This is a genomic window from Legionella birminghamensis, from assembly GCF_900452515.1.
GTDB classification, from domain to species: domain Bacteria; phylum Pseudomonadota; class Gammaproteobacteria; order Legionellales; family Legionellaceae; genus Legionella_C; species Legionella_C birminghamensis.
The window spans coordinates 1384112-1614797 of sequence record NZ_UGNW01000001.1 but is presented as its reverse complement, the minus strand read 5'-3'; the positions used below and the strand labels follow the sequence as shown (position 1 = coordinate 1614797).

The following is a 230686-nucleotide window of genomic DNA, read 5'->3' as shown; positions in this document are numbered from 1 at the left end:
TCTGCAACTTCAGGATCCAGATTGTTACACAACATTCTTAAAGCAGCTTCCGTCAACCAGTTTCTAGCCTCCAGTTCCTTTCCTGTTCTGGCTTTTACCAAACGGCCCTTTCCTAATTCCACACTCATTGTACTGCTCCCTAGTCCATCTAACGGGTGATAGCATACACCAGAGAATTGAATGCTGGAATATCTCAGAACTTATCCCATTCAGGTAAGTTCCCCAGAAAATGGTTTACAGGGTTGATCCACAGATTTGCATGCGCAAAGCTTAAATGGCCGAAGCCTCCGGGTAAAACAGCATGGTGCATATTACCCGTTTCAGGTATATGGATGAATTCCAGAGGATTAATTAAATCATCTTTGAAATTAATTGCTAAAACCTGTGCTTTAATTTTACTCAACCCAGGTGCCGGATCATAATCATAAGAGCTGTTGAATATATAATACCAGTCACTGGGATCAGAGCTGGAAATAGAATTGACTAATTGTTTGTACTCTTCCAACGCAGCGGCTCGTGTATTTGCAGCGCCGCGCAACATTTCAGCTGTGCCAAGCATGATACTGTTTAAAGGGCCTACGGTATCTCTCCATACATGAGGGACTGCCTGCAGCTTATAGTTTCCATAGCCATAAAGGATCATTGCGAATCGCAGCAAGCATCATCTCACGCCAGATAAAATTCCTGCCGCATACTTGAAGCGGCGTACTGACGATTGGAATTAATACATCGGTCGAGTCGGGATAGGTCTCTCCCCATAGCCAAGTTAACATTCCCCCCATGGACGTGCCAAGAACCAGTTTAAGATGGTTAACACCTAGGGAATCCAATACGGCTTTACTCGCAGCAATTTGATCTTTATAGCCATAAACTGGAAACTGCCCATATAAGCCATCGGATGGTTTACTGGATTGACCAGCGCCTATCCCATCTGGAATGATAATATAATACTTTTGGGCATCAAAAGGAGCGCCCTTATTAAATAGAAATGGGGCGAGAGATGACTGCAAAAATGAACTTGAATCGTTTATAGTCGCATGGAACAACATAATTGCATTCGTAATTTCGTGACGCTCATTATATTTTGGCTTTCCAAGAGTCAAATAGTGCAGTTTTAGATTCCTAAGCGTTTTCCCGCTGGTTAATCTGAAATGCTCTATTTTTAGGAAATGGCTTTTTTGCAACTCATTTGCCTGGGCTTGCATTTGTTCTGCTTCAAGGGGAAAGTAAAATAAAACCAGTGTTATGAACAGACAATATCGAACCACAATTTGCTCCTGATAAGCGAATGTTGAATTTTGTTAAACGACTATATGGATGAAAACTCATAAACTGCATGATACACTTTCCCTAATGTACGCTAAGATGACTATCGTGAACACTATTAATTACAATCATCCCCCTTCGTTAAAAGTTTTTTTTGCCACTGAGATGTGGGAGCGATATGGTTTTTATGTCGTGCAGTCGCTTCTTGCTTTATATCTGGCTCTCCACTATCGGTGGCCTGATGAGCAGGTATACTCGCTGGTCGGGTCATTTACCGCCGTTACTTATTTGTCGCCTCTCGTAGGGGGTTGGATAGCCGATCATTTACTGGGTCAAAAAAGAACAATTATGACAGGCGCTGTCTGCTTATTTTTTAGCTATCTATTACTCTCTTTTTTTTCCTCACCAACCCTATTGACGGCGGCATTATCTGGTATTGCAGTAGGTACAGGCCTTCTTAAGCCCAATATTTCCTCATTGCTTGGCAATGAATATCCCCCAAATTCGACCAGGAGAGAAAGCGGTTTTACGATTTTCTATATGGGAATTACTAGCGGCATTATTCTCGGAACAACATTGCCAAGCCAGCTAAATGAACATTTTGGTTGGGGTGTTTCCTTTTTTAGCGCTGCGCTTGGAATGATTATTTCCCTCTTCGTATTTGGGTTTGGCATCAAACTTTATAAAATAGAAGATTATCATCCCTTTGAATTTCAAATCAGTAAATTTATAAAGGCAGCGGGGATTATGCTGGGATTGTGGAGTGCTGCATTTCTGATTCTGAATTTTTCAAGTATTGCCAATGCAGCATTCGGCACAGTAGTAATTATTTCTCTCGCCTATCTGGTAACCACTATTCAACGTGAAACGGGTATCCAGGCAAGACAAACAATGGTCATAGGCCTGCTTTGCATTATTTCCGTGATGTTTTGGGCATTCTATTTTCAGATGTTTCTTTCCTTAACCCTGCTTATTTCGCGTGTTGTGGAACCACAGCTCTTTGGAATCAATTTTCCACCACCCTATTATGTAAGTATCCAAAGCTTTGGGATGCTTCTTTTTGGCTATTTTTTATCACGCAGATCGCCGCGCCTGGATTCGCTTCAGAGCGGTTTAAGTACGGGTAATAAATTTGTTATGGCAATGATTTTCATGACGCTTGCTTATGGATTAATCACCTTCGTCTGTGTAAGCGATAGTCACAGTCATTTGCTATCCCCGTGGCTATTCATCCCTGCTTATTTGCTGATTTCCATTGCCGAATTACTACTTTCACCCGTTGGTCTGTCGGCGATTACAGTATTGGCCAGCAGGCGCAAAGTAAGCACGATGATGGGTATTTTCTTCGTATCACTGGGGATCGGCGGCTTCCTTTCCGGTAAATTAGCTAATTTAACTTCGGTTGAGGGCGGCTCAGCTCTGCCTGTTTCACTTTTAAAAACCTATTATGCGCAGTCATTTACAGAACTATTGATAATCCTGCTGGTAGCGACTTTAATTTGCATTGCCCTGAATTTACTGATCCGGAAATTACTGCTCGCCAAGCCGCTTTAATGACTCGTGGTAAAATGAATAGCAGGAGCGCGAAGCTTCTGCTAAAATTAGCACCCTCTAAAATTGAAGATGAAAATTCCATGTCTGATTACCCTGCTCAGCTTAACAAGCTTCTTACCTATCTTGATGACATTCATGCGAATGATATAAAAGTCCTGGATGTCAGGCAGCAAACAACTATTACCGATTACATGATTATTACAAGTGGGCGCTCATCACGCCATGTCAAATCAATTGCTGATTTTGTTATGGAAAAAATGAAGGCGGATGGGTTTCCGGCGCTTTCCGAGAACGGCACAGAATTTGGCGATTGGGCGCTGGTGGACTTTGGTGATTATGTACTTCATGTCATGCAGCCTGATAGCCGCGCATTTTATAATCTGGAAGCCCTGTGGGAAAAATAACGCAGCCAAATGTTTAAAATAACGATTATTGCCTGTGGCAATAAAATGCCATCATGGGTTAACGAAGGTGTGAAGGAATACGCCAAACGCCTGAAAGAAGCCACCAGTTTAAACCTGGTAGAAATACCATTAGGCAAACGAAGCAGGCCCAGTGATCTTGCAAGAATGATGGAAAAAGAGGCCGAATCAATTCTGTCGGCTATTCCTTCCTCCTCACATGTCATTGCACTGGCTATCGACGGCAAACAATATAGCAGCGAAACACTGGCCGCAAAAATTGAGAATCTGCAGATGGTTAACAGCCATGTCTGCTTTATTATTGGCGGACCGGAGGGGCTCAGTGCTCAGGTTCTTGAGCGAGCTAATGAGCATTGGTCGCTTTCACTTTTAACGCTTCCACATCCTCTGGTCAGAATCATTTTGCTTGAGAGTCTCTATCGCGCATGGTCAATTATTAATAATCACCCTTATCACAAGTGAGTAATTGAGGTAAGATACCTGCCTTCCAGTGCTTGAGCCAATGTTAAAAGATGCGATTTAATCAATCAGTAAAAAATGACCGTATCGAATCACGAATGCATCTTTTTCGCCTGAATCTTTTAATTGCACTAGTCATCTGTTTTAGCATCATTCTTATTTCCCGTCTGGCTTATTTACAATTATCCCAATTCAAACGTTATGAAACGCTTTCCCTGAAAAATCAGATGAGTATTATTCCGATTGCACCTCCCAGGGGCATCATTCTTGATAAAAATGGAGTCGTTCTTGCAGAAAATGTGCCTGTTTATGTATTGGAAATTATTCCAGAGCGCGTCAAAAATATGCAAACAACTTTAAAGCAGCTGCAAGCGCTGCTTCCCTCCATTTCAGACGATGATGTGGAAAGTTTTAAAAAGGCGAGAGCGCAGAATCGCTCTTTTGTGCCCATTCCTATTAAATTGAAGTTGACTCAGGACGAAGTGGCTTTATTTGCAACGCATCAGCATCAGTTTGACGGGGTGAGTATCAAGGCCAGATTGATGCGCTATTATCCTTTGGGAGAAGTAACCGCTCATCTCTTAGGTTATGTGGGCCGCATCAATGTCCAGGAATTACAGCATGTTGATCCAACTAATTATCGGGCAACCAATTTTATCGGTAAATCCGGTATTGAAAAATATTATGAATCGCTTCTTCATGGCCAGGTAGGCTATCAGCAGGTTGAAACCGATGTAAGCGGGCGTACCCTTAGAGTAGTCAGCAAACAAAATCCTATTTCAGGTGAAAAATTGTACCTTACCATTGACACCCGTCTCCAGCAGGTTGCTTATGAGGCATTAAAAGACAAGCGCGGGGCAGTCGTGGCGATTGATCCACATAACGGCGATATTCTGGCAATGGTCAGTTCACCCAGCTATGATCCCAATTTATTTGTAAATGGCATTCGCTCTGAGGATTATAAAAGACTGTCCGATGCCAAAGACAGGCCTTTATATAATCGGGCAGTCAGAGGCTTGTATCCACCGGCCTCCACCATTAAACCCTTTATTGCCCTCGCAGGATTGGAAAAAGGGGTCGTGGATACCAATTATAGTGTTTACGACCCAGGCTGGTTTAAACTACCCGGTGTGAGCCATTCCTATCGGGACTGGAAAAAAACAGGGCATGGCATTATTAACATTAAACGAGCCATTACAGTTTCCTGTGATACCTATTTTTATCAGCTGGGTCATCGCATGGGTATTGCCTCAATTGAAGATATGCTGATTCAGTTTGGCTACGGCCAACTCACCCATGTTGATTTACATGAGGAAGCTCCCGGCCTTGTTCCCAATAATCGGTGGAAACGGCGAAGCAAAGGGCTGCCCTGGTATCCCGGAGATACCTTAATTACAGCGATTGGCCAGGGATTTATGCTTGCATCCCCTCTTCAAATGGCTAATGCCACTGCAGCAATGAGCCAAAAGGGCATTCGCTTCCGCCCTCATTTAATGGCAAAATCCATTCAAAGTGATAATGAGGAGGTTCATCCTTACACACCGCTCGAGGAATATCCCATTAAATTAAAAGATGATAATTACTGGAATATTATTGCAGAAGCGATGCACTCGGTTATTACGAATAATGAAGGCACGGGTTATCGGTTTGGGCGTAATGCCCCCTATTCTGTTGCAGCGAAGACAGGCACCGCGCAAGTGTTCAGTTTGCCGCAAAATGAAAAAAAACGATTGGGAGAAATACCAGAATATTTGCGTGATCACTCGCTGTTTATTGCCTTTGCCCCGGTAGAAAACCCGGAAATTGCTATTGCCGTCATGGTGGAAAATGATACAGCCGCATCAGGGGTCGCCAGAAAAGTTCTTGATGCCTATTTTCAACTTAAAAACGGGAAAGAACCCTCATGAATACGAACACGATGCGTCCAGTTTACCGTTTTACTTCCAAATCCCTGCATGTTGACTGGCCATTACTGGTGTTGATTCTATCTATTGTTATGTTTGGCATGATTATTCTTTACAGCGCATCGAATCAGAATATGAGTATGATTATGCGCCAGGGCATGCGTTTGTTTTTTGCTTTTGCCATAATGCTTGTTTTTGCAGCAATCCCGCCTCATAAATATAAAATATGGACGCCCTGGATTTACTGCACCGGATTAGCACTCCTACTTGCTGTTATGGTGATGGGTAAAATTGGCAAAGGCGCGCAGCGCTGGCTTGATCTGGGTGTATTTCGCTTCCAACCGTCTGAAATCATGAAACTGGCAATCCCAATGATGACGGCCTGGTATCTTGATCGAAAACCCGTGCCCATCGACATTAAAACCCTGATAATTGCTTCAATAATGATCTTTTTCCCCGCTCTGTTAATTGCCAAACAACCCGATCTTGGAACCGCGATTATGGTTGTCTCTGCCGGCTTGAGCGCAATCTTTCTGGCAGGGATACGGCTTCGCATTATAGTGCTTGCCGGAGTCCTGATTGGCTGTGCAGCACCCTTGCTCTGGCATGTGATGCATGATTATCAAAAGCAGCGAATATTCACCCTGTTAAATCCCGAGCAAGATCCTCTGGGCTCTGGCTATCATATTATTCAATCCAAAATTGCGATAGGCTCGGGAGGATTGTTCGGGAAAGGCTGGCTTGAAGGGAGCCAATCGCATTTAAATTTCCTGCCGGAACATGCGACTGACTTTATTTTCGCTGTTTGCGGTGAAGAGTTCGGTTTTGTTGGCAGCCTGGTGCTTATTGTTTTATTTATCCTGGTTTCATTTCGCGGCCTGCAAATTGCCATACAAGCCCAGACAAGCTATACACGCCTCCTGGCGGCAAGCCTTGCGATGACATTTTTCCTCTCCGCCTTCGTAAATATTGGCATGGTGATGGGGATTCTTCCTGTCGTTGGGATCCCCCTGCCCTTAGTCAGTTATGGCGGCACCGCAATGGTTACCTTTTTAGCCGGCTTTGGAATTTTAATGTCGATTAGCACACATCGTATCTTGTTTAATAATATACGGTGAAATCAGATCTGAATCCCCGTGGTCAAGCGCATGAGAGTTAAAAGCTATCGAATCCCCGCGGCTTCGACCGCGGGGCCAACACGAATTCATTTTAATGCTAAGAACACTTGTTTATGACGACCTGTTAAACCCTATTTTTTTGCAACATTAAAACTTATCTGAGGATCATGCTTACTTTAACAGGCATGGGCCCCGCGGTCGCTGCCGCGGGGATTCGGGGGGGGTATACCGCGGGGATTCGGGGGATACCGCGGGGATTCGGAGGTATAGTCGGGTTTCGATATTTAGCGTTTAACTTATATCTGCAGCCTCAACCGGTGCATAGGAACGCCTATGGATAGGACAGGGGCCCATTTTTTCCAGCGCATTACGATGCATCTCTGTTGCATAGCCTTTATGAACTGCAAAACCATAGCCGGGGTATAGGCTATCTAACTCAACCATTTCCCGATCGCGGGCAACCTTCGCTAAAATAGAGGCTGCCCCAATTTCATAAATCAACAGATCGCCCTTGACGACTGTTTCACACGGTATGGAAATTAAGGGGCGGTGCCTGCCATCGATTAATACTTTATCCGGCAGAACCTTCAATGCTTCAACAGCCCTCTTCATTGCCAGTAAAGTCGCATGATGAATATTAATACGGTCAATTTCACTAACCTCTGCACGGCCATAAGCGAAACAAATGGCATGTTCCTGAATTTTCTTTGCCAAATCCTCGCGCTTTGCAGGAGTCAGCTTTTTCGAGTCAGTGATCCCCTCAATGGGATGCCTGAGGATAACAGCAGCCGTCACAACCGGACCTGCCAATGGACCGCGCCCTACCTCATCTACACCGGCGATATACATAATCATCATATTCTTATTATTGACCAGGAGGCAGATAATACCCTTTTAAAATTGATTTATCATCCAGGAAATGCGATCATAGCTGTAAATTTATTACCAGTTTTGATGTTGTATGCGAGTTTTAAAATGTGCTGTTATTGGTGTTGGTTATTTAGGCCGCTTCCACGCCCAAAAATATAAGCTGCTGCCTAATGTCGAATTGCTTGCTGTCTGTGATGCCAATCCATCTGTTTGCGAATCGGTTGCCAATGAACTGGACGTTCAGGCCTGCCACAATTATCAGGAGTTATTTGGAAAGGTCGATGCTGTCAGTATTGCTGCCACAACCAATCAGCATTTTGATATCGCCAAAGATTTTATACAGCAAGGTATTCACGTCTTGATTGAAAAGCCAATCACCGAAACGGTTGAACAGGCTGATGAATTGATCAGTCTGGCCGCCCATCATCGGGTCAAATTGCAGGTAGGCCATCTCGAGCGCTTCAATTCTGCCCGCCTGGCCCTGGACGAATACCTTGAGCATCCTTTGTTTATTGAATCCCAGCGTCTTGCGCCTTTCAATCCACGTGGAACCGATGTCAATGTTATCCTTGATTTGATGATTCACGATATAGACATCATTCAGTCTATTGTCAGCAGCCCGATTATTCATATTGACGCCCAGGGCGCACCGGTACTGTCCCGATCAATTGATATCGCCAATGCCCGCATCACTTTTGCCAATCAATGTGTTGCCAATGTCACCGCCAGCCGTATTAGCTTCAAAACGGAGCGCAAAACCAGAATTTTTCAACGCGACTCCTATTTATCCATTGACTATCACAATAAACAATTTGCCTTGTTCAAAAAAGGCGATGGCGAAATGTTTCCCGGCATCCCGGATATAACCCGGCATGAATCCGTTTTTGAAAAAAGCGATGCCCTGCTCGAAGAAATCAGAGCATTCATTTCCTGTATCCTCAGCGACAGCAAACCGCTGGTTAGCGGCCAGGAAGGGCGAGATGCCTTATCGACAGCAGCGACGATTACCAGTCTGATTCAAAGTAATCTGGTTAGTCGCCATGCCTACATTTAAAAAAATTGCAATCATCGCCGGAGAGGAATCCGGCGATGCGCATGCCGCAGAACTGGTTCGTCATCTATTAAAACATGACGGCTCATTACAATTCAGTGGTATCGGTGGTCGACACATGCAGGAAGCCGGCGTCCATCTGGTCAGCGATCTGGCCCGTTATGCAGTAACCGGACTAACTGAAGTTATAAAACACTTACGCGTCATCAGAAAAGCATTCAAGACCATTCAGGCACACCTTGAAGATACCAAGCCAGATCTATTAATACTGGTTGACTATCCCGGCTTCAACTTAAGGCTAGCCAAATTCGCAAAAAATAAGCTTAACATTCGAATTATTTATTATATCAGTCCCCAGATCTGGGCCTGGAAACCACAGCGTATCAATACTATTAAATCCTGCGTGGATAAAATGGCTGTCATCCTGCCTTTCGAGAAAGCAGTCTACCAGCAGGCAAAGGTTCCTGTCTCTTTTGTCGGTCATCCACTGGTTAAGAAAATTCCCCAATTTGATGATCTTGCCTCAGTACGAAAAACGCTGGGTTTACCTCTGGATCGTAAACTGGTTGCCCTGTTACCCGGAAGCAGGCAAAACGAAATCCATCATCATATGCCGGTTTTTGTAAAAACCATCCTGCAATTAAATGCAACAAGAAATGATTTACATTTTGTTATCCCGATAGCCAAAACATTAAAACCAGAATTGCTCAGGCATTATGTCAAAACGGAGATCCCCAATATCAGCTTTTTACAGGGCAACTCGCTCGAGGCCGCTGCTTCCAGTGATTGTACAATAGTCGCCTCAGGTACTGCTTCCCTTGAAACCGCACTGCTCGAGAAGCCTATGTGCATTGTTTATAAAGGCAATCTGTTATCTTACATTGTTGCTATGAAAGTCATCCGAGTTAAATACTTTGGCCTTTGTAATCTGCTATCCAATAAAATGGTCGCCCCAGAACTATTGCAATATGATTTCAATGCGTTTGAGCTTGGAAAAATGATTGAAAATTTACTTGGCGACCAGGCATTTGTCAGGCGAATGCTTAAGCAATTGAATGAGATGAAAACCTCTCTTTCTGGCGAAGCAGCCGATGAATCCATTGAGTCTCTGGTATGCAAAGAGCTGGATTTGTGAACATCCCCAGTTTGCAATTTGCTCCTTTTATGTCTAGTCTTTACTTGTTACAATAGTTAAATAGTTATTCATATCAGGGAGAGAACCATGAATAAAGATATTTTTGAAGGAAAATGGGAAGAAGTAAAAGGCAAGATGAAACAAGCCTGGGGTAAACTAACTGACGATGACCTGGATGTTATTGAGGGTAATCAGCAGGAATTATTTGGAAAACTGCAAAAACACTATGGCTATACCAAAGAACAGGCTGAAGATGCAATTAAAAAATTCAGAAAAGACTACGAAGACAATTACTAGACAGCAGATGCCTGACATCTGTCAGGCATCTTTCAATTCTTATTTTTTTCTTGAAGGTTTACCCGGTTTCCCCGATTTAACAGATTCCCCTACAGTCGTTTTAGGATGTTTTTTGGCATAAGCCTCAGAAACATATTGACCAGTTTGTGCATCTCTGTATCTTTTGTTCATTTGCTAACTCCCTTTAAGTAGCTATTTATAATATAGAATAGGTTTAAAATTTATCCAGTTCGAGGTTAAATTTGCTATAAAATTAGAGTTACACACAGTTCTCTATACTAAGGAGAGACGGTTTTAACGAATAAACGGACTTTTTATGCGAAAATGGATTATTTTTTTATTATTCTTCATTATTCTTGCTCTGGTTTTCTCTACTTTACTGAACTAAAGCAGCTCATTAAACTGGTGCAGGAAATGCATCCAATCTGGTTTTTAGTGGCACTGTGTTTGCAGTTTGGCACTTATCTGCTATTGGCGGGGGTGTGGTGGTGGGGACTATGGTGGTTGGTGAGCGTATAGGTATCTACACAAATGTTCACGTCCGAATTCCCACGGCTGCGACCATCCGAATCCCCGCGGCTGCGACCGCGGGGCCCACACGAAGCCAATTTAATGTTAAGCACACTTGTTCATGACTACCTGTTAAATCTTATTTTTTGGCAACATTGAAACTTGTCTGAGGAGCATGCTACTTCAACAGGCATGGGCCCCGCGGTCGGTGCCGCGGGGATTCGGGGATACCGCGGGGATACCGCGGGGATTCGGGGGATACCGCGGGGATTCGGGGGATACCGCGGGGATTCGGGGGATATCGCGGGGATTCGAAGTGGAAAAACATTTATGTAGATACCTATGGAGTCCCCAATGAAGGTAATAGCACAAAAAGTATATTTCCTTTACTATCTATAACGTTTGGCTGAAAATCACTAAAAAAGGAATTAATAATGAAAAATGCTTTTGAACCGCCAAAAACGGTTAAGGAATTAGTTGAACGCTTACATAAACCATCTTCTGCAATGGAACGCCGAATTCTGTCGCATCTTGCATCCGTTATGTTGGACAGATTTGCTTCATCCTCCTCTACATCTATGGATGCTTCCCGCGTTCTGACTGATCCCCACAAAATTACCATTTTCTAGCCAACTCCTGTTCAATAAGATTTGGTAAGTTTTCATGGTCAATAACGAGCTCATGTATCTTGTCAAATTCAACCATCAATTGTCCTAAATAGAAGTAAGAGAATACCTTTTTATCCCTGACGGTATTAGCCTGAAAAACCCTTTGATAATTTTGGCTATGGGCAATCACGCCTATTATCCAAAACATCAGCTGAACAATAGCAGCCAATAACATTTTGACACCCCAGCGATAAATGCTTTTAGTGCTTGCATAGCGAGCTGACAAACCAAATTGATGGCTTTTAACGTCACGAAATGATTGTTCTATTTGCATTCTTTTAGAATAATAGTTCACTACTTTGGTGGCGTTAAAAGTCTCTTTAGGTAAATTCGTTGCCAATATCCATGGCTCTCGTGCCAAACGTCGGTAATGATTAGAGCCGGCTTTATCATTCCTTGGAACTCGACTCAGATTTCTTTTTTCCCCAGGACTACGTTGTGTGGTGATAACGCGACATGCACGATTATGGTCTTTCATGATAAAGGCTTGATTGTAACTTTTCGTTTTCTCCGATATTTGGGGGACGAAGTCTTTTACTGTAGTCCATTCTTCATCAGCGCCAAGTTTTAGCATTTTTCCTTGTCTAATCCGAGTTAACCAGAACCAGCCCAATGACTCTATTGCTTTAAGCCAGTCTTCACCAAATCCTGCGTCCATAATAAAAATGACGGTTTTGTTCTTTGGAATACAGGGCATTAATCCCTGTAAAAAAGAGTGCGCTCGTCCAGATAATCCCCCGGAGCGAAACACTTCTCGATACAGGGGAATGCTTCTGCCTTTAAGCGCAATTTCTGCACTTAACATTTGAATATCATGATCATCTTTTAAATAACAAAGATCGATTAACACAGGAACATCTTCTTGAAAAGCAAGGTATTGAAATAGAAAGCTGGAAAGACCTGTATAAATTGCGCCGATTTCTTCATAAAGGTGCTTGTTCCCCTCAAGGCGATCCACTTTTTTAATTTTATGCTTTAATGAAATGTCGCCAGATAATCCTTTTCCTATCGCTGTTAGAGATAGGTTTTGCTTCTTCTGAAGAGAGCAAGCCACATCCATAACCGCCTGTAAACGTTTACCATGGATAAAAGGGCACTCTTCCATCAAATGAGTATGTAAAATATCAATAGCTTCCATCATTCATCCCAACCTGTTTTATTAGAAGGAATTAGATCATTACTCGAGTTTAACTGCAATTATTTTTATCAAATTTGTGGGGATATATCAGCCCGCGTTCGCGACCTGATCGTATTAATGGATATTACAGATAACTTTTTCAGAAAACGGCTTGTTGAGATTTTATTAGGCGCTATTTCCAAACAACTACTTATCCATAATGAATTATGGGAAGGTATCAATGCAATTAAGAAAAAGTATAGCCATCATCCGGAAATAGGCAGTCTATTTTCAGCTCAATTTGAAAATATTTTCTCAAAAATGTTTCATTTCATAAGCCTTTCCTTCTCCCCTACCTCTATCATTAAGAATCTCAGGCAATGCCATTTATATCTTCAATTAAGCATTGAAGCGAATGCGCAAATTAATTTCCGGACGCCAATTGAAGAAACCAGTTTCTATCCTGCTTTGAAAGAATTCCTTGGACATAACGATCTGGATTTGCGGTACCAGGCTGCTATGATCTTACAAGCCTTATTTTTTTTACAGTGTAACCGATCAGCAGCTGATCATTTGTCCAGCAGCCATGCAAAGATGACCGCCCAGTTCAGCTTCGGAAACCAGAAAGTGATTAGAAAACGGGAAACTCTACTAGCACTTGGAAAAACCATAAAAGAAAAAATAGCGTCCAGCATCGCTTCAGCAGGCTTCACGACGGAGTTTATAGCCAAACACTTACCGCAAATCAATTTAGGGATAAATGAAGAAAATAGATTACATTATCACAAGGCTTATTCAGGCGAGTTTATTTATGAGTCTTGCCATTACATGGATTTACTTTTGCCTCAAATTGAGGATTTTTTTACAGAAGACTTTTTATCCAATTCAGCCAATGAATATGACCATTCACAGTCGCTCCTCGAACAATTATATCTGCTTGAATTTGCAGTCAAGAAAATTGAAGAAGAGGATAATTTGCGTTACTCCCTCCTGGTCGCTCATATTTGCCGGTCGCCGGCCTTTGATCCTGAAGTAAGATGCAGGGCTATCTATGCTTTGTTCCAATATAAGTTAGGATCACAAATATCACTCGTGGAGAAATATTTTGCAAACGAAGCGAAAAAGAGCACCAAGGAGTCACTCATTTCAATTATTTATTTTGCGTTAAAGACAGATACGCTTGATGCCGAGAGCGTGAAGTTACTTCAAGACAGCGCAAATGCCAGGAATTATCCTAATACAGTGATTGCCGTCACCAACCTGTTAAATAAATGCATAACCGCTGATTTTAATCATGGGATGGCCAATATTACATTAAATATCCGTAAAAATCTGAATAAGAAACATAAGGATAAATTGCAGCACCCTTCGTTTCAGGTAAATTATTATCCGCGCCAAAAAGAACCAGAATCAGCAAATGATTTATTTGGATCTCATTTACTGCGCGAAGCGGTTTTAAATAAAGACATGCAGAACTTTATTGCAGATGCCCTGAAAGATGCGGGAGAGGAACTGCAAACCAAGACAGAAGAATCTGCCTCAACCGCTGGTTCCTGGTTTATTAATAATCATCCTGTTACAGAGAATTCGCCTGAAGAAAGCGCTCATCTCTCCCAAGTATTGTAGTTGGAATGTAATCTGGGTTTACAGCCCGGATTACATAAAAAATAGCAAATCAATTTGTATTTTTATATAATACACTGTCCAAATAGCAATCCAAATCATGGAGGTGTATCGAATGAATGTTACTCAAGTTGAAGAAATTGTCAGTATCGCTATAAGCAGGGCGAACAAAGGAAGAACACAACCACCAGAAAGTTTTTGGGGTTTACCTGAAAGCATTAGAACTTCAAAGCACGATGGCAGTGAAGACGAAGTCCTAGCCATATATACACTTACTTTTATTCTGGCCGCTCTTAAAAAACATTCAAAAGACGAGACGGTGAGAACTGACTTGTGTAAAAAACTGGATGATCATCTCGAGCTGACAATGCAATTAAACAAGGACATTTGTGTATTTACCATTATTAACCTGATGCAAGATGCAGGGATGTTAAAATATCTTCCGGATTCTGAAAAAAGAAATGCAGTGATTGAAAAAATTTTCGAGAAATCATTATCCGATTATTTAACACCATGGGTACTCAGTGATTTGCTAAAAAGTATCAAGGAAAGCGCCTCTCCCATCAAAGAGAAAATGATAAGAATTTATATTGAACACAGCAAAAGGCAATACAATAAGAATAGGCACGACAGGTTCGGCCTACTTGAATTAAGTAGCCGTTGGGAAGCGAATGTGGATGACTGGCTAACACCTGAGGATTTGCTTTGGCTGGAAGCTTGTTACGCGTATCCTAACTCACCTGTGTATCAGTTAAAGGGAAGTCTCAGAGTATTTGAGCAATCAGTGAGAAACACTTTGCAATCCCCTGTAGAAGCTTTTCAATTTATGATAACAACTTGCATCAGTGTTATTGCACTTGATAGTTTGCATGAAAATAAAAAATCCGTTTCGCCAAAACAAGACTTCACTCAAAACGAGCTTGCCCGTCTCTTCATTCTGGGTTTGTTCTCTATTTATCTATTATCTCTTACTGTTCGTGGAATCGGTTCACTGATTGAGGCTCATGGATTGTTTAAATCCCAACAGCCGGCAGCGCTTGTGTTTCCCGATTGGGCTGCACGTAAGCTGGAGGAATTCAGGAATACGGCATCAAATATTTCTCCTCATTAAACTGAGATAAGAGCAACGTACCCAACAGCTAAAACCGTCACAGGGAGGTGTGTTCCTATGCGTGAAAAAATTGAAAAAATAAAACAAGGCATAAAAGATCTTGAAGACCAGTTAAAAAAGTCCCAGTCAGTATTTTCCTTTCTTTCAGGACCAGTGGATGTAGGCGGAATCAAGAAACAATTGCTTGAAAATCGGCTCGATCTTGCAGAACTCTATTACAAGAACAAGCAGATTGATGAAGCAATTGAGGAACTTACAATAGTTTACCAGTCCTTGAACCCAGCCTCCCACACTGCAGGATTACGATACATTCATGTACTCACTCGCCTTTTGGCATGCTATGAATGGAAGGGGAACAAAGAGAAATATAAAACAACTCTCTCTGAATTATTAGTCAAATTATCATTGAGCACTCACATACAACATAAATTTAAAATGAGCTGCTATCTTGATGATTATAGAAAGGCATTTTCAGCTGAGGATACTCTAACAGTAATTGATGCTGTCCTTTGCAATATCAAAAATCCTTCAGGGGCTGTCTCGAGAGTTTATACCCATGCAATAAATCTTAAAGCTGAAATTTTCCTTCAACTGGAGCGATTTGAAGAATGTTATGAATGCTTAAACCTTTTGGCAGAATATCAGTATTCTCGAAACCGTCGAATTAATCTCTCCACTGAGAAATTGGACGCACATCTTAAGGCATATAGCTTAGCCTGTGTAAAAGGGTATTCGGTAAATGAGATCAGTGAGCGGATTATTAATGACTATTATCAAAAACTTTCTATTGATGAGGAGATATTGTTTGATTCAGAAGTGGCCGGAAACAAAAATGAATTAATTAAAATTGCCCTGCTGTTTCAACATTTAAAGATGACACCGCCCCCATGGTTTCCCGTCTACAAGGTAGAGAAACATCAGTCTCAGTTTCTACCTGGCGGAAGAACAGAATCAACCACGGCTCCAATTAATTTGCCACCATTATCCTTTGCAGTTCAAGAAGAAGTTCAACCAGTTCAGGAACCAGCCCCAATCCCTGAATATATAAAAATCAGGGAAAAAATAACATTGACCTGGGACAAGCATGGAGTCGCAGGATATACAAAAGAAACGCAAACCATTGTCGAGCAATTATTTATTCCCCGCTCACTTTCTCCAGCACAACTGGAAGAAACGGAGCTGCGATTACCCCGTGGCGGGATATTGTATGGCCCTCCAGGCACTGGTAAAACATTAATTGCCCGCACGATTGCCAGGGATTTTATTGGCGAAGAGAATGTAAAAGTCATCAATGGTCCGGAGCTAATCTCTAAATATGTAGGCCAATCAACTGAGAACCTGCGGGGTATTCTTGAAGAAGCCCATAAGAATCCCAATGCCACCTATGTGGTTATTATTGATGAGATAGAGGCACTGGTATGTTCTCGTGATAGTCCTGGCGAAGACCTCAATAGGCAAATAAAAGCCGATTTAACCACAACGCTACTGACTTATCTGGATGGTGTTAAAGCAATAGACAATTTAATGGTTATTGGTTTAACCAATTATTTTGATCGATTGGATGACGCATTAATCCGTCCGGGACGCCTTGATGTACATATCAATATTGGCCTGCCAAAATACGAAGATCGCCTGGCCATTTTAGGCTTGTATTTAGGCAGGCTTCAGAAGAAAAATAAAGTAGCTCCGTCCCTTGATATAGAAGCGCTTGCAATAAAATCCGAAGGGTTAAGCGGTGCAGGCATTAAAGCGTTTGTTGACAGCACCATGAAGCGATTCGGCATTACCCAACTCGTTAGTTTTGATAAGGGAGTGTTGAAAATTGAAGAGACCAGCCATATTGCACCGCTGACTGATGAACAATTTTTAATTTGCCTTGAAGAAGCACTTAAAAAAAATAGACGAAAAAAAACCGAACAGGAGTTATTGCAATCACGTATTTTCTGCTGCTGGAATGACAGAATGCAGAAAAACCTGTCCCAACTTCTCGAGATAGAAAGCACTTTTCCTTATTCAAGCCCCCTGCTTGTTCATGTCACAGGTAAATCAGGAACAGGAACCACGAGCTGCTCTTTAAACTTATTCCCTAAGTATTCTGATAGAACCGTTTATATAAAAGCAGCGGCACTGGTTAATTTATCACCCAAGGATCAAGAAAAATACATCGATGATTGCTTTTACAAAGCCTTGGACAAGCAAGGGGTTTTGATTGTAGACAATCTTGAAGACATGAGTGCCTGCAACTTTAATCCCATCACTTATATGCGCGATAAACTAAAAATGCCGCTTGACGAAGGTGAAACACTTAAACTGGTATTGGTCAGCAAAAATGAAGAGACTGTACAGCGCCTGTTTAATGGACAAATTACTTGTGATGCAACAATAAGAGTGCCGGCAGTCACCCTAAAACAGGAGATTGCAGTTTTGATTCAGGCACTAAGATTAGAGATTGATATTCGAGAAACGCCTGTGAAGCTCAATGTTAGATTAACAATCACAGCGCTTAAAAATCAGCTGATAACGTATTGTAAAAAAAATCCATCAGCAAAACGAACGCTGGAGGGGTTTTTGAATTATGTAAATACACCACAAGCGGAGCTGAAGTATGCATCCAGCGAGCACAGGTTATTTAACAAAAACCAGAATAATAGCCCTACCATCCCCCCTCGTAGGGACGATGTAGCTTTATCTCCCTGACCGATGAGCCGCGATGGTAGTGGAGGGCATTCATTTCCTCTCCAGTATGGGAATTTTTAAATCGATGGTAATCAATGGCAAAAAAACGATGGCGATGACCATCTGCCTGTAGGCGGTAGAAATTCAGACCACAACCGCCAACGTTTTTATACCATAAAAACGCAATTTGAATATTTCCTTTCTTCAGGGCTGCATAACTCGCGATTGCCGTAACAGTAGCGACAGCTCCTGCTGCCAAGCCTCTGCTGGAGTGACCGGTTTCCATGTCGTCAGGCATTTTTTACTTATTTTTCATGCAAATTTTAGATTATACTTAATAAATACTTTGAATACTATTTAAAGCGAAGAGGCCAGCTGCATGGATTCAATGACCGTAAAAGTAAAAGAAAAACTCATGGAGCATTTATTCGTCAATACCGCCAGGGCCATTTGGTTTACACTGTTTCTGGCTTTATTAATTGTTATTTATCTAGGCTATCATGGCGTCCCCCTCAATGACACAGGTTTATGGCTGGGGGTTCTATGCGGTATTCTAATTCTTCGCTTGTTTATAGCCATTGTTGCGCCCAAAAATCCTGCCCAAAGAGAATTCTATTTCTACAGTCTGGTCATTACCGGCTTTATTTTAGGTGCCATGCTCGGGTATTTTTACTGGTCACTCTATTATGATATATCGATTTCCCAGCAGATGATTTTACTTCTGTTCTTTGCTGGACTAGCGACTGGAAGCACCATTTCCATGGCTGCTTCAGCACTTGCTTATGCAAGCTTTGTTATTCCAACTTTTCTCCCTATTATTTATCGATTTTTAACCGATCCTCAGGATGATGCACGCTTAATCGGCATTGTCCTTATTGTTTTCCTCGGGTATCTCAGTACCATTTTCAACGTTAATAAGAAAATGTTGCGCAAAAATATTGAGCTCCTGGCCCACGAGAGCGAGCTCAATAGCAAACTGGAACAATTTAATCAACGGCTTAGTATTGTGTCCATTACGGATGAGTTAACGCAGCTGGCCAACCGCCGGTATTTTCAGGAGCGTCTGATTGCTGACTGGATCCGTGCAAAACGTGCTTCGCTTCCCCTGACCTTAATGGTGATTGATATTGATTATTTCAAAGACTGCAATGATACTTACGGCCACCTTTATGGTGATGAATGCCTGAAGGAGATAGCAAAAGCCCTCAAGGCGGAGGTAAAGCGTCAGTCGGATTTGGCAGCCCGTTATGGCGGAGATGAGATGGTAATTATTTTGTATAACACATCGCTTGATGACAGCGAAAAGTTTGCCATCCGTATCAAAGAGGCAATCAATAATCTATGCATTAAAAATGAATATTCACCGATTTCCAATCAGCTGACAGTCTCGATCGGTGTCGCCAATATGATTCCAGCAATTGATGATGACTACGAATTACTCTTCACCAAAGCGGACAAAGCGCTTTATGAAGCAAAACAAAATGGTAGAAACTGCATAGCTGTTTCAAAATAAGTATGCAGATAACAATAATGATACAGGTTAGCGTAGAATGAAAAATAAAACAGCTTTAATAACCGGCGCCTCAAGCGGCATAGGTGAGGCCTGTGCCCGTTTACTCGCCCAACAAGGGGCAAAACTAATCCTGGCTTCACGCAGAAAAGATCGATTGGCAGCACTTGCAGAATCCCTGGAAAATGATTTTTCCTGCCGGTCATTAATCCTTGGCCTGGATGTAAGCAAGAAATCAGATGTTGAAGCGCAACTTTTGCATTTACCTGACGAGTGGAAAACAATTGATATTCTAATCAATAATGCCGGGTTAGCTTTAGGAAGCGATCCCATGCAAACAGGCGACATTGATAAATGGGAACAAATGATTGATACCAATATTAAAGGTCTGCTGTATGTTAGCCGCTGCATCATTCCACAAATGATTGAGAGAGGATCAGGCCATATCGTGAATATCGGTTCAATCGCTGGCCAGGAATGTTATCCTAACGGCAATGTATACTGTGCCAGTAAACATGCCGTCCGTGCCATTACTAAATCAATGCGGATGGATCTTTTAGGAACATCTGTACGAGTATCGGAGCTAGCACCGGGCGCAGTTGAAACAGAGTTTAGTGTGGTCCGCTGGAACGATGAACAAAAAGCCAAGGACTTTTATCAGGATTTTGACCCTCTGATAGCCCAGGATGTTGCGGAAGCAGTATTATTTTGCCTGACCCGTCCGCCTCATGTGGATATTGCCGAACTGACAATCATGCCGACCGCCCAGGCTTCAGCAAATCATATAAGTCGTAAAGGCAAGCAGAAATAACTTGCCCCGGGGATCTATTAGATCTACGCGGCTGCAGCCGCATCGAATTCCCACGGATGCGGCCGCATCGAATTCCCAGGGATGCGACCGCATCGAATTCCCGCGGCTGCGGCCGCATCGAATTCCCGCGGCTGCGACCGCTCGAATTCCCGCGGCTGCGACCGCATCGAATTCCCGCGGCTGCGACCGCATCGAATTCCCGCGGCTGCGACCGCTCGAATTCCCGCGGCTGCGACCGCATCGAATTCCCGCGGCTGCGACCGCTCGAATTCCCGCGGCTGCGACCGCGGGATCCATTTAAGGATCAACCGAATTTTAGCGATAAGATGGGCCCCGCGGTCGCTGCCGCGGGGATTCGAGATGATAGATGCCGCTGCCATCGAAATGCCCGGAGCCTAGACAAGCGGTTCCTATAAATTAATTATTATAAATGTACGGAGCTTTATGACTCATAATCTGCCTCTCATCACAACACTTGCAACTGCCTTGGGCCTAGCCCTGATCATGGGCTTTCTTGCAATCAAGCTTCGACTACCCACACTGGTTGGTTATTTGCTGGCTGGAATAATTATTGGCCCTTTTACTCCTGGAATCGTTGCAAATACCCATATCGCGGCTGAGTTTGCTGAAATAGGCATTATGTTGCTGATGTTTGGAGTTGGCCTCCACTTTTCAATTGACGAATTACTTGAAACCCGCAAAATTGCTTTACCCGGCGCCCTGCTGCAAATCCTGGTTGCAAGTTGCCTTGGCGCACTGGTCTCCTATTTCTGGGGTTGGGAACCAAGTCATTCCATTGTCTTTGGTCTTGCCTTATCGGTCGCCAGCACAGTGGTTCTTATCAAGGCGATGGAAGAACAGGGACTATTAGGTACAATTAACGGTCAAATAGCAGTAGGCTGGTTAATTGTTGAAGACATTGCCATGGTCATCGCGCTGGTTTTTCTTCCCTTCATCGCGCTTTGGTTTGGTACTTCCGAGACTCAAACCTCAGGCCAAAATTTGTGGATCAGTCTGGGGACTACCCTGTTAAAAATTTCATCCTTTGTGGCAATCATGCTGCTTATTGGCCGATGGGGTCTTCCCCGTCTGCTCTGGCAAATTACCAAAACGGGATCGCGGGAGCTATTTACCCTGTGCATCATTGCCGCAGCAGTCAGTATTGCGTTCCTGGCAGCCAAATTATTCGATATATCCTTTGCGCTGGGTGCTTTTTTTGCAGGCATGATACTTAGGGAATCCCGCTTCAGTCGACGTGCAGCCGAGGAGTCATTGCCATTCAGAGATGCGTTTGCTGTTTTATTCTTCGTTTCAGTGGGAATGTTATTCAATCCTTCTATTTTTGTTGAGGAGCCATTACGTGTTCTCACTGTTGTACTGATTATTGTGTTTGGAAAATCGATTGCGGCTGCACTTCTCGTTCTTTTCTTTCGTTATTCCCTCAACACCGCACTGATAGTATCGGCCAGTCTTGCACAGATTGGAGAGTTCTCCTTTATCCTTGCCGGCCATGGGGTACAACTCAAGCTGCTGCCTGTAGAAGGCCAGGCATTAATCCTGGCTGGGGCATTAGTGTCAATAGCTATTAACCCGCTATTGTTCAAGTCAATCCCTTTTCTACAAAGCTGGCTTGGCTGCTTTCCTTTTCTCACTCGCATGTTTCAAGAAGCAGATCCATTAAGCGAACTACCTGACACTACAGAAGAAAAATACCTGTCTGGCCATCTTATACTGATAGGTTATGGACGGGTGGGAAAACGGATAGCCACTATTTTAACCACTAATCAAATTCCCTATGTGGTAGTCGAGCAAAATCGTGAATTAATTGAATATATCAGGGCTCAGCAAACCCCCGCTGTTTATGGAAGCGCATCTGAGCCCGCGGCACTAATACAAGCGCATGTTGCTCGTGCGGGAATGTTGGTTGTTGCTACCTCAGACATTTTTAACATTCGACAAATGGCTGATATTGCCAGAAAACTAAATCCTAAAATAGAAATAGCAATTCGTGTTGAGAATGAAGAAGATAAAAATATGCTCGCACAAGAGATTAACGCAACCTATTTTTTAAGTGAGGAAGAGCTCTCCCGTGGTATGGGTCAACACATATTAAATCGTTTTCAAAAGGCACCGGCTTAAAAAAACAAGGCGCAGCAGTATTTAGAATCCTGCGGCGCCTCCTTTGCTACTTTTTAATTTGCTCAACCTCTTTTTGTAATTGAGCAATCTGCTGTTGCAGGCTGGTTTGTATCTGCTGGATCTGATCCTGGGTCTGCGTATTCATTTTCTGAATCTCATTTTCCAGTTTATTCTGGACATCTTTGATCTGTGCCTGTATTTGATTATTCAGAGTAGTGATCTGCGTATTGTTTTGATCTTGCATTTGTTTCAACTGGCCCTGAATTTGTGTGTTTAATGATTGGACATCAGCAGGAGTGTCTGCCCAGGCATTTGCAGAAACCAATGCAGTTAAAATAATAGCCGCTTTTAAAGTAGTCATGATTATCCCTAAAAAAATTAATCAAGACTACTTTAACGAATTACCTTCTGTTTGTGAACTGGATCAGCGTCCCCGGCTGAATTATCGTTTGAAGCAGTACCGGTTCCTCTTAGATCAAAACTATAATCAGCACTGTCCTGTTCATCAGGCAGGTTATTCACCTCACCAGGATTGTCTTTACGGGATTTATAGATCTGCTTTAAAAGCTTGGCATAAGATGCTTCTGTTTTTTCAATTGTTGCTCGCGGATCTGCGATTGTAACATCCTTAACAGCTCGTACAGGATATAGGAACTCGCCAATCTGTCTCATAAAATTATGTGCTGCGGCAAAGAAATTGTGCGTGCTATGTCCAGGTTTTGCACCAAACACTGCAGCGATGCGGGCAATGCCCATAGCAAATGTATACACAAATGATTTAATAAGAGAACTAAATCCGCTGTAGAACAGAAATGTCATTGAACTCGCAAAAGTAATTAACCGCGTCAGGTCCCTTTTAGTCTTTTCAAACAGATCTCCACCAGCACGTTTAACTGGTTCCCAGGGATGCGGTTTTTCCACGGTCCAGGCTGCCAGGCTTAAAACGATTGACCAGGCGAAACGGCAAATAGCCGGGATATAACTCAATGGCAATGAGAATAACTGAAAAGCGATTGAAGGTTTAGCCCCTTCAGGATATAAAATTTTCTTGAGGGAGCGGCTGTCTTCTCTGGAAAAATGCTTATCAATTTGCCTTGATAATTCAAAAAGCTGCCTGGAATCCAGCTTCGGAATCTCCTCCGCGTTAGACGATAGGAAATAAGCCAGCATAAAACGATCAATAGTCGGCTTATGCTCAGCATAAAAACTTTCCTTGAATTGCTTGATATCTTCCGGCCTGAGTACAGGCACATTCGCTTTGATGTGTTCCTCCGCCTCCGTCACTAAAGCCTCATAACTCATTACCCCAACTTTCCCCCCAAAGAAGAAAGTCCCAAAACTTTTATTGGTTCCCAAGTCTTCTGCAATAACATTGCTAAGCCAAGGGATTTTATGCCCTGCAATACCATTTATTAATAGATGGCCAATACCATAAGCCGCTGCACAATAAGCAGCAATTGTTAAGGGATCTTCGCCAAACTGATAAGCAGCATTTGCCGCTACCCCGCTTGGGCCGTGCATAATAGCATCCCATCCCATTGCTAAAATCTGGGCCTGTGTGCACCCGCCGCCTACAGTGGCTGCGATCTTGGAAGTCCCCAAAGCATAGGAGAAATGACTGAGCCAGTTCACATAACCAGCACCGAAAATAGCCGTACTAAAGGCTGGCATGAAAATGACAGCAGCACCTACTGCATAACCCAGGGTAAAAATGACTCCCGATATGGGATCTTTATTGAAACCATGAGTAAAAAAACTGCTAAAGCCATTGAGTCCTCTGGCAACTGCAGTGAGGATGTCATTTTGCTCACCTGCCGTTAAAGGATAACTGGCTTCTGCCAGAATACTATCCTTATTAAACTCAAATCTTTTCTTAATTCCGCAACGTTTCAGTAAATCCTCTAGACGCTCTCCTTCTATTTCCTTTATCGATTGACATTCCTTGCTCACCTCGGATAAGGTTTCATTAAGCTCAGGTAGTGTGGAGCTTGCCTGCCAGTCTTCAAGCATTGCAGCTGGTAAACGAAAAACAAGATTTGCACCGAAATCCCTGATCCCGCTAAAAATATCCCGAATGGCATAAGCAATTTTTTTAAAAAAATTATAGGGGGCAACCCAGATAGGCTGATTAGGTTTTGCATGCGCCCTCAATTCTGCTGCAACCAAATGAAACCCTTTATTCTTCCAGGTTTCCTCTTCCCAGGCTTTGGTTGGCAAAACAACGCTTTTAACAAAATTTAGCAGGAAATAAGCAATACTTTTCAATTGCGGAATAAAACCCCGATGTGTTTTCCATCGAGTTGCGGCGATTGTATCCAGCTCTTCTTCACCAAGGTGATTTTTAACTCTGGCAGGTTCTCCCTTTTTAAGTTCCAAGCTGTCCCAGCCTTCAATAAAGCTGATAGCCAATAGCACCTGCCGTTCACGTGCAGGACTTAACTCTTCTTTACCGAAATCGTAAGTTACGACCTTTTCCGGATTTATGGCAAAGACCCCATGGTGGCAAGGGTTGACCGGGTTTCGCAAGTCGGGCAGGTGATCGTCGAGTTCTTTTCGTGCATCTTCGATAAAATCATTCAGATTGCCTCGAGTCAGGGCAAAATAACGCTTCGTACTAAAGCTGATGTCCTGATTAATTCCTTGCAACTGATATAAGTTCTGATTAATTTGCTGTTTGATAAACTCAAGAATGGATTCATGTCCCCGTCCTCGATTAAAACGGCGAAGATTTCCGGGACTGTTCTTTATTTTCTGTGAAAAAGATCGGGCACGATTAATAGAAGCGCTTATATCCTCACGCAGATGCCTCAAGGTTGTGCTGTCATAACCTGGACAATCGATATCTGAAAAATAGGTGTCTAAATTCCTCTGAATCCCTTCTAGCTTTTGAATATACCGCTCAAAATATTTTTCAATTTTTTTGGCAGAATTATTACGGTTAACCAGGGACTCCAGATCCTGCATGGCTTCAAAGAGATCCTGATAATGTCCCACCAGTCGAAGTTTGAGATCTAGAGAGTTATTCGCGAGACCTTTGGCGGCTTGTTCATGGGCGATCACGCGGTATTGCCCTAATGAACCAATAATTTTACTGGTCAGAGAATCGGTTTTTATGATACCCCAACGTGTAGCCTCTTTGATCTTCTCCGCCGAGCTTTTCCACAGAATTGCATGCTCATGGCCATTTTGACGGATGAAACTAACCTCCGCGCTGCTTTCAGGCCGAGTAAAAACCTGCTTTTGAAAAACATCATTTCGTTTTGCAGCACCTACCCAGGGAATCGATGAGTCCTGTGGAAGAATTAGTTCAGTACTACTACTATCCAGATAAAATTCTTCAATTGTTTTTTCTTTAAATTTTCCGAGGATTTTTTTTGCATTCAAGGGGTTGGCCATACGCGCTCTATTGCTCTGTCATTTGTGAATATTCAGCTAAAATTATACGCTTCAAATATTAAGCGAATCTTAACTATCGGGCTGTTAATAATCAAACTCGGATTTCTCATTATAAATGATATCTGTTAGCATGCCGATTCAAATTACTTTAAACAAAGACAAAATGGAACTCAATCAGCATAAAATTTGGTTTCTCCAATTAGCTCGAATACTTGCCTGTTTGTTAGTGGTTTATACCCATTGGTATGGGCTACTTACAAATCCTCAAGCCATTGCCAATATGCTTTTCCCACATAATGAGCTTCATTTTTCAGCGGCATTACTTAATGAATATCTGGGCATATTCAGTGCAACCCTCGGTTTAAATCATTTTTCCAGTGTTCACTTTGGCTTAGGTCTTTTCTTTATTTTGAGCGGCTATGTCATTCCACTTTCACTTAAAAAAACCAATCCTCGCTCATATTTGATACGCAGGCTTTTCAGGATTTATCCTACCGTCATTGTATGCATAATATTAGCCTCGTTGGTCATGATATTAACAGGTTATTATCTGGGCGCTACCCCTCCCCATTTTCTACGCTTTAAAGTGATAATCAGCAATCTCTTACTATTCAGAGATTTGATGAATGTCCCATTCATCGAATACTCTACCTGGACACTGGAAATTGAGATGCATTTTTATCTAATTTTTTTCCTGCTTTTTTATTACCAGATCGAGAAAAAACCCGCCAGCTTCCTCATTTTAGCTTCGATTTTAGTCATTGCCTACCAGATTAGTTACGGATTGCCGCATGAGGCTGGCTGGATAAGACATTTAAATAAGATTTTATCCGTAAATTCAATTTATCTTGGATTTATGTTTATCGGTACAAGCATTTATTACACCCTTAGCAAGCAATGGTCTTATACAACCGGAATACTATCTGCAATTTTCTTACTTGCTTTAAACTACCTTTCACTTCACATAAATCAGGACAGCGACTGGACTGGAAGTGAAATATTTGTCAACCATTTGTACGTTCTCGTATTCTTTTTATTATTATCTGCCAGTAATCCTTACCTGCCTTATAGTAAAATCCTAAGCGGTTTAGCTAACATTTCCTATCCACTTTACCTGACACATGGATTCATAGGTTATAGTTATTTTCTGGTGTTCTACCATAAGACAGGGAACCTCTGGTTTTCTGCAGTCTCTTCATTAGGTCTGGTACTACTGACAGCTTATTTAATACACCGGTATGTTGAAAACAAGGGAATCGAATTTTCAAAAAAGCTTGTACGCAAGATGGCGCATGGAGATGGGCGGCTTTCTTCGGAAGCCGCTTTATTGAGTGGTTAATGGGCGCCAGGAAGGTTAGGAACTTTAACACCTTTATAATTTATAAATGTCATCATACCTGCCGCCTGATGATATAACATATGACAGTGCATCATCCAGTTTCCTGGATTATCGCCAAAAAATTCGCCTTCTTTCCCATGGAATCCCCAGGTTCCATCCGGCTGCTCGATACGATAGAGCGAAGTACTATGCCCATTAATGGTATAGGGCATTTTTTTTATAATCAAAATGACAGGCTTTTGCTTATCCGTATCCGCGCTAACAAGTGGTGAAAAAAGTAAACCGGGTAATAATAATATCAGGAAATAGTATTTAAGGAACACGGTAACTCCCCTGGTTTATGCCGACTCCATACAAAGGATAGACTTTCTGATTTCCGAAATGCAATTCCCATCCCAGATATAATCATAATGTCCCGCCTGAACGGGAATAGTCAATGCCGGGGGCCGGAATACCGCGATGCATTTTCCACCCGCCTTTCTGGCGCTGGGATATAAAATACCCCATTCGTTATTTATCTTGATAGTTCGACCAAATTCCTGGCTTTCTGCATACGACTCCAGCGAGGGATTATAGAATGCGGCAAAATTCTCGCTGCAAATATTAATCAACTCTTTGGTCACCTTAGCCTGATACTCCCGCATTTGAATAATGCAGGGTTTTTCCTTTGATGCGGCCAGGAACTGTTCACGGTGAAATTTGGTTTCAGCAATTGCGGTTTCAACAGAGTCAGCCGCGTAATAGACTCCATAGGATGAGCCATCACTGAAACGTGAAACACCAAAGTGGGTAAAGGCAGCCATCAACGGCGTTGCACCGGGACCATATACCCAGTCCCCTTTGGGAACCAGGGAAATTTTGCCATATTCCTCCGCCAGGCGATCATTTGTCAAGCCCTCAAGAAGGGCAATCTGTTCGAGTTCTTCCTCATTTTCAGCCCAATCAAACAGACTGACCGGCGGATAGCGGGAAGGAATCAAACGATGTGTTTTAGCTCTGTATTGAATATACTCATAATCCATTAATATCCCCGCCAGTAATCAAGAAATCGGCGTACATCTGCCAGACGTAACAAGCTGCCATCCAGCATAAACGCTCTGGGCGTTTGACCATTAAAGGGCGGTAAAGCATTAGGCCGCTCAATCCATGAGAAAGCTTGAACGCTATCGATAAATAAAATCCGTAAATCCTTATAAATTCCCAACAGTAAGGAGATACGCTCCTTTTCATCCTTTGATAAGCGCCCTTCTAATTTGTTAATCCCTTTATAATAGGTTGATGCTGCCATATCGCCCATTAATGTACACGCCTCATCGCTATCAAAATGAAAGCGCTCCATCAGATTTTTTAGCGATTTCCAGGCGACAGCGTCAGAAACGTAAACAGCAGGACTTGTAGCAATTTTCATAGAATTCCCCAACTGTTTTTTATAATTATAGAAAATATTCTAAATATAGACAAGAAATCATTGCAAATAATTCACTTGCATCTGCAGCAATATTTTGTAACTCTGTTTTATATTCAAAATAAATAGCGATTATATTTATGCGCTTGGTATTTATCATCTTAATATCTGCCCTGCTTAGCTCTTTCGTGCGGGCTGAAATACCTGTTTCCAAAGAGCAGGCTGATCCGCTAAATCTGAACTGGCTTGATAAAACAGTATCCCCCGCCGATAATTTTTTTGCCTATGCTAATGGTACCTGGCAAAAGCAAAATCCAATTCCCCCTGAATATGCAGTCTGGGGTAGTTTTTATATCCTCCAGGAAACCGTTCAGGATCGTATTCATCAAATGCTGACTGGATTTGCCAATGACCGCAATCTCCCGCCTGGAAGTATTGAGCAAAAAATTGGAGACTTTTATTTTAGTGGCATGGATGAAACCAGCATTAACAAATCAGGGATCGAACCGCTTCAGGGTTTATTTAATTTAATAGACTCAATTCAAAACAACGAAGACTTGCAGAATGTCATCAGCAAACTACAACTCAAAGGTGTTGGCGCCTTATTCAATTTTGGCAGTATGCAGGATTTTAAAAATAGCGAGGAGATGATTGCTGCCGCCATGCAGGGGGGATTAGGACTTCCCGATCGGGATTACTACACCAAAACCGATAAGAAATCACAGGATATTCGTATCGCTTACGTGAACCATATCGCCAAAATGCTTGAATTGGCAGGAAGCGATGCCGCGAAGTCAGTCCAGGAAGCCAATGACATTATGAAGCTTGAAACCACTCTGGCCCAGGCTTCAATGACTCAAATCGAGCAGCGAAATCCCCGCGCCATTTATCATATGATGTCTATCACCGAACTGTCTAAACTCACACCTCAATTTTCCTGGCCAGCGTTTTTTAAACAGCAAGGACTTGAACACATCGACCATATTAATATGGCTATGCCTGTTTTTTTCAGGAAAATGAATGAGCTATTAACCACAGTACCACTCGAAACCTGGAAAATCTATTTGCGCTGGCATGTACTGGACGCTTTTGCACCCTATCTTTCCAAGCCTTTTGTTGAACAGAATTTTCACATGAATTCGATTTTAACAGGGACTGAGAAGTTATTACCCCGCTGGAAAAGAGTGGTCAATACAGAAAGTCAGGCATTAGGCTTTGCGATCGGGAAAATCTACGTAGAAAAGTATTTTCCACCTGCATCAAAGGAGCAGGTACTGGAAATTCTTTACAATATTAAACAGGCCTTAAGGGAGGATTTAAAAACCTTGAAGTGGATGACGCCAGCCACACGAAAGGCTGCGCTTAAGAAGCTGGAATTGATGAAAGAACGTGTAGGCTATCCTGATAAATGGTGGGATTACTCAACACTGCAGATTGACAGAGGCCCTTATGTATTGAATGTGATTCGCGCCAGTGAATTCCTGGTAAAACGCGACCTCGATAAAATCGGTAAACCTATCGATCGCAGCGAATGGAGCATGACGCCGCAAACTATTAATGCCTATTATGATCCATCCATGAACAATATTAACTTGCCTGCCGGCATTCTTCAGCCTCCCTTTTTCGATCCAAAGGCTCCAGCGGCAGTTAATTATGGAGCCATAGGTTTCGTCATTGGCCATGAAATAACCCATGGCTTTGATGATCAGGGTGCTCAATTTGACGGCCACGGTAATCTCAAAAACTGGTGGAGTGCGGAGGATTTGAAAAAATTTAACGCAGCTACGCAGTGCATCATGGAGCAATTTTCGCAATATAAAGTCGATGACTTGTCAGTGCAAGGGAAACTGGTCATGGGGGAGGCAACTGCAGATTTAGGCGGTTTGACGCTCGCCTACAAGGCCTTTAAAAACTCAAAAGAATATAAAACAGCACAAACTATCGATGGTTTTACACCCGACCAGCAATTTTTTCTGGGCACCGCTCATGTCTGGGCTTCCAATATTCGTATGGCACAATTGCGAAATCTTATCCTAACTGATCCGCATCCCCCAATGATTTATCGCGTCAATGGTACTTTAGCAAACATGCCTCAGTTTCAGGCCGCTTTTGGGATTAGTGACAATAGCCCAATGGTTAATCCGAAGCGCTGTGTTATTTGGTGAGATGGGCCCCGCGGTCGGCGCCGCGGGGATTCGAACGAAGGACAGCGGGGATTCGAACGAAGGACAGCGGGGATTCGAACCAAGGACAGCGGGGATTCGAACCAAGGGCCGCGGGGATTACTGAACTTATTGAACCCATAGCAGACGAATCCCCGCGGCAATGACCGCGGGGCTCATCTCTCCATCCACCGGGAATTCAGACTAGCCCCTCCCAGCATAAGCAGGATCATCGCTGCGAATAAACATTTGGGTATAATAAATCCACCCTCCCTGAATACGCGCAATCCCAATTCCTGTTAAATTATAATTGCCAAGAATGTTGGCCCGATGTCCTGGGCTCTCGGTCCAGCGCTTCGCTACTTCTCTTGCTGATATTTTCATATAGGCAATATTTTCAGCACCACCTCGGCATAATTTAATTTTTTTATACAACACGTCGATTCGTTTATTAAATCCCTGGTGTCCGAATGACATTTTTTTCTGCGCCATTTCAATGCTGTGCTGCTGCGCCTGCAATGAAATGAGGGGTACCAGTTTCAAAGGCGGACGATGATGCTGGGCACGATAATTATTGATAAATTCCAGAATAGTCTGTTGAATGGCTGCATCATTCTGAACGGTTTGCGAAGAGGCAGAAACAGATAATGAAAAAAGGAGGCTTAACATCGTTAGTATTTTCTTCATATACACTCATCATAATGATTAAAAATTGCCACGAGCCACAATATTCATCCAAAATGAACCATATGTCTACATTATTTAATCAATGCCCGTGTAAAACTTGCGCGCAAATAGAACCCCCGAGGTAGTGTACGGATCTTTATGCCTTCCGCGTCATAACCATCGCATAAGGAGCGCGCATTCGCCCCTTTAGGTCTCACCTGAAGGTACTCCCCCATCGAGGCATCAATCTCTTCCAGACGCCCGGTTCCAATCATTAAAGAATGCTCCAGCCAGTCTTCCGCCAAAATTCGTTCCTGCTCTTCACTCGGCGACCATAGGAAAGCGCTCCCGATTCGCCTTTGTTCGAAAGGAATTGCAGAGTCGCCTTCAACTGGCAACCATAATACACGCTTTAATTTTTGATAACACTGGGAATGCTGCCAGGTTTCCCGATGGATAGTGGTGAGTGAAATACTGGTTACGAAAGTGGACTCTGCCGGGTTACCCTGGGCATTAAGTGGAATGGTCTTTAGTTCAATGCCAAGGTGCTCAAAGTCGGGCACAGCCTTGGTGCCCGCTGTGGTACCCAATGCAATCTCAATAGCCATACCCGTCCAGCCCTTGCGTTGGCTCTGCTTTTGCGGAATGCTAAATCCTGTTAATTGGGCAAGCTGATTAAAGCTTAAGCCTGCAATCTCACTACACCGACTCAGTAGTTCGGTCTCGCTGCTTAACGCGTTGTTGCCTGACAAAAGGATCATAATCAGTTTCTTTTTCTTTTAACTCAACACTAATTGGCGGAATGGGTGGTTTGATACCGGCTTCCTTGAATTTTGCCATCACCGCAAACAATACTTTGGAGCGAATTTCAAAGCGGGTATGGAACTCAACATTTATAAAATAGCGCACTTCAAACTCAATTAATGCTTCGTCGATTTGCTTTAGAAAAACCTGGGCAGGCGGTTCAGGCACAATTTCGGGGATTGTCGCAAGCACATCAAAAATAAGCTGTTGAATTAGACCTGGATCATCCGCTCGGCTCACTTTGATAGGCACAACGGTGCGGATAATACTATCCTGATGGGTCCAGTTAGTGAATGGCTTATTAAATGTTTCTGCATTAGGGATCAATACTTCCATATTATCCCAGGAAGATACACGCATGGAACGAATGCCAATATGAGCCACTTTGCCTTCATAGCCGCCAAGGGTAATCAAATCCCCCTCCCTGACTGGCCTCTCAATGAGCAACATCAATCCGCCAACGATGTTACTGGCAAAATCTCTCAATCCAAATCCCATTCCAACTGCCAGACCGCCAATTACCATGGACATTCCGCTAAAATCAAGCCCCAATACTCTCAGGGAAATAAAACCTCCTGCCAGAATTACTGCATACTGAGTGAAAACTGACAGACTATTTCGAATTCCAGCATCCCTGGCATCCCGGTAAAGCCAACGATAACAGAATTCGCGTGTCCATTTTGAAATCCATGCACAAATTGAAAATAACACCAGGAACTCAAGAATGCTGGTCGCAGTAATTCGAATACCTGAAAGATTAACAATAGGATATTCGCTCCATTGGGAAATCTTGCTGATAACCAGAGAGTCTGAATGCCAGTCAAACAGCTGGAATAAAACAAACAGTGATCCAATTAACAGGGTCAGCCGAAATATTCGGTCGATTGGTTTTAGAAACACCTCAGTCCATAACCAACCATTATTTAAACTGGAAATCATCCATTCTGACAGCAGCTCCAGCGCATCGAATAATAACCCCCTAAGCAGCACATAGCCGGTAATGATCATCAGAATCTGCACCTGATAAACGCTCATTGTCCAGGCGAGATTTATATAGCCAATGAGTCCGAGTAATGCGGTGGTTAATACAGTAAAGGGAATCAAAACCTCGAGCAAGACAATTGCATGCCTGAGATATCGTCTTTTGGATTTCAGTAAAGGTTGAAGTAAATGCGAAATGAAATCCTTGCTTTTCCAGATCACCAAGGATACAGCCAGTAAAAACAGCATAAACAGACGGTTAAATATATCCTGGATTAAAATAGGAAGCGGCAATTGATGGCTGAACACCATAAGCGCAGTTGTCCAGCCGCCTGCCATTAACAGCCATTTAAAACGATAGTACAAACGCACATCTTTTCCAGAAGAGTCGCTGATTCGCTCTAGAAGCGAACGCCTTGCAATCAAAATCAGTGTTCGAAAAGTTAACCAGACCAGCATCAGATTAAACAGCATCTGGTAATTCGAAAATGGAACATAATTGGCATAGAGCAATACAAAAATAATCGAAGAAGCGGTTAAATGGGGTAGGTTTTTTTCGAATAAACTCAATGCACCATCATAAAGATGGCCTGACAAACGGGATCGCTTTTTATCATTCGTTCGATTAAGTACTCTGCCTAATGCAAATGCGCCTAACAAAATCGTGGTTATTCCCAACCAAATCAAAGTAGCAGGGAAGGTATCGAGCCAGAGATAATTGTCCCTGGCCTTAAACGCAAGAGATTTTGCATAGTTATAAAATTGTGTGGGTATGTGCACCAACTGATTAAAAATTTCTGGCCAACTATCAATACGGTATTCTGAGAGGCTTTGCCTTACAGCCAGTTGTTTTTTAAGTTCCTGCTGATGATTTTCAAGATCTTCCTGTAAAGTTTCTTCCTGGATTGTAATGCCTGCGATTCTAGTATTAACTACTCGTAGCAAGGCATTGAATTGCTGTTTTAAATTGGCATCGCTAATATGAGGCAATTCATTTTTCAGCATGACCACCATTTTTTTAAGCGATTGCTCCATCTCTGATAACTGACTAATCATGTTTTTATAAATTTCAGTTACAGTTTGCAAGGTTCGGATATCCGGGCTTTTCAGCAGTAGGAAGTCTGCTTTTGCCAACTTGCCTTGCAGGTTTAATTCAGCAATTTTGTGCTGGGTAAGGTTAATAACCTGGTTATTTAAAAGCAGTCGCGCTTCAAGCCCGTAAGTAGCCTTGAAATTACTGCTGCTTTTAATTTCCTGCTGCAGTTTTAAACTATTTTGAAAAAGCTTTTGCAGTGAATCATTCAGTTTATCCTCCTGTGTATGCAGGCTTGCAAGCTCCTCATTCATCTGTTCTTTGGATTTCCAAAGCTCTAGCTGGTCTTTCTGGGTTTGCAAAATTTCCTGATAGCGATGGGCCAGCTTGAGATTTTCGTTGATTAAATCAATTGTTTTTTTATTAATCTCATTGAGAGTATTGATTTTTTCAATTTTTTCCTGGGAACTGGTTTGTGGTAGTTGTGTGGAAGGAAACTGCTGTAGTTGTTTGAGGCGTTGGCTAAAATCGGCTTGAAGCTTTTTCTGATTGCTTAAAAAATTTTCCAGGCTGATTATTTTAGCTTTGTTTAATGCAATGATGGCATTATTTTCCTGGGAGCGTTTCTGGTACTCATCCTGACTGGATGGAGCCGGCAATGTTTTAATCTCACTGATTGCCAGTGTTAAACTATTTTTTTCCTGAGTTAAATACTCAATAAGTTGACTGCTGCCATTGCCGCTGGCAAATGAAAACGCTGAACAGCAGAGCAGAAAACCAATTATCAATAACCTTAGACTTTTTTTCACTTTATTCTTATCGATTAAGTCAATTTTCCTACAATAAATTGACAAATTAATTCAAAATTGTACCACATTGTTCTTAATGCAGGCAAATGCCTAATAGCCCGTCTTTGCGAACAGAGTGAAGCAATCCAGAAACTGTGCCTAAACAGAGCCCCGATCTGGATTGCTTCGCCATAGGCTCGCAATGACGGTTATCAAACAAATTCTACTTGGTCTTTGCCATTGGCGCCAATCTAATTCCCAGTTCCTTCAACTGCATTTCGTTAACCGGTGCAGGGGCATCAGTAAGCAGGCAGGAAGCTGATTGTGTTTTTGGAAATGCGATCACATCGCGAATGGATGTTGAATCAGTTAATAGCATCGCCAATCGGTCTATTCCCAAGGCAATACCGCCATGAGGAGGACAGCCAAATTGCAGCGCATCGAGTAAAAATCCGAATTTTTCCTTTGCTTCCTGCTCATCGATTCCCAATAACCTGAATACAGCCTGTTGGAATTCATATTGATGAATCCGTATTGAACCACCGCCAATTTCATAGCCATTGATCACAATATCATAAGCTTTAGCCAGTACTTGCTCCGGATTATTTTTCATCATCTCAATATCTAACTGCTGAGGCGAGGTAAAAGGATGATGCATGGATTGAAGGCGATTTTCTTTCTCGTCCATTTCAAACATTGGCCAGTCAGTAACCCATAATAACTGCCAGCCTGGTTGAACTAATTGACGATCATGGCCCAGACGCACCCTTAATGCGCCCATTGATTCATTGACGACCTTGTTCGAGCCAGCACCAAAAAAGACAACATCGCCTGTTTCGGCCTGCGCCCTATCTAAAATCGCTTCAACGATAGGCTCATTCAAAAATTTAAGAATGGGCGACTGCAGTCCTTCATAGCCGCGGCTGCGGTCATTCACTTTGATATAAGCCAGGCCTTTTGCACCATAAATTCCTACAAAATCAGCATACCCATCGAGTTCTTTACGGGTTAACTCACAACCACCTGGCAATTTTAAGGCAACTACACGTGATTTTGCATTTTCTGCTGCATCAGCAAACACCTTAAACTCACAGCCTTTAACCAAATCGTCGATATCAATTAATTCCAGTGGTATGCGTAAATCAGGTTTATCACTTCCAAAACGACGCATTGCTTCTGTAAAAGTCATCCGCGGCAATTTTTCAGGTAATTCATATTGCAATAAATCTTTGAATACCTTTTTCAACATCCCCTCAATCAGGTTCTGGATGCAGTTCTCATCGATAAACGACATCTCAATATCAAGCTGGGTAAATTCTGGTTGACGATCAGCACGCAAATCCTCATCCCTAAAGCAACGGACTATCTGGTAATAGCGATCGAAACCCGACATCATCAGCAGCTGTTTAAATAATTGCGGTGACTGGGGTAAGGCATAGAATTGGCCAGGATGGACGCGTGAAGGAACCAGATAGTCCCTCGCCCCTTCCGGTGTAGCCTTGGTAAGCATGGGGGTTTCAATATCGATAAAATTCTGCTCGTTTAAATAATCCCGAATTGCGCGATTCATTTTATGTCGCAGAATGAGATTTTGCTGCATATCCGGTCGGCGTAAATCAATATAGCGATAACGATAGCGGAGATCTTCATTGACAATCTGGAACTCGTCAGGAAGAAATGGCGGCGTTTCGGACTGGTTTAAAATTTGCAGTTCAGTTCCGACAATTTCAATTTTCCCCGTCAGCATTTTTTCGTTAATCATTCCTGCTGGACGGCTGCGGACAGTCCCTTTCAACTGCACCACATATTCATGCCGCAATTTTTCGGCGAACTGGAATACGGCGGAAAGCTCGGGCTCGTAAACCACCTGAACCAGACCGGAACGATCGCGCACATCAAGAAAGATCACTCCCCCATGATCGCGTCGATTATGAATCCAGCCACAAATTGCAACGGTTTCACCAATCATTGTTTCATTTACTTCAGTGCAATAATGCGATCGCATAAGGAGCCACCTATTCTTAAACTATTGTTTGATAAAGTCAGCGGTCGAAGACTGCATGACGCCGAGAGAAATGATATATTTTAATGCTTCATCTACACTCATTTGAAGCTCAATTACTTCATTTTTAGGAACCAGAACCAAAAATCCCGAGGTAGGGTTTGGTGTTGTTGGAATAAACAATGACAGCATATCTTGTTGGCAATGTTTCGTTAATTCCGCCGTTGTTGAGCCAGTTAAAAAAGCAAGGCTCCACAAACCCTTACGCGGATATTCGACCAGCATTACCTTGCGGAAAGCCTGGCTGTTGCTTGCAAAAATAGCCTGAATTATTTGCTTGGCAGCAGTATGCACTGTTCTAACAAGAGGGATCCGGGCGAGAACCGCTTCGCCCCAACTAACCAGCCGCTGTCCAAAAAAATTAGTTGCGATAATGCCAGTAACCATTAAAACCATCAGTGACAGAATGACACCCAGGCCAGGAATCCTCATGCCGATCAAAGTTTCCGGCTGATAGGCTTGAGGCAAAAGAGCGATGGTGCTGTCAAGCAGATCGATTAGAAATCGAAGTATTACCAGCGTTACGAGGATAGGCAACCAAACAACCAATCCTGCAAGAATAAAGCTGCGCAGGGATTTGGATTTCAATCAGATTCACCCTTGCCCTTCGTGCCTTCCGTAGTGGTTTCGGTTTTCCCGGAAGAGCCTTCTGATGAGGCCTCTTTCTTTTGAGCCGGTTTATTCTTATTCTTGAAATCAGTCACATACCAACCGCTTCCTTTTAATTGGAAACCCGCTGCCGAGACCAGTCTTACGGCAGTATTTTCAAAACATTGCGGGCATTGTTTGGTTGGTGCATCGCTTATTTTTTGCATCAAATCAAAATGATGATGGCAACTTGTGCATTCATACTCATAAATTGGCATCATACGCTCCAATCGGTGTATACATTAAGTTGAATTATGCTCATAGTAATCTATAAGCGCCAGTAATCACATTAATTATAACGGACTAAAGTCAAGACAGACAATCAGATTGTGCCTGTATTTTCGTCAATTATAAGCCCTTTCTGATAATCAGTGCGTCCAAGATAGGGCATCCGCAGGCGTTTTTTTAAGGTAGCGATATTTTTTTCAATTTCAAGCATATCCGGATTCAATACATTTGCAATCCATCCTGCAGACTTACATCGACTGGAGAATAATACACTATCCGTAAGCAAGGCATGATTAAGACATCCTAACTTCATACCAACTACAAGGATGACGGGTATATTCATCAAATGAATAAAATCTATCCAGGATTGCCGGTCATTTAAAGGAACCAGTAAGCCCCCTGCCCCCTCAATTAACACGTACTCGAATTGCTGATAGTCCTTTTTTCTGCAAAAATCAGCAATTTTTTCTGCGCTTAAATCAGCGGCTGCAAGATGCGGTGAAACGGGTTCTGCAAACTTCCATCCGTTAATCTCCATTTCAGAGATTGCATTATGTTGCTTTAGCTGTTCTAAATCGCTATAAAAGGCTCTGCCATCTTCGATTGTCAAACCGGTAACCACCGGCTTTAAGGCCTGTGCCGATTTAGTTTTCCTCTTGAGATAATCGAGTAGTTGGCAGGTAACATAGGTTTTACCACAATCGGTATCTGTTCCAGTGATGAAATAATATTTCATTGAATAAAGCGCTCCAATAACCCGATGAACTCCTCCTGTTGAGACAGGAACGGCATGTGGGCTGATTTTTTAAAGAGATAATAATCAAACTGCGGATAGGCGTCTTGCATTGCTTTTAAAACACTGGAAGGTGTAATTGAGTCAAGCCTGCCAAATAAATAAGCCACTGGGAACTGAGCTTCTCTCAGGGCTTCACGCAGATCCCATGTTGCCAAAATCTGTAGCCCCGCTTTTAAAGCACTGGAAGACGGTAGACTTTTTGGTACAAACTGTGTTTTACGGCGGGCCTGTAATTCGACAAAATCTTGCAGCGTTCTTTGAGGATTTATTTCGATATTTGCAAAAAACTTTTCTAATATGCCCGGCTCAACACCCGGCCATGTTCCTTTTTTTATGAAACAGGGAGAAGCCGCTATATTCAGTAAATGACTGCAGCGATCCGTTTCAAGCGCCAGCCGTGTCGCATACAATCCACCCAACGACCAACCAATCAAGGCAAACTCCTGAGGCAGATAACGAAGCAGGCATTTTTTGAAATCTTCCCAGCCCACTAAGCCTGAATTGCCAAAACCTGGTAAATCAACCAGATACAAATGATATTTTTCCTGCAGCAGCAGAGCGGTAGAATGCCAGACTTGCTGGTCAAATCCCCAGCCATGGAAAAAAACCAGGGGGCGGTTTAGGGAGTTACCCATTGTATTAATATTAATTTTCATAAATCTCATGCAGGGATGCAAATAAATAATCAATATCTTTCTGACAATGATTAGCGTTTAAAACAACACGCAACCCCGTTTCTCTTCGGGACACGGTAGGCTCGCGCATACACAGGCATATTATTTTTCTCTCCAGTAATTGAGTAGTATAATTGGCGGCTTGCTCGGGGCAACCTAACTGTAACTGCTGAATAGCAGTCGATGAGTCGCGCCAGCGCAAAGGGGACTTTTGAATTTTACCTTTAAAGTAAGTAATCAGTTGCTTTATATGCGTTCTTTTTTCATCCGCCCGCTCTAAAGCCTCAAGTGAATAAAGAAGACCATAGGCCAGAGCCGGGCTGATGGCAGTGGAATAAATAGTCGAGCGGCCTGACTGGAATAAAGCTTCAATCCATTCGCCTTGACCAATTACGATCGCGCCCTGGGCTCCCATAGCCTTTCCAAAAGGAATAATGCGTAAGGGGATTTCCTTTTGGCTCAAGCCATAAAAAGTTGTTGCACCGCGCCCTCTTTCCCCGAGGACGCCGAATGAATGTGCTTCATCAATAATGCATACATAATTGTGAGGGTGGGTATCTTTAGCCATCTGCCTTAAATCCGGCTGCTGACCGCTCATACTGAATATTCCTTCTGAGAGTACTACCCCGCCATTGTCTTGTTGCGCCAACTTTTTAAGCAAATCATTTCTGTCGTTATGCAGGAACCGTGTATATCTGGCAGCTGCCAGACTAATGCCGTCATAAAAGGAAGCATGTACGCATTTATCGATTATTACGTGAGTGTCCAGCTTTGCCAGCATGGATACAATCGCCAAATTGGCAGCGTAGCCTGAGCTGAATAATAAAGCGCCATCTACATCCATAAACTGACTGAATGCATCTTCAAGCATCTTATGGGCAGTATGATAGCCACAGACAGCCTGAGAAGCACCACTGCCGACAGGGTACTTTTCAAATGCCTTTTGAAAAGCCTGTTGCACTTGTTTGTCATCAGCCAGGCACAAGTAGTCATTCGAACTGAAATTGCAAAATCCTTTTCTCTCTGCCAGGATCCGGCTGCGATACAATCCCCTGGATTTAATGGAATCCAGATATCGATCTATCGTTTGCTTCATGCCAGACTGGTTTCCAGTCCTAACTTGTCAAACAAGGTTTTATCTTTCGCCCGTTGCGGATTTTCCTCTGTTAATAATTTATCACCAGCGAATACGGAGTTTGCACCGGCAAAATAGCACAGGGCCTGAAGCTCGTCGCTCATTGCCGTTCTTCCTGCAGTCAATCGAATCATACTGGCAGGCATTAATAGCCTGGCAGTTGCGATAGTACGTACCAACTCAATGCCTTCTGCAGGATTCGCTTTTGCCAGGGGGGTCCCCTCTACGGGAATCAGGCGGTTAATCGGCACACTCTCGGGAGGCACCTCCATGTTGGCAAGCGTCATCAGAAATTCTATGCGATCCTCTCTGGTCTCTCCCAGCCCGAGTATGCCGCCGCAGCAGACATTGATTCCGGCATTCCGTACATGCTCGAGTGTTTGTAAACGCTCATCAAAAGTACGCGTAGTGGCTACTTTGTTATAGTACGAGGGGGAAGTATCAATATTGTGATTGTAATAATCCAGCCCGGCTTCCTTGAGGAATACAGCTTGTTCCTCGTTCAACATGCCCAGGGTCATACAGGTTTCCAAACCGAGCCCTTTCACTTCTTCGATCATGGTTTTAAGCTTGGGAAGGGATTTATCTGGCGGACAGCGCCAGGCAGCCCCCATACAAAAACGTTTGGCACCACCCTCTTTAGCCTCCCTGGCAGCCTGCAGAACCTGTTCCAGATCCATTAGCTTTTCTTTCTCAACATGGGTTTTATAATGGCCGCTTTGCGAACAATAGCCGCAATCTTCAGGACAGGCCCCGGTCTTAATACTAAGCAATGTGGCGACTTGCAATCTGTTTGGAGAATGATGTTCACGATGGGTCTGATGTGCTGCAAATATCAGATCATTAAACGGTTGAGAATAGACAGCAGCTACTTGCTCAAGACTCCAGCCACCTTCGGGTCTGATCATTATTTAATACCTCATACTTAATTATTCTTGCCTCCGTCTTTGCGAGCCATGGCGAAGCATTCCAGAACGGCGCATATAGAACAACCAGACTGGATGCTTCACTGCGTTCGCAATGACGGCGATCGGAACAATACATATTATTATTATCCGCAGCATGATAAAGTGTTTGCCTTGGTTGTCAACCTGCATCTTTAACATGGTTAACACAGATTGTATTGATAAAGACTTACGACATATCTGGCATCCCTGCATGCAAATGAAAGATTTTGAACTCTCCCCGCCGTTAATTGTCAATAAAGCGAAGGGAAGTTACCTCTATACGGATCAGGGCATATTGATTGATGCCATTTCCAGTTGGTGGTGTAAATCATTAGGCCATGGCCATCCTGCCATTCAGGATGCTATCAAAAAGCAAATGGAACGGTTCGAACAAGTTATAGCTGCTAATACAACTCACCCGGCACTCGCCGAACTGGGAGAACAATTAGCCCTTCTAAGCGGAAAACAGCATTCATTTTTTGCCAGCGACGGCAGCTCGGCGGTAGAAATCGCCCTTAAACTGGCATTGCATGCCTGCCAATTAAAAGGAGATACAAAAAAAAGAGATTTTATTGCCTTAAAAAATGCCTATCATGGTGAAACCCTAGGGACACTTGGCGTCAGTGATCTTGGAATATATAAACAACCTTATGAAGGTTTTGGACCACGCTGCCATTTTCTTCAAACCATCCCTTATGTCCGGGATACCTCAGACCCTCTCTGGCTTGACAGCAATACTTACTGGAATGAGACACAGGATACACTTGAAACATTAAAATCCACTGCCTGCGCGATTATTGTTGAACCCATTATCCAGGGTGCTGGCGGCATGCTTTGTTACAGCGCCGATTTTCTCTCAAAACTGGCGGCCTGGGCAAAGGAAAACGAGATTTTTCTCATTGTGGATGAAATCATGACCGGCATGTGCCGAAGCGGTGAATGGTTTGCATTTCAGCATGCCAATATTGAACCGGATATGATTTGCTTATCCAAGGGGTTAACCGCTGGCGCAATACCTTTAAGCTGTGTGCTTATTGATCACGCCATCTATCAGTTATTTTATCAAGACTATAATAAAGGGAACTCTTTTCTTCATTCACATACGCATAGTGCTAACGCACTTGGCGTTAGTGCGGCATTAGCCACGATTGATACGATGCGGCATGAAGATATGGCTGCACAAGCGAGGAAACTAGGTAATCTCATGTATGCCCTGCTCAGGGATATCGCCGCGGCAACGGGCAAACTGGCCAATGTCCGATCCATTGGTGCCATGGCTGCAGCCGATCTTGTACCAGGCTCAACTCATGAAAGGCCCGGATTTTACTTTTATCAGCAGGCCTTAACACAGGGAGCTTTAATGCGGCCTCTGGACAATGCCCTCTATTGGCTTCCACCTTTAAACAGTGATGAGGAAACCATTGTTAAATTAGCTGAAATCACATTAAACTCTATTCATGCCCTGTACCGATAAGTCCATTAATTAAGCAGAATGAACACCGATCATCTCCGATACTCCAGCTTTTTTACAAAATTCACTATTCTTTGGCTGGTGTTTGGTTTAATTGTTTTGATCGGTACGTTTTACTATCAATGGCAGCAATTACATATTCAACATCAGAATAAATTAACCGATGAAGCTGGTGAAATCACTAAAAATCTTGATAATTTTATCTATAGAAACCTGGATGAATTTGGCAATTTATCCAGTTCTTTTGGCTTCAATTTCTGCCAGGATTTAACACCAAAACTGATTGAAAAGTTATATAACAATCCATCGGTATCCGCTGTAATAATCAGCAACAACAATCGAATTGTGTGTTCAACCATTAAGCAAGCTATCAATTTACCCCAGCCCGTCCATTACAGTCTCTCATTAACTGGACCGTATACACTGGGAACCGGTATGTCCAATGCTTTTCTGATACAGCAGCAAATGGGCGCCTACTCCCTGGGTCTTCTTGTATTAGACAAGGTCATTAATAATTTCATTGAGCAGCAGAATCATTCTTTTTACAGAATTGCCCTTTATGATAATGATTCGCGACACATGCTTACAGAAGTAGGTATTCAGAATAAAATTCAGAATTCAATTGTTTTTAAAAAAAACCTGACAAATGCCAACAATATTCTTCTCGTTTTTACTGCAAAACCGGTAAAGATAAGTAATTTCTTTGTATTAAAAGCATTGATTATTAACCTAAGTTTGCTTTTGCTTTTACTTTTGCTTTATTTTTATTTCTCTCATCTGATTAATCATCGCCTTTCACTAAGCTATGCCCTAAATAATGCTATTCGTTCCCAGCATTTTCATCCGGTTTATCAACCTATATGGCATGCGCAACAGGGAAAGTTTTCCGGCGCAGAAGTACTGATTCGCTGGAAAACAGCAGCGCAGGAAATTATTATGCCGGATTTTTTTATTGAAGAGGCAGAGCGCTCAGGCTTAATTATTCCCATAACCTGGCAACTCATTGAACGGGCACTTTCTGAAACATCAGAGTTATTGAATGAATACCCTGATTTTCATCTTGCGTTTAACCTGTCAGCACGCCATTTTAATCACCCCTACTTCTTTTCCGAGTTTTATGGATTTTGCAAAACCAATAAAATACGTCCGCAACAACTTATACTCGAGTTAACTGAACGCGAGTTTCTTGATAAAGATAATCCGCAAATCATCAGACAAATGCAGGAATTGAAAAACTTAGGTTTTTCGATTGCCATTGATGATTTCGGTACGGGGCATGCCAGCATTAACTACCTTCAGCATTTTCCCTTTGACTATCTTAAAATCGATAAGTTATTTATCCAGGCAATCGGTACCGGCGCAATTACAGAAACGTTAAACCACGCTATTATAAACCTTGCCAATACGTTGGAATTAACCATAATTGCAGAAGGTGTTGAAACTAAAGAACAATATGATTTCCTAGTAAGTAAAGAAGTAAACTGGATGCAAGGCTGGTATTTTGCAAAGGCTATGACTCTGGATGAACTTCTGAGCTTAATTCGTTATAAGGCTAAACCATGATAAAACAAACATCAATTGCACTATTACTACTTTGCGCTGGCATCCCCGGATTTGCGGAGTCGGTGGTTAGCCAGGAAAAAAACTGGGAGTGCCGCGCTCAGGATCAGACTAAAAAGCAGTGGCTGGGAATAAGTAATTATGAATTGACTGCATTGAATAAAGCCTTTGATGCCTGTAAAAAAGAGAGCCAGTTTCCTCTAAGCTGTAAAATTTCACGGTCAAACTGCGACGGCTATGTCAACGGCAACTCGATTAGCCCTCTTTGGCAATGCACTGCCATGGATAGCGATGCACAGCCCTGGCTAAGCGTTTATTTCCGCCATCGCGATGATGCGGTTTTTTCGGCCAAAGATTATTGCCGCGGCCATAGCAATGTGCCTGAAACCTGCTATGTAAACATTGTAACCTGTAAAAATATTAATCAGCAGGACTAGTTCATGTTAAATATTGGATTGACGGGTAATATAGCCAGCGGCAAATCCACAGTGATTAATATTTTCAAATCACTTGGCGCCAATATTATCATTGCCGACAATATTGCGCGCGAATTAACCCAAATTAATGCCCCTGCCCATGAGGCAATCAAAACACACTTCGGATCTGAGGTTATTCTTGAATCAAATGAACTGAATCGGTCGGCATTACGCCAGATTATATTTGATCATCCCCAGGAGCGATTGTGGCTAGAGGCATTATTACATCCCCTCATTCGCAAAGCCATTGAAGAACGCATCAGCCATAATACTAACGCAGCTTATAACATCATTGAAATTCCCCTTTTGAAAAACAGGACAGACTACCCCTATCTGGATAGGGTTCTGGCAGTAATAGCGGATGAGGAAGTACAAATCGCCCGCGTTATTTCCCGGGATAACTGTGATGCAGTGCAAGCTCGAAAAATTATTGCATCCCAACCCAGTATTGATGACAGGAAAACCATTGCCGATGATTTGCTTGTAAATAATGGCGACCTGGAGGAATTAACAAATAATATCAAAAATTTGCATGACAAGTATTTACAATTGGCCATGCTAAAGCGATCATAGGAAAACGACTTATTTTTAATCCGATTTTAGCCATTTGAATCGGCTAAGGATAGCTTCCTACATGCAGCAAGAAACCATTACATTTCAACTGGCAACCCATTTTTTGCCCAAAATTGCTTTGCGTCTTGAATGCCTGCATCGGATTATCGATGAAGCCTGTACCGAGCATCACCCTGTTATACACCATTATGCTTTACAAAAAGTCATTGAAACCATTCACCTGATTCAGAAACCGGAATTGAAAAGCCGATTTCTCAAAGAATTAATGCGTATAGAACATAGTGTCAACAAGACCAATACGATTTCCTCGGAGCTCTATGCCCGGCTGTTTACCCAAATTCAAATCCTTTCACATACGGTAGGCCGGTTTGGAGAAGATATCCATCAGGATCCCTTTCTCCACTCAATTCGCACAGCACAGTCCAGCCAGCATCTTGACTGTGAGATTCATCCTCCGCAATTAATATTATGGATGGAATCGCATCCGGAAATACGGCAAGAGCAATTAAGCCAATGGCTAAACTCCCTACGCCTTTTACACGATACAGTGCGTATATATCTGAGTTTATTAAGAAACAGCGCTGATTATTTCCAGATCAGCCTAATCAATGGGTTTTACCAGCAACAACTCCCCCCCGCTCTTCCTGTCATTTGATTTTACTGCGCATGGAAAAATCACCGCGATTAATTCCCAAAATGCAATTAGGGCATCATGGTTTAAGCTTGAGCTTATGCGAAATGAATACCATGCGGGAAATAAGGGACAGCAATGCGAAGCTTGATATCGCGATCTGCCAGCTTTAAACTATCCTGTCATCTGTGCCAGACAACTTGCGAAACACCCCTCATTTAGACTATTCTTAAAGTATGTTATTTATTTCAAAAATATTGCATTGAGCAGTACACCCCACAATAAACATATTCACTTGCCAGCACTAACCATGGAAAGGCTTGCGAACCTGTGTGGTATTTACCACGAAAACCTTTCCCTCATTGAAAATACATTTTCTGTGTCCATTAAGACGAGACAGGATGGATTTTCATTATCTGGTCACTCACGAGAAGCGATCAATCAGGCCGGCAGCATCATTATCAATTTATATGAGATGGCAGATGAGCCGATTAGCCGCGATGATGTGCAATCCTTACTATTGATCAAGGAATCAAAAAAACATATGCATCACCCTATAAGACTAAGCAGGAAAACTATCCTGCCTCGAAATACCAAACAGGCGGAATATCTTTCCAGTATTGATACACATGATATAATTTTTGCGGTTGGCCCGGCCGGTACGGGAAAAACTTATCTGGCAGTTTCAAAAGCCATTGAAAGCTTCGAAAAAGGGGAAGTCCAACGCCTGGTTTTTGTAAGGCCAGCCGTTGAGGCAGGTGAAAAACTGGGATTTTTGCCAGGTGATTTGGTTGAGAAAGTATTACCCTATCTTCGCCCTGTCTATGATGCCCTCTATGAAATGATTGGTTTTAAAGAGGCACAGAAGCTTATTCAGAGTGACGTAATAGAAATTTTGCCTTTAGCCTTTATGCGCGGCAGGACACTTAATGAAGCATTCATTATTCTTGATGAAGCACAAAATACGACAATAATGCAAATGAAAATGTTTTTGACCCGAATGGGGTTTGGATCCAAAACGGTGATCACTGGCGATATGACCCAGGTAGACTTGCCCAAAAATGTGGATTCCGGTTTAATTCATGCAGTAAAATTATTTGAAAAACTCGACGATATTTCTATTCATACTTTTTCCAGCAGGGAAGTCGTCAGGCATCCCTTGGTATCCAAAATTGTGGATTGTTATGAGCGTCAGCAATCCGAGGATGATAGACAATGAATTATCACATTGATTTGCAGGTTGCCTGTGAAAACCCTTTACCCTTTCCAGAAGAAAAGCTCATTAACTGGGCACAATCGGCGCTGCTCGCCCATAAGGATTCTGCTGAATTAACATTGCGTTTTGTTGATTCCGATGAGATTAGGACACTGAACCAAAATTATCGTAAAAAAGACAAGCCAACCAATGTCCTGGCGTTTCCCAGCGTTATTCCTCCCCATATTGAACTTGATTTCCCTTTTCTGGGAGATGTGATTATTTGCCCGTCTGTATTGGCTGAAGAAAGCCGTGAACAGGAAAAATCACTGGAATCCCACTGGGCACACATCATTATTCATGGTGTACTCCATCTTCTTGGTTATGATCATATTGAAGCAGAAGATGAGAAACGGATGCAACAGGAGGAAATTCAATTGCTTGAGCAATTCGGTTTCAGTAATCCCTATAACGAAGAGGATAACCATCTTGAATAAAGAGGATGAAGGCGGCTCATGGTTTGTACGGCTGAAACAATTTCTTCAGGTCGAACCGCAAAATAAAGAAGAGTTGATTAGTCTTTTAAGAGATGCTCAAATCCGTTCCCTTATTGATTCAGAAACACTGGCCATGATTGAAGGGGTTATTCAATTCAGCCAAATGCGCGTCAGGGATATTATGCTGCCTAAAAAGCAGATCACTTTTATCTCGCTTAATGATGATTTTAAGAAAATCATCGAAACAGTCACCAGTTCTGGCCATTCGCGCTTCCCGGTTACGGGTGACAGTGAGGATGATATTATCGGCATTTTGCATGCTAAAGACTTATTAAGATTTCATGGTCAAACAGATGAAGAGCTCGATTTAAGCGATGTTATCCGACTGGCTACCTTCGTACCAGAAAGCAAAAGACTTGACGTATTATTGAGCGAATTTCGCAGCAATCGCAATCATATGGCATTAGTCGTTGATGAATATGGCGCTGTCAGCGGCTTTGTTACCATAGAAGATGTAATCGAACAAATCATTGGCGATATTGCTGATGAGTTTGATATTGACGAGGAAGCCTACATAAAAGCGCATGGCGATTCGCAGTATATTATTAAAGCGCATATGCCTATTGAAGAGTTCAATGAAGAACTGAATTGCAATTTCAGTGACGAAACTTATGATACCATAGGAGGTATCGTGATGGCTGGTTTTGGCTATTTGCCTAAACGCGGCGAAATAATTACCCTGGATCAATTTGAGTTTAAGGTTATTAATGCAGATGCCCGACGGATAAAGCTATTATCCTGTCTGGACAAGCGGCCACGCGATAAACATCTGGAGCAATCCTTCGCGCTGTGATTAGTATTCAGAAAAGAGACTTACAGGATTAATTAACATGAACAGTAATATCTTGATTGTTGATGACGACACTGAATTAACCGATCTATTGGAACAATATCTCGAACCGGAGGGTTTTAATGTTGTCTGTGTCCACGATGGTGAGACCGCAGTCAAAAAAGCGCTTAATCAATCCTTTGACGCTATCATTCTTGATGTCATGTTACCCAAACTCAATGGGTTTGAAGTGTTAAAAGCAATTCGGGAACATCTCGAAACGCCCGTATTAATGCTAACCGCCCGCGGGGACGATATTGATCGCATCGTAGGCCTCGAAATTGGCGCTGACGATTATTTACCGAAGCCCTGCAATCCACGCGAATTGGTTGCCCGCCTGAGAGCCATACTACGCCGTACCCAAAAAGCGCCCGTCCATCGCCCTGTTATAGAGCATCATGATATTGTTGTGGACTGCTCCAAGCGCATTGCCACGCACCATGGCAGCGTTATGGAATTAACCAATGCCGAATTTAATATATTGGAAATGCTGATTAAGTCACCTGGACAAGCCTTTTCCAAGGAAGAGCTGACCGAGTATGCGCTGGGGCGTAAATATACGGCTTACGACCGCAGTATTGATGTCCATATCAGTAACCTGCGTACCAAATTAGGAGATAACCAGGAAGGAGAACCACTCATTAAAACCGTTCGCGGTTTTGGGTACATGTTTAATGCGTAGTCTGTATTGGAAAATTTTTCTCTCTTTTTGGCTTGCTACCATTTTAATTATTATCACCACCGCCTGGGTAACCAGCGAAATCGCACAGAAATCATCAATACCGGTTCGTGAACAAGTGTTCATGGATAGTTATGCCAATGCCGCAGTGGCCACTTTTGAGTCGGGCAAACACAGCGCTTTGAAAACCTGGCTGGCGCAAATTGGAATTGCCAGGCATATGGAACTATTTTTAATCTGCAGCACTGGTGAAATCATTGGAAATCAAACACCACCAGGAGTGGTTAAAGATATTACCAATCATCTGGTCAAAGAAGAACTCGATGACGGAATGATTAAATACGGCAACCTAATCATTGTCAGCCATGAAATCCTCTCCACATCAGGCAGAGCCTATCGTCTGGTTGCCGTCAGTGAAAAACCACTGGCCCATTTTGTACAAATACCCTGGGCAGGTCTGACTATTCGACTAACAATCGCCATTTTCATTAGCGGCCTCATCTGCTATCTGCTTTCTATTTACCTGACCCAGCCGCTTCGCTCTCTGCGCATGGCAGCCAAGTCAATTGCCACAGGTAAATTAAATACGCGCGTCGGTAGTTTTAAGGGGCATAGCCGCGACGAAATTGCAGAACTTAGCGGCGAATTTGACCGAATGGCGGAAAAACTAGAAACAATTATCCTGTCTAAAGAGCGGTTGCTGCAGGATATTTCCCATGAGTTGCGCTCCCCATTAGCCAGATTGCAGATTGCCATCGAACTCGGCCGTAAGAAAGCCCAGGGAGCGGCTGACAGCGAGTTCTGCCGCATGGAAGTAGAGTGTCTGCGTTTGAATTCTTTAATCAGTGAAATACTGCAATTTGCCCGTCTTGATAAATCAGTCGATGATCTCCATCGTACGCCCTGCAATATCAAGGAATTATTGTCGCGTATAATTGAAGATGCAAATTACGAATTTGCCGATGAAAAACCGCTGGTTACTCTGGCGGACAGCCTAGACTGCGAGTTATTTATTGATGAGCGTCTGATTCACCGGGCGATAGAAAATATCATCAGGAATGCATTGCGCTATTCGCCGCCCGATGAATCAGTTAGCGTGCATCTTGGCCTTACAGAAGGCAATTTGCTAATTGATATCTGTGACCGCGGCCCAGGAGTACCGGAAGAGCAGCTTGAGAAAATTTTCAATCCTTTCTATCGGGTCGATACCTCCAGGGAAAAGAAAACCGGTGGTTACGGCCTTGGCCTGTCAATTGCCCAGAAGGCTGTCCGTTTACATCAGGGGCAAATTAAAGCCTATAACCGAATTGGTGGCGGCTTGCAGGTAAGAATTATTCTGCCTGTAGCAACAAAGCGTTGATGTTGGGCTTTACAGCCCAACCTACCCGGGTGTATTGAAATAATCAGCGTTACCCAGTATAGTCCATCCTCTTTTTTTAGATTTTAATCGGTTGGTTAAATGAACGAAATTAATGCAAATACCCCTTCCCTGGCTGCTGCAAAAATCCGTCAAATAGTGCCAGATTTCAAGCCTGTCATTGGAATAGTATTAGGCTCTGGCTTAGGAAGTTTTGCTGAACAGATTGAAGAAGCCGTTACCATTAGCTATGACGCTTTACCCGGGTTTCCCAGTACAACGGTGAAGGGTCACAGCGGTAATCTGGTTTTGGGAAGATTGGCCGGCGTCAACGTCGCCTGTTTGCAGGGACGCGCACACAGCTATGAAGGCTTAAACCATGAGATTGTGAAGAATTACGTCCGCACTTTAAAATTACTGGGCTGTGAATATTTTCTTGCAACTAACGCTTCCGGATCGCTTCGTGAAGAGGTCGGGCCTGGGGAATTGATGCTGATAACTGACCATATTAATCTTCAACCCGGAAATCCGCTCGTTGGTCCTAACGACGATGAGTTTGGTCCGCGTTTTTTCCCCCTGGATAATGCCTATGACGAAAGCATGCGGGAAAAATTTCTTGAAATTGCAGAAAGAAGCAATATAAGTCTGCATCAGGGTGTCTACATCGCCGTGATTGGCCCGAATTATGAAACCGCTGCTGAAATTCGCGCATTCCGTATTTTAGGTGCCGATGCTGTGGGAATGTCAACCGTTCCTGAAGTGCTGGTTGCTAATCATTGCGGTATGAAAGTAGCGGTTATCGCTACAATTACGAATCATGCCACTGGTCTTGCCAGCTGCAGTCATAGCCATGATGCAGTTGTCGCTATGGCGAATCAGGCTGCTGAACGACTAAATATTCTGATTAAAGAATTCATTGCCAGCCTGACATGAGCATAAACGCTGAATTTGAAGAGTTTCTCATGGAAAGACAGGTAGTTGAAACAGAGATTTCTGCCCAGACGATTATATCCTGTATTGACTTAACTCTATTGGACAAACAGGCGACAGCAGAACAGATTCAGCAACTCCAATTAAAAGGCGAGCAGTTTAATGTTGCGGCTCTATGCATATACCCGCAGCATTTAGCCTGGCTATCAGAAAAAAACTCCTGTAAATGGGCAACAGTTCTCAACTTCCCCAGCGGAGAAGAGCCGGCAGCGATGGTAATGTCCCAGTTGGAGGATCTTCTATCCGAGTATCCCATTGATGAAATCGATTATGTCTTTCCTTATTCACTCTATTTGAATGGATACCGGGAACCGGCATTAGAACGATGCAGACAAGCCTTGGCTTTGTGCAAATATCACCGAATCCTGTTTAAAGTGATTATAGAAACTGGCGCGTTCAGATCACCGGCGATATTGTATACGCTGGCAAAGGAATTAATTGATCTGGGCTGTGATTTTTTAAAAACTTCAACCGGTAAAATTGAGGCAGGTGCAACCCCCTTATCCGCCTATACACTGCTAAAAGCCATCAAAGAATCCGGTAAACCGGTCGGTTTTAAAGCCTCAGGCGGTATTCGTAAGCCTGAAGATGCCTTTCTTTATGCAGAAATGGCTTCGCAAATGCTAGGCTCTCAAACCCTGGGGTTTAACCTATCAGAACCCCTTCAACCTCAAGCAAAGCAAGCTCCATCTCAAAGGCTTTCTCCCAGCTTCTTTAGAATTGGTGCAAGCAGTTTATTAGATGAGCTGGTCAGGCTTTGAGATAATTTCAAAAACTTAGAACCATGCCCAGCCATAAAATCAATCCATACCAGGAGTTGATTATAAATGCTTTAAAGCAGGCATTTGGAGCACGATCTGCAATCAAGTATTGCTGGTATATCAAATTGCTTCCGGCAGCCAGCCAGCACAGCAATAATACGCGATTATAAAATCCCGCACTTATAATTAAATATAACCAGCAAGTATGGAAAAGCCCTTGCAGCAAAGCGATAATCAGACGGTCGTAATCCGCAAATAAAACCGCGGTTGATTTGACCCCAATCTTTAAATCATCCTCGCGATCAGCCATTGCATACTCAGTGTCATAAGCCAGAGTCCATAGAAAATTAATAAGCAGTAAACCAATTGCAGTTTTATCAAGCGGAACCTCTGAAGCAGCGTAAGCCATCGGAATTCCCATTGAAAATGCGATCCCTAAAACGACCTGGGGCGCCTGCATAAATCGCTTGCAAAAGGGGTAAATGATCGTGATTAAAAGTGCAAACAAGGCATAATAAGTACAGGCTAACGGCAGCTGAATTAAAATCATCAAAGCTGCAAACAGCAGCAGAAATAAATAAATCAAGGCCTTTTTGAGCGGAATTTCACCTGCGGTTAAGGGTCTGTGCCGGGTTCGGCGAACATGGCAATCAATATTTCGATCTGCAATGTCATTAATCACACAGCCAGCTGCCCGCATTAAAATGGTCCCGGCAAGAAACTGCAGAAACAAAATCAATGGAGGATGCCCCTGATTGGCAAACCATAACCCCCATGCGGAGGGGCTCCATAACAATAAAATACCAACAGGTTTATCGAAACGCCCTAGTCGATAATAAGCATTCCAATTCATTTTGCAATCCTCAATAAATCAGGCAATAAAATTTCTACCAGATAAAATGGAAAATTTTCATTAATTAGAAACCGGGAATAACGTACCCAGAGAAGAGGCGCATTCTGCCGTAATTCAGGAGTCATCCAATGGTACTCCTGACTGTTTTTATCAATAAAATAATGGCTTAAACAGTCTCGCTTAACGACTGGATTGTTAAATACCATCTGTCCAAGTGATTCAGTTTTAAGCCGCTCGAAAAAAACCATATTTTGATCGAAGGTTGACAGAGGGATTACAGAACGGGCAAACCAGCAATATTGATCTTGCGAGGCCATCAATACATCACGATGAATTACATTTTTCTCACAAATACCGAGAAAAAATCGGTCCCACCAATTGCAATTTGTTTTGATTTGCTGAATCAGTTTCAAGCGGGCTTCGCCCGTCTCATGCTGTAATTTTTCAGTTAATGCCGTCTTGTGGGTTAGCCAGGAAGTCCATTCAGGGGACGGCATCAGGCTTTGTTCCTGAACCATGGGAGATAATCTCATTCAAAATTTACGATAGTATACCATAAGAAAAAACAAGTTACTGGCAGGCAGTCCGACTGATGCTTAGTCTTCCACTGGCAGACACATTCAAGGCGCGCGCATTGTTTCCCTTGCAACCAATTGCCGTAACCGAAAGATTCATTTCGCCACTGGAAACAAAACCCATGCTATCGTAGCTGACAATATTGGAATTGGCATTAACCTGAGTGCCACTGGGTAACGCTTCATTCACTTTGACCAAATCATTATTGCTGTCAATCAGATTGTTGTTATTGGCATCTACAAACACAATCCAACCCTGAGCCCATTGCGTTGCTGAACCACAGGCCGTTAAAGACGCATTTCCCGCTGAGCACACCGACACGCGCACCCCTCTTTTAATGGCCTCCATTCGAGCAAAATTCAAACTGGCTGACAAGCGGTTTACCATGGCTACTACTTTATTATTTTGAATTAAAGAATAATATCCCGGGACTGCCACCGAGATAAAAATTGCAGCGATACAGAGTGTCACAATCAGTTCAGTCAGCGTAAATCCTTTTTCTTTCATAATGATTCATACTAATTACTATTTTATAATTATATCATAGGGGATGGGGCGCAGATTCAGCTCCCAAATCCCTGATTCTTCCCAGACGATTAATGATTACATCTATTCCCTGCGTTTCTGAGCTAAGCTCAAATCGTCCGCTAGCTACGGCTTGCATGGGAGTGGCTGCAAAGACAAGATACTGGCTGGATTGGAATCCATGCCATTTGATTGCAATGTTTCGGCAATTCCAATGCCATTGATGCTGTAACAGATTAGTTTCAAACTGATGCGAAGCATTATCAAAGAAGAGAACCATCCCTTTTGACCAATCGCCGCTGTCAGGCTCCGCACGTAATGCCAGTGGCTTCCCTGAAAGCAGGGCCTGGTTTCTGGCAAAATGAAGTGCTAGTATGAGTTGTTGTTTGCATGCCTTAAGGCGTATCTGTTGGTCATTGCTTTTTAGCAGAGGGGATACAATTGTCATTAATATTAAAATGATTGTTAAACAAATCATGCTTTCAACTAAGGTAAACCCTCTAAAGCGGATAACAGGGATACGACCTAACATAGTAATGTTTTCAATTGCAGCAGATCGCTGTACGCTTTCTTTTTATCCAGCGGTTTTCTTAGCAGATAGGCAGGGTGGTAGCTGACAATACAAGGTGTATTCTCATAATAATGCGTGTTCGAACGCATTTGCGCCATACTGGCATTATTCTTTAATAGGAATTGACCGGCGAAACGACCTACTGCCAATAAAGCCGCAGGTTTAACCAACGCGATTTGTCTGCTTAAATATTGGCTGCATTTGACAATTTCTTCGCCGCTGGGATCCCGGTTATCCGGGGGACGACATTTTAATACATTGGCAATATAAACATCTTCCTCTGCAAAACCAATGCTTTTTAACATTTGATCCAGTAAGCCCCCCGCCCTGCCAACAAAGGGTTTTCCCTGCTGATCCTCATGATAACCAGGCGCTTCACCAATAACCATTAGTTTCGCTTTGGGATTACCACGCGCAAAAACCGTCTGTGTTCGCGTTTTGCATAAACCGCATTTTTGACAGGAAGCAACCTCCTGGCAAAGACGGTCCAAATCATCAAAGTCCGGTTGCTGACCGGACCCCGCAGTTCGTTCCTGCCAAAGTTCAATGCCCATCTGTTGCAAATAGTAATGCTGTAATTCTTTATTCATGGATAAAACAAATGCGGTTATTCCTGTAAATTGTGCCAGATCAGCGACCGAATTGCGAGAATGAGTTGTAGGCTGGGGTGTAAAGCCCAGCCAAATTTACGTCAGCCTGTTCAAGCACTCATTGTGTAACCACAGCCCTGCTCATACCAGCTATCGACGGGAATGTCCTTTCTGACTGAATGAAGATACCATTTATCCATGCAAGCGTCTTTCTCTTTTGGCTCATCGTAAACAATATCCTGAAGGGGTTCTTCACCGATTTTTAATGATTCACAGAGCGCTGCCAATGCATCCCAAGCCTTTTGTTCACAAATTTTGAGTATGCGATTCACCTGATGCGGCAAAAGATTCCAGCAATCGAACAGCGCATGATGATTTAATTCTTTCTTATAGGACAGTACTTTTTCAAGTATTTTAAACTGTCTGCACAATTCCTCGATATTTTTTTGCGTCTGATTTTTTAGTAACTCCACAAATATATGAAACAGGATATGCGTTTTGCCTTTTATCTGGCTTAAACTCTGAAGACAGCGCAAAGGTGAATGAATGGTATTTGCATGACGTCCATCCTTATATAATTTCAAATCACTGCTCTTATTTATCCATTCATAAGGGATTTCTAAAAAAATCGGATAAATGGCTTGAAAAATGCGCATATTGGTTTTTACTGCTTTTTTTTCAATGACTTTGGGAAGCTGATTATCAAACAACCCCCCCTTATTTTTGTCCGACCTGGACGACTCTTCCTTTTTATTTTCGGAAGAATTGAAATACATGCGCCTCAATTGTTCGATTTTCTCTTCGCTGATGCCCCGTGACAATCCGAGTTTTGCTAAGGCTTCAAACCAATCGCGGTGTCCTCGGTAGCAACTATAATAAATCGCTTCATCTATACCTGAAAATTTGACATGTAAATACTCTGCATTGCGCGCGCCCTTCTCAGAAATCTGGTAATGACTATCGATATACCGTTTAGCTGCCTTATAGCCTTTCTCTAATAATTTTTCCTGATCTTCGGCACAAATATCAAATTGTGTGGCGCTGACATTCCCAATAGGAATTAATACCGTCTGTCCGCTGTAATGTAACAGCTTCAGACGATCTCTTTCCCATCCACTCACCGGATCACGAACCCCAGTCAATAAACCGTAAATCCAGTTCCAGAGAAAATTTTCGCGATATACTCTATGAACCAGCTTATTCAGGATACTGCGCTCCGGCCCATTATCAAATTGAAAGGCAACGAGCTTTAAGCAATTATCATAATCTGACTTCAGAAAAGTAGATTTATCATCGCTAAAGGCTTCAGTTGGCAGATTACTTAAAATACCGCCATCATTGTATGTGTTTCCATCCGGTAATAATGTAGGCTTGAATACAATTGGGAAACTGGAAGACATAGCACCTGCTTTGCTTACTTCTTTCTGCGGTGAATGACCATATGAAAAATAGACTGTTTTTCTTTTTTCCTTGTTGGTTGCTGTAACGATTAACTCATCCCCTAAACAGCATTTTGGGTATGCTTGTTTTAAGCGTTTTAACGATTCAAAGGTGATGACTCCAGGTTCATAAACCAGACTGCGTAATTCTTTTGCTGCTTCCTTGCCAGCAATCGTCTCATACTCGGATAGAATCTGATTCACTTTTTTGATGATCATAAAATCAAGGGCCGCTTTCAGGGCATCCGTGTCCGAGATGCCTGAACTATCAATGTTATAATGAACAATATTCTCCTCTTTAAAACTCTTGAAAAAGCCAAAAATTTCGACCCAGGAATAGCCCAGATAGCACAATATTGCCATGATTGCACCGGCAGAACTGCCTGCAAATTTGCTCGGTTGGATACCGCTCTCCTGGAAGGCCTTATAAGCTCCCACATGAGCGAAAATCTTGGCGCCACCGCCACAGAATACCATCGTATCAATTTCAGGACGCTTCTCCATGATTAATATCTCACCGGTATGCGCCTGCTGCAGAACCTCAGCATTTTCCTTTTTGAGGATAGAATGGAAATTGTTTTGAGCCTTGCTTTTCCATTCCTTTTTTTTCTTAAAAAATGAATTAGTCCATTCCCAAACTCGCTGATACCAGGCTGGTGGAGTAATAAAACGTTCAACTTTGCGGTGTTCATACATAGCCTTCATGCGCTTTTTAGGCTGTTTTACTTCAATTGAAAACGGATGGGGCTGATTTAATATTGAATCATAGTCCTGATTTTCAATGTCCAGCTCAAGCAAGCTTCCTACCATCTCATCAGTTAGCTGAACACGCTTGGTGTTTAGCAAAGGCTCTTCCTGGGCATCGCCTGCCTGATGATATTTGTTTGCTTGAGTCTCGATACAAAATTGATTCAAACCAACCAGAAGACCATGTTTTCCCTTGCAGATTTCAATCCCATTCAGCTGATAATCAAAAGTAAGTTCTACTGGTGCTAAAGGCCATTGATAGGATTTTTTTCGATAAAATACCCAGTTAACAATTCTTCCCCACCAACTTAGACCCACCTCAGCGGTATATCCACGATAATCAGTCGTTGCAGAACTGCTTAAAAAAGCGCGATGCGCGTTATTCGCCTGAGATTTCCAAAGCCAGTGATTAAATTTTTTACGTGCTGTTTCAGTTAGCCCATTAAAATCAATAACAAATTTTTCTTCATCAAACACATAATCGGCCAAAGAAAACTGCTTGTCCGGCGGTTGTCCATTGATTCGCAGCCATCCATAATAAACGGTAAGTACAAGTTTCCTTAGTAATTGGCTATTAGGATGAAAAACACTGTTCTGAGAAATTAACTCCTTTAATACCTGCTCTTTTGGCATAGAGTAATCCTTTACTTAAAATGGAGTTCGAAATCAATTCATGTTGCATCGAACAGATAAATCCGTAAACATTAACAGAGAGGCGTCAGGTTCTGCCAATCCTGACCAGTTGCTAAACTGCTTATCTAATTTTATAACTAGCATATTTTTTATAAGAAATGAATAGTATGACGGTGAATTTGATTAGGAATGTAGTCCCGAGAAGTGCAATACATCACGACTAAGTTTGTAATCTTTTGATGCACTGCACATATCAATGCTAAGTTAATGATTGTAAAATTGCCTTTACCACTCTAGCAGGTTCAGCGGCTTTAGTTACAGGACGTCCCACAACCAGGAAATCACTACCCAATTGGATTGCCTCAACTGGCGTTACCACCCTGCTTTGATCATCATGAGAATTTGACGCTAATCGGATACCTGGCGTCACTGTTAGAAAAGACTCACCGCAAATCTGCTTTATCTGCGGCACTTCAAAGGCAGAACACACTACCCCGTCCAAGCCTGCTGCACAAGCCATACTAGCCAAACGCTGAACATGGCGTTCGATTGACTCTGAAACACCCAGAGTTGAAAACGATTGCTCATTCATACTCGTAAGTACCGTCACTGCAATCAATAAAGGCTTGATTCGGCTACCTTCCAATGCGTCTCTTGCCGCCACCATCATTTGGCTGCCACCACTGGCATGTACATTAATCATCCACACACCCAATTGCGCGGCTGAACGGCAAGCTTGCGCAACAGTATTGGGAATATCATGAAATTTCAGATCAAGGAAGACCTTATAGCCCTTATCAACCAATAGACTGACGAAATCCGTACCCAGCAATGTGAACATTTCACTGCCTACTTTGAGGGCACATTGGGAAGGATCCAGCTGTTCAACCAGATCCAGGGCATCCTGTTTCTCAGCAAAATCCAGTGCAATAATTAATTTGGACATGCTTATACAGCCACTTCCGTACTCTGTTGCAGGGCAGCTTTTACAGCATCAGCCACTTCTTCCTGCTCTTTGGATGTCAGATAAGGATGCATAGGTAAGCTTACCACCCGTTCGCTGGTGCGTTCTGCAATCGGCATATCCCCTTTTTTGTAGTTTAAAAAGGCAAGTGCGGGTTGCTGATGCATGGCAATTGGATAATGCACGGCCGTTGGGATCCCCTGTTTTTGCATATTCGCTTGAAATTGATTGCGATCCTCAACTTCAATTGTGAATTGCGCATACACGCTGGTGTTTTCAGCAGACAATTGCGGTGTACGAACATAATCAGCAAGTAATGAGACATAACGCTGCGCTACCTGCTGTCTAAGGCGTATCTCATTGGGGAACAGTTTCATTTTTTCAATTAAAATGGCGGCTTGAATTGTATCCATCCTGCCATTAATGCCAATACGTCGATGGTTATAACGCGTGTTCTGTCCATGGTTGCGAATTTCAATCAATCGCTCAGCCAGGATATCATCATCGGTAAAGCAAGCCCCTGAGTCGCCATAGCCACCTAAAGGCTTAGAAGGAAAGAAGCTGGTGCAGCCGATTGTTGATAATGCACAGGAATATTGACCATGGTGAGTTGCGCCAAAACTTTGAGCAGCATCTTCAATCACCGCCAGTCCATGGCGCTTTGCAATGGCATTAATTGCAGTTAAATCGGCACATTGGCCGTACAGGCTAACTGGCATAATTGCTTTTGTACGCGGAGTAATTACCGCTTCAATTTTTTGTGGATCGATATTGTAAGTCAGGGGATCGATATCAACGAACACCGGTTTAGCCTGACACAATGTAATGACTTCAGCAGTAGCAAAAAAGCTGAATGGGCTGGTAATGACTTCGTCACCTGGCTCAATTTCAAGCGCCATTAAGGCCATCAGTAATGCATCCGTACCGCTTGCATTCACAATTGCATGCTTTACTCCGAGAAAATCAGCCAATTTTCTTTCTAATTGGGCAATCTCAGGCCCCATAATATACTGTCCATGATTTAACACCGCATGAATACCTCTTAAAATATCGGCTTCGATGAGCTGATATTGCTTTTTTAAATCAATAAATTGCATAATGCTCTCAGTAATTTTTATTCATATTAGGACCTGCTGCGGATACAGCTAATCACCTTCCAAACCATGAACAGGCTTCATTCTACCCCACTGTTTACAACTTGGGCAATGCCAGTGGAGATGCTTCCCCCCAAAACCACAATGACCACAACGATAGACGGGCTTATTATCAAGAAATTTGCTCGTGATATCATATAACATTTGTAATTTGTCGCGTACTTTACCATGGGCTGTTTCAAGATGCCAAAAAATTAATCGATTTATACCCCGGATTGATGGATAACTGCCCAGCTTTTCGGATACAAAATCAATGGCAGAATCCATCTCTTTAGTATTCCTTAAATATTCTGCAATAACGAAAATGGTTGAAGCACGGGGATGATTTTCAAGTGTATGTTGAAGGAATTCAACACATTCATCCATAGCACCCAATTCTTTATGGCATATCACCAAAGGCTCAATGATCTCAGTGATAAACTCGGGATCCTGTTGCGGCACCCGTTTTAAAGATCGAATTGCCTGCTTATAGCGTCCATACTTCATGTCCAAGGAAGCTTGCAATAGGCTGGCCCTAACTGACATCTTGTCAATCGCTAAGGCCTGCCTGGTCGCATTCTGCGCTTTTTCAATGGCGTTATCCTTCAGCGCCTGCGCAGCTATTTCGCAATAATAATGGGCGGCCTGCGCGTGAAAGCTTTGGCCAGTCGAAACTTCCAGTTTTTTGATGGTATCCAGTGCGCTTTCCCAGGCTTTTTCCTGCTGATAAATGGCAAGCAAGCCCTGTAAACTGCAAACCTCTTTGCTTCCGCCTAACTCCACCACTTCGAGAAAAATACGTTCGGCACGGTCAAACACACCCGCACTCATATAATCCTGGCCCAATGCCAGTAAGGCCTGTTTGCGATCAGCTAGACTTAACTGCGGTCTGGCAATCAGGTTCTGGTGAATTCTGATGGCCCTGTCAACTTCACCGCGACGGCGGAAAAGACTGCCCAAAGCAAGATGGGTTTCCACAGTTTCACTGTCTATTTCCAGCAGTTTAATAAAAATGTCTACTGCCTTATCCGGCTGTTCATTAAGAAGATAATTTAATCCAACGACATATTCCCGGGAGAGTTTGTTGTTTTGCTCGGATTTCTTACCTGAATAGTTACGGCTTGCAACCCACCAACCGGACCAGGCAGCAGCAGGCAATAACAAGGGCCATAAGTTAATCATTAACACGCTCCATTAATTCACAAAGTCCTGGATTTTAAAGACAAGTGCTGCATTCAAAATACGTTGTTTCAGAACGATGGCAATAGACTATCAAATTCAGCCCAATTAAAAAACCTTCTTAAAAGGCAAATTTAACGGTAGAACTTGCTACTTCCTTATTTATAATGTTCCCTTCTGGAGGATCGATAAGCCAGTTATAGAGCAAGCGGCCCAAGGCCCTAAATGGTGCTATGTTTCCTCATCCATAAGATTACCCTCCAATAGGCTTTGATATGATTTTTGGAGGGCATTAACTATACCGAAGCATACAATACTCAGCAGTACTTTAAATTGCCTAGTGTTGATCTTTAAGAGGAATATCCCGCAGGTTCTTGATTTCCTTCTCAGTGAGCCTGAGTTGACTGCGCATTTTTGATAGTTCAACTTTCAGACGCCAATATTTGCCCAATGCAAGGAAAAAACCAATAATAAGCCCTAAAGCAAGCATTATCGCCATTAATACAGCTATTGGCATGGTAAAAGTCTTCACATACAAATTGATCGGTACGGAACTCGCATTTAGAGCTGCAAATGTCACACCTACAATTATCAGAATTAAATAAACAAAAAACATAAGTAAACGCATTTTATTTACCTTCCTATGCAAACGATGCATCAATTTACGAAATATTATCATCCCTCGCAGGAGGACAATTCAATTCTTAGCATGGAACATATTAAACCCTGACCTAAGAATTGTAAAAATAAAAAAAAAGCGTAGATAAACTACGCTTTTTTACTGACACAAAGAATTAATCTTTGGTTGCCATTTTTTCTTTGAGTAAGTCACCGAGAGTTGTTGAAGCAACTTCTCCACTTCTGGAGTATTTCTTGATAGCTTCAGCTTGCTCTTGAGCATCTTTTGCTTTGACAGAAAGGGCAATGCTGCGATTTTTCTTATCAATATTGACAATTTTCGCTTCTATTTCATCGCCTTCCTTGCAGATATGGCTAGCATCATCTACACGGTCTTCAGATAATTCATTAGCGCGGATTGTGCCATAAATTTCTGGAGCCAATTCTACAGTTACATTTTTGGCATCGACAGCAGTAACACGTCCTTTAACAACACTGCCTTTGGTGAACTCATCAACAAAGGTTGAGAAGTTATCACTTTCAAGTTGTTTCAGACCCAGAGAAATACGCTCTCTTTCTGCATCAATGGCCAGGATAACTGCTTCCAGCTCTTGACCTTTCTTGAATTGCTTGACCGCTTCTTCACCAGGAATAGTCCAGGATATATCAGAAAGGTGAACCAATCCATCAATGTCGCCGTCCAGTCCAATGAAGATTCCAAAGTCAGTGATAGAACGGATTTTACCGCTAACTTTCTGGCCTTTGCTGTGGGATTGGGAGAACTGATGCCAGGGATTACCCACGCATTGTTTCATACCCAGAGAAATGCGGCGTCTTTCTTCATCAATTTCAAGAACCATAACATCCACTACGTCGCCCATGGAAACGACTTTGCTTGGGTGAACGTTTTTGTTAGTCCAATCCATTTCAGACATGTGAACAAGACCTTCAACGCCTTCTTCAATTTCAACAAAACAGCCATAATCGGTAATGTTAGTGACTTTACCTTGTAATTTTTTGCCGACAGGATAACGATCAACCAAATCAACCCAGGGATCATTGCCTAATTGTTTCATGCCTAAAGAGACACGATTACGTTCGCTGTCAAAGCTTAATACTTTAACCTTAACATCCTGGCCTACAGTTAATACTTCAGCTGGATGTTTGACACGTTTCCAGGAAATATCGGTAATATGCAGAAGCCCATCAATACCGCCGAGATCAATGAATGCACCGTAGTCAGTAAGATTTTTAACGATACCGTTAAGGATTTGGCCATCATGTAAGGACTCAAGTAATGCTTGTCGATCAGCACTGCTTTCTTCTTCGACAACAGCACGACGAGAAACAACAATATTATTGCGCTTCAGGTCCATTTTAATGACTTTAAATTCTAATTCTTTGCCTTCAAGGTAAGAAGGATCGCGGACAGGTCTGACGTCAACCAAAGAACCTGGTAAAAATGCGCGAATTGTTCCAATTTCAACTGTGAAGCCGCCTTTTACTTTGCCTGAAATCAAACCGGTAACAGTTTCATTGTTTTCATGACATTTTGACAGCTTGCGCCAGGCTTCCTGACGTTTGGCCTTTTCTCTTGATAACAGGGTTTCGCCGTAGCCGTCTTCCACTGAATCGAGGGCAACTTCAACAGTATCACCGATGTTGATTTCCAATTGACCATTTTTATCATGGAACTCTTCAACAGCAACAATACCTTCGGACTTCAAACCAGCATTCAATGTGACAAAATCATCATCTATATCAATGACTTTGGCAGTTATAATTGCGCCAGGGTAAAATTGGGCACCAGCGATGCTTTGTTCGAATAATTCTTTGAAACTTTCAGACATGTTAATAAACTCTTTAGTAAAAAAATGGAAGCGTAATTTCCAGATTACTCTTCCCCCCATACAAACACGTTTGCAAACAATCTACAAACATTGGACTAAGCATAAGCAGCTTTTCGCGAATATGCAAATTATTCCTGCTCTGCTTATTATCGAAAGAACGAATGCCCGTCTATCAATTTTAAAACATTATTAAAGACTTGTACAATCGTTAATCCAGTTGTATCGATTAACACTGCATCCGCTGCAGGTTTTAATGGTGCATGAACCCGTTTTGCATCGCGATCATCACGTTGAGCCAACTCTTCGATAACTTGGGCGAGGCTAACATCAATTCCAGCATCTTTCAACTGATTGTAGCGTCGTTTCGCTCTTTCTTCTGCTGAAGCAAACAAAAATATTTTAAGAATGGCCTCTGGAAAGATAACGGTGCCCATATCACGTCCATCAGTGACCAGGCCGGGGGCTGTTGCGAAAGCACGTTGCCTTTCAAGTAAAGCCGCCCGTATTTCTGGAATAACTGCAATCACTGAGGCATCCTGCCCACACTGTTCACTGCGAATGGCCTCAAAAACATTTTTCCCGTCAAGCACAACCTGTTGCTCTTCAGCATCCATTTCAAATTTTACATTCAGTTGATTGGCAAGATTAACCATCGCGTCTGTGTCAGAAAAAGCGATTCCCTTTAATCGCACTGCATAGGCAAGCACACGGTAGATGGCGCCGCTATCCAATACATGCCAGTTCAAATGTTTAGCGACCATATGACATATGGTTCCCTTGCCTGTTCCGCTAGGTCCATCAATGGTTATTACAGGCGCTTTTTTCTCACTCGTCATTATGTACCTCTTGGATATTTAACTGTAGGGCCTGCGCCGTTTTGACGAAATCAGGGAAGGAAGTCGCCACATTTTTGCAATCTCTGATAACAATGCTGTCTTTTGCAACTGCCCCTGCAATCGCAAATGCCATTGCTATGCGATGATCGCCATGACTATTTACCTCTCCTCCTTCAAGACGTCCACCTTTAATAAATATGCCGTCTTCGAATGCATGCGCGCAAATCCCCAGCCGGTTTAATCCTTCTACCATAGCCCCTATCCGGTCACTTTCCTTGCTGCGCAGCTCTTTAGCACCATGCAGGCGCGTCTGCCCTGCAGCACAGGCCGCTGCGATAAATATGACAGGGAACTCGTCTATCGCCATGGGGACTAATTCCATTGGGATATCAATACCCTCAAGCGGTGCATGTCGAATATACAAGTCGGCTACCAGTTCCTCACCAAACAGGCGCTTATTACTTTGTTCAATATGAGCGCCCATTTGATTGAGGATCTGAATGATCCCGGTGCGGGTTGGATTAATTCCTACATTGCGAACAAGGATCTCAGCACCGGGAATCAGGGTGGCAGCTACAATGAAAAATGCGGCAGACGAGATGTCACCCGGAACCATAATATCGGTAGCGATACATTCACTCTCTGAGTTTATCGTTATGTGATGGCCGCATTTCTGTATGGGATAAGAAAAAGTAGTCAGCATTCGCTCGGTGTGATCACGGGTAAATCCAGGTTCTGTAACAGTAGTCTCCCCTTTTGCATACATGCCAGCCAGGAGCAGGCAGGACTTAACCTGTGCGCTTGCTTCAGGCATCACATAATGAATTCCTTTTAGCTCATGATTACCGTTAATCATTAAGGGCGGCCTGCCGTGTTCAGTAACGATATCAGCACCCATTTGAGTCAAGGGCCGGCTTACTCTTTCCATTGGGCGTCGGAGAAGGCTCTCATCACCTGTCAATATGCTGTTGAACGGCTGTGCTGCCAGCAATCCGGCCAGGAGGCGTATACTGGTTCCAGAATTGCCGCAATCGATTAGCTGCTTAGGATCAGAAAGACCATATTTTCCTTTTCCGTGGATAATCACCTTATTTTCGAATGGCCCCTCAATTTCAATGCCCATCAGGCGAAATGCCTTTAAGGTTGCGAGGCAATCCTCACCTTGAAGAAAATTTTGAATAGTTGTAGTCCCTTTGGCAATGGAGCCAAGGATAATTGCGCGATGTGAAATAGATTTGTCACCGGGAACCGATATATCGCCATTAATGGCAGCAACCGGGGTACTAATAAAACTACTGCTAACGTTCATTTTTATGTTCCTTGGCAAATCTGGCCATAAAATCAATCAATTTCTCTACAGCGGCAACGGGCATGGAATTATACATACTTGCTCTTAAACCACCTACTGTGCGATGGCCTGCCAAGGCAAGCAAATCGTCATTTTTGGCGGCTGCAAGGAATTCGTTTTCCAGATGGGAAGCAGCAAGATTAAAACAAACATTCAATAAAGAGCGGTTTTCTTTTTTAATTTTACAATAATAAAAGTCGGAGGAGTCAATGAAGTCATATAATAATTGGGATTTCATGCAGTTTAATTGATGTAAAGCACCAACACCTCCCTGCCCTTTGATCCATTGAAACATTTTGAGCGCCAGATAACAGTTAAAGGTTGGCGGTGTAGCATACATAGAGCGGGTGGAGGTGAATGTTCGATAATCCAGCATAGTTGGGATTGTTAGACTATTGATTTGCTGAATCAAATCATCTCTCACGATGACCAGCGTTAAACCTGCATTGGCTATGTTCTTCTGTGCGCCAGCGAAGATCATTCCATAATCATTGATATTAATGGGTTCGCTTAGCAGACAGGAGGTCATGTCTGCTATTAAGTGAATATCATTGAATTTTGGAAGTTCGGCAAAGCGCAAGCCATTCACTGTTTCATTCGGTGTGTAATACAGATAGCTTGTGTCAGGTAAAATTTCCCAACCTGAGCGCCCAGGAATGGCAGTATAGTCTTTATCCGCTTGGCACACGCTATAAGCATTACTTAAACGACAGGCCTCTTCATAAGCCATTTCCGACCAGATCCCTGTTTGTAAATAGCCGGCCTTTCTGTCTCCTGACAGGAAATTAAGTGGAATCATGCCAAATTGGGTACGAGCCGCACCAGCGATAAATAACACATGGTAGTGATCTGGAATCGCAAGCAATTCTCTTAGAAGGGTTTCTGCCTCTTCCATGATTTGAGTAAACTCTTTGGTTCGATGCCCAATCTCCATCACCGACATGCCGGTATTGTTCCAGTCTAATAACTCAGCCTGGACCTCCGTCAGTATCGCTTCAGGGAGCATTGCGGGGCCTGCCCCAAAGTTGTACCCCCTACTCATCGGAATCATCCATTTCAAAATCCTCGGCATCGCTATCGCCTTCGGCCACACCCAGATCTTCTATGCGCTGCATACCAACGACATGCTCGCCGGAAGTGACATTAATCAGGCGGACTCCTTGCGTGTTCCTGCCTATGATCGATAGCTCATCAACCCTGAAACGCACCAGCGTTCCCTTGTCAGTGATCAGCATCGCCTCATCACCGTCACTCACTTGTAAAGCCCTGACCACCTTGCCATTACGCTCATTGACCTGGATGGAAATAACCCCCTGGCCGCCGCGTCCTGATATGCGGTATTCTTCGACGTCAGTCCGCTTTCCATAGCCATTTTCTGTAGCCGTCAGAATCGTTCCTTCCGGTTTTGCGACAACCAGTGAAATGACTGATTGGCCTTCCCCTAATCTTATTCCGCGCACGCCACGGGCTGTACGGCCCATTGGCCTGATCAACTTTTCATCAAATCGGATCACTTTTCCAGCATCAGTAAAGAGCATGATGTCTTTGCTGCCATCAGTGATATCTACACCGACCAGCCGATCATTTTCGTCGAGGTCCACTGCAATAATTCCGCTAGCCCGAGGCCTGCTAAATGCATCAAGGGACACTTTCTTAACCGTTCCGAAGCGGGTAGCCATGAATACGAAATAGCCTTCATTAAACTCTCTTACAGGCAACATGGCATTGATGGATTCATCCTCAGCCAGCGGTAAAATATTTACAATGGGTTTTCCGCGGGATATACGGCTGGCGAGCGGCAACTGATAAGCCTTCAACCAATACAATTTACCGTGATTTGAGAAACAAAGCAGCGTGTCATGTGTACTTGCAATGACCAGACGTTCAATAAAATCTTCATCCTTGACATTCGTCGCCGACTTACCTTTTCCACCACGTCTTTGCGCCTGATAGGCAGAAATCGGTTGATACTTCACATAGCCCTGATGAGATAAAGTAACAACAACATCTTCTTCCGTAATCAAATCTTCAATAGTTAAATCTTCCTGGGATGCAGTAATCTCAGTACGGCGGGCATCACCAAATTGGGATTTGATTTCAATTAGCTCATCCTTAATAACCTGCATTAAGCGTTCAGGAGAGGCAAGAATGTCCATTAAATCCTTGATTTGTTTGAGCAGCTCCTCAAACTCGTTAATAATTTTTTCCTGCTCCAGGGCGGTTAAACGATGCAATCTCAGTTCTAGAATTGCCTGTGCCTGGGCGGGTGACAATCGGTATCCACTGGCATCAAGGCCAAATCCTGGCGGCAGATCATCAGGGCGACAGGCATCACTGCCTGCTTTTTCAAGCATGGCCTTGACTAATCCTGGCTGCCACTCCCGGGCCAGCAACGCGTCTTTGGCATCCTGCGGCGTAGGTGATTTTTTGATGAGCTCAATCATTTCATCAATATTAGCCAGGGCAATACCCAAACCTTCTAATAAATGGGCACGGTTTCTGGCTTTCTTCAATTCGAAGATGGTACGTCTTGTAACTACTTCCCGACGGTGTTTGATAAAATATTCAAGGATCTGCTTTAAATTCAGTGTGCGCGGCTGACCATCAACCAGTGCCACCATATTGATACCAAATACATTTTGCATTTGGGTATGGGCATACAAATTATTCAAAACTACTTCAGCCACTTCACCACGCTTCAGTTCGATAACAACACGCATACCTTGCTTGTCAGACTCGTCGCGAAGCCCGGAAATTCCCTCAATTTTTTTGTCGCGCACGAGCTCGGCAATTTTTTCAACCAGACGCGCTTTATTCACCTGATAAGGCAACTCATTGATAATGATAGCCTGGCGGCCAGAATGACTGTCCGTCTCAATTTCAGTTCTTGCCCGAATTGAAATTCGGCCACGGCCGGTTCGATAAGCCTCCAGAATACCGGCTTTACCATTGATAATTGCAGCGGTTGGAAAGTCAGGGCCGGGTATGTAACCCATTATGTCTTCAAGCGTTAAATCGGGCTCTGCAACCAGTGCAATACAGGCATTCACGACTTCAGTCAGATTATGGGGCGGAATATTCGTTGCCATACCGACTGCGATACCTGATGAACCATTAATCAGTAAGTTGGGAATACGTGAGGGCAGAACAACAGGGGCAAACTCGGTCTCGTCATAGTTAGGACTGAAATCAACCGTTTCCTTTTCCAGATCTGCTAACAGTGCATGAGCCACTTTTGACATACGCACTTCGGTGTATCGCATGGCAGCTGCCATATCGCCATCGACTGATCCAAAGTTACCTTGTCCGTCAATCAGCATATAACGCATGGAGAACGGTTGCGCCATACGTACTATCGTATCATAAACAGCGGTATCCCCATGCGGATGGTATTTACCAATCACATCCCCCACAACACGAGCGGATTTTTTATAAGGTTTATTCCAGTCATTTCCCAATTCACTCATGGCAAACAGGACACGTCGGTGAACGGGTTTTAAACCATCGCGTACATCTGGCAAGGCACGGCCGACAATAACGCTCATGGCATAGTCGAGATAAGACTGTTTGAGCTCGTCTTCTATGTTGACCGGGATGATTTCTTTTGCTGAATTGATCATAGCTAACTGGCGTCCTTCTGCATCACTCAAAATAAACCACGAATTATACCACAGAGAGCCACCCAAATGAATAAAAATGCCTTTGCTGCCACAGATATGCGCTATCGATTTTTTTTTAGGTTATGCTTTTAGTAGTAGGGGCAATTCAATTTTGATTAAAACCCTGTGAAGAATAATCAAACTGTTTCATACTAAATCATAACACAAGGCGAAATGATAAATTGACTCAACCCTGGCATTTTTATATAGTTCTGCGCTTAATGCAGCGCTGGCTGTCAACAATTTATGAGGAGACGCGATGACAGAAAAAACCGCACAACTTTGTATTGACGGCCTGGAGCCTATTGAATTACCGATATTAAAGCCAACTATTGGCAATGATGTCATTGATATCAATAAATTAGGTGAAGCAGGATATTTTACTTACGATCCAGGTTTTGTCTCCACTGCTTCCTGCGAATCGAAAATTACTTATATTGATGGAGACAAAGGGATTTTGCTGTATCGTGGATACCCCATCGAGCAACTCGCAGAGAAGAAAGACTTTCTCGACACCTGCTATTTGTTAATGAATGGTCAATTGCCCAATCCAGGTGAAAAAACCAACTTTGTTAATTTGATTAATAATCACACGATGGTCCATCAGCAAATGTATAACTTTCTGAATGGATTTCGTCGTGATGCACACCCAATGGCGATTATGGTCGGCATCGTAGGTGCTTTGTCAGCCTTTTACCATGATTCAATGGATTTGAATAACCAGCAGGATCGGTATATTTCTGCTATTCGCCTGATTGCAAAAATGCCTACTATGGCAGCGATGAGCTATAAGTATTCCATTGGCCAGCCTTACATGTATCCTCAAAACAAAATGTCTTATTCAGAAAACTTTCTGCATATGATGTTTGGGGTGCCCTCTGAAGATATTACGCCTGATCCGGTTATCGTTGATGCAATGGATAAAATCTTTATTCTTCATGCGGATCATGAGCAAAATGCCTCAACCTCAACCGTACGTTTAGCCGGATCAACCGGAGCCAATCCATTCGCCTGTATTTCTGCCGGGATTGGTGCACTGTGGGGACCTGCCCATGGCGGCGCTAATGAAGCCTGTCTGAATATGCTCAAAGAAATTGGTGATGTAAAAAATATCAATCATTTCATCAAGCGCGCTAAAGACAAGGATGATCCCTTCCGCTTGATGGGCTTTGGCCATCGGGTTTACAAAAGCTATGATCCGCGCGCCAAAGTAATGAGAAAAACATGCTATGACGTGCTGAGCGCTGTGGGAGCCCATGATTTGCCCCTATTCAAATTAGCGATGGAGCTTGAGCGTATTGCACTCGAAGATGACTACTTCATTGAGAAAAAGCTTTATCCAAACGTTGATTTCTATTCAGGGATTACACTAAGTGCAATTGGTATCCCAACCAATATGTACACCGTTATCTTTGCCCTGGCAAGAACAGTTGGCTGGATGTCTCACTGGATGGAAATGGTTGCCAGCAAATCACGTATCGGCAGACCTCGGCAGTTGTATACTGGGGAAAAACAAAGGGATGTGCCTTAGGATCAAGCGAGTGCTCACGGAAGTTGCAACGTGTTGGACATAGTTAACAGCGAATCCCCGCGGCAACGACCGCGGGGCCCACATGATGCCTATTCAGGTATCAGTCTTTTGCCTTTTAACTCTCTATTTTTGGCAACATTGCACACTTTAAGAGCATGTTCGGCCACCAGGGATGGGCCCCGCGGTCGTTGCCGCGGGGATTCGAAGTGGGAAGAATTTGTATAGATAGCGATGGGTCGACACCGCAGGGATTCGGTATATATTCGGTATATATAAATATATAAAGGCAATAACCTACATACCCGGTCTTAGCATTTCAACCTCTGATTCAATTGCAGTTTTTTGAAAGCTAATATTGTAGGTAGAAGAACCAAAAGTATCAAAAACAAAGTCTACCTTGTTTTGCAACTCCTTTAAAAAATCAAGAGCCTTCTGATCTTCATGCAATTTTACTGGATCATACTGTGGTGTATCATCAAAAAATTGGATGCGTGCCGAATGACAAGGCAGCTTCATTTTGACCACTTCAATCCTCTGCTCTTTAAAGGCATGACCTTCACAGGCATGACGGCGTACTTCTTTATCGAAAGCAGTAATACCAATTAGCCGGGCCCTTTTTTCAGCTTCTTTAATTTTTCCCTCTTTCTTAAGCTGCTCTGCTTTTTTATTCAGCATCATCCGTAATTCAAGCAAAAACTGACCATTTCCGAATCCCTTGTCAATCACAATGTGGTCATTAGTAATCATCTGGGCAATCGGCAGTGCTATTGGGCCATGGCTTCTTGTCAAAAAAAGCATTTTCATTTTTCGATTTCATTTCGTTTCCTCTTCCAACCTCGCTAGTGATGCCATTTTATGATTATTATTTGAACAGCGGAATGTCGTAAAACGGACACCTTTTGCAAAATCAGTCGACACACAGCACCATTTGTATTTGTTTTATACAAATTGTATGTTATCATTCCCCTACTCGATAAAGGAGCTTAAATGAACGTCGATCATATTCTGAAAAATCCAAGTATTGCCCATCACGAAATATTGAAAACCATTTGTAATCCTTTGGAAAAATTAGGTGTTAATTTCTTTGGCTATACCGCCGTGAATGCAAGCGGAGAAGCTTTCTGCCTGGGATCCAGACCCGAGTATGCGTCCGAATACCTGCGCTTAAATCATGCACAAAACGATGTTCATTATCACAATACCCAAGAAAATAATAAATTTGAATACTCTTTCTGGGATTATTTGGAAAAGGATTGCCATACACAAGCATTGTATCAAATGGCGGCATTATTTAACCAAAGCCATACACTGACGATTACCGCACATGCTCCCGAAATGACTCATTGCTATCATTTCAGCGCGCCTCTGAATCAAAGTGGGATTAATCAGATTTATCTGGAAAAAATGGATTCGCTGCATGCTTTTATTGACTATTTTAGCCACTGTATGAAGGCTATTCCCGAGCTAGCCGCAGTATATAACTTACCTGCCAATATTGATATTGACCATAATGCTGCAGGCAGAAAGGTAATTCCTGTCAAGGCAAACCCACGGACTATTGAATTAGAAGAAGTTGCTCAGAACAGCTTCGAGTGGCTCAACGGACATAATTATTACTTAACTGCCAAAGAGCGTGAATTGCTGCAATGGATCCGCCTGGGAAAATCTGCCGAGTTGATTGCTGACATCAAAGGCATATCGCGTAAAACGGTCGAGCGGCATGTCGCTTCGATTAAAGATAAATTTGAATGTTATACCATGTATCAATTGGGAGAAAAAATAGCATCTAGCGGCTTGGCCGAATTCCTTTCGTTATATGATTCAAAAAATAAAGCTGTTGACCGCCTATTTGCAACGAATTGAATTCATTAGGAAATAAATGGACAGACGGATGACATCGGCCTGAGCTTGGTAGCTTTATTTTCTAAAAAGTGATAAATTGCTGCAATTGATTTCACTTAGATCATATTTTGCTCGCTCATGAAACGACTATTCTCTTCATTTTCCTTATTGCTGTTTTTTTTGTCTGCCGTTGTTCTTTATAAGTTCTGGCCCCTGAGTGCCCCTGATTCAGTCGTCCCCCCATCTGTTGTACAAGAGATCCCAATTGATAAGCCTGTTCTGCCTGGCCCGGTTCAGCTTAAACGGGCGCAATTTTCACAGTTGCCTGGCTGGAAAGACGCTAGCCTCAAAAAGTCATTTCTTACTTTTCAACTATCATGTAACACCTTTTTAAAGCAGGACCCTCAGGCTGATGCTGGAAGTAATCAGATCCCATTGAAAGTGAAAGATTGGTTGCCCGCATGCAAAGCAGCAAAGAAGCTTTCCAAAGTGGATGAAAAAAAAGCCCGATCTTTTTTTCGTAAGTGGTTTGTTCCCTTTGAATTCTTTCAGGATAAGCCCGTTGATGGGCTATTTACTGGTTATTATTTACCCTTATTACATGGTAGTTTGGCTAAAACCAGTGAGTTCAATGTCCCAATCTATGGCTTGCCCGATAATATCGTAACAGTAAATCCCGCCGATTTCGGCTACAAGGGTATTAATCGTCGTCTTGTGGGCCGGGTGGTTAATGGTAAATTATTACCATTCCATGTGCGAGAAGAAATTAATAAGGGCGTCCTCAAAGAAAATGCCCCCGTTTTGCTTTGGGTTGACAGTCATATTGATCGTCTCTATCTGGAAATTCAAGGGTCTGGAATTGTAAAATTGCCCAATGGTGAAACCATTTTTCTCGGTTATGCGGGGGAAAATGGCGCCTCTTATACTCCCATTGGGAGAGTATTGATAGAGAAAGGCATTATGACCAAGGAAAATGCCTCCATGCAAAGCATCCGTGCCTATCTTGAAGCCCATCCTGATGAAATTTTGCCGGTCACCAATAAAAATGAATCATTCGTATTCTTCAAGCAACTTAAAAACAGTGCCGCGATGGGCGCTCAGGGAGTACCACTTACACCAGGTTACTCCCTCGCTGTCGATCGAAAATGGATCCCTCTGGGAACGCCGCTTTGGCTGGATACTAGCCACCCAGCTGCCAATATGCCAGAACCTCAGACCTTTCAGCGACTAATGATTGCACAGGATACTGGTGGTGCAATTCGTGGCCAGGTGCGCGGAGATGTCTTCTGGGGAGAGGGTGAAGAGGCCACTTATACGGCAGGATTAATGAAAAACCCGGGGCATTACTGGTTATTTCTACCGCGCCATGCAGAGAAGAAATTGCCAAAGCAATTCGATTGATTTCCACGGTCACAGCCCATAGCTATCTACACATCCCTGAAAAGACAGTCTGCTCTTAGCTTCTACTTCCCTCGGCTTGTGTCCGAGGGATCCAGAAGACTAATAGAGAACACTGGGACCCTGCGGACAAGCCGCAGGGTCGCAGGGCGTAGGGGATATGTAGATAGCTATGGGCTGTGACCGCGGGAATTCGAATGGGCAGCGACGGCTGATTCGCTTTAGCGGCGTCTCGAGCGTTCGATTTGATTTATCGCAGGGTTGGATTTCTCAGCTTTGTAAGATGAACCTCTAGTTTTTGAATAAACCCCTTACCGCCCCACTAATCTCGCCTGCTACTGGCATGTTGTTTGTGCCTACTATCTCATCAAGGCTGACAATGCGGTATCCATTTTTCTGATACATATCAATAATATCTCCGAGAAAATGGCTATTAATCAGATTGGCATGGATTAATAGAATCTGCTTACTTGATCCGGGCTGCAGTTTATTAGAGCGAGCTTCCGCTTTTAATGTCTGTCCCCAAATGTAACTCAGGTATCGTTTTTTAAGCGCCGGTAAACTTTGCGGGCGCATACGGTAAGGAATAGCGAATAGCTGATTATTGAAAATGAAATCTTTACTATCCACCGTTACAGGTGCGATGGTGTAATTATTCTTGGCTAAAAACTGATACACTTTTTCACGCTTGTCCCCTTTACTTTCAGCAAGATAGGGATAGCGGAAATATTTAGGGCTGGTCATAACCGGCTGTAAAATCTGATCCGCTTTTCTTACGTCTTCAATGTACTTTTCAGCGGCCATGCCATTTAAGCTATGGTGAGAATAAGTATGATTTCCCAGCTGAAAACCCTGGCTGCGAAATGCCTCCAAAAGTTCCCATTGCCCTTTTTCAATACTGCCGGCAATAATAAAACCGGTTGCCGGCACTTTATGATCCACAAGTGCCTGCAAAATGGCCATGAAGCGATCATGCTCTCGTTGCAATTTTTTGGGATCATTATTGGCAGAACCCACGAAGGGCAAATCATCAATAGTAATTGCAATTTCTTTCTCGGCAGCCAAAAGATTGCAGCTGAACAAAAGGAGCGCAGCCGAAACAATAGACTTAATGTTCATGAGTATCCTTGATAAACCAGCCAGTGTGCTTCTTAATGCAAAACTTATGCCTTAAACTTCGGTCAATAAATCCAGTTCCCATAAGTTGTTTAAAAAAGAGTAGTCAGGGCCATTATCAATGAACTGCGATAATTCTTCAGTGGAGATAATCCGGTTACTTGCAACCAGCTTGACTAAATCTGAGGAAACATCCTTGATATCCCAGCATTCACCATTAATGAAAAATTCGAACTGAGGGGTTTCATAATATGCAAAACGGCTAAAGGGGTTACGCATCAATGCGCCTGCGCTGAGAAACTTTTTCCGCTTTCTCTGTTTCTCCGGCAGTATAAACCCTTCAGCCTGTTCATCCAGGCCAGTAATAAAGCATCCAAACCACCGGCTGAATTGCTCGTCATTTCCATCAATCATTTTTTTAAGCAGTTTTTTCGCGCGCTCTACTGCCTCTCCAGGAATTTCAGCACTATTCTTCAATTCCGACCAGTCAGGATCCTTATATAATTCTGAAAAGCTGGCTTCATCCCAAAAGTGTTGACTGAAACTATCCCATAACTCCTTTGCCGGATAACTTCGATAACCAAAAGAATAAGTCATACACTCTTCAGAGAGTGATATTCCATTATGTCCCACGTGAGGCGGCAGATATAATATATCCCCTTCCTCAAGAATAAACTCCTCTTCCACTTCAAATTGTTTCATTATCCGCAGCTCAAGATTTGGCAAATAATTAGCAGGATGGCAGTGTTGCGTAGTTAATAACCATCTTCGCCTTCCCTGCGCTTGAAGAAGAAATACATCGTAGTTATCATAGTGCGGTCCAACCCCTCCCCCGTTCGCTGCATAACTTATCATTACATCATCAACACGCCACTGGGGTAAAAAATTAAATTGATCAAGAAGTTCCATTACTTCAGGCACAAAGCGATCAACAGCCTGAACCAGTAAAGTCCAGTGCGACGGAGGCAGCTTTTTAAAATTACTGCGTGAAAAAGGGCCACGCTTTAAATGCCAGCCCGGCAGTTTACCTGGCGTTTGCCAAACCAGACGGCTCTCAATTTCTTCTTCCATTGCCAGGCCGGCCAGTTCATCCCCGCTGATTGGACTTTCAAATGAAGGAAAGGCCTGTCGAAAAACAAATGGCTTTTTTTGCCAATAATTAGCTAAGAAGTCTTCTTTCTCGATCGCATTAAAAATTTTCATACCAATAATAAACCTGCTTGTTACAAATTAAGACACTCCGGCAATCATTGGGACTATACTTAATTAGGCACCATTTGATTTAGGGAGTTATAAAATGAAGCATTATATTGCATGGACAAGTAAAATGCTGCCTGCATTGCTGGTTTTATTAATGACTTTCGGAACCATTCAATCTGTACAAGCACAAGTTAATACAACTAGTCCTCAGACTACTCTGGCAGGAAAACAGCTAGCTTACTATTATGGCGGGCACTGGTATCGATATCCCGGACATTATTACGGCCCGGGGTATATTTATTATGGTCCTCGTTATTATAACCGACACTATTACAAAAACTACTGGACAGGATGGCGTCCTTATGGCCATTGCAGGAAAACCTGTTTAATTAATCAATGGAATGGTCAGGTTATTCGGTGTGTCAGACGTTGCTAGTTAGGTCAAGCACATTTGGCTGCGCAAACGTTCTGCTCCGATTCCCCGCGGTCGGCGCCGCGGGGATTCGATAACTAATGCATTTGTATGTATGCCCATAGGTCTGTGCCCACAGGGATTCACTCATAGCACCCTCAAGTTCTGTCAGGCGAAATAATCAACAATCCCATTTTTCTGTTGAATCACAACAGGGGTCTGTTCTTCTTCGAAAAATGCGGCCTCTTCGTTCTGCTGTGCTTGGGTATGTGAATGCGAGCGCCTATCGCCGGTTTCAATATTCACTTCTGCCAATTGCAAGCCCCGATCCATTAACATTTCCCTCAACCTCGGGAGAGATTGCTCAATTAAATCCCGAACCTGTAAGTTGTGAGTCTTAATATCAATTGTTGCGGCTTCCTCAGCCAAATGAATTTTAACCTCTACCGGCCCCAGTTCCACAGGATTCAGTTTGAGCACTGCCTGATTAATCTTATGTTGACTTAGCCAGACCAGTCCTCCGTTAAATTCATCCTGCCAGGCTGCATCATGCACTTTGGTTGGCAGCTCAAAGTGGTTCATCTTTACATTTGATAGCTGGTTTTTAAAATCGAAAGGTTCAAAGTCAGTTTTCATCCTGAGAGTTGTATTTTCAATTAGGACAGGTTGTTGTTCGGGTTCAAAAACCCTCTCGGAAACATCCGCTATTTTGTTGCTCTCCTCATCTGGTTGCCTCGTCTGGATTGCAATGTGTTCACTATCTGAACCAGGTTCATCCTCCGAAAAATTTGCAGTCAGTAAAGCGGGATTCTCTCTTACAGTTAATTTCTGACCATTACTCTCAACAGAAACAGGATACAAGCCTTGGCCTTCTTTCAAAATAGATTGGCTTTCATTAGATGTAGCTATTTCAATCCCAGCATTGGATATCGCTATAGATTGCAGCTCTTGCCTGGTTGGGGGTTCATAGCTAGCGGCGGTTAGCCATGCTAAAGCCGGATTAAGGGTCAATTCATCCTGCTCTTCTTTTTCTGAAATCTCAACCCCTTGCGATTCATAATTAAAAGGCATGTAAGTCGGAATTGCAGCCTCACTGTTAGTGGCCATGTCCTGTTCGCTGGCAAGAATCACTTCATTTTCATTAGAGTCTTGAATAACTTCCGGATCCGCATCTGAGAGATATTGAGTTATCAGCTCCAGGAAGAAATTACTGATACCTGCAGATTGTTCATCAACAGCTTCGGCAGAAACAGTTTCTGGCACCAGGATAAAATTATCCGCCGGAACTTGATTAATCATAAAAACATCCTTGTTTTGGCATGCAAAGCATTTATTACTTATTAATAGCAAAGATATTTTATTTTTGAAAATATGTTTTTCCCCGTTTATTAAATTTCTTTTCGATGAAAAGCTTGGATTTTTAAGCTATGATTAGCCTTTTTGAACTCTGGAGTCGATTTATGATAGTTGGACAAGATAGTCTTTCAACTCGAAGTCAGTTAGAAGTCGATGGTAAAACATACCATTATTTCAGCCTTAAAGAAGCAGAAAACAAGCATTTCAAGGGCATCAGCCGTTTACCTTACTCTCTGAAAGTATTATTTGAAAATTTGCTCCGTTTTGAAGACGGCCATACTGTAACTGTCGACGATGTGAAAGCATTGGCTGATTGGCTTGACGCTAAAACATCCCAGCATGAAATTGCCTACAGACCAGCACGTGTACTGATGCAGGATTTTACAGGGGTTCCTGCAGTTGTTGACCTGGCCGCCATGCGCGCAGCACTTGAAAAAATGGGGGGCAGCGCCAGCAAAATCTCCCCTCTTTCGCCTGTTGATTTAGTAATTGACCACTCGGTGATGGTGGATAAATTTGCCTCTGCCGATGCGTTGAGCATTAATACTGAAATTGAAATTCAACGTAATAAAGAACGCTATGAGTTTTTACGCTGGGGACAAAAGGCATTTGCAAATTTCCAGGTAGTCCCGCCAGGAACTGGTATCTGTCATCAGGTGAATCTTGAATACTTGGGCAAAACCGTCTGGACAAGTGAATATAACGGTAATCTTTATGCTTATCCAGACACGCTGGTTGGAACTGACTCGCACACAACTATGATTAATGGTTTAGGCGTTCTGGGTTGGGGAGTTGGCGGTATTGAAGCGGAAGCGGCTATGTTAGGCCAGCCGGTTTCCATGCTTATTCCAGAAGTTATTGGCTTTAAACTAACTGGGCATTTGCGAGAAGGGATTACCGCAACTGATCTGGTTCTCACTGTAACCCAAATGCTTCGTAAAAAAGGCGTTGTCGGCAAATTTGTCGAGTTCTATGGTTCAGGCCTTGCTGCTTTACCACTGGCTGATCGTGCGACTATTTCCAATATGGCACCTGAATATGGCGCTACCTGCGGTTTTTTCCCTGTCGATAAAGAAACCCTGCGTTATCTGGAGCTGACAGGCAGAGAGGAACATCGCATCAAGCTGGTTGAAGCATATTGCAAAGCCCAGGGAATGTGGTATGACCAGAACTCGCCCGATCCTGTATTTACAGATACCCTAAGCCTCGATCTATCTACTGTAGAACCATCCCTTGCTGGACCCAAACGACCCCAGGATAAAGTCAATCTGGCCACTCTGCCGCGCGAATTTGACAGTTTCCTGACACAAGCAGGAAAAGCGGAAGAAAAACATAAAGAGTTTCCTGTCAAAACCAATGAATTTACATTACGCCATGGCGATGTCGTCATCGCTGCAATTACCAGTTGCACCAATACCTCAAATCCAAGCGTACTGATGGCTGCTGGATTGGTCGCTAAAAAAGCAGTTGAAAAAGGTTTGCTACGCAAGCCTTGGGTAAAATCATCTTTAGCCCCCGGATCTAAAGTCGTCACCGATTATTTAAAACATGCCGGATTACAACCTTACCTTGATCAATTAGGCTTTAATCTGGTTGGTTATGGCTGTACAACCTGTATTGGAAACTCTGGGCCGCTTCCTGATGAAATTGCCGAAAGCGTCAGCGAAAATGACCTGGTTGTCTGTTCTGTGCTTTCAGGAAACCGTAATTTTGAAGGCCGGGTTCATCCACAGGTTCGAGCCAATTGGCTTGCTTCACCCCCACTAGTAGTTGTCTATGCATTGACTGGTACCACTAATATTGATTTAAATACACAGCCAGTAGGGAAAGATGCCTCTGGAAAAGAAATCTATCTCAAGGATATCTGGCCGAGCAATGAGGAAGTCGCTGCTGAAGTAAGCAAGGTGACAGGCGCGATGTTTAGAAAAGAATACGCCGAGGTATTCCAGGGTGATGCACACTGGCAGGCAATCAAAACAGGCAGCGGTACTACTTACGAGTGGGATTCAAACTCCACCTATATTCAGCATCCGCCATTCTTTGATAACCTGCCAAAACAGCCCAAGCCGATTGAGTCTATAAATAATGCTTATGTATTGGCTTTGCTGGGCGATTCGATTACTACCGACCATATTTCCCCTGCCGGTTCGATTAAAGCAAACTCACCTGCAGGTTTATATTTGAAATCCAAAGGCGTTAGTGAAGCGGATTTTAACTCTTATGGCTCAAGAAGAGGCAATCATGAAGTCATGATGAGAGGCACCTTTGCCAATATTCGAATCCGTAATGAGATGACTCCCGAAGTAGAAGGCGGTGTTACCCGCTATATTCCGTCCGGCGAAGTCATGTCTATTTATGATGCCTCAATGAAATATCAGGCCAATGGTAATCCACTAGTGGTAATCGCAGGAAAAGAATACGGTACAGGCTCTTCGCGCGACTGGGCTGCCAAAGGAACCAATCTACTGGGCGTCAAAGCAGTGATTACCGAAAGCTTTGAACGCATTCATCGTTCCAATCTGATTGGAATGGGGATATTACCTTTGCAATTCGAGGAAGGAACCACTAGAAAAACACTGAATCTGACTGGCGACGAACGCATCAGCATTGCTGTAGATGACTCTTTAAAACCTGGAGTCCGCTTAAGAATGTCAATTGAAAGAAGCAATGGCGTAAAAGAAGAAATTCAATTGCTTTGCCGAATCGATACAGCAAACGAGCTGGAATATTACCGACATGGGGGTATTCTGCAATACGTTTTGAGAAATCTGGCACAGTAATCCTGTCGGGAGATTCCCCACATGCGGGAGTCTCCTTCATCACAGCAAGCCGCCTGGGTTCATGCATCGATATTCCATAATGCGCTATCCCCCTCAAGGCTAGATTTAATCCTGACTTCATTGATTTTGCGCAGATTAACTGCTAAATTTCGCTGTTACTTGCGAGAAGGGCTTTACATGCAATCACCCAAAAAAGTTTTATCCATTTTTTCTCTGGTTATGATTAATGTAATAGCTGTTGACAGTTTACGCACTTTACCTATCAGTGCCAAACTGGGCTTTTCCCTAGTCTCTTATTATTTAATTGCTGCCTTTGCTTTTTTTATTCCCATTGCACTCGTAGCAGCCGAACTGGCTACAGCCTATCCCAATACCGGCGGTCTATACGTTTGGGTTCGTGAAGCCTTCGGTAAAAGAGCGGGCTTTATTACTATCTGGCTGCAATGGATTTATAATGTGGTATGGTATCCAACCATTCTTGCCTTTATTGCAGCAACCTTTTCCTATTTATTTGCGCCGCAGCTTGCCAACAGTAAAGTCTATTTATTAAGTACGGTTATAGGACTGTTCTGGCTGTTTACCTTTTTAAATTGTTTCGGCATGCGTCTCTCAAGCATTGTCAGTATATTGGGGGCAATCTTTGGCACAATCATACCTATGCTAGGCATCATCTGCCTAGGCGCTTTGTGGCTTTTTCAGGGGCGGCCGCTGGCTGACGGGATCCATAACTCCTGGCTGCCTGATTTCAGCTCCCTGGGCAATCTATCGCTGTTTACTGTAGTTCTTTTCGGATTAATTGGCATGGAAATGTCGGCGGTTCATGCCGAAGAAGTCAAAAACCCGCAAAAAGATTATCCCAGGGCAACGCTCTATTCTACTATCCTGATTTTTGCCACTCTGGTATTGGGCTCCCTTGCCATTGTAATTGTTGTATCCAATGAAAGCCTGAGCGTTGTTTCGGGGCTGATTGATGCTTATGCTGTTTTCTTCAAAGCCTATCACATGCCCTGGATGACTTCGGTTATAGCCATCCTGGTTATATTGGGCGGGTTAAGCGGTGTTTCAGCCTGGATTATTGGCCCCACCAAAGGCTTGCTGGTTTCAGCAGAAGATGGTTCTTTACCCGCTTATTTCGCAAAAGTGAATCGACACAATGCGCCGGTAAGAGTTTTGGTTGCGCAAGGGATCATTTTTACATTGCTGAGCACTGTATTTATTCTTTTTGACTCTATTAATGCAGCTTACTGGGTGCTTAGTGATCTATGTGCTCAAATGGCTTTACTGGTTTATGTGTTTATGTTTGCTGCCGCTATCAAATTACGCTATAGCGACCCGCAAAGGCCTCGCGCGTATACTGTACCGGGCGGAAATATCATGATGTGGATAGTCGCGGGAACCGGCACCCTATGCTGCGTATTCGCTATGTTAATTGGTTTCATACCTCCCAGCCAGATTCCAATCGACAATGTATTTGCTTACGAGATGTTTTTGGTGGGAGGCCTAATCCTCTTTGTGTTACTACCCTGGCGGTTAGCCAGAAAGCATTAGGCCTTATTGGTTTCTATGCGCCGCCCAGCACCTATGTACTATCAGAAGTCTATGTCCCCGCCCCTACGTACCGTCAGAAGTCTATGTCCCCCACCCCTACGTACCGTCGTCAGGAGTCTATGTCCCCCACCCCTACGTACCGTCAGGAGTCTATGTCACCCACCCCTATGTACCGTCAGGAGTCTATGTCCCCCACCCCTATGTACCGTCAGGAGTCTATGTCCCCCACCCCTACGTACCGCGCTTTATGCGCGGTAACCATGAATGATGGTGCATTGCTTATTCTTTTCTTCATAACATAAAGCGCGGTACGTAGGGGACGGGGTAAGTTGGTAACAGACCTTAATAGTGCTAGGATACTTGTCCATTAACAACTGGCGTTCTCTTGCGCTCCTCCAACCATCTCCACATCGATTTACCCAATCGAATCCCTGGCTTTTCGATTAGTTTATTCATGGCAATGCAAAATAAAATCAACACAATCAGTGCTTTTAAGTTTGAACTAAAGAGTGGGACTGTTTTAATTTGATCAAACAACCAGCTATGAAATAAATAGACGGAATAAGTTAATTCAGAAATAAAAAAACCTAGCCTGTTCATATGCATTGAGTCCCGGAATAGCCAGGCCGTGAGAAAAACAAGAAAGCCTAGCGATACAAAATCCATATCTTTAAGACCTGGAGAATAGATTATGGTCAACTGCCAACATTGAATGAGTACAAAACTTGCAAAGAAAACCAGAAATGTCCCGCTAGCCGATTTCTTCTCATAAAGCAGGAAAGCACTGCCCAGTAATAAAAATGGTGCATACATATTCCAATACCCATAACCGCCATAGCTTCCATCAGGAATGCCCGTTACGATCCCGAGTAAATACGTCAGCAAAATAAGTATTCCGGGGAAAAAACGTTGATAGGTGGATAATAATCCAGCATAGCGCATACAAAACATAAGAACATAAAACGCAACTTCAATTCGAAGAGTCCACTCCACTCCGAGCAGCATATAGGGTACTTTAAATATATCACCCATGAGTAGCAACTGAGGGACTAATGTTTGTAAAGAAATAGGGGCTTTAGTTATTTGATAGTGAATAAGCGTTTGTATGAGTAACGCAGTAATGAATAAGGGATAGATTCTGAAAATACGCTTTAAGGCAAACTCTAAGGGCTGCTCAGATTGCAACACATAAGTAATGACATAACCAGAGACTAGAAAAAAAACAATTACACCGGTTCCCCCACCCAAACAGAAAGGCAAAATTAGTCGAATAATCGTTTTAAGCGATCCATGAACTGACCCATCGCTCAAATATTGTGCCAAGGAAGGGTAAAATTTATGACCAACAACTACAGAAGTAATTGAAAATATCCTTAACCAATCCAGGAATACAAGACGACGATTATTTACCATATCAGCGCGATCCTTCAAATTTTGCTCGTACTATAAATTTTTATGTTCAGAAATACAAGGCAACGGGATTGGAGAAGTCTTTATATTTTTTCTTCATGATCAAGAAATGAAAACTTGCAAGTTGGTTTTAAATCGTGTGTTATACTTAACATTATGTAACCTCATATAAGCATTATGAAATTATTGTTTGATTTTTTTCCTATCGTCCTTTTTTTCGTTGGCTATAAGCTGTTTGGCATCTACACCGCTACAGCAATAGCTATAGTCGCTTCTTTACTACAGGTTTTTTTGTACCGCCTCAAGCATCAGCGTTTTGAAAAAATGCATGTCATCAGTTTCGCGATTATTGCTGTTCTTGGCGGCGCAACCTTATTTTTTCATAACCCCTGGTTTATTAAATGGAAACCGACCGGAATATACTGGTTAACTGCTTTGGCGTTTCTATTATCACCTTATGTAAGCAGCAAGTCCCTTATTCAGCGAATGATGGAAAATAATGTTCAACTCCCGATTAAAATTTGGTATCGTCTAAATTATGCATGGTTCTTTTTTTTCGCGATAATGGGAGCCATAAACCTATATGTCGCCTATTTTTACAGTACCGATGTATGGGTTAACTTCAAATTATTTGGTGGTGCAGGCTTTACCCTGATTTTTGTATTTCTTCAAGCACTTTATTTAACCAGGCACATGTTAGATAAAGACGCAAGTGATCAACCCTCCGGTGACTCAAGAAAGAGTCTGCCTTGAATAAACAGGAGCTGTGATGCGATTGCTATTGGTAGAAGATGACGAACTGCTTGGAGATGCAGTTAAGGCCGGTTTAACACAGTTTGGTTATGTAGTTGATTGGCTCAGGGATGGCGAAGCAGCCCGGGCTGCATTAAAATCAGAATCGTTTGAATTGATTATCCTGGACCTTGGTTTACCCAAATTATCAGGGCTTGGTTTCCTGCAATCATTAAGGAACGATGGCAATGCAACGCCTGTGATTATATTAACTGCCAGAGATTCTGTTGAAGATAAAGTCAAGGGGCTTGATACCGGGGCTGACGATTATCTGATTAAACCTTTCGATTTGAATGAACTTAGCGCAAGGGTCAGAGCATTGGTCCGGCGCTCTCAAGGCAGGGCTGATGCGCTTCTGCAATACCGTAATATCACCCTTGATCCTGCCGCACACTCTGTTTATGTGGATGATGTGATGGTTAATGTTCCCCGACGCGAATTTGCACTCCTGCAAAAATTACTGGAAAACAGCGGCCAGGTTCTTTCCCGGGAGCAATTAATGCAAAGTATTTATGGCTGGGATGAAGATGTGGACAGCAATGCATTGGAAGTACATATTCACAATCTGCGCAAAAAACTCAACGCAAACTTTATCCGTACAATACGCGGCGTAGGGTACATGGCAGAAAAAACCGATAAAAGTGAGAGTAGTTAGCTATTGTGAAATCATCAATACGCAAGTTCCTTTTAATAAATTTGTTGTTAGCCATCACCATTACAACAACTCTCACTGCTATTGGTAATTATTATCTTGACCAGAAGGATATTCAGGAACATCTTGATACCCTGATGGCCGTTTCTGCACTCTCCTATCAGGCGCTCCTGGGTGATGATTTACACCAGCGTCCTCTTGCCAAAATTCAGGATGCACTGGAGGTAATTCCAGATAAAATTGAAAACTATTATCAGCGTCGGTTTTTTAAATGATCTACCGCCTAAAAATTACATGGATAAATTTAATTTCCAGGTTTGGACTAATGGCGGCAAGTTATTGCTTCACTCACCTACTGCGCCCAAAATACCTTTAACCTCTGAAATCGATGGGTTCAGCGATCGGTTTCTAGCGAATCAGAAATGGCGCGTTTTTACAACGTATAATGACAAAGCGGGCATTCGTACTGTGCTTGCCGAACGCTATGATACCCGTAATGAGTTGGGACACCGCATCGCCCAGGATGATTTATATATCATGCTGCTTACCTTTCCCCTCTCCGGTTTATTAATATGGATTATTATCGGCCGCGGGCTAGACAGCCTTGACCGCGTGGCCCAGGAAGTGGCGAACAGAGCCCCTACACATCTTGAGCCAGTTGACCTGCAGGAAGTCCCAGAGGAAATCAAGCCGGTTATTGATGAGTTAAATAAGTTATTTTATCGGCTGCAGGAAGGTTTCGAGCGGGAAAAACGTTTTGCAGCGGATGCTGCCCATGAACTGCGTACGCCGCTGGCTGCTTTGAAAGCCCAGGCACAGGTTGCCTTAAACACGGGCAATATTGATGAGAAGAATCAAGCACTGCACAAATTAATTGCCAGCGTTAACCGGAGTACGCATATTGTTCAACAGCTCTTGACGATGAGTAAATTAGTGCCAGGCTCTACAGGCATCAACGATGTTGATGAAGTCAACCTCATAAAAGTCGCTCGTGAAATTATGGCTATGCTCGCTCCAAGCGCACTGGAGAAGCAAATTGAGCTTGAGTTTGAGCATGACGACAATCTGCCTGTTTTAGACGGCAATTCTACCGCTATCGGCATATTAATACGTAATCTGGTCGACAATGCGATTCGTTACTGCAAGGAAAATGGAAAAGTTGTTGTTCGGGTATTCCAGAGAGAAAATCAGCTTATATTTGAAGTTTCAGACAATGGTCCTGGAATTCCCGAGGAATTACAGAGCCGAGTTTTTGAGCGCTTTTTCAGAGTACTTGGAAATAAGAGTCCAGGAAGCGGGCTTGGCCTTGCGATAGTCAGACAAATCTGCGATTTGCATGGAGCAAAAGTGGAACTGGAATCGCCCAAGGAAGGGACTGGCCTGATTGTAAGGGTTCTTTTTCCCCTGTTTTAGATGAATCGAATCGCGGGGTCGACAATCGAATCCCCACGGCGCCGACAATCGAAATCCCCGCGGCACCGACAATCGAATCCCCGCGGCACCGACAATCGAATCCCCGCGGCACCGACAATCGAATCCCCGCGGCACCGACCGCGGGGCCCATGCCTGTTGGAGTAGCATGGCCCTCAGACAAGTTTCAATGTTACCAAAAAATAAGATTTAACAGGTAGTAATAAATTAAGTGTGCTTAACATTCAATTGGCTTCGTATGGGCCCTGCGGTCGAAGCCGCGGGGATTCGATAGCTTTTAATTCTCATGCACTTGTGTAGATAGCTATGGGGCGGTGCCGCAGGGATTCGCGTAATCAATCACTACGGAGATTCGTTAACCCAGTACTGCTCTTCCCGCAAGCTCTTTCAAAGCCTGTCGAATTAGTTGCTCACAGCTTTTAGTGCCATCATCCAGACGGGAAACTACTTTGGTCGCTTCCTGCAGCCTGTAACCTAATGCCTCGAGGGCGCGGATAGCTTCGTCCTGTTCCCGGGGATTGGCTACTTGCTCACGTTTGGGAATGTCGAGCGATTCTGTCGACATTAACTGTTCGATACTATCTTTCATTTCAATGATTAAACGCTCGGCGGTCTTTTTACCGATGCCAGGCAATTTAGTGAGGAAAACTGCATTTTGTTGCACGATGGTTTGAATGAATTCGCCAGGCGAAATACTGGATAAAATAGTAATGGCCAGTTTAGGCCCTACGCCATTGACTTTGATTAATGCCCGGAATAAGGACCGCTCCAATTTGTCAGCAAATCCATACAGTAATAAAGCATCCTCCCGGACAATGGTATGAATATGCAATATGATGGAATTACTGCTGGATTCCAGTTGAAAAAACGTATTAAGAGATGTTTCCACATCATAACCCACTCCATTGACGTTTATTACAAAACGCCCCGGATGGGTTTTATCGATTATGGTTCCTTGTAACCATCCAATCATGTAGCTGCTCCCGCTGTCTTTGATTTAGCAATTAAAGCCCCAATGCCCCGTCGATTGTGACTATGGCAGATGGCAATAGCTAGCGCATCGGCCGCGTCGCTTTGCGGTGCCTTGTTCAGCATCAGCAAACTGACCACCATCCGCTTCACCTGCTCCTTTTCTGCGGCACCATAACCAACTATGGCCTGTTTCACCTCTCGGGGGGAATACTCGCTGATTTTGATACGATGCGATGCTGCGGCCACCATGGCAGCGCCGCGTGCATGCCCAAGCTTTAATGCAGAGCTAGGATTCTGGTGTAAAAAAACCTGCTCGATTGCGACTTCGGTGGGAGAGTAATCATCCATTAGATGGCAAATGCCATTAAATATTTCCAATAGCCGCTGGCTTAACTCCCCTTCCGATGTTCTGATACAGCCACTGTCGACATAGGCCAGCTTGCGTTTCTCTTCCCGGATTATTCCATATCCGGTAACCCTTGAACCAGGATCTATCCCTAGGATAATGGTCATTCAAACATGGAATCCGGCAATTGCGCATTGCTATAAACATCCTGCACATCATCCAGATCTTCCAGCATGTCGATTAACTTCAACAAAGTTTCCGCCGTTTCCTTATCTACAGGAACCATGGTTTGTGCACGCATGGTCAGGCTGGACTGCTCAACTTCAAACCCAGCTTGTTGCATAGCATTAAGGACTGAATGGTAATCCTCAGAAGCAGTGATAATTTCAACCTGGCCTTCATCAACCGACACATCTTCAGCTCCAGCTTCAATTGCAGCTTCCATGGCTGCTTCTTCAGATTGCCCGGCGCTTAATAAAATCTCCCCCTGATTATTGAAGAGATAGGCAACCGAGCCATCGGTTCCCAGGTTACCACCGTGCTTGGTAAATGCATGTCGTACTTCTGATACAGTTCGATTTTTATTATCGGAGAGACAATCGACCAGAATTGCAACACCGCCTGGGCCATAGCCTTCATAGCGCATCTGCATCATATTATCGCCGTCAAGACCGCCAGCTCCCCGCTTAATGGCATTATCGATCGTATCCCGCTTCATGTTGGCTTTCAGCGCTTTGATTACCGCATCTCTTAGCCGCGGGTTAGAAGACTCCTCTCCGCCGCCCATACGGGCTGAAACGGTAATCTCACGGATTAGTTTGGTAAAAATTTTACCCCGTTTGGCATCCTGCACACCTTTTCTGAATTTTATGTTTGCCCATTTACTATGACCAGCCACGACACACCTCAACACTGAATCGAAATGGGGTGAATTATAACATTCAAGTCAATGATGGCATAGAGGATCAGAGGACAGAATTATGCTCTCGACAGTCTGAAATGATCGGGATATTCTTAAGAATAAATAATCTGCAGGGAGAGTCACAGTGTATTTGTCTGGATTCGGAAACCACCATCAAACAGAGGCAATTTCAGGTGCACTGCCTGATAAGCAAAACTCCCCTCAGGAATGTGCTTACGGATTATATGCCGAACAACTAAGCGGCTCGGCATTTACCAAAGCAAGGGCTTCTAACCTGCATAGCTGGCTTTATAAAACAGCTCCTTCAGTCAAGCAACATGATTATGTCCCTTACAAAACGGATAAATTAATTGACTTGCTGGAATTTCAGGCACCTAATCCTTACCGATGGTCTCCTCTTTCTGCGCCACAATTTGAAGTTGATTTTGTGGATGGACTATTTCCACTGGCTGGCAGTTCGATGGTTAATGCCTGGATTTATCAATGTACTCAGTCAATGATTAAGCGTTATTTCACCAACCATGACGGGGAATTATTGTTTGTTCCTTACGAAGGCACATTACTATTACTGACCGAATTTGGACGGTTGGAAATTCAACCTGGACAAATAGCAGTCATTCCCAGAGGGGTCAAATTTCGTGTGGAACTAAAATCTGAATCAGCCAGCGGCTATTTGTGCGAGAATGCCGGCTCACCGCTCACCCTACCTCAACTGGGAGTAATCGGCGCCAACTCGCTGGCAAATCCCCGGCATTTTCTTTACCCTGTAGCCGCTTTTGAGTCTCCTGACTTTGAGGTAACAATCATTTGTAAATTTCAAAATCGTTTGTGGTCAGCCCTGTGTGATTATTCACCGCTGAATGTGGTTGCCTGGCACGGTAATCTGGCGCCTTACAGTTATGATTTATCCCTTTTTAATACGATTAATACCGTCAGTTTTGATCATCCTGATCCGTCTATATTTACTGTACTTACCTCTGAAAGTGACACTCCGGGTGTTGCCAATCTTGATTTCGTCATTTTTCCACCCCGCTGGATGGTTGCAGAGCACAGTTTTCGCCCCCCCTACTTCCATCGGAATATTATGAATGAATTAATGGGCCTGATTAGGGGGGAATATGATGCAAAAAAATCAGGATTTTTACCGGGAGGAGTGAGTATTCACAATTGTATGAGCTCACATGGACCCGATACGGAGAGCTATCTGCAAGCGATATCCGCCGATTTAAAACCTGTGCGTTATGAAAATACCCTGGCATTCATGTTTGAAACCAGAGATATCTGGCGTGTCAGCGGGCAGGCCATGCAGCATCCTGGCAGGCAAAGAGATTACAGCAAATGCTGGCAGGATTTTTCCGTACGAGTGATAAATCAATGATTAACCAGGGAATCTGCAAAAACAACCTGATTGCGGCCATTCCTCTTGGCCTCATATAAAGCCTGGTCAGCCGCGGAAACCAGGCTGCTCATATCTTTTACCGCAGGAAAAGAGGATAAACCCGCACTAACCGTTGCTGAGAAATTCTGCTTATTGCATTGAAACAGGAATTTCGAAAATTTGAGGCGAAAATTTTCTATCACCCGAAACGCATTTTCAGGGCTGGTGTTAGGCATAATGATGGCAAACTCCTCTCCGCCGTAGCGGCCGATGATATCGGTTTTACGAAAGGATAATAAAAGGAGGGAGGATATCTTCCTGATGACATTATCGCCAGTTGGATGGCCATAATTGTCATTAATCAGTTTGAAATGGTCAATGTCAGCCATAATAAAGGACAGTTGTTCATTCTGTCTGTTAGCACGAGCAATTTCAACATCCAGGCGCTGCAGGATATTGGTATGATTATACAAGCCGCTCAAGCTGTCCTTTGTCATAAACGAATTCAAAATCTCCGCCCGTTTGGCTCTTGAAAGCACGGTTTTAATTAAATGCTGGGGCACAATGGGCTTTACTAAAAAGTCATCACCGCCAAGATTTAATGCAGACAATTGTTTAAGCCGGTCATCTTCAGTTGACAGAAAGATAATCGGTAAACGCGTATACTGGGGCTCCTGACGAAGCACGACGGCAAGTTCTAGACCGGAACACTCGGGCATGTAAACATCCATCAATAACACATCCGGTTGAAAATCCTCTATTGTTTCAATAAGAAGCAGCGGGTTGGTAATGAATTGGGCAACTAATCCTGACTCTTTTAGAATCAGCGTATAGTATTCAGCCAGTGAAAGTGAATCGTCTATAACCAGAACCCTGTAAGGCTCACTGGGCATGCAGGCGCAGAACTGATCAAGTTTTCGCGTTAGATAAGTAGATTCCATCGGCTTTTGAAAGAAAGCGCTGCTGCCAAGGCGTATTGCCTTTAGCCTTGTTAAAATATCAGCACTATAAGCAGTGCAAAATAAGGGAATCGACACTTTTTCATTATTATAAAGTTTAAACAAGAAATCTTTTGTCCCCTCACTGATATTTTCAATATCAACAATGAGTGCAGCAGGTGATATATCAAAGAAATTCTGGCTGATATTTTCTTCACTTCCCATTGCATAGACCTGGTAACCTGCTTCAATTAAATTATCCTGCAATTCATTTGTAAAATTCCGATCATTATCTATCAGTATTATTTTTCCATTCTTAGTAAGGAAATCCTGAGAAACAGCTGATTTCGATTCAGGTTCTGCTGTTATAAATGCCATTTGCAATTGGTCAAGGAGAAAATCAATCTCCTCTTTATCTTCCTGCTGGAGGCTGTCTTGTGATACTTTCGATTTTAAAACTATTTCCAGTTTTCTGGCTGCTTTTGACAGATTATCATAGCCATAAGTACCTGCCGAACCGCATAAGCTATGAATGGTTCTGTGGAAATCCTGAAACAGGACCTTATCCCAATGAATCATTAGATTAGCCCATTCCCTGTTGATATGAGCAAGTTTTTCCGGCAGGCTTCTAGCATACTCTGTAAATAAAGCCTGTAACTTTTCCTTAATTTCGGCTTTCATATTTGATCCCAGATTGCCTGAATATCACTTGCTAAAGTCATTGGATCAAAGGGTTTAGCAATCACTTCGACAGCCCCCATGGACTTATATTGTTCCACCTCCTCTGTCTGGATTTTAGCGGTCATAAATATAGCGGGAATGTTGTCATATTTAGGGATCTTTCTTAACTCCATTAGAGTGGAAGGACCATCCATACCCGGCATCATTACATCCAACAAAATCAAATCCGGGATTATTCCCTTGGCTGCCTCAAGCACTTCAAAGCCATTATTACAAAAAATAACTTTAAAGTTTCCTAAGTCCTCAAGAGCTACCTGTGCGATTTCCCGGATATCTGCCTCATCTTCTGCATATAAAATACTGGATAATTCCTTACTGGACATAATGCCCCCCTTCCTGTTGTTGTCCATTAAACAGGTGTTTTATTTTAGAGAGTAAATCATCGTTAGTTGTTTTAGATTTTACCAGTGCATCAACGACATATTTGGAATACTCCTCATCCAATTCAGTGTTCGAATAGACAATCACCGGCAAATGCTTTTCGGCAAGCAAAGGCAGCAGTTGAGTCCCGCTTCCATCTGGCAAAAGTAAATCAAGAATAATCAAATCGAATGTTTGTTTAGCCAATAATTCCTCTGACTCTTTTAAAGTAGATACTGAAGTTAATTTAACTTCCGAATCCAGTACAGTTCGAATTACTTTTTGCATATCAATATCGTCCTCAATATGCAAAACCACCGGTATTTTGTCTTTAATTTTTGTTTTGATTTTACCTATGGACTGTAATAATTTATCAAAATTAATGGGTTTATCTAACCAGTCAACTACAGAAATCGCATCTCCATTAATCATCGAATGCCCGGTTTCGGCGATAACAGAAAGAACAATGACAGGGAGTTCCCTCGTTTTTTCGGAGTTTCTTAATTCTCTTATAAAACTGATGCCATCCTGATCGGGTAAAATTAAATCCAGCAAGATGGCTTTGTATTGGGTTGTGCTTAGGCATTTTTTTGCCTGTGCAACCGACTCCACAATATCAACGGCATAACCGGCACTTTCCATTAATAAGCCCAGAAATTTGGCCTGATCCGGATCATCCTCACAAATTAAAAATCTATCGGCATTTTGCAAACCAATTTTAGGAATTTCTGGTAGCGGCTTTTGGACTGAGACATTATTTAAATCAAAATAAAATTGACTGCCTACTCCTGGCTGACTGCTAAAATTAATCTGGCCACCCATTTTCTCAATAATGGCTTTACTGATACTCAAACCAAGCCCTGTACCGCCTTTTCCCCGGGTAGAAGAGGAGTCGGCCTGACTAAATTGCTGGAAGATACGTGATTGAAACTCCAGGGGAATACCAGAGCCCGAGTCCGTAACAATCACCCTGACCTGATTACCCTGTTGCTTCATTGACACAGTCACTTCACCGCCTGTGGGGGAAAATTTAATCGCATTTGATAATAAATTTGCCATCACCTGCATCAAACGGTCCGGATCCACTTCTACTATAATATCGGGAAACATCTTTTCCAGGCGTACAGAGACATTAAATTTTTCACCGTACATTTTTATGGCAAGGATAGCATCCTGTATCAGATTGGCTAAATTGGTTTGCTTAAGTTTGAAATCCATTTTTCCGGCCTGAATTTTTTCCATATCTAAAATATCATTAATCAATAGTAAAAGGCGCTCGCAATTTTTATTGGCAATATCCAGAAGTTTTTGCGCTTTTTCAGAAAAAGTTCCAACCGCCCCGCCCAAAACCAGGCCTAATGAGCCACGAATAGAAGTCAGCGGCGTTCTTAATTCATGACTAACGACAGAAACAAATTCTCTTTTCATTTTTTCTGTTTCTTTAAGATCAGTAACGTCATGAATGGCAATGACAGCGCCCATTGTTGAGTTATCGGTCCCTGTAATCGCCTGCCCATCTACGATAACATTACGTACTTCACCATTGTTGAATTTCAGCAATAACTCCAAACCATGAATTTTTTCACCTTGTAAGGCCCGCTTCAGAGGGGTTTCCTCATCCTCTAATACCTGGTTATTCGGGGAGGTAAAATGCAGGTAATCAGAAAGCCGCAGATCTTTTCCCAAGGGAACCTGCTGGTAACTTTTCAAGGCTTTGTTATATACCGTTATTTTACCATTCGCGTCGCAGGCGATAATTCCATCATCCAGATTATTTAAAATGGCATTAACGAATTCCCGTTCATTTTGGACTACCTTAAGCATCTGTTTATAATAGGTAGACACCATTAGCGCCAGGCTGATGATTAATCCGGTAATTCCGGCAACAAAAAAGGCAAGAAGATTTTGATTAACAGTCTCGATATGCACATGTTGAGCCAGCGGGGTAAATACTGCTGCTGCCATACCCGTATAATGCATGCCACAAATAGCCACCCCCATAATCAGGGCGCTTAACAATTTCGTATAAAACTGCTTTCGGGACGTACCCCTATTACTCTCAAGCGCAAGCCAAAGTGCAGCCTCGGATGCCACAATGGCAATCAGGATAGATAATAAAAAGATTGAGAATATATAATGAATCTGGACATGAACCCGCATCCCTTCCATGCCCATATAGTGCATTGTTGCAATGCCAAATCCAATGATGACTCCGCCAATAGCGAGATTTATAAAAGAGTGATTATTTGATCTTAGGATATACAAGGCGAAGCAAGAAACGGCAATGGCAACCAGAAGCGAGGAAACTGTCCAGAACAAGTCATAGCCCATTGGCATTGGCATGATAAAAGAAAGCATACCGATAAAATGCATGGACCAGATACCGGCTCCCATTGCGAATGCGCCGCCAAGAAGCCAGTATACTTTATCCCTAGAATTTTTTTCGACTCTTAATCTACCTGCGAAATCCAATGCAACATAGGAGGCCAATACGGCAATTATATATGACAGGATTACTAATTTATAATCATAACTGCCATATATTGTATTTGCAGGCAAAGGCCCATCCTGGAACCAGTTAACATCCCTCATTTATTTACTCTACCTGTGAGCAGATTATCCTTAGATAAAGTATATATTGAGGATTAAAAAAGATCCTCCTGGGTTAACCCTACTTTTTCCAATAAACTTCTTAATGTCTTTAATGCTTCAACCTGGATTTGCCGAACCCGCTCGCGTGTCAGGTCGATTTCCTTACCCACATCTTCAAGCGTCGCTTTTTCAAAACCGCGCAATCCAAATCGTCGGGCTATGACTTGCTGCTGGTTTTCTGTTAATTTATCCAGTAAGGATTCGATATGGGTCCGCAAATTTTCGTCCGTCAGCAATTCAGCTGGATTCACGCTATTTTCATCGGCTATCGTATCCAATAAGGATTTGTTGTCGTCATAGCCGATTGGTGTATCCACTGAAGCAACTTTGTCGTTTAATCCCAGCAACTTCTCAACATCTTCCAAAGGCTTATCTACCATTTCAGCAATTTCCTCTGCTGAGGGTTCATGATCAAGCTTTTGAGTCAATTGGCGTGCTGCACGTAAATAAACATTTAATTCTTTAACGACATGAATTGGCAGTCTAATGGTGCGGGTTTGATTCATAATAGCCCGCTCAATAGTTTGCCTGATCCACCAGGTGGCATAGGTCGAAAATCGAAAACCTCTATCCGGATCAAATTTCTCAACCGACTTCATTAAGCCAAGGTTCCCCTCTTCAATTAAATCCAGTAAAGGCAGACCTCTGTTTAAATAACGTCTCGAAATTTTTACCACGAGACGAAGATTGGATTCGATCATTTTCTTGCGTGCAGCAACGTCGCCCTTTAATGCCAAGCGAGCATAATGAACTTCCTCTTCCGCTGAAAGTAAGGGCGAAAAGCCTATCTCGCTTAAATACAATTGAGTGGCATCCATTGCTTTGGATGTTTGCCTGCCGCGCTGGTAACTTGGAAACACTTCCTCGTCACTAAAATCCGGCTCCACCTCTTCAGCAGTTATTGGTCCATCCTCTTCCAAAAGCAATGAATCTTCCTCTGCAGGATCTTCCCATTCAGATTCTGCGATTTCTGGTTCTTTAATTGATTCATCTTCGGCTTGCATGATTATCACCCTTGTGTTTATATCTGCCCGAAATACACACAGTATCATTCGAAATTAGTCAGTAAATTATATAAATTAGGTCACTATTGCTTTTTTTGCAAATACAGCATCGGATTAACCGGCTGACCTGATTTCCTAATTTCAAAATGAACGCCCCAAAACTGCCTGTCAATAACTCCCATTTCGGCAATAATCTGTCCCGCTTTAACTTTTTGCCCTTCATTCACCTTATTTTTCAAATTATTAGCATAAGCAGTTAAAAACTGACCTTCATGCTTTATGATAATTAAATTACCATAACCAGAGAGTCCATTCCCGGAATAAGCAACCACCCCGTCTCCTGAAGCATAAACATACGCCCCTTTACTACCAGCAATATCTATGCCTTTTTTTCCCTGTTGAGGATTAAAGCCAGCAGTAACACGGCCCAGGGCAGGCCACTTCCAACTTCCACCCGCATAGCTTACGGGGGAGGTTACGGCAGAAATTGGTTTCGCTTTAATAAATTGCGTTGTTTTTGCCGCTTTCGCGGATTGAAGAGGCTGCCGGATTGATCGGGGGATCTGTCCATTAGGTGTTAAGCGTATAATCTGCCCGGCACGAATCGAATAAGGAAGACGTAAATGGTTATAGGCCGCCAGTTGGCGAACATCTTTATCAAAGCGAAATGCAATCGCATATAAAGTGTCCCCCGCTTGCACAACATAGGCGGCCTTATGGCTTAGATTCCATCTCGAGCGAATGTCTTCAACAGGCGCCAATCGAGGACTTACCGCGCAACCCGATAATAAGCAGACTAATAGTAAGAGAAGTAAAGCAGGCATATTCTATCTCATGACAGCAATTTCATAATCAAGAGAGTTAATATCAACACGACTAATACACTCCAGCCGATGATATCAACATATTGACGCAAATTATTATGAAGTTTATCCCCAAAAAAATACATAATTGTAGAAACCAGGAAAAAACGTAAGCCCCTTCCCAAAGCAGATGCAAAAATAAATGGCAGCAAAGCCATGCTCATCGCGCCAGCGGCAATGGTAAACAATTTGTAGGGAATGGGTGAAAAACCAGCTATAAAAATCACCAGAATGCCATGTAGCGTAAACCATTGCTGGATCTGATGGAAATTGCTGCTCCAGGATGAACTTTCAATCCAGGGCAATATGGCTTCAATAAAAAAATAACCTATCAAATAACCAAAAACACCGCCTAGCACTGAAAAAAGCGTGGTAATCAATGCATACTGCCATGAGCGCCGTGGATTAGCCAGGCCCATGCTAATCAGCATGACATCAGGCGGTATAGGGAAAAAGGACGATTCAGCAAATGAAACGCCAGCCAGGTAATAAGGCGCATGAGCGTGTCCTGACCATCTCACCATTTTGTCATATAGATGAGTAAAGATTTTCATTATTCCCAATTTAATTTATCCACCCATGTTGATAACTGATCAAAAACTTTATAATGCGTCATATCCAGTTGCAAAGGAGTAATGGATACGCATTGCCGGCTGATTGCATAAAAATCAGTTCCAGGTCCTGCATCTGCCTGAGAGCCAGATGGTCCAATCCAGTAAATTGGCCGTCCACGCGGATCAAGCTCTGAAAACGTTGGTTCTGCACAATGGCGCGTTCCCAGGCGCGTTACTTCAAATCCCTTGATTTGATTTAAAGGTAAATCAGGGATATTCACGTTCAAAATGGTTTGCGAAGGCAGCATATTGGCATGCATTTTTACTACCAGCTGCCTTGCGATAGTAGCTGCCGTATCATAATGCTGGATATTTTCACCAGCCATGGAAAATGCAATGGCTGGCAAACCGAGATATCTTCCCTCCATTGCCGCCGCAACTGTACCAGAGTAAAGAATATCATCGCCCAGATTGGCGCCATCATTAATTCCAGAAAGGACAATATCAACAGTCGGCTCAAGAAAACCGGTAAGCGCCAGGTGGACACAGTCAGTAGGCGTTCCATCGACGCTATAGTAGCCATTATCCATTTGCCTGATACGCAAAGGCCTGGTCAGGGTTAATGAATTACTAGCACCGCTTCGATTACGATCAGGAGCAACCACGCAGACTTCACCAAGCGTTGACATTTCATTTGCAAGAGCCCGTATACCTGGCGCTGAAACGCCGTCATCATTACTAACTAATATTCTCATTATTAACTCTCAGGAGACTCTAACCATTTTACGATTGCCAGATATTCCGCCAGCTTTTGCTCATTCTGACTAATCAATTGCTTCAATTCAGGTTGACTGGAATTCTCTTTTAAAGCCTGCTTCTGCTCTGCCAATTTGATTTGCAAGAGAAGAATGCGTTGTCCGAACCCCTGAGGACTAAGCTGTAACTCATAAGCCAGTTGATTTTGACGGGCAGAGACAGCTTTTAATTCATTACAGCTAATCTTGCCGGGACTCATTGCTGGACAGCTTTTTAATGCCTGCTCGACCTTTTCAGGATTGAGTCGATAATAATTTTCGTCTCGGGCCGAGCAACTTGTGGAGAGAAGAACAGCCATCCCCCAGACAAAATGTTTTATCATCCCAACCTCTTCACAAATGCTAAAAACCTGCATATTATCATTAGTCAATTATATATGCCATGCTGTTAGGTGGTTAATACTCTGCAATGATTTTTCAAAATTCTCTTTGATTCAAGCATAATCTATCGGTGCTACGATTGAATAAATGCTAACAATTAGGTATTGTTGTCAGCTTTCTAACCAACAGACTTGACAATATGCTGGATTTTAGCGTTGGCCGTGACAAACAAACCGATGAATTGTTTATTGAAACTTCAATCACCGGCAAAGCCTTACTAACATTGCCTCAACTGAATAAAGGAACTGCCTTTACCCAGGATGAAAGACGTGAATTCGGCTTACTGGGAAAGTTGCCTCATCGTGTTGAAACCCTGGATGAGCAGGTCAAACGTGCTTATCTTCAATACTCAAGTTATCAAACCCGGCTCCAGCAAAATATCTATCTGAACAATCTGCACGACAAAAATCAGACGCTGTTTTATAAATTGCTGAGCAGGCATTTGGGCGAAATGCTGCCTACGATTTACACCCCTATTGTCGGTACTGCAGTCAAGCGTTTCAGCCATGAGTACCGCCAACCCCGAGGCTTGTATATCGCCCACTCCGATAAGAACCAGCTGGATGAGATTTTTAGTAATCGTTCAAACCCTGAAATTGATTTGATTGTAGTCACAGACGGTGAAGGTGTTCTTGGCATTGGCGATCAGGGGATTGGCGGCATGGATATTCCCGTGGCCAAACTGATGGTTTATACGCTCTGCGGAGGGATAAACCCCAGCCGCACCTTGCCTGTATTTCTTGATGTAGGCACCAATAATCAGGAACTTCTGAATGATCCCTTCTATTTAGGTTGCCGCCATCCCAGGATACCTGCCGCGGAATACGATCAGTTTATCAATGCTTTTGTGAAAACCGTTCATCAGCATTTTCCAAATGCTTTCCTGCATTGGGAAGACTTTGGCCGAGGCAATGCCAGAAGGATACTGGAGCGCTTTCAGGATGAACTATGTACATTCAATGATGATATCCAGGGTACGGGTGCGGTAACCCTTGCGGCCTTATTGGCAGCCTGTGATATTAGCGGAAGACAATTATCAGAACATCGAATTCTGGTATTCGGAGCCGGATCTGCTGGAACTGGAATCAGCGATCAAATTGTCGATGCATTAGTCGAGCAAGGCTTAAGTAAGGAAGAAGCGTATCGATGTTTTTGGCTAATCGACAGACAGGGGCTACTAATAAAGGATGATTCTGAACTCACCGAAGCACAACAGCCCTATGCTCGTTCACGAAGCGAAATCCAGTCATGGACCTTGAACAGCTTAAACCCTTCCCTGACTGAAACCGTTCGACATGTCCAACCTACGATACTAATAGGCTGTTCAGCACAACCCGGTGCATTTTCACAGGATATCATTGAAATAATGTCACAGACCTGCGAACGCCCCATTATTTTTCCTTTATCCAATCCCGATGAAAAATGCGAAGCGCAACCAGCCGATATCATGCACTGGAGCCAGGGCCGGGCGTTGGTCGCGACAGGCACCTCCTTTCCCGCAGTGGAATACCAAAATAAATTGATTGAAATTGCCCAATGCAACAATGCACTGGTATTCCCCGGCATTGGTTTGGGAATTTTAACAGTTCAGGCAACGCGTCTTTCCAAAAAAATGATTTGGGCTGCAGCGAAAACACTTAGCGAATTTTCCCCATGCAGAAAAGACAGCTTCCTCCCGCTTCTGCCTTCTTTAAATGATGCCCAATTCGTCGCCAAGCAAATAGCAGTTAGAGTGGCCGAAGCAGCGATTGAAGAGGGACTGGCGCAAATCAATCAGGAGGAAAACCTGGTGAAGCTGATTAACGATCAGTTCTGGGAGGCACGCTACTTGCCTTTTCGCAGAAAGAAGACAACGCAATAAGGCAACAACCGCTGGAATTCGACAACCCTGAACCCGCGGCTTGCCAACTCCGAATCCCCGCGGCTTTGACCGCGGGGCCCATCCCTGCTGAACCATAATTAACAATCTAAATTAGGTTTGAAAATAAAGCTGATTTGCAGGATTGTTATTCAACTAGGCATCGTATAGGCCCCGCGCTCAAAGCCGCGGGGATTCGGTGGGCGAGCAAAGCCGGAAGATTCGACGGTATCGAAACCTGCGACTCGATCAAACCTACTCTCCAATCACCGGTGCAGCGGTATTTAATCCCTTTTGAAAATTAACTCTCACCTTCTGGGTTCTGCCATTTTCAGGCTCCCAGGGACGCGCATAAAAGAATTCAAAAGTACTTCTAACCGGTAATTTCACCCCCTTCAACACCTGAAATACAAATACTGTTTTACCTCCTGAGCCGATTAATTTTGGTTTTAAAGGATGAAACTGACTGGACAGCAACTTAAATAAGTTAGAGTTATAATTTTTGAGTGTCCAGCTATAACCGGTAGTGGGGTTCGAAGGCAAACTGATTACAAAACGCGACTGGGAGCTATCCACCGTCATCGCCATTTCTGGCGAATCGTAGACTGCTGCATAACAAGAACTGAATAATAACAGTCCAGGAAGCAATATCCATTTATTCATACTTTAATCCTCTCAGATTTAATCCTAATTCAAGTATAATCAAACTTTATTCTTATCACTAAGGACAGAGTATGAAAGCGATTGGTTATAAACAGGCTGGCACAGCGGATGTTCTGGAAGACATTGACTTACCCCTACCCGTCATGCTGGCGCATGACCTGCTCGTTGAGGTTCAGGCAATTGCAGTAAATCCTATTGATTGCAAACAGCGTTTAAATATACAGCCAGAAACGGGTTCTTACAAAGTTTTGGGGTGGGATGCTGTAGGTATTGTCAAAGACATCGGTAAGGATGTCAGCTTATTTAAAAAAGGCGATATGGTCTGGTATGCGGGGGATTTAACAAGACCGGGAAGTAACGCCGAGTTTCACCTGGTTGATGAACGGATTGCCGCATTAAAACCACAGAGTTTGAGCAATGCAGAAGCTGCAGCCTTGCCACTTACCACTCTTACGGCCTGGGAATTACTCTTTGATCGCCTGCAGATTGATAAAGAAGATACGGGTATCCTGCTAATCACTGGGGCAGCCGGCGGTGTCGGATCCATTCTAGTGCAATTAGCCAGGCAGTTGACATCCCTAAGGATTATCGGCACAGCATCGCGTCCTGAATCAGAGCGGTGGATTAAAGAAAATGGTGCCGATCTGGTCATATCTCATCAGAACCCCTTACATGAACAGCTTCTAAAATCAGGCATAGAGGCAGTTGATTATGTGATTAGCTTGACACATACCGATCAGCACGCTGTAGAGCTGGTCAAATGCTTGAAGCCCCAGGGAAAATTTGCCCTCATTGACAATCCGCTTTCCCTGGACATTAAACTGTTTAAATTGAAAAGCATATCGATTCACTGGGAGATGATGTATACACGCTCGATGTTCAAAACCCCCGATATGATTAAACAACACGAAATTCTCAGTCAGGTCGCTCAAATGGTTGATTCAGGGAAAATTAAAACAACTTTGAATGAAAACCTTGGATTAATTAATGCGGCAAATCTTCAGCAAGCACATCGGTTAATTGAAAGCGGCAAATCGCTGGGAAAGATTGTCCTCGAAGGATTTTAATTCTATCTTCTCCCCGTGACAGGAGGTGAATTTATTCTACATGGCCTGCTAATAAACTAACCGGCCATTGCATCAGGCGGATTTGATCAGGCGCCCCCCATGCCAGTGTTAATTCATCAGAAATTAATTCGACGGGGTTGGTTTTATTTTTCAGCTGATATTCTTTCACGGCAGACCAGGTATTCAAATAGCCTTTAAACCCCGCAAGATCGAATTCTTTTTCAATGAAAAATAAAGGGGTTTCTATTTTTTTAAAGGGAAACGGAATGCTAGCATAATGTTCATCAATGAATTTTCTTTGCCATGCCCAATACCGTTCACCTAAAATGTTTTCATAAAGATTTTTGATAATAATATCCAGATTGCAGTTTATTTGCCCCAGGGAATAGCACCAGGCTGCGAATATTGCAGAGGGTTTGGCTACCCTCCTGACTTCTTCATAAAATAAATCAAAATTAAACCAGTGAAGCGCCTGGGCAACCGTGATTAAATCAACACTATGAGCATCTATACCACTATTTTCCGCAGGGCAGCAGCGATACTCTATTGCAGCACTTTGAAAAGCCTGATCTAGTTGAGATTGGCTGATATCAGTTGCAATGATGTGTTTGAAACGATTAATCCATGGTAAAGCCGCTTGCCCATTTCCCGTTGCGCAATCCCATACCGTATTATGCTGCGGGGTTTTCTCTAATAAAAAAGTATACAAACTATCCGGATACTGGGGCCGGTATTCTCGGTATTGCTCTGAATTCGAATCAAAATGGTTTCGGTCAGTCATAATGAGTCCTTATCTAAAATCTGACATATTCTCAAAGCATAGTAATATCAAGGAACCGGTGTGCTTGAATCCCCACTCGCTGTCGTCCCATTATTTTCCTCACTTGGCTCTGGAATTGCATTAATTGCAGCCTGCAGACTGTCAACTTTCTTCTTGGAGTCTGTAGATGGGAAAAATGAAAAAGTCCCATGTGCATATTTGTTATAGCTTGCCACTACAAGCGGTATAATACCAGCAGTCAGAATCATTGCGCACCAGGCCAACACATTTTTACCGCCCCGATGCTTTTCAAGTATTGGGCGTGCATTATTAATTATACCCTCGCAATCCAGTTTGTATGCTTCACATAATACCCTGGTTCTGGGCTGGCTAAAGAACTCCGTACTTCGCGCCATTAGATCGAAAAGAACAGTTCTGGCAGTCTCAGCAGCCATCTTGTATTTGGATGGATCCCTTGCTTCCATTTCATTGACCTTCAGACGAAAATCAGTGACCATCGAAAATAGGTTAAGCCCGTCTTTAGGTAATGAAGAAAGAAAGGACATAAACTGCTGCGCTTCTTTTGCTGTTTTAAAACTGTCAAGACCTACTAGCTGCAAATAGTTCAGGAAGGCATTTCTTGAATAACGGGTTTTCAAATTGGAATAATAGGCTGCCCCCCCGTCCACCAGTGCTTTAAGTATTTCCTGTTGGTTTTGTTTCTCTTCACCGTTACTTTCCGTAATTTTCCGTTGCATTAAATACAACTGCCGAACAAATTCTGTCGCATCCGCATCTCGCATCAGCACAGATGCTATTTTATTATCAGGGTCAGGAATACTATACTCGGGTAAACAATGTGTACGAAAAGTCGATGAAATTCGATTTAATTCTTCATGGGCAAGAAGCATAAATTGAGCAGTCTTTTTCTCATCGGTTTGAATACCCTCAAAAAACTGATAACATTTATTTGTTAATTGATTAATCTCGTTTCTGGCTAGCTCCCTGGCGACAGTATTTGCTCCCTCTGAATTAGAGACAGCTCTCCTTAATTCTTTGGCCTGTTCTAAAAATCCCAGGTGTTTTTCTGGAATAACCATCAACGCTTCAATAAAACAATCCACATCAGGAGAGGATTTGTAACCGAACTCGTGTAGATCCCTAAGCAGTTCCGCTTTCCTGTGAAGTAACTTCATATCTTCATTGCGGCCAGGAATTTGACGTAACTTCTGGGCATAAAATGTCAAAGAACTATATCCTACGCGAATTGAGAGTTTAGCCTCTTCTTCCGGAGGTAGAGTTTCCGCAGGATCAGCTCGCTCGTTAGGCTCCAAAATATAATTATACATTGAAGCAATGGCTGTCTTTACACTGGAAGAAGTTGCTGAGATATATCGATCATTAGCTGTTGCCAAGGATAAATTATTATTAACAACATGGATTGCGGCCAGGATTTGCTTGACTTCTTCAGTCGCAAGCCGGTTAAAAACTGCTCTGACCGCTTCTTTCTCCTCTTCACTCAAGGGGACTAACTCGCCTTCGCTATCTCTCGCGGCAAACTGGCACCAGTCCATTACTCGAGTATAAAAAGTTTGCATCCTGTCAAGGCTAGTTTCAGAAGGCAGACTCTCCAATACTCTTTGAATGGACGCAACAGCAGTCCGGGATCTGAAAAATGCGTTTTGCACCCGTTCCCTTTGAAATGCTTCTAACAGTGTACCAGCAGTTTCTCTGCCTGGATAAACGGTCCTGTGGCCCATAGCTATCATTTGCCGCAGTTTATTATCAATATGTGAAATCACTGCTTCTTTATTTTCGCCATATGAAGCTTGTTTCAGTTCATCAATTAAAATTAACAGTTCCTGCTGTACCGGATTGAGTTGGCCAAGATTATCGAGCCAATTCAGGAATTCTGTGTGAGTCATACATTACACCAATTACTATCTATATACTCAGTATAAGGAATTAACATTAAGGGAAAATTAATCCTTAAATACTAGTAATAAATTAGCGATGTTTTCCTAATCTGTAACTGTCCTTCTCCTCACGCAATTCCTCCATTAAGCGTTCCTGCTTACTACCAAATTTGCTCAGGAGCCGATTAGTTTCATTAATATGAAATAGTTTTGCTTTGCTGATTGTCCATTTGACTTTCTTATCACGATCGCCCTCTTTATCCCACATTTTAAGCACTTCTTTTTTATTGATTTTTCTTGGTTTTCCAGATTCAACGTCTGAATCAACCAGCTTGTCATCCTTCCTGCGAATCAGTGATTTCCCTTTTAACATACAGCGAGTTGCATGATAATAATCGTGAATTTCACGAACGCTGAACTCTGCTTCCTGCGTGTTGGCATAGATATCCATTTCTTCATTTCTTGGCAGCGATGGATCATGGCACTCCGCTGGCTCTGGCTTTTTCAAGCCGAATAAATACAGTGTATTTACAACGGCTTTGTAAACAATGCTCACAATGAGCGGTATGCTTAAAATACTCAGAATAATGACTGGTTTTAATAATGGAATCACTGCCGGCATAAATGGAGGAAAAAAAGCAGCAGCAGCGAGTAAGGCAATAAACCCGGCTCCAAGAGCAAAATACGTCGCATATTTTAGGTAAGGATACTGACTCAGCCAGTTCATGGCGCGTGACAAAATGGTTGTATTTTTTCCAGTTATCTGATCAGCTATAAAACGCAAACAACCATCGATAAAATAGCTGGTAATTGCTGCTGACAAAACCGCATTAATAAGCAAGACGGTTCCAGCTCCCAGCAAGCTAAATGTCAGCCCTAATCCCACAGGAGGAAACAGATAGAATATTGCCACCAGAGGGATGAAAAATAACAGTTGCAGCTTATGTTCCCAGATAAAGCGTACCGTTGGAATGATGATGTAGCGAAGCGGTAACATGACTAAATAGTAAAACAAACTGCGTGCTAGAATATAAAGCCAGAAGTTCCTGCGTTTGCGTTCTTTATTATCTTCCTCAGTGTTGATCTGATGTATTTCGGTTCCGGATCCTCCTGCATAATTTAAGGCATGCGCAGCAATAGGATTTGGCCCTTCAAACTCTTCATCCGGAGTCACTTCTAAAATGATCCACTCATTCTTCCACTCGCCAAATTTCGAAACCGGATCGTTTTTTTGTTTCTGAATGTAGACTTCTGGGGCATTACCCTCAGCAACCAGCTTATCCCAATTATCATAACGGCTTTTTCTAAGGCCTTTGTAAAGTCCAGGAGGATTTAATGCATCAACCCGGGAAATCAGATCCCCCCGATGGATAGCTAATAATTCAGCAAGGGCGCCGCCAAGGCTGGTGCCGCAAACATGCACTTTTTTATCTTGTTTTTCCATCCAGCGGATAGCGGAGGGACTTCCTGAGCGGTATAACGATTTCCCGGCTGTTTCAAACGCTTCAAGATCAGTTGTAACCTGCTCCCAAAATCCCTGCCCGGCAAGATAGGTTGTTCCCATACAAATTAAATGGGGTTCAGCATCCTTATTGTTAACAGGCGATAAGCCATAGGCAAAAACACGATCATCATTTTTTAAAGTGACTTTCTTCCTCCCAGAGGTTGGTGTCAACTCAATCGGGGTGACTTTATATTCTACCCTCACCCATTGACCGTTTACATATTGGGGAATATGGAAGCTCTCATAAGCAGTTATGTCTGAATAGGGAAGCAAGCTCAAGCAGTTACTTAAATAGAGATAAGCCTGATTGAATTGTTCTTCTGTAAGCTTTTGATTCTTTAATTGCTCATAGATGTGATTAAAACCTTCCTGAAACGCTTTACGCATCCCGCGGGTAAGCTGATGATCCCGCTCAACAAAAATGGCATTAAATGCGCGCCAGGACAGAAGGCTCTTCCAATCTTTATGCCATCCCATCATCAAGGCGCGAAGCACATTCCGCGCTTGTGCCAGGTTATACTGGTTTTCATCGGAGGCATCCGCCTGTTCGAAGTCACGAGAAGAAAAAAAATCGAGCGTTAAGCCGCGAGCGCAGAAGTTATCAAGAGACATTTACCCATCCTCTTATTTGTAGAGCCCCGATCATACTACAATTTGATGCATATTTGAACATTAGTATCCCAGAAATCATCAACTAACCGTTGAGAAAGCTTGATCTTGAGAAACAGACAGGCGATCATTATTTTTTTGTTTTACTTAAGGAATTCGGTGTGGAACACGAAATGATGGAATATGATGTGGTAATCGTAGGGGCTGGCCCGTCCGGTTTATCAGCAGCCATTAGGATTAAACAGCTTGCCGCAGAAGCAGGTAAAGAAATCAGTGTTTGCATTCTCGAAAAAGGGGCGCAGGTAGGTGCTCATATTCTGTCTGGAGCGGTGCTAGAGCCAAGAAGCCTTAAGGAATTATTGCCTGATAGCTGGAAAACTGCGCCTCTGAACACCCCAGTTACTGATGATTCATTTTATTTCCTGACAGCTAAAAAAAGTTTTCGCCTACCCACTCCCTCCCCGATGAAAAACGAGGGGAATTTTATTATCAGTCTTGGCGAATTATGCCGGTTTCTGGCAACACAGGCTGAGAATTTAGGCTGTGAAATTTATCCCGGATTTCCTGCAACAGAAATTCTTTATAATGACAAAGGCGAAGTTATTGGCGTTGCCACCGGGGATGTGGGTATTGACAGACAGGGGGCAGAAACAGCCCACTACCAGCCAGGAATGCATTTATTAGCAAAACAGACTCTTTTTGCAGAAGGCTGCCGCGGGCAACTCAGCCAGAATTTAATGAACCGCTACCAGCTGCGGCAGGGTGTACAGCCTCAAACCTATGGAATCGGGATTAAGGAAATTTGGCAAGTTAAATCCTCCCGCCATAAGCCAGGAACTGTCATACATACAATAGGCTGGCCTTTAGATACCAAGACATATGGCGGTTCATTTATTTATCATCTGGCAAATAATCAAGTGGCACTTGGATTTGTTATTGGACTTGATTATAAAAATCCCTGGCTTAGCCCTTTCAATGAAATGCAACGCTTCAAAACCCATCCCTTCGTCCGTCCCCTGCTTGAGGACGGCGAGCGCATAGCCTATGGCTCCCGCGCTTTGAATGAAGGAGGCTGGCAGTCCTTACCTAAATTAACTTTTCCCGGCGGTGCTTTAATTGGAGACGCAGCAGGATTCTTGAATGTTCCCAAAATTAAGGGAATCCATACTGCCATGCAATCCGGCATGCTGGCAGCAGAGGCCTGTTTTGCCGCCCTGACAAACGACAAGGCCTCCCCACAGGAACTCACCCTTTATACAGAAAAGGTGAAGCAATCCTGGTTAAGCGAAGAATTGTACAGCGTAAGAAATATACGCCCCGCCTTTCGTCATGGCCTCTGGGCTGGTCTTGCCAATGCATTTTGGGAAACCTATATTACCCAGGGCAAATCCCCCTGGACATTAAAAAACCACGCGGATCACAGCAGCTTACTTCCAGCCGACAAATGTAAAAAGCTGGTTTATCCCAAAGCCGATGGCCTTTTAACATTTGACAGGCTCTCCTCTGTTTATTTGACGAATACTTACCATGAAGAAAATCAGCCTGTTCATTTGAAACTGAGAGACCCAGATTTGGCCATATCGGTTAACTATAAAGCCTACGCCTCTCCAGAAACCCGCTATTGCCCGGCAGGCGTTTATGAAATACTCGAAGATGAACAAGGCCCCCGCCTGCAAATCAATGCCCAAAACTGTATTCATTGCAAAACCTGCGATATAAAAGATCCAATGCAAAACATCGTGTGGGTAGCCCCGGAAGGCGGTGGAGGTCCTAACTACAGCGAAATGTAAATCTGATTGTCATTTGCCTTCTCAAAGGGTAGACTTGCTCCTGTAAAATTAGTCCCGGTGGCACAGTGGATAGCGCGGCCCCCTCCTAAGGGGCAGGTCGGAGGTTCGAATCCTCTCCGGGACGCCAATAGAATCAATGGGTTGCGATAATTTCTCTCGCGCAAAATCATTTTTCAGGGTGCACTCAGGGTGCAAATTGAATCTGGTCTGATAAATCTTTATGCTAGCTCTCCAAGATGTAATTCAAGCTGCAAATTAAAGCTTGAGGTAAGAACCAAATCACAATTGATTGATAAAATAAGAGCTTATTTTATATAGCTCAGTATGAACGGAACAGATATGTATGACTAATCTCAAATCTCTCAAAGCGAACACACTTTTGCTCTACCCCTCTATCGCAAGGAACTCCTGGTCGATGAGTGTCGTCTCTCCTCTTCTTCTAAAAGCAACCTATTACGAGCAAACCTCATTTCATGGAAACTGCTGGAGTTAGAAGGCTTCTTGCCTTTTAGAATCCCGGCGATAACCTCTTCGAGTTCATCGCCGCCTGATGAGTAGAACAGCCTAAGCTGGTTTCGTGCGTCCCTTAGTACATTGATCTGTTCTGAAATCAGAGCGCTGGATTTCAACTCATTAATTAATTTTTTAGCCGTTATCACTTTTATGTCTTTATCAATACCCCAAAGACGTAATCCCCTTGCTGACTGTCTTTTTGAAATGTATGACTCTAGCTCATAGATTATATAATCTTGATCAAAATTTTTTATAAGCTCATCTTCTTCTGGTGAATGGCCTGGTAACAGGGCCGAAAACTCTTCTTCAGTACACTTTAATTGTTCCGCTGAAAACCGGGTAGAAATCAGGCTTTGAATTTGATCCCACTGGAAGAAAGCGGCAATCTCTTTAAGTTCGTCTATAGAGCCTGCAAACCGCTCCCATTCGATCATTCTCAGATAGGCTTGCTTGCATTGTTCTGGGAGAATTTTTGCAAATTGTGTAAATAACTCTTTACTGTTAATTAACTTCTTATATTGCGATATTAGTGTAATGCGCGCAACTGGGGAGGTTGCTTCCACGACGCTCTGCAGCGTGGCTCCATCGTTTAGCTCTGTGGAGAACTGATCAATCAACTGCTCTCGTAATATCGTTTGTATTTCGTCGATTTTCCCCCAGCGGATATATTCCATTTTCCAGGTATCGAATGAATTAATTCGGCTTTTAATCTGGTCTGCAATTAGGCTGGAAAATTGAATGGAGTGAACAAGCCAGAAATTGAACGTGCAAAAGTTTTCTGGTGTTATCCATTCAGACAATTTGGGGTTGATATAACAAATAATTTTTTCTTGTTGATTTCCTTTTCTTGAAAAAAACTTTAAAGCTTTGAGTGCATTTTCACTGGTACTTAGCAATTCAGGATATTTATCTTGTAATTTTTCAAACACCAGATCGATTATCATACCATCAACCTTTTTTGTTAGGTTACACAAGTCTTCTACTGAACAAATATCAGGCGCCAGTGTTTCAGCATATTTCCTCCTTAGAAAATCTAATGATGCCTGAGAGAGCTGTGATGTTAATGTGAGCAATTTATCCGCGTCATTATATTCCCGAATCAGGTCTTTATAATGCGTTTCCACAATAACTTGTTGTTGTGCTTCAGAAAAAGACAAAATCAGCGTATGTAGATTAGATTCATAAGCGAAGCTGGCAAGACGAGTATTACTCAGGGAAGCGACAGATTTTAAACAGATTCTTGATTGAATCAGACGCCGACAACAATTATAACTCTTTATTCGCAATGCTATAAATAATGATGGATCAAGCTGACGATGACACTGCGGACTCTTTATAAGCAGCTCCATGAACTGGGAATCAAGATTGTCCCTGCTCTCCCATATTGGAGAGCGGTGCTCTAACGCCTTGATTACATCAGGCAGCAAGGAAGCCATCGGCGCCAATGCGGCGCATTCTTCATTTCTATTTGCATTGATTGAAATATGATAAAGTGTTGGATACTGGTTAAGAAATTCCAATAGAATGTTAGAAATCTGATCGGCACATGGAAATATATTCTCTGCTATCACACGCGTAACTTCTTCCTCAGTCAAGGGCAATTGCATATGAAAAAAGAGCGTCAAAAAGTAGCTTTCCAAATTTAAATTTTTACACCCGTAGTTAGTGAGTGTTATTACTTTCACAAAACGCTTCTCACTTGATTCAGCGTCTTTTTCCTCTGGTAAACGCAGCTCTGGTGAAAGCGTTTTCCAAAGGTTGTAGAACGAGCTCACCGCATCGCCCATAACTTTATTGTTAATCAGCTCTTCTGAGCCCGCATCCGATACCGATGCCTTTTTAAGCTCGACCGCTAACTTTTTTATCGCAAAGCCCAATGAATTATCATCGTAGCGTTTAACATGATTCGCCTTTAAGGCCTGCATAAACGCCCTGCTCGCATTCCCTGCTACATTGGCCAAATTCAGGAAATCCTGTCCACCGAGCTCATAGGACGGCTTCGCCCCTTCGGGCTGAAAATCCGCCAGCACATGATTACTATCCAGTGCAGCAGTTTGAAATATCTCTGCCAGAGGGATTAATCGGGTATAGCTTTGGTTGACAATAAAAGCATCGATTTGAAACTGACCATTGTCCTCTGTCTCAAGTTTTAGTGATAAGCCCTCTCTGTTTAAGCCAATAATACCCGGCATTAATATCGAACATACTGCCTCCTCTGGCTCGGCAATACTCTCCGCTATCTTGAGGCAAAATTGATTAATAGGTAAAAAAGGAAAACGAAAATAGGCAATATTTTCCTTTTTGAGCGTTTCCCAACGCAGGCTTAAGTAACTTCTTATCGCTTGAACATCCTTTGGAGGGAGCACTGCATTTTCATCTTTTGTGATAAACAGCCAAAAAAACTGAAAACTATATAGTGATTCAACCTGAATTGTTTCAACTGTTTCTGCTGCAGTGCCTGCGGGTAAATTCAAAGCGGCATGTTCGAAAGCGTAAAGATAATCCAGAAGTTGTTTGACTGTAATCATAAAAGTCCACGGCAAAATTGATGCGCCATTTTAGATCATACTGCCTATAATTCAAAACACCACCTCAAACACCGAGACGTCTTTCCTTGTGGAAACTCCTGAACAGTCATGCCTCATCAATTAATGCATTTTCTTGCCATTGGGGACAGCTGGATCAATGGTTGCCAGACAGATTGCGCCATTTGAATCCGAAAACCCCAGGAGTAGAAACTGCGACGTGAACCCGGCAATATTTTTCTCGCCTAGGTTGACACAACCAACAACCGTTTTGCCCGGTAGTGATTCGACCGTGTAATGTACAGTGACTTGAGCAGAGGTTTGCAGAATGCCTAATTCCGGACCAAAATCCACCCACAGTTTATAAGCCGGCTTTTTAGCCCGCTCAAAGGGTTCTGCTTTAACCACCGTTCCCGATCGTATATCGACCCTCTCGAAATCATCATATGATATTGGCATTGTTTTTCTCCCGCCCTTATGGTCTCATTGCTGAGTAGATTATCATAACGGCTAAAAACCGGATATCAGATCAAAGATACAATCGAGAAAGAAAAAGGCTGTCAGTCTTTCTAAAGCTTACTATCAGATAAAGCTTCTGATACACTTTGGCGCTAACGCCCGATTTTAGACCCTGCGGACAAGCCGCAGGGCGTAGGTGAGTGGGCCGAAGGGCCTAGGCGTGTCAGCTGAAGGGCCTAGGCGTGTCAGCCGCAAGGTCTAGGCGTTTCAGCCGCTGGGCTTAGGCGTGTCAGCCGAAGGACCTAGGCGTGTCAGCCGCTGAGTCTAGACGAAGTGAGCCACATCCTACGTTCCGCGACTTGTTCGCGGAATCTTAAAATTCTGCTGCGCCCAGATTTTTAATTGTGGCCGAAGCATTACGCATAAACTAGTTTGGACTTGTCTTAATTTGTAAGGAAATTTAAATGCCTCAACCTGTATTTGTAAACCGTATATTAAATATGAAAAAGATTAAGTATATTGGTCTGGATATGGATCATACGCTTATTCGATACAATACAGAAAATTTTGAAGCCTTGGTTTATCAAATTGTTATTAACAAACTTGCTGAACAAAAAAAATACCCTTCGGCGGTAAAAAACTTCACTTTCAATTTTCCGGATGCAATCCGCGGGCTAATTATTGATAGCAAAAATGGTAATATTCTGAAATTAAGCCGCTATGGCGCCATACGTCAAAGCTATCACGGTACACGTCTTATCAGCTTTGCAGAACAAAAGGAAATATACCGCAGTATTTATGTCGATTTGAAAGACAGCAATTACATGGCAATCGACACTTCCTTCTCCATTGCATTTTGTGTTCTATATGGTCAACTAGTTGATTATAAAGACGAGCATCCCGATGAGTTGCCCAGTTATTCTGAAATTGCCCGAGATGTGCTTCAGTGTGTCGACACCGCCCATTCGGATGGAAGCATTAAGAACCACATTGCACAACATCTCGAAAAATTTGTAAAAAAAGATCCCGAACTGGTAGCCGGTTTAAAGCGCTATACACATTACGGTAAAAAAATTTTTATACTCACGAACTCAGATTATTATTACTCGAAACTGTTATTGGACTTTGCCATAAACCCGTTTCTTGAAAATAATCAAACCTGGCAGGATTTGTTTGAAATAGTCATTACACTCGCCAATAAGCCCCGCTTTTTTTATGACAATCTACGTTTTCTGACGATTAATCCGCAGGATGGTACCATGACCAATACGACTGGTTTGATCACACATGGGATCTATCAAGGTGGTAATGCCAGAAAATTTACTGACGATTTGAAGTTGAACGGCGATGAAATCCTCTACATTGGCGATCATATTTATGGCGATATCCTTCGTCTGAAAAAAGATTGTAACTGGCGTACTGCGCTGGTTGTCGAGGAGTTAGGTGAGGAAATTCAGGCGCAAGCGAACTCCATGCCTATAGAACAGGAAATTATTGCGGCAATGGAGATGAAGACAAAGCTCGAAAAACAGTATGTTGAACTTCATTCAAAAATTATTGAAGACCAGTTCGAGAAGGGAAAACCTCAATTAAGCCAACTGCAACAGGAGATTGTTGCCATAGACACTGATATTTCATCCCTATTGCAAAAACAACAGACTTTTTACAATAAACGATGGGGAAGAACGTTTCGTGCAGGCGCGGAAGAAAGTTATTTTGCGTACCAGGTCGATCGCTTTGCCTGTATATACATGGAAAAACTAACCGATCTATTGGAACAGTCCCCTATAACTTATTTTCGTGCGCATCGACGGCTTCTTGCACATGATCTCGAGATAGCTGAGTAGCTCATTCGAGAAATTGTACATAGAATAAACTATACTTTCCCTAGATGAATGAATCATTAGTAGGAAAGCATGCAAATTCAAGCATTTCAATATTTTAGGAACAGAGGATGGAGCATTGAGGATTTTCCACCAATCGATTCGGAGCAAACCCTGGTTTTGGTTTTTGCCTCCCCTTTTTTTCTTAATTACCAGGCCCCCCTTAAACAGTTAGCTGATACTTATAAAAAAGCCAAGATAATCGGTTGTTCTACTGCTGGTGAAATATTTGGATCTCATATTCACGATGATAGCCTGTCTGTGGCTGTTGTTAAATTTGAAAAAACCCGGCTTAGATTATGCAGTGCTAAAGTTGAACATATTTCTGAATCTTATCAGGCGGGTGAGTTAATTGCCCAGGAACTCTGTGATTCTTCTTTGCGGAGCATTTTTGTTTTATCCGATGGTTTGACTGTCAATGGGACAGCGCTTGTAAAGGGGTTAAACGCGCACGCAACTGACGGTCTCATTATCACCGGCGGGCTGGCGGCTGACGGCAGCAACTTTGGAAATACCTGGATCATTTGCAATGGAGAAATTATTGACAACTATGTGATTGCCCTGGGGTTTTATGGAAACCACATTCAGGTAGGCCATGCCTCACAAGGAGGATGGGATATTTTTGGGCCTGCAAGAAGGATTACCCGCTCCGAGGGCAACATCTTATATGAATTAGATAACCAGCCTGCCCTTCACCTTTATAAAGAATATTTAGGTGAACGAGCCGCGGAGCTGCCGGCTTCAGGGCTTCTTTATCCATTAGCAATCAAAGATAGCAATAACGGAAAAAACCCGGTGCAGTTAGTCAGGACTATTCTGGGTGTCGATGAAAAAACTCAATCATTAATATTCGCCGGCGACATACCGATGGGTTATCAGGCTCAGTTAATGCGTGCCAATTTTGATCGTTTAATTACCAGTGCCTTTGAAGCAGGCGAATTGGCAAAAAATCGTTTGTTTGATAAAAATGAATCGTTTACCAGCCCGGTTCTGGCCATTGGTGTTAGCTGCGTAGGCAGAAGACTTTTACTCGGGGAAAGAACTGAAGAAGAAACCGAATCGACTTTGGAGGCGCTTCCCCCTGGTACAACCCAGATAGGATTTTATTCCTATGGCGAGTTATCCCCTTTTAATCTGGGTAATTGCGAATTGCATAATCAGACTATGACATTAACTACCTATTATGAAAGTGATTAAAGCTTAAAGGATAACTGTAACTGAGTTTCTGCTAACAAAAGAGACATATGATGGAAGTGCATAAACTTTTAGCCCGACAGCTAAATCGACTGCAATTTAGAACTGATTCATTGCCTACCGATCTGGAGAAATGGCAAGAATTTCTCTCGCGTATTAATAAATCCTACCAGGAAGCAGACCAGGATCGTTACCTGATTGAACGTTCAATGGATATTTCCTCCCGCGAAATGCAAATGCTTAATGAGAAATTGGAACAGGCGCAGCACATTGCCAAAATGGGATATTGGTTTTACGATCGCACTACAAATCAGACCATTTGGTCAAAGGAACTTTACCGGATTATTAAACTGGATCCCCTTTATCCAGCGCCCGACTATGACGAGTTTTTCAAGCTTGTACATCCTGAGCATCGCGATTTACTTAGAAATCTGGTTACAGAAGCATTTGAAAAGCAGGTCAATTACGATTGTGAAATTAAAATAAAAAATCCTGAAGGCAATTACAGATGGTATCACGTCATTTGCCACTGCCTTGAGGAACCCGGGCAGCTGGCAGGGATTATAATGGATATACAAAAGGAAAAGGAGGCAGAAGAAAAAATACATGAATTGAATCAGCAATTTATGCAGTCTGCAAGGCGAGCCGGAATGTCTGAAGTGGCTACCTCCATTTTGCATAACATTGGCAATATTTTAAACAGCTCCAATCTCTCAATCCACATCTTAAAGGACGAGTTCAAACAACCTTATCACCAGAAACTCTTACAAATAGTCGAGATGATCCTTCAAAACAAGGACAATTTAGTCGAGTTTTTGAGTGAGCACCCTAAAGGAAAATTAATCCCCCAGTATATGACCGCTTTGATTCAGCTCATTTTGGACACAAATAACAAATGCGAAGCTGAGATTAGCAATATTGACAAAGACTTGGGTCATATTAAAGACATCGTATCCATGCAGCAATGCTTAAGCGGCGTACCTGGTATGCAAGAAAAAATTTTTCTTCCTGACATAATAGACACCGCATTGCAATTATCCATCAACATTAGCCGTGACAATTTTATTACCATTAAAAAAGACTTAATTGAGCCTATCTTTATTATCTCCGATAAATCTAAGCTGCTGCAAATATTAGTTAACTTAATACACAATGCCAAAGATGCGGTATTAAAAAATACCAATAAAAACATGATGATAGAATTAATCGCTCAAAAAAATGCGGATACTATCAGTATTGCTGTAAAAGATAATGGAACGGGAATTGATCCGGAAAATTTGAATAAAATTTTCTCTTTTGGATTCACTACTAAAAAAGATGGCCATGGGTTTGGTTTACATAGCTCCGGCCTGTCAACACAGGAAATGGGGGGTCGGTTGACAGCTCATAGCGACGGCCTGGGTAAAGGGGCAGTGTTCAAGCTGACCCTTCCCTGTCACAGTAATAACTTCGAAACGAAACGGATTTTCAATGAATGAAATAGAACTTCGTATTATTATTATTGATGATAATCCCGCCATCCATCAGGATTTCATAAAAGTTTTGACGATGGAAAAGCGTTCTCCCCTTTTTGATAAACTGGATAGGGAGTTATTTGGAGAGAGTCAGCAGACAGAGGTTCTCAACTTATTGCCTGAATTCAAAATTGATACAGCCTCGCAGGGAGCTGAAGGTGTTGCGAAAATTAAACAAGCCTATGATGAGGGCAATCCCTATGCTCTGGCTTTTGTTGATATTCGCATGCCCCCTGGATGGGACGGGATAGAGACCATCAAACGCATGTGGGAAATTGACCACGACATTCAGGTGGTCATTTGTTCGGCTTATTCGGATTACTCCTGGGAAGAAACTGTCTCCAATCTGGGCATGACAGATAACTTGCTGGTGCTAAAAAAACCATTTGATAAAGTCGCGGTTCGTCAGCTGGCCTGTGCTTTGACTAAAAAATGGGCTTTAGCCCGAGAGTCAAGAAGTCATACTGAATCACTAAATCGAATTGTAAAGGAAAGAACAGAATCATTACAGCAATCGCTCTCTCTCCTTCGTGCCACAATTGAATCGTCTGCTGACGGTATTCTGGTTGTCAATCTCGATAAGAAAATTATAGATTTCAACACCAAGTTTGTCGATATGTGGCAAATCCCTGAGTCGATTATGGATCTGGGCAGCGAAACCCTAATGCTGGAATATATGGTTGAGCAATTACAGGAATCAGAAGAATTTTTGCGCCAGATAAAGGATTTGTCTCTTGAAATTAATGATACTAGTCAAATCGTTGTTACTTTCAAAACAGGTACTATTCTTGAATGCCGCTCCCAACCTCACAAAGTAAATCAAGTCACAGTAGGAAGAGTATGGAGCTTCAGGGATATAACCGATCAGGCCTTACTCGAACAAAAACTCGAATATCAGGCAACTCACGACCCATTAACCGGCTTGCCCAATCGCATACTGCTTCATGACCGTATCCAACAGGCAATTTCCTCCTCATTAAGACATAATCGTTATTTTGCCATTATTTTCTTTGATCTGGATCGCTTCAAACTGGTTAATGACAGTTATAGCCATCAATTTGGCGATGAGCTGCTATGCGCAGTCGCAAAAAGACTTTCTTCCCTAGTACGTGAGGAAGACACTTTGGCCCGCCTGGGGGGAGACGAGTTTGTTATGTTAATCCCCGAGCTGGCGCAATCCGATGCAAGCCTGACTGTCGCGCACAAGATCCTCATGCTGTTTACACAACCCTTCGAGATTTTAGGAAATGAAATCAATACCAGTGCGAGTATTGGAATAAGTATTTATCCGACTGATGGTAAAAACGCCAATACCCTGCTAAAGCATGCTGATTTGGCAATGTACATGGCAAAAGAGCAAGGTGGTAACCAACTTAAATTTTATATTAATCAATTAAATCATCAAAGCCTGAAACGTTTGAAACAGGAAAATGAGCTTCGGCGTGCGATTTCCAATCAAGAGTTTTTCCTCCTTTACCAGCCCCAATTTGATATGGAGCAGAATCATTTACTGGCCCTGGAAGCATTAATTCGTTGGCAGCATCCAGAAAAAGGGACGGTTCTGCCGCTTGATTTTATTCCAGTTGCTGAAGATTCAGGGCTTATCGTACCGATTGGCGAATGGGTAATCCGTGAAGTATGCCGCCAAATCGTCGAGTGGCGCGAGCGCGGACTTCCCTATATACGGGTGGCCGTGAATGTGGCTACACAGCAGTTGAAGCAACTGAATTTTGCAGAAACAGTGGATGCCATTCTAAAGGAATACCAGATACCTGCCGAATACCTTGAGATTGAGATTACTGAAAATGTCATCATTACCCATAGTGAAGTTCAACGCATGATTCATCAATTAAACAAAATAGGGGTAAAAATTGTTTTGGATGATTTTGGTACTGGCAACTCCAGCCTGAATTATTTAAAACAGATACATATTGATCGACTCAAGATTGATCAGTCATTTGTACAAAACATCTCCAAATCAAGAAGTGATGAAGTGATAATAGAAGCGATTATCGCAATGGCGAGAAGCCTCAACTTCCGTGTATTGGCTGAAGGGGTTGAGAGTGAGAACCAAATGAATTTCCTGAAAGATCAGGAATGCGATGAGATTCAAGGGTATTTGCTTAGCAGACCATTGAGGGCAGACACAATGGAAAAATTATTAAAAACAACTATTACAACCCCTAAGGAAGAGAATTAATTTCTTTCTTAGGCGCGCCAGCCATGCCTTAGCAAGGCTACAGAAGCAATTAAGTGCATCAAGCAGCCTATTCCATATAATATTGCAAAATATATTGGTATTTATTTTGAGCGCGCAAAAGCAGTTCGCTTACCTCTCTAACTGCACCATTTCCACCCTTTCTAGCGGTTGACCAATCGGCGTGCTCTTTAAGTTCCGGCATCGCATTGGCAACGGCAATGGATAAACCTGCCCGTTTGAAAATAGGCAAATCGGGTAAGTCATCACCGATATAGGCTATTTCTTCCTCTTGAAGGTCAAACTCCTCTATTAACTTTAAATAAGCTGGCAATTTTTTATCGAGACGTGTATAGCAAATTACCCCATATTCAGACATTTTATTTACAATTGCAGGTGCTTTCGAAGTACTTAAAATAGCAACTTTAATGCCTGCTGACTGGAGCATTTCTACTGCTAAACAATCGATAGAACTAAAAGCGATCATTTGCTCTCCTTCGGAGTCGAGAAAGATGGAGGTGTTTGTAAATACACCATCGACATCACATACCAGACATTTAATTTTGGAAGCCTTGCTGTTTATAACGTCCATGATAACCTCTTCTCATTCCATTCACCTTAAATGTAGCAGAGGATTTAAAAATATTCTTTGCTTAGCAATAATCCAAATTATATAAGCATGATATTTATAATCTACAATATGTATTAACTCGAGCCATTCTTGTCACTCTTAGAACAAATATGGCACATCAAGGAGAGATGATAATGAGCAATACAATTGGTTCTTTATTTCGTGTCACTTCTTTCGGAGAAAATCGCGGCGATGGTATAGGTTGTATTGTGGATGGCTGCCCTCCTAATTTAACTCTTAATAATGATCTAATTCAAACTTATTTGGACAAACAATCTAAACGGGAAGAAAAGTTTACTTCTTTATGCCCCGAGGGTGATCAGGTAAAAATACTTTCTGGTGTTTTTGAGGGAGCCACAACAGGCACTCCAATCGCTTTAAGTGTTGTGAATGACCATCCCAAAAAAGAAATAGAGGGATCTCGTGAAATATTCTCACCCGGACAGGCTGATTATACTTATTATCGAAAATATGGAAATAGAGATTATCGGGATGGGGGACGAGCTGCCGCCAGAGATTTAATACCGCGTACTGCTGCCGGTGCAATTGCACAAATTTTTCTGGAAAAGACACTTGGGTTGCAAATTTATGCTTATCTCAAGCAAATTGGAACATTAAAATTGCATTTTGCTGGAGAACAATTTATTCGTGAAAATATTTATTTTTGCCCTAACAACACCCAGATTGACGAGATTACTAACTATATTGATCAATTATACGCAAAGGGAGATTCAATTGGTGCCTTACTAGGGATTGTAGTTAAGAATGTTCCAGCTGGTCTGGGCTCACCAGTCTTTGGCCGCTTAGACGCCAGTTTGGCACATGCTTTAATGTCGATTACTGCCGTTAAAGGGTTTGAGATAGGGGCCGGCTTTGGCTGCGTTACCCAAACTGGGGGTGAGCATCGCGATCAAATGAATAACAATGGATTTATGTCTAATAACAGCGGTGGTGTTTTAGGCGGCATTTCAACAGGTCAAGACTTGCACATGAGCATTTGCTTAAAACCGACAACGATCATCCCTTTGGCTGCTCAGACCCAGACAATTAATGGCGATACAACCATTGTTGAACGCAAGGGATTTTATGAGCCCTGCATAGGAATGCGTGCAATTCCGTCTGCGGAAGCAATGGTCGCAATTACGCTCATGGATCAATATCTAATACATATTGCCCAATCTTCACATCAATCTTTAAACTAACTTAAAAGGTGTCATTTTCAATGACACCTTTTAACCCTAAAACTAGAGATCATAATGAGTGCCTCAGCAAAAAATGAAGATTTCTTATTCCCTCTCTGTTTTGTAATTTACGAAGTCGCTTCCTATATGGCCAATGATGCCTATGTCCCGGGCTTGATAGACCTAAGCAAATCACTGAATATATCACCATCAGGGGCGTACCTTACGCTGACCGTGTTTTTTCTGGGCAATTTGTTATTTCAATTGATTATAGGCCCTTGTGCAGAACGATTTGGCCGCAGGAAAGTATTGTTGGTCGGTGCCTGTGTTTTTATCGGAAGCTCACTAATTTGTGCTTTCACTACAAACTTTTACATCTTTTTGCTTGCCCGCTTCATCCAGGGGAGTTGTCTGCCTTCATTAACTATTACTGGTTATGCAACCATTCATTCAATGTTTGATAGAGTACATGCAGTTAAGACACTGGCATGGATGAGCTGTATTACTATACTCGCGCCTTCTGTTGGCCCGCTTTTCGGGGCAATTATTTTATTATTCGCCCATTGGCAATGGATTTTTATCATTTTAGCCATTTGGGTATTAATTATATTAATTCCATTATACCGCTGCATGCCTGAGACAATTGGAAATCAGAGAGAAGATTTCAGTATCGCCAGCCTGGTTAACCACTATTCCTGTTTATTGTTCGATTGGGTTTTTATGAAGCCTGTTATTTCTTTGGGCCTGCTATTTGCAGCAATGACAGCCTGGATGGTTGCGGGTAATTTTATAATCGTTATCGATTTTCATCAAACCCCTATGTGTTTTGGTATCGTTCAATTCATTATTTTTATGGGCTTTTTTGTTGGAACACAATTAGCAAGTTCTTGGATTGAGCACTTCTCTTTGCGAACGATCAATTCAATTATTATAATGTTAGTTGCCCTAAGCAGCAGCTTCTCATTGGTCTCTGCGCTCTTATTTGATAAAAGTTTAGTTTGCTTGATTATCCCTTTGCTCCTCTTGACTATTGCTGCCGGTATTGCTCTACCTCTTTACAATCGTCTGATTGTAGAAAGTAGTCCTGAGCCAATGGGATTTAAAATCTCACTATTCACTTTTTTTACTGTTGCAGGTTGCCTATTGGGTAGTGTTTTAATCAACATTTTCTATAGTAATCTGACTCACTTTTATATAATTTTTTCATTATTAGGCGTTCTGTTCGTGACGATTAATGGATTTAGCTATCAGAAATCGTCCCTTGAGTCTCGGGAAATCGACGGTTAATTGAGCCTGTCAACGTCTTTTAGTTGTACCCGATTACAATTACTATCATAATTTGCCGAATACCGATGTCATAGCAAAATTTATGAATAATACGCGTACTGGATTCTCAAATACAGTCATTAAACTCATCCAATCAGTGCCTGAAGGGCAAGTGGCTACTTACGGACTTATTGCCCAATTGGCTGGTAATCCACGAGGCTCCCGAGGAGTTGGCTGGCTGCTTCATTCCTGCACCGAGAAACATCAACTTCCCTGGCATCGAATTATTAAATCAAACGGTCAACTCCCATTCCCCAAAGATTCTCCCTATTTCACGATACAAAAAAGTAAACTCGAGGAAGAAGGTGTGATTGTTGAAAACGGGCGAGTGGATTTAAAAACGTTTTTGTGGAAAGAAGGGACTGGGTAATCCTTCCCCCTCCCCTCGACAAAGTCGTTCGAATCCCCGCGGCGAAGACCCATAGCTATCCACAAATGCAGTCGAATCCCCGCGGCTGCGACCGCGGGGCCCATGTTTGGTGCCGAACATGCTCTTCAGAGGAATTCAATGTTGCCGTAAATAGCAAAAGCATTTAGGAACCAGTCTTTCGCACATTATCCTAAATTAGCAAAACCAATATTCTAAATAGGCTTCGTGTGGACCCCGCGGTCGCAGCCGCGAGAATTCGGAGCGGGAAAAATATTTGTGTAGATAGCTATGGGTCTTCGCCGCGGGGATTCGTTTCAAACTGATTATAAATAATTAAAAACCGTCAAACCCTGGATTCGGGCGAAGCTTTGTTGCGCTGCCTGAAGAAAAATCAGCTGAAGATTTAAATTGACAGCTGCCTCGTTTAAATCCGCATTTTCCAATCCATCCAGGGTGGTATGGCTGATTAATAACAGATCATCATTGAGTTTCTCTACAATACCCAGTTGATTAAGCCTCGTGCCTGTCTGCGCCTGAAAAGAAAGGAGATTATCGAGGCTGCTATCTAACTGATCTAATATTTGGTTATTTTCAGTCTGTATGGCCGCCTTATCCGCTGGTGTGACGTTCGCATGTTTCAGATTGTCAATCATTCGCTGCACTGTTGAAAAGACAGATTCATTTTTAGCTGGAGTTATTGAAAAATCATCTCCTGGATTAGGCATTCCGCTGATTGTAAATTGAAGTCCATTAAAACTAATCGCCTCTCCCTCTGTGTATAAAGGCGCATCATCAGGGTTTCCAGTTGCTGGAATAACATTTCCCATACTGGCACCGCTGACCATGTAAACCAGTTGATTGGCACTATTTAAACTGAATTGCAAGGTATAATCATCAGGAACATAGGAGCTGGAGTTCACAATGCTGCCGGAAGTGGCTACCCCGCTGCCAGTGTTAGCTGATCCTGTTTGACTAATTGAAAAGTAGCCATTGCCATTGCGGATGCGCATAAATACATCAGAGCCAGGATCGCTTAAAGCGACTTTCATGCTATCAGTAACGCTTTGGAACCGCTGAGTATCATCGCCATTATAAATAAACTGACCGCTGCTGTCCCTGGCAAAAGCCTGCGTTCCTGTTTGCCCGCCGCTAAACATAAAGTACCCATTGCCATCCTGGCTATTTGATAAGTCCAGCAATTGATTCAGTAAAGTCTGCGCCTCACCGGCAATTGACAGGCGATCAGCATCGGAAAGCGCCGAGTTGCCTGCCTGTACCTGCAGTTCTCTGATCCGCTGTACAACATTGACCGTGTTGCCTAGAATCTGTTCTTCAAGGCTGACCGCAGCCTGAGTACCTTCTTTATTTTTCTGTAACTGCTCAGTGGCAGCAATCCGGCGCTTCATCAAACTGATTTTTGCTGCCGCAACAGGATCGTCTGAAGGGGATTGCACTTTCTTTCCTGAGGATAATTGGCCCTGATATTTGGATACCTGGAGTTGTTGCTCCAGAATATTATCCAGACCCCGTCTATAAATTTGATTCGTTGATATGCGCATGACCTACCTCATTGCTGCAAATAAGACATCCATCATTTCACTGGCTACCGAAAGCAATTTACTGGCCGCCTGATAAGCCTGTTCGAATTGGATAAGATTTGCTGCTTCCTCATCCAGATTTACTGCACTTTTACTGTCTCTGAAATCAAGTGCCTGCTTATGCAATATATCGGCCGCTTCCCCTCTTAATTTAGCCTGATTGGTTTTACTGCCTATCTGTGCCAAAAGATTGGCATACCGATCGGACAGTGTTTCCGTTCCGCCTTCAAACATCGTCTCTTTTTGTATAGCTGCAAGCTTCAAACCATTACGGTTATCGCCAAAACCATTCGTATTATAAGAAGCATTGAATTGATCTCCGGCAACCGGGTTACCAGAAAGAATAATTGAATAGGATGGATTCAAGGAATCTGGTATTTGAACCAGGTTGTCTGAGTTCGGAGTAAAACTGAAAGGACCGCTGCTGACTGAGTCTGTCAGATTCAGAAGGTTATACTGAGTATCTGAAATAAATTCGATACGAAAGTCTTTATTGACGCTGCTGGTATCGATTATATCCCCAAGTTGAGCGCGTCCCTGTCCAGAGTTTCCCATTGCCGCCTGAACACGAACCGGAGCAGCCAGGGCAAAATCCTTAGGATCGCTGATAGCTAAAGCGAGCTGACCTGCAGCGCCTTTCGTGGGATTGATATAATAGCGATCGCCATTAGCCATATTACCCAGGTTATCTACAGTAATCGTCATGCCGTCAATGGACAATTGTCCTGCCGGAGGTGCAGGGGGTGCGCTGGTCAGATTCATAATCATGGACTGACCATCGGATTTTCTTAATATACGTACTTCATTTGTTCCAGTGTCAGTGACAAACAGTTCATAGTCGCTTAATTTTAATTGGGAAATATCTGACAAGCTCACAGACAATACCCCGGTGCCGGTATTATTGGATGAAGGAAACGAGCGGCCTGTCTGGCTGCTCGCATTATTAAAATCAGTAAATACATTTTTACCGATCGCATTATTCATATCCATACCCAGTCTTTGCTGCTGATTAAACTGGGTTGCCAGGCCAATTGCCATTTGACCAAGCAGTTCACTGGCCTGCTTCAAGACATTTTCTTCATAATCCAGCAATCCGCCAATCATTCCTGAATGGAGATTATTAGTCACATCAATCGCAGCCATTCCATTTTCAATGGCCAGACGGGAACCGCTCTGACCATTCAACCCGGGAATCACTGCGAGATTACGATGGTTGGTTCCATTGACCAATAGCTCTCCACTCCCGATTGCAACACTAATACCAGCATTCCCTTCATCAACCACAATGACATCCGTATATTGTGCAAGCTGGCGCAATAGCTCATCGCGGTTATCCAGTAATTCCGGCGCGCTTCCCGTCACACTTATCTTTTCGTTCAATTGGGCAATATCGGCAGTTAGGCGGTTCACCTGATTCACAGCTTCCTGCAATTGCTGGCTGTTATTGTGTTGATATTCATCCAGACGAAGCTGCATTGTTCTGAATTGATCGACTAATAACTGGCTTTGGTTGAAAGCAACACCTCTCGAAGCGGCATTATCGGGCGATTCATTAAGCTGTCCCAAGGCATTGAAAAAGTTTTGCAGGGTGCTTGAAATACTGCTGCCATCCTGGGAAAGCAGCTTGTCAATTTGAGAGGCCTGTTCGTAGAAGATATCGTATTGCGCCTTATTGGTCAGGGTTTCACGTACTTGCTGAGTTGCGAAACGGTCACTATTACGCTTTATATCGGCGGGGCTTACACCTGCACCTATAAATGAACCAGCAAATCGCTGAGAAGGCAAGCTTTTTAAAAGCAGCATTTGACGTGTATATCCCGGGGTTCGGGAATTTGAAATATTATTGGCAGTCAAATCCAGACCACGCTGAAACGCCAAAAGCCCGGAGGTCGCTATATTTAAAATATTTGCCATGCTGTCTTCCTCCTTTTGACAGTTATTTTATACACAGCCATTCCTTTCCAAAGCCTGCTGCAACTCACCTCCATTATATATTGATAAAATCTTGGAAGCATAGGAGGGATCTGTTGCATAGCCAGCCTGGTGTAATTCATTGATATACCGTTCAGGATTTGCTGTATTAGCCAGAGCGGCCTCATAGCGGCTGTTCCCTTTAATCAAGCTGATATAATCGCTGAAACTATGGCCGGGCGTAGCATAACGTTTAAAGGACGCATTCATTTTAATAGGGGTGTTGGCGATATATTCAGTCGTACTCACTTCGACTGAGTTCTCCTGATCACTGCCCGCCCCTTTTATATTAAATAAATTATTGCTGCTTAATCCATTTGCATCTTTGATAATGTGTTTTCCCCAGCCTGTTTCAAGTGCTGCCTGAGCCATCAAAACCTTGGGGTCAAGACCGATTAGGCTTGCAGCCTGGCGCGCATAGGGCCAGACAGATTTAACAAACTCATCGATCGTCCCTGCCTTTTCGGGACTGGTCGATGGAGAAGCAGGATGGAGTCCAGTAATATAGCGATCAGCTGAAATGGGCTGCATCGCTCCCGTATCCGTTTTGGCCTGGGCATCGCCTAAGGTTTTTCCCAGCTGCTGGGCAAGCATGGTCGCCAGGCCAATACTTTGTCCACTGGTGATATTGCTTACGTATTGCCCATCGAGCATTTCCTGAAAGGTTTCCTGATGCCGGCCTCTTAAAGGGTTATTATCGTCGATAAAATGCTGGCTCATGCGCATGCTTTTTAACATGGACTGCAAAAATATCGCTTCAAACTGTTTTGATACTTCAGGCAAGGCTTGCCTGCTATCGGTTTGAGCCTTGTATCTCAAATCATTCAATTGCTTAAAATCACTAATCGCAATGCCTTCTATTGTCATTGTTTTTCCCATACCTATTGCTTCATAAGCTTCAATTTCATTTAGATTACAATTAATGTAGCGTTAAGTGCCCCAGCTTGTTTTAAAGCTTCCAGAATGGCTATTATGTCGCCGGGAGCCGCACCTACGGAATTTAATGTCTTCACAATATCCTGCAAATTGGCTCCGGGTGTGAAGACAAAAGCCCGATTGTTTTTCTGCTGCACATTAATTTGGGTTTCGGGTGTGACTACTGTTCTTCCATTGGCAAAAGGATTAGGCTGGCTGACCAAGGGGTTCTCACTGATGGTTACAATCAAGTTACCATGCGACACGGCAGCTGGTTTGACTTTAACCAGTTGATTAATAACCACTGTGCCGGTACGGGCATTAATAATAACTTTCGCCTCCGCTTCGCCGGGCAAAAATTCTATATTTTCCAGAACAGATACATAATCAACGCGTTGTGACATCAGCTTCGGTGCCGTTATTTCAACTGATGCCGCATCGACTGGATGGGCGGTCTCTGGACCCATCATCTCATTAATGGCATCACTCATCCGTTTTGCCGTAGTAAAATCCGGCACGCGCAGATTGTAAGTCAGGGTACGGGAAAAATAGAAGGGATTGGGAATATCAACCTCCACGGTCGCCCCGTTAGGAATACGCCCTCCACTGGGAACATTGACGGTGACACTCGAGCCGTCTTCGCCGGTAACGCTAAGGCCGACGACTACAATATTACCCTGGGCCATTGCATAGACCCGTCCGTCAGCCCCCTTTAAAGGAGTCAGCAGCAAGGTGCCCCCACGCAGGCTTTTGGAATCGCCAATCGAAGACACATTGACATCAATTGTCTGCCCTTTCTTCATAAAAGAGGTCAAATTGGCCGTAATCATAACAGCAGCAATATTTTTTGAATTCAGTTTTGTCCCGGGTGGTATATTAATTCCTAACTGAGTCAGCATATTACCAAAACTCTGCTCAGTAAATTTGGTACCTGCCCTATCACCTGTGCCATCAAGGCCAACTATTAAGCCATAGCCTACCAACTGGTTGGTACGTACGCCTGCCAGTGTGGCAACATCCTTGATGCGTTCCGCATGAACGCAGGCAATGCTTAATAAGAAGACTAAAACAATTCGTCGCATGTATTATCCATATTAAAATAAGCGGCAGTATCGTCACTCCGATGACGTCAAACAGGGAACCAGGGCCCCCAGAGAAAGCGCGAAAACCAGCCCTGTGCGTTAGTGTTATTCACTTGTCCCGTGCCGCCGTAGTATATCCTTGCGTTAGCAATTCGATCGGAGGTAATTACATTATTCGGTGAAATATCCTGGGGCCTGATAATTCCTGACAAGCGTACAAATTCTTTACCCTGATTAATCTGAATCCATTTTTCACCCTGGACAACCATATTGCCATTCGCCAGTACCTTGGCAACCGTTACTGAGATGCTGCCTGCCAGTTTATTGTTCTGTACTGACTGCCCATCACCGTCAAATTGACGCTTGGCATTAATGTCAAAATCGGCACTGTAGCCAGAACCAAAATCAATAGGCCTTCCCATAAATTTGGCAGTTAGAATTTGCATTTTGTCATTTTTACGTTGTCGGGTGGTGGCCTGTTTTTTGGCATCTGTTTTTTCAATCAGTAACACTGTCACGATATCCCCGGCATGTCTTGCCCGGGGGGTTTCAAATAATGGTAAAGCTGTTTCAGCGCTATAAATCGCACCACTCATGTATTTACTTTTCTTGACATCCGGTGTAACCGGATAGGTAGGCGCATATTCGGGATCAGTTCCTGCCACGGGAGGATGAAACAATTCACAGCCTGCAAGCAGACTGATTAAAACTCCGGTTGATACTATGCGTAATATACCCATCGAATGTGAATCCGTTAGACCGTTTGCGTCAAGTACTGCAACATATTGTCTACAGTCTGAATCCCTTTAGCGGTAATTTCATAGGCACGTTGGGCCTGAATCATATTGACCAGTTCCTCGACCACATTGACATTGGAGGCTTCAAGCGATCCCTGCAGCAGCGTGCCAAGGCCATTATTACCCGGATTATCTGTCTGCGCCGGGCCGCTGGCCTGTGTTTCTAAAAACAGGTTTTGCCCAATGGGCTGTAAGCCAGTAGCATTAATAAAATCGGTTAGCTGAATTTGCCCAATCTGGGTGGGTATATTATTCCCTGCGGTTAAGGCACTGACAGTACCATCTGTTCCAATGGTAAGGCTTATCATTTGCTCAGGGATAGTAATCGGCGGTTGTATCACATAGCCATCAGCTGTAACGATTTGTCCTTGCGAATCTATCTGCAGAGTGCCGTCACGTGTATAAGCCTGGGTACCGTCCGGTAAAAGCACCTGCATGAACCCGCGGCCCTGGATAGCAATGTCCAGTGAGTTTTGAGTATTTTGTATACTTCCCTGAGTAAATACTTTTTGGGTTGCAGCCAGGCGCACGCCAGTACCCATATTGATACCAGTGGGAATTTCTGTGCTTTGAGTAGCCTGTGCACCCGCCTGACGAAGATTCTGGTAAATCAAATCTTCAAAAACAGCGCGGCCTTTTTTAAAGCCAGTCGTATTGACGTTCGCCAGATTATTGGCAATGTTGGCAATCGTTTTATCCTGGGCTTCTAACCCTGTTTTGCTGACCCACAGTGCAGGTTCCATTGCTATTCCTTAAAATCCTGTTCACTTATCCCGGACTAAATTTGCAAAATCTGCGCCAATTTCTGGGAGTTCTCATTGACTGTCTGAATTATCTGCATTTCCGCATCAAATTCTCTGCCAACTGCAATCATATTAACCATTTCGTTGACCGGATTAATATTGCTGCCTTCCAAAGTGCCCGGAACCACCATGATATCAGCATCAGCAGGGGCAATACCACCCTTTTGAAGCCGCATCAGACCATCCCCGCCCTTGATAAGTTCCTCATTTTTAACCTTTACCAGCTTTAAGCGGTCAAGGACAGCCAATTCATCCGGTTTTCCATCCAGTGGAACAATCGTGATGGTGCCGTCACTGCCAATTTCGATGCTCTGGGCAGGCGGAATCGATATCGGACCGCCATCACCCAGAACGGGCAACCCATGAGATGTGGTCAGCATCCCATTCTCATTGATCTTGAAGCTGCCGGCACGGGTGTAAGCTTCTTTTCCTGAACTGTCCTGCACCGCAAACCAACCCTCACCCTGCACCGCAACGTCCAGATCCCGTCCGGTGGTCATTAAAGGCCCCGGTGTAAAATCACTGGCATTGACATCGGCCACTACCAGTGCACCGCCTTTCAGAGTTTCCTTATTAAAGTAGAGACTGTTAGCCTGGGCCATATCAGCCTTGAAACCGGGGGTATTAGCATTAGCAAGGTTGTTACCGATTAAAGTCTGGCGATCCATGGTATGAATGGCACCATTCATTGCATTGTAAAGAAGCGGATCCATTTCTACTCCATTTAACGAATATTGATAATGGTTTGCGCCAGCGCATCAGCGGTACGAATCGTTTGTGCATTAGCCTGAAAATTACGCTGGGCGGTAATCAGGTTAACCAGTTCACTGGTTAAATCCACATTCGAATTTTCAAGAGCCCCCGACTGAATCAAGCCTAAACTGGCCGTCCCCGGTGCCCCAATAAGCGGCTGTCCTGAGCCGGATGTTTCTGCCCAGTTGGTATCCCCAAGATTTTGCAGACCATCCGGATTTGCAAAATTGGCTAACTGCACCTGCCCCATGGCACGCGATTGCCCGTTGGTATATCGTCCGTACACAATACCAGCCTCATCGATGTCAAGGCCGTCCAACCTGCCGGTTGTATATCCATCCTGCACATTCTCCTGCACCGCAAATGGGCTGCCAAACCGGGTAGTATCCGATAAATCAATATTAAAACTTAAGGGGTTTGCACCATTATTTAATGCAAGGCCTAATGAGATAAAATTATTAGCCAGCGGCGTATTGGACGTGTCTGTAACACCAGAAAATGAACCATCTGAATTAAAATTTACCCGGAATAAATTATCAGCGTTGTGAGGACCGACATTGGCAGGCACATTCTGATTATCAATCTGGAAGGCAATATACCATTGATTAGCCGTTCCCGCTGGCGAAGCCGCATTGGGATCGCCTGCAACTGCATCCGCATTGGCGCGGATGAAATACATCGACAGCACATGCGAGTTGCCTAAACTGTCATAAACAGTGGATGATGCGACATTATTATAGGTATCCGTCGCAGGATTACTTCCACCGGACCAATCGACAGCAGGCGGTGTGGCATTTGCATACAGATTAAACCCAGAGGTTACCACTGAGGTAGCCTGAGGATTGATGTTGGCAGTCTCTACCTTTAAATCTCCAGATAGTGTCGTAATATTTCCATTGTTGTCCGCAGTATATCCAACCAGACGCTGGTTGGAGCTGTTTACAATATAACCTTCATTATTAACACCAAATGCACCCGCCCTTGTATAGACTCTAGAACCCTGATCATTTAAAACGAAAAAGCCTGAACCGTTAATTGCCAGATCCAGACTATTATTGCTAAATACAAATTGCCCCTGACCAAACATCTGCTGCACACGTCCGAGCCTTACGCCATTACCAATTGCATAGCGTCCGCCGCCAAAAGACCCTGTGGAATAGACATCCGCAAATTCTGCACGTGAGCTTTTAAATCCATACGTGGAGGCATTGGCAATATTGTTACCTGTCACCTCCAAGTCTTTTGAAGCAGCCTGGATTCCACTTATCGCTGTCCCAAACACCATGATTCGCCTCCTGCATTGTTTTCTGTATCCTACCTGTCAGGCAGTAATTTGTTTTACCTGATCCAGAGTTACAGAGCCTAATCCGGCCACATTGAGTTTAACTCCTTCACCATTTTGCCCCAGACTCACGCTATCCACATTAGCAGCAGTCATTGTTCTTAAAGCGACTTCCTTACCGTCAAAAATACCATTCACCTGGATTGCATAATCGCCCGCTGCAACGCGCTCGCCCTGCTGGTTCATACCATCCCAGCTGAAATCGAACAAGCCAACGCCGTGTTGTCCCAACGGAATCTGCCTGATCAACTCACCGCTTGCCGAATAAATTGATGCCACCATTTTGCCTACCGGAGCAGGGAGATCAACTGAAATTTTTGACTCCCCTTCTGTCGATAATTTGACGATATTACTATTCACCAAAACTTTTCGACCTACCAGGGATGAAGCTTGCAACGCCTGATTGGATTGTAAGGAATTGGCCAATTGTTGTATTGATTCCTGCATTTTTCCTATCCCGTCATTTGTACTGAATTGAGCAAGCTGTGCCAGGAAGTCCCCATTCGTTTTAGGGCTGGTGGGATCCTGGTTTTTAAATTGGGCAACCATCAGTTTGAGAAAATCCTTTTGTCCCAAACTATTGCCCGGATTATTCATATTACTGCCTATCGAATTGACACCATTCAGTTGGTCCATCGACATAATTTTGTCCTTACTATTCACCTAATTGCAGGGTTCTTTGCATTAATTGTTTGGTGGTATTGATCATTTCCAAATTCATTTGATAAGCGCGTGAAGCTGAAATCAAATTAGCCATCTCTTCAACATAACTGATATTGGGCGCATATACAAAGCCATCCTTGTCTGCTAGTGGATTATTTGGCTCATAGCGCATTACCGGCGGGGTTTCACTTTCATAGATTCCAGAAACCTTCACACCCGGCCTGATGCCTGGATTCAGTAAGCCCCCTGCCTGCTCCTGTACAGTGCTGAATACAGGATATTGGGCGCGATAAGTGTCATCAGGATTACTGGCAGTAACATTTGCATTATTCATATTACTGGCGCTGGTAGTCATCCGGGTTGTTTCAGCAGCCAATCCCGAGCTGGCAATATCAAATATTCTACCTAAAGACATTATTCACCTCTGAATGCCATAATCATGCTTTTAATTTTGCCGCCGAGGAAAGACAGGGACGCCTGATAGGACAGTGCATTTTTTGCAAACTCCATGGTTTCCAGATCTTTATCAACGGTGTTACCATCCAGTGAAATCTGGTTGGGCTCCCGAAATTTTAATTGTGCTGAAAAATGATTGGAAACGTTGATATGCGCTGAATGGTCAGTTACCATTTGTGCGGGCGAAGAGCCCATGGCATTTTCCAGAGCACTTTTAAAGTCAATATCTTTTGCCTTGTAATTAGGGGTATCGATATTGGAGAGATTCGCAGCTAACTGGGCAGCACGCTGCTCTCTAACCAGCAGGGCTTTGGAATGTATGCCTAAATAAGTATCCAAATCAACCATAGCAACTCCTTCATTAGTTGTAAAAGCCAAAGCAATTAATGTGCCAGATTGAGTTGAGCAGCAGAGGGGCGCATAATGAACCCACACGAACTTCCTTCCAACAGTATTGAACTTGTAAAAAACTATCTGATTGTGCTACAGCAGGGTATTTGCAGTGCATTGGAACAAATTGACGGCAAAGCTCTTTTTATCAGGGATGAATGGCAAAAGCCCAAGGGAGGCGGAGGCATCACGCAAGTCTTGCAGGACGGCGCCCTTTTTGAGAAAGCTGGCGTCAACTTTTCCCATGTTTATGGAGGTCAGCTGCCTCCCTCGGCGACTGCCCAACGTCCGGAACTGGCAGGCTGCAACTTTGATGCCCTGGGTGTATCGCTTGTTATTCACCCTGGCAACCCCTACATACCGACAACACATGCAAACCTGCGTTATTTTCTAGCCAGGAACCCGCATAACGAAACAGTATGGTGGTTCGGAGGCGGCTTTGACTTAACCCCCTATTATCCTTTCAAAGAGGATTGCATCCACTGGCATCAGACGGCCAAAGATGCCTGTGATCCATTTGGCTCCGAGATCTACCCTGCCTTTAAAAAAAATTGCGATGAGTACTTTTTCCTGAAGCATCGCCAGGAAGCCCGAGGGATCGGCGGTCTCTTTTTTGATGATTTTAATTCACTGGGGTTTTCCAAGAGTTTTGAATTAGTGCAAAGCATTGGCAATCATTTTTTGAAAGCCTATCTTCCTATCGTAGAAGCGCGAAAAAACCAGAGTTATACGCGAAAGGAAAAAGATTTTCAGCTCTATCGCCGGGGACGCTATGTGGAATTTAATCTGGTCTATGACCGGGGCACCCTCTTTGGGCTCCAATCGGGAGGACGTACTGAATCCATTTTAATGTCCTTGCCGCCAGAGGTGCGGTGGCAGTATGACTGGGAACCTGAACCAGGCACTGCGGAGGCGGAATTATACAGTAATTATTTGCCAGCGAGAGATTGGTTGACGGGAAAATAAGCCTATTTAAGAGGCAGCCTCGATTGCGCCCAGAGCCGTAATCAAGGCTCCTCCTTTCATCCGGCTTGCAGGCCTAACTTTCTATTACTATAAATCAATGTAGCCCAAAACGCCGCTGCTACCAGGGCATTCAAAACAGCCAGGATAATAAATATTGACGCAATATTAATATTAAATTGCAATAACACCATGATGAGCAAACTGCCAATGACCATGGATAAAGCGCCAAAAATATTATTTGCAGCAATAGTGCGCGCTCTTTGTCCTTCATCACAGGAAATCTGCAAATAGGTGTATAGCGGCACCACAAATAAACCACCACACACTGAGAAAAAGAAAAAATCACAGATGATGCGCCAGTTTTGGATTTTTAGCATAAATTGTATCAGGGTTTGCAGGGGTAATTGGCTGCTTAATGCTGGGGTGGCCCAATAAAGATCGGCTGCAAACAATGTCATGAGCAGCATAGTCAATGGAACAAACTGTATTGTAATTTTACCTGCAAGAAATCGGCTGATAGCCATTGACCCCAGCGCAATACCAATCGAAAACAAGGTCAGGAAAAGTGCAAAAACGGTGGTGTCAGCCCGTAAAGTATAGTGCGTATAATCCGGCAGCTTCGTTAAAATAACCGCCCCTATCAACCAAAACCAGGAAATAGCTAATATAGCAGGCAAGACTTTGGCATTATGAATAACATCCCGGAGCATGTTTTTGGTAGCCCGCCATACGTTCCAGTCAACCTTGAAGCTGGCTGTACAAGCAGGCGCCCTGGGAATAAACAGGCTAAATAGAAAACCAATAATCGCTGTAATGTTGATTAAAAATACTGCAAAATGAACCTTTGAACTGGTATTGCCTATCGACAAAGCACCCAGTGTTGTACCCAATAAAATCGCAAGAAAAGTACTGGCCTCAATGAGTGCCGTTGCATCAAGCAGCTGGTTTTTGGGCAAGTGATCAGGAAGAATTGCATACTTGATTGGGCCAAAAAAAGTGGAGTGAATTCCCATGCCAGTCAATGTCAGCATCAGCAAAATAATGCTGCCGCGATAAAGGGCAACACTGCCAAGAATCATTAAAACAATTTCCAGTAATTTTACCACGCGTGAAATCAGGGCTTTATCGTATCGATCAGCCAGTTGCCCGGCCGTAGCAGAAAAAAGGAAAAAAGGAATCGTAAATAAGGCGCCGGCTAATGCCTGAAAATGTTCCGATTGATTTTGAGAGGTACTTAAATGATAACTGATAAGGGTTAACATGGACAACTTGAAAACATTATCATTCAATGCACCACAGAACTGAGTGACAAAGAGAGGAAGAAAACTTCTTTTTGCTAATAATTCACGCCATCTCATTCTATTTATTCAATTTAAATATAAAGCCGCTAAGTTAATCACAAACAGTGGGGATGTCAAACCTGAATACTTTTAAATTAGCATTCCAGCAAATATTTTGTGAATAGTTTATAAATTATGTTCACTTCAATCCAGAGAAAGAAACAAGCTTAGAAACCCTGCAAACAAGGGTGTCACTTTTTTCATAAGCCGTTTATAATGCACGTACAAACTAGACACCTTGATGACATTTTAGTCAGTTTGTGCTTTAATGTAAGCAACAACATGGCTTGCGAGAACCGATTATGCCTAGAAGACGCGCGATTGCTGTTGATTTAGATAACTGTTTACTGAATCCTGCTTTTTATCGCAGAATTCAAGGCGTTGAACCAGAAACTACCCACTTGCAAAATGCACTCGCAGAGCAAGTGAAGAGTATTAATCCGGAGGGAAAGGATGAAGACAAGCTAGGTGTCGAACAATTAAAACAGCTAGTCGCTGCACGAGTAAATTATCTAGATAAGCTCAATCAGGAATTTATTGCATCGAACCAGCCAGTTATCACACTTTTTAATGGTAATAAACATCTTTACGCATCGACCGACACATACTTGTTCAGTAACAGACAATCCCTAAGTGACGATATGACCAATAGCAATATCAACAAATCGGGTTCAGGCTTTCATTATTATCGGTTGTTCAGCCAGCATATTGGTGCTACGCCAAGCTTTATGCTAATGTCTGATATTTTCACAAATAGTCCCTATGGCAGCTCACTGAAGGTGATCCTTGGTTTTCTGGATGCAGCCAATGATTATGATGCAAACAAAGTAAAGGCAGCCCGAGAAAACAATTTTAAAGCGCCTGAATGGATGCATGATCGCTTAAAGCTTATTATTGCCTTTGCGCAAATGTTTGATTTCGCGCAAAGATTTCCTGATGATAATGGTGAAAAACATGACTTTTTTATACTGGATGATAAAGCGCAAATCCTTGACGCATTACATGCCTACTTAAAAATGTACCCTGGTTTAATACCTTCCAATATCAGACTTCATTTAATTCGTTATGAGGGCAGCCTGAATCCCGACGGGACCCCCATTGCGAAAGTGATTCATTATTATACCCCATTAGAGGGAACAGGAAATCTGAATATTGATTACAAAGCGGAAGTTAAAAATATGGCCGCAGTAACTATAGTTAAAACTGTCCAATCCGGCACAGACTTAATAACGCCGGATTGCCGCCCTATTTCTAATTATGAGCAGGCTTATGTTGCCAACTTTAATTGCAGTGAAGTGAATTGCATTGATCATTATCGTCCAGGAGATATAGGGAGCGTTGCAGAGCCGCGACCCCAAAAGGTAAATGAAATATCGGCCACTTCAAGTAAAAAAGAAAGTTTTATGGAACGTATGGGTAGTTTGGCGCAGATGGTTGTTGGTAAGGGTAAAGAGAAAGATCCCGAAAAAGGAAAAGAACGGGATACGGAAATGGGAATGTCCAAGTATGCGCAAAAAGCAAAATCTTTTCCCACCCAGCCTCAAGCGGCGACACCTACTGTATTGGGCAAAGCGTCCAGTTTGCCTGGAGTTACCCCAAATCCAGAACTTAACTCTGATTCAGATGATTATGATGTAACCGCTCTCGATCCATTAATGCCTGCTCCCCCGAAATCAACTTCAAGCTCGAGTTCAATCACCCACCACTCGTTTTTTAAAGCCAGTACGAAACCCACAGGCATGACTACAACGGCGAGAGAAGCTAGTTTATTATCCAAGCACCGTGGAGTTATAAATAAAGAGCCTGATAAAGAAGGAGATAACTCCCCCACGCCTCATTAGAGAAAAACAAAACACAGCGCGTCAACGCTGAAACACGAATCCTCACGGGATTCGTGTTTTACTACTACTCAACCGCCGCAGCCCTTCGGCTTAAAGAAGACACAATTTTTTCTAGGCTATGCTGATGCGGAGGCGTTTGCTCCAGGATCGCCTGAGTGCGCTGCTCGCAATATTCTTTGACTTCTCGATCGGGCAAGATATAAAACACATTATTTTTTACTTCTTTAACGATATGTTCAGCAACATCCTCTGCTGGCCGGCTTCTGGCGATTAACTCGCTAAGCATGTCATGAAATCTGTTATTATGAAGCGGCGAGGAATTACTAAGCAGCTGGGTATTTGCGAATGAAGGGCAGACAACAGACACATCAACCGGTTTTGAAAGCCGTTGCAGATCAAAATGCAATGATTCCGACAAAGCAACAATGGCATGCTTTGACATTGCATAGGCGGTCATTTGCGAACCGCTGCATAAACCATAAAGACTTGCCATGTTGATAATATGCGAGCGATGAGTCTGCTTAAACATGAATGGCAAAAACGCCTGGGTGCCATGTATGATCCCAAACAGATTGATGTCCATTACTTTACGGAGATGTTCATTGGTCAACTCCCATAAAGGGGCTAAGTGCCCGCTGATGCCCGCATTATTGAATAACCAATCGACTCGATTGAACTTCTCGATGGTTTGCCTGGCAAGATGTCTCAGACTTTCCGGACGACTGACGTCGCAGACGACACCCAGTACATCAGAATCGTAGTTAGCGGTTAGTTGTTCAACCTTGTCGCATAAACTAGTCACTGATATATCTGCCATAACCACATTCATTCCCTCGGCCAGGCATTTTTCAGTTACCGCTAATCCGATTCCGCTGGCTGCACCGGTGATTACTGCTACTCGTTTTTCGGAGTCCATGCAATCTCTCCTCTCGTTAATTGGGGTATTCAGGAGATTGTTGGTAATGCAAGAGCCACAATCCACTACAATGGAGGTAAAATAGTCTTGAAGTTACTATAAATGCTGATAATAACGAGTGCTGCAGATATTGGTCAAGAAATAAATAAACAGGAGTGCACAGAGAGACTGCATTGTCTTTCAGGTATACTGATTTATCAATGCAAAACGTCTCGGGAGAGGTAGTTATTGACTCTCTGAGCAACGGCTTAGCTGGTATACTGAACTATCCTTGTTACCAGGGATAATTTATTCAGAAATGACTACCACGTCTTGAGCTTTCAATCCTTTTGGTCCTTTATCAAGAACGAAGGTGACTGCATCATTTTCATGAAGCGTTTTGAATCCTGCACCCTGTATATCTTTATAATGGACAAATATGTCGTCACCATTCTGGTTAACAATAAAGCCAAATCCTTTTTTCTCATTGAACCATTTTACAGTTCCACTTTCTCTTTGCGACATCACAATCCCCTTCTGTCATATCATGTCTGTTTTAATAGACATACCACATTTAAAGCTTAGAATAAATATCCTGTATGAGCCATTTGCGCTAAAATACTTCATGATATTAAAGCTAAAGGCCTGTTCTAGCATAACAGCTTTTTATTGATTGTTAAGGATTTTTTATAAAAACATTCGTGGAGATTTTTTTTTGAACACACTAAATAGATTTAGCAAAGAACGGTTCATTGAATTTGCCCTGGATTGCGGTGTATTGAAATTTGGCAGTTTCACTCTAAAATCCGGCAGACTCAGCCCCTACTTCTTTAATGCCGGCCTTTTCTACCATGGCAGCACGCTTCAAACGCTGGGCCAGTTTTATGCCAACAGGCTGATCGAAGAAAAAGCAGATTGCCGCCAGTTATTTGGCCCGGCCTATAAAGGGCTTCCTCTTGCAACAGCAACAGCAATCGCCCTGGCCGAAAGGAATATCAATGCAACGGTCACTTTTAACCGCAAGGAAGCCAAGGATCATGGAGAAGGCGGGCAATTAATCGGCGCCCCGCTTTCTGGGCCGGTGGTAATGATTGACGATGTGATTACCGCAGGCACCGCCTTTCGGGAGTCTCAGGCATTGATTAATGCAAACGGCGGTCGACTTAGCACTGTTATCATTGCGCTGGATCGCTGCGAGCGTGGTAAGGGCGATGTCTCTACGCTTCAGGAAATAAAAGCGCAGGGGATAAATGTGCTTTCCATTATTAATTTCCATGATTTGGTGGATTATTTAAAGCAAAAAGAAATGACTAAAGAGCTTGAAACGCTTGAAGCCTATCGTCAGGAGTACGGTGCTTAATATTGACTTCGTCATTTTAGACGCAATTTCTGGATTGCTTCACTCCGTTCGCAAAGACGATGCCCGTCATTGCGAGCCAAAGGCAAAGCAATCCAGATCGGGGCTCTGTTTCGGCACAGTTTCTGGATTGCGTTCATCCGTTCGCAAAGACGCTAAGCTATTTAGTAAGCAGCAATATCAATTGTTTTCATCTTGAAATTAAGATTTTTACCATGGCGATTCACTGTCAGGGTAATCGGCTCGCCTACTTTGATATCGATCAATAACTGATATAAAGCATCATAGTCTTTAACAGGATGACCGTTTAATGCCACAATCACATCCCCAAGGACAACACGTCCCAGATGATCACGATAAGTAGCCTTCAAGCCGACTGTATCTGCGGGCGTGCGCGGTAATATATCGCCAATCAAAATACCGTTAGTGATACCCAAGCGGGAAGCCACATTGGGTTCTACGCGCTGAATACCGATACCGGAAAGCATTACCCTGCCATTTTTAATCAGCTGGGGGACTATACGCTCAATATCATCAGCAGGAACTGCAAAACCAATCCCAGCAGAAGAACCTGAGTTGGAATAAATCGCGGTATTCATCCCTAGCAAACGTCCCTTACTGTCCAGCAATGGCCCACCTGAGTTTCCAGGGTTAATGGAGGCGTCAGTCTGAATCATATTACGAATATTGACTCCTCCGGCACCAGGGACTTGCCGGCCCAATGCGGAAATAACACCGACAGTAAGGCTGTGGTCCAGGCCAAAAGGGTTGCCAATAGCCATGACTTTTTGTCCGACTAACAAGTCATTGCTATGTGCTAACTGAAACGATTCAAAACTTTTCAAATATTCGAGGGCTTGAGGAGAGGTAATTTTCAACACGGCAATATCTTTGCGGGGCTCCACTCCCACTACTCTGGCTGGAACAGTCATTTTCCCGAGGCTGACCCTTAATCCATCAGCGCCATTGACAACATGAAAGTTAGTGACAATATGACCTTGATTATCCCATATAATTCCTGAGCCGGCGCCAGCAGGCACGTTGCTTCGTTCAAAAGAGTGGTTCACCACCGTGGTTAAGCGATGTACGTAAACAACTTTGGGCGAAAATTTCTGAAAAATTTCCACTGTATTTTTTTCATTGGGCAACAACTCATCAATATTAGCTGCGTTCACCTGAGAAATACTCAAACCAAGCACAGCTGCTGCGAGTAATACTTTAACTTTCATCTTCAAACTCCATACCAATTGCACCAGAAATTTTTTTACGAATTCCTTGTCTTGCCAACAACTTGTTGATGACCGGTTGGGGGAAATCTGTGATTGAAATGATATTTTTACTTATCAGAAGCTCTATTAAATCTTCCAGCACACGAATAAGCTGCAGATCGGACTGAATCAACCTGAATTTATGATCTCCTTCACATCGATTTAAAAAGGCGATCACATCTGGATTATCAAAACTTACTTCCTCCAATCCGGGCATAAACTTATCAAATAAAGCACATATTTCTCCCTGCTCATTCCTTTTGATATATGTCATTGGTTGATTCCTTTTTACTTGATGTATTGGATTATGCATAATTTACCATCAATTGACAAATGAAAATTGATAAATAAAAATCCATAATGGTGATCAATTAGCGGAACAGTTGGGCTAATATCTGGCATTTGTTGAAGTGGAAGCTAGCGCTCCCCGTGGCATAAGACTATCGAATCCCCGCGGCATCGACCCACAGCTATCTACACAATGCAGCCGAATCCCCGCGGCATCGACCGCGGGGCCCATGCCTGTTGTGGAATATGCTCCCTGAGTTGCCATGTTGCCGGAAATAACGATTGAAAAGGCAGTCAGAAACAGGTCTTTTTAAACATGCTCCTTAGTTGGCAAGACTGATATTCTAAATAGCTTCGTGTGGGCCCCGCGGTCGACGCCGCGGGGATTCGATAGTCTTATGCCGCGGGGATTCGATGCCTGCGCCGCGGGGATTCGGCAGGTTGAAGCCAGGGTTCCTCTCTAGTACTGCTATCGGCTATATGCCGTCAAGTGAGTTCAACCTTTCTGAATCCAGGCTTGAATTGCACTTTAAATGACGAATCTTTTCCCGGGTCGTTAATACTGTCTTCAACATCAGACACGGCGTCCCTGGCCGCAGCTTCTTTTTGCGCCTGCCCCGCAGTAAGTCCGGTGGAGGGTTTAAATAAGTTCATAAGGTATTGAATAGGTGATGCAAACAAGGATTTGAATGTCTGAGTGCCTGCATCAATGCTGTCTTTGGCTATTGTCTCTGTGTTTTCAATATGTCTTATATACACCTTTTCTAAAACACTGGTATGTTGTTGATACAAATTATCCAGATGTTCGTTTCTAAGCTTTTCCTGATCTACCAGGTTATGCTGTAGTTCCGAATGAGAATCCCAGAGCGTTGCGCGTCTCTTTTGCAATTGCTGCAGCTCACTGTCATAAAACGCCAGTTCACTATCAATTTCAGCTTTTAGCTTGTTGCAAAGTTCCTTTCGTTCTTCCGAATAATTTCCAGCAACGATTTCTGCTGATTCTTTCGTGGTTATTTGGGCATAACGCTCAATCAATTCGTACTTTCTTTTCAAAATTTCTTCAATTTTCTGATCAAGATACTGAATGGCATCTTTGTTGTTACCCAGCATCTGATAGTGTGAATCAAGGCGTTTGAAATCAACCATTTGGTTACGGAGCTTTTCAAGCTCTCGCGCCTCCTGGTTTAATGCCTTTTTTTGCGCCTTGTCATTTAGTTTCTTGTCGCGACTGAGAATAAGCTGTCTGATAAATGCAGCAAGGCCGGATACGACACCAAATACTGTTGCACAGATAATGGCTATAGTTATTGGTTCCATAACAGCTTCTCCTTAATACAAATGCACCAGTTGCGAATGGACATTTACCATAAAATACCGGTTGAATTCCTCAAATGAGTCGACTTCTGGCCATTGATCAGAGTTCTCACACATCCGCAGCATTTCTGCCTCGAAGATGGGCCGGTAATATTGTTTCAGAAAGGGCTTTATTTCATTTAAGTTATTGAAATTTTTCACAATAACAGTAGCATTTTCGGCTAATTGTGAAAGATTGATATGTTCGAGAACTTCAATCAGCTCACTTTGCTCATCAACCGCAGAACGCATCCACTTAAGCAGCACAGAGCGCGGCTTAACTCTCAACAAAGATTGCCCTTTTTCCATACTCTCTTCCATAAGGACAATTTGCGAATGCAGTTCGAATTTAAAACAGCATAAAAAATCGAGAAAACTGCCTTCAATTTCATTACGCGCATCCTGGCCTAACCAGCGGCTGATTTCATGCCGAAACATAAAGGTAAAATGGCGTTCGATTTCATCCAGTGTCGCTTCGTCATCTTTTTGCTTCTTAATGACATAAGCGGTGTTATCAGTTTGCAACTGTTTTAATGAAGGTAAGTCTACTTCTGGTAACTGTGAAGCTAAAAAAGACAAAAAAAGTTTGCTGGGCTTTAAAATAACAACTTCCCATTCGCTTGGCCGCATGACGCTCTCCTTGATTTATTCGAACTCATCCTGAGTACTTCCCTAAAGCAAAATCAACGTCTATTTCCTTCCATTTTTCATGGGGAAGACTATCAGATTACCTTTGGAAAAATTTAAGATCAAGCTTATTTCCACGCTTGATTTGAGTTTTTTTTATTGAATAATTCTTGACAGCAGTATTTGAATCGCTATGCTTCCAATTTTTACAGCATGACCTTTTTTATGAATTTCCTTAAGAAGCTAACGCTTAGTCTTCTCGGGCTTACCACAGCCCTGCTTATATCCCTCTGGCTGCTTGGCAAGGCAATGAGCACCGATAATATCCGCACATACGTAAGCAGCCAGTTATCGGTTATGACCCATAAGAAGACAGTGATTAAAGGCGATATCGGCTGGCAATTACTCCCTCAGCCCGGTATCAAAATTTCAAAGCTGGAAATTGGTGACGGCACTCAGCCTGATTTTAATGCAAAGCTGGACAACCTCATACTCAACCTGAGAATAACTCCTTTATTAAGAGGTGCATTAGTATTCAGTGAATTTAAAGTAGATGGGTTCAGCGCCGATATCTATTCCCAGCCCTCATTAACCACCCTGCCCAAACCTTCAAAATCAACGGATAGCGTCTCTGCCCCAGTCCTGGAGAATCATTTTGCCATTAATCGCTTCCTGCTTAGCAAGGGATTGGTTAGGATCCATAATCAGGACAACGTACTGACTTTTTCCAATATCCAAATCGGTACTGAAGAACTAAATTTCCAGGACTTAAGCATTCCAATCCAGTTTAAATCAGCGATGAGCCTCATTAATTCAGGTAACAGCAAAACCAAGGCTCAAATACAATTCAGAGGAAAGACCCGGTTTTCTCCGCTTTTTTTAAGTGATCCACTGAGCAACTGGCAATCGCTCGCTATTGACGGGCAATTGCAGTTGCAAGATATTCTGATGGGCAAGCTTGCTATCAACCGCATTCAGGGCGGTGCGTCTCTGAAACGAAAACGCTTTAACATCAGCCCCTTAACCATTAGCCTTTATAAAGGAGAATCGGTTGGCGATCTGGATTATAATTTTGAAAACCGCCAATTGAAGTTAAACCAAACCGCCGCTGGACTTGACTCGCAAAAACTACTCGATGATTTACTCGGCAAGCAATTAATCAGAGGCAAACTCGATTTTTCCTTGCATGCAGAGGGTGATTTCAGGGATGTAAAGTATACACAGGCTGAAGGCAGCATTATGATAAAGGACGGCAGGATTGATACGGTCAATTTGAATCAGGTTATTGATGAAGTGAGTAAAAAAGTTGACCAGTTATTTTCTATGCCGGCAGACGATTTGAAAAAGATGCTTGATTTCAGGGAATTTGCAGATCTAGCCCGAAACAAGGGGCATACCCGCTTTAAACTGCTTTCGATGCAATACAAGCTTAGTGACAATGATCTGCATACTAATTCAGTCGTTTTGCAGACTGATAAACTTCAATTAAAAGGCAATGGGAAATTAAACCTCTCAGACTACTCCTTATCAGCCGAGCTTTTGACAACTGTTTTGGCAGGCAATGGCAAACTTGAGGAGGTTCAGCAAATGCTTGGGGGGAACTTCCCTTTACTGGTACATGGAACATTGACACAACCTCAGGTCATACCAGATCTGAAAAAGATCAATGCAAAACTTGGCAAATTCTGGCTTATTAATTCTGTTGCCCAACCAGTAAAGAAATTAAAAGCACAATTTATATCTATTTTTAAACACTAAAGATTATGGATAAATCGTTACTGGAACACCAATTCACCCAACCGCTTCTAGCCTGGTTTGATCAATTTGGACGCAAGGATCTGCCGTGGCAGCATCCACGCTCAGCGTACAGGGTATGGATTTCGGAAATTATGTTGCAGCAAACGCAGGTTAAGACCGTTATCCCCTATTTTCTGCGCTTTATTGAGCGCTTCCCCACAGTGGCTGATTTGGCCATGGCAGCCGAAGATGAGGTTATGGCATTGTGGGCAGGGCTCGGTTATTACAGCCGTGCGCGCAATTTGTATCGCTGTGCACAAATTATCGCCCTGGAATTTTCCGGGGAATTTCCCCAGACACTTGAGACACTGATGGCGCTGCCCGGTCTCGGTCAATCGACCTCTGCGGCGATTTTATCCCAGGCCTTCAATTTGCCGGAAGCAATACTGGATGGTAATGTCAAGCGCGTTCTTGCCCGTTATTTTATGCTTTCTGGTTGGCCAGAACAGTCGGCCGGGAAGAAGCAATTCTGGCATCATGCCAATCTATGTATGCCCTCCTATCGCTGTGCTGACTATACGCAGGCGATTATGGATTTGGGGGCAACCTGCTGTACCACGAAAAATCCAAACTGCAGTGGCTGCCCTTTGAGTGCCAGCTGTAAAGCTTATCTCAACGATCAGGTTAAGAACTTCCCGGAGAAAAAACCTAAAAAGAGTCTGCCAACCAAACTCGAACAGTTTCTATTGCTTCACAATACAAAAGGCCAGATTTACCTGGAGAAAAGACCGGCTCATGGCATTTGGGGCGGACTTTGGTGTTTGCCGGTAATCGACGAAAATGTTGATCCGGCAAGCTATCTCCAGGACCACTATTTTATAGACTGCCAACAAATCGAGCCCCTTCTCGAAATTAAACACAGTTTTAGCCATTATCATTTAAAGATTCAGGCACTTGCGGTAGCCACGGGAACTATAGCTAATTTTGCCTCGGAAAAGCAGGGGGGCTGGTATAAGGGAGAAGAGCTTGGCCAACTGGGGTTAGCCAAGCCAGTGAGTGATATTTTAAAACATTTTTTCGAAGGAAAACCCCGATAGTGTTTATTCAAAAGAAAGTTCTTCCTCGGCAGGCTCCAGTGTTTTTGCAGCCTTGGATTTTCCATATATCGCCAATCCCAAAAGTATCAGTGCAACTAAAAGCAGGGCTATTTCTCCTGAATACAATTTCTGAACCGGAATATCCTTCCATTTGGCCAGTAAATAGTAAAACATCACAATCACTACACCGGAGAGGCTGTTGAACAGGGATTGGACACGCCCCTGATAATCCAGTGCAGTCATTTCCTGTGCCAGGGTGGTTAACAATGCCCAGGAAGAGAATGATAGCCCTATCAGGAAATGATAAAAAATTGCCAGATGAATATTCGTTGTGTGGCTAAACAAATAAAAGCCAAGGATTCCTGCAAGAATCTCAACCACTATCACTTTGAACATTGAAAAAGCAGAGGCCAGCCATGGATTAAAGAAACCGCCCAGAATTATTCCAAGGGAAAGCATCGCCTCAAGCCAACCAAACTGTGTCACGTTACTGTTTAAAACCGTTTTCGCATAAGGCGCTAGTAATACTGGAGCTGTCATATAACATACGAAAAACAATCCCTGTGTTACGTAAAGCAAGAGCAGTCTTCGGCGAGCAAGAATATATCGGCCCCCTTCTATAAATTGCGTAAAAAAAGAAGGTCTTATCTCTTCTTTATTCACCTTTTTAACAAAAGGGATCCCAAACAGCAGCAAGGTGGCAACAACATAGCAAACGGCATTGATCGCAAAGCATCCAGCAAAGGATGCCGTTGCTAGAATGAAACCAGCACCGCCCATTCCAGCAACCGCCCCCAATTCGTAGGCAATATCAACCATTGCATTACCGGATAGCAAATCATCCTCTGAAACCAGCTCCCTTACAAAACTCATAGCCACAGGAATGTAGACAGCCAACAGCGTTCCGATAAGTGTCGCGAGGATGTAAATGGCAGTGGGCGTTATGTGATTATTTGCCAGATAGGCAAAGCCAAAAAGAACAAGGGCGCGAGAACCGTTTGCAATCAATAAGAGGTTTTTTCGATTCCAGCGATCTGCCAAAACACCAAAGAAAGGACCCAGCAAAACATTCGGCAACCAGAAACACGCCATTAGTATAGAAGTCGACACGACAGACGTATCAAAGCGCATCAATGCCCAGACCATAATGATATAAGTTAAACCATTACCGAACATAGCCAGCATACAACTTAATGTAAACCGCCTGAATTTTGCATCGCTTAATACGCGATATTGATTGGAAAACATAATCGCACCTGGATATAGATCCCAGAGTTTCGATACCTACCCTGGTTAATTATTAAAATTATTTAGCGAGGCTATTCTACCATAAAGGCGGCCAATTGAAAACTATATGCACAATTAGAATATTATTAGGACTTGCGGATGCGGGAGCCTTACGCCCCACAATAGACAAATATGCCAGCAACTATTGTCTTGCCTGCCAATTAACGTATCATCAATAGATTAATTTTTTTGAGTCTGGGATATGTATCATTTCTTTCTATTGCTCATTAGTTTTATAGCCCTGCTCTGGTCTGCCAATCATCTGGTGGTCGGTGCAGCAGGCATTGCCCATTATTACAAGTTGTCTCCCCTTTTGATTGGTTTCTCCCTGGTAGCCCTGGGAACCTCCGCCCCTGAAATTGTAATTGCTGTGACAGCATCACTGGATGGCTATGTCGATCTGGCTGTGGGGAATGCAATCGGCTCTAACATTGCAAATATTGGATTAGTATTGGGGATAATTGCCTTGCTGAGACCTTTGAATGCACAATCGAGCTTTCTCAAGAGAGAATTCCCCTTATTATTCATTGTGATGCTATTTGCATATTCCCTGATGCTGGATGGATACCTGGGTATTCTCGATAGTTGCCTGGCATTAATTGTTTGTTTAATCTTTACCGCCTATTTAATTATATCAGCCCGGGAGTCATCTCCACAGCGTCATATGACCGATGAATTCTGGCGCGCCAGTTTACGTCAGCATAGCATTAAACATCATATCGCCCTGTTTTTGCTTGGATTAATTATACTGCCCTTCAGCGCCAATTTGTTAATCAGCAGCTGCACTCAGTTTGCACATGCCCTGGGCATGAGTGACCTGATTATTGGCTTAAGTATTGTTGCGCTTGGCAGTAGCCTTCCTGAACTGGCCACCTCCCTGGTTGCCGCCTTTAAGGGAGCTGATGATATCGCAATTGGCAATATATTAGGTTCAAACCTATTTAATCTGTTATCCGTTCTGATCTTTCCGGGTATTATCCATCCCTCTGCAATCAGCCATGCCATAATCTGGCGCGATATGCCAGTAATGTTGTTAACAACCTTACTGCTGTTCTGGTTTAACATGCGCCATAAAAAAACAATTACCCGGTGGCACGGCGGCCTGTTAATTCTAATTTATTGTTCTTATATCTTATCTTTGATAATTGCTGCGACTCGGTGATTGTTCATAGCCCTGGTAAGCGTGAGGCTGACCAGGGCTGGAGTCTCAGGGATGTGAGTGATGCGAATGCGGCTGATAATGATCGTCATGACCATGGACGTGAGGCGGCGTTTGATGGGGGCATCCTCCGAACATTGTGCTGACAGACCCATAACCGCCAGTAGTATATACTTTTGGAGTAGGATGACTATGGTTGTGGCTGTGACTATGGCTGTGTCCCTGGTGATGACTGTGAGGCGGAACATGGCTGTGTGAGATCACATTCCCCGAAGAGGGGACTTGTCCGTGCGGTACTACATGCCCGGTATTCGTTTGTGGTTGATGCCCATGTGGTCTATACATGTAAAACTCCGTGTTAATCCTGTGAGAAATTTGTTGAACTGATAGACAGTCAACTTATTCATAATACAGAAGCTTTGATCGAAAGAAAACCTTCTGCCAACCGTCTTTGCGAGCCTTGGCGAAGCAATCCAGATCGAAGCGTTTTTATGGCGTTGTACTGGGTTGCTGCACTTCGTTTGCAATAATGGCTGGGTGCTTTCTTGCCTGTCGTTTTTCCTGCCAGGTTTGTAATAGCACATAAAAAACTGGAACAAAAACCACAGCCAGGCAAGTTGAAGCAAGCATCCCGCTGCTTACAGCGATACCAATAGAGCGTCTGGCATTGGCACCCGCCCCACTGGCAAACACCAGGGGCATAACGCCCATAATGAATGCAAAAGAAGTCATGAGAATAGGACGAAAGCGGGTTCTCGCACCGATAACAGCTGAATCAATTATTGACTTCCCATGAATATGCCTTTGTTCATGTGCAACCTCCACAATCAGAATGGCATTTTTAGCCGCCAGCGCAATTAATAACAGCAAACCGATTTGGGTGTACATATTATTGGCCAGGCCTAACACGGTTAAGGCAATCACCGTACCAATCAGCGTGAGCGGAACACTGAAGATAATAGCCGAGGGCGTCAGCCAGTTTTCATATTGTCCTGCGAGAATAAGATAAACCAGCACCAGAGACATGGCGAAAATAATATAACTCAGATTGCCTGCAATTTTTTCCTGATAGGCAGTACTGGTCCACTCATAGGATAAACCGGCCGGCAGTAGTTTCTTAGCCATTTCCTCCATCGACTGGATCCCTTGCCCCGAACTAAACCCGCGCGCCGCCATGCCGTTGATGCTACTGGAGGGATAGAGGTTATACAGTGAAATAATACCCGGCCCCACCGCCCTATCAATATCCGTCAGTGTTCCCAAAGGCACCATATCCCCTTGTTTGTTTCTGACATAGTAATTGCGCAAATCATCAATCTGCCCCCTGGAGGCGGCTTCAGCCTGCACATAAACCGGAAATACCTGTCCATATTTGGTAAAGAGATTGACATAACTTGACCCGAGATAGGTTTGTAATGTACCAAATGCGTCCCCTACTGTAACACCCAGCGACTCTGCCTTTGTACGATTGATTGGTGCCGCAACCTGGGGTACATTAGCCCGGAATGAGGTCATGAGATTTTGCAGGACAGGATCATGATTTCCGCGGTCAATCAGATTATCTGTTACGCTTTGCAGTTTCTGATAATCAAAACTACCGTCCTGCAGTTCCACCTGCATTTGAAAACCTCCTGATAAACCCAAACCCTGAATAGGCGGCGGAACCACTACCAGTACCTTGGCATCCCTGGTTTTTTTGGCAATATCACTTAATTTGGTATATAGGGCCAGTAAATCCTCGTCTTTCCCCCTGACACTCCAGTCTTTAAACATGACATATAAAACCCCGGAATTGGCAAGATTGGCATTGTTATCCAATAAAGAAATTCCATCGATACCGATTACATTAGCGATTCCCCCAATTTTGGATATTTCGGTGCTTAACCTGTCCAATACTTCATCGGTCCGCCCCAGGCTTGCACCATCAGGGAGTAGAACGCTCAGCACCAGATAGCCCTGATCCTCAATAGGGATAAATCCTGTCGGTATACGGGTTAATCCAAAAATTGCTGCAGCGACTAGTAAAGCGCCAATCAGACAAACCGTTTTACTGTGATGGACGAGCCGATCCATAAACCGGCAATAGCGTTCTTCGATGGGGTTATAAATACGGTCAAAGGCTCTGAAAAAAACATTTTTGGTTTTGTTGGGATCAATTGGCCTCAACCACAAGGCGCATTGTGTTGGCTTTAAAGTCATCGCGTTGATCGCGCTAATCAATGCAGTCACTGCGATTACCAAAGCAAATTGGGCGTACATGGATCCTGTTAATCCCGGCATGAAGCCGGCAGGAACAAAAACGGCCATGAGAACCAGGGTGATACCAATGATCGGCCCAAACAATTCCTTCATTGCCACGATAGACGCTTCTTTAGGGCTTAGCCCTCGCTCAATATGCTGCGTTACGCCTTCCACAATAACGATTGCATCGTCCACCACAATACCAATTGCTAAGACAATTGCGAACAGTGTCAGCAGATTGATAGTATAACCTAGCAACATCATGCCAAAAAAAGTGCCGATAATCGTCACGGGTACTGTCGTCGCTGGAACCAGTGAGGCGCGAAAATTTTGCAGAAAAACAACAATAACGATTAATACCAGAATACCGGCTTCGAAAAGCGTTTTATAAACTTCATCGATTGAGGCTTCTACGAAAACAGTGGTATCAAACGGGATGGAATATTGCAGGCCTGGTGGGAATTTTTTTGCCATTTTGGCAACCGTGGCACGGACCTCCTTGGCTACATCAAGCGCATTGGCACCCGGAAGCTGAAAGATTCCAATTGCCGCAGCGGGTTTACCATTGAGCTTGGCAAGCTGGCTGTATGTTGAAGATCCCAGCTCTACCCGGCCCACATCGCGTATTCTGACAACCTGGGCCGAGCTGCTGGCATTCCCATTTTCATCCGGCTGTGTATCGACTGTTTTAATGATGATATTGGCAAACTCATCCGGGTCACTGAGCTGGCCAGGCACATTGACAGTAAACTGATAGGATTCTTTGCCAGCTACCGGCGGCGCCGCCACCTGCCCGGCGGATACGTCTTTATTCTGGTAATTGATAGCATTCAATACATCGCTGGGATTCAGTGAAAAAGCCATCATTTTCTGTGGATCCAGCCAGACACGCATTGCATAACTACCCGAACCGAAGATAATGACATTACCCACTCCCGGTAAGCGGGCCAGTTCATTCTGCATATTGATTGTGGCATAGCTATCGAGAAAGAGGCCGTCGTATTCATCATTTTCAGAAGTCAAAGTAATAAACTGCAAAATCGCTGTTGATTTTTGCTGAACAAGAACACCTTGTTTTTGGACGTCCATCGGCAATTGCGCCATTGCCGCCTGCACCCGATTCTGCACCAGGACCTGCGCAAAATTTAAATCAGTTCCAATTGAAAAGGTAACAATAAGATTATATGTCCCACTGTTAGTGCTTGTGGACTGCATATAAAGCATGTTTTCAACGCCATTAACCTGCTGTTCAATGGGCAGGGCTACCGTATTAATCAGTGTTTTTGCATCGGCACCAGGATAAGTGGTTGTAACCTGAATCGTAGGCGGGACGATTGCGGGGTATTGGGCCACTGGCAAAACCACAATAGCGACTAATCCAATAAATACAATCAGAAGCGCTATCACGTTGGCCAATACTGGACGTTCAATGAAAAATTTCGAAATCATTTCTGTTTTTTCTCACTTAAATTCTATCACTCCAGCCTTGGCCAGAAATAGCAATACATTTAGTGAATACTCTGTACTAATGACGTATTGTCAGAACGTTGTATTCTTGGATCCACTTTATTTCCAGGTGTTGCGAATTGGGTGCCCGTTACAATAATTTTATCCTGGGCATTAATCCCTTTGAGGATGGCGCGGTTCCCCTCTTCAAGAGCACCAATCTCCACTCTTGCCATTTGCACGAGATTCTCCTGATCCACAACAAGCAGATACGCTCCGATTTGATCATATTGCACGGCAGTATCAGGTACTGTCAGCTGCGGAGATGGTTTTTTAACAGGAATTCGTACTTGCACAAACAATCCGGGCACCAGAGGGTAGTTTTTATTAGGAAGCAAGGCTCGAAATTGCATTGTACCTGTGGATGCATTTAAGCCGGTGTTGACAAAATCAAGCTTTCCTTCATGAGGAAAACCGGTTTCATTTTGCATACGCACATAAACGGGTACGGTATTGATGTTAGCCGCATTGACTCCTCTGGCCTTAGCAGCTTCGCGCAATTTGATCAAATCAAGTTCGTTTAAATTGATATAAACATAAATTGGATCAATTTGTTCAATTGTTGCCAGCTCAGTAGCTTCTCCATGACCGACCAGATTTCCTACGTCAATGAGGTGACGCCCTATTCGTCCATCAAAAGGTGCTTTCACATGTGTATAGCTGTAATTTATTTCTGCTGAATTAAGATTAGCCTCTGCCTTGGCGACCTCCGCCTTGGTCTGATCACGTCTGGCACCCCATTTTTCAACGTTCTTTAAGGAAGTGGCATTTTCCTTATACATCTGCTGCTGACGCTCATATTCTGCAACCGCAAATGCATAAGCCGCCTTTTGTGCCTCAAGGCTTGCTTTCGCTTCATCGACTTTATCGAGATAGGGTTGAGGCTCGATAATAAACAAATCTGTTCCCTTTTTGACAAAGGAGCCATCAACGAATTTAATTGCGTCAAGATAGCCTTCAACCCGTGCAACCAGATTAACTGAATTAAACGCAACTGTGTTGCCAGTCTGGCTAACATAATCTCCAATTTTCATGGATTTGGGATGTTCGAAATACACCACAGGCGCAGGCACGGGCTGAGTGTTATCTTTGGTTTTAAAATGGCTGTAAAGATAGCCGATGATCAAAACCCCTGCTACAAACGCTGCTATTATTATTTTTTGTCTCTTGTCAGGACTCATCATTATTACCAATTAGGAAGATAAAGTTGTTTTAATACATCGAGCTGCGTGTTAGGCATTTGATGATTTTTCTGTTTCAGCAAATTACCCCAATCCGTTCTTTCAGCCATTTGCTGCTTGATATAATTAGGCAGAATGTCGTTGCAACCCCTGATTTGCCAGCCTCCGCCCAATGAACGGTAAAGTGCAATTAGAGATTTTGCCACCTCGCCCTGCGCATTGGTCAGCGATGTTTCAACCCTTAACTGCTGACGCTCGGCATCAAGGACGGTGGTATAAATAGCTTCCCCTTCCTTATAACGAACTAATGCCAGTTTGGTAGACATTCTGGCTGACTTATCGGATTGCTGTAAAAAATAAACTGATTTCCTGCTCTCAATGTAACGAGTGATATTATCCTGAACTTCCTGCTGCGCCTGTAAAACCAGATTAACATACTTCAAAAGCGCTTGTTGAAAAGCAGCATCCTGAACCCGCACCGCATTGGTAATCTGGCCATAATTAAGCAGCGGCCAGGTTAAGGAAGGGCCCGCTGTGATACTGCGATTGGACCAGTTAAACAGATCACTGATGGAATTACTGCCAATGCTGTTTGAAGAAAAAACAAAATTCCCCTTCAATGTCAACGCAGGGAATAAGTTCGCTTTTATGGCACCTATCGCTTCGGACTGGGCAATCGCTTCCATTCGAGACTGATAAATGTCAGGGCGTCTCACAATTACTTCTCGGGGAATACCAACAGAAACCTGCGATGGAGCCCTGGGTATTCCCCGGCTTTTACTGATTAAAGGATTGACCTGTGTGGGCACAGTCCCCATAAACAGGCCCAGAATATCTTTCTGATGCTGCAATTCACTTAGCAATTTAGGAAGGCTGGCCTGGGTTTCTGTAAGCTGAGTTTCTGCCTGCTGCACATCCAAAAGACTGGTTTGGCCGCCACGATAGCGGGCTTTTGCAATTTTTAGACTGGTAGACTGCAGCTGAATGTTTGCTTTTGTCACGGCAACTTGCCGCTCAATGGTACGAATGTTGACGTATGTGTCCGCAATGTCGGCTGTTAAGGTGACTAATGCGTTATCATAGGCCGCCAATGACGCCAGAAAAACAGCATCATTAGACTGGATAGCCCTTCTGTATTTTCCCCAGAAATCCAGTTCCCAGCTTGCAGTGAAGCCTAGAGATGCGGTTTCGAAACTGGAAGGAAGCACTGTCTGGAGCTCGCTGCCCCCTATGCGGTAGTAGGTATAATCACCAACCATTGCCTGTTGCTGAGGATAGAGTTCGCCAACTGACTGCGCTAATTGCGCCCTTGCCTGTAAAACTCTTACGCCAGCAATCTGTAATGACAGGTTATTTTGATAACCCCGATGAATTAACTGCGTTAAAACAGGATCATTAAATACATTCCACCAGTTGGCAGTTTGACTAGGTGCTGCTTTCACTGCCGGACTGTTTTCAATCCAATGCCCTGCGACAGGCTTTGGCGGCTCTTTATAATTGGGACCAACCATGCATGAATTAAGCAATAAACAAAGAGGTATGCAGCAAAATTTAAACATGGATGCAAATATATCCCTATAATCAGGCAAGCCTGCCAAACAAAGCCTCAAAGCAAACAAAACTCAATATAATCTATGAATCAGGCAATGGGCAAGAAAGAATTAGAGAGAAAATATCAACAAGAAACCAATCGAATCATATTGACCAATATCGAATCAACTTGTATACTTTGTTTTTTTGTGTTAAGCAGGTAAGAGCAGTGGGTTCTAAAAAGAGAGAATTGCGTAGAGAATTCAAAGGTCTATTACAAAAAATACGAAATTTGAAAGACGATAGCCAATATAACGAAGCGATAATAATTTCCGCAAATCTTGTATCAGACAAAAAATATAAATCATACAAGCTAACAGATAAAGATATTAACCGAGTCCGCCAGCTCGTGAGAGAAATACTCATGTTAGCAACTGAACCCGCTAAACAGCTGTATTCGCAGGGCCATTTTGCGCAAGCCATTTGTTCCCTGCAAGAATTACCCGCCCAGCTTGACTGCTTTCCTCAAGAGCATTTAGCTATTATTCAATTTCAAACCCTAATCCTCATGGCTGCAAAGTCTAAAACCCCCCAGGATATCCTTTCCCATGACATTATAGATGATGGTGTATTACCACCCTCACTGTTATGTAACGAAAGCTACCTTGCAGAAAAAGCGCTGCTCTTAAGCCAGCATTCTTCCAAGATGAAAGAAGATTACGCCGCCCGTATAGCCTGGGTGCTTCGTTTAATTGAATTTTTAAGGCAGAACATGCTCAAAACTGGTGAACTTTTTCCTTTCTTGAAGGAAGAATATTTCACTGACAGTGCCGCCAGTCAGCAATTACGCTTTTCAACGCTTGCCGACAAGATTATTTGCCTTTTTGATAAGCCTGTAAAGAACATGGCGGATTGCCTGAATATGGTCTGTGAAAAGACATTCAGAAATGCGGCAAATGATTATTACTTTGAAGACTCTGTTATGGTATTACGGATGGTTTTTGAAACGATCTATCGTTTTCCCCGTAATGAACGCGGCCTTTTGGTTCAGTATTTACCCTGGGGTGAGAATTCCTGGTATTTACTGGATTTCCTGAGTGCGATTTTTGAAACAGGCGATGTATTTCAAACCAATGGTCAAGCCGGACTTACCATAGCTCCATATAATTTCAATCACAATCTTGAAAAACAAAGGCAGCTCATTCAATTCCATTCTGCAATGACCCATTTCAAAGCACTGGTGAGGCATTATCTTGCCGATATCCTGGCGAAAGACATGGATTCACTCTATAATTTTTTCAGGCAAATCCAGGAACATCACGCCAAAGGCACTCCAATTACCCCTCTTGAGAAACCGAAAAATTTACAGACACTGCTCTGGTTTAGCAAACACAGTTTTCTCACATTAAGACTCATTGCTTTACTGCCCCAAGACCGAGAGCAAGCTTTTTATGACGCTGAAATTATTGAAGAAAATGGAATTTCAGTAGAGACATTAATAAAAAATTATGACGAAGATACCTTACTAAATTGGCTTAAGAATGCTAAAGACAATATCATCAGCGTCAAAGAGTTGATGCAGCAGTCTCAAAAGGCTAATGGCCAGAATGCCCCTGTCTTTTCCAAAACATTTTCAGAAAGAGTGCGAGAATGCGAAGAGCAGCAAAAGCTTTCTTTGTGCGTAATGAAAGATAGTAATCAACTGTCCCCGCATACCCGTTTACAAATCCATGGCTATAAGAATTTCGATAGCATTAAAAATAGACTGTCCTTATTGAGGACCCTGGAACATATCGGCGAATTTTTTATGCCGCGAAACTGGGGAAACAAGCTAAAAAACCTTGATCTTATTGATGTTGAATTGATTGGTAAAATCAGAAATGGTCTCTGCCACCCAGAAGATTGGCAGTATATAACTGTTTTAAACAGTTTGGAAAAAGATCCTGTCCTTATCCAAAAGCTGCATGACGAACTGAAGATCTTTCGGGGTGCGGTCTATGAATTGATTGTTTCCCGCGAAAGTCAATTGAACTGGCAAGTCAGGGATACGAAAACAGGCTATGATGACTGGAAAAAAGACATGGAGCTGTATAAGCAGTCAATAGTTGATTTTTATCACCCGCCAAAGAAGACTCAAGTCAGAGAGATGGAAAACCCCTTGTTAAACGATAAAAAATTAGAGGAGCTTTCCAATTTAATTGATCCCGCCCATAGGGAAACCCTGACAAAATGCTTTGGGAAAGATGTAACTTTTTTCTTTGAAAAGAATACATCTCCACTTTCTGAGTTTCTCGATGTGTTTACAAAGGGACTCAATATTCAGCAAACGCGCAAGGTAAGGGCAACTTTAACGGCAGCCGATAAATCCTTCCGCAAGTTTAAAAAAGAAGTGGACAATAAGGAAAAAAATGACGCGGCTCTGCATAAAAAACGCTTAAAGGAAAAACAGACGGAGGCGATGGACACCTTGTATCCAGTAATTAAACAAGTGGCAAAATCCTTTTGGGCTGCCGAGTCCCATCATAGCAATTCTGTTACAGCAACCCTGGACAACTTGATTAATCGACTCGAACTGCTTGGCGATTTACTTGTTCAAGAGCAAATCACCAGCTCTTCTATTGGCAGCTTGCAAGTTCTTCTTGAAGAAAAGATGAAAGACGATATCAAACTTTCGCAAAGCATTGCCTACTTGCTGGGACAAATTATATCGGGTTTGAACAAACTGGCAGGTCAGTGCAATTTAAAAGAAATCAGTCCAGTATTGCACAGCCGCTTGGACGATCTGATTCCTTTACGGAACGCGCTTGAACATTCAGATCCCTTTCTGGAAAGCTCGGAAACTTCTTTTTACAATATGTCCAGCCCCCTTACAAAATTCATGGCTTGCGTAGTGGGTGAAATTGTTTTTGAGTACCGCTATTCAATAATATTGTACCAAACCACTTTATTAATGAAAGCATGTAGCACTGCCTCTACAACCCCCGCATCAGGCAGCCTGCTATTGCCAGAAGACTCCAAGACAAAACAACGCCATGCCCTGCGCGAATCGGGTTTTCAGTTTGCCGTAACAGAGGAACCAGCAACAGAGCCAAGTTATGAGATTGATCTACTTGAAGCCAGCAGTGACGATTTGATGAATCCTTATCCTGAGAAAAAGGAGCAAAAAACCAAACTGCTGAAACCAGGTTCCCTATCAAGATCCTGTTCAGGGGTTGATATTGGGTTTTTCAAAACGGCCAATCCTGATTCCATATTGTCATGCGATCTTGGCTATCATGGAGATGAAGATTTGGAAATGGATTATTCTCCAATGTGATAAAGCAAACCAGCTCTCGCACTAAGTGCTAGCAAAGCGGGTGATTCAGCATATAATTGTATATAGGCATGACGCTTAAAAATAAAATGAATAAATACTATCTTTGCTGGATTCCCCTGTTTATTGGTGCGGCGGCTGGTTTACTTCTTTCGCTGCTGCTTGGTCTTTGCGTTTTATTAATTAACATTTACCTGATAGCACCCCATGGCAGCAATACCAGCTCTCTTTTTTTTCTCCTCGCATTTTCCTATGTCATTGCTATGTATTGTACCGGCTTCATCAGTGGCAGACTTTACTCCTTTAAAGTTGGAAATGAGAATTTCGGATTCCTGATTGGTTTTCTCGCTTGGTCAATTGTGCTGATCGTGCTAATTATATTGCTTAATAATGGTATTCAGTTTACCAGCACCCATTTTAGAGAGGTCAGCATTCGTATTGTCCGATCTTCTTTAGAACTACGCGATGGTTTTTCAGTCATGCATGGAAATATAAGTATTGTTACACTTGAACCCAAAGCCAGCTTTCTGACATTTTTCTATGGGGCGATTAGCAGCTGTCTGGGAGGTTATACAGGATATAGAAAAAAACAGTGGAAACAGGATAATCAATGAATATTATGGTGCTTGGAGCAACGGGGTTTGTAGGAACTCATCTGATACGAAAACTCTTGGATCAGGGACATCAGATAGTTGCAGTTGCCCGTCAGCCTGAATTGGCAAAATCGCTCTTCCCATCGGCTTCAATTATAGAATGTGATTTTAACGTTCCCCAAAGCATTGAGGAATGGTTTCCCCGCTTAAATAATATTGATGTGATTATCAATTGCATTGGCATATTTTATCATCGAGATGCATCAATAATCTGGCAAGTACATTTCAACTCACCACGCATTATTTTTGAGACGGCCGCAAAAACAAACGTAAAACGAATTATTCAGATTTCGGCATTGGGCATCGAAAATTATGATACGGAGTATGCCAAAAGCAAGCTGGAACTTGATAATTTTCTCTTACAGCTTCCCATACAATCCATAATTTTAAGGCCTTCCTTCATTTATGGGCCTGGAGCAGAGGGGGGAATGGAATTATTCACGACGGTGTCCTCATTTCCACTTATTTTCTTACCTGGAAAAGGAGAACAACAGTTACAGCCAATCCATATTGATAAATTATGTGCCGCAATCTCAAATTTATGCGAAAGGAGTCTTAAGCACTCAATGATTTTAACAGCGGCTTCCTCAGACGCCTTATCAATAAAAGCTATCCTAAAATGCCTGCGCAAATGGTTGAACCTACCCAAAACGGTCTGCCTGCCTGTTCCAATCACTTTTATTCGAATTGCTGCATGGTTTGGAAATTTAAGTTCTTCATCCAAACTTAATTCTGCAGCACTTAGCATGCTAGGCAGCAGCAATACTGCTACAAAAGCAGATACAGACGCCTTTTATCAGATTTCCGATGTCAGTCCTGAATCTTTCGAGGAAGAAATTTTTAAAACAAGCAGCACCAGAGCTGATCTTCTGCAAGCAAGATTAGGCTGGCTTAGGCCTTTGCTTCGAATTAGCCTGGTCTTCATGTGGTTAGCAAGTGCAGTTACCAGCGCTTTTTTTGCCAGAGAAACCTCCTATATGCTTTTAACACAAGCTGGCCTTGACAGTTTTTGGCACCCGGTTCTTTTATATGGTGCTTCCACAGTCAATCTAATGATCGCCATCAGCCTCCTGTTTAATTACCGCACAAAGCTGAACTGTATCGTTCAGCTCATTGTTATCCTAATCTATACGCTGATTATCAGTGTCCAATTGCCGAATTTTTGGCTGGAGCCCTTTGGATCAATAGTTAAAAATATCCCAGTAGCAGTATCGATCCTCATGCTATATTTTACTGAGCCCGTCAGCGCTTCCTTAAGGCGTAGGTCTAACTCCTGGATTGCGTAACTCATCGGAAGCATCCTGGGTATTTTCTTCTTCTAAATGAGGATTTCTTTCTGCCTGAAATTCACCCTTCTCCATCGAACTTGCTAATACCCGCCCCCGTGAATTCAGTTCCTCTTCTTCTGGAATTTCTTCTGAATCAGAAGACAATTCTTCGCTTTCAGTTTCCTTTTCTTTTTCTTTTTCTGAGTCGGAAAAGGATTGCCATTTATTCTTAGGCTGCTTAATTTCGCTAAGCTCAATATCAGATGAAGGATTCGATTCGAGGCTTGCTTCATTTGTTTGTTTAAAGTATTTCAGGTATTCCTTCCTGGATATATCCTTTGGAAAATCGATACGGTAAGTACCATCTTCATTGTCAGTGAATTTAAAGCTATGTGCATTAAGCTCAGGAACCACCAGAAATGCAGATTTCCAACTGTTTTCTCGTTGATGAAGATAGGCTGACATTTCCATCTTAAACACGCTCAGATCTTTTCTATTAATTATTACAGATACTAGTTTTGAAGGTTCTTTATAAAAATCAGAAGCCATATAATCATCGAGGCTTGTATACATCCCAGCAAACCTGGTTGCTTCAGTGTTACTATGAAAAATTACACCCCTATCCAGAAGATCTTCCGATACATTATCATCAGTAACAATAAAAATCTTTGAAAAGGGTAAAGCCCCATGCAAATCAACTGCTTTTTTTAATTCTTTCTGGCCTGACATATCAACAGGGGTATTAAAGCGGCAATCTTCATTTTTCCCAACATTCGCAATGCCATTATGTACTTCTTTAAGTGTGTGCAATCCATAGTTTGAAAGTGAAAGGGATTGATTTGCCAAATTTTTGCCCATCCCTGCCCCCGCTAAACCAATTGCTGGAATTGCCTTGGCGCTCTTAGTGAGCATTGATAAGGGATCCTGATATGTAAGCGCTCTGTAGCGTTGACGGGAGGTGTTTTGGTCAATCCATTCTTTTCTTACATAAACTTCCAGTGTTTTCATGATGCATTCCTTTAAACATCCACTTATCTTAAGTATAATTGAGATTTACATTTGATCTTTTTGATTGTTTTGCGCCCTGTTTACTGACGAAAAAAAAAGAATTCTGTCTGGCATCCAAGACTACTAACTCAATGAGAGATAGTTTTAAAATTTTTGATTTTCAAACTATACTTAACAAGTAAACTGCTTTAAGTTTACAATTTAAATCCGCTAGTAGAGTCAGTTGTTATGAATGCATAAGCGATTATATTGTTTGTCAATCTGCACTCTACGTTCAGATTCTTTATCAATGTAAATAAGGAGATTTGCAAATGAAGATTATTACTCTGGCTGGTGCAGCTCTGGCTATGTTATTTAGCGCTGCTACCTTCGCTGATAAAGTAGTTATTACAGGCTCTCCCGTAGTGCTGGAACAAAAAGGTGACGTTTATTATGTTCCTGATACATACACTGCGACAACTGACTACAATTATGTAACGATTGGTGGAACAAATCAGGTTTGTTATCTGCAACAACAACCTAACCTCGCTTCATTAAGCAGCAAAGTAGTTAATGTTGAAGTCGGCGGCAAACAAGTTCAATGGACCTGTTATGCGTATGACGAAACATATTTTACTGTAAGTCCATAATCGAGTGCAAAATAATAGCGGGTTATACCCGCTATTATTTTATTTAAATGAGTTAATATTGGGCGGTAGCATCGCTGGCAGGAAAAGTTCCCTTAACTGTATCGTCCCAATCCTTTTCACTTTCAGGAATAGTATCTTTTCCTTCTTCAGTTTTTTTTTCATCAGTCTTTGGAAGATCAGTCTTCTTTTCCTTATGATTTTTATCCATGAAATTCTCCTTTATCGGCACTCTTTCTATTATTATAGACCCTCATAAGGGAGGGTTCAGAAGGGTTATAACCAGAATATATTTTCACTATGGCCAAATCTCCTCTACACTAAATATAGAGTAATGAAATAATTCTATTTTAATAATAAACTTTACAATGGAGGTAGGACCCCATGAAACTTCCTATCAATGTTGTTTTCAGAAACATGGAACGGGCAGAGGCTGCTGAAGAAAAAGCGATACATCTGGCTCAAAAACTTGAGCGTTATTATCAAGGAATCATGCGCTGCGATATAGTCATAGAAGCCGAACATCGCCATCATTACAAAGGCAATCTTTATCACATTAGAATTGATTTGACTTTACCGGGTTCAGAGTTGGTTGTCAGTAAATCCCATGGCGATGAACACGCGCATGAAGATGTATATGTTGCCATTCGCGATGCATTTAATGCAATGAAGCGTCAGCTCCAAAGCCATGTCAGAAAAATACGCGGGCATGTCAAGCATCACGAATCAGCACCACAGGGAAAAATTGCAGAAATCTACCCCCCTGCTGATTATGGATTTATTGAAACCTTGGATGGCCGCAGAATCCGATTCACCAGCGCCAGTGTTGTTGCTTATGATTTTGAAAAGCTGGAAATAGGAGATATCGTTCGATTTATAGAAGCAGAAGATGCAATTGCCCCTGCTGCCAGTACTATCCGTGTAGAAAAGCATCTTAGCGCAGAGGGCTGAGGATTATCTCGAACTCGCGGCATCGACACCCGAATCCCCGCGGTGCGCCTCCCTCGATCCCGCGGCACACCTCCCTCGAATCCCGCGGCACACCTCCCTCGAATCCCGCGGCACACCTCCCTCGAATCCCCGCGGCACGCCTCCCTCGAATCCCCGCGGCACGCCTCCCTCGAATCCCCGCGGCACGCCTCCCTCGAATCCCCGCGGCACGCCTCCCTCGAATCCCCGCGGCACGCCTCCCTCGAATCCCCGCGGCCTGACTGATCCCCACAAAATTACCATTTTCTAGCCAACTCCTGTTCAATAAGATTTGGTAAGTTTTCATGGTCAATAACGAGCTCATGTATCTTGTCAAATTCAACCATCAATTGTCCTAAATAGAAGTAAGAGAATACCTTTTTATCCCTGACGGTATTAGCCTGAAAAACCCTTTGATAATTTTGGCTATGGGCAATCACGCCTATTATCCAAAACATCAGCTGAACAATAGCAGCCAATAACATTTTGACACCCCAGCGATAAATGCTTTTAGTGCTTGCATAGCGAGCTGACAAACCAAATTGATGGCTTTTAACGTCACGAAATGATTGTTCTATTTGCATTCTTTTAGAATAATAGTTCACTACTTTGGTGGCGTTAAAAGTCTCTTTAGGTAAATTCGTTGCCAATATCCATGGCTCTCGTGCCAAACGTCGGTAATGATTAGAGCCGGCTTTATCATTCCTTGGAACTCGACTCAGATTTCTTTTTTCCCCAGGACTACGTTGTGTGGTGATAACGCGACATGCACGATTATGGTCTTTCATGATAAAGGCTTGATTGTAACTTTTCGTTTTCTCCGATATTTGGGGGACGAAGTCTTTTACTGTAGTCCATTCTTCATCAGCGCCAAGTTTTAGCATTTTTCCTTGTCTAATCCGAGTTAACCAGAACCAGCCCAATGACTCTATTGCTTTAAGCCAGTCTTCACCAAATCCTGCGTCCATAATAAAAATGACGGTTTTGTTCTTTGGAATACAGGGCATTAATCCCTGTAAAAAAGAGTGCGCTCGTCCAGATAATCCCCCGGAGCGAAACACTTCTCGATACAGGGGAATGCTTCTGCCTTTAAGCGCAATTTCTGCACTTAACATTTGAATATCATGATCATCTTTTAAATAACAAAGATCGATTAACACAGGAACATCTTCTTGAAAAGCAAGGTATTGAAATAGAAAGCTGGAAAGACCTGTATAAATTGCGCCGATTTCTTCATAAAGGTGCTTGTTCCCCTCAAGGCGATCCACTTTTTTAATTTTATGCTTTAATGAAATGTCGCCAGATAATCCTTTTCCTATCGCTGTTAGAGATAGGTTTTGCTTCTTCTGAAGAGAGCAAGCCACATCCATAACCGCCTGTAAACGTTTACCATGGATAAAAGGGCACTCTTCCATCAAATGAGTATGTAAAATATCAATAGCTTCCATCATTCATCCCAACCTGTTTTATTAGAAGGAATTAGATCATTACTCGAGTTTAACTGCAATTATTTTTATCAAATTTGTGGGGATATATCAGCCCGCGGCACCGACCGCGGGGCCCAATGAATCTTATTCAGAGCCCCAATTTACTAAGCAGTTCATGCAATCTTTACTCTGGCAGGATTGTAGTTTTTTTGAGCTCTTGTTTACGCCCACCATGGGCCCCGCGGTCGCAGCCGCGGGGATTCGCTGTGTGATGTCTAGCGGGGATTCGGCTTGGGATACCAATAACACAGGGTTTATTTAGGTGCCTGGTATTGGCTAGTGTATTTATCGGATAAATCCTTCGCCTTGGTTAGTTGATCTGGTGTTAGTTTCTTTTCCAATTCATCCCGATTCTTACTGGCATCTGCATAATTATTGGTTACAGCCGCGCTGAACCAGGCATAGGCCTCTACCGGATCAGCAGATACGCCGATGCCGTCTCGGTAAAACACTCCAAGACGATTTTGTGCTTTGCCAAAACCCTGCTCTGCTGATTTTTTTATCCAGGTCATTGCTGTGTCCAGATTTTTACTGACGCCATCTCCGTAAAAATACATATCGCCAATATTATATTGGGCAGTAGGATTGCCCTGGTCAGCGCTTTTTTGATACCAATAGGCAGCTTTTTGCAAATCTACCGCGCCCGTTTTGCCGGTGTCATAGAAACTGCCTAATTCCAGTTGAGATTTTGCATGCCCCTGATCAGCGGCATTCTGAAAATAGTCAAATGCTTTTTTCTCATCCTTTGGCACACCGTCGCCATACTCATAAATGGAGCCCAGATTATATTGTGCACTGGCATTTCCAAGATCGGCTGCCTTGCTATACCACTTAATCGCTTCTGGCAGATCTTTTGTCACACCTGTACCAGTATCATACATATATCCGATTGACAGCAGGGCATCGGAATGGTTTTGATCAGCCGCTTTTTTATACCATGACATTGCTGTATCGTAATTTTGCGGGACCCCATTACCATAGTTATACATATAGCCCAGAGCGTATTGTGCATCCGCATTATTTTGCGAAGCCGCTTTTTCATACCAGGTTAATGCCTTGGCATAACCTTCAGGCGTTTTCTGATACCAGTAAAACCCGGCGAGTAATACCATTGCATCCACATTCCCCTGATTGGCTGATGCGAGCAGCAACTCTTCTGTTTTTTGGGGATTATAGGTCACACCTTGTCCATTATAATACATCTTACCCAGCAAATATTGAGCCTTTGGATCGCCTTTCGTTGCCTCTTCAGAAAGAAGAATATAAGCCTTGTCATAACGCTGTTGATTATAAGCCTCTTCCCCTTCCTGGGTGGTTGCAAAAGCGGGATAACTCAGGGCAGTCAATAGTGAGATTGATAAAACATATCGCTTTATGTCCATAATATGACCTTAGCTAAATTAGTATGGTTTATTAGTATATAGTCGAAGACTCTCATTTTTTCTAGTGTCTTTGAAAATAATATCTATTGATTTCAATCAATTTTTTTACAACATGGCTATGTATAAACAAAACCTGTCAGTAACAGTGCTAATAAAATCAGAATTGTTGACTCTTCTTTAAATCGGAGTAGATAATAGATCGCTTACTAAAATACGCTCAGTCAACCTGAGGCAATAATGGTTTTAATTTAAAACAATCTTATGCTCAAGAACTTATTTTTAAAGACAGTATTTTTATTTCTGGCTCTGTCAACTCCCTTAGCGCATGCTAAAGGTTATTTCGAGTTCATACCCTTAACCCCCACTTCTGCGGAAATTCCTGCTGATAGTCAGGTCACAATAAAATATCGTTTGGTAAATCATTCAAAGACAGCGCACAAACTCCAAATGGTGCCTGTCACAGGAATAACACAGCTTATCGAGGGAAAGAATAGCTGCGAGCAACCCATTTCACTCCCAGCGGGAAAATCCTGCATTCTAAATTTAAAAATAATAGGTTCTGAATTGCCTAAGGCCATTCATACAGGCCCATTGCTTTGCCAGTTTGATTCGGATGATAGTGCAAACCCCTCTTTTTGTGTTCAACCGCTTGCCAAAGACCGCATGCTTGCCCTAAAGCCGGTATCTGAGAATCAAGCCCTTCTTTCTATACCTCAACACAGCGACTATTGTTACGGCAAAAAGAATCTTACGGCCTGCGTCATTCAAATGACAGCTACCTCAGGTGTTCCTGGTACATTGACCCTATTCAACAATTCATTCAGAACAACAGCCTCCAATATTCATGCAATTTTACCAGCCAGTTGGACGGATGTGAGTCAAAATGTGACCGGATGCGCAGTTTTACCTCCCCGTTCAAGCTGTACGCTTTATTTTTACCCCGGAAACATGGTCCACCCCCCCACTTCTGTCCAGATTGTAGGGACAAATGCCACCACAACTACTGTTACCATGGCGGTAATTGCCCCAACATCATTGAATATCTCAGTTTCTGGCTCTCCACTGCAGATAGCTCCAGGGGATACTCAATCGCTTACAATAACAAATAACTCCGGCTTTCCGGCCTTTGATATTCATTCGGACTTTACCGGAACAGCCCTTGCGGGCAATATCAGCGAGACAGCCAATAATTGCTCAGCAGTTGCGCCCGGTGGAAGTTGTACAATAAGCTTTACGGCAGGAACAACTGCCATTCCTTCCACTGATTTTCCCATTTTTGGCACAAATACAATCATTGCGACTGCCAATATAACTATACAATCAGCTTATGTGTATGTTCCAAATGGTGCTAGCTTGAGCAGCGGAATAACCCAATGTGCCATAAATGCTGCAACAGGCCAGCTTACAGGCTGCAACAATTATCAGGCGTCAACCAGACAACCCATTGGCATAGCTTTTAACCCAGCTCGAACAATCGCCTATATTACAAACCAGTCTCCTGATGTTGTTACCCAATCCCTTGCTAAATGCGACGTTACCCCAGGCTCCGGTGTTTTTGTCAATTGCATTGATGGCGGGGCTACCGGGCTTTCATTCCCTCAGCAAGTTACTCTTAATCCGGCTGGAACATTTGCCTATATTGCAAACTTCACAGGTACTGTTACTGTTTGCACCATAAACTCTCCTTCGGGCACTCTTAGTGGATGTGTCAATTCTGGAGGGGCGATTCCCGCAGCAGGGGGGATTGCAATCAACTCAGCAGGAACCTTAGCGTATATTACAAGCCTGAGTACAAACACAGTTCGCATTTGTAATATCAACTCCGTTACAGGCCTGTTAAGTGGCTGTTTTATTTCCGGAGCAACAGGGCTCAACGGGGTTCGTGGAATTGCATTCAACTCTACTGGAACGATTGCATATATCACCAATCAAAATATCTCGAAGATCATTCAATGCAATGTGGACAGTTTTACCGGAAATCTTATGGGATGCGTGGACTCTGGAACCAGTACTGTTCTTAACCCAATGGGTATCGCACTGGACACTATTAATAACCGCGCCTATATCAGCAATTTGGTTATTGGCGGCGCAGTAACCGTATGTAATATTAATTCTCTAACGGGTAATTTGGAGTCTTGTATGAACTCTGGTGCAACACTTTTACAAGGTCCCGCGTACTTGGTTGCTGGTTAAGGTGATTTTATGATGAATGAAATGTATTTTCATGCACACTTCCGGTAGAACTTATTTCAACACTAGTATAGAAACAATGAATAAAAAAATAATTACCAATTCACTTCTCTGTTTATTAGCTTTTTCAGAGGTCCATGCGGCAAAAGCTGTAAATCAAGATATAACTGCATCACCCAGTTCCAAACAAAAGGGTTATAATCTCAATGGACTTTATGGGTATCAAAACTTTAAATTTAATTCTACCAGCGATTCGAATTTTAACCGGTTTTCCGGGCATCTAAATTTATACATGCTGGGCAGCAATAATATTCGCCTGCGAGAGGATTTAAATGCAGGGCTCTCGATTTATCAAGTAGACAGCCAGGTGAATTCATCCCTACTGCTTAACCCAAATTTTCCCAGTGAAACGCATCAGGTTGTGCGTAACAACTCTGTTTATGGCCGACTGCTAAAAACGATTAAACCCTATCTCTTGCTCGATGTTGTAGGCGGTCTTGGACATAATTCGCTTAGTTATTCAACATTGATTGCAAAAAATACCGAATATCAACAGCAAGGCCGCGCGCGGAGTAATAGTGATAACTGGTTTGGCGGTGTTAATGGGATTTACAGCCATTCCTTCCGCGACTGGAAGTTTCTGGGAAGTATCGGTGTTTTATACAGCCAGGTTAATCAAGACAGTTTTAACTATGTTTTTATTCCAAATAACAGTACAACCAGGGTTCCATTTTTACGTAATAAATCGAGTTTTGCCCTTGAAAATGCCGAATTAAGTTATCAATTGAAAGATTGGGTGCAACCCTTTGTTAATGCTGGATTAATACAGGTATTACAGTTTGAAAACAATCGCTCCAGTATTTCGGGAGAATTCTTAGGCGCCTTGCCTGAGTTTAATCTCGACCAGAATGGTTATCGTGCAGGAGGCGGTTTATCATTCAAATATAAACAATTGACCCTGCGGATTGAACATCAGTACAGCCAACGAACTGATGTATACCATAGTAACCTGACAATGGTTTCCCTTAATGTGAATATGGCATAATCCGGCCCTCCTCTACAGAGGAGGCAAGCTCAGGCATTAAAAAAATAAAAATGGAGTTTTTCTCTCTTGTTAAAACATTTGAAGAAAAAATGGATACAGTTTGGCATCGGTTTCCTATTACTGGCTTTTGTTTTTGCGTTGCAAAAAAAAGTATTCCCCTATCTAGATCAGTTTATTATCCGCAGCAACAGCTTTATTTATGATCAGATCTTGCATTTGACCGTCGGCAATAAAAGTCTGCCACATCGCGTCGTTATTATTGATATAGATGACAAGTCTACCCAGATCGAGGGAAGATGGCCCTGGCCAAGAGATAAATTCGTTACCCTTCTCGACAATTTAAAAAAGGCCGGGGTTGTTGTAATGGCATTTGATATTGTTTTATCAGAGGCGGAAATTAATTTTGCACAGGGACTGGAGCACAAGCTGCAACAACTGAATAATCAACCTTTGTCCCGCGAATTAATCCCTTTACTGTCAAAGGCCATTCCATTAGTGGATAACGATAAGGCGTTTGCAAAGGTATTATCAGAGAACGAGGTTATACTTGGCTTTCTCTTTCATGATGATTCGGAGGTAAAGAAACCTGCCCTGCCTGCCCCATTGTCCCTCAGCAAAACCAATCCAGCGGATATCATGAAGCTCAATCTTTTTCATTTTTCAGGCTACAATGGAATCCTGCCTTTATTTCTTGAAGCGGCTCATCATGCCGGATTCGTTAGCAATGTTCCCGACCTGGATGGTTCAGTCCGCCATGGCCTACTACTGGCCACTTACAATAACCGTCTTTACGCCAGTCTTGCCCTCTCTACGGTCATGCGCTTTCTATTAACTGACAGCATTGATTTACTGACTCATACAGTTCAGGGGAAAGAAGAACTGTATGGCCTGAATGTCGGTGGTATATTTATTCCCACCAACTCCAAGGGGCAGTTGCTGATTCCCTTTTGGGGGAACCCTGGAACAATTCCCACTTATTCAGCCACTGATATAATACAAAACAAAGTATCTGCCCAGGAGCTATCAGGAACCATTGCGCTATTGGGTTCGACAATGGTTTTGCTGGGGGATCTGCATCAGGCACCTCTGTCACAAAACTTCCCAGGCGTTGAAATGAACGCCAATATTATTACAGGTATTCTCGAGAAACAGATAAGCAGCCAGTTTGATTGGCATACCAATAAAGGAGTAGGGATTATCCTGACAGTGGGGATTCTGTTGGCTCTGTTATTTCCATTTTTAGGCCCCATTCTTCTCCCGCTATTATTTATTATTTTCATTAGCCTGATTTTATTTGTCAGTTACCTGGTCTTTAATTATAAAAGTATTTATGTCGCGCCGGGTTTTCTCCTGTCCTTAATTACGCTTCAGGCACTGGCTAATTTTATTTATTCTTTTATTCAGGAACGCCGCCACAAGAATAGAATTAAACAGTTATTTGGCCAGTATATTCCTCCTTCGTACATGAAGGAGATTACGGATCATCCCGAACAAGCACATCTTGAAGGTGAATCACGGGAAATGACTGTTTTCTTTGCTGACATCCGCGGATTTACAACCTTGAGCGAATCACTGGATGCGACTGAGCTCAAACGTTTGTTAAACAGTTTTTTTACGCCCATCACGAATATTATCTTCGATAATCAGGGAACTATCGATAAATATGTAGGGGATATGGTAATGGCCTTCTGGGGAGCTCCATTGCATGATGATGAACATTGCCAGCATGCAGTCAAAGCAGCTTTAGCCATTAAAGCCAAACTGCCTGAAATCAACCTTCAGCTAAACCAGCTTAATTTGCCAGAGGTTAAGATTGGAATGGGACTTAGTACCGGTATCATGAATGTCGGCGATATGGGATCGAAGTTTCGCCTGTCTTATACCGTTATTGGTGAAACGGTTAATTTGGCTTCACGTCTACAGGATTTAACGAAATTTTATCATGTTGATATTCTTGTCCCTGAAATGACCCGCCGAAACCAGGAAGACATCCTTTGGCTGCCGGTCGATAAAGTGATCGTGAAAGGCTCTCATAAAGCAGTGACAATTTACGAGCCCCAGGGGTATTATGCTGATATTCCACAAGAAACTGTTGATGAGATTCAGGATTATGAACAAGCTTTGCAAAGTTATTATAAACAGGATTGGTTAAACTCAAAAATGGCATTTGAACAACTTATTTCCCGTTTCCCAGAGCGATATATTTACCGTATGTATCTGGAACGCATAAACGGGTTTATAAATAATCCTCCTCCTGCAAACTGGGATGGGGCTTATATTCATATACATAAATAAAATAATAGGGATGAATGTGAAAAAAATACTGCTGCTTATTATTATTTTCTCTATCGGGAAGGCCTTTGCTGAGCCTGCCGCGCTTGTTCTTGTTGCATCGAATAAGGTGATTGCACAGCAGGGAAGCAAGGAACGTGCTCTAAGTCGAGGCTCCCAGGTGTTTACCGGAGATACTATCGTTACCGGTCCCGGTGCACAGGCCCAGATAAAATATACGGACGGCTCACTGGTTAGCATACAAGAGAATACCAGCTACCAGATTGTCTCCTATTCCAGTAAGCAGAATGTAGAATTCAAGACAAAACTGGACAAAGGCGCCATCGAATACACTTCCAGCAAAAAGAAAAAAGGAAGTATTAAAACACCGGTAGTAGCACTCGCAATTTTAGGTACACAACTTCAGGCTATAGCGACACCAAGCAATACTTACCTGAATGTAAAACAGGGATTAGTACAGGGAGGCAACCAGCTTGTAGGGCCAGGACAGCAATTTTCGAGTGGTTCTTTCAATAGCAGCGGAAATTTTACACCAGGCCCGATTCCCTGGAACTATAATGATACCACCCAATCCAACACCAATTCTGCGGGGACTACAGATAGCAGCAGTGCATCCGTAACCGAAGGAAATACTCAGATTGCCTCGGAAACGATTACTCTTACCACATCAGTTGTTGAAAGTACCACAATCAACAGCACTGTGAATAACATTGTTGTTCAATCCCAACCGCAGGTGGTAGAGACGATTGCATTAGCCGAAATCATTGCCATTTGCCCCTGAGAATCATGTGCTTGATAACAATGTCAAGCACAGGCGTCTTTGCGAACAACGTGAAGCAATCCAGAATTATCTTCGATTGAGCTTCGCTGAGTGACCATAGGCGATTTATCTGGTCTTCCCGTTAAGCTTATAGCCACTGTCGCGGGTTTCCTGTAATATGTCAGGGTTTTTATCTTGGCATCACTAGAGGAAATTTATGAAAAGGATTTTATTGATCGTAGGGTTTATAACATTTGTCAGCAATGCAGTGGCCTCGGTTTTCACCCCAGACGAAATCAATGCGCTTAAGAATAATTTCGCTGCGAATATCACACAGGAAGGTGCAATTATGGCCTCTCCTTCGCGCAGTAATCCCAATTACTACTACGACTGGGCGCGTGATTCTGCAATTTCAATGAACCTGATAGCATCCTGGTATGAGCAGTCGCGGGATCAAGCTAGCAAACAACGTTTATTGAGTTACGTCAGTTGGGTCGAACGACTCCAGCACCAGAATGATCCCTTACCCGGCCAGGATATTTTGGGCGAACCTAAATTCTATATGCCTGACAGCCCGTTAGCAGCCCAACCCTATACAGGCCCCTGGGGTCGTCCTCAAAATGATGGCCCTGCAATACGTGCAATGACACTGATTCGATTTGCAAATAGCCTATTAGTTGATGGCGAAAGCGCTTATGTACGGGAGCATCTCTATTCTCAGGGCTTAAATCCTGATGATATGGGTACAATTAAAATGGATCTGGAATATACCGCCCATCATTGGCAGGATAAAAATTTTGATCTTTGGGAGGAGGTGTTGGGCGATCATTTCTTCACCGCAATGGTACAAAGAAAAGCGTTGCTTGAAGGATCTGTCTTTGCAAGACAGCTTGATGATCCGCTCGCCGCCCAGTATTACTCTGAACAGGCCCGATTGATTGAGAAACGCCTCTATAAACACATAGACTGTCAAAACAACATTATTCAGGCGACCTTGCCTCCTCATGACGGCCCACAAAAAACATCCGAGCTGGATAGCGCAGTTATATTGGGAGTGCTGTTGGGCAATACCCATGACGATGTATTTTCGCCTCGGGCGGCTTCTGTTAAACACACTGTTAAAGCACTTAGAGAGCAGTTTAAATCGCTGTACCCTATTAACGAACAATATGAAAATGCGCTTTTATTCGGTCGATATCCCGGAGACACTTATGATGGTTATGTAAATAACGGCCAAGGGAATCCCTGGTTTATTCTTACAGCGACCATAGCAGAATATTATTATACACTTGCCCAGGAAGAGTTGGCTCATAAGCATAACAGGGATATCGTAGAGCATTATATTCAGACAGGTGACGCTTATTTACGCCTTGTTAAGGACTATGCACCCGATATGTTGATGAGTGAACAAATTAACCTGGTGACAGGCGCGCAGCAAGGTGCTTATTCTCTCACCTGGAGCTATGTTGCCGTATTAAGGGCAATACAGGCAAGAGAGGCTTTGGACAACTAAACACTGTATCAAGGCTACATTAGAATTATGTAGCCTTGATACCACCGATGTCGGCTTTTTTATTAGCCTCGAGCTAATCCATCCCCAAACACCTCAGAACCAGCATCCGAGCGTCCCAACTCTTTCAGTGGCTTGCCGCTCATCAAATAATCCTCAATCGTTTCAAGACTCATATTTTTAGTTTCAGGCATAAAATAATAGGTATAAATTAATCCAAAGAAACAAATTGCACCATAGAGGGCGAATGTATATTCAATACCAATGCCCGCTTGTAAAAGTGGGAAACTAAACACGACCAGGGTATTAAAACCCCAATTGCTTATGGAGGACAAACCCATCCCTGCCCCTCGTACATGCAGTGGGAAAATTTCGGACATAGAAATGTGAGGGATTGGGCCAATACTGATTGCAAAGGAGAAAATATAAACCGTAAGACAGATTATGGAGAGCGATGCAATCAGGGAGGTCTGATAAAAAGAAAACAAACTTAAAGCGAAAAGACTAATAAAGGCACCAGAAAAACCGATTAACAGTAGTTTTCGCCTTCCTAATTTATCCACCCAGAATATGGCGCCAATAGTCACCAGCATATTTACCAGACCAATTCCCATCGTAGCAAGAATTTGCCCAGTTGCATTATTAAACCCGAGATTCTTAAAAATTTCGGGCGCATAATAGATGATGACATTAATACCGCTTAATTGCTGCAGGCAGAACAACATCATGCCCAGCGATAAAACCGGCAGCATTGAACGGCTGAACAATTGCTTCCAGCCCTGTTTATGCGGCTCCCGGCTCAAAGTCAACTCAATATGCTGCAACTCATGGCTGCTGCTTTCTTTTCTAAGACGCTGCAATGCATTCGCTGCTTCTTTTTTTCTGCCCACACTATATAGCCAGCGCGGAGATTCCGGCAAAAACAAAATAAAAATTGTCAGGAGAGCTGCTGGAATAGCACTTGAGGCAAACATCGCACGCCAGGCATTTTGCTCTATTAATAAATAATTAATGGAATAGGCACAAACAATTCCGATGGTAATGGCCAGCTGATAAATAGCCACCATTGCACCCCGCCATTTTTCTGGTGCAGTTTCTGCCAGGTACAGGGGTGTAATCACTGCGGCAGTACCTATGGCAACACCCAGAATAAAACGCGAAACAATCAACACCCACTCTTCGGCAGCAAGTGAAGCGCCAAGGGCACCAAGAAAAAACAGCAGTCCCGCAGCCGACAATGCCGTTCTCCTGCCAAAATATTTTACCAGTCGGGATACCAGCAGAATACCTATCAGCATCGAACCAAGTAGTGCACCAAAAGGCAAGGCCGAGGTCATTATCCCAACATCGGTATGGCTAAGGGCAAAATGCTCTTTTACCAATGCCAGAGAGCCGGCAATGATCCCTTCATCGTAACCAAATAAAAAACCTGCTAATGATCCAATAATTGCAACTAATAATGCCATTTCCTATCCTTAATTATGATCATTCTTTCCCTGTTGGACTTTATTGCCCAACCTACATTTTAATTATTGCGCAGGCCTTCTTACTCAACGCTGTAATAAGCGGCCAGTCTCTTTCGTGAACTGCTTTTTCAGGCACAATCCAGGAACCTCCAACACACTGTACATTAGGCAATGCCAGATAGTCCAGACAGTTCGTTTCATTAATCCCCCCTGTGGGGCAAAAAACAGCGCCTGGTAAAGGCCCGTAAATAGATTTCAATGCAGCGGTTCCGCCAATTGCCGCAGCGGGGAAAAATTTAAAATGACTGTACCCTGCATCCATAGCCAGCATAATATCCGAGACATTCGATACGCCAGGAATGAGGGGAATTGAAGAGGCTGCACCAGCCGCGAGCAAATCGGGTGTGCTTCCCGGACTAAGCGCAAAAGCCGCACCAGCAGCTTCTGCCTGCTCCAGTTGTGAAGCATTTAGCACCGTACCGGCGCCAATTAGCATTGACTGCATTTCCCTGCTTAGCAAGTGAATTGCTTCAAGTGCTGCATCGCTGCGAAGCGTTATCTCCATGATGCGTATGCCACCCGCCCATAAAGCCTCCGCCAGCGGCAAAGCACTATGCAGCTCATTAATTACAATCACCGGAATTAATGCACTGGCCGAAAAAACCTCCGCCGCTGACAATTCCCATTTAAAAGAATCCATCCTCAACCATCCTTTGTTTTAAGTACGCAGCGGCTCCCAGCAATCCAGGTTGTTCTGCAGTAATAACGAATGTTGCAATTTTTTGATTAAACTCTCTGAAACGCCCTTTATCTTCGAAACGCTCGCGAAACTCGCTCTCAACCAGTAGCGGCAGGAGCTTAGGGACAATCCCTCCAGCCAGATACACACCGCCAAAAGCATTGGTCGTTAAGGCCAGATTGCCTGCAAAACCTCCCAGACTTGCAAAAAACTGTTTTACAACAGCAGAGGCAAGACTGCAAGAATTGCTGAGGGCCATTTGGGCAATTTCAGCAGCCGATAATGACTGTTCCCGTTTCCCATGATATGCCGCCAGTGCAGTATAGATATCCTCTAATCCAGTACCGGATAAAATACGCTCGGAAGAAACATGCCCATACTTGCGTGATAAATATTGATGAATAAACCATTCCTGCTCAGTTTGTACGGCCCAATCGGCGTGCCCTCCCTCCCCTGCCAAGGGCATAAATCCATGGGCAGAGGAAATAAGCTGCGCAACACCCAATCCGGTTCCAGCCCCAAGTACTAACTTATTCTGCCCGGACTCAGCCAAGCCATTACCAATCTGCAATCGATGTTCTGCTGCTAATACAGGCAAACACATCGCGGTAGCAGTAAAGTCATTCAGTATATACAGCTGTTTAAGGTCGAGTTTCTGCTTTATTAACTCTCTTGAAAACTGCCAGTGGGAGTTGGTCATGCGAATGATTTCGTTATTAACAGGACAAGCAATAGCAATAGCTGCCTGAGAGACAACTTTTACACTCGATGTTTCCAGATAATGTATCCAGGCATCTTCTATTCCGCGATAATCGGCACAAGATAAAATTTTAATCTGATCAATTGTCAGGCTATTGAGTTCAACCCGGCAAAATCGCGCATTCGTACCACCAATATCGGCAACAATAGCGTAGTTTTCTGATACTCTGGGCATTTTACAGCGGCTCCTTGGGAAAAAGGCTGCAGGCCCCTTCCTCTGCACTTGAAAAATTAGTCCTCAAGTGAATAAACAACTCTCTACCCATACCGCTGACATTCTCTGATGTAAAGGCAGCGGCTTCACGCGTGTTTAACACATCAGCAGATACCAGCAATTCAACAATGCCTCTTTTTCCATCGATAAGAATCATATCGCCATTCTGAATTTTTGAGATAAGTCCGCCATCCATTGCCTCTGGAGTCATGTGAATTGCGGCAGGTACTTTTCCAGAGGCACCTGACATCCGCCCGTCAGTCAGTAATGCAACGTGGAACCCTTTATCCTGTAAAACACCCAGAGCTGGAGTCAATTTGTGCAACTCTGGCATGCCACAGGCTTTGGGTCCCTGGAAACGTACCACGATAATGCAGTCTTTATCCAGCTCGCCGGCCTGGAAGGCTGCCTCAAATGCTTCCTGGCTGGAAAATACCTGTGCAGGCGCTTCCACCACCTGATTTTCCTGGGCCACGGCAGACGTTTTAAAAATAGCCCGCCCCAGATTGCCTGATAAGACCTGCAATCCGCCTTGAGCCTGGAAGGCCTTCCCTACAGGACGCAAAACGTCCAGGTCAGCGGAGTGCGATTCAGCATCTATCCAGCTTAACCCCCCATTGTCTAAAACGGGTCTTTCAGTGTAACGCAGAAGACCAAAGCCTGCGATGGTATGCACATCCTCATACAGAAGCTCATTCTCAAGCAGTGTTTTTATCAGAAAAGCCATTCCTCCAGCTTGTTGGAACTGGTTTATGTCTGCCTCGCCATTGGGATAAATCCGGGCAAGCAATGGAGTAATTTTCGACAGTTGCGCAAAATCATCCCAGTTTAGGATCAATCCCGCCGCACGGGCTATCGCAATTAGATGCATGGTATGATTTGTGGAACCTCCGGTTGCCAATAGGCCGACAATGGCATTAACCAGCGATTTAGTCTCAATAATTTTGCCAATGGGCAAATAATCGCCCGCCAAATCGGTTAATCCGATTATTTTCTCAGCAGCTGCCCTGGTTAGCGCCTCTCGCAATGGAGTGTTAGGATTTACAAAAGAGGAGCCGGGTAATTGCAGTCCCATAAGCTCAACTAATAATTGATTGGAATTCGCTGTTCCGAAAAAAGTGCAGGTTCCCGGGGAATGATATGAAGCAGCCTCAGCATCCAGCAGTTTCTCCTTATCCACTTTATTTTCCGCATAAAGCTGACGAATTTTTGTCTTTTCCTTGTTGGAAATCCCTGAAGGCATTGGCCCTGCCGGAATTAAAATAAAAGGTAAATGGCCAAATGACAATGCAGCAATTAACAAACCTGGAACTATTTTGTCACAAATACCAAGAAGCAAACCGCCGTCAAACATATTATGCGATAGGCCGATAGACGCGGCCATTGCAATAACATCGCGGCTTAACAGACTTAACTCCATCCCTGGCTGGCCCTGGGTTATGCCATCACACATTGCCGGAACACCGCCTGCAAACTGGGCGATCCCCCCCGCCTCAGCAACGGCTTTTTTGATCAGGCGAGGATAATGCTCGTAGGGCTGATGCGCAGAGAGCATGTCATTATAAGCAGAAATAATGCCTATATCAGGCCGCTTCATTTCTCTTAAGATTTGTTTTTCATGCTGAATACAAGCTGCAAATCCATGCGCCAGATTACCGCAGTGAAGGCGGTTTCGATGAGGTCCCTGTCCCCTTGCTGCTTCCAGCTGCCGCAGGTATTTCTCACGCAAATGGAAACTGCGCTCGTTGATTTTTTCCGTTACTTCTTTGATAAGCAAATGCATAAAAACCTCAGGACGGGGCAAACATGACCTGCAATCGGGTTGCAGGATGATTAAGAAAGGCACGAATGGGCATTGTTAAAGGATCAGTATCAGTCAAGGCCCGTTGAAAAACAGCCAGTTTACTATCGCCAACCAGATGCAAAAACAACTTTCTGGTTCTTAACAGCCGTGGTTTTGTTAGGGTAATCCGCTGAAATGGGGCATGTACCGGTGTTAATGCAATAACGTCTTTTGCGGCATTGGATAAAGCATACTCAAGTTCTCTACTGCCTGGGAACAAGGAAGCCGTATGGCCATCTTCCCCCATTCCTAATAAAACAGCGTCAAACATTGGAATAGCAGCAAGTTGTTTTTCCGCTTCCTCTACAGCCTCTTCAATGCTGGGATTATTCGTATGCAGGCTAATAAAGCGGGCGGCGGCGGCTTTATTTTTCAGGAGGCAGCTTCTGAGCATCCAGGCATTACTGTCCTTTTTGTCCTCAGCATCCCAGCGTTCATCAATCAGGATAATGGTCACTGCTTTCCAGTTTAAATCTTTATACCCCATGACCTCATACAATTCAGCCGGCGTTTTACCTCCCGAAACCGCCAGATAGGCCGCACCCCTTGCCTCAATCGCCTCTTCAAGCACCTGCACTAGTTTTTGGGCAAATTCCTGGTTAAGTATTTCCCGGTTATCAAAACGATGTAAGTCCATTATTCATCCCAACTGTGTGCATCTCGGGCTAATAAGCTGGTTGCCAGTGCAGGCCCCCAGGTTCCAGCCTGATATGGGCGTGGTGATTCTGAGCTTTCCTGCCAGGCCTTCAGAATACCATCAATCCAGCTCCAGGCCTGCTCCACTTCATCACGGCGCACGAACAGATATTGATTACCCAGCATTACTTCCAGCAGTAAGCGCTCATAAGCATCAGCAATTCGTTGTTTATTGAATGTTTTATCAAAACTTAAATCCAGTTTACTTTCCTGTAGCTGCATTGTTTCACCCAGCCCCGGAATTTTATTCATGATCTGAATTTCCACGCCTTCATCAGGCTGCAGGCGTATGATTAGTTTGTTAGGGGCAAGCTGTTTATAGGTTTTCTGAAAAATATTATGCTGCGGCGCTTTAAAATAAACTGCAACCTCACTGTGTTTTTTAGGCATTCTCTTGCCCGTACGCAAATAGAAAGGAACACCGGCCCAGCGCCAGTTGTCAATATTAACTTTCATCGCGACAAAGGTTTCAGTTTTGCTTTCCGAACGCGCCCCATCTTCCTCAAGATAACCAGGCACTGCCTTTCCATTAACAAATCCACCCGTGTATTGCCCCCGCACAGTGGAGGCTTGCACATTGGCATGATTAATTGAACGCAAGGCCTTTAACACCCTTAATTTTTCATCGCGTATGCTGTCTGCATCCAGGCTAATCGGCGGCTCCATGGCAATCAGGGATAACACCTGCAGTAAATGATTTTGCAACATATCGCGCATTTGGCCCGCATCGTCATAATAACTCCAGCGCCCCTCCACTCCCACTTCTTCAGCAATAGTGATCTGCACATGATCGATAGATTGGTGATCCCAGTTGTTTGCAAAAAGGGAATTGGCAAAACGTAATGCCAGTAAGTTTAAAACGGTTTCTTTACCCAGATAATGATCAATACGATAAATCTGGTTTTCTGCAAAATAGCAGGAAACCTGATCGTTAATCACAATGGCCGAAGCCAGATCCTGGCCAATGGGTTTCTCGAGAACAATGCGGGCAGGTGGATCAGCCAGACCATTTTTAGCCATCCCCTGTGCAATCTGACCAAATAAAGAAGGAGGCGTTGCAAAATAACCGATTGGAATATAGTTATCCGTTTGCGGTTTTAATTTCTGGTAATCATCAACCTGCGACAAGTCCAGCTGGGAATAACGAAGGCGCGAAGCCAGGCGATCCCATATTGCACTGTTAAAAGGGGTGGTCAGAAATTTTTTAAGGTTGGAAGCAACAAAATTACCATACGACTCCTGATCAAAATTTTCGCGAGCCACTCCATGAATCAAGGTTTCAGGATGCAGCATCCCCGAGCTTTCCAGCTGATAGAGGGCGGGTAAGAGTTTTCGGCGTGCCAAATCGCCGTGAGTACCAAATAAGATGAGATTACAGGGTTTGTGTTTGACCGACATACTGTCTTGAATCCTTTCATTGCTACTTCAATTCCTGAAGTTTACAATAGCAGGAGGCAGCCTACAAATCATTTTTTATCACAAATGGCGCCTCGATCTGGACTGCTTCACGATGGCAATGGCGTCTAAACCGTCTTTCGAACGAATAAAAGAAACAGAAGAATAGAATTTTAGAATGGGCCGACTACTTTACTCTAGGCACATAATAAGGTCCGCTGGCTTCATTGATATTTCTCAAGAAATTTTCTATGAGCTTATCAGCATCCTGCGGATTGACTATCTCAAAGGAGTTAGACAATCTAATTACTTCTGTATTAAGGTCAGCATTTTTACTCCTAGCAAACGTATAAGCAGCATTTGCTAATTCCATCAGTCTTAACAGTAAATCTAAGAGTATTGGCTCTGGCTGCTTCGAATTATGCACAGCAGGGTTTAAAATCTGATAAACCTGATCTGAAAAACTCAGACAAAAAATTAAATATGCTTCAACCTTAGGCCGGAGTGGATTGGAGTAAGGCCTGGATCCCGTATTCCAAGAGGACTGCAAATAATCTAACCAGTCCTTTACCCCCTTAAAAAGCAACTGAATAGGCTTTAAACCCCCGACTTTGTAAGAACCTAGCTGGCTGGCTTCCTGAGCATAGGAATGCAAACTCAGAAATACTTCAATTTCACTGGTCAGCATATCCCTAACTTCATCCAGATTTGGCAGCTTCTCTTGGTGAAAAAAGAAGCACTGCCATTTATTAATCAGTGTTTTCATTTCTGTGGCACTGGAAATAACCACGAAACTACACTGACGCATTAACTCATCTTCTGACCATAGATCACGTTGCGATTTAGCCAGCTCAAGAGCCTCACGAATAGAGGACGGTGAGCTTCTCTCTTTATTGGCAGGCAGGTCATTGACTCTGCTCTCGCCAACTTCAAACGTCTCTACTAATGGTGATCGAGATTTACGAGGCACCAAAGAACTCCTTATTCGCATATTATTTAATTATTTTACAGTAAATAGCATTTTTTATCCAGCAAGCCCTTTTTTACGCCGATATTGGCGCAGTGGTGGAGACGTCATCTTGAGAAACGGTTAAACGCTTAGACTGGTATGCTGAGCACCTTTTTACAGAAAAAAAGCAATATCCGCTTTCATTGAGTGATTCAACTGAGCGCTTAAGACTAAGCGGTTTTACTGGCTCGATCATTAATGAATCACTGGATACACTTAGCTCTACAGAACTGGTCAGGGAGTGGTTCGAAGAACTCAAATCAACCTCGCTATCGCTATCACTGGCGCAGAGATGAGTGCTCATTTTAGTCACGACTCCTCGATGAACGTCTTCATTCACCATATCGTAGACTCCAGGGAAGTTTACCCCGTGAGTGCCGCGATACTGAATATCTTTATAATGTGACAGGACCGTATCACAAGCCTGACAGCAGAGTTTGGAAATTCCAATATGAATGGGCTGGCCTTTCAGCAAATGATTTTCAAGCAGGTAATCCGCCTGCAATTGTTCTGCATGCCAGTTTCCCTTTCCCAATTCTTTTGATCTAACGAGCAGCACAAAATTGGGTGACATTAATGCATTGGCCTGTTCTTTTGTAAACCCGGCGTATGTATCGTAATACTTAGCCAATAAATAAGCCGATGCCACTTTCAGCAATGCATTTTGCAAATGTTCCCGGGGACTCACATACTTGCTTTTATGTTCGGGAAGAACATTTCCGTGTCCACCCACTTGCTCACCCCCTAACTGGCGCGCAGTAAGTGCCGCGAGCGCATGAGCCTTCATATTAAAAACAATTTCATATTCATCAGACTCACTCTTGTCGGATTGAAAATCTTTGGCAGGTTGAATATGAACCTCTGAATGATTCGCTTCAATTGTGCGGATAAATTGTTGCAAGATCCCAACCCGATCGCTCATCATTTTATGGAAGTTTTCCACCATCTCTTCTTCATTGGCACCCTCTATACGAGGAAAATTAGAGCTGATAACAAATTTACCTTCGTGTAGTAAAACCGCAGAGCAAGGGCTAATCGAGTCTTGTACTGCCAGAATACGGCTCAAACTATCTATTCGCCGCTGGGCAAGGCTAACATCTTTTCTGGCTCTTTGCGGCGCCTGGGCAACAACAATATGAGCATCCGCGATAAGAGTATTGATAAAAGGTTTGTATTCGAATTTATTGACTGCAGTTTTCAGTCCTGCAATATGAGTTACCAGACGGGGAATTATCAGATTGCTAATGGTTTCATCAGATACACCCAGACCCGATATGTAGTGGGCAAAAGCCTTGGCTGTCCCCTTTGACAGAGTATTGGTTGACCCGGCAGCGTTAAACCGCTCGATAATTAAGTTTTGGATAACAATTTGGCGCATTGCAAGACCTCGAAATTTCCAGCCTTGGAGATATAGTTCATAGTTTGCAAGTGTAACCAATTAACATTAACAAAATATTAATTATATGCTTTCGGACAATTTTTTATTGGTTGATTCAACAAGCATCTCGGGTATACTGAAAATTCATACATGCTTCATTGGCGTTAAAAGGATTTAACTCTCAACTAGGAGGTTGTTATGAAGTTCAGATTATTTTATGCGGCTCTGCTGCTGTCCCCTTTATCGGCTTCTGCCGATACAGATCTTAACAGTCAAAGCATCATAGCCGTCACCCCTTCCGTGGATAAAAACACGGTTGTCCGGCAATACTCCACAGAGGATAAAGCAACGGACTACCAAAAGAATCTCCAGAGAAGTATTGACTATCCCACACAAATCATTCGAATTAGTGGTAGTGTAAGCGATCAAAACATCAGCTGCGATCAAGTCAATGGAGCGATTGATAAGGCTTTCGTGTCCAGGATAACCGCTGATAAGTTTACATATAATATTTATATCTCCTGCAGCTATGATCCACAAACGCATCTGGCAACCTCTTTCCTTATTAACGCCTATTTCGATCCGCTTTCTGACAATGCCATTGATTATTTGAACAATTATTTGGCTGAATATAATGGCTCGGACTTACTGGGTACCCGCCTTGACATTGAAAGTGCCAAAGGCGTTATTATATCCATGAATGTCAATGCCGGTTATAAAAACAGTACGCGAAAAACAACTTATACCCTGTATCATCAGGATCGCGGAAACTATTTTTTCAAAAGCAATTATGCACTGAAAAATGACCTCCTGGCGGATATTTACAACCGTTTTTACTCTAATGATCCTTCCGTTGTCCTGCCCTTCCTCGATAAATGGATTAACCCCTATGCCAGTAATATCTATCCTGGAATTCTTCGCTCCTCCAATTATGTGGAATTACAGCCAGAGCGAATATTTATGATGGAAAAGGAAGGCGATTTATTTGTGTCTAACCTGAAATATTATTTTGCACATGTCTGTAGCAAGTACGCAAATAAACGTTGTATGTAGTTTCGATCTCGATTGCTTCGCCTTTGGCTCGCGAACAGGCACCGTCTCTGCGAACAAAGTGAAGCAATTGTCCCGGACATTATCCAGGCCTCGATCTGATTGCTTCGCCCAGGCTCGCAATAGTGGTCAGATGATGAACAGGTAATAATACCCTTTATATAACAAAAACAAGCCTATCAATAAATAAACCAGGGCCATCACTAACATCCCATTCGCATGTGCTGACCACCAGTGAGCCATTCTGACGGCCTGTTCGGGAAAGAACAACCGAAGTAAGGCGCTCAATAAAACAAGCCAGCCAACAACAGTGATTACGACAGGCCAGGCAAGAACCCAAACGTTGTGGCTTATAACCAGCAACAAACCTAAAATTAATGTTAAAACGGCCATAAACATCATTAAGGGCGAATCAGCAACCATTGTATTGATCAATGGAACCAGTGTTTTACGGCGGAAAAAAACATACAAACTGGTTATTACCAAATACCAGCCAATCACTTTCGCCAGGAAAATTGTAATGTCCATAACACACTCCAAAAACAGCAATTCTATATATTAAGTATAGGCAAAATAAGTCTTTTTTTGCTTATTCACTGCATGAAATTGTCAAGTCATGAGAGGATCTGACTTGCATTATTTTCGCCACCAAGGTTCCTGAAGCAGCAATTAAAAAATTAAGAATTAAAGCATAGCAGGATAAGTATCCAGGAATTATATAATCCCCGATTGCCAGCGGAAAGATTGAGGATTTAAAATGCAATGAAATAACTCCCCAGGTTCCAGTAATTATTCCAGCAAGCCACCCTAAAATCAGTGCACGATGATCAAACCACCGCGTATACAAGCTAACAATAACAGAGGGAAAGGTCTGGATAATCCAGATACCTCCCAGTAACTGGAGCTGAATAATATAATCCAGCGGCAAAAATAAAATAAATGCCAGGGCTCCTGCTTTAATCAATAAGGAAATAATCTTCGCCAGCTTTGCTTCTTCCTGGTGCGAGGCTAATGGATTAATGTATTCTTTATAAATGTTTCGCGTGCACAAATTAGCTGCAGAAATAGACATGATTGCAGCGGGCACCAGACCACCAATTGCAAAAGCCGCGAAAGCGATACCGAGAAACCAGTCTGGAAAACTGCTGAGATAAAGTGCTGGCACAGCAAAATTCGCTTTATATAATTGGAAATAAGGAGTAAATCGAGGATTTGTTTCTACACCAGCAGCCAGGGCGATATAGCCAAGAAGCGCGCATATTCCTAGTAAGACCGAGAAAAATCCTAGAAAAATCATATTCTTTCGGATTGCTTTTTTACTTTTAGCACTAAGAATGACATTAACGCTGTGTGGATATAAAAGCAGCGCAAGAGCAGAACCAAAAGCCAGGGTAAGATAAGCGCTGAACTGGTTCATATTTCCATTAGCAGGTGCTTTTAAAAGCAATTTATCAACGGGCACTTTGGCAAAAATCGCAGAAAAACCTCCGAGCTTTGCCGGAATAATGACAATGGCTGCTATGAGCGTGATATAAATCAGGACATCTTTAACAATAGCAATTAATGCAGGCGCCCTGACACCGCTGCGATAAGTATAAACCGACAAAATAATAAAGGCGATAATAAGCGGCGCTTCGCCTGCCAGGCCAGCAGTTGGAAAACCCAGGGCCGCAATAATGATTTGGATTCCTGCCAATTGCAAAGCAATATATGGCATTGTAGCGATTATTCCGGTTAGCGCTACGAGCAATGACAATAAGGGACTGTCGTATCGGGCTCGTACAAAATCAGCTGCTGTTATAAATCCATGCCTTCTAGCTATAGCCCAGAGCCTGGGAAGGATCAGGAAACCAAGCGGATAAACTATAAACGTATAGGGTATTGCAAAAAAACCAATTGCGCCTGCACCATACATAAATGCAGGGACAGCAATAAACGTGTAGGCTGTGAATAAATCCCCACCCACTAAAAACCAGGAAATGATTGTACCAAAGCTGCGTCCGGCCAAAGCCCACTCATGTAAAGAGTCCATTTCGGATTTTCGCCAATGAACAGCCATAAATCCTAGCACACTGACCAGGAAGAATAAGACCAGAAAAATCAAAAGCATAGTTAGAGACAATCTCTTCTCCTTAAGATCCCACACGTTATTATAAATATTAAATAACAGGGTCACGCGGCGCAGACCATTCGAATCCTCACGGTCGACACCACTCGAATCCTCGCGGCGGAGCTAACCGAATCCCCGCGCGCAGACCATTCGAATCCCCGCGGCGGAGCTAACCGAATCCTCGCGGCGCAGACCATTCGAATCCCCGCGGCGGAGCTAACCGAATCCTCGCAGCGCAGACCATTCGAATCCCCGCGGCTTCGACCGCGGGGTCCAATGAATCATACTCAGAACACCAATTTACCAAGCAGATCATTCAATCGTAACTCCGCCCGAACTGTATTTTTCTGAGCTCTTTTTTGAGCCCGCCATGGGCCCCGCGGTCGAGCCGCGGGGATTCGAATGGTCTGCACCGCGGCATTCCAATGGTCTGCGCCGCGGGGATTCGAAATAAAGAATGGTGCCGGGAAGTCGATTCAATTCCAATGACTCGATTCAGTGCCCCGTGGATTCTGTATCAGAATCTTCAGTCATCCAGTAAACGATTGCAACGATTATCGCCCCCAGAAAAATCCAGAGCAATTGGTACCAATAAAAAAATGGCATTCCGAATAAGGTCGGATTAAGGCGGTTATACCAGGGCAAGGGCAGAACAGCCAGATTAGGAATCAGCAAGAGCCAATACCAGCGTTTTTTAGGTTTCGGAAGCATGATAAGTGATTAAAAAATAAAAATTTATAGTCGGTGAATTAAATAAAAATTGCAATAGGATTTTCTATTGCAAAAGACAGTGATACCATTTGCCTCGGAACCCAATTCCCGGAGGAAGGGCTTTCCACATCAAGCACCTCAACAGCGAGACAGGATATAGCAATGGATGGCAATATTAGTAAATACATGTTACTGGTCGCAATGATCGCAGGCTTGGGTGGTTTTCTATTTGGTTTTGATTCAAGTGTGATTGCTGATGTTCAGGAGCAAATCATTCGCCAGCTTTCACTAAGTTCATGGGAGTGGTCGCTTGTAGTCAGCTTTAGCCTTCTTGGGTCAATCGTCGGCATTCCGCTTAGCGGCTATCTCGCTGACCAAATTAGCAGAAAAACCCTGCTCAAAACCGTAGCCCTGGGATTTATTTTAGGAACCGCCTGTTGTGCACTTGCAAATACGCTTAATTCCCTGTTAGCCGGTCGATTTATTATCGGAGTCTGTATAGGAATCGCTTCCTATATCGCCCCATTGTTTATTGCAGAAATTTCCCCGCCCCAGAAAAGAGGCACGCTGGTGCTGATAAATGGCCTGGCACTGACCTTTGGCCAGGCTATTGCCTACCTGATTGGTTATTTATTGACTGATAGTGTCGCTGCAAGCTGGCGTTTGATTTTATGGACAGGGGTCATACCTGCAATTTTGTTATTTGTGGGTATGCTTTTTGTACCACACTCGCCTCGCTGGCTATTCAGAAAAAAGGGATTGGAAAAAGCAATTGACGCCTTGAAAGTGATTAGACCCCATGATGCAGATTTGCGCAGCGAGATCATGGAGATCAAGATGAATATCCCCGCTCTAGCACGATCCAAATCGCTGCTGCTGAGCAAACCTGTTTTTTCCGTGCTTACAGTAGGAATCCTGCTGGGTATTTTTCAGCAATTTTCCGGCATTAACGTGCTGATGTATTACGGCCCGATGATTTTTCAGCAGGCAGGATTTCAATCAATTCAAACCGCCCTTCTTGCCACGTTTATGATTGGGGTAGTTAATTTTCTGTTCACCGCCTTTACTTTGCTGTTCGTAGATCGTTTTGGGCGCCGATTTTTATTATTAAATGGAACAATGCTTGCCAGCCTAAGCCTGTTTGCAATTGCATTATTCTTCAATCGCATGCCGCCGAGTCTCATCCTCCTGTTTTTTTGCTTCTATGTTATGGGGTACTGCATTAGTGTCGGCTCATTATTCTGGGTAATAATTTCTGAAATATTTCCTCAGGCAGTGCGCGGATTTGCAATGAGCATAGCCACCCTTATTCAATGGCTGGCAAATTTTCTGGTTTCCATTTCGTTTATGACATTCTTTACTCAGACAGGACCAGGCTTGACCTTTTCAATGTATGGCGGTTTCTGTCTGCTTGCTTTTTTCTTTAGCTATTATTTTATCCCGGAAACAACCGGTGTTTCTCTGGAAAAAATTGAAGAAAACCTGTTGAGCGGGAACAAAATCCGCAATCTTGGAAAAGATACTGACTCTTTGAGCAAACAGAAAAATAAATTAGCACTAAACTGGGAAATCTAATGAATAAAAAATGTCGAATGGGAATTATTGGCGCAGGCCGTATTGGAAAATTACATGCAGCGAATTTACAAATGCAATTACCGCAATTTCATTTGGCCGCAATTGCTGATCCTCAGCTGGATACACACTGGGCACGCGACCTGCAAATTCCAATGGTTAGCAGAAACAGCGAAGATATCCTGTTCAATCCAGACATTGATGCTGTATTAATTGCCTCCCCCTCGGATCTTCATATTAATCAGATTATTCAGGCGAGTGAAGCAGGAAAAGCTATTTTCTGTGAGAAACCCTTAGGCTTATGCGAGGCAGATATCCTGAAGGCGATTGAAATATTAAATAATAATAAAACCCTGCTTCAGGTAGGCTTCAACCGCCGCTTTGATCCCAGCTTTGCAAATTTACAACACCGGATAAAAACGGGTGAGATTGGCCAGCCCCAGCTTATTTGTATTACCTCCCGTGATCCTGCCTGCCCTTCCAAAGAATATTGTGCAAGCTCAGGCGGCATTTTTATGGATATGACTATCCATGATTTTGACATGGCGCGTTTTTTAGCAAACTCAGAGGTCGTTGAGGTATATGCAGCGGGAGCCATTCTTATTAATCCAGACTTTGAAGCCTTTAATGATGTGGATACGGCAACGATACAACTTCGTTTTGCAAACGGCGCACTGGGTATGATCAATAATAGCCGCCAGGCGGTCTATGGCTATGACCAGCGAATTGAAGTGCTGGGTGCCGAGGGGATGCTTTTTGCTGGGAACCAGACGGCCCATCATGTGGTGAGTTATGCCATTAACGGCACCCACTCCGCCAATCCTCAATACTTTTTTCTTGAACGCTACCAGCAAGCCTTCGTTGCTGAAATGACTGCTTTTTACCAAAGCTGGATTTCTGAAACCTCTTCTTTGGTTTCGGCTCATGACGGTCTTCAGGCATTGCGGATTGCTCAGGCAGCAAAAGAATCATTAAGACTGAATGCGCCGGTAAAACTGTAATTCTTTAGAGAGTGAACATGTCAGCATTTATCAATTTTAAGACAAACCGCCCTATCGATCTGATTTGTATGGGGCGGGTCGCTGTGGATTTGTATGCGGAAGATATTGGCGTAGCCCTTTCCGATGTGGGCAGCTTTAAAAAATATCTCGGCGGCTGTGCAGGCAATATTGCTGTAGGTGCTGCCAGACTCGGCTTGAACTGCCAGATGTTTTCCTGTGTCGGCCGGGATGAAATGGGTGTTTTTCTCAAGCAAACGCTGCTAAAAGAAAAGGTAAATACTGAGCTGCTTCAGGAGACGGATTCCCATCTTACCGGACTGGTCCTGCTGGGTATTAATCCACCCGATCACTTTCCGCTAATGTTCTATCGCAATAATTGTGCTGACATGCAGATTAAACCGGAGCATATCGATTTAGCTGCCATGGAAAACGCCAAAGCCCTTCTTTTTACGGGTACCGGCTTATCCACACCCGCTATGTTAGAAACGACCCAGCATACCCTTGAACTTGCAAAAAAAGCTGGCACAGCAATCATTATGGATTTGGATTACCGTCCTGTTTTGTGGAATCTCACCTCGGTCGGCGATGGTGAAACCCGTTATTTGCCGGCAGCAAAAGTGACTGAAATTTACCAGCAGGTTATGGCTGGCTGTTCGCTGATTATTGGCACCGAGGAAGAAGTATTACTGGCCGGAGGAAAGGATAGTTTACCGGCAGCTATCGCCAATCTACAGCAATTGACTCACGCGCCGATTGTTGTAAAAAGAGGCCAGCAAGGATGCCGGGTTTACTTCAAAGATTCTCCCCTGCCTCTTGACTCAAAGCCCTTCCCTGTTGAAGTTCTTAATGTATTAGGTGCCGGCGATGGCTTTATGGCAGGTCTGTTAAGAGGTTTGTTAAGAGGGGAATGCTGGGACACATCACTGCAGTGGGCAAATGCCAGTGGTGCTTTGCTGGTTACCCGCCATGGATGTGCACCAGCGATGCCCTATTGGGAAGAACATCAATATTTTATTCATGAGTATCCGAAAGATCCCTTAGTCTGGAAAAGCGAGGTGCTTGGTCAGCTGCATAAAAAAACGCCGCAAATAATTACTGCTGGCCCATTTAAAGATGGGATTAATCCAATTGTGGAAATGGCGGACAATCCTTATCAAATGCAAATGAACTTCCATTCACTGCGTTTGAGAAAGGGAGAGTCTTTTCAATTTAACCCATTATTTGAATTTGCAGCCTTGTTGATGACCGGAAGGGTCAATTTTCATTTTAACCAACAGCAAGTACTGGCGGAGCGCTGCGATTATTTTGCTGAAAATCCAACCGTCCTTCACTGCCCAAGTAATACGCAAGCGTCTGTGCATGCGCTTAGCGATTGTGAATTGATGATTATGGAAACAGAAAATTCCGACCGATTTGAGCCTGTAATTTTTACTGAGGACAATATGCTGGAAACTGATCATCGAGGCCAGCAGCAGCTGGAAAATACGGCTTATCGTATCGTTCGCACCGTATTTGATAAACGTAATCGCCCGCAATCTAATCTGGTGGTGGGTGAAATTATCAGCTTTCAGGGACGCTGGTCGAGCTATCCATCTCATTATCACCCTCAGCCTGAAATCTATCATTATCGTTTTTCAGAACCAAGAGGCTTTGCACTGGCGGAAAATGGCGAGCATACTCTCCGAATCCATCATCGCGATACCTATCAAATTTCAGCCAACCAGACCCATGCCCATTGTACCGCCCCGGGATATTCCCTCTATACCCTGTGGGTTATAAGGCATTTGCCTAATGAGGCGTATAAACAGCCAGTTTTTGTCAGAGAACACGATTGGACTCGTTCGCCCATAGCGAATCGCAGAGCCTGGAAATTTATTTAGGAAGAGCACTATCTAATGAACACCATCAAACTGACCATGGCGCAGGCTTTACTGCGCTTCCTCGCTAATCAATATGTAAAACTCGATAGTATCGAATATCGTTTCGTTCAGGGCGTTTTTGGTATTTTCGGGCATGGCAATGTCACTGGCATTGGCGAAGCACTGGAATTTGATGCCTGTGGGCTGACATATTATCAGGGCCATAATGAGCAAGGCATGGCCCATGCAGCCACTGCTTTTGCCAAACAACGAAACCGTCTGGGGATATTTGTCTGTACTTCTTCAATTGGCCCCGGCGCAACCAATATGATTACAGCAGCAGCTACTGCAACAACGAATCGCATCCCCTTGCTTTTACTTCCAGGCGATATTTTCAGCTGCCGCCAACCCGATCCTGTTTTACAGCAATTGGAAGCAGCGCATGACTATACGGTTTCAGTAAATGACTGCTTCAAACCGGTCAGTAAATACTGGGACAGAATTCAACGACCTGAGCAACTAATGACTGCCTGTATGAATGCATTTAGAGTTCTCACAGATCCAGCGGAAACCGGCACAGTGACCCTCTGCCTGCCCCAGGATGTCCAATCAGAAAGCTATGATTATCCGGTGAGCTTTTTTGGCAAACGAATATGGCGGATTGATCGGGAAACAGTCAGCCAGCAAGCTATCGATGAGGCAGCTAATTTACTGGCAAAAGCACAGAAACCCTTCATTATTGCAGGTGGGGGTATCCATTACTCCCTGGCTGCAGAAACCCTTGCTGAGTTCGCCCTGAAGCACGACATACCCGTTGCAGAAACCCAGGCAGGTAAAAGCGCCCTTCCCGCATCACATCCCATGAATGTTGGCGGAATTGGAGTAACCGGTTCTGAAGCCGCTAATTTATTGGCTGCCCAGGCGGATTTGATTTTAGTGGTCGGTTCACGCCTGCAGGATTTTACTACTGCTTCAAAATGGGGATTCAAAAATGAACACTGCCAGTTTATCCATCTGAATATCAGCCGCTATGACGCTATCAAAATGAATAGTCTGGTTTTAAAAGGTGATGCTAAATCCGGGCTTGTCCAATTATCGAAAGCGATAAGTAATTATGAAACATCCATTGCATACCAAAATCACATTCAACAAACCCGGTTGACCTGGCAGAACGAAGTAAACAAGGTATGTTCGCTCCCAGCAAATACAGCCAATGGATTGCATCAGACTGCCATTATTGGCTTACTGAATCAGTTTACCAGTAAAGAAGATGTCATAATTGGTGCTGCTGGCAGTCTGCCAGGCGATTTGCATCGTTTATGGCAATCAAAAGCGGTGAAGGATTATCATCTTGAATATGCCTATTCCTGCATGGGCTATGAAATTTCTGCCGGTTTGGGTGTACGGATGGCAAAAGGGGAAAAAAACGGCGAAGTCTATGTGTTGGTGGGCGACGGCAGCTATATCATGCTGCATTCTGAATTATTGACCTGCATCCAGGAAGGGCTGAAAATTACTGTCATTCTATTCGATAATCATGGTTATCAATGCATTCGCAATCTGCAGGAAGCCCACGGAAGTATGGGATTTGGCAATGAATTTCGCTACCGATCCCAGAAAAACAACCAGCTAAGTGGGGATTACCTTCAGATTGACTTTTGTCAGTATGCGAAAGCTTTAGGGGCAAAAGCCATTTATGCAGACAGTTACGACAATTTCCAGGCCGCATTGGAAACCGCAAGACAAAGCATTCTGAGCACAGTTATTGTTTTGCCTGTCCTGCCGGGGACGATGAGCCGCGGTTATGAAACATGGTGGCGCGTCGGCATTGCAGAAGTTTCAAAGTCTGAAAAAGTAAAAGCGGCTTATGACAAAATGCAGTTACAAATCGAAAATGCAAAACTGTTCTAAGGAGTGGCAATATGAAACTGGGAATTGCTCCAATTAACTGGTGTAATGATGACGATCCACATCTCGGAGGCGATATCAGCTTTGAACAATGCATCAGTGAGATGGTACAAGCAGGCTATCAAGGAACTGAATTAGGGAACAAATTTCCCCGCGATCCTTCTTTCCTGAAGGCAACTCTGGATGAAACAGGCCTTAAGCTAAGCAGCGCCTGGTTTAGCACGCATTTCACTGAAAAGGAAAATTATCAGCGAACACTAAGCCGCTTTCTGGATCACATGAGCTTTATGCGTGCTATGGACTCAAAATTTATTAACGTCTGTGAATGCGGGCATGCCATCCAGGGAACAACGCAGCCGGTACTGGGCCAAACCAAGCCCGTGTTCAATGAGGAGCAATGGAACAACCTAATCCAAGGTTTGCATGCAATTGGGCGCATCGCACATGACCACGATATGCAGCTTGTCTATCATTACCATGCGGGCACCGGTGTTTTCAATGCAGAAGAAATTGACTTTCTGATGCAAAATACAAGTCCGGATCTTCTCTCTTTACTATTGGATACCGGTCATGCGGCTTTAGCTGGAATTCATCCCATGACGCTTTTACGAACATACAGGGATCGAATTAAATATGTGCATTTAAAGGATATACGCAAGGCGGTCTATGATAAGCTGGTTCAGGAAAAACTATGTTTTATGGATGCGGTGCGCGAAGGAGTTTTTACAGTGCCAGGAGATGGTATGATTGACTTCGCCCCAATTATCTCTGAACTTAAACAAATGGGCTACCAGGGATGGCTGCTCGTTGAAGCGGAGCAAGATCCGGAAAAAGCCCCTCCTTTAGAATACGCAAAAAAAGCCTATGACTATCTGCAAAAGCTTTGTCAGTAGAGTTTAGCTGGGCTGTACACGAAGCAGCGGGGATACGGTTGCTAGCGCTGGATACTTACCACTTTTACGTATCTCCGCGCCTTCGACCTATAGCTATCTACACAAGTGCATGAGAATTAAAAGCTATCGAATCCCCGCGGCTTTGACCGCGGGGCCCACACGAAGCCAATTTTAATGTTAAGTACACTTGTTTATGACTACCTGTTAAACCCTATTCTTTGGCAACATTGAAACTTGTCTGAGAACCATTCTACTTCAACAGGTATGGGCCCCGCGGTCGATGCCGCGGGGATTCGGTGTCGGTGCCACGGGGATTCGGTGTCGATGCCGCGGGGTGTCGGTGTCGATGCCGCGGGGTGTCGGTGCCCCGGGATTCGGTGTCGCAGCCGCGGGGATTCGGACGGGGGAAATATTTGTATAGATACTTAGGGCTGCGACCGGGGGGACCATTACTGAACCAGCCTAGCGGCTTGACGATAAGCCCACCCCTGAACTATCTGGTGTTACCTCGGTAACAGGAGCGGCGCCAAACAATGCACTCCTGGAGCTTCGATAATGCGACAGGCTGATTGCTGACTGCTTTTTGGACTGATACTCTGCCGTCAGGGAGCCCTGTAGTGATTTCTTTAGGAAATCATATAGCTCCTCAATTGGCTTGAGCTGCTGTGAGAAATGACGGTTAAAAATGGAAGAGTTTAGCAGTTCTTGTACTGCAAAATAGCAGGAAAGCATTAAACTTTTTATCTGGTTTGAGTCAATTATAACGGTCTCAGCCAGGCGATTGATATACAGGCTGAATTGCTCAAGGCGTTTTAAGAGCGGCTTGGGATCATCTTTTTCCTGTGACTCTACGAGCCATGCAAGCGAGCGGCTTTCTGGCGTTTTCTCCATGGTGACTGGCTCTTCAACATTCGGAAATGCAGCTTGCAGGCGCAAGCGCCATGGATGAAGCAAATTGCGTTCCGGCTGAATAAATGAAAGGACGCGTTTAAAGCGCCCATTCAACAGGGGCAACTCTTCGTCCTTCATTTGAAAGAAAAACTCCATATCATATTTTAATTTGAAATCTGTAGGCTCAATTGAATGCTCAGGATACAAATTATCTGAAGCAAACCCATACCATAAGCTTTCTTTGAAATTACGCGGTAATAGGCCAAAACAGGTAGTCATTAGCCTGCTGTCCTTGCTCTTCATGATTAAGGCGCGGGCAGGCAGTAAGGCATCGAAGTAAGCATCAACTCCTTGCTGTGTGATAATCACTCGAATAACAGCCTGTAGCTGCTCCAACAATTCCTTGCGGCGGGAGTAATTAGCATGGTTGCAAATTCTTGTAATGATCAGGTTTAAAATTGATTCTTTCTCGGCCTGAGATGATTTCCTAACCCATACTTTGATTTCAGCTCCAGCTTTTATCAGATCCTGGACAATTTGCGTATCGCATTGGCCAATAATAGCTGCATTCAGTGGAGGAACCTGGCGGTAGTCGGGATCCAAATCAAAGTAATGGTTTGGTTTAACCCCTGCTTTTAGCAAGCGATTTGTAAACCAGGGGTTATTTGATTGGATAGCGCAACCAAGCAGGCATGAACTCAGTTGGTTTTCCTGAGATAGGTAATGCACATTCACATCCCACTCATCTCCTTTCCTTTTCTCAGCTGCGCTTTCAGTATTTTCCAGAATAGAAAGAAAAATATTTAAAAGGCTTCTAACACGCATTCCACTGAGGGATGTGCGCAGGCAAGACTGTAAAAAATGTGAAAAAAAATGTCTTTTAAGTAGTTTTTCATCAGCAAAGAGTTCAGACGATAATCTAAAGATACCCGCAGGTATTACCTTACTTCCTGAAGTCTTAGGCTGGCCGGGAGAAGTGGCGTTTCTTCGTGTAAGAAACTCCAAAACCCCTTTAGCGGCACCATAATCACTATCTGAAAAAGCTGAAGATTCCCCTGCTATAACAGCTTGTATTTCCCCAGAATGTCTGGATGGAATTGTCTTCTTTATTGATTTTAAGGGGTGATCCAGGAAAAATTCAATCATCAACTGCTGGTAAAAATCATTATCTTTTCGTCCTGACAGGTCAATTGAAGAATATAAAATGCTTCTTTGACCGGCATTCAAATTGTTTAAAAAAATAGCCAGAACATTAGCATCCTCCATTTGCATGATGACAGGGAAGGCTATATACAAGTGTTTGAAATAAGTGTCTAAACCATGTTGTTTTTGCATCGAGGCAACAATTAGTCTTATCTGCTTGTAAAGAGATTGCTGCTCCAGTTGAGAACATTTTCGACCCAGCAATTTACCCCGGAATTTTTCTAATGCAATTTGAAGAACAGAATTATCGTCACACATGAAATCAATTTGCGCATTATGATTAACAAGTGCCTCCAAAATATCGAAATCATCTCCGAGGATCACTGCTGCCGTTAATGGTTTGATTTGTCTGAATACCCGGGGTTTAGCGAGTCCTCTACCGGGAGATTCTACTTGCCCTTCATATAGACAAAGATCAAATGGCTGATTTGGATACGCTCCCAGTGCTAATAAGCTCTTGACCCGATAAAATGCATTCTCCTGTGTTGAATAGCCTAACAAGGTTTGCCTGACTGATGCGCTTTGCCCTTCCTGCGTATCCACCGCAAAATCATATTCCTCATCGATAACCTGGGAAAAACTGTCACGGCCATGCAGCTGCTTTAATAACAGAAGTACCTCTCTTGGATCCTTGATGAAATGCATCAGCATATCATCAAGCAATGGATGTACCGGGAGGCGTACAACCGGCTTGTTTTCTTTTCTGGCTTTTTTTGCAGCCATATATTCCTGCGCAGTGGAGGAAAAAATCACCGGATCATTACTATGGGCTTCGGGATGCTCCTCCACATCTTTGATATAGCTTTCCAGACCGAGGATGCGGGCAAGTTCATAAGCGTACTCTACGTCCAATGTCCCTATCCCATTAAAATCATGCTTGACATGAAGGGCTTTAAAGCCGGCCTTTTGCGCCCAGACAATCACTCCTTCACTGTCATCCAGAATTAAAATTTCTTCCGGTTTGATGGGTTTGCCTATGCCAGACTCATTATATAACTTCATAATAAAATGGAGGTCGGCATTTTTCTCTTTTATGAATTGTATAAATCGCGGCTTTTCCTCAGCGTCAAGCTTATTATATTGGCTTTTCAATGTGTCCCGAAACTCGGTAACATCCTCACTGGCGATAATAAAATTGTCATTGAAGTGAATGTTGAACCTTTCAAAGAATTTTCTCAAATCAGTGATGGAGGCGCCGCCACTTGAGCCTATATCATTATCGAGCCTTCTGTCCCTTGCAGTATCAATTCCAAGCGGCATTATCAGGGAAGCCCAGCGCAATAAGGGAATTATCAGATCGTGGTTAAGAATAGAAGCGTATCTATTTTGTCTTAGATGAGCAGGACCATCATCTTTACCTTGTCTTAAATAAGCCAGGGTATTATCAATATCACAAATCAAAAGCCGAATCTCTGGATTAATGCCCACCGGAATTTGAACCGCATTATCCTCTGAATGACCGCTCTCTATTTTAGCTTGCATAAAAAATCTTCCTGCCTTTTTGCACATTTTTTTGCTGAACCATTGTCTCAAATTCAACAAAATTGTCAATTTTTTAATAAGTTATAGCATTGCGGAATCAGGTTAGATATTTGATTATTAGAAGAAATTTGAAGTAAATTTATCGGGATTTGTAGACTCTGTCTTTGCGAACAAAGTGAAGCAACCCAGAACAATGCCAGATGAAGCGCCGATCTGGTTTGCTTCGCCAAGGCCCGCAATGACGATTCAGATAGAGTCTCTGCAAAACATTAAAATGTTTGGACCATTAAACAGGTTTTTTGGCCCTCAAACACTCCCCTGTCCATGATGTAATCACCCACGGTCTTAAAACCGGCTTTCGCATAAACATGTTGCGCGCGCGGATTATTGTCATCTGGATCAATGAAAAAAGTATCAGCAGTGGGATCAATACTATTACGAAAGAAATTAATAAATTCCCGCAGCGCCCCGCTCGCATAACCTTTACCCAGAAACGCTTTGTTACCTATTCCAAAATCAATGCAATACGTCATGCCGGTAGTCGAACGGTGATCAGCAAGGATCTGAGGACAAATATCATCGGGTGTTAATGGAGACGTTAATATAAAACAGCAGGGATTTGTATTGATAGAGCCAATCCAGTAACTGACAATTCCCGAAAAGTAATTGGAAGGAGTAGTTCTTCCATTCACAAAACTGATAATATCGTCTTTGTGTTCCTGACTGTTGTCCCAAAACTCCAGCATATGAGGCTCAGCCAACCAGGAAAAAACGGTCTCAATGTGATGTTTTTTTAGTTTTTCAAATTCAAACATGTTTCCCTCGCCGCTATTTCATCCCTGTTGTTAATTTATGCCATCAGCTGCCATACTTAAAAGAAAGAACGCTGATGTATTTTTAATTGCTATGCATTGATTAAAATCAACATAAGGAAATATTTATCATGAGCACTCACGACTTGCAACAGAATACTGATGAAATCCCTGAAAAACCGAACGAAATTCCCTCCATACCCGAATCGGTAGAACCAATACCCGATACCCAGCCAGAACCCAATCCTGAGAATGATCCAGAGCCGGAACCAGTCAATATCCCTGAGCCGGACCCCATTTATACACCGGAAATAATTCCAGGCGAAAAACCGCTTTAGGCTTTACTGGAGGGTTCGTCCGTTGTTTTTTTTCTTTCTTTATTAACCGCGTTGCATACGGGTTTGCCCGAATCAGGCGTCACGTCACAGACATTTTTGATCTCCTTGATTTCGGGGTGGTCTTTCGCTTTATCTTTTTTAATGGATGTCATAATTTTCTCCTCTCTTCTTTTATTTATAGCAAAAGCATTTTATGCTGCATGAATACAGAGAGCAGAAAAACCCAGGAAAAGGCCGGCCATATGTCCTATTTCATTCTGAAATATATTCATATTCTTAGTTCTACCCTATTATTCGGCACAGGCCTTGGCAGCGCCTTTTACATGTGGCGTGCCAATCAGAGCGGTAATCTTGATGCCATGCGTTTTGCTGCTAAAAATGTAGTCATAGCGGATTGGATTTTTACCGCACCAGCAGTCATCATTCAACCGCTGACTGGGTTCTGGTTAATGGCCATCCTGCATTATCCTGTTACCAGTAAATGGATTATCTGGAGTTTATTATTGTATATTATTACCGGTGCCTGCTGGCTTCCTGTCGTTTGGCTGCAGATAAAAATGCATGAATTCCTGAAGCAGGCAGATGAATTTAAATGCAAATTACCTGGTAAATATTATTCCTATGCAAGAATGTGGTTCATTCTGGGATGGCCTGCTTTCTTCTCTGTTTTATTGATTTTTTATTTGATGGTTTTCAAGCCAGCTTAGGATAAGCCCTAAGAATTCCTTAAGCTTTTATTGCTACACTGTGCACTCCTTCAGTCGATGATTGGGAATAATGGCGGAATTATCAGAAGTTGCAGGATTAACAAGGAAGGTTGAGCAACTAATCAAACAGAGAACAATTAATGGATTTCCCGATAATTTATCCCGAGAGTTGGAAGAAACTGCAGCTCTACTCAAAGAAAAAGAATGCCCGCTAAACGAGTCTCTTCATTCGCTTTTAATTCGTCTGCATCTGCTCAGTATTAGTCTTTTAAAAGATAACAGCCGCATAGCCAATGAAGAAAAACTGCGCATTGCCAAGAATATCATTGCCTGTACTCATTTAATTCGTCAAAGCAACAACGAACCTGAAAATATTAAATATCATAAACAATTAAGACGTTTGCTCAATAGCAATGCCTTTGAGTGTCGCAAGTACACATCCCCATGGGCACACTACCCTCTGGCAATCGTCGATTCAGTTGTGAATGCAGTCAATTATGGGCGCGCAGGTATTTTTCGCACCGATTATGCTCGATCCCGTTTCGCCACAAAAGATTATATTTCCGAAAACCTGGAGCATTTTACCTTAGTGAATCGAAGCAATACTTCCAGATTAATTTTATCGTGTCTGCGTCCAGTCGAAAGCGCTCCAACTGATAAAGAATTAACAAGTCATTTGAATATTGAAATAACAAACGCTTTTGGGCATTTTACAGAGCAGAATAAAGAGAAATTGAAATTATGCGAGGAAATGACTGCACTGGTGGCGGCATTGAATGCAATTGCAAAACAATTAATAGCTGCCAGGCACAATCAGGTGATTTACAACGCAGGAGAAAAAGCGTTTTTAGCCTGCCAGGATTTAGTGCTAGAACTGCTTGGTGATAAAAAAATCTCAATCGAAAAAATCAGACGATTGACCGCTTGCTTCAATCAAACAGCCCGGGTTATCCAGAACCCCGGTAATAAAGAAGAAGTCATCAAACTCTCTGATATGGTAGAGAAAAGCGATTACAGCCGCTATCAGGCGGATCGGGAGAAAACCAGCTATGCAGTGATTCATATTCTGGTTTCTGCAGCGCTTCTGGGCCTGGCTATATTTGAAGCGGTTGCAAGCCATGGACTATCAATGGCCGTCCATGCCTGGATCATTTCTGCTGAAGGCGCAAGCCTTGGCGTGGGGCTTGGGCAGTTATATTACTTCTCCAATAGCGAACAACGTAAAACGCTCTTCTTCGATTCCATGGATAAAATGTGCAGAGCCTCCAGACTCGCAAGTTCACATGACGACTGGACCAATCAAAGCGATTTAGCTAATCGCCGTACTGCCTTGTTAAATGAGGTTAACGCAGCAAAGTTTAATGATAATACAATTTTATCCGATGAAGTTTCTGACTTGTTTGCGGCACTTGAGGCCCTTCAAAAGTCAATTCACTTTGCCAGGCATGAACTTCTTCAGCAGCAGGCAGAAATTGTTTTGAGCTGTGCACAGGATCTCGCTCTTGATCTGTTGCGGGCTGATAAACCCTCTTTAAAGCGTATTCAGAAACTACGGCAAGCGGTGAATGCAGCACAGAAAGTTATTGAGGAGCCTGGCAATCCGGAAGCAATACACCGTCTGACAAAAATAATCCATCAGGCAAGCTATGAGGACACCCGGGTTATTAAGCGGGATATTGCAATCGCATTCCTCCTGGCCTTATCAAGCCTTGTACTTTTTGCAGTAACTATAGCAGGTACAATTCTCTCTGGAGGAGGAACTGCCGGAACCATTCTCTCTCCATTTATGCTGATGATTATGTCAATCAATCGTTTGATCCACGCCTTCCAACACCAAAAAACTTCTTTCAGGGAGGAGGCACAAAAGTTGTCTGATTATTCGGAGCTTATGGGGGATATGGAAGAAACTGATCCTGACATAGAGCTTCAACACACCGCAGTAATCGGGGCAATTTAGCTTTATAAACTGCCCCATCAAGGTTTTTTTCTAATTCAACTATAATTGATGTAAGCATCCATTGGAGGAAATAATTAAAATCCTGCCAGGAGATAATATGGAAAAAAACCACCAAATCCAGGATGAGTGTTTTTTACTATTGCTGCAAAGCTCACTTAAAGCAATTCCCTTTAATGTTTTCTTATCAATAATTATCTGGGGATATTTGATTTACCGCGGGGCACCGATATCAGGAGCAAGCATTTGGTTTCTGGTTATTTTTATTTTAAGTGTTCTCCGCTGGATTTATAGCCGTCAATGCATAAAAAGCAAAGCCTACATTCATAAAAAACAATCCTGTCTGATCACCTTTGTTGTACTTACCTTTCTGATGGGCGGATTATGGGGAGCTTGTTACATCATTTTCTATGAGCATTTCTCTGCATTTAATCAAAATATTATCACGCTTGTTTTAGGAGGAATGGCAGCCGGAGGCCTGGCATCGCTTTCGGTTTACTTACCAGCCTACTATGCCTATTTATTACCCATGTTTTTGCCTCTAGTCCTGTACAATTACTCCTTTATGATACTGGATAAAAGTATACTGGCCACAATGTTTGTCCTTTTTATTGTTATGCTGATGATCACTGCAAAGTTTCCCTCACAACTTCTAAAGGAGACAATTCGGCTTGGAAAGGAAAAAGACAGTTTAATTAGTAGCCTGCACAATATCAATCGTGAAAAAGATGCAGCACTTGATGAGATTCACCGTATTTCGATAACGGATTCCTTAACAGGTCTTTATAACAGGAGGTATTTTGATACCCGCCTTAATGAGGAGTTAAGACGCGCAAAAAGAAACGATCATCATTGTAGCTTGATATTAATGGATGTTGATGATTTTAAATATATCAATGACACTTTCGGCCATCCATCAGGGGACCTGCTGCTGAAAAGGCTGGCCATAACGATTCAGAATACTGCAAACAGAGCTAATGACGCATCATTTCGGATTGGGGGAGACGAATTTGCTATCATTCTTGCCAACAGTACCGCTGAAGAAGCAATGCTTATTTGCAGTAAAATACAGGAACGATTTGAAGCAGAAGCAACTGCTCACAAGGCTACACTGAGTTTCGGTATTGTGACTATTCCTCCTGTTCCCTCCAATACAGAAGAGATTATTTCGACCGCAGACAAGGCCTTATATGAGGCGAAAAAAGCTGGGAAAAATCGTATACAATCGGAAAAATTTGCTAGGTAATCCCGTCTTTGCGAATGCAGTGAAGCCCCCAGAACAATTTCCGGATGAAGCGCCGTTCTGGATTACTTGTCCGGGCTCGCAATGACGGTTGTTCAGTTACTTCTCTGCCTCAAGAATATACAGGCTAAAATTAAAATAATACTGCCCCTGATACTTCTCCTGACATTCCTTTTCGTACATCCTAACCATCGCCTCATTAATTTCATCAATTAAAGCTGGGGGAACCTGGCCTTGAAAATACCCCACCCCTTTTACAAATTTGCGAAAAATATCAAGCGAAGGTAAAAGCATCGAATGCTGATTCCTTTCCAAATGGAATTTCTTAAATAAACCATTCTTGGCTAAATTCTCATTTAATCGGTTAAAATTACTATACTGACTGCGGTTTACCGGAGAGATGAAATTATTTAATTCTGGAAACTGTCCGGACTCAGTCACAGCAACGGCTGTATTGATAAAGGGATCGTCTCCGCTGGGAAAAAGAAGAAATAATTTTCCACCCTCTTTTAGCGCCCGATACATATTGTTATAGACGGCAATTAGGTCTTTGGCCCACTGTAGACACCAGAACGAAACGATGTAGTCGAATTCTTCAGTGAAATTAAGGGATTGCATATCCATTACCTGAACTGAAAAATTAGGATAAACCTCACAGAGTTTAGAAGCCAGTTCAACCATATTCTCGGAGGCATCCACCCCCAAAATTAAACCGTCAGGAAGCATTTTGATCAGATGTTCAGTGAAACTGCCATTGCCGCAGCCAACATCCAGCACTCTATCCTGTGGTTTGAATTGTAGTCGCTGCAGATAACTCTGTGCGACAGTGGCCTGGACATAGGATCCAATTGCATAATCTTCTGCCGGCCAGTCATTCGTTTTCATAAAAACATCCTGTTGATTCAAATCGATAATTTACTCATTTAGCTGCGAGTAAATCAATACCCGTCTAATCATTATGAGTAATTAATTAATGACTCTTTAGTTGAATTTGTGTACAATATTACAAATATTACTGCAGCTATTTGAGGATATCAGGGCATATGTTTTTTAAAACCAATATCGCAGTTATTGGAAATAGAAAATCAGGCAAGACAGCAATTATTAATTATTTGCGCGATGTCCCATTTTCTTCTGAAGAGCTGCCCTCTGATTTTTTTTATACCAAACAAGTTCAATCTTCAAGCTTCAAGCTCAATATTAATGAATTAAGCGTTGATTCTTTTAAACAAGCCAAGCCTTCAGACTGGGATCGGTATATTAAGGATATTGATATTCTTATTTATTGTGTCGATTTGACCGAGGTATTTTCACCCGGCTCCAGCGGCCCTTTTCAAGCCCTCAATCTTGAAGCATTCAATCTATCCGCCGCAAAACCCAATCTGACTACTTTTCTGCTCCTTACCAAATATGATCAATTAAGTGATCAATTACACGATAATGTTGAAGCACTGAAAACGCAGTTGAGCCAATCAGGCTTTAATTACACCCTGGTGACCTCAGCAAAGCCTGAGCCAATCATTCATCTACCTTCAAAAGGATCGGCAGGAATAAAGAAATTAAAGCGCAAAGTTTACCAGCATCTTGAAGAACAACCTGTTAATTATGCTATTTCATTACTTGGTGAAGATTACCCGGAGTTGCAAAAGGCACTTAAGGAATTGCATACTGCTTTAAAACACTTACCGATTTCAGAGCGGCTTCGTATAGAAAATGAAACGGTTAATATGCTGCAGCGTTTTGTAAAAGGCGATAATGCTGCGAAACTGGCTGCCATCAAATATTATCGGCAAACCTGTACCAAAATTCTTTATGAAAATCCGGATTCCAGCTTCCGCTGGCGAAAATGGTATTCTCGTGTTTTAGTTAAAATTTTATTAATCACCTGCTTTATTCTTTCAGTGGCATTAGCGGGTTTTGCCATTGGGCTGGCAATGGGGGCCCAGTTAACAGGTCCAGGCGCCCTGTTTGTTGCTGCTTTCGGTGCTCTACTAGGGGCATTGGCTGGTATCTATCTGGCAACGAAGTTACCATTCGATCAATTTCTCGGAAAATTCAGCCTGTTTACTCCAAAAGAAGAAGCCGCCCTTGATAAAGTAATTAAGGCGGCAACCCCTGAGGAAGAGGAGGATACAGAAGCCAATGACAAAGAAGATTTGTTTAGCCTGGTTTAATGAGGTTGTAAATACTTAACACGACTTGTTCGCGAGCGATCTTTATAAAGTTTCACCATCGTATCAGCACCTACGTCCCGCGCTTTATGCCTGAGAGACTCTCACAAAATTTACCCTCGTGCCGACGTACGCGCTTTATGCGATAAATTTATTCCTTTACGCGTAAAGATAAATCAAACTCACATCCCTTTTTGATTCGTGTTCAAGGAAACTTCTTCAGGCTGCACATTAACTGCTTTTTTATGCGAAAACCATAGTAACCCTCGGGTCCTGTCCGCCTCAATATAACCATACTCTGGCATTCTTGATGCATAGCTTTTTTCCACATAAGGACTATATCGACTTCCAGCAGACTCACTTCCATAGTCAGAGTTTGCCTTCTCAACCTTCTCTTTATAAGCTTTTAATTTATTACTTAGAAATAGACTTTCTTTTGAGCGGTCAAAATTCGCGTATAAAGTTCTTGCGACTGCGTCAGGACAAGTGAATGTTTCTTCAAAAGTACTGTCAAAAATCACATACCATAGTGTAAAAGAAGTGCCTTGGGGCTTCACTTGAGAAATTCGGGTGATAAACTCGGCCACTGTTGGAGTATTTAACTTTAAAATCCCCGATTTCCTCGCCTCTTCCAGAATAAATAATTGAATGGAATGAGACCACTTGCCATGAGTCACACCGGCGCCGGGATCACTGGACAAGTAAGCGTTTTTTAACAGTACATCAAGGAATAACTCAGCACTCACCTCATCAATTAAGACCGCGGTCAATTTTGGAAAATTAAACCCGGGGCTGCTTCGAAACTCTGCAGGCACTGGTTCAGTGGATCCCTGATTAAAATGGTTGTCCCTGCCCCATTCGTCAAAAAATTTCCTCAAGCTATGTTTATCAGTACGCCCCTCCTTGTTTTCCAGCTGCTTGAAGTCATAATACTGTTTGGCAAACTGCTTCAACCCCTCCAGCATTTTCTCTTCATTGCATAAAAAAGAGAGAACCTTAATCACATCATCTTCCAGATCCTGATCCAGATCGGGAAATCCGGTGTCATCAAGGTACTGCTTGTAGTCGTTTTCGTCTGTGCTTCCTGTGGTAATAAGCTGCATTTTTGGCTCAATTTATGTCATTTGGTATAACATAGTAACAGGAAATCATTAAATTAATATTAGGTCTGTTGATATTTCCTACTGCCTATCTACACAAATGCAATCGAATCCCCGCGGCGTTGACCGCGGGGCCCATGCCTGTTGAAGCAGCATGGTTCTCAGACAAGTTCAATGTTGCCCAAAACAGGGTGTAACAGGTCGTCATCAACAAGTGTTCTTAACATTAAATGGGCTTCGTGTGGGCCCCGCGGTCGATGCCGCGGGGAATTCGAGGCGGGAAAACAATTGTGTAGCTAGCGATGCATAGGGAGGGCGCAAATAGTAACACTCAGCAATATTTGATCAATTGTTAACTACTAAAAGCAGGCGTGCTTTTTTACAAGGACAGGTAATTGCCGTGCTGATGCCACTGCACATCGCCACTTGTGTGATATTATCAGATCCTGGACATCGGAGAATAACAATGGATCTGAGTTATCATATTGCCGAACTGCTGGTACTGTTTTCCTATTTATTCCGCAACATGCTTTATCTGAGAATCGTAGCCTGTTGCGCAAGCTTACTTTATATGCATTATAGTCTCAGACATAACCTGCCTGACATATTCTGGTGGTCGGCCATCTATTTAATAGTTAATTTCATCCAGATTTTTCTGATTGTTAAAGAGAAGTTCCCCATTGAACTTAACCCCACACTACAGGCCATCAAAGAAAAGTTTTTTAAGCATGTTTCAACTTCCGATTTCATGAAAATTATTAAACTCAGTGGGAAAGGACAAGCTGGATCAGCCCATCTGATGATCAAAGATAAGCCCGTGTCACAACTTCTGCTGATCACGGGGGGAAGTGTGCTGGTGCAATTCCAGAATCAAATCATCGAACTGGGCCCCTATCATTTTTTAGGGGAGATGAGCTTTTTTAACAACCAGCTTGCAACTGCCGATGTAACAGTAAAAGAGCAGGCTGACTTCATCTATTGGGACTATGAAGCCATAAGACGATTACAGGAGCGGCAGCCTAACTTATTCATTTATCTGCTGGAAGCGATCGGAAAAGACATTATGCTTAAGATGACATCCAACCCTAAGCAACCCATTGAGATCAAATAATTGGATATCAGGCGTGTTTTTAAGTGACGATACTACCCTGATTTAACAAGTTCTGCAGCATTTCTACAGAATCGGCACCGGAGGGTACATAGTTCAACAGGGTGATCGTTTGAACCACTGCCCCGCCTGGATCAGCCGATAAACTCAACACGGTATCGTTCACCCCGCCTATGTTATCACTGTTAATGACAGAAATATTGATATAATTACCCAGTGTCGAAGGATTGGAGTTATAGCCGTTGAAAATATTATTGAAAGTAAGCTTGTCACCCTCTTCCGGTTTAAAATCAGCAATGACATCCTGCTGCGGTGCTTGTGGAGTCACAGTAGCGGCATCAAACTGGTAGGTATCCGCCCCTTTGCCGCCAATCATCAAATCATTCCCCATACCACCATGGAAGGTATTATTATTGTCATCGCCTATCAGTAAATCGCCCACACTGCTGCCATTAATGGTAGCGCCGCCATGCTGCTCATTCACATAAATAGCATCGATATTCTCATTGGAACTCAAATGCAATACTCCCAGATCCTGTAAGTCGAGCACTGTCAGACTGGAATTAATTGAATTTACATAATCCAGCACCGTATTGCCTAAGCCGCCGTTATCCAGGCCATGATCAACGCCGTCAAAATAAAGGCTGAACTGCCAGGTGCCGCTGTTTTGATCCTGATGTAATTGATAGATATTCATGCCGAGAAGATCCAGTTGCGGGCTTAACACATCCGTGAGGTTCAAACCGGCCAGGATTGGGGCCAAGATTGGGTCAAGGACATCGTTAAGATCCGTTATCAATGTGTCGGTATTCACTGCCAGGTTTAAACTGGCCAGACCAGATAAAAAGCTGGTATCCAGATTCAGGATGATATCCGCACGCAAGTCCTGGGAAAAACTCAAGAGATAATCGCCGTTTTCTTTAATATGCAAACCATTAACAGAAACATCCAATAATTTAATCTGCACCTGGGCACCTGCTGAGACAGCATCTTCAAGGCTGGCAGTCAATGCCAGTATGCCTTGATTCACACTATCCACTGCATTATCCAGGGTGGATAAATAGTTCGCATCCAGGGCATCTAACTGACCGATAATTGTATTTGAAAGTGATGTTATAGAGTTAACCAGGGTTTGATTGAGCAGAAGGCTCAAGGGCGTAGGCGTTAACTCGTCCACTAAATCAGTTAACTGGCCAATCAGATTATTAATGCCGGTAACGGTTGATAAACCATCCAGCAGCCCATTTATATCAGTGCCCAGTAACGTATCCAGCCCGCTTAAAATATCACCTACGAGATTAACCAGGATAGCAATGGGGTTGGAGTTTAAAACGGTTTGTAATTGCTGCAATAAACCATCCAGGGTGGTCAGATTAGTTTCAATGGCCCCTACCGCATCCTGAACAAGACCATCCAATTCTGTGAGCAAAGGATTGAACAATAGATCAAGCTGCGGGGCAACACTCGCAGATAAATCAGTTGTTACCGTGACATCCAGATTGAGATCACTGATTCCAGCAGCGGAACCATCAAGCAGCATGGAATAAGTATCCGTTACCGGATTGTACATAATCAAATCTTCATTCGAAAAATTACCAACCCCGGGCAAATTACTATCATTCGCCAAAGAAAAAGCCATCTGGCCGGCATTGGGATGGCCAACAGGGAAAACATAGAGGGAATTAATTATCTCGCTGTCTGCTAATCCATGGCTTGAACCATCAAAGTAAAGGTTAAAATTGCTGCCATTCCATTGAATCACATCATTCGTGCCTGCCAATACATTACCCGGCAGGGTAGAGGCGGTTGAAAGAGTAAATAATACTGTACCATTATCAAGAACGTGCACTGAACTGATATTGCGATTTGTTAAACTGCCGTTAGTAATAGCTGCCAAATCAAAGGATTCATGGAACTCACCATTATTATATTCGATTAAAGTCTGGTTATCATAACCATTAAGCTGCCGTTCATTACCCCCTCCTTCTGTAGAGAACATAATAGTGTCATGCACTTCAGTACCATCAGTCAGGGAGAAGGCATTGAGATTTTCGGGCAGGTTATCCAGTAAGCCGCCTAATAATCCGTCGTTGGAAGCTAAACCATACTGGCTGCCGTCAAAATATAATTTGAGCGTGTTAACATCCCACTGTTGGGTTCCAGGGTTTCTGCTGACAGAATAAATATCCTCGCCTCTGAAGGTCAAAGCGGACAAGGGATCAAAGGGATTGGAAAGCAACTCACCCAGGGAGCCGAACAGTAAATCGACATTGAGGATAGGCGCGAGAGAAAAATAGAGCGTATCGCCCTTGACTTCCAGACCATCAATTTCAATTAAACGGGTATCGGGATCCAGTAGTGCAGCGACTAGACCGGCTAAGTCGACATTATTTAATGCCTGCAAGGCGTTACCCAGTAATTCATCAGTGAGGCCAATATCTTCACCGCTAAAGAAAATATCCAGCGACGCAAGATCCCAAGTGCCATTGGTTCGGTTAATGGACAGGACTTCTGTACCATTGGCAGTAATCCCACCCCAGATATCCAGTGTTTGCAGGGCATAAGCCAGATCGACGTCAACCAGATTACTCAATGTGAAGTACAGGGTACCATTATTAAAACTGCCGTCGCTGGAGGTGAAGGAAAAATCATCCATATTAAAATCAACGAGCAGATTCTGGAAAATCCCATCGTTCAAAAGACCATCCTGAAGCCCCTGGCTGCTGCCGTCAAAAAATAGTTCAAAGGTATAACGACCATCGCTTCCCTGGGTCGCCAGAATGATATCCTGATTTTCAAAACTGCCAATGCCTGGCAAATTACCGCCAGTAGCAGTGGAGAAGAGGATCTGATTACCAATGACATGCAAACCATCAATACTAAATCCCAGCAGCGAGAGCTGGTTGAGTAAGGTGGTTTCAAAATTGAAATTTTCGCTGCCGTTAAATGCCATTTCATAACCGTCAGCAGATAATTTTAAAATATCTTCATTAAAAAAGACCCCTTCCTGCTCGAGAATTAAAGCCAGGGCATCCTCAGTTGTTCCGCCAGCCAGAATTCCCCCAGGGCCAATTAAAGCGGCTACCAAAGCGGGTAAATCCCCTTCAATCGGGTCAAGTGCGGAAAGCCCATAAAACCCTTCCATTGGCACAACACCGCCTAAAGAAGTAGTCAGATACATGGTATTGCCGGCATTCGGGTTAAAGATGGCGTTATCCGCCACATTGACAACGAACTGAGTGAGTCCCAAATCGACAGGATCGCCATCCCGATCAACGGCGCGAATAGCGGAACTGAAATCAAGTGCCAGCCATTCCTGATTCACTGCATGATCGATTTCTGTAAACAGGGTGAAAAGGTAATCGCCGTCAGCCTCAAGTTCCAGCGTAAAAACAATCGAACCATTAACCAATGCCGACAAGACATTACCATCAAGATCATAGCTGACGGCTTGGCCATTCACGGTCACCACGGGTAGATTACCAAGATCTGCCTGAGCTTTGAATAAGAAAAAGCCCTGATCATCCCCGCCAAAAGCGACAACAGCATCCAGGCTTCCTGAAGCTATGGCAGAGCCAGAGACCAGATTGCTTTCATAAATATTGGCATTTTCGGTATTGGAAGTGAGGACAGGCACATCATCCTGAATGGCAATCACAAACTGATTATCGAGATCGATCACGTCATTGTCATTATCAACCAGCTCTATCACTGCGCCAAGGTTTATCAGTACCTGCTCCAGATCGTTGCCATTGGCAAGCGGATGGTCGATTGCTGCCAACAGATTAAATAGATAATCCCCTGCGCTGTTTAACTCAAAACTAAACATGTCTATTCCGCCAGCGCTGGCAGTTAAAATGCTGCCATTGAGTGTATAACTTAAAGCGATACCGTTCGCTGTCAGGTTATTTGCAGTTAAAACACTGTTAAAATCCGCGCTAAAGCCCCATTGCGCCCCATCATTGCCAGCACTGGCCAGCGCAGATAAAGACCCGCTGAGGCTAAGTGTCTGCCCTCCCTCACTATTGCCAATGGCCAAGGCATCCTCATGCACTGTTCCACTAAATGTAGTACCGCTTAATGAGGGCATCGCGTCTGTGACCTGTAAATGTTCTCCCAAAGAAAGCTGGGCAGTGACCAAATCATTATCACCATCCAGGGCAGCCGCGATAACAAAGAGGCTGTTCACCGCCAAAGTCAGGGCATTGGCTCCTCCACCGTCGGGATGAACCATTGAACGGAGTTGGGTAAAACTGACTAAACCGGCAGAATTAATACTGACAGTAAACACCAATTGGCCATTGGCATTGCCTTCAATAACACCATTATTATTGCTTAAAAGGATTGCCGCGCCTGTCAAGCTGTCAACCAATCCTGAATCGCTGTTATCGCCGCCCTGAATTTCCAGAGAATAACTGAGATCACCGCCATCAGCGCCTAACTCAGAGCTAAAAGCGGCAGCAATAGACGCATTACTTGCTATGCCTAACTGATTTTCATTTACAACCAGCATGGGTGCTTGTAAAGAATCAACTGTAAGGGCTGGAATGTCATCGCGGATACTGATAACAGCCCCTAAATCCAGTTGGGCAGTACTATTGTCGCCATCCAAGTCGCTTAAACTGCCCTGCACACTGACGATGCCGCTGCCAAAATTAATCAGATTCGTGTCATTGCCATCGGCATGGACTACAGGACGTAGCTGTGTAAAAGAGAGCTCGCCATCGCTTGCTAAACTTATGGTAAATACCAGCTCATCACCCAACTGTGTGCGGCCTTCCACCACATTTCCATTTTGGCTGAGTACCACCATTTCCTGGCTTAAGATATCAGTCAGGCCGCTATTGGTATTATCAATCTGCAAATTATAAGCAATCGGCTGGCTGCCATCTGCGCCAATCGCTGCCGTAAATGCAGCCGCCAGCGAAAGGCTGGCCGTGTTGTTTAAAGTGTTTTCATCCACTGCTAAACCACCTAATACGCTGCCATCAACGCTCAGCGCGGGAATACCATCAATCACTTGAATCAATGCACCCACATCCAGGCTGTCAGTGACCGTATCCTGATCGCCGTCCGTTACTGTGGCTACTAAACTGATGATATCTTGGGGAAATAACAAAGCATTCATACCGTTGCCAGAGGCGTGGATCACACCTCGATCCAAATCCAGGACAATGGAACTGGCATCGACACTTAAGGTGAACACCAGTAAACCGCCGGCACGGCCTTCCACATTGCCGCCGGCATTAATACTCAATAAAACAGGCAGGCCGCTTAAACTGTCGATTAAACCCGAATTCGTGCCGGCCAGTTGGAATTGATAATCAGTGCTGCCGCCATCCGGCCCTGCGTCACTGTTGAATACGGTATTTAAAAGAATGGAACTGTTAACGCCCAGGGAGGCTTCGTCGACCAATAAAGCATTTGCCCCCGGATCAATGACAGCTAATTCAGGCCCCGCATCCTGGATGGATACCACGCTGCCTAAATCGATCGCTGCCGTTGCCGGGTCATTATCCCCATCAATGGCAGTGGCCACTACATCGATGATATTGGCCGGGAAGCTGATAGACTCCGCAGGATTGCTGATATCAGGATGCACAATGGCACGCAGTTGGGTGAAGCTGATCAAGCCTGTGGCATCAATGCTGATACTAAACACCAGCCCCCCATTGGCAAATCCCTCAATAACCCCATTGTTATTGCTGAGAAGCACTGCGGCTCCGCTCAGGCTGTCGATAAGCCCTGAATTACTTTCCCTAATTTCCAGCCCATAAGTCACCGAACCGCCATCAGCACCCAAATCCCTGGCAAAGGCTGCGGCCAGCGATACACTGTCGGTAACACCCAATTGGCTTTCAAGAACGGACAGACTGCCGATTTGACCCGCATCAACTGTCAGGACTGGAATATCATCGATGATACTGATAACAGTACCCAGATCGAGTTGGGCAGTACTATTGTCGCCATCCAAGTCGCTTAAACTGCCCTGCACACTGACAATGCCGCTGCCAAAATTAATCAGATTCGTTCCATTGCCATCGACATGGACTACAGGACGTAGCTGTGTAAAAGAGAGCTCGCCATCGCTTGCTAAACTTATGGTAAATACCAGCTCATCACCCAACTGTGTGCGGCCTTCCACCACATTTCCATTTTGGCTGAGTACCACCATTTCCTGGCTTAAGGTATCAGTCAGGCCGCTATTGGTATTATCAATCTGCAAATTATAAGCAATCGGCTGGCTGCCATCTGCGCCAATCGCTGCCGTAAATGCAGCCGCCAGCGAAAGGCTGGCCGTGTTGTTTAAAGTGTTTTCATTGACAGTTAGACTGCCCAATACGCTCCCGTCAACGCTTAAGGCAGGTATGCCGTCAATTATCTGGATCAATGCACCCACATCCACACTGTCAGTGACCGTATCCTGATCGCCGTCCGTTACCGTGGCCACTAAGCTGATGATATCTTCAGGAAATAACAGGGTATTCGTGCCATTGCCAGAGGCGTGGATCACGGCGCGATCCAAATCCAGGACAATGGAACTGGCATCGACACTTAAGGTGAACACCAGTAAACCGCCGGCACGGCCTTCCACATTGCCGCCGGCATTAATACTCAATAAAACAGGCAGGCCGCTTAAACTGTCGATTAAACCCGAATTCGTGCCGGCCAGTTGGAATTGATAATCAGTGCTGCCGCCATCCGGCCCTGCGTCACTGCTAAATAAAGTACTTAAAAGAATGGAGCTATTAACAGCCAGGGAGGCTTCATCGACCAATAAAGCATTTGACCCCGGATCAATGACAACTAATTCAGGCCCGGCATCCTGAATTGAAATTAACGACGAGATATCAAGAAAGGCACTATTTTGATCACCGTCTCCATCCACCGCTGCAGCAACGACGCTTACCAGTCCAGAAGGAAATTGAATTAATTCATTGATGCTGGTTTGATCAGGATGAATAAGTGGACGAAACTGCGTAAATGTAAGTTCCGCATCGCTATCTATAGAGATAATTAACACAAGATTGATACCTGCATATCCCACCACATCTCCGGATGAATTGAGACTAAGTACTACAGGCAAGCCGCTCAAACTATCGTTTAATCCACTTATAGCCGTATTAACCTGTAAATGATAATTAACTGATGAAAGACCGTCTGCTCCTCCCAAAGGGATAAAACTGTCAGCAAGATCAATGCTCAGTGCAACATTTAAAATGCTGTCGCCAGCCAGTAACGGGGCCGGCATATTGTTAGAAAGCAGGACAAAAGGCGTATCATCCGCTATTACGATAGTGAACTGGTTATTCAAGGTCATGCTGTCCCCGTCGCCATCCATTGCCTGAATGAGAAAACCCAGTGGGATGGGTGTGGCTACTGAATGTGATCCTAAATGATCCAGCTGCTGTTGAAGACTGAACTGGTAACTGCCATCTAAATTTAATTCAAAGTTAAAAACAGTACTTCCGTCCGGCTTTGTGGCATTAAGAATGCCATTCACTACCTGATAGTCCAGTGCTTGCCCGCCGGAGCTTAATTCCAAAGTATTGAGTATCGTCGTTAAAACAGGTTCAGGTAAAAAATGAAAACCGCCATCACCGTCTGCCCCGAAGGATATCAGCCCTGACAGTGTACCGCTAATCTCTGCTATCGGATTTGCTGTATCGATATTCGCTCCGGGAAGGCCGTCTTCATGAAGCATAGGCTGCTGGTTATTCGATGGATCCGTTAAAGGCAGATCATCATTGATAGTGATAATAAATGTACCTGGCGGCAAGCTATTATCGCCTATCTGAATAAACTGGCTCAAATCGATTACTATATGATCGGGACCAGGTAGAGGATGATCGATTGAATTGTTTAATTGGAAGTGAAATTCATTATTCGGCAGTATTTCTAGAATAAATATTGTCTCCCCGCCTGCTTGTGCAATGAGCCGTGAGTCCTCAACCCTGTAAGTGATTGGAAGATCATTGGCCGTAAGGGGCATAGTACCCGAGCCTCCAGCCAATGAAAGCACATTATTCTGCATATTAAATACTGCCAGACTCCCTGAAAAACTAGTTTCAGCATTCGGGTTATTCCCGCCTAGAAGCCCTGATTCAGAAAGGGAGAAGCTGACTGAAGGATTAGCATCTTCTTTCGATTCAGCACGCGCTTCAGCAATGTCTTCCAGTAACTCTAATCGGTCAGTTAAATAATACCAGTTAGGGTTGATTCTCTTAAAATCAGCATATTCAATGCTTAGAGTGTCATATCCTGCGCCTACACGCCCATAAGAATAATAGGGGTTATAAATAACAAAGGTGAATCCATCCTGATTATCCAACTCTGGAAACAATAGGTCAGAGGCTCCAGGGGAGGAAAAAAGCGTGAACAAATAGTCAAAGAAATTGACCGCTGATTGAGGGCTATCTCTTTCTGCTACATTGGCGGGTGGATACTTTGGGTTTGGTTCATCAAAAAAACTGCTGTTAACGGGAAATTCGGCATTTGAAAAAAAAAGTGGAAGAACCTTAGCAACTTGAATCTGTATTACACCAAGATGAATGGATATACCTGGATGGTCATTTAACGCAAGTTGACTAAAGATCCTGGAGCTTGTGGCCTTCACCATACAACATCCTTCCAGGAGCAAATCACATCATATATTAACTATAGTTCAGATCGGAAAAATCCGATCTCTTTTTGTGCATTTATTTTTCAGTCAATGGACGAGCAAACGGCGCTTTGCTCATCCTCAGGCCTATTTCAAGCCCGTAACATTTCCACCGCCTTTTTCCATCCATCGAAATCTCTTTTCCGCTGTACAGAATCATCATTAAAATGATAGGTTCTGGCACATTCCCAGCTGCTTTCCAAAGCTTCAAGATTGGAATATAGGGCAGAGCCCAAAGCTGCAAGCATCGCTGCGCCCTGCGCTGTTGATTCGATATCAAGCGGCTTTTGCACAGTCATACGGCACTGATTGGCCAGGAACTGAAGAAGCCAGTCATTGGCTGCCATCCCACCGTCTACACGCAAAATGGATAAATCCGTTCTGCAAGCTTCCTGCATGCAGGCAATGACTTCGCGCGTTAAATAGGCAACGCTTTCCAGTGCAGCCCGGGCAATATGTGCGCGATTGCTAGTACGGGAAAGACCCGTGATCATAGCGCCGGAAGCGGGGATCCAGTACGGTGCACCCAAACCTGTAAATGCTGGAACAAGATAAACTCCCGCATTGTCATTGATCGATCTGGCCAAGGCTTCAGTTTCCGCAGCCGATTGAATGAGCTTCATTTCATCCCTTAGCCATTTAATGGTAGTCCCGGCATGATAAAGGCTTCCTTCCAGGGCATAGGCAATTTGATTGTTAACCTGGTAGGCGATGGTACTTAACAGCTGATTAGCAGATGAAACCGGGTGTTCCCCAGTGTTCATCATCAAAAAGCCTCCTGTACCGTAAGTCGCTTTAACCATCCCTTTTTTAAAGCAGCGCTGTCCTATCAGGGCGGCCTGCTGATCTCCCGCAACACCTGTGATGGGAATTTCAGCGCCAAGCCAGGAGCTGTCGATGCTTCCAAAATGGGCATCACAGGGAAGCACTTCCGGTAACAGTTGAGGATTCACTTTAAATAAGCTAAGCAAATCCCTGTCCCACTGTTTTTCGTGGAGGTTAAATAACAAGGTTCTCGAAGCATTGGTTATATCCGTGACATGCGATTTGCCTCGGGTCAGCCGCCAGATTAAAAAACTGTCTACTGTACCTGCAGCCAGCTCAGCAGAATCCGCCAGGCGGCGTACCTCAGGATTATTTTCAATGAGCCAGTGAATCTTGCTGGCAGAAAAATAGGGATCCGGTAAAAGGCCGGTTTTAGCCTGTATATTCTCTCGCTCGGCTTGCAGTCTATCACAGAAATCCTGGGTTCTTCGGTCTTGCCAGACAATAGCCCGGTGCAGGCATTCCCCGGTTTTTCTGTTCCAAACCAAAACCGTTTCCCGCTGATTGGTTATTCCGCAGGCAAGAATGGATTTTAAATCAATGCCATTAACAACATCCTTCATGGCAGCCAATGTTTTGGACCAAATTTCTTCCGGGCAATGTTCAACCCACCCGGATTCAGGATAATATTGGGTAAGAGGATATTGGCTCGAGGAGACAAGCCTGCCATTACGTTCATAGAGCATGGCTCTTGTACTGCTTGTTCCCTGATCGATTGCAAGTAAGTAGGTCATGCCCTATTCTCTTTTTATTGTTATGGAAATAATTCTATACGCTTTTGACGGAGAGCTGAATACATGGTTAAAGGATACGATGTTGCGGTTATCGGCGGAGGAATTAATGGCTGCGGTATTGCAGCAGATGCAGCCGAACGCGGGCTTTCCGTCATATTACTGGAAAAGGACGATATCGGCTCGAAAACTTCATCGAACAGCAGCAAATTAATCCATGGCGGACTCCGATATCTTGAATACTACGATTTCTCCCTGGTAAAGAAAGCCCTGGACGAACGGCAACTGCTTCTAAGCCTTGCTCCTCATCTTGTTTACCCGACTTCCTTTGTTCTGCCTTATTTACAATCAATGCGCCCTACCTGGTTATTACGTACCGGACTTTTTCTTTATGATAATCTTAGCCGCAAAAACAAATTGCCGAGAAGCCGCTTAATCAAACGAAATAAATCGCCTGACTACTTCAGAGCCCTGAATCCAGAGTTTAGCAAGGGATTTCTGTTCTCCGACTGCACGACGGATGACTCACGTCTGACGCTGGTTAACGCACTATTGGCCAAAGAGTATGGTGCTGCTATTTTACCCAATACGGAGTTGATTGCCGCTGAAACGCATAATAACCAATGGATGCTTCGAACCCGCAATAAAAGCCAGCAGGTAGAAACCGTTAATGCCAAAGTCGTTATTAACGCGGCTGGCCCCTGGGTGGAGCCGCTTAACAATCTTCTTGGAATTGAATCCTATTATAAAATATCGATGGTACAGGGCAGTCATTTTGTTGTTCATAAATTGTATGAAGGGGATCATGCTTATTTATTGCAGAATACTGATAACCGCATTGTGTTTGTGATCCCTTATCATGGCCATACCATGATTGGAACCACCGATGTTCCTTTTTCAGGGGATTTGGATCATGTGGCTATCTCCCCGCTCGAAATCAATTATCTTTTTCAATTAATTCGCGGTTATTTTAAACATCATCTAACACATGGCGATATCATCAATACCTGGAGCGGCGTCAGGCCTCTCTTGTTTAAGCCAGGAGAAAGCCCGCAAGCATTGAGCCGCGATTATCTTTTTCATCTCAATCAATCACCAGCGCCAGTGATTACAATTTACGGCGGAAAAATTACCACCTACCGCCAGCTAGCCTGTGAAGCAATTGATCAGTTGAAACCGGTTTTCCCCAGACTTCAGCCCGCAAGCAGTGCAAAAATAGCCTTACCGGGTGCTGTACTGGATTCCATGTCGTTTAATGAATACCAATTCCATGCGAAAGAAATATATCACTGGCTAAACCCTACGATCCTCAATCGATACCTGCGTTCCTATGGCACAAGAACCGAATTTATTCTTGCAGATTGTAAGAAAATGACTGATCTTGGGGAAAATATTGGTCATGGGTTATACACAAAGGAAATCGATTATCTGATGGGACAGGAATGGGCAAGCTGTGCAGAAGACATTCTATGGCGAAGAACCAAACTCGGACTAGAGCTGTCGGTTCAAGAGAAAGTAAAATTAGAAAATTACTGCCGCCAACACGGTGGATAGCACTACGGAGCACCGGGGCGAAGCTCAACCGAATCCACGCAGCGCCACCCGAATCCCCGCGGCAGCGCCACCCGAATCCCCGCGGCAGCACCATCCGAATCCCCGCGGCAGCACCATCCGAATCCCCGCGGCAGCACCATCCGAATCCCCGCGGCTTGACCGCGGGGCCCAAATGATGCCTATTCAGGGTATCAGTCTTGTGCCTTTTCACCCTCTATTTCTTGGCAACATTGCAACTCAAATTACAGGTTCGGCCACCAGACATGGGCCCCGCGGTCGCAGCCGCGGGGATTCGACGCATTTTTGTAGATACCACAAAGGCGTCCTCTCGTGACCGTCGAACTGCTACTTCACATGAGAAGCTAAAAACCGATCCAGACCATTAGCGAAACTTTGGATTTCTTTAGCGCTTAATTTAGGCGGCCCGCCGGAAATCATCTGCGCACCTCGCAAGACTTCATTTAAGTTCCGCATCGCCAAATGGCTTTTTATATTATTTGCTGTATACATTTCGCCTCTGGGATTCAAGGCAAATCCGCCTTTAGTAATCACTGCATCGGCCAAAGGGATATCGGCTGTGATGACCAAATCGCCAGGGCTCATGTTTTCAACAATATGCCTGTCCGCCATATCAAAACCTGCACCCACCTGATATTTTTTGATATAAGGGGATGCAGGAATCATCAGGCTATGATTCGAAACAATGATCAGTAAATTTTGCGTTCGAATTGCCGCCCGGAACACAATTTCCTTAATCGCCTTCGGGCAGGCATCGCCATCAATCCAGATTTGCATCTATTTTTTAACCCCAATAGGTCGGAGAAGACTGTTCGCATTCTTTTTTATCGTTATTACTGCTTGACTCCGCCGGTGCTTTTGATGTCTGTGGAGATAAAAAGCAGTTCGGGTTTGTTCTTATTTTCACCCCTTGCCGTCCCTCAGAAATAATAAAAGAGCCTAACACCTTTTCTGTATTCAAACATCTGTATTTTCTAAAAATAGTCGTATAGTTTGCATCAACTTTCTTCAGCCTCTCTTTTATGCCATTTTTTTCTGACAATTGTGTCAGGAATTGAGGAGCATGTGTATCCAGTACATCCAGTAGCTTGTCTAAAGAATCGATATTAATCAGTGATTCCTTCAACGGATCTTTATGTCCTGCATTTAATCCGATTACTTCATTAATAAACATTTCAAGGAGGTTAAACTCCGTACCCCGAGCGTCACGCCAGGACTCCTTCAATGTCTTATTAGTATCCAGCATCCCTTTGCTCCATTCTTCTGCCTCACAAAGAACTGCCTTTAATAACAAAAGCAGACACTTCGATAAGCTATAGTCCAGCAAATTCTGTTCAAACAGAGGACGGTAGTGCACAAAGGGGCGTTTTTTATCAATAGCGTTTAAAAGCTCGAAATAGATGACTTCACGATTACATCTAAAATAGTCGCTATGCGCCATTTCCAGAGCATCCTTATCCTTGGGCGTATCGTCTGGATCCAGGATCAGCTCATCGTCTGTGAGGAAATAAGCAATTTTATTGGGAAAACGTGGATTCTTACGGATCACCCTGCCTATCATTTGGGAATGGTTCGCAATGGAACTGCCATTATTTTTTGCATAGATGGCCCAGGCAACATCCTGATCATCATAGCCCGTGCCCAGCATGTCAACGACAATACGAATACCAGGCGTGGTGAGGCTCTTTGCTTTAAAATCCTCAATCCATTCTCTACAGCTATCGACATTTGAGTGGATAGCATAAGCTAATTTCGGCACTGAAAGTGGCTTGCCTGCTTCAGTCAATTTTTGTAATTGTACTTCATTAATCGCATCAGCTAATTCATTTGCCTCCTTAATCGAAGAGGTAAAAATTATTCCCTTGTAAGAAGCTAACGGTTCTTTCATAGGGTGGCGATGAACCCAAATTAATTGCGCCAGTTTCTCATGTTTCCTTAAGTTCTTTTTCATATCCAGCGAAAAAGATAAGCGATCAACGATTAAAGGTGCTGTGGTGCCGACCCGGCGGGAATCAGCCCGATTAAATACATAAAAGGGCTTAAGACTATTATCCGGTGTCGCTGAAAAGCCTATGGAAGGCACGCCACTATTCAATAATTTCGTGGCTTTTCTGGAATAGAGATGATGTTCATCCAATATAACCATCAATGGCGCCCGATGTTTTTCCAGGTCCTTATCTTCAAGCAGTTTTGAATAGCTGGCCAGACAGAAGATTAAGACGCTGGCTTTCTTCTGCAATACTTTATTCTTGTTGAGAAAATTCTTGGAAACAGCGTTCTCCTTGCTGTCTACCGAGATAACATTCTTGCTTTTTATGGGGCAATCATTCCCCATTCGCTTTAAAAACTTTTTAAATTCCTGACGATACTGATCTACTAACTGGACAGTAGGGACTACAATGTGAATCACACCCTGAGGATTTTGACTAATAAGGAACGTAGATAATACAATCCCGACCAGCGTCTTGCCGCCTCCGGGGCTAATTTTCCAAACCCCTTTGGACTCATCACAATTACCCATTGCACGCAATGCATCTGCCTGATAAGGATAGAGATACTCCCGAATTTCTTGTTTCTGTAAGAACTCCTCCATTTTTTCGGCAGGAACACGTTCGTTCAGCTTCGACCCTACCCAGCTCTCTGGTATGACCAGGCTCGAGGATGAGGCCCCTTTCCCATTTTTCTTTTGTTTGCTAATTGTGCGTGATTTTAGCTCAGGCTCTTTGCCCTTAATTTTTTCCTGGATGTCTTCTATTGACTCATCAATGTCCAGGCTATCCCTAAAATCCCCACTCTCTGCCTGCCTATGCAGTTTGTCCACATTTTTTAAACATCGTTTGATTTCTTTTTTCATATGCAAAAGCGCGGCTTTCATAATTTCCGCCTGTTTGCCGCTAACCTTGGGAGGTGGAAAACTATCGACATCAATATCGTAAATGTCCTCTATATAACCACGAGTAAAGGTTCTTGCTGAATTTTTCTGATGCTTGGCACGTAACAAGCTAATTTCTTCTAATTTTGGTAAATGCATAAGACGCTGAGGCAGCCAATCATTGCCGTCCTCAGCATTGATGAGTTCTTCCAAAGCAAAATCAATTACCATCTGAAAATAAAAATCCTGCATGCAATAACCAGAATATCGCTCTGGATATCCGAGGATGAAAACATCCTCAATAGAACGAAGGCTCAGGATCCTGGCCGCTAGCTGAAAATCAAAAACAAACAATTTATAACAGTAATCGGGCTCATGGTGATGTGGACGACGGGATAAGGTTTGCATCCCGCACATCACTGCTTTATTACTATCGCGCGCCGCTGCAAGGGATGCAGTGGTTTCCGCCCAGGAGGAAAGGGAAGAGAATTCAGACTGCGACTGCAACAGGCTAAGATTATCATCAAGATAAATACAGTTCTTGAGTCGCCATTCAAAGGAAACAATGAATGCTGCCAGGCGGCGTGACTGGATATCGTCGGGATGATAATTTCCATGAGTTTCCGACAAAAGGGAATCGATTATCAAAAATTCAATATTCTCATTGTAGTAATATTCGTTTAGTCCCTCATATTCATAATTACCCACTACCAGCAGAAGGCGTTGCTTCTCACCCAGTGCGGATGGGTTAGGGATCATGGCATCATGTAGACGTCCGGCAAACACAAATGTCACTGTCTCATCAGTTGAAGGCAAATCATTTCTATTGCTGGCGAATCGGAAATTTGATTTTCCCATAACCAAATTTTTAATTTGCCTTTGCCTACCCTCTTTTTTTCTGGCTGACTCCAGCGTTTGGAACTGAAATGAATTCTGATAACTTGCACTTTCGGATTTTTTTGCAATAAAGTATGGCAGCTCAACACGCTCATATTTTTTGGAGTATTTTCCACTAAATAAGGCATTTTTTTCATTTGCCTTTTTGGGACGTTTTCTGATGTGCTTATCACCCTCCGTTGCTATTTCACTGAGCTCAGCTTCTTTTTGAGATCTTTTTAATGATTGCTCAACAGGCTCTTTTTCTTTAGGCTCAGGTGTTGGTGGATAGGAGAGAGGTGTGACTTCCAGAAGCATTGGATCGCTATCTGTCACTGAGTCATCCGGTGAACCCGCATCAGCAAACAACGTGTCTACGTTAAGAGCTACTACGTCATCTCCCTGAACGGGCTGGCTTGGCTCTGCTTCCGGACTTTTAAGAACTTCGTTGTCTGGTCTAATTTCTGATGTGAAGGCGGCAAGCGCTGTACGAATGTTAGCATCATCCAAGGTCGCAAGATAATCTAGATAAGGCTGGGAATTGCCGTCTTTGCAGCCTTTAATAATTTTTTCGAGATTAGCCCCCCTCATCCTTAAATATTCTGTATAACCATAGTTCCCGGCTTTTGCAGACAAATATGCCATCCAATCAATATTTGCCCCATGATTCATCCTCAGGAACTCGCCATATTCGTTATAGTAATAAAATGCAGCCATACCAGCCACAATATTAATATCAATGACAGGTTCTTCCATCGCTAAACGATGGGCGTATTCCCAATATCCACCTTTGATTGCACCGCGAATGATTTCACGTTTATCCGCGCCTAAAGCCCTGAAATACTCCGCAAAAGCCTCATGGCCGCCCATTGCAGCGCCACAGGCTATCCTTGATGGACTAGCACCTTCCTCAAACAGTTCTTTGGCATATTCAAAATTCCCACTTTGTGCAACAGAAGAGGCTATTGTATTAATATCTGCCCCTTGCGATTTAAGATATTTGGCATAGTTTAAATGACCGCCTGCTGCAGCGGCTGCGGCAATCACATGGATTTTTGCCCCTCGGCGCCGCAAAAACTCTGCTAGATATAAATGGCCGCTACGTGCCGCTGCAGCCGCCATGTAATCAATATTTGCGCCCGAGGGAACCAGATGCTCAACTTCATTCAAATATCCCCCAACAAGAAATCCTTGAGCACAAAGATTGACACTCATCCCTTTCTGCTGTTGTTCCTTGATTAAGTCGGGTTGTCCATATAATCCTGCATAGAGTAATAGAAAGCCAAGGTCGACAAACTCTTTTTCAAAGAGATAATTTGGATTCTTAAGCTGTCTTCCTTCTAAAGCACCTTGCACAATCCCAGCAAATTTGGCCCCTTTTTTCTGTAACTCCCGGATAGTAGGCCAATCACCCCTTACTGCATACCCCTGAGCAAGACGACTAATGCTGGCGTCATGCATTTGCAAGAAGTTGATATACATTTGATCACCAAATTCACCAGCTCCCTGAGCAATCATATTAATGCTTGCTGAATAGCGTCGTCGTAACTTCTCGGCAAATGCGGTATCGCCTGCCCGGGCCGCCCCCCTTGCAACATAATGTATATTAGCCCCTAACTCCAACAGTAACATAACTGCAGCTTTATTTTTTTCAAATGCTAATCGCTCTGCGGCCGTGAAATCCGTACCTTGTTTCCGAACATCGATACTTATAAAGGGATCTTTTAACAAACGCAGTAATTCATCCTTTTTTCCTTCTTTGGCGAGAGTATAGATTTTATCGAAGTAATTGATGTGCTTTCGGGCTTTTATCCGGCACTCTTCAGCAAAAAAGAAATAGCCGCCTTGCATAGCGGCCTCAACAGCCCACTCCGGATCAGCACCTTCCTCTATTAATGATCTGGCCTCATCCAAAAGCCCGCCTAGCGCTGCTCCCTGGAGGATGTAATTGATATTGACTCCCTCTTGTCTCAGATCCTCGGTGCTATATCCGCCTCTGGCCCTGCCCAGGGCAATCCAGTTAGGATCAGCACCCTGGTCTCGTAAATAATTTGCGAACTGCTCATATCCGTAAGCAGCTGCTGTTGAGGCCATCAAATTGATATCTGCCCCGCCCAAACGCATTTCATCTGCAAAATCAAAATCTTCACCCTGAATTGCACCTATGGCAATTGCATCAATACTTGCACCTAATTGATAATGAATAGACAGCTTCTCTCGGTATTCTTTTATATCCCGCCAGTTCTTTGGACCGCCTTGGGCAAACCCTTGAGCGACGTGACTTACACTCACATTTCTATGTAGTAAATAATTGACCAGGGAGAAGTTACCTTCTCTTGCCGCCCCACGAGCTACCCTGGAGGGGTCGGCTCCCAGATGAAGCAATAAGTTGACGGCATCCAGTTTCCTTTCAATGGTCAGAAACTCCGCAGCCGACATATTGTCTTTGGGCTTGAATACATCAATACTGATATTATTTTCACGAATAAATGCTTTTATATCCTCTTCCTTAAGCTCAATAGCGAGTTCACAAATTTTTTCAAAAAAGTTCATGTTATTACCTGTTAAAACTGCCTGTACTGTTAGAGAAATTGACTAATCAACAAGCCTAAGCTGGATTCTTTAGCGTTATGGATAAAGAATATTTAGAGGAGGAATTTTAACACAAGATGATTTCAAATAACACACATAGATTATTAAATGCAATAGCATAAAACCTTGAGAAGCAAACGCATCAAGGTTCTTAAGATATTATAACAAGGTATATTACAAGCCTTCGTCCTGATTCATTTTTGTGAGAATTTCAGCTACATCAATCGCTTTGGCTTGTTGCAGTAGTTCTGTGAGGGTAGATGCTGGCATGCTTCCAGAATCTGAATAAATGGCAATGCCTTCCTTGATAATCATGAGGTGAGGAATGGAGCGGATTTGAAATGCTTCTGCTATTCCCGGCTCCTCTTCAATATTTATTTTTACAAAATTGATTTCTGGATTTTGTTCAGCAAGCGCTTCGTAAATGCGCCCAAATTCCTTGCAGGGTGCACACCAGGGAGCCCAGAAATCAATTAAAAACAATTCTTTTTGATTAATTAAATCATCTAATTGTTCTTCGTTCACGCTTTTGAGCATGATTCTTCCTTGGTTGTAATTGCTTCCAGAATCCGGGAGAAAATAGTATCGACGCTTCCAAGTCCGGACACTCTGTGAAAAGCGGGGGCCCCAGAACTATCACTGTCAGCCCACTGCTGATAATATTGTACCAGTGGCTCAGTCTGTTGATGATAAACTTCCAGTCTCCGTCTGACCGTTTCCTCCTTATCATCATCACGCTGTAGCAAGACTTCACCCGTTACATCATCCAGGCCTTCGACCTTAGGCGGATTAAAACGAATATGGTAGACACGTCCGGAACCGGGATGAACACGGCGGCCGCTGAGTCGGCTAATAATTTCAGAATCGGGAACTGCAATTTCAATCACATGATCCAGGCGGATACGGGCAGTTTTTAGTGCCTCGGCCTGAGGAATAGTTCGCGGAAAACCATCAAATAAAAATCCCCGGGCGCAATCGGGTTGTTGTAATCGTTCTTTTACCAGGCGAATAATAATTTCGTCAGAGACCAGCTTTCCAGCATCCATAACCGCTTTGGCGCTTTGACCCAGTTCAGTACCAGCGGCAATCGCTGCTCTTAACATATCGCCTGTAGAAATTTGCGGGATATCAAAATATTCAATCAGTCGTACTGCCTGAGTACCCTTTCCAGCACCTGGCCCACCTAATAACATTAAACGCATTCGCGACTCCTACAAAGCAGTTCTTATCTATAAAAATTACGGTGCTATCGACTCAAGGCAATATCCGTCAAACGGCTTTATTATTTTAACTTGCCTGGACAGAAATGTCTAATAAGCACTGCCTAACATAATTGTAGCCTTAATTAGCCCCCGCAAATAATGCAGCAAGCAGGCTATTTATAACCGCTGTAAGATGTGCCGCGGCCGCAGCGGGCCATTTGCGCCTGATAAATCATTGCGCGTGTTTTCACTTTGCGGGCGACCCCAATCAGCCAGGCTTTCTGTAGATAGGTTTTTCGCATATAGCCGCCTACCCCTTCATGGTATGCGAGATACAGATTGTAGGCGTCATCCCTTTGGATGCCTGCCCGGCGATAGGCCTGGTTGGCATACCAGCCTACAAAATCCACTGCATCAGTGAAGTCATCGCGCGCTGCCCATACCCCGCCATCAGATTTTTTGTATTGAGCCCAGGTAGAGCGTAAAGCCTGCGTATAACCATAGGCCGTCGAGGGTCTTTTCCATGGGATGATCCAGAATAATTTGGTCCGTTTAGGAGTAGCCTGCGAGTCGAATTTGGACTCCTGATGAATAATGGCCATCTGAACCGGAACCGGTACCCGCCAGCGCCGTTCTGCGTCCTTTGCATCCAGATACCATTTGGGGTATTGCCGGAAAATACTGCAGATATTATTAACGTCACGTGGAGGCGGTGTACTAATACAGGCCGTGAGTAACAGGAATGGAACGACTAATAGTAAGCGCTTCATATTCATAGACAACTTCATGTTGATTTAAATGTGCGTATTAGTAACAAAATTCCTAATATCCCGCAATATCAATACAAGCAATAACTGTGCTAGAATTTCTGATTTATCATTGAATTCAGTGGCTTCATGAGTGTTCTAGTTTTTGATATCGAAACCATTCCAGATGTTAGTTCTGGCCGTAAATTATATAATCTTCACAATTTAAGCGACGAGGAAACGGCCAAGGCCATGTTTGCATTGCGCCGAGCCAAAACTGGCAATGATTTTCTCCCTCATTACCTGCAAAGGATTGTGGCAATTTCAGCAGTAATCCAGAATGCCAATCAAGTGAAAGTCTGGTCCCTTGGCGATGAGCAATCGGATGAAAAAGAATTAATCACGCGCTTTTTCTCCGGTGTTGACAAATACGCCCCCATTTTAGTCAGCTGGAACGGCTGCGCATTTGACCTCCCGGTATTACACTATCGTGCCCTGCTCCATGGTATTTCCGCGCCCACCTACTGGGAATATGGAGAAAACCAGCAGGCATTTCGCTGGAACAATTATCTTAACCGCTTCCACTATCGCCATCTGGATTTGATGGATGTCCTTGCCGCTTACCAGGCTCGGGCAGTTGCCCCGCTGGATGACATCGCCCATATGCTGGGATTTCCCGGAAAAATGGGGATGAGCGGCTCTAAAGTCTGGGATCAGTATCAGGCGGGACAATTAAAAAGTATTCGTGACTATTGCGAAACCGATGTTTTGAATACCTATTGTGTCTATCTTCGATTTGAGTTAATTCGCGGAAGTTTTACCCAGCAGGATTATGAGAATGCCATTGCAATGCTCAAAAATTATTTATCAGGCGAAACTGAGCGCCTGCATTGCCAGGAATTTTTAAGCCAAATGAACTAAGATTTAATATTGCGTTAAGCCATCTTGAGTTATAGTTCACTGAGAAATAAGCTAGGGACTTTATGACAACACCACAGACTAAGAAAGCACACCAGATTAAGATAAATTCCAATAGTCCCTTTTTTGTCTCTATCTGCAAAGACAAAACCAGTCTGCACTCCTATATTCATCTGGCAACCGTTCAGACGGATGGCATCAAAGTACTTGCTGCCTATGGAAAAAATAAATTACCGCGAGGTGTAAAACCTCAGAGCTCTGATTGCGAAATAATTTTCTCTCAGACTCCAGCCGTCATACTTGATGAACCTATAATGCATAGGGATGAAAACCCCCGAAGAACACAAGTCAGTTATAAGGCTTTCGAAAATAGTTATCAGGCATATTTACTCTATATTAAAAAACTAATCCATTTGTCTGAAGAACAGAAGAAAAAAGGAATTAATCCACGCTATTTGTCAGCTTACGTTCCCATTGTCCCAGACGATAAAGTGGTTCTGGGTAAAGATGAAGTTATTCTGGAGCGGAGATTTTTGACCTACGCGATGCTGAAGGATATACAGCAGGCACTTGATTCCTTTGATAAGCCAATTCCAATGGATTTACAAAAACAATTTAATCCCGGCTATTGTCAATTAAGCCAACGCGACACTTGCCGGACAACAGCCATTGATATGGCGCAAGATGTTGCAATGCTCGACAATCTTGGCAAAGGGGTCTCTGGGCTTTTCTTTCGCAGGCTGCCATTGTCTATGACGATAGTCAATGGAATCATACAGCCTGAACATTTATTTGTACTCCCCCCGCCGCCTAATGCATTTAAAGACATGGAACCAAAAAATTTGCTTATTGCCAAAAGGCTGTATCGCCGGCTGGATGAAATCATTCAAATACAGAAGAAGAACCCCCTCACTCAGCAAAAATTTGAAGCCATCAAAAAGCTATATAAGGAAACAACAGAGAATTATGCCTGTGATCATTCCCAGTTAATGAAACACATTGAAAAATGGCATTCCGATAATCAGGAACTACTCGGTTCGCATCGCAAAGCGCATTGGTTTAGATTTCAAACGGCTAGTACGAAAATGTTTAATGAGATTCTTGCAGAGAATAAATCAACACGACCTAACTGATCAACTGCTCTGGATTGCTTCATCTTGTTCGAAAAGACGGTTATTTCATTACTCAAGTACCTTCTTATAAAGCCAGGCATCCTCAACCCCCGCCTGGTCTTCATAATAACCTTCTTTAACGCCATCACGCAGAAACCCCATTTTTTCATATAAATGGATTGCCCCATAGTTGCTGGGTCTGACTTCCAGGATAAACGTATTAATTAGAGGACTCATCGGCATATCAAGAAGCCGGGATAGCAATTGGGTACCAACTCCCTGATGCTGATAAGATGGGGCAATGCATAAGTTCAAAATATGGCAGACATTAAATGATTGTCGACATATTGAATAGCCAAGAATTATCGGCAGATTGTCTTCCTTTTTCTCAATTACCCGACAATCGTATCCAACCAGTATACAGTCAACCAGGATGCCACGGCTCCAGGGTGCTTTATGTCCCTGTACTTCAATAGCATACACAGCATCAATATCTTCCAGCCTCATGGATCGTATTGAATACTCCATGGCTACCCTTCCTGTAACAATCAATGCTCAAATCAAGAGCATTGATTGGATAACTTTTCTTCAAACTTAGCACAGAATAATAATTAAGCCGAGTCTCTGTGCTATTTTTCAGTTTTTTTCTTTGGCATGTAAAGGTCAGTCACTGTGCCTTCGAAAATTTCAGCAGCCAAAGCAACAGACTCCGATAGAGTGGGATGCGGATGAATGGTTAGCGCAATATCTTCCACATCACA

At 43.3% G+C, this 230686-nt stretch carries 191 protein-coding genes, 1 tRNA gene and 1 pseudogene (2 of these 193 cut by a window edge); 82 read left to right on the top strand and 111 right to left on the bottom strand.

Going from position 1 to position 230686, the window contains the following annotated elements; translation table 11 throughout:
• The 3 genes from hutU to DYH42_RS06810 form a co-directional block, all read right to left on the bottom strand.
• Window positions 1-128 carry the beginning of a urocanate hydratase gene (gene hutU / locus DYH42_RS06820; protein WP_058524087.1) on the bottom strand. Its footprint begins 1558 nt before the window's first position, so only the first 128 of its 1686 coding nucleotides appear in the window; the start codon lies at window positions 126-128; its stop codon lies beyond the left edge, outside the window.
• A 65-nt stretch (window positions 129-193) separates the two neighbouring features.
• On the bottom strand, window positions 194-643 hold the full coding sequence (locus DYH42_RS06815; protein WP_058524086.1) for an alpha/beta hydrolase family protein: 450 nt from the start codon (window positions 641-643) through the stop codon (window positions 194-196).
• Complete coding sequence (locus DYH42_RS06810; RefSeq protein ID WP_058524085.1) at window positions 615-1268, bottom strand: alpha/beta fold hydrolase; 654 nt, start codon at window positions 1266-1268, stop codon at window positions 615-617. Before DYH42_RS06810 ends, DYH42_RS06815 begins: the two co-directional genes overlap by 29 nt.
• A gap of 97 nt (window positions 1269-1365) precedes the next feature.
• Between DYH42_RS06810 and DYH42_RS06805 the strand changes: the two genes are divergently transcribed.
• The 5 genes from DYH42_RS06805 to rodA all read left to right on the top strand — a co-directional run bounded on the left by DYH42_RS06805 (window position 1366) and on the right by rodA (window position 6723).
• Window positions 1366-2820: a peptide MFS transporter gene (locus tag DYH42_RS06805; protein ID WP_065232828.1), complete on the top strand. Its 1455-nt coding sequence runs from the start codon at window positions 1366-1368 to the stop codon at window positions 2818-2820.
• 80 nt (window positions 2821-2900) lie between these two features.
• Entirely contained in the window at window positions 2901-3224 is a 324-nt protein-coding gene (gene rsfS, locus DYH42_RS06800) for a ribosome silencing factor (protein WP_058524191.1), read from the top strand.
• 9 nt (window positions 3225-3233) lie between these two features.
• On the top strand, window positions 3234-3704 hold the full coding sequence (rlmH, locus tag DYH42_RS06795) for a 23S rRNA (pseudouridine(1915)-N(3))-methyltransferase RlmH (RefSeq protein ID WP_058524084.1): 471 nt from the start codon (window positions 3234-3236) through the stop codon (window positions 3702-3704).
• 50 nt (window positions 3705-3754) lie between these two features.
• A complete protein-coding gene (gene mrdA / locus DYH42_RS06790) occupies window positions 3755-5608 on the top strand; it encodes a penicillin-binding protein 2 (RefSeq protein WP_058524083.1) in 1854 nt (617 codons plus the stop codon).
• Window positions 5605-6723 (top strand): rod shape-determining protein RodA, encoded by a 1119-nt coding sequence (rodA, locus tag DYH42_RS06785; RefSeq protein ID WP_058524082.1) that lies wholly within the window; start codon window positions 5605-5607, stop codon window positions 6721-6723. Before mrdA ends, rodA begins: the two co-directional genes overlap by 4 nt.
• 291 nt (window positions 6724-7014) lie before the next feature.
• Here the strand turns inward: rodA and rnhB are convergent, their stop codons facing one another.
• Window positions 7015-7572 carry a ribonuclease HII gene (rnhB, locus tag DYH42_RS06780; protein WP_058524190.1) on the bottom strand — a complete coding sequence of 186 codons (558 nt, stop codon included), beginning with the start codon at window positions 7570-7572 and terminating at the stop codon, window positions 7015-7017.
• 112 nt (window positions 7573-7684) lie between these two features.
• On the opposite strand from rnhB, the gene DYH42_RS06775 reads away from it, so the two are divergent.
• The 3 genes from DYH42_RS06775 to DYH42_RS06765 all read left to right on the top strand — a co-directional run bounded on the left by DYH42_RS06775 (window position 7685) and on the right by DYH42_RS06765 (window position 10076).
• Window positions 7685-8647: a Gfo/Idh/MocA family protein gene (locus DYH42_RS06775; protein ID WP_058524081.1), complete on the top strand. Its 963-nt coding sequence runs from the start codon at window positions 7685-7687 to the stop codon at window positions 8645-8647.
• A complete protein-coding gene (gene lpxB, locus DYH42_RS06770) occupies window positions 8634-9779 on the top strand; it encodes a lipid-A-disaccharide synthase (protein ID WP_058524080.1) in 1146 nt (381 codons plus the stop codon). The genes DYH42_RS06775 and lpxB overlap by 14 nt, the downstream gene beginning before the upstream one ends.
• Before the next feature lie 87 nt (window positions 9780-9866).
• Entirely contained in the window at window positions 9867-10076 is a 210-nt protein-coding gene (locus tag DYH42_RS06765) for a CsbD family protein (protein WP_058524079.1), read from the top strand.
• A gap of 39 nt (window positions 10077-10115) precedes the next feature.
• Here DYH42_RS06765 and DYH42_RS06760 read toward each other — a convergent pair whose 3' ends face one another.
• A complete protein-coding gene (locus DYH42_RS06760; protein ID WP_058524078.1) occupies window positions 10116-10247 on the bottom strand; it encodes a hypothetical protein in 132 nt (43 codons plus the stop codon).
• Between the two features lie 153 nt (window positions 10248-10400).
• On the opposite strand from DYH42_RS06760, the gene DYH42_RS16450 reads away from it, so the two are divergent.
• Together DYH42_RS16450 and DYH42_RS06755 are read left to right on the top strand one after the other, a co-directional pair.
• A complete protein-coding gene (locus tag DYH42_RS16450; protein WP_131793021.1) occupies window positions 10401-10595 on the top strand; it encodes a hypothetical protein in 195 nt (64 codons plus the stop codon).
• A 425-nt stretch (window positions 10596-11020) separates the two neighbouring features.
• Window positions 11021-11215 (top strand): hypothetical protein, encoded by a 195-nt coding sequence (locus DYH42_RS06755; RefSeq protein ID WP_058524077.1) that lies wholly within the window; start codon window positions 11021-11023, stop codon window positions 11213-11215.
• Here DYH42_RS06755 and DYH42_RS06750 read toward each other — a convergent pair.
• Complete coding sequence (locus tag DYH42_RS06750) at window positions 11202-12395, bottom strand: IS4 family transposase (RefSeq protein ID WP_115316979.1); 1194 nt, start codon at window positions 12393-12395, stop codon at window positions 11202-11204. The genes DYH42_RS06755 and DYH42_RS06750 overlap by 14 nt on opposite strands.
• Window positions 12396-12509: 114 nt before the next feature.
• Here DYH42_RS06750 and DYH42_RS06745 point away from each other — a divergent pair, with 114 nt between their 5' ends.
• The 3 genes from DYH42_RS06745 (at window position 12510) to DYH42_RS06735 (ending at window position 17802) form a co-directional block, all read left to right on the top strand.
• Complete coding sequence (locus DYH42_RS06745) at window positions 12510-13997, top strand: hypothetical protein (protein ID WP_058524075.1); 1488 nt, start codon at window positions 12510-12512, stop codon at window positions 13995-13997.
• A 112-nt stretch (window positions 13998-14109) separates the two neighbouring features.
• Complete coding sequence (locus DYH42_RS06740) at window positions 14110-15105, top strand: hypothetical protein (RefSeq protein ID WP_058524074.1); 996 nt, start codon at window positions 14110-14112, stop codon at window positions 15103-15105.
• A 57-nt stretch (window positions 15106-15162) separates the two neighbouring features.
• Window positions 15163-17802, top strand: coding sequence for an ATP-binding protein (locus DYH42_RS06735; protein WP_058524073.1), 2640 nt, complete (start codon window positions 15163-15165; stop codon window positions 17800-17802).
• Here the strand turns inward: DYH42_RS06735 and DYH42_RS06730 are convergent.
• Complete coding sequence (locus DYH42_RS06730; RefSeq protein ID WP_083503148.1) at window positions 17759-18079, bottom strand: hypothetical protein; 321 nt, start codon at window positions 18077-18079, stop codon at window positions 17759-17761. The genes DYH42_RS06735 and DYH42_RS06730 overlap by 44 nt on opposite strands.
• Before the next feature lie 90 nt (window positions 18080-18169).
• On the opposite strand from DYH42_RS06730, the gene DYH42_RS06725 reads away from it, so the two are divergent.
• The 3 genes from DYH42_RS06725 to DYH42_RS06710 all read left to right on the top strand — a co-directional run bounded on the left by DYH42_RS06725 (window position 18170) and on the right by DYH42_RS06710 (window position 22241).
• On the top strand, window positions 18170-19294 hold the full coding sequence (locus tag DYH42_RS06725) for a GGDEF domain-containing protein (protein ID WP_058524072.1): 1125 nt from the start codon (window positions 18170-18172) through the stop codon (window positions 19292-19294).
• A gap of 37 nt (window positions 19295-19331) precedes the next feature.
• On the top strand, window positions 19332-20102 hold the full coding sequence (locus DYH42_RS06720) for an SDR family oxidoreductase (RefSeq protein ID WP_058524071.1): 771 nt from the start codon (window positions 19332-19334) through the stop codon (window positions 20100-20102).
• Between the two features lie 444 nt (window positions 20103-20546).
• Complete coding sequence (locus tag DYH42_RS06710) at window positions 20547-22241, top strand: cation:proton antiporter (RefSeq protein WP_058524069.1); 1695 nt, start codon at window positions 20547-20549, stop codon at window positions 22239-22241.
• Window positions 22242-22287: 46 nt separating this feature from the next.
• Here DYH42_RS06710 and DYH42_RS06705 read toward each other — a convergent pair whose 3' ends face one another.
• A complete protein-coding gene (locus DYH42_RS06705) occupies window positions 22288-22602 on the bottom strand; it encodes a hypothetical protein (RefSeq protein ID WP_058524068.1) in 315 nt (104 codons plus the stop codon).
• A gap of 32 nt (window positions 22603-22634) precedes the next feature.
• A complete protein-coding gene (locus tag DYH42_RS06700; protein WP_058524067.1) occupies window positions 22635-25637 on the bottom strand; it encodes a hypothetical protein in 3003 nt (1000 codons plus the stop codon).
• A 130-nt stretch (window positions 25638-25767) separates the two neighbouring features.
• On the opposite strand from DYH42_RS06700, the gene DYH42_RS06695 reads away from it, so the two are divergent.
• Window positions 25768-26976 (top strand): acyltransferase family protein, encoded by a 1209-nt coding sequence (locus tag DYH42_RS06695; protein ID WP_058524066.1) that lies wholly within the window; start codon window positions 25768-25770, stop codon window positions 26974-26976.
• Here the strand turns inward: DYH42_RS06695 and DYH42_RS06690 are convergent.
• The 3 genes from DYH42_RS06690 to DYH42_RS06680 are packed head-to-tail and all read right to left on the bottom strand — an operon-like array spanning window position 26973 to window position 28384.
• Complete coding sequence (locus DYH42_RS06690) at window positions 26973-27299, bottom strand: multicopper oxidase domain-containing protein (protein WP_058524065.1); 327 nt, start codon at window positions 27297-27299, stop codon at window positions 26973-26975. The genes DYH42_RS06695 and DYH42_RS06690 overlap by 4 nt on opposite strands.
• A gap of 15 nt (window positions 27300-27314) precedes the next feature.
• Window positions 27315-27998 (bottom strand): RES family NAD+ phosphorylase, encoded by a 684-nt coding sequence (locus DYH42_RS06685; RefSeq protein ID WP_058524064.1) that lies wholly within the window; start codon window positions 27996-27998, stop codon window positions 27315-27317.
• Entirely contained in the window at window positions 27998-28384 is a 387-nt protein-coding gene (locus DYH42_RS06680; protein ID WP_058524063.1) for an antitoxin Xre-like helix-turn-helix domain-containing protein, read from the bottom strand. The genes DYH42_RS06685 and DYH42_RS06680 overlap by 1 nt, the downstream gene beginning before the upstream one ends.
• Before the next feature lie 137 nt (window positions 28385-28521).
• Between DYH42_RS06680 and DYH42_RS06675 the strand changes: the two genes are divergently transcribed.
• Window positions 28522-30546, top strand: coding sequence for a M13 family metallopeptidase (locus tag DYH42_RS06675; protein WP_058524062.1), 2025 nt, complete (start codon window positions 28522-28524; stop codon window positions 30544-30546).
• A gap of 201 nt (window positions 30547-30747) precedes the next feature.
• On the opposite strand, the gene DYH42_RS06670 is transcribed toward DYH42_RS06675, so the two are convergent.
• The 10 genes from DYH42_RS06670 to bioB all read right to left on the bottom strand — a co-directional run bounded on the left by DYH42_RS06670 (window position 30748) and on the right by bioB (window position 41266).
• The gene (locus DYH42_RS06670) at window positions 30748-31230 is read right to left on the bottom strand and encodes a CAP domain-containing protein (protein ID WP_065232827.1); all 483 of its coding nucleotides are present in this window, start codon (window positions 31228-31230) and stop codon (window positions 30748-30750) included.
• Between the two features lie 71 nt (window positions 31231-31301).
• Window positions 31302-31970, bottom strand: coding sequence for a DNA mismatch repair endonuclease MutH (gene mutH, locus DYH42_RS06665; protein ID WP_058524061.1), 669 nt, complete (start codon window positions 31968-31970; stop codon window positions 31302-31304).
• Window positions 31909-34836 (bottom strand): mechanosensitive ion channel domain-containing protein, encoded by a 2928-nt coding sequence (locus tag DYH42_RS06660; RefSeq protein ID WP_115316990.1) that lies wholly within the window; start codon window positions 34834-34836, stop codon window positions 31909-31911. Before DYH42_RS06660 ends, mutH begins: the two co-directional genes overlap by 62 nt.
• 202 nt (window positions 34837-35038) lie before the next feature.
• Complete coding sequence (gene aspS, locus DYH42_RS06655; RefSeq protein ID WP_058524060.1) at window positions 35039-36820, bottom strand: aspartate--tRNA ligase; 1782 nt, start codon at window positions 36818-36820, stop codon at window positions 35039-35041.
• A gap of 21 nt (window positions 36821-36841) precedes the next feature.
• Window positions 36842-37465 carry a DUF502 domain-containing protein gene (locus DYH42_RS06650; RefSeq protein ID WP_058524059.1) on the bottom strand — a complete coding sequence of 208 codons (624 nt, stop codon included), beginning with the start codon at window positions 37463-37465 and terminating at the stop codon, window positions 36842-36844.
• On the bottom strand, window positions 37462-37743 hold the full coding sequence (locus DYH42_RS06645) for an FmdB family zinc ribbon protein (protein WP_058524058.1): 282 nt from the start codon (window positions 37741-37743) through the stop codon (window positions 37462-37464). Before DYH42_RS06645 ends, DYH42_RS06650 begins: the two co-directional genes overlap by 4 nt.
• A gap of 104 nt (window positions 37744-37847) precedes the next feature.
• Complete coding sequence (bioD, locus tag DYH42_RS06640; protein WP_058524057.1) at window positions 37848-38489, bottom strand: dethiobiotin synthase; 642 nt, start codon at window positions 38487-38489, stop codon at window positions 37848-37850.
• Window positions 38486-39205 carry an alpha/beta fold hydrolase gene (locus DYH42_RS06635; protein ID WP_058524056.1) on the bottom strand — a complete coding sequence of 240 codons (720 nt, stop codon included), beginning with the start codon at window positions 39203-39205 and terminating at the stop codon, window positions 38486-38488. The genes bioD and DYH42_RS06635 overlap by 4 nt, the downstream gene beginning before the upstream one ends.
• Entirely contained in the window at window positions 39195-40319 is a 1125-nt protein-coding gene (locus DYH42_RS06630; RefSeq protein ID WP_058524055.1) for an aminotransferase class I/II-fold pyridoxal phosphate-dependent enzyme, read from the bottom strand. The genes DYH42_RS06635 and DYH42_RS06630 overlap by 11 nt, the downstream gene beginning before the upstream one ends.
• On the bottom strand, window positions 40316-41266 hold the full coding sequence (bioB, locus tag DYH42_RS06625) for a biotin synthase BioB (protein WP_058524054.1): 951 nt from the start codon (window positions 41264-41266) through the stop codon (window positions 40316-40318). The genes DYH42_RS06630 and bioB overlap by 4 nt, the downstream gene beginning before the upstream one ends.
• Before the next feature lie 196 nt (window positions 41267-41462).
• Between bioB and bioA the strand changes: the two genes are divergently transcribed.
• From bioA to DYH42_RS06565, 12 genes are all read left to right on the top strand, one after another.
• Window positions 41463-42779, top strand: coding sequence for an adenosylmethionine--8-amino-7-oxononanoate transaminase (bioA, locus tag DYH42_RS06620; RefSeq protein ID WP_058524187.1), 1317 nt, complete (start codon window positions 41463-41465; stop codon window positions 42777-42779).
• Window positions 42780-42797: 18 nt separating this feature from the next.
• Entirely contained in the window at window positions 42798-44339 is a 1542-nt protein-coding gene (locus tag DYH42_RS06615; RefSeq protein ID WP_058524053.1) for an EAL domain-containing protein, read from the top strand.
• Window positions 44336-44773, top strand: a complete 438-nt coding sequence (locus DYH42_RS06610) for a hypothetical protein (RefSeq protein ID WP_058524052.1) — start codon at window positions 44336-44338, stop codon at window positions 44771-44773. The genes DYH42_RS06615 and DYH42_RS06610 overlap by 4 nt, the downstream gene beginning before the upstream one ends.
• Before the next feature lie 3 nt (window positions 44774-44776).
• Window positions 44777-45385, top strand: coding sequence for a dephospho-CoA kinase (coaE, locus tag DYH42_RS06605; protein ID WP_058524051.1), 609 nt, complete (start codon window positions 44777-44779; stop codon window positions 45383-45385).
• A gap of 61 nt (window positions 45386-45446) precedes the next feature.
• Complete coding sequence (zapD, locus tag DYH42_RS06600) at window positions 45447-46040, top strand: cell division protein ZapD (RefSeq protein ID WP_244923631.1); 594 nt, start codon at window positions 45447-45449, stop codon at window positions 46038-46040.
• Between the two features lie 451 nt (window positions 46041-46491).
• Entirely contained in the window at window positions 46492-47235 is a 744-nt protein-coding gene (locus DYH42_RS06595; RefSeq protein ID WP_115317138.1) for a PhoH family protein, read from the top strand.
• Window positions 47232-47708 (top strand): rRNA maturation RNase YbeY, encoded by a 477-nt coding sequence (gene ybeY, locus DYH42_RS06590; protein WP_058524048.1) that lies wholly within the window; start codon window positions 47232-47234, stop codon window positions 47706-47708. The genes DYH42_RS06595 and ybeY overlap by 4 nt, the downstream gene beginning before the upstream one ends.
• Window positions 47701-48561, top strand: a complete 861-nt coding sequence (locus DYH42_RS06585; protein ID WP_058524047.1) for a CorC family transporter — start codon at window positions 47701-47703, stop codon at window positions 48559-48561. The genes ybeY and DYH42_RS06585 overlap by 8 nt, the downstream gene beginning before the upstream one ends.
• A 37-nt stretch (window positions 48562-48598) precedes the next feature.
• The gene (cpxR, locus tag DYH42_RS06580) at window positions 48599-49279 is read left to right on the top strand and encodes a two-component system response regulator CpxR (protein ID WP_058524046.1); all 681 of its coding nucleotides are present in this window, start codon (window positions 48599-48601) and stop codon (window positions 49277-49279) included.
• Entirely contained in the window at window positions 49272-50636 is a 1365-nt protein-coding gene (cpxA, locus tag DYH42_RS06575) for a two-component system sensor histidine kinase CpxA (RefSeq protein WP_058524045.1), read from the top strand. The genes cpxR and cpxA overlap by 8 nt, the downstream gene beginning before the upstream one ends.
• Before the next feature lie 99 nt (window positions 50637-50735).
• A complete protein-coding gene (locus tag DYH42_RS06570) occupies window positions 50736-51566 on the top strand; it encodes a purine-nucleoside phosphorylase (RefSeq protein ID WP_058524044.1) in 831 nt (276 codons plus the stop codon).
• Window positions 51567-51595: 29 nt separating this feature from the next.
• Window positions 51596-52384, top strand: coding sequence for a deoxyribose-phosphate aldolase (locus tag DYH42_RS06565; RefSeq protein ID WP_162263103.1), 789 nt, complete (start codon window positions 51596-51598; stop codon window positions 52382-52384).
• 7 nt (window positions 52385-52391) lie between these two features.
• Here DYH42_RS06565 and ubiA read toward each other — a convergent pair whose 3' ends face one another.
• From ubiA to gyrA, 15 genes are all read right to left on the bottom strand, one after another.
• Window positions 52392-53237 carry a 4-hydroxybenzoate octaprenyltransferase gene (gene ubiA / locus DYH42_RS06560; protein WP_058524042.1) on the bottom strand — a complete coding sequence of 282 codons (846 nt, stop codon included), beginning with the start codon at window positions 53235-53237 and terminating at the stop codon, window positions 52392-52394.
• Window positions 53234-53755 carry a chorismate--pyruvate lyase family protein gene (locus tag DYH42_RS06555; protein ID WP_058524041.1) on the bottom strand — a complete coding sequence of 174 codons (522 nt, stop codon included), beginning with the start codon at window positions 53753-53755 and terminating at the stop codon, window positions 53234-53236. Before DYH42_RS06555 ends, ubiA begins: the two co-directional genes overlap by 4 nt.
• 52 nt (window positions 53756-53807) lie before the next feature.
• On the bottom strand, window positions 53808-54320 hold the full coding sequence (locus DYH42_RS06550; protein ID WP_058524040.1) for a GspH/FimT family pseudopilin: 513 nt from the start codon (window positions 54318-54320) through the stop codon (window positions 53808-53810).
• Window positions 54321-54354: 34 nt separating this feature from the next.
• Complete coding sequence (locus tag DYH42_RS06545) at window positions 54355-54870, bottom strand: GspH/FimT family pseudopilin (RefSeq protein WP_058524039.1); 516 nt, start codon at window positions 54868-54870, stop codon at window positions 54355-54357.
• The gene (locus DYH42_RS06540) at window positions 54864-55499 is read right to left on the bottom strand and encodes a uracil-DNA glycosylase (RefSeq protein WP_058524038.1); all 636 of its coding nucleotides are present in this window, start codon (window positions 55497-55499) and stop codon (window positions 54864-54866) included. The genes DYH42_RS06545 and DYH42_RS06540 overlap by 7 nt, the downstream gene beginning before the upstream one ends.
• 110 nt (window positions 55500-55609) lie before the next feature.
• The gene (gene vpdC / locus DYH42_RS06535) at window positions 55610-58318 is read right to left on the bottom strand and encodes a Dot/Icm T4SS effector VpdC (protein ID WP_058524037.1); all 2709 of its coding nucleotides are present in this window, start codon (window positions 58316-58318) and stop codon (window positions 55610-55612) included.
• Between the two features lie 259 nt (window positions 58319-58577).
• Window positions 58578-59264: an orotidine-5'-phosphate decarboxylase gene (pyrF, locus tag DYH42_RS06530; protein WP_058524036.1), complete on the bottom strand. Its 687-nt coding sequence runs from the start codon at window positions 59262-59264 to the stop codon at window positions 58578-58580.
• Between the two features lie 2 nt (window positions 59265-59266).
• Window positions 59267-60379 (bottom strand): DegT/DnrJ/EryC1/StrS family aminotransferase, encoded by a 1113-nt coding sequence (locus DYH42_RS06525; RefSeq protein ID WP_058524035.1) that lies wholly within the window; start codon window positions 60377-60379, stop codon window positions 59267-59269.
• 48 nt (window positions 60380-60427) lie between these two features.
• Window positions 60428-61597: a lipopolysaccharide assembly protein LapB gene (gene lapB / locus DYH42_RS06520; RefSeq protein ID WP_058524034.1), complete on the bottom strand. Its 1170-nt coding sequence runs from the start codon at window positions 61595-61597 to the stop codon at window positions 60428-60430.
• 334 nt (window positions 61598-61931) lie between these two features.
• Entirely contained in the window at window positions 61932-62222 is a 291-nt protein-coding gene (locus tag DYH42_RS06515; protein WP_058524033.1) for a LapA family protein, read from the bottom strand.
• Window positions 62223-62388: 166 nt separating this feature from the next.
• Window positions 62389-64062, bottom strand: a complete 1674-nt coding sequence (gene rpsA, locus DYH42_RS06510) for a 30S ribosomal protein S1 (protein WP_058524032.1) — start codon at window positions 64060-64062, stop codon at window positions 62389-62391.
• A gap of 146 nt (window positions 64063-64208) precedes the next feature.
• Window positions 64209-64898 (bottom strand): (d)CMP kinase, encoded by a 690-nt coding sequence (gene cmk / locus DYH42_RS06505; protein ID WP_058524031.1) that lies wholly within the window; start codon window positions 64896-64898, stop codon window positions 64209-64211.
• A complete protein-coding gene (aroA, locus tag DYH42_RS06500; RefSeq protein ID WP_058524030.1) occupies window positions 64888-66207 on the bottom strand; it encodes a 3-phosphoshikimate 1-carboxyvinyltransferase in 1320 nt (439 codons plus the stop codon). The genes cmk and aroA overlap by 11 nt, the downstream gene beginning before the upstream one ends.
• Window positions 66197-67288 (bottom strand): 3-phosphoserine/phosphohydroxythreonine transaminase, encoded by a 1092-nt coding sequence (serC, locus tag DYH42_RS06495; RefSeq protein ID WP_058524029.1) that lies wholly within the window; start codon window positions 67286-67288, stop codon window positions 66197-66199. Before serC ends, aroA begins: the two co-directional genes overlap by 11 nt.
• A complete protein-coding gene (gene gyrA / locus DYH42_RS06490; protein WP_058524028.1) occupies window positions 67281-69866 on the bottom strand; it encodes a DNA gyrase subunit A in 2586 nt (861 codons plus the stop codon). Before gyrA ends, serC begins: the two co-directional genes overlap by 8 nt.
• Before the next feature lie 298 nt (window positions 69867-70164).
• On the opposite strand from gyrA, the gene gltA reads away from it, so the two are divergent.
• The gene (gltA, locus tag DYH42_RS06485) at window positions 70165-71436 is read left to right on the top strand and encodes a citrate synthase (RefSeq protein WP_058524027.1); all 1272 of its coding nucleotides are present in this window, start codon (window positions 70165-70167) and stop codon (window positions 71434-71436) included.
• A 294-nt stretch (window positions 71437-71730) separates the two neighbouring features.
• Here the strand turns inward: gltA and DYH42_RS06480 are convergent, their stop codons facing one another.
• On the bottom strand, window positions 71731-72240 hold the full coding sequence (locus DYH42_RS06480; RefSeq protein WP_058524026.1) for a hypothetical protein: 510 nt from the start codon (window positions 72238-72240) through the stop codon (window positions 71731-71733).
• A gap of 183 nt (window positions 72241-72423) precedes the next feature.
• Between DYH42_RS06480 and DYH42_RS06475 the strand changes: the two genes are divergently transcribed.
• Complete coding sequence (locus tag DYH42_RS06475) at window positions 72424-73299, top strand: helix-turn-helix transcriptional regulator (RefSeq protein ID WP_058524025.1); 876 nt, start codon at window positions 72424-72426, stop codon at window positions 73297-73299.
• A 117-nt stretch (window positions 73300-73416) separates the two neighbouring features.
• The gene (mltA, locus tag DYH42_RS06470; RefSeq protein ID WP_083503143.1) at window positions 73417-74679 is read left to right on the top strand and encodes a murein transglycosylase A; all 1263 of its coding nucleotides are present in this window, start codon (window positions 73417-73419) and stop codon (window positions 74677-74679) included.
• 288 nt (window positions 74680-74967) lie between these two features.
• Here mltA and DYH42_RS06465 read toward each other — a convergent pair whose 3' ends face one another.
• Together DYH42_RS06465 and DYH42_RS06460 are read right to left on the bottom strand one after the other, a co-directional pair.
• Complete coding sequence (locus tag DYH42_RS06465) at window positions 74968-75795, bottom strand: polysaccharide deacetylase family protein (protein WP_058524024.1); 828 nt, start codon at window positions 75793-75795, stop codon at window positions 74968-74970.
• 51 nt (window positions 75796-75846) lie between these two features.
• Window positions 75847-76995, bottom strand: a complete 1149-nt coding sequence (locus DYH42_RS06460; protein ID WP_058524023.1) for a cupin domain-containing protein — start codon at window positions 76993-76995, stop codon at window positions 75847-75849.
• 94 nt (window positions 76996-77089) lie between these two features.
• Between DYH42_RS06460 and DYH42_RS06455 the strand changes: the two genes are divergently transcribed.
• Window positions 77090-77428, top strand: coding sequence for a hypothetical protein (locus tag DYH42_RS06455; RefSeq protein ID WP_115316986.1), 339 nt, complete (start codon window positions 77090-77092; stop codon window positions 77426-77428).
• 144 nt (window positions 77429-77572) lie between these two features.
• Here the strand turns inward: DYH42_RS06455 and DYH42_RS06450 are convergent, their stop codons facing one another.
• A complete protein-coding gene (locus DYH42_RS06450; protein WP_058524022.1) occupies window positions 77573-78703 on the bottom strand; it encodes a flagellar hook-length control protein FliK in 1131 nt (376 codons plus the stop codon).
• Between the two features lie 161 nt (window positions 78704-78864).
• Here DYH42_RS06450 and acnA point away from each other — a divergent pair, with 161 nt between their 5' ends.
• Window positions 78865-81540, top strand: coding sequence for an aconitate hydratase AcnA (gene acnA, locus DYH42_RS06445; RefSeq protein ID WP_058524021.1), 2676 nt, complete (start codon window positions 78865-78867; stop codon window positions 81538-81540).
• Window positions 81541-81717: 177 nt separating this feature from the next.
• Window positions 81718-83088 (top strand): amino acid permease, encoded by a 1371-nt coding sequence (locus tag DYH42_RS06440; RefSeq protein WP_058524185.1) that lies wholly within the window; start codon window positions 81718-81720, stop codon window positions 83086-83088.
• Window positions 83089-83439: 351 nt separating this feature from the next.
• Here the strand turns inward: DYH42_RS06440 and DYH42_RS06435 are convergent, their stop codons facing one another.
• Complete coding sequence (locus tag DYH42_RS06435) at window positions 83440-84501, bottom strand: acyltransferase family protein (protein ID WP_058522861.1); 1062 nt, start codon at window positions 84499-84501, stop codon at window positions 83440-83442.
• A gap of 174 nt (window positions 84502-84675) precedes the next feature.
• Between DYH42_RS06435 and DYH42_RS06430 the strand changes: the two genes are divergently transcribed.
• From DYH42_RS06430 to DYH42_RS06420, 3 genes and pseudogenes are all read left to right on the top strand, one after another.
• Window positions 84676-85251 carry a septation protein A gene (locus tag DYH42_RS06430; protein WP_058522860.1) on the top strand — a complete coding sequence of 192 codons (576 nt, stop codon included), beginning with the start codon at window positions 84676-84678 and terminating at the stop codon, window positions 85249-85251.
• Window positions 85252-85267: 16 nt separating this feature from the next.
• Window positions 85268-85945, top strand: a complete 678-nt coding sequence (locus DYH42_RS06425) for a response regulator (RefSeq protein WP_058522859.1) — start codon at window positions 85268-85270, stop codon at window positions 85943-85945.
• A 5-nt stretch (window positions 85946-85950) separates the two neighbouring features.
• Window positions 85951-87355 (top strand): annotated as a pseudogene (locus tag DYH42_RS06420) (ATP-binding protein).
• Between the two features lie 373 nt (window positions 87356-87728).
• Here DYH42_RS06420 and ruvA read toward each other — a convergent pair.
• Genes ruvA through DYH42_RS06405 form a run of 3 tightly spaced genes read right to left on the bottom strand, consistent with a single transcriptional unit; the run spans window position 87729 to window position 89589 of the window.
• Window positions 87729-88346, bottom strand: a complete 618-nt coding sequence (ruvA, locus tag DYH42_RS06415; RefSeq protein ID WP_058522858.1) for a Holliday junction branch migration protein RuvA — start codon at window positions 88344-88346, stop codon at window positions 87729-87731.
• The gene (gene ruvC, locus DYH42_RS06410; protein WP_058522857.1) at window positions 88343-88858 is read right to left on the bottom strand and encodes a crossover junction endodeoxyribonuclease RuvC; all 516 of its coding nucleotides are present in this window, start codon (window positions 88856-88858) and stop codon (window positions 88343-88345) included. The genes ruvA and ruvC overlap by 4 nt, the downstream gene beginning before the upstream one ends.
• Complete coding sequence (locus tag DYH42_RS06405) at window positions 88855-89589, bottom strand: YebC/PmpR family DNA-binding transcriptional regulator (RefSeq protein WP_058522856.1); 735 nt, start codon at window positions 89587-89589, stop codon at window positions 88855-88857. The genes ruvC and DYH42_RS06405 overlap by 4 nt, the downstream gene beginning before the upstream one ends.
• Window positions 89590-89737: 148 nt before the next feature.
• Here DYH42_RS06405 and hmgA point away from each other — a divergent pair, with 148 nt between their 5' ends.
• Window positions 89738-90991 (top strand): homogentisate 1,2-dioxygenase, encoded by a 1254-nt coding sequence (gene hmgA / locus DYH42_RS06400; protein WP_058522855.1) that lies wholly within the window; start codon window positions 89738-89740, stop codon window positions 90989-90991.
• Here hmgA and DYH42_RS06395 read toward each other — a convergent pair.
• The 8 genes from DYH42_RS06395 to DYH42_RS06360 all read right to left on the bottom strand — a co-directional run bounded on the left by DYH42_RS06395 (window position 90985) and on the right by DYH42_RS06360 (window position 99241).
• On the bottom strand, window positions 90985-92610 hold the full coding sequence (locus DYH42_RS06395) for a diguanylate cyclase (protein ID WP_058522854.1): 1626 nt from the start codon (window positions 92608-92610) through the stop codon (window positions 90985-90987). The genes hmgA and DYH42_RS06395 overlap by 7 nt on opposite strands.
• Window positions 92607-92993, bottom strand: coding sequence for a response regulator (locus DYH42_RS06390; RefSeq protein WP_058522853.1), 387 nt, complete (start codon window positions 92991-92993; stop codon window positions 92607-92609). Before DYH42_RS06390 ends, DYH42_RS06395 begins: the two co-directional genes overlap by 4 nt.
• The gene (locus tag DYH42_RS06385; protein WP_237758970.1) at window positions 92983-95589 is read right to left on the bottom strand and encodes an MHYT domain-containing protein; all 2607 of its coding nucleotides are present in this window, start codon (window positions 95587-95589) and stop codon (window positions 92983-92985) included. The genes DYH42_RS06390 and DYH42_RS06385 overlap by 11 nt, the downstream gene beginning before the upstream one ends.
• Window positions 95590-95675: 86 nt before the next feature.
• The gene (gene rpoS / locus DYH42_RS06380; protein WP_058522851.1) at window positions 95676-96686 is read right to left on the bottom strand and encodes an RNA polymerase sigma factor RpoS; all 1011 of its coding nucleotides are present in this window, start codon (window positions 96684-96686) and stop codon (window positions 95676-95678) included.
• An 83-nt stretch (window positions 96687-96769) separates the two neighbouring features.
• Window positions 96770-97510 carry a peptidoglycan DD-metalloendopeptidase family protein gene (locus DYH42_RS06375; protein WP_058522850.1) on the bottom strand — a complete coding sequence of 247 codons (741 nt, stop codon included), beginning with the start codon at window positions 97508-97510 and terminating at the stop codon, window positions 96770-96772.
• Between the two features lie 8 nt (window positions 97511-97518).
• On the bottom strand, window positions 97519-98103 hold the full coding sequence (locus DYH42_RS06370) for a YqaA family protein (protein WP_058522849.1): 585 nt from the start codon (window positions 98101-98103) through the stop codon (window positions 97519-97521).
• A complete protein-coding gene (gene surE, locus DYH42_RS06365; RefSeq protein WP_058522848.1) occupies window positions 98103-98858 on the bottom strand; it encodes a 5'/3'-nucleotidase SurE in 756 nt (251 codons plus the stop codon). Before surE ends, DYH42_RS06370 begins: the two co-directional genes overlap by 1 nt.
• Window positions 98859-98860: 2 nt before the next feature.
• Window positions 98861-99241, bottom strand: coding sequence for a hypothetical protein (locus DYH42_RS06360; protein ID WP_058522864.1), 381 nt, complete (start codon window positions 99239-99241; stop codon window positions 98861-98863).
• 197 nt (window positions 99242-99438) lie between these two features.
• On the opposite strand from DYH42_RS06360, the gene DYH42_RS06355 reads away from it, so the two are divergent.
• The gene (locus DYH42_RS06355) at window positions 99439-101160 is read left to right on the top strand and encodes an NAD-dependent malic enzyme (protein ID WP_058522847.1); all 1722 of its coding nucleotides are present in this window, start codon (window positions 99439-99441) and stop codon (window positions 101158-101160) included.
• 252 nt (window positions 101161-101412) lie between these two features.
• Here DYH42_RS06355 and DYH42_RS06350 read toward each other — a convergent pair whose 3' ends face one another.
• Entirely contained in the window at window positions 101413-101820 is a 408-nt protein-coding gene (locus tag DYH42_RS06350; RefSeq protein WP_058522846.1) for a protease inhibitor I42 family protein, read from the bottom strand.
• Window positions 101821-101891: 71 nt separating this feature from the next.
• Between DYH42_RS06350 and DYH42_RS06345 the strand changes: the two genes are divergently transcribed.
• The gene (locus DYH42_RS06345; protein ID WP_058522845.1) at window positions 101892-102887 is read left to right on the top strand and encodes a zinc-binding alcohol dehydrogenase family protein; all 996 of its coding nucleotides are present in this window, start codon (window positions 101892-101894) and stop codon (window positions 102885-102887) included.
• Window positions 102888-102918: 31 nt separating this feature from the next.
• Here DYH42_RS06345 and DYH42_RS06340 read toward each other — a convergent pair whose 3' ends face one another.
• The 3 genes from DYH42_RS06340 to DYH42_RS06330 all read right to left on the bottom strand — a co-directional run bounded on the left by DYH42_RS06340 (window position 102919) and on the right by DYH42_RS06330 (window position 107679).
• Window positions 102919-103668, bottom strand: a complete 750-nt coding sequence (locus DYH42_RS06340) for a class I SAM-dependent methyltransferase (RefSeq protein WP_058522844.1) — start codon at window positions 103666-103668, stop codon at window positions 102919-102921.
• A gap of 47 nt (window positions 103669-103715) precedes the next feature.
• Complete coding sequence (locus DYH42_RS06335) at window positions 103716-105572, bottom strand: hypothetical protein (RefSeq protein ID WP_058522843.1); 1857 nt, start codon at window positions 105570-105572, stop codon at window positions 103716-103718.
• Between the two features lie 82 nt (window positions 105573-105654).
• A complete protein-coding gene (locus DYH42_RS06330; RefSeq protein ID WP_058522842.1) occupies window positions 105655-107679 on the bottom strand; it encodes an alpha/beta hydrolase family protein in 2025 nt (674 codons plus the stop codon).
• A gap of 158 nt (window positions 107680-107837) precedes the next feature.
• Here DYH42_RS06330 and DYH42_RS06325 point away from each other — a divergent pair, with 158 nt between their 5' ends.
• Entirely contained in the window at window positions 107838-109466 is a 1629-nt protein-coding gene (locus DYH42_RS06325; protein WP_058522863.1) for an electron transfer flavoprotein-ubiquinone oxidoreductase, read from the top strand.
• Window positions 109467-109517: 51 nt separating this feature from the next.
• Window positions 109518-109593 (top strand) — tRNA-Arg (locus tag DYH42_RS06320).
• Between the two features lie 265 nt (window positions 109594-109858).
• On the opposite strand, the gene DYH42_RS06315 is transcribed toward DYH42_RS06320, so the two are convergent.
• Together DYH42_RS06315 and DYH42_RS06310 are read right to left on the bottom strand one after the other, a co-directional pair.
• Window positions 109859-112507 (bottom strand): hypothetical protein, encoded by a 2649-nt coding sequence (locus DYH42_RS06315; RefSeq protein ID WP_058522841.1) that lies wholly within the window; start codon window positions 112505-112507, stop codon window positions 109859-109861.
• A gap of 120 nt (window positions 112508-112627) precedes the next feature.
• Entirely contained in the window at window positions 112628-112963 is a 336-nt protein-coding gene (locus DYH42_RS06310) for a tRNA-binding protein (protein ID WP_058522840.1), read from the bottom strand.
• Window positions 112964-113427: 464 nt separating this feature from the next.
• Here DYH42_RS06310 and DYH42_RS06305 point away from each other — a divergent pair, with 464 nt between their 5' ends.
• From DYH42_RS06305 to DYH42_RS06290, 4 genes are all read left to right on the top strand, one after another.
• Complete coding sequence (locus DYH42_RS06305) at window positions 113428-114810, top strand: HAD-IG family 5'-nucleotidase (RefSeq protein ID WP_058522839.1); 1383 nt, start codon at window positions 113428-113430, stop codon at window positions 114808-114810.
• 69 nt (window positions 114811-114879) lie between these two features.
• The gene (locus DYH42_RS06300) at window positions 114880-116043 is read left to right on the top strand and encodes an FIST signal transduction protein (RefSeq protein ID WP_058522838.1); all 1164 of its coding nucleotides are present in this window, start codon (window positions 114880-114882) and stop codon (window positions 116041-116043) included.
• 47 nt (window positions 116044-116090) lie between these two features.
• Complete coding sequence (locus tag DYH42_RS06295; RefSeq protein WP_237758969.1) at window positions 116091-117518, top strand: sensor histidine kinase; 1428 nt, start codon at window positions 116091-116093, stop codon at window positions 117516-117518.
• On the top strand, window positions 117511-119754 hold the full coding sequence (locus tag DYH42_RS06290; RefSeq protein WP_058522836.1) for an EAL domain-containing protein: 2244 nt from the start codon (window positions 117511-117513) through the stop codon (window positions 119752-119754). Before DYH42_RS06295 ends, DYH42_RS06290 begins: the two co-directional genes overlap by 8 nt.
• A gap of 67 nt (window positions 119755-119821) precedes the next feature.
• On the opposite strand, the gene DYH42_RS06285 is transcribed toward DYH42_RS06290, so the two are convergent.
• Complete coding sequence (locus DYH42_RS06285) at window positions 119822-120343, bottom strand: KdsC family phosphatase (protein WP_065232790.1); 522 nt, start codon at window positions 120341-120343, stop codon at window positions 119822-119824.
• 173 nt (window positions 120344-120516) lie between these two features.
• Here DYH42_RS06285 and aroC point away from each other — a divergent pair, with 173 nt between their 5' ends.
• The 3 genes from aroC to DYH42_RS06270 all read left to right on the top strand — a co-directional run bounded on the left by aroC (window position 120517) and on the right by DYH42_RS06270 (window position 123259).
• Entirely contained in the window at window positions 120517-121584 is a 1068-nt protein-coding gene (aroC, locus tag DYH42_RS06280; protein ID WP_058522834.1) for a chorismate synthase, read from the top strand.
• A gap of 54 nt (window positions 121585-121638) precedes the next feature.
• The gene (locus DYH42_RS06275; protein WP_058522833.1) at window positions 121639-122850 is read left to right on the top strand and encodes an MFS transporter; all 1212 of its coding nucleotides are present in this window, start codon (window positions 121639-121641) and stop codon (window positions 122848-122850) included.
• Window positions 122851-122932: 82 nt separating this feature from the next.
• The gene (locus tag DYH42_RS06270) at window positions 122933-123259 is read left to right on the top strand and encodes an MGMT family protein (RefSeq protein WP_058522832.1); all 327 of its coding nucleotides are present in this window, start codon (window positions 122933-122935) and stop codon (window positions 123257-123259) included.
• A 323-nt stretch (window positions 123260-123582) separates the two neighbouring features.
• Here DYH42_RS06270 and flgL read toward each other — a convergent pair whose 3' ends face one another.
• From flgL to flgB, 11 genes are read right to left on the bottom strand one after another with little or no spacing between them, the layout of a single operon-like run.
• Window positions 123583-124818, bottom strand: coding sequence for a flagellar hook-associated protein FlgL (gene flgL / locus DYH42_RS06265; protein WP_058522831.1), 1236 nt, complete (start codon window positions 124816-124818; stop codon window positions 123583-123585).
• Between the two features lie 3 nt (window positions 124819-124821).
• Window positions 124822-126771 (bottom strand): flagellar hook-associated protein FlgK, encoded by a 1950-nt coding sequence (gene flgK / locus DYH42_RS06260; protein WP_058522830.1) that lies wholly within the window; start codon window positions 126769-126771, stop codon window positions 124822-124824.
• A gap of 27 nt (window positions 126772-126798) precedes the next feature.
• Complete coding sequence (gene flgJ / locus DYH42_RS06255) at window positions 126799-127695, bottom strand: flagellar assembly peptidoglycan hydrolase FlgJ (protein ID WP_058522862.1); 897 nt, start codon at window positions 127693-127695, stop codon at window positions 126799-126801.
• Between the two features lie 41 nt (window positions 127696-127736).
• A complete protein-coding gene (locus DYH42_RS06250) occupies window positions 127737-128825 on the bottom strand; it encodes a flagellar basal body P-ring protein FlgI (protein WP_058522829.1) in 1089 nt (362 codons plus the stop codon).
• Window positions 128826-128872: 47 nt separating this feature from the next.
• Complete coding sequence (locus DYH42_RS06245; RefSeq protein WP_058522828.1) at window positions 128873-129565, bottom strand: flagellar basal body L-ring protein FlgH; 693 nt, start codon at window positions 129563-129565, stop codon at window positions 128873-128875.
• Window positions 129566-129579: 14 nt separating this feature from the next.
• Window positions 129580-130365, bottom strand: a complete 786-nt coding sequence (gene flgG, locus DYH42_RS06240; RefSeq protein ID WP_058522827.1) for a flagellar basal-body rod protein FlgG — start codon at window positions 130363-130365, stop codon at window positions 129580-129582.
• A 35-nt stretch (window positions 130366-130400) separates the two neighbouring features.
• Window positions 130401-131138, bottom strand: a complete 738-nt coding sequence (gene flgF / locus DYH42_RS06235; protein WP_058522826.1) for a flagellar basal-body rod protein FlgF — start codon at window positions 131136-131138, stop codon at window positions 130401-130403.
• An 11-nt stretch (window positions 131139-131149) separates the two neighbouring features.
• Window positions 131150-132463 carry a flagellar hook protein FlgE gene (flgE, locus tag DYH42_RS06230; RefSeq protein WP_058522825.1) on the bottom strand — a complete coding sequence of 438 codons (1314 nt, stop codon included), beginning with the start codon at window positions 132461-132463 and terminating at the stop codon, window positions 131150-131152.
• Between the two features lie 36 nt (window positions 132464-132499).
• Window positions 132500-133162, bottom strand: coding sequence for a flagellar hook assembly protein FlgD (locus DYH42_RS06225; RefSeq protein ID WP_058522824.1), 663 nt, complete (start codon window positions 133160-133162; stop codon window positions 132500-132502).
• A gap of 13 nt (window positions 133163-133175) precedes the next feature.
• Window positions 133176-133598: a flagellar basal body rod protein FlgC gene (flgC, locus tag DYH42_RS06220; RefSeq protein ID WP_058522823.1), complete on the bottom strand. Its 423-nt coding sequence runs from the start codon at window positions 133596-133598 to the stop codon at window positions 133176-133178.
• Window positions 133598-133987 carry a flagellar basal body rod protein FlgB gene (gene flgB, locus DYH42_RS06215; RefSeq protein WP_058522822.1) on the bottom strand — a complete coding sequence of 130 codons (390 nt, stop codon included), beginning with the start codon at window positions 133985-133987 and terminating at the stop codon, window positions 133598-133600. Before flgB ends, flgC begins: the two co-directional genes overlap by 1 nt.
• A gap of 75 nt (window positions 133988-134062) precedes the next feature.
• Here flgB and hemF point away from each other — a divergent pair, with 75 nt between their 5' ends.
• Window positions 134063-134995 carry an oxygen-dependent coproporphyrinogen oxidase gene (gene hemF / locus DYH42_RS06210; protein WP_172464986.1) on the top strand — a complete coding sequence of 311 codons (933 nt, stop codon included), beginning with the start codon at window positions 134063-134065 and terminating at the stop codon, window positions 134993-134995.
• Between the two features lie 56 nt (window positions 134996-135051).
• Here the strand turns inward: hemF and DYH42_RS06205 are convergent, their stop codons facing one another.
• Window positions 135052-136353: an MFS transporter gene (locus DYH42_RS06205; RefSeq protein ID WP_058522820.1), complete on the bottom strand. Its 1302-nt coding sequence runs from the start codon at window positions 136351-136353 to the stop codon at window positions 135052-135054.
• A gap of 284 nt (window positions 136354-136637) precedes the next feature.
• Between DYH42_RS06205 and DYH42_RS06200 the strand changes: the two genes are divergently transcribed.
• Window positions 136638-138176: a hypothetical protein gene (locus tag DYH42_RS06200; RefSeq protein ID WP_058522819.1), complete on the top strand. Its 1539-nt coding sequence runs from the start codon at window positions 136638-136640 to the stop codon at window positions 138174-138176.
• Between the two features lie 64 nt (window positions 138177-138240).
• On the opposite strand, the gene DYH42_RS06195 is transcribed toward DYH42_RS06200, so the two are convergent.
• Both DYH42_RS06195 and DYH42_RS06190 read right to left on the bottom strand, forming a co-directional pair.
• The gene (locus DYH42_RS06195) at window positions 138241-139092 is read right to left on the bottom strand and encodes an SDR family oxidoreductase (protein ID WP_058522818.1); all 852 of its coding nucleotides are present in this window, start codon (window positions 139090-139092) and stop codon (window positions 138241-138243) included.
• A 288-nt stretch (window positions 139093-139380) separates the two neighbouring features.
• A complete protein-coding gene (locus DYH42_RS06190; protein ID WP_058522817.1) occupies window positions 139381-139596 on the bottom strand; it encodes a cold-shock protein in 216 nt (71 codons plus the stop codon).
• Between the two features lie 190 nt (window positions 139597-139786).
• Here DYH42_RS06190 and pyrE point away from each other — a divergent pair, with 190 nt between their 5' ends.
• Window positions 139787-140431 (top strand): orotate phosphoribosyltransferase, encoded by a 645-nt coding sequence (pyrE, locus tag DYH42_RS06185; protein WP_058522816.1) that lies wholly within the window; start codon window positions 139787-139789, stop codon window positions 140429-140431.
• 161 nt (window positions 140432-140592) lie between these two features.
• Here the strand turns inward: pyrE and DYH42_RS06180 are convergent, their stop codons facing one another.
• The 4 genes from DYH42_RS06180 to DYH42_RS06165 all read right to left on the bottom strand — a co-directional run bounded on the left by DYH42_RS06180 (window position 140593) and on the right by DYH42_RS06165 (window position 143967).
• The gene (locus tag DYH42_RS06180) at window positions 140593-141657 is read right to left on the bottom strand and encodes a S1C family serine protease (protein WP_058522815.1); all 1065 of its coding nucleotides are present in this window, start codon (window positions 141655-141657) and stop codon (window positions 140593-140595) included.
• Window positions 141647-141970, bottom strand: coding sequence for a hypothetical protein (locus DYH42_RS06175; protein WP_058522814.1), 324 nt, complete (start codon window positions 141968-141970; stop codon window positions 141647-141649). Before DYH42_RS06175 ends, DYH42_RS06180 begins: the two co-directional genes overlap by 11 nt.
• Before the next feature lie 500 nt (window positions 141971-142470).
• Complete coding sequence (locus DYH42_RS06170) at window positions 142471-143301, bottom strand: hypothetical protein (protein ID WP_058522813.1); 831 nt, start codon at window positions 143299-143301, stop codon at window positions 142471-142473.
• Window positions 143302-143313: 12 nt separating this feature from the next.
• The gene (locus DYH42_RS06165; RefSeq protein WP_058522812.1) at window positions 143314-143967 is read right to left on the bottom strand and encodes a hypothetical protein; all 654 of its coding nucleotides are present in this window, start codon (window positions 143965-143967) and stop codon (window positions 143314-143316) included.
• A gap of 222 nt (window positions 143968-144189) precedes the next feature.
• On the opposite strand from DYH42_RS06165, the gene DYH42_RS06160 reads away from it, so the two are divergent.
• Entirely contained in the window at window positions 144190-145722 is a 1533-nt protein-coding gene (locus DYH42_RS06160; RefSeq protein WP_162263083.1) for an AsmA family protein, read from the top strand.
• Window positions 145723-145727: 5 nt separating this feature from the next.
• Window positions 145728-146798: an A/G-specific adenine glycosylase gene (gene mutY, locus DYH42_RS06155; RefSeq protein WP_058522810.1), complete on the top strand. Its 1071-nt coding sequence runs from the start codon at window positions 145728-145730 to the stop codon at window positions 146796-146798.
• A 3-nt stretch (window positions 146799-146801) separates the two neighbouring features.
• Here mutY and DYH42_RS06150 read toward each other — a convergent pair whose 3' ends face one another.
• Window positions 146802-148046 (bottom strand): MFS transporter, encoded by a 1245-nt coding sequence (locus DYH42_RS06150; RefSeq protein ID WP_058522809.1) that lies wholly within the window; start codon window positions 148044-148046, stop codon window positions 146802-146804.
• Window positions 148047-148287: 241 nt separating this feature from the next.
• Here DYH42_RS06150 and DYH42_RS06145 point away from each other — a divergent pair, with 241 nt between their 5' ends.
• Entirely contained in the window at window positions 148288-149247 is a 960-nt protein-coding gene (locus DYH42_RS06145; RefSeq protein ID WP_058522808.1) for a calcium/sodium antiporter, read from the top strand.
• Window positions 149248-149733: 486 nt separating this feature from the next.
• Here DYH42_RS06145 and DYH42_RS06135 read toward each other — a convergent pair whose 3' ends face one another.
• From DYH42_RS06135 to DYH42_RS06125, 3 genes are read right to left on the bottom strand one after another with little or no spacing between them, the layout of a single operon-like run.
• The gene (locus tag DYH42_RS06135; protein ID WP_058522806.1) at window positions 149734-152934 is read right to left on the bottom strand and encodes an efflux RND transporter permease subunit; all 3201 of its coding nucleotides are present in this window, start codon (window positions 152932-152934) and stop codon (window positions 149734-149736) included.
• A gap of 59 nt (window positions 152935-152993) precedes the next feature.
• The gene (locus DYH42_RS06130; protein WP_083503070.1) at window positions 152994-154172 is read right to left on the bottom strand and encodes an efflux RND transporter periplasmic adaptor subunit; all 1179 of its coding nucleotides are present in this window, start codon (window positions 154170-154172) and stop codon (window positions 152994-152996) included.
• 5 nt (window positions 154173-154177) lie between these two features.
• Entirely contained in the window at window positions 154178-155731 is a 1554-nt protein-coding gene (locus tag DYH42_RS06125) for an efflux transporter outer membrane subunit (RefSeq protein WP_058522804.1), read from the bottom strand.
• Window positions 155732-156126: 395 nt separating this feature from the next.
• Between DYH42_RS06125 and DYH42_RS06120 the strand changes: the two genes are divergently transcribed.
• The 3 genes from DYH42_RS06120 to DYH42_RS06110 all read left to right on the top strand — a co-directional run bounded on the left by DYH42_RS06120 (window position 156127) and on the right by DYH42_RS06110 (window position 160954).
• Window positions 156127-159018 (top strand): hypothetical protein, encoded by a 2892-nt coding sequence (locus DYH42_RS06120; protein WP_131792989.1) that lies wholly within the window; start codon window positions 156127-156129, stop codon window positions 159016-159018.
• 68 nt (window positions 159019-159086) lie between these two features.
• Window positions 159087-159629, top strand: a complete 543-nt coding sequence (locus DYH42_RS06115; protein WP_058522802.1) for a hypothetical protein — start codon at window positions 159087-159089, stop codon at window positions 159627-159629.
• Window positions 159626-160954, top strand: a complete 1329-nt coding sequence (locus tag DYH42_RS06110) for an SDR family oxidoreductase (RefSeq protein ID WP_058522801.1) — start codon at window positions 159626-159628, stop codon at window positions 160952-160954. The genes DYH42_RS06115 and DYH42_RS06110 overlap by 4 nt, the downstream gene beginning before the upstream one ends.
• Here DYH42_RS06110 and DYH42_RS06105 read toward each other — a convergent pair.
• Window positions 160922-161944 carry a hypothetical protein gene (locus DYH42_RS06105; protein WP_058522800.1) on the bottom strand — a complete coding sequence of 341 codons (1023 nt, stop codon included), beginning with the start codon at window positions 161942-161944 and terminating at the stop codon, window positions 160922-160924. The two genes, DYH42_RS06110 and DYH42_RS06105, sit on opposite strands and share 33 nt — an antisense overlap.
• Before the next feature lie 311 nt (window positions 161945-162255).
• Between DYH42_RS06105 and DYH42_RS06100 the strand changes: the two genes are divergently transcribed.
• Complete coding sequence (locus tag DYH42_RS06100) at window positions 162256-162573, top strand: hypothetical protein (RefSeq protein WP_058522799.1); 318 nt, start codon at window positions 162256-162258, stop codon at window positions 162571-162573.
• A 52-nt stretch (window positions 162574-162625) separates the two neighbouring features.
• Here DYH42_RS06100 and DYH42_RS16565 read toward each other — a convergent pair whose 3' ends face one another.
• A complete protein-coding gene (locus DYH42_RS16565; protein ID WP_157062382.1) occupies window positions 162626-162781 on the bottom strand; it encodes a hypothetical protein in 156 nt (51 codons plus the stop codon).
• Window positions 162782-162954: 173 nt separating this feature from the next.
• Between DYH42_RS16565 and DYH42_RS06095 the strand changes: the two genes are divergently transcribed.
• A complete protein-coding gene (locus DYH42_RS06095; protein ID WP_058522798.1) occupies window positions 162955-163521 on the top strand; it encodes an HPF/RaiA family ribosome-associated protein in 567 nt (188 codons plus the stop codon).
• Window positions 163522-163796: 275 nt separating this feature from the next.
• Here the strand turns inward: DYH42_RS06095 and DYH42_RS06085 are convergent, their stop codons facing one another.
• Both DYH42_RS06085 and DYH42_RS06080 read right to left on the bottom strand, forming a co-directional pair.
• Window positions 163797-164990, bottom strand: coding sequence for an IS4 family transposase (locus tag DYH42_RS06085; protein ID WP_115316979.1), 1194 nt, complete (start codon window positions 164988-164990; stop codon window positions 163797-163799).
• A 290-nt stretch (window positions 164991-165280) separates the two neighbouring features.
• A complete protein-coding gene (locus DYH42_RS06080; RefSeq protein ID WP_058524469.1) occupies window positions 165281-166408 on the bottom strand; it encodes an SEL1-like repeat protein in 1128 nt (375 codons plus the stop codon).
• Between the two features lie 261 nt (window positions 166409-166669).
• Between DYH42_RS06080 and DYH42_RS06075 the strand changes: the two genes are divergently transcribed.
• The 5 genes from DYH42_RS06075 to DYH42_RS06055 all read left to right on the top strand — a co-directional run bounded on the left by DYH42_RS06075 (window position 166670) and on the right by DYH42_RS06055 (window position 174208).
• On the top strand, window positions 166670-168601 hold the full coding sequence (locus tag DYH42_RS06075; RefSeq protein WP_058524468.1) for a beta-propeller fold lactonase family protein: 1932 nt from the start codon (window positions 166670-166672) through the stop codon (window positions 168599-168601).
• A gap of 76 nt (window positions 168602-168677) precedes the next feature.
• Entirely contained in the window at window positions 168678-169643 is a 966-nt protein-coding gene (locus DYH42_RS06070; RefSeq protein WP_058524467.1) for an autotransporter outer membrane beta-barrel domain-containing protein, read from the top strand.
• Window positions 169644-169709: 66 nt separating this feature from the next.
• Entirely contained in the window at window positions 169710-171938 is a 2229-nt protein-coding gene (locus DYH42_RS06065; RefSeq protein ID WP_058524466.1) for a CHASE2 domain-containing protein, read from the top strand.
• A gap of 16 nt (window positions 171939-171954) precedes the next feature.
• Window positions 171955-172716 (top strand): FecR domain-containing protein, encoded by a 762-nt coding sequence (locus DYH42_RS06060; protein WP_162263109.1) that lies wholly within the window; start codon window positions 171955-171957, stop codon window positions 172714-172716.
• Between the two features lie 196 nt (window positions 172717-172912).
• Complete coding sequence (locus DYH42_RS06055) at window positions 172913-174208, top strand: glycoside hydrolase family 15 protein (protein WP_058524464.1); 1296 nt, start codon at window positions 172913-172915, stop codon at window positions 174206-174208.
• A gap of 62 nt (window positions 174209-174270) precedes the next feature.
• Here DYH42_RS06055 and DYH42_RS06050 read toward each other — a convergent pair whose 3' ends face one another.
• The 8 genes from DYH42_RS06050 to DYH42_RS06015 form a co-directional block, all read right to left on the bottom strand.
• Window positions 174271-175671, bottom strand: a complete 1401-nt coding sequence (locus DYH42_RS06050; protein ID WP_058524463.1) for a sugar porter family MFS transporter — start codon at window positions 175669-175671, stop codon at window positions 174271-174273.
• Between the two features lie 52 nt (window positions 175672-175723).
• Window positions 175724-176371, bottom strand: a complete 648-nt coding sequence (eda, locus tag DYH42_RS06045; protein ID WP_058524462.1) for a bifunctional 4-hydroxy-2-oxoglutarate aldolase/2-dehydro-3-deoxy-phosphogluconate aldolase — start codon at window positions 176369-176371, stop codon at window positions 175724-175726.
• Window positions 176358-177344: a glucokinase gene (gene glk, locus DYH42_RS06040; protein WP_058524461.1), complete on the bottom strand. Its 987-nt coding sequence runs from the start codon at window positions 177342-177344 to the stop codon at window positions 176358-176360. Before glk ends, eda begins: the two co-directional genes overlap by 14 nt.
• Before the next feature lies 1 nt (window position 177345).
• Complete coding sequence (gene edd, locus DYH42_RS06035) at window positions 177346-179166, bottom strand: phosphogluconate dehydratase (RefSeq protein WP_058524460.1); 1821 nt, start codon at window positions 179164-179166, stop codon at window positions 177346-177348.
• Window positions 179167-179173: 7 nt separating this feature from the next.
• Window positions 179174-179863 carry a 6-phosphogluconolactonase gene (gene pgl, locus DYH42_RS06030; protein WP_058524459.1) on the bottom strand — a complete coding sequence of 230 codons (690 nt, stop codon included), beginning with the start codon at window positions 179861-179863 and terminating at the stop codon, window positions 179174-179176.
• Window positions 179863-181320 carry a glucose-6-phosphate dehydrogenase gene (zwf, locus tag DYH42_RS06025; protein ID WP_058524458.1) on the bottom strand — a complete coding sequence of 486 codons (1458 nt, stop codon included), beginning with the start codon at window positions 181318-181320 and terminating at the stop codon, window positions 179863-179865. The genes pgl and zwf overlap by 1 nt, the downstream gene beginning before the upstream one ends.
• Before the next feature lie 184 nt (window positions 181321-181504).
• Window positions 181505-182287 carry a hypothetical protein gene (locus DYH42_RS06020; protein ID WP_058524457.1) on the bottom strand — a complete coding sequence of 261 codons (783 nt, stop codon included), beginning with the start codon at window positions 182285-182287 and terminating at the stop codon, window positions 181505-181507.
• A 73-nt stretch (window positions 182288-182360) separates the two neighbouring features.
• On the bottom strand, window positions 182361-183704 hold the full coding sequence (locus DYH42_RS06015; protein WP_058524456.1) for a nucleic acid/nucleotide deaminase domain-containing protein: 1344 nt from the start codon (window positions 183702-183704) through the stop codon (window positions 182361-182363).
• Between the two features lie 198 nt (window positions 183705-183902).
• Here DYH42_RS06015 and DYH42_RS06010 point away from each other — a divergent pair, with 198 nt between their 5' ends.
• Window positions 183903-184757 (top strand): Lpg0189 family type II secretion system effector, encoded by an 855-nt coding sequence (locus DYH42_RS06010; protein WP_058524455.1) that lies wholly within the window; start codon window positions 183903-183905, stop codon window positions 184755-184757.
• Between the two features lie 126 nt (window positions 184758-184883).
• Here DYH42_RS06010 and DYH42_RS06005 read toward each other — a convergent pair whose 3' ends face one another.
• The 3 genes from DYH42_RS06005 to DYH42_RS05995 form a co-directional block, all read right to left on the bottom strand.
• Window positions 184884-185282, bottom strand: coding sequence for a hypothetical protein (locus DYH42_RS06005; RefSeq protein WP_058524454.1), 399 nt, complete (start codon window positions 185280-185282; stop codon window positions 184884-184886).
• 61 nt (window positions 185283-185343) lie between these two features.
• Window positions 185344-186876, bottom strand: a complete 1533-nt coding sequence (mctP, locus tag DYH42_RS06000) for a monocarboxylate uptake permease MctP (RefSeq protein WP_058524453.1) — start codon at window positions 186874-186876, stop codon at window positions 185344-185346.
• 483 nt (window positions 186877-187359) lie between these two features.
• Entirely contained in the window at window positions 187360-187575 is a 216-nt protein-coding gene (locus tag DYH42_RS05995; RefSeq protein WP_058524452.1) for a DUF3311 domain-containing protein, read from the bottom strand.
• A 162-nt stretch (window positions 187576-187737) separates the two neighbouring features.
• On the opposite strand from DYH42_RS05995, the gene DYH42_RS05990 reads away from it, so the two are divergent.
• From DYH42_RS05990 to iolE, 5 genes are read left to right on the top strand one after another with little or no spacing between them, the layout of a single operon-like run.
• Entirely contained in the window at window positions 187738-189150 is a 1413-nt protein-coding gene (locus tag DYH42_RS05990; protein WP_058524451.1) for a sugar porter family MFS transporter, read from the top strand.
• A complete protein-coding gene (iolG, locus tag DYH42_RS05985; protein WP_058524450.1) occupies window positions 189150-190148 on the top strand; it encodes an inositol 2-dehydrogenase in 999 nt (332 codons plus the stop codon). The genes DYH42_RS05990 and iolG overlap by 1 nt, the downstream gene beginning before the upstream one ends.
• A 17-nt stretch (window positions 190149-190165) precedes the next feature.
• Complete coding sequence (iolC, locus tag DYH42_RS05980) at window positions 190166-192028, top strand: 5-dehydro-2-deoxygluconokinase (protein WP_058524449.1); 1863 nt, start codon at window positions 190166-190168, stop codon at window positions 192026-192028.
• Between the two features lie 15 nt (window positions 192029-192043).
• Window positions 192044-193918 (top strand): 3D-(3,5/4)-trihydroxycyclohexane-1,2-dione acylhydrolase (decyclizing), encoded by a 1875-nt coding sequence (gene iolD, locus DYH42_RS05975; RefSeq protein ID WP_058524448.1) that lies wholly within the window; start codon window positions 192044-192046, stop codon window positions 193916-193918.
• A gap of 11 nt (window positions 193919-193929) precedes the next feature.
• Window positions 193930-194808 carry a myo-inosose-2 dehydratase gene (gene iolE / locus DYH42_RS05970; RefSeq protein ID WP_058524447.1) on the top strand — a complete coding sequence of 293 codons (879 nt, stop codon included), beginning with the start codon at window positions 193930-193932 and terminating at the stop codon, window positions 194806-194808.
• A gap of 462 nt (window positions 194809-195270) precedes the next feature.
• Here iolE and DYH42_RS05965 read toward each other — a convergent pair whose 3' ends face one another.
• On the bottom strand, window positions 195271-198384 hold the full coding sequence (locus tag DYH42_RS05965; protein ID WP_058524446.1) for a hypothetical protein: 3114 nt from the start codon (window positions 198382-198384) through the stop codon (window positions 195271-195273).
• Window positions 198385-198653: 269 nt separating this feature from the next.
• The gene (locus DYH42_RS05960; protein WP_058524445.1) at window positions 198654-199199 is read right to left on the bottom strand and encodes a GNAT family N-acetyltransferase; all 546 of its coding nucleotides are present in this window, start codon (window positions 199197-199199) and stop codon (window positions 198654-198656) included.
• A gap of 128 nt (window positions 199200-199327) precedes the next feature.
• Here DYH42_RS05960 and DYH42_RS16560 point away from each other — a divergent pair, with 128 nt between their 5' ends.
• Window positions 199328-199534 (top strand): hypothetical protein, encoded by a 207-nt coding sequence (locus tag DYH42_RS16560; RefSeq protein ID WP_058524444.1) that lies wholly within the window; start codon window positions 199328-199330, stop codon window positions 199532-199534.
• Here the strand turns inward: DYH42_RS16560 and DYH42_RS16555 are convergent.
• Window positions 199531-199686: a hypothetical protein gene (locus DYH42_RS16555; protein WP_157062408.1), complete on the bottom strand. Its 156-nt coding sequence runs from the start codon at window positions 199684-199686 to the stop codon at window positions 199531-199533. The two genes, DYH42_RS16560 and DYH42_RS16555, sit on opposite strands and share 4 nt — an antisense overlap.
• Before the next feature lie 48 nt (window positions 199687-199734).
• Between DYH42_RS16555 and DYH42_RS05950 the strand changes: the two genes are divergently transcribed.
• The 3 genes from DYH42_RS05950 (at window position 199735) to DYH42_RS05940 (ending at window position 203441) form a co-directional block, all read left to right on the top strand.
• The gene (locus DYH42_RS05950) at window positions 199735-200241 is read left to right on the top strand and encodes a DUF2269 family protein (RefSeq protein WP_202814595.1); all 507 of its coding nucleotides are present in this window, start codon (window positions 199735-199737) and stop codon (window positions 200239-200241) included.
• Between the two features lie 70 nt (window positions 200242-200311).
• Entirely contained in the window at window positions 200312-202198 is a 1887-nt protein-coding gene (locus DYH42_RS05945; protein ID WP_058524443.1) for a hypothetical protein, read from the top strand.
• Between the two features lie 97 nt (window positions 202199-202295).
• Entirely contained in the window at window positions 202296-203441 is a 1146-nt protein-coding gene (locus tag DYH42_RS05940) for a GGDEF domain-containing protein (RefSeq protein WP_058524442.1), read from the top strand.
• Between the two features lie 96 nt (window positions 203442-203537).
• Here DYH42_RS05940 and DYH42_RS05935 read toward each other — a convergent pair whose 3' ends face one another.
• A complete protein-coding gene (locus tag DYH42_RS05935; RefSeq protein ID WP_058524441.1) occupies window positions 203538-204323 on the bottom strand; it encodes a class I SAM-dependent methyltransferase in 786 nt (261 codons plus the stop codon).
• 158 nt (window positions 204324-204481) lie between these two features.
• Here DYH42_RS05935 and DYH42_RS05930 point away from each other — a divergent pair, with 158 nt between their 5' ends.
• Complete coding sequence (locus DYH42_RS05930) at window positions 204482-205612, top strand: GTPase domain-containing protein (RefSeq protein WP_058524440.1); 1131 nt, start codon at window positions 204482-204484, stop codon at window positions 205610-205612.
• Between the two features lie 179 nt (window positions 205613-205791).
• On the opposite strand, the gene DYH42_RS05925 is transcribed toward DYH42_RS05930, so the two are convergent.
• Window positions 205792-206712: a LirA/MavJ family T4SS effector gene (locus tag DYH42_RS05925; protein ID WP_058524439.1), complete on the bottom strand. Its 921-nt coding sequence runs from the start codon at window positions 206710-206712 to the stop codon at window positions 205792-205794.
• Between the two features lie 463 nt (window positions 206713-207175).
• Between DYH42_RS05925 and DYH42_RS05920 the strand changes: the two genes are divergently transcribed.
• Window positions 207176-207820: a hypothetical protein gene (locus DYH42_RS05920; protein WP_058524438.1), complete on the top strand. Its 645-nt coding sequence runs from the start codon at window positions 207176-207178 to the stop codon at window positions 207818-207820.
• Between the two features lie 19 nt (window positions 207821-207839).
• Here DYH42_RS05920 and DYH42_RS05915 read toward each other — a convergent pair whose 3' ends face one another.
• Entirely contained in the window at window positions 207840-216437 is an 8598-nt protein-coding gene (locus tag DYH42_RS05915) for a DUF5801 repeats-in-toxin domain-containing protein (protein ID WP_115316975.1), read from the bottom strand.
• Between the two features lie 134 nt (window positions 216438-216571).
• Window positions 216572-218038, bottom strand: a complete 1467-nt coding sequence (gene glpK / locus DYH42_RS05910) for a glycerol kinase GlpK (protein ID WP_058524483.1) — start codon at window positions 218036-218038, stop codon at window positions 216572-216574.
• A gap of 63 nt (window positions 218039-218101) precedes the next feature.
• Here glpK and glpD point away from each other — a divergent pair, with 63 nt between their 5' ends.
• Window positions 218102-219589 carry a glycerol-3-phosphate dehydrogenase gene (glpD, locus tag DYH42_RS05905; RefSeq protein WP_058524484.1) on the top strand — a complete coding sequence of 496 codons (1488 nt, stop codon included), beginning with the start codon at window positions 218102-218104 and terminating at the stop codon, window positions 219587-219589.
• 345 nt (window positions 219590-219934) lie between these two features.
• Here the strand turns inward: glpD and DYH42_RS05895 are convergent, their stop codons facing one another.
• From DYH42_RS05895 to DYH42_RS05875, 5 genes are all read right to left on the bottom strand, one after another.
• Complete coding sequence (locus DYH42_RS05895; protein ID WP_058524486.1) at window positions 219935-220384, bottom strand: YaiI/YqxD family protein; 450 nt, start codon at window positions 220382-220384, stop codon at window positions 219935-219937.
• 7 nt (window positions 220385-220391) lie between these two features.
• On the bottom strand, window positions 220392-225908 hold the full coding sequence (locus DYH42_RS05890; protein WP_058524487.1) for a DEAD/DEAH box helicase family protein: 5517 nt from the start codon (window positions 225906-225908) through the stop codon (window positions 220392-220394).
• Window positions 225909-226121: 213 nt separating this feature from the next.
• Entirely contained in the window at window positions 226122-226484 is a 363-nt protein-coding gene (locus tag DYH42_RS05885; protein WP_058524488.1) for a thioredoxin family protein, read from the bottom strand.
• Complete coding sequence (gene adk / locus DYH42_RS05880) at window positions 226469-227149, bottom strand: adenylate kinase (RefSeq protein ID WP_058524489.1); 681 nt, start codon at window positions 227147-227149, stop codon at window positions 226469-226471. The genes DYH42_RS05885 and adk overlap by 16 nt, the downstream gene beginning before the upstream one ends.
• Before the next feature lie 173 nt (window positions 227150-227322).
• Window positions 227323-227925: a transglycosylase SLT domain-containing protein gene (locus DYH42_RS05875; RefSeq protein WP_115316973.1), complete on the bottom strand. Its 603-nt coding sequence runs from the start codon at window positions 227923-227925 to the stop codon at window positions 227323-227325.
• 120 nt (window positions 227926-228045) lie between these two features.
• On the opposite strand from DYH42_RS05875, the gene DYH42_RS05870 reads away from it, so the two are divergent.
• On the top strand, window positions 228046-228816 hold the full coding sequence (locus tag DYH42_RS05870) for a 3'-5' exonuclease (protein WP_058524490.1): 771 nt from the start codon (window positions 228046-228048) through the stop codon (window positions 228814-228816).
• 62 nt (window positions 228817-228878) lie between these two features.
• Window positions 228879-229946, top strand: a complete 1068-nt coding sequence (locus DYH42_RS05865; RefSeq protein WP_058524491.1) for a hypothetical protein — start codon at window positions 228879-228881, stop codon at window positions 229944-229946.
• A 48-nt stretch (window positions 229947-229994) separates the two neighbouring features.
• Here the strand turns inward: DYH42_RS05865 and rimI are convergent, their stop codons facing one another.
• A complete protein-coding gene (gene rimI, locus DYH42_RS05860) occupies window positions 229995-230453 on the bottom strand; it encodes a ribosomal protein S18-alanine N-acetyltransferase (protein ID WP_058524492.1) in 459 nt (152 codons plus the stop codon).
• Between the two features lie 101 nt (window positions 230454-230554).
• Window positions 230555-230686, bottom strand: partial view of a dihydrolipoyl dehydrogenase gene (lpdA, locus tag DYH42_RS05855; protein ID WP_058524493.1) — the end only. It continues 1296 nt past the right edge of the window; only the last 132 of its 1428 coding nucleotides appear in the window; its start codon lies beyond the right edge, outside the window — the gene reads right to left on this strand; its stop codon occupies window positions 230555-230557.

Bases quoted from the DNA above. Each gene is read 5' to 3' on its own strand.
- DYH42_RS06200 (WP_058522819.1), top strand. From the start codon at position 136,638: ATGCCTAGAAGACGCGCGATTGCTGTTGATTTAGATAACTGTTTACTG.
- DYH42_RS05875 (WP_115316973.1), bottom strand. From the start codon at position 227,925: ATGAATATGAAGCGCTTACTATTAGTCGTTCCATTCCTGTTACTCACG.
- pyrF (WP_058524036.1), bottom strand. From the start codon at position 59,264: ATGTCCAAATTAATTATTGCACTGGATTTTGCTGAGAAACAGGATGCC.
- iolG (WP_058524450.1), top strand. From the start codon at position 189,150: ATGAATAAAAAATGTCGAATGGGAATTATTGGCGCAGGCCGTATTGGA.
- rimI (WP_058524492.1), bottom strand. From the start codon at position 230,453: ATGGAGTATTCAATACGATCCATGAGGCTGGAAGATATTGATGCTGTG.
- iolE (WP_058524447.1), top strand. From the start codon at position 193,930: ATGAAACTGGGAATTGCTCCAATTAACTGGTGTAATGATGACGATCCA.
- DYH42_RS06075 (WP_058524468.1), top strand. From the start codon at position 166,670: ATGCTCAAGAACTTATTTTTAAAGACAGTATTTTTATTTCTGGCTCTG.
- DYH42_RS06315 (WP_058522841.1), bottom strand. From the start codon at position 112,507: ATGATTACAGTCAAACAACTTCTGGATTATCTTTACGCTTTCGAACAT.
- DYH42_RS06005 (WP_058524454.1), bottom strand. From the start codon at position 185,282: ATGGACATTACAATTTTCCTGGCGAAAGTGATTGGCTGGTATTTGGTA.
- DYH42_RS06390 (WP_058522853.1), bottom strand. From the start codon at position 92,993: ATGTCCAGTAAGGAATTATCCAGTATTTTATATGCAGAAGATGAGGCA.
- DYH42_RS06760 (WP_058524078.1), bottom strand. From the start codon at position 10,247: ATGAACAAAAGATACAGAGATGCACAAACTGGTCAATATGTTTCTGAG.
- DYH42_RS06330 (WP_058522842.1), bottom strand. From the start codon at position 107,679: ATGTCTCTTGATAACTTCTGCGCTCGCGGCTTAACGCTCGATTTTTTT.
- DYH42_RS06150 (WP_058522809.1), bottom strand. From the start codon at position 148,046: ATGTTTTCCAATCAATATCGCGTATTAAGCGATGCAAAATTCAGGCGG.
- DYH42_RS06275 (WP_058522833.1), top strand. From the start codon at position 121,639: ATGAGTGCCTCAGCAAAAAATGAAGATTTCTTATTCCCTCTCTGTTTT.
- rodA (WP_058524082.1), top strand. From the start codon at position 5,605: ATGAATACGAACACGATGCGTCCAGTTTACCGTTTTACTTCCAAATCC.
- eda (WP_058524462.1), bottom strand. From the start codon at position 176,371: ATGGATTCTTTTAAATGGGAATTGTCAGCGGCGGAGGTTTTTTCGGCC.
- DYH42_RS06730 (WP_083503148.1), bottom strand. From the start codon at position 18,079: ATGCCTGACGACATGGAAACCGGTCACTCCAGCAGAGGCTTGGCAGCA.
- DYH42_RS06145 (WP_058522808.1), top strand. From the start codon at position 148,288: ATGTATCATTTCTTTCTATTGCTCATTAGTTTTATAGCCCTGCTCTGG.
- DYH42_RS06450 (WP_058524022.1), bottom strand. From the start codon at position 78,703: ATGATTAATCAAGTTCCGGCGGATAATTTTATCCTGGTGCCAGAAACT.
- DYH42_RS06105 (WP_058522800.1), bottom strand. From the start codon at position 161,944: ATGAAAACACTGGAAGTTTATGTAAGAAAAGAATGGATTGACCAAAAC.
- DYH42_RS06555 (WP_058524041.1), bottom strand. From the start codon at position 53,755: ATGGTTCAGGAACAAAGCCTGATGCCGTCCCCTGAATGGACTTCCTGG.
- ruvC (WP_058522857.1), bottom strand. From the start codon at position 88,858: ATGACCATTATCCTAGGGATAGATCCTGGTTCAAGGGTTACCGGATAT.
- lpxB (WP_058524080.1), top strand. From the start codon at position 8,634: ATGCCTACATTTAAAAAAATTGCAATCATCGCCGGAGAGGAATCCGGC.
- iolC (WP_058524449.1), top strand. From the start codon at position 190,166: ATGTCAGCATTTATCAATTTTAAGACAAACCGCCCTATCGATCTGATT.
- DYH42_RS16450 (WP_131793021.1), top strand. From the start codon at position 10,401: ATGGATTATTTTTTTATTATTCTTCATTATTCTTGCTCTGGTTTTCTC.
- DYH42_RS06645 (WP_058524058.1), bottom strand. From the start codon at position 37,743: ATGCCAATTTATGAGTATGAATGCACAAGTTGCCATCATCATTTTGAT.
- acnA (WP_058524021.1), top strand. From the start codon at position 78,865: ATGATAGTTGGACAAGATAGTCTTTCAACTCGAAGTCAGTTAGAAGTC.
- mltA (WP_083503143.1), top strand. From the start codon at position 73,417: ATGAAACGACTATTCTCTTCATTTTCCTTATTGCTGTTTTTTTTGTCT.
- aroA (WP_058524030.1), bottom strand. From the start codon at position 66,207: ATGAACGTTAGCAGTAGTTTTATTAGTACCCCGGTTGCTGCCATTAAT.
- lapB (WP_058524034.1), bottom strand. From the start codon at position 61,597: ATGATTAACTTATGGCCCTTGTTATTGCCTGCTGCTGCCTGGTCCGGT.
- DYH42_RS06515 (WP_058524033.1), bottom strand. From the start codon at position 62,222: ATGCGTTTACTTATGTTTTTTGTTTATTTAATTCTGATAATTGTAGGT.
- adk (WP_058524489.1), bottom strand. From the start codon at position 227,149: ATGCGTTTAATGTTATTAGGTGGGCCAGGTGCTGGAAAGGGTACTCAG.
- DYH42_RS06100 (WP_058522799.1), top strand. From the start codon at position 162,256: ATGAAGATTATTACTCTGGCTGGTGCAGCTCTGGCTATGTTATTTAGC.
- DYH42_RS06550 (WP_058524040.1), bottom strand. From the start codon at position 54,320: ATGAAAGAAAAAGGATTTACGCTGACTGAACTGATTGTGACACTCTGT.
- DYH42_RS06815 (WP_058524086.1), bottom strand. From the start codon at position 643: ATGATCCTTTATGGCTATGGAAACTATAAGCTGCAGGCAGTCCCTCAT.
- DYH42_RS05915 (WP_115316975.1), bottom strand. From the start codon at position 216,437: ATGGTGAAGGCCACAAGCTCCAGGATCTTTAGTCAACTTGCGTTAAAT.
- zwf (WP_058524458.1), bottom strand. From the start codon at position 181,320: ATGTCGGTCAAACACAAACCCTGTAATCTCATCTTATTTGGTACTCAC.
- DYH42_RS06630 (WP_058524055.1), bottom strand. From the start codon at position 40,319: ATGAAGCAAACGATAGATCGATATCTGGATTCCATTAAATCCAGGGGA.
- DYH42_RS06755 (WP_058524077.1), top strand. From the start codon at position 11,021: ATGAAAAATGCTTTTGAACCGCCAAAAACGGTTAAGGAATTAGTTGAA.
- DYH42_RS06395 (WP_058522854.1), bottom strand. From the start codon at position 92,610: ATGAAAGCCGAAATTAAGGAAAAGTTACAGGCTTTATTTACAGAGTAT.
- rnhB (WP_058524190.1), bottom strand. From the start codon at position 7,572: ATGTATATCGCCGGTGTAGATGAGGTAGGGCGCGGTCCATTGGCAGGT.
- DYH42_RS06670 (WP_065232827.1), bottom strand. From the start codon at position 31,230: ATGAAGAAAATACTAACGATGTTAAGCCTCCTTTTTTCATTATCTGTT.
- DYH42_RS06300 (WP_058522838.1), top strand. From the start codon at position 114,880: ATGCAAATTCAAGCATTTCAATATTTTAGGAACAGAGGATGGAGCATT.
- DYH42_RS16560 (WP_058524444.1), top strand. From the start codon at position 199,328: ATGAGCACTCACGACTTGCAACAGAATACTGATGAAATCCCTGAAAAA.
- bioB (WP_058524054.1), bottom strand. From the start codon at position 41,266: ATGATCAGACCCGAAGGTGGCTGGAGTCTTGAGCAAGTAGCTGCTGTC.
- DYH42_RS06440 (WP_058524185.1), top strand. From the start codon at position 81,718: ATGCAATCACCCAAAAAAGTTTTATCCATTTTTTCTCTGGTTATGATT.
- DYH42_RS06115 (WP_058522802.1), top strand. From the start codon at position 159,087: ATGACGCTTAAAAATAAAATGAATAAATACTATCTTTGCTGGATTCCC.
- DYH42_RS05920 (WP_058524438.1), top strand. From the start codon at position 207,176: ATGGATCTGAGTTATCATATTGCCGAACTGCTGGTACTGTTTTCCTAT.
- DYH42_RS06080 (WP_058524469.1), bottom strand. From the start codon at position 166,408: ATGGACATAAAGCGATATGTTTTATCAATCTCACTATTGACTGCCCTG.
- DYH42_RS06635 (WP_058524056.1), bottom strand. From the start codon at position 39,205: ATGAAAATTAATATTAATACAATGGGTAACTCCCTAAACCGCCCCCTG.
- DYH42_RS06305 (WP_058522839.1), top strand. From the start codon at position 113,428: ATGCCTCAACCTGTATTTGTAAACCGTATATTAAATATGAAAAAGATT.
- DYH42_RS06350 (WP_058522846.1), bottom strand. From the start codon at position 101,820: ATGAATAAATGGATATTGCTTCCTGGACTGTTATTATTCAGTTCTTGT.
- bioD (WP_058524057.1), bottom strand. From the start codon at position 38,489: ATGAAATATTATTTCATCACTGGAACAGATACCGATTGTGGTAAAACC.
- DYH42_RS06695 (WP_058524066.1), top strand. From the start codon at position 25,768: ATGCCGATTCAAATTACTTTAAACAAAGACAAAATGGAACTCAATCAG.
- DYH42_RS05960 (WP_058524445.1), bottom strand. From the start codon at position 199,199: ATGTTTGAATTTGAAAAACTAAAAAAACATCACATTGAGACCGTTTTT.
- DYH42_RS05865 (WP_058524491.1), top strand. From the start codon at position 228,879: ATGACAACACCACAGACTAAGAAAGCACACCAGATTAAGATAAATTCC.
- DYH42_RS16555 (WP_157062408.1), bottom strand. From the start codon at position 199,686: ATGACATCCATTAAAAAAGATAAAGCGAAAGACCACCCCGAAATCAAG.
- DYH42_RS06460 (WP_058524023.1), bottom strand. From the start codon at position 76,995: ATGAAAATTTTTAATGCGATCGAGAAAGAAGACTTCTTAGCTAATTAT.
- glpK (WP_058524483.1), bottom strand. From the start codon at position 218,038: ATGACCTACTTACTTGCAATCGATCAGGGAACAAGCAGTACAAGAGCC.
- DYH42_RS06725 (WP_058524072.1), top strand. From the start codon at position 18,170: ATGACCGTAAAAGTAAAAGAAAAACTCATGGAGCATTTATTCGTCAAT.
- DYH42_RS06050 (WP_058524463.1), bottom strand. From the start codon at position 175,671: ATGGCATTATTAGTTGCAATTATTGGATCATTAGCAGGTTTTTTATTT.
- vpdC (WP_058524037.1), bottom strand. From the start codon at position 58,318: ATGCCAAAAGAGCAGGTATTAAAGGAGTTAATTTCTCAGAACAGTGTT.
- rlmH (WP_058524084.1), top strand. From the start codon at position 3,234: ATGTTTAAAATAACGATTATTGCCTGTGGCAATAAAATGCCATCATGG.
- DYH42_RS06245 (WP_058522828.1), bottom strand. From the start codon at position 129,565: ATGGGTATATTACGCATAGTATCAACCGGAGTTTTAATCAGTCTGCTT.
- DYH42_RS05930 (WP_058524440.1), top strand. From the start codon at position 204,482: ATGTTTTTTAAAACCAATATCGCAGTTATTGGAAATAGAAAATCAGGC.
- DYH42_RS06195 (WP_058522818.1), bottom strand. From the start codon at position 139,092: ATGGACTCCGAAAAACGAGTAGCAGTAATCACCGGTGCAGCCAGCGGA.
- DYH42_RS05935 (WP_058524441.1), bottom strand. From the start codon at position 204,323: ATGAAAACGAATGACTGGCCGGCAGAAGATTATGCAATTGGATCCTAT.
- DYH42_RS05945 (WP_058524443.1), top strand. From the start codon at position 200,312: ATGGCGGAATTATCAGAAGTTGCAGGATTAACAAGGAAGGTTGAGCAA.
- DYH42_RS06750 (WP_115316979.1), bottom strand. From the start codon at position 12,395: ATGATGGAAGCTATTGATATTTTACATACTCATTTGATGGAAGAGTGC.
- DYH42_RS06745 (WP_058524075.1), top strand. From the start codon at position 12,510: ATGGATATTACAGATAACTTTTTCAGAAAACGGCTTGTTGAGATTTTA.
- DYH42_RS06565 (WP_162263103.1), top strand. From the start codon at position 51,596: ATGGAAAGACAGGTAGTTGAAACAGAGATTTCTGCCCAGACGATTATA.
- DYH42_RS06290 (WP_058522836.1), top strand. From the start codon at position 117,511: ATGAATGAAATAGAACTTCGTATTATTATTATTGATGATAATCCCGCC.
- DYH42_RS06735 (WP_058524073.1), top strand. From the start codon at position 15,163: ATGCGTGAAAAAATTGAAAAAATAAAACAAGGCATAAAAGATCTTGAA.
- DYH42_RS05965 (WP_058524446.1), bottom strand. From the start codon at position 198,384: ATGCAAGCTAAAATAGAGAGCGGTCATTCAGAGGATAATGCGGTTCAA.
- DYH42_RS06110 (WP_058522801.1), top strand. From the start codon at position 159,626: ATGAATATTATGGTGCTTGGAGCAACGGGGTTTGTAGGAACTCATCTG.
- DYH42_RS06180 (WP_058522815.1), bottom strand. From the start codon at position 141,657: ATGAAAGTTAAAGTATTACTCGCAGCAGCTGTGCTTGGTTTGAGTATT.
- DYH42_RS05870 (WP_058524490.1), top strand. From the start codon at position 228,046: ATGAGTGTTCTAGTTTTTGATATCGAAACCATTCCAGATGTTAGTTCT.
- DYH42_RS06335 (WP_058522843.1), bottom strand. From the start codon at position 105,572: ATGACTCACACAGAATTCCTGAATTGGCTCGATAATCTTGGCCAACTC.
- DYH42_RS06430 (WP_058522860.1), top strand. From the start codon at position 84,676: ATGAAATTATTGTTTGATTTTTTTCCTATCGTCCTTTTTTTCGTTGGC.
- gltA (WP_058524027.1), top strand. From the start codon at position 70,165: ATGACAGAAAAAACCGCACAACTTTGTATTGACGGCCTGGAGCCTATT.
- ruvA (WP_058522858.1), bottom strand. From the start codon at position 88,346: ATGATTGGATGGTTACAAGGAACCATAATCGATAAAACCCATCCGGGG.
- ubiA (WP_058524042.1), bottom strand. From the start codon at position 53,237: ATGAATTGGAATGCTTATTATCGACTAGGGCGTTTCGATAAACCTGTT.
- DYH42_RS05890 (WP_058524487.1), bottom strand. From the start codon at position 225,908: ATGAACTTTTTTGAAAAAATTTGTGAACTCGCTATTGAGCTTAAGGAA.
- DYH42_RS06525 (WP_058524035.1), bottom strand. From the start codon at position 60,379: ATGCAATTTATTGATTTAAAAAAGCAATATCAGCTCATCGAAGCCGAT.
- DYH42_RS06135 (WP_058522806.1), bottom strand. From the start codon at position 152,934: ATGATTTCGAAATTTTTCATTGAACGTCCAGTATTGGCCAACGTGATA.
- DYH42_RS06250 (WP_058522829.1), bottom strand. From the start codon at position 128,825: ATGCGACGAATTGTTTTAGTCTTCTTATTAAGCATTGCCTGCGTTCAT.
- flgE (WP_058522825.1), bottom strand. From the start codon at position 132,463: ATGGTGTTTGGGACAGCGATAAGTGGAATCCAGGCTGCTTCAAAAGAC.
- DYH42_RS06615 (WP_058524053.1), top strand. From the start codon at position 42,798: ATGAACACCGATCATCTCCGATACTCCAGCTTTTTTACAAAATTCACT.
- DYH42_RS06710 (WP_058524069.1), top strand. From the start codon at position 20,547: ATGACTCATAATCTGCCTCTCATCACAACACTTGCAACTGCCTTGGGC.
- mutH (WP_058524061.1), bottom strand. From the start codon at position 31,970: ATGATCCTTTTGTCAGGCAACAACGCGTTAAGCAGCGAGACCGAACTA.
- DYH42_RS06070 (WP_058524467.1), top strand. From the start codon at position 168,678: ATGAATAAAAAAATAATTACCAATTCACTTCTCTGTTTATTAGCTTTT.
- rpsA (WP_058524032.1), bottom strand. From the start codon at position 64,062: ATGTCTGAAAGTTTCAAAGAATTATTCGAACAAAGCATCGCTGGTGCC.
- aroC (WP_058522834.1), top strand. From the start codon at position 120,517: ATGAGCAATACAATTGGTTCTTTATTTCGTGTCACTTCTTTCGGAGAA.
- DYH42_RS06355 (WP_058522847.1), top strand. From the start codon at position 99,439: ATGCTGGATTTTAGCGTTGGCCGTGACAAACAAACCGATGAATTGTTT.
- DYH42_RS06675 (WP_058524062.1), top strand. From the start codon at position 28,522: ATGCGCTTGGTATTTATCATCTTAATATCTGCCCTGCTTAGCTCTTTC.
- edd (WP_058524460.1), bottom strand. From the start codon at position 179,166: ATGCATTTGCTTATCAAAGAAGTAACGGAAAAAATCAACGAGCGCAGT.
- DYH42_RS06310 (WP_058522840.1), bottom strand. From the start codon at position 112,963: ATGCCAATATCATATGATGATTTCGAGAGGGTCGATATACGATCGGGA.
- flgG (WP_058522827.1), bottom strand. From the start codon at position 130,365: ATGGAACCTGCACTGTGGGTCAGCAAAACAGGGTTAGAAGCCCAGGAT.
- DYH42_RS06425 (WP_058522859.1), top strand. From the start codon at position 85,268: ATGCGATTGCTATTGGTAGAAGATGACGAACTGCTTGGAGATGCAGTT.
- flgF (WP_058522826.1), bottom strand. From the start codon at position 131,138: ATGGATCCGCTTCTTTACAATGCAATGAATGGTGCCATTCATACCATG.
- flgC (WP_058522823.1), bottom strand. From the start codon at position 133,598: ATGTCTTTAGGTAGAATATTTGATATTGCCAGCTCGGGATTGGCTGCT.
- DYH42_RS06270 (WP_058522832.1), top strand. From the start codon at position 122,933: ATGAATAATACGCGTACTGGATTCTCAAATACAGTCATTAAACTCATC.
- hemF (WP_172464986.1), top strand. From the start codon at position 134,063: ATGAACCCACACGAACTTCCTTCCAACAGTATTGAACTTGTAAAAAAC.
- DYH42_RS06545 (WP_058524039.1), bottom strand. From the start codon at position 54,870: ATGTTAGGTCGTATCCCTGTTATCCGCTTTAGAGGGTTTACCTTAGTT.
- DYH42_RS06095 (WP_058522798.1), top strand. From the start codon at position 162,955: ATGAAACTTCCTATCAATGTTGTTTTCAGAAACATGGAACGGGCAGAG.
- DYH42_RS06340 (WP_058522844.1), bottom strand. From the start codon at position 103,668: ATGACTGACCGAAACCATTTTGATTCGAATTCAGAGCAATACCGAGAA.
- DYH42_RS06120 (WP_131792989.1), top strand. From the start codon at position 156,127: ATGTTAGCAACTGAACCCGCTAAACAGCTGTATTCGCAGGGCCATTTT.
- DYH42_RS16565 (WP_157062382.1), bottom strand. From the start codon at position 162,781: ATGGATAAAAATCATAAGGAAAAGAAGACTGATCTTCCAAAGACTGAT.
- DYH42_RS06190 (WP_058522817.1), bottom strand. From the start codon at position 139,596: ATGTCGCAAAGAGAAAGTGGAACTGTAAAATGGTTCAATGAGAAAAAA.
- DYH42_RS06345 (WP_058522845.1), top strand. From the start codon at position 101,892: ATGAAAGCGATTGGTTATAAACAGGCTGGCACAGCGGATGTTCTGGAA.
- iolD (WP_058524448.1), top strand. From the start codon at position 192,044: ATGAACACCATCAAACTGACCATGGCGCAGGCTTTACTGCGCTTCCTC.
- gyrA (WP_058524028.1), bottom strand. From the start codon at position 69,866: ATGATCAATTCAGCAAAAGAAATCATCCCGGTCAACATAGAAGACGAG.
- serC (WP_058524029.1), bottom strand. From the start codon at position 67,288: ATGAGTAGGGGGTACAACTTTGGGGCAGGCCCCGCAATGCTCCCTGAA.
- mrdA (WP_058524083.1), top strand. From the start codon at position 3,755: ATGCGATTTAATCAATCAGTAAAAAATGACCGTATCGAATCACGAATG.
- DYH42_RS06700 (WP_058524067.1), bottom strand. From the start codon at position 25,637: ATGGCCAACCCCTTGAATGCAAAAAAAATCCTCGGAAAATTTAAAGAA.
- DYH42_RS06705 (WP_058524068.1), bottom strand. From the start codon at position 22,602: ATGACTACTTTAAAAGCGGCTATTATTTTAACTGCATTGGTTTCTGCA.
- flgB (WP_058522822.1), bottom strand. From the start codon at position 133,987: ATGGTTGATTTGGATACTTATTTAGGCATACATTCCAAAGCCCTGCTG.
- cpxR (WP_058524046.1), top strand. From the start codon at position 48,599: ATGAACAGTAATATCTTGATTGTTGATGACGACACTGAATTAACCGAT.
- DYH42_RS06765 (WP_058524079.1), top strand. From the start codon at position 9,867: ATGAATAAAGATATTTTTGAAGGAAAATGGGAAGAAGTAAAAGGCAAG.
- zapD (WP_244923631.1), top strand. From the start codon at position 45,447: ATGCAGCAAGAAACCATTACATTTCAACTGGCAACCCATTTTTTGCCC.
- DYH42_RS05885 (WP_058524488.1), bottom strand. From the start codon at position 226,484: ATGCTCAAAAGCGTGAACGAAGAACAATTAGATGATTTAATTAATCAA.
- DYH42_RS06685 (WP_058524064.1), bottom strand. From the start codon at position 27,998: ATGGATTATGAGTATATTCAATACAGAGCTAAAACACATCGTTTGATT.
- DYH42_RS06165 (WP_058522812.1), bottom strand. From the start codon at position 143,967: ATGCGGCCAAGCGAATGGGAAGTTGTTATTTTAAAGCCCAGCAAACTT.
- DYH42_RS05995 (WP_058524452.1), bottom strand. From the start codon at position 187,575: ATGCTTCCGAAACCTAAAAAACGCTGGTATTGGCTCTTGCTGATTCCT.
- surE (WP_058522848.1), bottom strand. From the start codon at position 98,858: ATGAGAATATTAGTTAGTAATGATGACGGCGTTTCAGCGCCAGGTATA.
- DYH42_RS06720 (WP_058524071.1), top strand. From the start codon at position 19,332: ATGAAAAATAAAACAGCTTTAATAACCGGCGCCTCAAGCGGCATAGGT.
- DYH42_RS06465 (WP_058524024.1), bottom strand. From the start codon at position 75,795: ATGAACATTAAGTCTATTGTTTCGGCTGCGCTCCTTTTGTTCAGCTGC.
- DYH42_RS05925 (WP_058524439.1), bottom strand. From the start codon at position 206,712: ATGCAGCTTATTACCACAGGAAGCACAGACGAAAACGACTACAAGCAG.
- DYH42_RS06205 (WP_058522820.1), bottom strand. From the start codon at position 136,353: ATGAGATGGCGTGAATTATTAGCAAAAAGAAGTTTTCTTCCTCTCTTT.
- pgl (WP_058524459.1), bottom strand. From the start codon at position 179,863: ATGGACTTACATCGTTTTGATAACCGGGAAATACTTAACCAGGAATTT.
- DYH42_RS06475 (WP_058524025.1), top strand. From the start codon at position 72,424: ATGAACGTCGATCATATTCTGAAAAATCCAAGTATTGCCCATCACGAA.
- rsfS (WP_058524191.1), top strand. From the start codon at position 2,901: ATGTCTGATTACCCTGCTCAGCTTAACAAGCTTCTTACCTATCTTGAT.
- DYH42_RS06295 (WP_237758969.1), top strand. From the start codon at position 116,091: ATGATGGAAGTGCATAAACTTTTAGCCCGACAGCTAAATCGACTGCAA.
- DYH42_RS06015 (WP_058524456.1), bottom strand. From the start codon at position 183,704: ATGCGCCAAATTGTTATCCAAAACTTAATTATCGAGCGGTTTAACGCT.
- DYH42_RS06170 (WP_058522813.1), bottom strand. From the start codon at position 143,301: ATGGAACCAATAACTATAGCCATTATCTGTGCAACAGTATTTGGTGTC.
- aspS (WP_058524060.1), bottom strand. From the start codon at position 36,820: ATGCGATCGCATTATTGCACTGAAGTAAATGAAACAATGATTGGTGAA.
- cpxA (WP_058524045.1), top strand. From the start codon at position 49,272: ATGCGTAGTCTGTATTGGAAAATTTTTCTCTCTTTTTGGCTTGCTACC.
- DYH42_RS06125 (WP_058522804.1), bottom strand. From the start codon at position 155,731: ATGTTTAAATTTTGCTGCATACCTCTTTGTTTATTGCTTAATTCATGC.
- DYH42_RS05940 (WP_058524442.1), top strand. From the start codon at position 202,296: ATGGAAAAAAACCACCAAATCCAGGATGAGTGTTTTTTACTATTGCTG.
- DYH42_RS06540 (WP_058524038.1), bottom strand. From the start codon at position 55,499: ATGAATAAAGAATTACAGCATTACTATTTGCAACAGATGGGCATTGAA.
- DYH42_RS06130 (WP_083503070.1), bottom strand. From the start codon at position 154,172: ATGAGTCCTGACAAGAGACAAAAAATAATAATAGCAGCGTTTGTAGCA.
- DYH42_RS06055 (WP_058524464.1), top strand. From the start codon at position 172,913: ATGAAAAGGATTTTATTGATCGTAGGGTTTATAACATTTGTCAGCAAT.
- DYH42_RS06360 (WP_058522864.1), bottom strand. From the start codon at position 99,241: ATGATAAAACATTTTGTCTGGGGGATGGCTGTTCTTCTCTCCACAAGT.
- coaE (WP_058524051.1), top strand. From the start codon at position 44,777: ATGTTAAATATTGGATTGACGGGTAATATAGCCAGCGGCAAATCCACA.
- DYH42_RS06010 (WP_058524455.1), top strand. From the start codon at position 183,903: ATGAAGTTCAGATTATTTTATGCGGCTCTGCTGCTGTCCCCTTTATCG.
- DYH42_RS06370 (WP_058522849.1), bottom strand. From the start codon at position 98,103: ATGAAAATCTTTACTCATCTATATGACAAAATGGTGAGATGGTCAGGA.
- DYH42_RS05895 (WP_058524486.1), bottom strand. From the start codon at position 220,384: ATGCAAATCTGGATTGATGGCGATGCCTGCCCGAAGGCGATTAAGGAA.
- DYH42_RS06285 (WP_065232790.1), bottom strand. From the start codon at position 120,343: ATGGACGTTATAAACAGCAAGGCTTCCAAAATTAAATGTCTGGTATGT.
- DYH42_RS06225 (WP_058522824.1), bottom strand. From the start codon at position 133,162: ATGTCGATGGACCAACTGAATGGTGTCAATTCGATAGGCAGTAATATG.
- DYH42_RS06175 (WP_058522814.1), bottom strand. From the start codon at position 141,970: ATGACATATATCAAAAGGAATGAGCAGGGAGAAATATGTGCTTTATTT.
- DYH42_RS06435 (WP_058522861.1), bottom strand. From the start codon at position 84,501: ATGGTAAATAATCGTCGTCTTGTATTCCTGGATTGGTTAAGGATATTT.
- DYH42_RS06775 (WP_058524081.1), top strand. From the start codon at position 7,685: ATGCGAGTTTTAAAATGTGCTGTTATTGGTGTTGGTTATTTAGGCCGC.
- DYH42_RS06805 (WP_065232828.1), top strand. From the start codon at position 1,366: ATGACTATCGTGAACACTATTAATTACAATCATCCCCCTTCGTTAAAA.
- DYH42_RS06680 (WP_058524063.1), bottom strand. From the start codon at position 28,384: ATGAAAATTGCTACAAGTCCTGCTGTTTACGTTTCTGACGCTGTCGCC.
- DYH42_RS06160 (WP_162263083.1), top strand. From the start codon at position 144,190: ATGAATTTCCTTAAGAAGCTAACGCTTAGTCTTCTCGGGCTTACCACA.
- flgK (WP_058522830.1), bottom strand. From the start codon at position 126,771: ATGGCAAATATTTTAAATATAGCGACCTCCGGGCTTTTGGCGTTTCAG.
- DYH42_RS06610 (WP_058524052.1), top strand. From the start codon at position 44,336: ATGATAAAACAAACATCAATTGCACTATTACTACTTTGCGCTGGCATC.
- DYH42_RS06480 (WP_058524026.1), bottom strand. From the start codon at position 72,240: ATGAAAATGCTTTTTTTGACAAGAAGCCATGGCCCAATAGCACTGCCG.
- flgJ (WP_058522862.1), bottom strand. From the start codon at position 127,695: ATGACAATAGAAGGCATTGCGATTAGTGATTTTAAGCAATTGAATGAT.
- rpoS (WP_058522851.1), bottom strand. From the start codon at position 96,686: ATGCAAGCCGAAGATGAATCAATTAAAGAACCAGAAATCGCAGAATCT.
- ybeY (WP_058524048.1), top strand. From the start codon at position 47,232: ATGAATTATCACATTGATTTGCAGGTTGCCTGTGAAAACCCTTTACCC.
- DYH42_RS06085 (WP_115316979.1), bottom strand. From the start codon at position 164,990: ATGATGGAAGCTATTGATATTTTACATACTCATTTGATGGAAGAGTGC.
- DYH42_RS06570 (WP_058524044.1), top strand. From the start codon at position 50,736: ATGAACGAAATTAATGCAAATACCCCTTCCCTGGCTGCTGCAAAAATC.
- DYH42_RS06740 (WP_058524074.1), top strand. From the start codon at position 14,110: ATGAATGTTACTCAAGTTGAAGAAATTGTCAGTATCGCTATAAGCAGG.
- DYH42_RS05990 (WP_058524451.1), top strand. From the start codon at position 187,738: ATGGATGGCAATATTAGTAAATACATGTTACTGGTCGCAATGATCGCA.
- DYH42_RS05950 (WP_202814595.1), top strand. From the start codon at position 199,735: ATGAATACAGAGAGCAGAAAAACCCAGGAAAAGGCCGGCCATATGTCC.
- glk (WP_058524461.1), bottom strand. From the start codon at position 177,344: ATGCCCAGAGTATCAGAAAACTACGCTATTGTTGCCGATATTGGTGGT.
- DYH42_RS06595 (WP_115317138.1), top strand. From the start codon at position 46,492: ATGGCAGATGAGCCGATTAGCCGCGATGATGTGCAATCCTTACTATTG.
- cmk (WP_058524031.1), bottom strand. From the start codon at position 64,898: ATGACGAGTGAGAAAAAAGCGCCTGTAATAACCATTGATGGACCTAGC.
- flgL (WP_058522831.1), bottom strand. From the start codon at position 124,818: ATGCGCATATCAACGAATCAAATTTATAGACGGGGTCTGGATAATATT.
- DYH42_RS06455 (WP_115316986.1), top strand. From the start codon at position 77,090: ATGAAGCATTATATTGCATGGACAAGTAAAATGCTGCCTGCATTGCTG.
- DYH42_RS06375 (WP_058522850.1), bottom strand. From the start codon at position 97,510: ATGCCTGCTTTACTTCTCTTACTATTAGTCTGCTTATTATCGGGTTGC.
- glpD (WP_058524484.1), top strand. From the start codon at position 218,102: ATGGTTAAAGGATACGATGTTGCGGTTATCGGCGGAGGAATTAATGGC.
- mutY (WP_058522810.1), top strand. From the start codon at position 145,728: ATGGATAAATCGTTACTGGAACACCAATTCACCCAACCGCTTCTAGCC.
- bioA (WP_058524187.1), top strand. From the start codon at position 41,463: ATGGTTAACACAGATTGTATTGATAAAGACTTACGACATATCTGGCAT.